At 63.8% G+C, this 230,686-nt stretch carries 204 protein-coding genes, 3 tRNA genes and 5 pseudogenes (2 of these 212 only partly in view); 137 read left to right on the top strand and 75 right to left on the bottom strand.

Features of this window, described 5'->3' with window-relative positions; all coding sequences use genetic code 11:
* The 6 genes in view from GDN70_RS06385 to GDN70_RS06410 are tightly spaced (at most 44 nt apart) and all read left to right on the top strand, a layout consistent with a single transcriptional unit that may run on beyond the window.
* Window positions 1–165 carry the final stretch of a tripartite tricarboxylate transporter substrate binding protein gene (locus tag GDN70_RS06385; RefSeq protein WP_152102303.1) on the top strand. Its footprint begins 801 nt before the window's first position, so the window shows 165 of its 966 coding nt (coding positions 802–966); its start codon lies beyond the left edge, outside the window; it ends in the stop codon at window positions 163–165.
* 3 nt (window positions 166–168) lie between these two features.
* A complete protein-coding gene (locus tag GDN70_RS06390) occupies window positions 169–786 on the top strand; it encodes a flavin reductase family protein (protein WP_152102304.1) in 618 nt (205 codons plus the stop codon).
* 44 nt (window positions 787–830) lie between these two features.
* The gene (locus GDN70_RS06395; RefSeq protein ID WP_152102305.1) at window positions 831–1,691 is read left to right on the top strand and encodes a fumarylacetoacetate hydrolase family protein; all 861 of its coding nucleotides are present in this window, start codon (window positions 831–833) and stop codon (window positions 1,689–1,691) included.
* Window positions 1,692–1,694: 3 nt separating this feature from the next.
* Window positions 1,695–2,498, top strand: a complete 804-nt coding sequence (gene hpaH / locus GDN70_RS06400; RefSeq protein ID WP_095426810.1) for a 2-oxo-hept-4-ene-1,7-dioate hydratase — start codon at window positions 1,695–1,697, stop codon at window positions 2,496–2,498.
* A 25-nt stretch (window positions 2,499–2,523) separates the two neighbouring features.
* Window positions 2,524–2,910, top strand: a complete 387-nt coding sequence (locus GDN70_RS06405) for a RidA family protein (RefSeq protein ID WP_038950673.1) — start codon at window positions 2,524–2,526, stop codon at window positions 2,908–2,910.
* Window positions 2,911–2,921: 11 nt separating this feature from the next.
* A complete protein-coding gene (locus tag GDN70_RS06410; protein ID WP_038950675.1) occupies window positions 2,922–3,797 on the top strand; it encodes an amidohydrolase in 876 nt (291 codons plus the stop codon).
* Between the two features lie 86 nt (window positions 3,798–3,883).
* Here GDN70_RS06410 and GDN70_RS06415 read toward each other — a convergent pair whose 3' ends face one another.
* A complete protein-coding gene (locus tag GDN70_RS06415; protein ID WP_038950676.1) occupies window positions 3,884–4,891 on the bottom strand; it encodes an LLM class flavin-dependent oxidoreductase in 1,008 nt (335 codons plus the stop codon).
* Window positions 4,892–5,314: 423 nt separating this feature from the next.
* Between GDN70_RS06415 and GDN70_RS06420 the strand changes: the two genes are divergently transcribed.
* The 3 genes from GDN70_RS06420 (at window position 5,315) to GDN70_RS06430 (ending at window position 7,112) form a co-directional block, all read left to right on the top strand.
* A complete protein-coding gene (locus GDN70_RS06420) occupies window positions 5,315–5,803 on the top strand; it encodes a twin-arginine translocation pathway signal (protein WP_038950677.1) in 489 nt (162 codons plus the stop codon).
* A gap of 12 nt (window positions 5,804–5,815) precedes the next feature.
* Window positions 5,816–6,454: a ferric reductase-like transmembrane domain-containing protein gene (locus tag GDN70_RS06425; RefSeq protein WP_038950678.1), complete on the top strand. Its 639-nt coding sequence runs from the start codon at window positions 5,816–5,818 to the stop codon at window positions 6,452–6,454.
* Between the two features lie 181 nt (window positions 6,455–6,635).
* Complete coding sequence (locus tag GDN70_RS06430; RefSeq protein WP_095426820.1) at window positions 6,636–7,112, top strand: cyclic nucleotide-binding domain-containing protein; 477 nt, start codon at window positions 6,636–6,638, stop codon at window positions 7,110–7,112.
* Between the two features lie 997 nt (window positions 7,113–8,109).
* On the opposite strand, the gene GDN70_RS35760 is transcribed toward GDN70_RS06430, so the two are convergent.
* The 3 genes from GDN70_RS35760 to GDN70_RS06445 form a co-directional block, all read right to left on the bottom strand.
* A complete protein-coding gene (locus GDN70_RS35760) occupies window positions 8,110–8,223 on the bottom strand; it encodes a RidA family protein (RefSeq protein WP_371731506.1) in 114 nt (37 codons plus the stop codon).
* Complete coding sequence (locus GDN70_RS06440; protein WP_349643742.1) at window positions 8,224–8,451, bottom strand: Rid family hydrolase; 228 nt, start codon at window positions 8,449–8,451, stop codon at window positions 8,224–8,226.
* Between the two features lie 76 nt (window positions 8,452–8,527).
* Window positions 8,528–8,602, bottom strand: a tRNA-Thr gene (locus GDN70_RS06445).
* Between the two features lie 316 nt (window positions 8,603–8,918).
* Between GDN70_RS06445 and GDN70_RS06450 the strand changes: the two genes are divergently transcribed.
* From GDN70_RS06450 to GDN70_RS06470, 5 genes are all read left to right on the top strand, one after another.
* A complete protein-coding gene (locus tag GDN70_RS06450) occupies window positions 8,919–9,107 on the top strand; it encodes a hypothetical protein (RefSeq protein WP_038950680.1) in 189 nt (62 codons plus the stop codon).
* A gap of 19 nt (window positions 9,108–9,126) precedes the next feature.
* Window positions 9,127–10,839 (top strand): cyclic nucleotide-binding domain-containing thioredoxin-disulfide reductase, encoded by a 1,713-nt coding sequence (locus GDN70_RS06455; protein WP_097669117.1) that lies wholly within the window; start codon window positions 9,127–9,129, stop codon window positions 10,837–10,839.
* Between the two features lie 213 nt (window positions 10,840–11,052).
* Window positions 11,053–11,361 (top strand): EthD family reductase, encoded by a 309-nt coding sequence (locus tag GDN70_RS06460; RefSeq protein WP_026202518.1) that lies wholly within the window; start codon window positions 11,053–11,055, stop codon window positions 11,359–11,361.
* A gap of 186 nt (window positions 11,362–11,547) precedes the next feature.
* A complete protein-coding gene (locus tag GDN70_RS06465; protein ID WP_038950683.1) occupies window positions 11,548–12,057 on the top strand; it encodes a hypothetical protein in 510 nt (169 codons plus the stop codon).
* A gap of 115 nt (window positions 12,058–12,172) precedes the next feature.
* Entirely contained in the window at window positions 12,173–12,997 is an 825-nt protein-coding gene (locus GDN70_RS06470) for an alpha/beta fold hydrolase (protein WP_038950684.1), read from the top strand.
* 6 nt (window positions 12,998–13,003) lie between these two features.
* On the opposite strand, the gene GDN70_RS06475 is transcribed toward GDN70_RS06470, so the two are convergent.
* Complete coding sequence (locus tag GDN70_RS06475; protein WP_152102306.1) at window positions 13,004–13,633, bottom strand: TetR/AcrR family transcriptional regulator; 630 nt, start codon at window positions 13,631–13,633, stop codon at window positions 13,004–13,006.
* Window positions 13,634–13,717: 84 nt separating this feature from the next.
* On the opposite strand from GDN70_RS06475, the gene GDN70_RS06480 reads away from it, so the two are divergent.
* From GDN70_RS06480 to GDN70_RS06565, 17 genes are all read left to right on the top strand, one after another.
* Window positions 13,718–14,656 (top strand): SDR family oxidoreductase, encoded by a 939-nt coding sequence (locus GDN70_RS06480; protein ID WP_038950686.1) that lies wholly within the window; start codon window positions 13,718–13,720, stop codon window positions 14,654–14,656.
* A gap of 26 nt (window positions 14,657–14,682) precedes the next feature.
* Window positions 14,683–15,342, top strand: a complete 660-nt coding sequence (locus tag GDN70_RS06485; RefSeq protein ID WP_038950687.1) for an epimerase — start codon at window positions 14,683–14,685, stop codon at window positions 15,340–15,342.
* Between the two features lie 82 nt (window positions 15,343–15,424).
* A complete protein-coding gene (locus GDN70_RS06490) occupies window positions 15,425–15,874 on the top strand; it encodes a DUF2948 family protein (protein WP_018321264.1) in 450 nt (149 codons plus the stop codon).
* A 145-nt stretch (window positions 15,875–16,019) separates the two neighbouring features.
* A complete protein-coding gene (gene hisD / locus GDN70_RS06495) occupies window positions 16,020–17,315 on the top strand; it encodes a histidinol dehydrogenase (protein WP_038972196.1) in 1,296 nt (431 codons plus the stop codon).
* Window positions 17,312–17,809, top strand: coding sequence for a UPF0262 family protein (locus GDN70_RS06500; protein ID WP_028140736.1), 498 nt, complete (start codon window positions 17,312–17,314; stop codon window positions 17,807–17,809). Before hisD ends, GDN70_RS06500 begins: the two co-directional genes overlap by 4 nt.
* Before the next feature lie 6 nt (window positions 17,810–17,815).
* The gene (locus GDN70_RS06505) at window positions 17,816–18,283 is read left to right on the top strand and encodes a low molecular weight phosphatase family protein (protein ID WP_028140735.1); all 468 of its coding nucleotides are present in this window, start codon (window positions 17,816–17,818) and stop codon (window positions 18,281–18,283) included.
* Window positions 18,284–18,488: 205 nt separating this feature from the next.
* Complete coding sequence (locus GDN70_RS06510; protein WP_007597557.1) at window positions 18,489–19,118, top strand: Maf-like protein; 630 nt, start codon at window positions 18,489–18,491, stop codon at window positions 19,116–19,118.
* 145 nt (window positions 19,119–19,263) lie between these two features.
* A complete protein-coding gene (gene yacG, locus GDN70_RS06515; protein ID WP_038972203.1) occupies window positions 19,264–19,446 on the top strand; it encodes a DNA gyrase inhibitor YacG in 183 nt (60 codons plus the stop codon).
* Window positions 19,447–19,620: 174 nt separating this feature from the next.
* Window positions 19,621–19,696 (top strand) — tRNA-Phe (locus GDN70_RS06520).
* A gap of 249 nt (window positions 19,697–19,945) precedes the next feature.
* On the top strand, window positions 19,946–20,578 hold the full coding sequence (locus GDN70_RS06525; protein WP_038972182.1) for a DUF1326 domain-containing protein: 633 nt from the start codon (window positions 19,946–19,948) through the stop codon (window positions 20,576–20,578).
* Window positions 20,579–20,638: 60 nt separating this feature from the next.
* Window positions 20,639–21,418 carry a DUF2182 domain-containing protein gene (locus tag GDN70_RS06530; RefSeq protein WP_244625870.1) on the top strand — a complete coding sequence of 260 codons (780 nt, stop codon included), beginning with the start codon at window positions 20,639–20,641 and terminating at the stop codon, window positions 21,416–21,418.
* A gap of 356 nt (window positions 21,419–21,774) precedes the next feature.
* A complete protein-coding gene (locus tag GDN70_RS06535; RefSeq protein ID WP_097669120.1) occupies window positions 21,775–24,330 on the top strand; it encodes an EAL domain-containing protein in 2,556 nt (851 codons plus the stop codon).
* 266 nt (window positions 24,331–24,596) lie between these two features.
* A complete protein-coding gene (locus tag GDN70_RS06540) occupies window positions 24,597–24,845 on the top strand; it encodes a hypothetical protein (RefSeq protein WP_028140731.1) in 249 nt (82 codons plus the stop codon).
* Between the two features lie 270 nt (window positions 24,846–25,115).
* On the top strand, window positions 25,116–25,295 hold the full coding sequence (locus tag GDN70_RS06550; protein ID WP_028140729.1) for a hypothetical protein: 180 nt from the start codon (window positions 25,116–25,118) through the stop codon (window positions 25,293–25,295).
* A gap of 174 nt (window positions 25,296–25,469) precedes the next feature.
* Entirely contained in the window at window positions 25,470–26,150 is a 681-nt protein-coding gene (locus tag GDN70_RS06555; RefSeq protein WP_028140728.1) for an FABP family protein, read from the top strand.
* A gap of 20 nt (window positions 26,151–26,170) precedes the next feature.
* On the top strand, window positions 26,171–26,881 hold the full coding sequence (locus tag GDN70_RS06560) for a RibD family protein (RefSeq protein WP_028140727.1): 711 nt from the start codon (window positions 26,171–26,173) through the stop codon (window positions 26,879–26,881).
* 9 nt (window positions 26,882–26,890) lie between these two features.
* Entirely contained in the window at window positions 26,891–28,162 is a 1,272-nt protein-coding gene (locus GDN70_RS06565; RefSeq protein WP_152102307.1) for an NAD(P)/FAD-dependent oxidoreductase, read from the top strand.
* A gap of 30 nt (window positions 28,163–28,192) precedes the next feature.
* Here the strand turns inward: GDN70_RS06565 and GDN70_RS06570 are convergent, their stop codons facing one another.
* Both GDN70_RS06570 and GDN70_RS06575 read right to left on the bottom strand, forming a co-directional pair.
* Window positions 28,193–28,516: a hypothetical protein gene (locus tag GDN70_RS06570; protein WP_173015764.1), complete on the bottom strand. Its 324-nt coding sequence runs from the start codon at window positions 28,514–28,516 to the stop codon at window positions 28,193–28,195.
* Window positions 28,517–28,682: 166 nt separating this feature from the next.
* A complete protein-coding gene (locus GDN70_RS06575; protein WP_028140724.1) occupies window positions 28,683–29,252 on the bottom strand; it encodes a cysteine hydrolase family protein in 570 nt (189 codons plus the stop codon).
* Between the two features lie 205 nt (window positions 29,253–29,457).
* Between GDN70_RS06575 and GDN70_RS06580 the strand changes: the two genes are divergently transcribed.
* Both GDN70_RS06580 and GDN70_RS06585 read left to right on the top strand, forming a co-directional pair.
* Complete coding sequence (locus tag GDN70_RS06580; RefSeq protein ID WP_085968031.1) at window positions 29,458–31,299, top strand: long-chain fatty acid--CoA ligase; 1,842 nt, start codon at window positions 29,458–29,460, stop codon at window positions 31,297–31,299.
* Window positions 31,300–31,393: 94 nt separating this feature from the next.
* Window positions 31,394–32,953 carry an oleate hydratase gene (locus tag GDN70_RS06585; protein WP_038950699.1) on the top strand — a complete coding sequence of 520 codons (1,560 nt, stop codon included), beginning with the start codon at window positions 31,394–31,396 and terminating at the stop codon, window positions 32,951–32,953.
* A gap of 16 nt (window positions 32,954–32,969) precedes the next feature.
* On the opposite strand, the gene GDN70_RS06590 is transcribed toward GDN70_RS06585, so the two are convergent.
* The 4 genes from GDN70_RS06590 to GDN70_RS06605 form a co-directional block, all read right to left on the bottom strand.
* Complete coding sequence (locus GDN70_RS06590) at window positions 32,970–33,566, bottom strand: hypothetical protein (RefSeq protein ID WP_028140721.1); 597 nt, start codon at window positions 33,564–33,566, stop codon at window positions 32,970–32,972.
* 194 nt (window positions 33,567–33,760) lie between these two features.
* Entirely contained in the window at window positions 33,761–35,074 is a 1,314-nt protein-coding gene (locus GDN70_RS06595; protein WP_152102308.1) for a tetratricopeptide repeat protein, read from the bottom strand.
* Window positions 35,075–35,089: 15 nt separating this feature from the next.
* Window positions 35,090–36,100, bottom strand: coding sequence for an aldo/keto reductase (locus tag GDN70_RS06600; RefSeq protein WP_173015765.1), 1,011 nt, complete (start codon window positions 36,098–36,100; stop codon window positions 35,090–35,092).
* A gap of 280 nt (window positions 36,101–36,380) precedes the next feature.
* A complete protein-coding gene (locus GDN70_RS06605) occupies window positions 36,381–36,806 on the bottom strand; it encodes a PaaI family thioesterase (protein WP_028140718.1) in 426 nt (141 codons plus the stop codon).
* A 70-nt stretch (window positions 36,807–36,876) separates the two neighbouring features.
* On the opposite strand from GDN70_RS06605, the gene GDN70_RS06610 reads away from it, so the two are divergent.
* Together GDN70_RS06610 and GDN70_RS06615 are read left to right on the top strand one after the other, a co-directional pair.
* The gene (locus tag GDN70_RS06610; RefSeq protein ID WP_038950701.1) at window positions 36,877–37,500 is read left to right on the top strand and encodes a CoA pyrophosphatase; all 624 of its coding nucleotides are present in this window, start codon (window positions 36,877–36,879) and stop codon (window positions 37,498–37,500) included.
* 71 nt (window positions 37,501–37,571) lie between these two features.
* Window positions 37,572–38,816: a hypothetical protein gene (locus tag GDN70_RS06615; protein ID WP_152102310.1), complete on the top strand. Its 1,245-nt coding sequence runs from the start codon at window positions 37,572–37,574 to the stop codon at window positions 38,814–38,816.
* Window positions 38,817–38,957: 141 nt separating this feature from the next.
* Here the strand turns inward: GDN70_RS06615 and GDN70_RS06620 are convergent, their stop codons facing one another.
* Window positions 38,958–39,275 carry a hypothetical protein gene (locus tag GDN70_RS06620; protein ID WP_028140715.1) on the bottom strand — a complete coding sequence of 106 codons (318 nt, stop codon included), beginning with the start codon at window positions 39,273–39,275 and terminating at the stop codon, window positions 38,958–38,960.
* A 194-nt stretch (window positions 39,276–39,469) separates the two neighbouring features.
* Here GDN70_RS06620 and GDN70_RS06625 point away from each other — a divergent pair, with 194 nt between their 5' ends.
* The 5 genes from GDN70_RS06625 to GDN70_RS06645 all read left to right on the top strand — a co-directional run bounded on the left by GDN70_RS06625 (window position 39,470) and on the right by GDN70_RS06645 (window position 44,862).
* The gene (locus GDN70_RS06625; RefSeq protein WP_038948879.1) at window positions 39,470–39,949 is read left to right on the top strand and encodes a hypothetical protein; all 480 of its coding nucleotides are present in this window, start codon (window positions 39,470–39,472) and stop codon (window positions 39,947–39,949) included.
* Window positions 39,950–40,398: 449 nt separating this feature from the next.
* Complete coding sequence (locus GDN70_RS06630; protein WP_152102311.1) at window positions 40,399–41,346, top strand: TAXI family TRAP transporter solute-binding subunit; 948 nt, start codon at window positions 40,399–40,401, stop codon at window positions 41,344–41,346.
* 159 nt (window positions 41,347–41,505) lie between these two features.
* Window positions 41,506–43,620 carry a TRAP transporter permease gene (locus GDN70_RS06635; RefSeq protein WP_161966276.1) on the top strand — a complete coding sequence of 705 codons (2,115 nt, stop codon included), beginning with the start codon at window positions 41,506–41,508 and terminating at the stop codon, window positions 43,618–43,620.
* On the top strand, window positions 43,581–43,994 hold the full coding sequence (locus GDN70_RS06640) for a DUF1850 domain-containing protein (protein WP_049824111.1): 414 nt from the start codon (window positions 43,581–43,583) through the stop codon (window positions 43,992–43,994). Before GDN70_RS06635 ends, GDN70_RS06640 begins: the two co-directional genes overlap by 40 nt.
* 61 nt (window positions 43,995–44,055) lie before the next feature.
* Window positions 44,056–44,862 carry an SDR family NAD(P)-dependent oxidoreductase gene (locus GDN70_RS06645; protein WP_028140710.1) on the top strand — a complete coding sequence of 269 codons (807 nt, stop codon included), beginning with the start codon at window positions 44,056–44,058 and terminating at the stop codon, window positions 44,860–44,862.
* A gap of 183 nt (window positions 44,863–45,045) precedes the next feature.
* On the opposite strand, the gene GDN70_RS06650 is transcribed toward GDN70_RS06645, so the two are convergent.
* Complete coding sequence (locus GDN70_RS06650) at window positions 45,046–45,816, bottom strand: hypothetical protein (protein WP_028140709.1); 771 nt, start codon at window positions 45,814–45,816, stop codon at window positions 45,046–45,048.
* 221 nt (window positions 45,817–46,037) lie between these two features.
* Entirely contained in the window at window positions 46,038–47,582 is a 1,545-nt protein-coding gene (locus GDN70_RS06655) for a sodium:proton antiporter (protein WP_028140708.1), read from the bottom strand.
* Window positions 47,583–47,707: 125 nt separating this feature from the next.
* Between GDN70_RS06655 and GDN70_RS06660 the strand changes: the two genes are divergently transcribed.
* The 5 genes from GDN70_RS06660 to GDN70_RS06685 all read left to right on the top strand — a co-directional run bounded on the left by GDN70_RS06660 (window position 47,708) and on the right by GDN70_RS06685 (window position 53,634).
* A complete protein-coding gene (locus GDN70_RS06660; RefSeq protein WP_152102312.1) occupies window positions 47,708–48,472 on the top strand; it encodes a tetratricopeptide repeat protein in 765 nt (254 codons plus the stop codon).
* 184 nt (window positions 48,473–48,656) lie between these two features.
* The gene (locus GDN70_RS06670; protein ID WP_152102314.1) at window positions 48,657–50,039 is read left to right on the top strand and encodes a tetratricopeptide repeat protein; all 1,383 of its coding nucleotides are present in this window, start codon (window positions 48,657–48,659) and stop codon (window positions 50,037–50,039) included.
* A 366-nt stretch (window positions 50,040–50,405) separates the two neighbouring features.
* On the top strand, window positions 50,406–52,316 hold the full coding sequence (locus GDN70_RS06675) for a propionyl-CoA synthetase (RefSeq protein WP_028140704.1): 1,911 nt from the start codon (window positions 50,406–50,408) through the stop codon (window positions 52,314–52,316).
* Window positions 52,317–52,434: 118 nt separating this feature from the next.
* On the top strand, window positions 52,435–52,704 hold the full coding sequence (locus GDN70_RS06680) for a hypothetical protein (protein ID WP_038973144.1): 270 nt from the start codon (window positions 52,435–52,437) through the stop codon (window positions 52,702–52,704).
* Between the two features lie 183 nt (window positions 52,705–52,887).
* On the top strand, window positions 52,888–53,634 hold the full coding sequence (locus GDN70_RS06685) for an OmpW family protein (RefSeq protein WP_028140702.1): 747 nt from the start codon (window positions 52,888–52,890) through the stop codon (window positions 53,632–53,634).
* Window positions 53,635–53,875: 241 nt separating this feature from the next.
* On the opposite strand, the gene GDN70_RS06690 is transcribed toward GDN70_RS06685, so the two are convergent.
* A complete protein-coding gene (locus GDN70_RS06690; protein ID WP_028140701.1) occupies window positions 53,876–54,571 on the bottom strand; it encodes a DUF1013 domain-containing protein in 696 nt (231 codons plus the stop codon).
* Window positions 54,572–54,814: 243 nt separating this feature from the next.
* On the opposite strand from GDN70_RS06690, the gene ispH reads away from it, so the two are divergent.
* From ispH to rnhA, 3 genes are read left to right on the top strand one after another with little or no spacing between them, the layout of a single operon-like run.
* A complete protein-coding gene (gene ispH, locus GDN70_RS06695; RefSeq protein ID WP_028140700.1) occupies window positions 54,815–55,783 on the top strand; it encodes a 4-hydroxy-3-methylbut-2-enyl diphosphate reductase in 969 nt (322 codons plus the stop codon).
* A 6-nt stretch (window positions 55,784–55,789) separates the two neighbouring features.
* On the top strand, window positions 55,790–56,773 hold the full coding sequence (locus GDN70_RS06700; RefSeq protein ID WP_028140699.1) for a homoserine kinase: 984 nt from the start codon (window positions 55,790–55,792) through the stop codon (window positions 56,771–56,773).
* A complete protein-coding gene (gene rnhA, locus GDN70_RS06705) occupies window positions 56,770–57,234 on the top strand; it encodes a ribonuclease HI (protein ID WP_038948865.1) in 465 nt (154 codons plus the stop codon). Before GDN70_RS06700 ends, rnhA begins: the two co-directional genes overlap by 4 nt.
* A 179-nt stretch (window positions 57,235–57,413) precedes the next feature.
* Here rnhA and GDN70_RS06710 read toward each other — a convergent pair whose 3' ends face one another.
* From GDN70_RS06710 to GDN70_RS06735, 6 genes are all read right to left on the bottom strand, one after another.
* Window positions 57,414–57,899 carry a peroxiredoxin gene (locus GDN70_RS06710; protein WP_018321314.1) on the bottom strand — a complete coding sequence of 162 codons (486 nt, stop codon included), beginning with the start codon at window positions 57,897–57,899 and terminating at the stop codon, window positions 57,414–57,416.
* A 108-nt stretch (window positions 57,900–58,007) separates the two neighbouring features.
* A complete protein-coding gene (locus GDN70_RS06715; protein WP_152102315.1) occupies window positions 58,008–58,562 on the bottom strand; it encodes a DUF924 family protein in 555 nt (184 codons plus the stop codon).
* A 15-nt stretch (window positions 58,563–58,577) separates the two neighbouring features.
* Complete coding sequence (locus GDN70_RS06720) at window positions 58,578–60,263, bottom strand: long-chain fatty acid--CoA ligase (protein WP_028140696.1); 1,686 nt, start codon at window positions 60,261–60,263, stop codon at window positions 58,578–58,580.
* A 188-nt stretch (window positions 60,264–60,451) separates the two neighbouring features.
* A complete protein-coding gene (locus GDN70_RS06725; protein WP_028140695.1) occupies window positions 60,452–61,939 on the bottom strand; it encodes a D-alanyl-D-alanine carboxypeptidase family protein in 1,488 nt (495 codons plus the stop codon).
* A gap of 189 nt (window positions 61,940–62,128) precedes the next feature.
* Window positions 62,129–63,925 (bottom strand): glucan ABC transporter ATP-binding protein/ permease, encoded by a 1,797-nt coding sequence (locus GDN70_RS06730; RefSeq protein ID WP_038973142.1) that lies wholly within the window; start codon window positions 63,923–63,925, stop codon window positions 62,129–62,131.
* Between the two features lie 86 nt (window positions 63,926–64,011).
* Window positions 64,012–65,061 carry an ABC transporter substrate-binding protein gene (locus tag GDN70_RS06735; RefSeq protein WP_152102316.1) on the bottom strand — a complete coding sequence of 350 codons (1,050 nt, stop codon included), beginning with the start codon at window positions 65,059–65,061 and terminating at the stop codon, window positions 64,012–64,014.
* Window positions 65,062–65,291: 230 nt separating this feature from the next.
* Between GDN70_RS06735 and GDN70_RS06740 the strand changes: the two genes are divergently transcribed.
* The 7 genes from GDN70_RS06740 (at window position 65,292) to GDN70_RS06770 (ending at window position 71,088) form a co-directional block, all read left to right on the top strand.
* The gene (locus GDN70_RS06740; RefSeq protein WP_028140692.1) at window positions 65,292–65,660 is read left to right on the top strand and encodes a hypothetical protein; all 369 of its coding nucleotides are present in this window, start codon (window positions 65,292–65,294) and stop codon (window positions 65,658–65,660) included.
* Between the two features lie 117 nt (window positions 65,661–65,777).
* The gene (gene hisE / locus GDN70_RS06745; protein WP_028140691.1) at window positions 65,778–66,182 is read left to right on the top strand and encodes a phosphoribosyl-ATP diphosphatase; all 405 of its coding nucleotides are present in this window, start codon (window positions 65,778–65,780) and stop codon (window positions 66,180–66,182) included.
* Window positions 66,183–66,227: 45 nt separating this feature from the next.
* Complete coding sequence (locus GDN70_RS06750) at window positions 66,228–66,830, top strand: YqaA family protein (RefSeq protein WP_080670090.1); 603 nt, start codon at window positions 66,228–66,230, stop codon at window positions 66,828–66,830.
* 147 nt (window positions 66,831–66,977) lie between these two features.
* Window positions 66,978–67,517 carry a hypothetical protein gene (locus GDN70_RS06755; protein ID WP_038948859.1) on the top strand — a complete coding sequence of 180 codons (540 nt, stop codon included), beginning with the start codon at window positions 66,978–66,980 and terminating at the stop codon, window positions 67,515–67,517.
* A gap of 30 nt (window positions 67,518–67,547) precedes the next feature.
* Window positions 67,548–68,948, top strand: a complete 1,401-nt coding sequence (locus tag GDN70_RS06760) for an aspartate ammonia-lyase (protein WP_028140688.1) — start codon at window positions 67,548–67,550, stop codon at window positions 68,946–68,948.
* Window positions 68,949–69,200: 252 nt separating this feature from the next.
* Window positions 69,201–70,169 (top strand): nitronate monooxygenase family protein, encoded by a 969-nt coding sequence (locus GDN70_RS06765; protein ID WP_028140687.1) that lies wholly within the window; start codon window positions 69,201–69,203, stop codon window positions 70,167–70,169.
* A 145-nt stretch (window positions 70,170–70,314) separates the two neighbouring features.
* Window positions 70,315–71,088: a thioesterase family protein gene (locus GDN70_RS06770; protein WP_038948857.1), complete on the top strand. Its 774-nt coding sequence runs from the start codon at window positions 70,315–70,317 to the stop codon at window positions 71,086–71,088.
* Between the two features lie 341 nt (window positions 71,089–71,429).
* Here the strand turns inward: GDN70_RS06770 and GDN70_RS06775 are convergent, their stop codons facing one another.
* Complete coding sequence (locus GDN70_RS06775; protein WP_097669129.1) at window positions 71,430–72,992, bottom strand: AMP-binding protein; 1,563 nt, start codon at window positions 72,990–72,992, stop codon at window positions 71,430–71,432.
* 124 nt (window positions 72,993–73,116) lie between these two features.
* Here GDN70_RS06775 and GDN70_RS06780 point away from each other — a divergent pair, with 124 nt between their 5' ends.
* The 4 genes from GDN70_RS06780 (at window position 73,117) to GDN70_RS06795 (ending at window position 76,125) form a co-directional block, all read left to right on the top strand.
* Complete coding sequence (locus GDN70_RS06780; RefSeq protein WP_038948855.1) at window positions 73,117–74,082, top strand: nitronate monooxygenase family protein; 966 nt, start codon at window positions 73,117–73,119, stop codon at window positions 74,080–74,082.
* Window positions 74,083–74,226: 144 nt separating this feature from the next.
* Complete coding sequence (locus GDN70_RS06785) at window positions 74,227–74,475, top strand: hypothetical protein (protein WP_028140683.1); 249 nt, start codon at window positions 74,227–74,229, stop codon at window positions 74,473–74,475.
* A gap of 132 nt (window positions 74,476–74,607) precedes the next feature.
* A complete protein-coding gene (locus GDN70_RS06790; RefSeq protein WP_028140682.1) occupies window positions 74,608–75,327 on the top strand; it encodes a hypothetical protein in 720 nt (239 codons plus the stop codon).
* 87 nt (window positions 75,328–75,414) lie between these two features.
* Window positions 75,415–76,125 (top strand): hypothetical protein, encoded by a 711-nt coding sequence (locus tag GDN70_RS06795; protein ID WP_152102317.1) that lies wholly within the window; start codon window positions 75,415–75,417, stop codon window positions 76,123–76,125.
* A gap of 51 nt (window positions 76,126–76,176) precedes the next feature.
* On the opposite strand, the gene GDN70_RS06800 is transcribed toward GDN70_RS06795, so the two are convergent.
* Entirely contained in the window at window positions 76,177–77,748 is a 1,572-nt protein-coding gene (locus GDN70_RS06800; RefSeq protein WP_097669131.1) for a winged helix-turn-helix domain-containing protein, read from the bottom strand.
* A gap of 447 nt (window positions 77,749–78,195) precedes the next feature.
* Here GDN70_RS06800 and pcaB point away from each other — a divergent pair, with 447 nt between their 5' ends.
* Together pcaB and GDN70_RS06810 are read left to right on the top strand one after the other, a co-directional pair.
* Window positions 78,196–79,557: a 3-carboxy-cis,cis-muconate cycloisomerase gene (pcaB, locus tag GDN70_RS06805; RefSeq protein ID WP_038974823.1), complete on the top strand. Its 1,362-nt coding sequence runs from the start codon at window positions 78,196–78,198 to the stop codon at window positions 79,555–79,557.
* 113 nt (window positions 79,558–79,670) lie between these two features.
* Window positions 79,671–80,927: an aminopeptidase gene (locus tag GDN70_RS06810; RefSeq protein ID WP_028140680.1), complete on the top strand. Its 1,257-nt coding sequence runs from the start codon at window positions 79,671–79,673 to the stop codon at window positions 80,925–80,927.
* Window positions 80,928–81,057: 130 nt separating this feature from the next.
* Here GDN70_RS06810 and GDN70_RS06815 read toward each other — a convergent pair whose 3' ends face one another.
* The gene (locus GDN70_RS06815) at window positions 81,058–81,612 is read right to left on the bottom strand and encodes a hypothetical protein (RefSeq protein ID WP_028140679.1); all 555 of its coding nucleotides are present in this window, start codon (window positions 81,610–81,612) and stop codon (window positions 81,058–81,060) included.
* Window positions 81,613–81,849: 237 nt separating this feature from the next.
* Here GDN70_RS06815 and GDN70_RS06820 point away from each other — a divergent pair, with 237 nt between their 5' ends.
* Window positions 81,850–82,305: a cupin domain-containing protein gene (locus tag GDN70_RS06820; protein WP_028140678.1), complete on the top strand. Its 456-nt coding sequence runs from the start codon at window positions 81,850–81,852 to the stop codon at window positions 82,303–82,305.
* Between the two features lie 71 nt (window positions 82,306–82,376).
* Here GDN70_RS06820 and GDN70_RS06825 read toward each other — a convergent pair whose 3' ends face one another.
* The 5 genes from GDN70_RS06825 to GDN70_RS06845 form a co-directional block, all read right to left on the bottom strand.
* Complete coding sequence (locus tag GDN70_RS06825; protein ID WP_152102318.1) at window positions 82,377–83,429, bottom strand: amidohydrolase; 1,053 nt, start codon at window positions 83,427–83,429, stop codon at window positions 82,377–82,379.
* A gap of 274 nt (window positions 83,430–83,703) precedes the next feature.
* Window positions 83,704–84,225: a hypothetical protein gene (locus GDN70_RS06830; protein ID WP_028140677.1), complete on the bottom strand. Its 522-nt coding sequence runs from the start codon at window positions 84,223–84,225 to the stop codon at window positions 83,704–83,706.
* 64 nt (window positions 84,226–84,289) lie between these two features.
* Window positions 84,290–85,102 (bottom strand): MBL fold metallo-hydrolase, encoded by an 813-nt coding sequence (locus GDN70_RS06835; protein ID WP_028140676.1) that lies wholly within the window; start codon window positions 85,100–85,102, stop codon window positions 84,290–84,292.
* Window positions 85,103–85,219: 117 nt separating this feature from the next.
* Complete coding sequence (locus GDN70_RS06840; protein WP_095426861.1) at window positions 85,220–86,746, bottom strand: permease; 1,527 nt, start codon at window positions 86,744–86,746, stop codon at window positions 85,220–85,222.
* Window positions 86,743–87,492 carry an ABC transporter ATP-binding protein gene (locus GDN70_RS06845; RefSeq protein WP_038973131.1) on the bottom strand — a complete coding sequence of 250 codons (750 nt, stop codon included), beginning with the start codon at window positions 87,490–87,492 and terminating at the stop codon, window positions 86,743–86,745. Before GDN70_RS06845 ends, GDN70_RS06840 begins: the two co-directional genes overlap by 4 nt.
* 262 nt (window positions 87,493–87,754) lie before the next feature.
* Here GDN70_RS06845 and GDN70_RS06850 point away from each other — a divergent pair, with 262 nt between their 5' ends.
* The 6 genes from GDN70_RS06850 (at window position 87,755) to GDN70_RS06875 (ending at window position 94,571) form a co-directional block, all read left to right on the top strand.
* Window positions 87,755–88,630, top strand: coding sequence for a branched-chain amino acid ABC transporter permease (locus GDN70_RS06850; RefSeq protein ID WP_018321344.1), 876 nt, complete (start codon window positions 87,755–87,757; stop codon window positions 88,628–88,630).
* A 4-nt stretch (window positions 88,631–88,634) separates the two neighbouring features.
* The gene (locus GDN70_RS06855) at window positions 88,635–89,786 is read left to right on the top strand and encodes a branched-chain amino acid ABC transporter permease (protein ID WP_028140673.1); all 1,152 of its coding nucleotides are present in this window, start codon (window positions 88,635–88,637) and stop codon (window positions 89,784–89,786) included.
* Entirely contained in the window at window positions 89,783–90,541 is a 759-nt protein-coding gene (locus GDN70_RS06860) for an ABC transporter ATP-binding protein (RefSeq protein WP_152102319.1), read from the top strand. Before GDN70_RS06855 ends, GDN70_RS06860 begins: the two co-directional genes overlap by 4 nt.
* 3 nt (window positions 90,542–90,544) lie before the next feature.
* Window positions 90,545–91,333: an ABC transporter ATP-binding protein gene (locus tag GDN70_RS06865; RefSeq protein WP_028140672.1), complete on the top strand. Its 789-nt coding sequence runs from the start codon at window positions 90,545–90,547 to the stop codon at window positions 91,331–91,333.
* Between the two features lie 91 nt (window positions 91,334–91,424).
* Window positions 91,425–93,263 (top strand): long-chain fatty acid--CoA ligase, encoded by a 1,839-nt coding sequence (locus GDN70_RS06870; RefSeq protein ID WP_038948839.1) that lies wholly within the window; start codon window positions 91,425–91,427, stop codon window positions 93,261–93,263.
* 108 nt (window positions 93,264–93,371) lie between these two features.
* Complete coding sequence (locus GDN70_RS06875; RefSeq protein ID WP_152102320.1) at window positions 93,372–94,571, top strand: ABC transporter substrate-binding protein; 1,200 nt, start codon at window positions 93,372–93,374, stop codon at window positions 94,569–94,571.
* A 183-nt stretch (window positions 94,572–94,754) separates the two neighbouring features.
* Here GDN70_RS06875 and GDN70_RS06880 read toward each other — a convergent pair whose 3' ends face one another.
* A complete protein-coding gene (locus tag GDN70_RS06880; RefSeq protein ID WP_152102321.1) occupies window positions 94,755–95,867 on the bottom strand; it encodes a lysozyme inhibitor LprI family protein in 1,113 nt (370 codons plus the stop codon).
* Between the two features lie 156 nt (window positions 95,868–96,023).
* Window positions 96,024–96,755 carry a transglutaminase-like cysteine peptidase gene (locus GDN70_RS06885; protein WP_152102322.1) on the bottom strand — a complete coding sequence of 244 codons (732 nt, stop codon included), beginning with the start codon at window positions 96,753–96,755 and terminating at the stop codon, window positions 96,024–96,026.
* Between the two features lie 728 nt (window positions 96,756–97,483).
* On the opposite strand from GDN70_RS06885, the gene GDN70_RS06890 reads away from it, so the two are divergent.
* Both GDN70_RS06890 and GDN70_RS06895 read left to right on the top strand, forming a co-directional pair.
* Window positions 97,484–102,760, top strand: coding sequence for a VCBS domain-containing protein (locus tag GDN70_RS06890; protein WP_244625871.1), 5,277 nt, complete (start codon window positions 97,484–97,486; stop codon window positions 102,758–102,760).
* A 74-nt stretch (window positions 102,761–102,834) separates the two neighbouring features.
* Complete coding sequence (locus GDN70_RS06895) at window positions 102,835–105,066, top strand: CHASE2 domain-containing protein (RefSeq protein ID WP_152102324.1); 2,232 nt, start codon at window positions 102,835–102,837, stop codon at window positions 105,064–105,066.
* A 338-nt stretch (window positions 105,067–105,404) separates the two neighbouring features.
* On the opposite strand, the gene GDN70_RS06900 is transcribed toward GDN70_RS06895, so the two are convergent.
* Complete coding sequence (locus GDN70_RS06900) at window positions 105,405–107,000, bottom strand: ABC transporter substrate-binding protein (protein ID WP_028140666.1); 1,596 nt, start codon at window positions 106,998–107,000, stop codon at window positions 105,405–105,407.
* A 199-nt stretch (window positions 107,001–107,199) separates the two neighbouring features.
* Here GDN70_RS06900 and GDN70_RS06905 point away from each other — a divergent pair, with 199 nt between their 5' ends.
* From GDN70_RS06905 to GDN70_RS06970, 14 genes are all read left to right on the top strand, one after another.
* The gene (locus tag GDN70_RS06905; RefSeq protein WP_152102325.1) at window positions 107,200–108,855 is read left to right on the top strand and encodes an ABC transporter substrate-binding protein; all 1,656 of its coding nucleotides are present in this window, start codon (window positions 107,200–107,202) and stop codon (window positions 108,853–108,855) included.
* Between the two features lie 195 nt (window positions 108,856–109,050).
* Window positions 109,051–110,004 carry an ABC transporter permease gene (locus GDN70_RS06910; RefSeq protein ID WP_152102326.1) on the top strand — a complete coding sequence of 318 codons (954 nt, stop codon included), beginning with the start codon at window positions 109,051–109,053 and terminating at the stop codon, window positions 110,002–110,004.
* Window positions 110,005–110,166: 162 nt separating this feature from the next.
* Window positions 110,167–111,069 carry an ABC transporter permease gene (locus GDN70_RS06915; protein ID WP_038948831.1) on the top strand — a complete coding sequence of 301 codons (903 nt, stop codon included), beginning with the start codon at window positions 110,167–110,169 and terminating at the stop codon, window positions 111,067–111,069.
* Window positions 111,070–111,071: 2 nt separating this feature from the next.
* Entirely contained in the window at window positions 111,072–112,133 is a 1,062-nt protein-coding gene (locus tag GDN70_RS06920) for an ABC transporter ATP-binding protein (protein WP_161966272.1), read from the top strand.
* Window positions 112,130–112,327, top strand: a complete 198-nt coding sequence (locus tag GDN70_RS06925) for a hypothetical protein (RefSeq protein ID WP_038948830.1) — start codon at window positions 112,130–112,132, stop codon at window positions 112,325–112,327. The genes GDN70_RS06920 and GDN70_RS06925 overlap by 4 nt, the downstream gene beginning before the upstream one ends.
* On the top strand, window positions 112,324–113,739 hold the full coding sequence (locus GDN70_RS06930) for an amidase (protein ID WP_152102327.1): 1,416 nt from the start codon (window positions 112,324–112,326) through the stop codon (window positions 113,737–113,739). The genes GDN70_RS06925 and GDN70_RS06930 overlap by 4 nt, the downstream gene beginning before the upstream one ends.
* Window positions 113,736–114,713: an ABC transporter ATP-binding protein gene (locus GDN70_RS06935; RefSeq protein ID WP_028140659.1), complete on the top strand. Its 978-nt coding sequence runs from the start codon at window positions 113,736–113,738 to the stop codon at window positions 114,711–114,713. The genes GDN70_RS06930 and GDN70_RS06935 overlap by 4 nt, the downstream gene beginning before the upstream one ends.
* A gap of 218 nt (window positions 114,714–114,931) precedes the next feature.
* Window positions 114,932–115,201, top strand: a complete 270-nt coding sequence (locus GDN70_RS06940) for a GlsB/YeaQ/YmgE family stress response membrane protein (protein ID WP_028140658.1) — start codon at window positions 114,932–114,934, stop codon at window positions 115,199–115,201.
* Window positions 115,202–115,463: 262 nt separating this feature from the next.
* The gene (locus GDN70_RS06945) at window positions 115,464–117,212 is read left to right on the top strand and encodes a type I secretion system permease/ATPase (protein WP_028140657.1); all 1,749 of its coding nucleotides are present in this window, start codon (window positions 115,464–115,466) and stop codon (window positions 117,210–117,212) included.
* A 10-nt stretch (window positions 117,213–117,222) separates the two neighbouring features.
* Entirely contained in the window at window positions 117,223–118,557 is a 1,335-nt protein-coding gene (locus GDN70_RS06950; protein WP_028140656.1) for an HlyD family type I secretion periplasmic adaptor subunit, read from the top strand.
* 281 nt (window positions 118,558–118,838) lie between these two features.
* The gene (locus tag GDN70_RS06955) at window positions 118,839–120,308 is read left to right on the top strand and encodes an AMP nucleosidase (RefSeq protein WP_028140655.1); all 1,470 of its coding nucleotides are present in this window, start codon (window positions 118,839–118,841) and stop codon (window positions 120,306–120,308) included.
* 120 nt (window positions 120,309–120,428) lie between these two features.
* Entirely contained in the window at window positions 120,429–121,043 is a 615-nt protein-coding gene (locus GDN70_RS06960; RefSeq protein WP_028140654.1) for a lipopolysaccharide assembly protein LapB, read from the top strand.
* Between the two features lie 132 nt (window positions 121,044–121,175).
* Window positions 121,176–121,451, top strand: coding sequence for a DUF1488 family protein (locus tag GDN70_RS06965; protein WP_020508771.1), 276 nt, complete (start codon window positions 121,176–121,178; stop codon window positions 121,449–121,451).
* 127 nt (window positions 121,452–121,578) lie between these two features.
* Complete coding sequence (locus GDN70_RS06970; RefSeq protein WP_152102328.1) at window positions 121,579–122,754, top strand: IS481 family transposase; 1,176 nt, start codon at window positions 121,579–121,581, stop codon at window positions 122,752–122,754.
* Window positions 122,755–122,887: 133 nt separating this feature from the next.
* Here GDN70_RS06970 and GDN70_RS06975 read toward each other — a convergent pair whose 3' ends face one another.
* Window positions 122,888–123,370, bottom strand: a complete 483-nt coding sequence (locus GDN70_RS06975; protein WP_028140652.1) for a CinA family protein — start codon at window positions 123,368–123,370, stop codon at window positions 122,888–122,890.
* A gap of 144 nt (window positions 123,371–123,514) precedes the next feature.
* Between GDN70_RS06975 and GDN70_RS06980 the strand changes: the two genes are divergently transcribed.
* The 3 genes from GDN70_RS06980 to GDN70_RS06990 are packed head-to-tail and all read left to right on the top strand — an operon-like array spanning window position 123,515 to window position 126,121.
* On the top strand, window positions 123,515–124,573 hold the full coding sequence (locus GDN70_RS06980) for an amidohydrolase family protein (RefSeq protein ID WP_038973152.1): 1,059 nt from the start codon (window positions 123,515–123,517) through the stop codon (window positions 124,571–124,573).
* 25 nt (window positions 124,574–124,598) lie between these two features.
* On the top strand, window positions 124,599–125,708 hold the full coding sequence (locus GDN70_RS06985) for an amidohydrolase family protein (protein ID WP_028140650.1): 1,110 nt from the start codon (window positions 124,599–124,601) through the stop codon (window positions 125,706–125,708).
* Window positions 125,708–126,121, top strand: a complete 414-nt coding sequence (locus GDN70_RS06990) for a Rieske (2Fe-2S) protein (protein ID WP_028140649.1) — start codon at window positions 125,708–125,710, stop codon at window positions 126,119–126,121. The genes GDN70_RS06985 and GDN70_RS06990 overlap by 1 nt, the downstream gene beginning before the upstream one ends.
* Before the next feature lie 112 nt (window positions 126,122–126,233).
* Here the strand turns inward: GDN70_RS06990 and GDN70_RS06995 are convergent, their stop codons facing one another.
* Window positions 126,234–127,565: an MFS transporter gene (locus GDN70_RS06995; protein ID WP_028140648.1), complete on the bottom strand. Its 1,332-nt coding sequence runs from the start codon at window positions 127,563–127,565 to the stop codon at window positions 126,234–126,236.
* Window positions 127,566–127,707: 142 nt separating this feature from the next.
* On the bottom strand, window positions 127,708–128,607 hold the full coding sequence (locus GDN70_RS07000) for a transcriptional regulator GcvA (protein ID WP_028140647.1): 900 nt from the start codon (window positions 128,605–128,607) through the stop codon (window positions 127,708–127,710).
* Window positions 128,608–128,717: 110 nt separating this feature from the next.
* On the opposite strand from GDN70_RS07000, the gene GDN70_RS07005 reads away from it, so the two are divergent.
* Window positions 128,718–128,921, top strand: coding sequence for a DUF1127 domain-containing protein (locus GDN70_RS07005; protein WP_028140646.1), 204 nt, complete (start codon window positions 128,718–128,720; stop codon window positions 128,919–128,921).
* Between the two features lie 68 nt (window positions 128,922–128,989).
* Window positions 128,990–129,613, top strand: coding sequence for a GNAT family N-acetyltransferase (locus tag GDN70_RS07010; protein ID WP_152102329.1), 624 nt, complete (start codon window positions 128,990–128,992; stop codon window positions 129,611–129,613).
* A gap of 228 nt (window positions 129,614–129,841) precedes the next feature.
* Here GDN70_RS07010 and GDN70_RS07015 read toward each other — a convergent pair whose 3' ends face one another.
* Window positions 129,842–130,672 (bottom strand): enoyl-CoA hydratase, encoded by an 831-nt coding sequence (locus tag GDN70_RS07015; protein WP_028140644.1) that lies wholly within the window; start codon window positions 130,670–130,672, stop codon window positions 129,842–129,844.
* A gap of 157 nt (window positions 130,673–130,829) precedes the next feature.
* On the bottom strand, window positions 130,830–131,531 hold the full coding sequence (locus tag GDN70_RS07020) for an SDR family oxidoreductase (protein WP_028140643.1): 702 nt from the start codon (window positions 131,529–131,531) through the stop codon (window positions 130,830–130,832).
* A 231-nt stretch (window positions 131,532–131,762) separates the two neighbouring features.
* Here GDN70_RS07020 and GDN70_RS07025 point away from each other — a divergent pair, with 231 nt between their 5' ends.
* Both GDN70_RS07025 and GDN70_RS07030 read left to right on the top strand, forming a co-directional pair.
* Window positions 131,763–133,547 carry an acyl-CoA dehydrogenase family protein gene (locus GDN70_RS07025; RefSeq protein WP_028140642.1) on the top strand — a complete coding sequence of 595 codons (1,785 nt, stop codon included), beginning with the start codon at window positions 131,763–131,765 and terminating at the stop codon, window positions 133,545–133,547.
* Between the two features lie 45 nt (window positions 133,548–133,592).
* On the top strand, window positions 133,593–134,681 hold the full coding sequence (locus tag GDN70_RS07030; protein WP_028140641.1) for a Zn-dependent alcohol dehydrogenase: 1,089 nt from the start codon (window positions 133,593–133,595) through the stop codon (window positions 134,679–134,681).
* Window positions 134,682–134,715: 34 nt separating this feature from the next.
* Here the strand turns inward: GDN70_RS07030 and GDN70_RS07035 are convergent, their stop codons facing one another.
* From GDN70_RS07035 to GDN70_RS07075, 9 genes are all read right to left on the bottom strand, one after another.
* On the bottom strand, window positions 134,716–135,966 hold the full coding sequence (locus GDN70_RS07035) for a hypothetical protein (protein ID WP_240536490.1): 1,251 nt from the start codon (window positions 135,964–135,966) through the stop codon (window positions 134,716–134,718).
* Window positions 135,967–136,349: 383 nt separating this feature from the next.
* Window positions 136,350–136,703, bottom strand: coding sequence for a nuclear transport factor 2 family protein (locus GDN70_RS07040; RefSeq protein ID WP_028140639.1), 354 nt, complete (start codon window positions 136,701–136,703; stop codon window positions 136,350–136,352).
* Window positions 136,704–136,887: 184 nt separating this feature from the next.
* The gene (locus GDN70_RS07045) at window positions 136,888–138,360 is read right to left on the bottom strand and encodes an amidase (RefSeq protein WP_028140638.1); all 1,473 of its coding nucleotides are present in this window, start codon (window positions 138,358–138,360) and stop codon (window positions 136,888–136,890) included.
* A 183-nt stretch (window positions 138,361–138,543) separates the two neighbouring features.
* On the bottom strand, window positions 138,544–139,515 hold the full coding sequence (gene mbfA, locus GDN70_RS07050) for an iron exporter MbfA (RefSeq protein WP_028140637.1): 972 nt from the start codon (window positions 139,513–139,515) through the stop codon (window positions 138,544–138,546).
* A gap of 65 nt (window positions 139,516–139,580) precedes the next feature.
* Window positions 139,581–140,729 (bottom strand): alpha/beta hydrolase, encoded by a 1,149-nt coding sequence (locus tag GDN70_RS07055; RefSeq protein ID WP_152102330.1) that lies wholly within the window; start codon window positions 140,727–140,729, stop codon window positions 139,581–139,583.
* Window positions 140,730–140,857: 128 nt separating this feature from the next.
* Window positions 140,858–141,724: an MBL fold metallo-hydrolase gene (locus tag GDN70_RS07060; RefSeq protein WP_038973157.1), complete on the bottom strand. Its 867-nt coding sequence runs from the start codon at window positions 141,722–141,724 to the stop codon at window positions 140,858–140,860.
* 124 nt (window positions 141,725–141,848) lie between these two features.
* The gene (locus GDN70_RS07065) at window positions 141,849–142,460 is read right to left on the bottom strand and encodes a glutathione S-transferase family protein (protein ID WP_028140635.1); all 612 of its coding nucleotides are present in this window, start codon (window positions 142,458–142,460) and stop codon (window positions 141,849–141,851) included.
* Window positions 142,461–142,643: 183 nt separating this feature from the next.
* The gene (locus GDN70_RS07070; protein WP_038973158.1) at window positions 142,644–143,486 is read right to left on the bottom strand and encodes a fumarylacetoacetate hydrolase family protein; all 843 of its coding nucleotides are present in this window, start codon (window positions 143,484–143,486) and stop codon (window positions 142,644–142,646) included.
* A gap of 241 nt (window positions 143,487–143,727) precedes the next feature.
* A complete protein-coding gene (locus GDN70_RS07075) occupies window positions 143,728–144,576 on the bottom strand; it encodes an MBL fold metallo-hydrolase (RefSeq protein WP_038973159.1) in 849 nt (282 codons plus the stop codon).
* A 127-nt stretch (window positions 144,577–144,703) separates the two neighbouring features.
* On the opposite strand from GDN70_RS07075, the gene GDN70_RS07080 reads away from it, so the two are divergent.
* On the top strand, window positions 144,704–145,180 hold the full coding sequence (locus GDN70_RS07080) for a DUF3775 domain-containing protein (RefSeq protein WP_038973160.1): 477 nt from the start codon (window positions 144,704–144,706) through the stop codon (window positions 145,178–145,180).
* 177 nt (window positions 145,181–145,357) lie between these two features.
* Here GDN70_RS07080 and GDN70_RS07085 read toward each other — a convergent pair whose 3' ends face one another.
* Window positions 145,358–146,140 carry an SDR family oxidoreductase gene (locus GDN70_RS07085; protein ID WP_028140631.1) on the bottom strand — a complete coding sequence of 261 codons (783 nt, stop codon included), beginning with the start codon at window positions 146,138–146,140 and terminating at the stop codon, window positions 145,358–145,360.
* 129 nt (window positions 146,141–146,269) lie between these two features.
* Window positions 146,270–146,782 (bottom strand): CvpA family protein, encoded by a 513-nt coding sequence (locus GDN70_RS07090; RefSeq protein ID WP_038973167.1) that lies wholly within the window; start codon window positions 146,780–146,782, stop codon window positions 146,270–146,272.
* Window positions 146,783–146,893: 111 nt separating this feature from the next.
* Here GDN70_RS07090 and GDN70_RS07095 point away from each other — a divergent pair, with 111 nt between their 5' ends.
* On the top strand, window positions 146,894–147,655 hold the full coding sequence (locus GDN70_RS07095) for an SDR family oxidoreductase (protein WP_028140629.1): 762 nt from the start codon (window positions 146,894–146,896) through the stop codon (window positions 147,653–147,655).
* A gap of 175 nt (window positions 147,656–147,830) precedes the next feature.
* Here the strand turns inward: GDN70_RS07095 and GDN70_RS07100 are convergent, their stop codons facing one another.
* Window positions 147,831–149,429 carry a GMC family oxidoreductase gene (locus GDN70_RS07100; protein WP_038973161.1) on the bottom strand — a complete coding sequence of 533 codons (1,599 nt, stop codon included), beginning with the start codon at window positions 149,427–149,429 and terminating at the stop codon, window positions 147,831–147,833.
* A 128-nt stretch (window positions 149,430–149,557) separates the two neighbouring features.
* On the bottom strand, window positions 149,558–150,934 hold the full coding sequence (locus GDN70_RS07105; RefSeq protein WP_249162421.1) for a coniferyl aldehyde dehydrogenase: 1,377 nt from the start codon (window positions 150,932–150,934) through the stop codon (window positions 149,558–149,560).
* A gap of 368 nt (window positions 150,935–151,302) precedes the next feature.
* On the opposite strand from GDN70_RS07105, the gene GDN70_RS07110 reads away from it, so the two are divergent.
* Window positions 151,303–151,379 (top strand) — tRNA-Met (locus tag GDN70_RS07110).
* Here GDN70_RS07110 and GDN70_RS07115 read toward each other — a convergent pair.
* From GDN70_RS07115 to GDN70_RS07125, 4 genes are all read right to left on the bottom strand, one after another.
* Window positions 151,336–152,517 carry a recombinase family protein gene (locus GDN70_RS07115; RefSeq protein ID WP_371731593.1) on the bottom strand — a complete coding sequence of 394 codons (1,182 nt, stop codon included), beginning with the start codon at window positions 152,515–152,517 and terminating at the stop codon, window positions 151,336–151,338. The genes GDN70_RS07110 and GDN70_RS07115 overlap by 44 nt on opposite strands.
* Window positions 152,405–153,067 carry a recombinase family protein gene (locus GDN70_RS35765; RefSeq protein ID WP_371731594.1) on the bottom strand — a complete coding sequence of 221 codons (663 nt, stop codon included), beginning with the start codon at window positions 153,065–153,067 and terminating at the stop codon, window positions 152,405–152,407. Before GDN70_RS35765 ends, GDN70_RS07115 begins: the two co-directional genes overlap by 113 nt.
* Window positions 153,068–153,793: 726 nt before the next feature.
* The gene (locus GDN70_RS07120) at window positions 153,794–154,165 is read right to left on the bottom strand and encodes a hypothetical protein (RefSeq protein WP_049801952.1); all 372 of its coding nucleotides are present in this window, start codon (window positions 154,163–154,165) and stop codon (window positions 153,794–153,796) included.
* 292 nt (window positions 154,166–154,457) lie between these two features.
* On the bottom strand, window positions 154,458–154,649 hold the full coding sequence (locus GDN70_RS07125; RefSeq protein ID WP_028149236.1) for a hypothetical protein: 192 nt from the start codon (window positions 154,647–154,649) through the stop codon (window positions 154,458–154,460).
* An 859-nt stretch (window positions 154,650–155,508) separates the two neighbouring features.
* Between GDN70_RS07125 and GDN70_RS07135 the strand changes: the two genes are divergently transcribed.
* The 4 genes from GDN70_RS07135 (at window position 155,509) to GDN70_RS35430 (ending at window position 158,305) form a co-directional block, all read left to right on the top strand.
* Window positions 155,509–155,745 carry a hypothetical protein gene (locus GDN70_RS07135; RefSeq protein ID WP_028140622.1) on the top strand — a complete coding sequence of 79 codons (237 nt, stop codon included), beginning with the start codon at window positions 155,509–155,511 and terminating at the stop codon, window positions 155,743–155,745.
* Between the two features lie 343 nt (window positions 155,746–156,088).
* Entirely contained in the window at window positions 156,089–157,249 is a 1,161-nt protein-coding gene (locus tag GDN70_RS07140) for a sensor histidine kinase (protein ID WP_028140621.1), read from the top strand.
* 352 nt (window positions 157,250–157,601) lie between these two features.
* On the top strand, window positions 157,602–157,919 hold the full coding sequence (locus tag GDN70_RS07145) for a response regulator (protein WP_240536497.1): 318 nt from the start codon (window positions 157,602–157,604) through the stop codon (window positions 157,917–157,919).
* Between the two features lie 188 nt (window positions 157,920–158,107).
* Entirely contained in the window at window positions 158,108–158,305 is a 198-nt protein-coding gene (locus tag GDN70_RS35430; protein ID WP_080670088.1) for a hypothetical protein, read from the top strand.
* A gap of 113 nt (window positions 158,306–158,418) precedes the next feature.
* On the opposite strand, the gene GDN70_RS07155 is transcribed toward GDN70_RS35430, so the two are convergent.
* Complete coding sequence (locus tag GDN70_RS07155) at window positions 158,419–158,562, bottom strand: hypothetical protein (protein ID WP_240536492.1); 144 nt, start codon at window positions 158,560–158,562, stop codon at window positions 158,419–158,421.
* A gap of 1,038 nt (window positions 158,563–159,600) precedes the next feature.
* Here GDN70_RS07155 and GDN70_RS07165 point away from each other — a divergent pair.
* The 3 genes from GDN70_RS07165 to GDN70_RS07185 all read left to right on the top strand — a co-directional run bounded on the left by GDN70_RS07165 (window position 159,601) and on the right by GDN70_RS07185 (window position 163,845).
* Window positions 159,601–159,810 (top strand): cold-shock protein, encoded by a 210-nt coding sequence (locus GDN70_RS07165; RefSeq protein ID WP_014493181.1) that lies wholly within the window; start codon window positions 159,601–159,603, stop codon window positions 159,808–159,810.
* Window positions 159,811–161,456: 1,646 nt separating this feature from the next.
* Window positions 161,457–162,494, top strand: a complete 1,038-nt coding sequence (locus tag GDN70_RS07180; protein WP_028149230.1) for an alpha/beta fold hydrolase — start codon at window positions 161,457–161,459, stop codon at window positions 162,492–162,494.
* A 178-nt stretch (window positions 162,495–162,672) separates the two neighbouring features.
* Entirely contained in the window at window positions 162,673–163,845 is a 1,173-nt protein-coding gene (locus tag GDN70_RS07185) for an AI-2E family transporter (protein WP_038944704.1), read from the top strand.
* Window positions 163,846–163,912: 67 nt separating this feature from the next.
* Here the strand turns inward: GDN70_RS07185 and GDN70_RS07190 are convergent, their stop codons facing one another.
* From GDN70_RS07190 to GDN70_RS07200, 3 genes are all read right to left on the bottom strand, one after another.
* Window positions 163,913–165,034 (bottom strand): PAS domain-containing sensor histidine kinase, encoded by a 1,122-nt coding sequence (locus GDN70_RS07190; protein WP_028140615.1) that lies wholly within the window; start codon window positions 165,032–165,034, stop codon window positions 163,913–163,915.
* Window positions 165,031–165,825, bottom strand: a complete 795-nt coding sequence (locus tag GDN70_RS07195) for an alpha/beta fold hydrolase (protein WP_028140614.1) — start codon at window positions 165,823–165,825, stop codon at window positions 165,031–165,033. The genes GDN70_RS07190 and GDN70_RS07195 overlap by 4 nt, the downstream gene beginning before the upstream one ends.
* Before the next feature lie 563 nt (window positions 165,826–166,388).
* On the bottom strand, window positions 166,389–166,760 hold the full coding sequence (locus tag GDN70_RS07200) for a hypothetical protein (protein WP_028149229.1): 372 nt from the start codon (window positions 166,758–166,760) through the stop codon (window positions 166,389–166,391).
* A 502-nt stretch (window positions 166,761–167,262) separates the two neighbouring features.
* On the opposite strand from GDN70_RS07200, the gene GDN70_RS07205 reads away from it, so the two are divergent.
* The gene (locus tag GDN70_RS07205; RefSeq protein WP_028140612.1) at window positions 167,263–167,940 is read left to right on the top strand and encodes a Crp/Fnr family transcriptional regulator; all 678 of its coding nucleotides are present in this window, start codon (window positions 167,263–167,265) and stop codon (window positions 167,938–167,940) included.
* A 223-nt stretch (window positions 167,941–168,163) separates the two neighbouring features.
* On the opposite strand, the gene GDN70_RS07210 is transcribed toward GDN70_RS07205, so the two are convergent.
* The 3 genes from GDN70_RS07210 to GDN70_RS07220 form a co-directional block, all read right to left on the bottom strand.
* A complete protein-coding gene (locus GDN70_RS07210) occupies window positions 168,164–168,976 on the bottom strand; it encodes a transglutaminase family protein (protein ID WP_028140611.1) in 813 nt (270 codons plus the stop codon).
* 130 nt (window positions 168,977–169,106) lie between these two features.
* Entirely contained in the window at window positions 169,107–169,991 is an 885-nt protein-coding gene (locus GDN70_RS07215) for a transglutaminase family protein (RefSeq protein WP_028140610.1), read from the bottom strand.
* Window positions 169,992–170,068: 77 nt separating this feature from the next.
* The gene (locus GDN70_RS07220; protein ID WP_028140609.1) at window positions 170,069–170,452 is read right to left on the bottom strand and encodes a response regulator; all 384 of its coding nucleotides are present in this window, start codon (window positions 170,450–170,452) and stop codon (window positions 170,069–170,071) included.
* 495 nt (window positions 170,453–170,947) lie between these two features.
* On the opposite strand from GDN70_RS07220, the gene GDN70_RS07225 reads away from it, so the two are divergent.
* Entirely contained in the window at window positions 170,948–171,292 is a 345-nt protein-coding gene (locus GDN70_RS07225) for a DUF1488 domain-containing protein (RefSeq protein ID WP_049801955.1), read from the top strand.
* Window positions 171,293–172,199: 907 nt separating this feature from the next.
* Here GDN70_RS07225 and GDN70_RS07230 read toward each other — a convergent pair.
* On the bottom strand, window positions 172,200–172,409 hold the full coding sequence (locus tag GDN70_RS07230; protein WP_028149227.1) for a helix-turn-helix domain-containing protein: 210 nt from the start codon (window positions 172,407–172,409) through the stop codon (window positions 172,200–172,202).
* Between the two features lie 462 nt (window positions 172,410–172,871).
* Between GDN70_RS07230 and GDN70_RS07235 the strand changes: the two genes are divergently transcribed.
* From GDN70_RS07235 to GDN70_RS07245, 3 genes and pseudogenes are all read left to right on the top strand, one after another.
* Window positions 172,872–173,231 (top strand): IS110 family transposase, encoded by a 360-nt coding sequence (locus GDN70_RS07235; protein WP_049807912.1) that lies wholly within the window; start codon window positions 172,872–172,874, stop codon window positions 173,229–173,231.
* Between the two features lie 131 nt (window positions 173,232–173,362).
* Window positions 173,363–173,671: a transposase gene (locus tag GDN70_RS35770; protein WP_212481214.1), complete on the top strand. Its 309-nt coding sequence runs from the start codon at window positions 173,363–173,365 to the stop codon at window positions 173,669–173,671.
* Window positions 173,672–174,152: 481 nt separating this feature from the next.
* A pseudogene (locus tag GDN70_RS07245) lies at window positions 174,153–174,655 on the top strand (transposase); the annotation flags it as partial.
* Between the two features lie 231 nt (window positions 174,656–174,886).
* Here the strand turns inward: GDN70_RS07245 and GDN70_RS07250 are convergent.
* Window positions 174,887–175,426, bottom strand: a pseudogene (locus GDN70_RS07250) (transposase); the annotation flags it as partial.
* Between the two features lie 357 nt (window positions 175,427–175,783).
* On the opposite strand from GDN70_RS07250, the pseudogene GDN70_RS35440 reads away from it, so the two are divergent.
* A pseudogene (locus GDN70_RS35440) lies at window positions 175,784–176,767 on the top strand (DUF3363 domain-containing protein); the annotation flags it as partial.
* A 69-nt stretch (window positions 176,768–176,836) separates the two neighbouring features.
* Here the strand turns inward: GDN70_RS35440 and GDN70_RS35775 are convergent.
* A pseudogene (locus tag GDN70_RS35775) lies at window positions 176,837–177,604 on the bottom strand (FUSC family protein); the annotation flags it as partial.
* Between GDN70_RS35775 and GDN70_RS07260 the strand changes: the two are divergent.
* Window positions 177,485–178,423 carry a helix-turn-helix domain-containing protein gene (locus GDN70_RS07260; RefSeq protein WP_028140606.1) on the top strand — a complete coding sequence of 313 codons (939 nt, stop codon included), beginning with the start codon at window positions 177,485–177,487 and terminating at the stop codon, window positions 178,421–178,423. The pseudogene GDN70_RS35775 and the gene GDN70_RS07260 sit on opposite strands and share 120 nt — an antisense overlap.
* Here GDN70_RS07260 and ribB read toward each other — a convergent pair.
* Window positions 178,382–179,458 (bottom strand): 3,4-dihydroxy-2-butanone-4-phosphate synthase, encoded by a 1,077-nt coding sequence (gene ribB / locus GDN70_RS07265; RefSeq protein ID WP_152102334.1) that lies wholly within the window; start codon window positions 179,456–179,458, stop codon window positions 178,382–178,384. The genes GDN70_RS07260 and ribB overlap by 42 nt on opposite strands.
* A 142-nt stretch (window positions 179,459–179,600) precedes the next feature.
* Entirely contained in the window at window positions 179,601–180,224 is a 624-nt protein-coding gene (locus GDN70_RS07270) for an Lrp/AsnC family transcriptional regulator (RefSeq protein ID WP_028140604.1), read from the bottom strand.
* A 609-nt stretch (window positions 180,225–180,833) separates the two neighbouring features.
* On the opposite strand from GDN70_RS07270, the gene GDN70_RS07275 reads away from it, so the two are divergent.
* From GDN70_RS07275 to GDN70_RS07330, 12 genes are all read left to right on the top strand, one after another.
* Window positions 180,834–181,187, top strand: a complete 354-nt coding sequence (locus GDN70_RS07275; RefSeq protein WP_028140602.1) for a VOC family protein — start codon at window positions 180,834–180,836, stop codon at window positions 181,185–181,187.
* A gap of 90 nt (window positions 181,188–181,277) precedes the next feature.
* A complete protein-coding gene (locus GDN70_RS07280; protein WP_018316668.1) occupies window positions 181,278–181,802 on the top strand; it encodes a flavin reductase family protein in 525 nt (174 codons plus the stop codon).
* A 114-nt stretch (window positions 181,803–181,916) separates the two neighbouring features.
* Entirely contained in the window at window positions 181,917–182,786 is an 870-nt protein-coding gene (locus tag GDN70_RS07285) for a branched-chain amino acid ABC transporter permease (RefSeq protein WP_038948803.1), read from the top strand.
* Complete coding sequence (locus GDN70_RS07290; protein ID WP_240536500.1) at window positions 182,770–183,801, top strand: branched-chain amino acid ABC transporter permease; 1,032 nt, start codon at window positions 182,770–182,772, stop codon at window positions 183,799–183,801. The genes GDN70_RS07285 and GDN70_RS07290 overlap by 17 nt, the downstream gene beginning before the upstream one ends.
* Window positions 183,798–184,523 (top strand): ABC transporter ATP-binding protein, encoded by a 726-nt coding sequence (locus GDN70_RS07295; RefSeq protein ID WP_152102335.1) that lies wholly within the window; start codon window positions 183,798–183,800, stop codon window positions 184,521–184,523. The genes GDN70_RS07290 and GDN70_RS07295 overlap by 4 nt, the downstream gene beginning before the upstream one ends.
* Window positions 184,516–185,235, top strand: coding sequence for an ABC transporter ATP-binding protein (locus tag GDN70_RS07300; protein ID WP_028140598.1), 720 nt, complete (start codon window positions 184,516–184,518; stop codon window positions 185,233–185,235). Before GDN70_RS07295 ends, GDN70_RS07300 begins: the two co-directional genes overlap by 8 nt.
* Window positions 185,236–185,340: 105 nt before the next feature.
* Entirely contained in the window at window positions 185,341–186,105 is a 765-nt protein-coding gene (locus tag GDN70_RS07305) for an enoyl-CoA hydratase/isomerase family protein (protein WP_028140597.1), read from the top strand.
* Window positions 186,106–186,109: 4 nt separating this feature from the next.
* A complete protein-coding gene (locus GDN70_RS07310) occupies window positions 186,110–186,901 on the top strand; it encodes a creatininase family protein (protein WP_028140596.1) in 792 nt (263 codons plus the stop codon).
* A gap of 167 nt (window positions 186,902–187,068) precedes the next feature.
* The gene (locus GDN70_RS07315; RefSeq protein WP_007594451.1) at window positions 187,069–188,202 is read left to right on the top strand and encodes an LLM class flavin-dependent oxidoreductase; all 1,134 of its coding nucleotides are present in this window, start codon (window positions 187,069–187,071) and stop codon (window positions 188,200–188,202) included.
* A gap of 16 nt (window positions 188,203–188,218) precedes the next feature.
* Window positions 188,219–188,998, top strand: coding sequence for an enoyl-CoA hydratase/isomerase family protein (locus tag GDN70_RS07320; protein ID WP_007594449.1), 780 nt, complete (start codon window positions 188,219–188,221; stop codon window positions 188,996–188,998).
* Between the two features lies 1 nt (window position 188,999).
* Window positions 189,000–190,865 carry a long-chain fatty acid--CoA ligase gene (locus GDN70_RS07325; protein ID WP_028149222.1) on the top strand — a complete coding sequence of 622 codons (1,866 nt, stop codon included), beginning with the start codon at window positions 189,000–189,002 and terminating at the stop codon, window positions 190,863–190,865.
* 197 nt (window positions 190,866–191,062) lie between these two features.
* Window positions 191,063–192,166, top strand: coding sequence for an ABC transporter substrate-binding protein (locus GDN70_RS07330; RefSeq protein WP_240536502.1), 1,104 nt, complete (start codon window positions 191,063–191,065; stop codon window positions 192,164–192,166).
* A 72-nt stretch (window positions 192,167–192,238) separates the two neighbouring features.
* Here the strand turns inward: GDN70_RS07330 and GDN70_RS07335 are convergent, their stop codons facing one another.
* Window positions 192,239–193,099 (bottom strand): helix-turn-helix domain-containing protein, encoded by an 861-nt coding sequence (locus tag GDN70_RS07335; protein ID WP_173015766.1) that lies wholly within the window; start codon window positions 193,097–193,099, stop codon window positions 192,239–192,241.
* Window positions 193,100–193,470: 371 nt separating this feature from the next.
* Between GDN70_RS07335 and mdeB the strand changes: the two genes are divergently transcribed.
* The 8 genes from mdeB to GDN70_RS07375 all read left to right on the top strand — a co-directional run bounded on the left by mdeB (window position 193,471) and on the right by GDN70_RS07375 (window position 207,635).
* Window positions 193,471–196,149, top strand: a complete 2,679-nt coding sequence (mdeB, locus tag GDN70_RS07340; RefSeq protein ID WP_028149220.1) for an alpha-ketoglutarate dehydrogenase — start codon at window positions 193,471–193,473, stop codon at window positions 196,147–196,149.
* A gap of 17 nt (window positions 196,150–196,166) precedes the next feature.
* Entirely contained in the window at window positions 196,167–197,447 is a 1,281-nt protein-coding gene (locus GDN70_RS07345; protein WP_028140590.1) for a 2-oxo acid dehydrogenase subunit E2, read from the top strand.
* Between the two features lie 8 nt (window positions 197,448–197,455).
* The gene (gene lpdA / locus GDN70_RS07350; RefSeq protein ID WP_028140589.1) at window positions 197,456–199,168 is read left to right on the top strand and encodes a dihydrolipoyl dehydrogenase; all 1,713 of its coding nucleotides are present in this window, start codon (window positions 197,456–197,458) and stop codon (window positions 199,166–199,168) included.
* Window positions 199,169–199,185: 17 nt separating this feature from the next.
* Window positions 199,186–200,715 (top strand): acyl-CoA carboxylase subunit beta, encoded by a 1,530-nt coding sequence (locus GDN70_RS07355; RefSeq protein ID WP_028140588.1) that lies wholly within the window; start codon window positions 199,186–199,188, stop codon window positions 200,713–200,715.
* Window positions 200,716–200,723: 8 nt separating this feature from the next.
* Window positions 200,724–202,739 carry an acetyl/propionyl/methylcrotonyl-CoA carboxylase subunit alpha gene (locus GDN70_RS07360; RefSeq protein WP_038971299.1) on the top strand — a complete coding sequence of 672 codons (2,016 nt, stop codon included), beginning with the start codon at window positions 200,724–200,726 and terminating at the stop codon, window positions 202,737–202,739.
* Window positions 202,740–202,849: 110 nt separating this feature from the next.
* On the top strand, window positions 202,850–204,727 hold the full coding sequence (locus GDN70_RS07365; RefSeq protein WP_152102336.1) for a methylmalonyl-CoA mutase family protein: 1,878 nt from the start codon (window positions 202,850–202,852) through the stop codon (window positions 204,725–204,727).
* A gap of 34 nt (window positions 204,728–204,761) precedes the next feature.
* Window positions 204,762–206,936 carry a methylmalonyl-CoA mutase gene (scpA, locus tag GDN70_RS07370; RefSeq protein WP_152103671.1) on the top strand — a complete coding sequence of 725 codons (2,175 nt, stop codon included), beginning with the start codon at window positions 204,762–204,764 and terminating at the stop codon, window positions 206,934–206,936.
* Window positions 206,937–207,095: 159 nt separating this feature from the next.
* Entirely contained in the window at window positions 207,096–207,635 is a 540-nt protein-coding gene (locus GDN70_RS07375) for an FAD-dependent oxidoreductase (RefSeq protein ID WP_028148929.1), read from the top strand.
* 877 nt (window positions 207,636–208,512) lie between these two features.
* Here GDN70_RS07375 and GDN70_RS07385 read toward each other — a convergent pair.
* On the bottom strand, window positions 208,513–208,983 hold the full coding sequence (locus GDN70_RS07385; protein ID WP_038944656.1) for a MarR family winged helix-turn-helix transcriptional regulator: 471 nt from the start codon (window positions 208,981–208,983) through the stop codon (window positions 208,513–208,515).
* Between the two features lie 491 nt (window positions 208,984–209,474).
* On the opposite strand from GDN70_RS07385, the pseudogene GDN70_RS07390 reads away from it, so the two are divergent.
* Together GDN70_RS07390 and GDN70_RS07395 are read left to right on the top strand one after the other, a co-directional pair.
* A pseudogene (locus GDN70_RS07390) lies at window positions 209,475–210,398 on the top strand (methyl-accepting chemotaxis protein); the annotation flags it as partial.
* Between the two features lie 697 nt (window positions 210,399–211,095).
* On the top strand, window positions 211,096–211,992 hold the full coding sequence (locus tag GDN70_RS07395) for an alpha/beta fold hydrolase (protein WP_152102337.1): 897 nt from the start codon (window positions 211,096–211,098) through the stop codon (window positions 211,990–211,992).
* Window positions 211,993–212,112: 120 nt separating this feature from the next.
* Here the strand turns inward: GDN70_RS07395 and GDN70_RS07400 are convergent, their stop codons facing one another.
* On the bottom strand, window positions 212,113–212,604 hold the full coding sequence (locus GDN70_RS07400) for a hypothetical protein (RefSeq protein WP_152102338.1): 492 nt from the start codon (window positions 212,602–212,604) through the stop codon (window positions 212,113–212,115).
* A gap of 263 nt (window positions 212,605–212,867) precedes the next feature.
* Here GDN70_RS07400 and GDN70_RS07405 point away from each other — a divergent pair, with 263 nt between their 5' ends.
* The 3 genes from GDN70_RS07405 to GDN70_RS07415 all read left to right on the top strand — a co-directional run bounded on the left by GDN70_RS07405 (window position 212,868) and on the right by GDN70_RS07415 (window position 217,974).
* Window positions 212,868–215,924 carry an AAA family ATPase gene (locus GDN70_RS07405; RefSeq protein ID WP_152102339.1) on the top strand — a complete coding sequence of 1,019 codons (3,057 nt, stop codon included), beginning with the start codon at window positions 212,868–212,870 and terminating at the stop codon, window positions 215,922–215,924.
* 317 nt (window positions 215,925–216,241) lie between these two features.
* Window positions 216,242–217,456 carry an OpgC domain-containing protein gene (locus tag GDN70_RS07410; RefSeq protein ID WP_152102340.1) on the top strand — a complete coding sequence of 405 codons (1,215 nt, stop codon included), beginning with the start codon at window positions 216,242–216,244 and terminating at the stop codon, window positions 217,454–217,456.
* 29 nt (window positions 217,457–217,485) lie between these two features.
* Window positions 217,486–217,974 carry a DUF2059 domain-containing protein gene (locus GDN70_RS07415; RefSeq protein WP_038971306.1) on the top strand — a complete coding sequence of 163 codons (489 nt, stop codon included), beginning with the start codon at window positions 217,486–217,488 and terminating at the stop codon, window positions 217,972–217,974.
* Window positions 217,975–217,982: 8 nt separating this feature from the next.
* Here GDN70_RS07415 and GDN70_RS07420 read toward each other — a convergent pair whose 3' ends face one another.
* The 4 genes from GDN70_RS07420 to GDN70_RS07435 form a co-directional block, all read right to left on the bottom strand.
* Window positions 217,983–219,095 carry an ABC transporter permease gene (locus tag GDN70_RS07420; RefSeq protein WP_038950110.1) on the bottom strand — a complete coding sequence of 371 codons (1,113 nt, stop codon included), beginning with the start codon at window positions 219,093–219,095 and terminating at the stop codon, window positions 217,983–217,985.
* A gap of 2 nt (window positions 219,096–219,097) precedes the next feature.
* Complete coding sequence (rbbA, locus tag GDN70_RS07425; RefSeq protein ID WP_173015767.1) at window positions 219,098–221,869, bottom strand: ribosome-associated ATPase/putative transporter RbbA; 2,772 nt, start codon at window positions 221,867–221,869, stop codon at window positions 219,098–219,100.
* On the bottom strand, window positions 221,866–222,933 hold the full coding sequence (locus tag GDN70_RS07430) for an HlyD family secretion protein (RefSeq protein ID WP_152102342.1): 1,068 nt from the start codon (window positions 222,931–222,933) through the stop codon (window positions 221,866–221,868). The genes rbbA and GDN70_RS07430 overlap by 4 nt, the downstream gene beginning before the upstream one ends.
* A 239-nt stretch (window positions 222,934–223,172) precedes the next feature.
* On the bottom strand, window positions 223,173–224,378 hold the full coding sequence (locus tag GDN70_RS07435) for an ABC transporter substrate-binding protein (RefSeq protein ID WP_152102343.1): 1,206 nt from the start codon (window positions 224,376–224,378) through the stop codon (window positions 223,173–223,175).
* Window positions 224,379–224,542: 164 nt separating this feature from the next.
* On the opposite strand from GDN70_RS07435, the gene GDN70_RS07440 reads away from it, so the two are divergent.
* The gene (locus GDN70_RS07440) at window positions 224,543–225,310 is read left to right on the top strand and encodes a FadR/GntR family transcriptional regulator (protein ID WP_152102344.1); all 768 of its coding nucleotides are present in this window, start codon (window positions 224,543–224,545) and stop codon (window positions 225,308–225,310) included.
* Window positions 225,311–225,375: 65 nt separating this feature from the next.
* Window positions 225,376–226,989 (top strand): acyl-CoA synthetase, encoded by a 1,614-nt coding sequence (locus tag GDN70_RS07445; RefSeq protein WP_152102345.1) that lies wholly within the window; start codon window positions 225,376–225,378, stop codon window positions 226,987–226,989.
* 37 nt (window positions 226,990–227,026) lie between these two features.
* Here GDN70_RS07445 and GDN70_RS07450 read toward each other — a convergent pair whose 3' ends face one another.
* Together GDN70_RS07450 and GDN70_RS07455 are read right to left on the bottom strand one after the other, a co-directional pair.
* Window positions 227,027–228,040, bottom strand: coding sequence for an AraC family transcriptional regulator (locus tag GDN70_RS07450; RefSeq protein ID WP_244611330.1), 1,014 nt, complete (start codon window positions 228,038–228,040; stop codon window positions 227,027–227,029).
* Window positions 228,041–228,170: 130 nt separating this feature from the next.
* Window positions 228,171–229,373 (bottom strand): MFS transporter, encoded by a 1,203-nt coding sequence (locus tag GDN70_RS07455; protein WP_038950105.1) that lies wholly within the window; start codon window positions 229,371–229,373, stop codon window positions 228,171–228,173.
* A 152-nt stretch (window positions 229,374–229,525) separates the two neighbouring features.
* Between GDN70_RS07455 and GDN70_RS07460 the strand changes: the two genes are divergently transcribed.
* Window positions 229,526–230,329, top strand: a complete 804-nt coding sequence (locus tag GDN70_RS07460) for an MBL fold metallo-hydrolase (RefSeq protein WP_095424650.1) — start codon at window positions 229,526–229,528, stop codon at window positions 230,327–230,329.
* Window positions 230,330–230,484: 155 nt separating this feature from the next.
* Window positions 230,485–230,686 carry the 5' end (the start) of an alpha/beta fold hydrolase gene (locus GDN70_RS07465; RefSeq protein ID WP_152102346.1) on the top strand. It continues 827 nt past the right edge of the window, so only the first 202 of its 1,029 coding nucleotides appear in the window; it begins with the start codon at window positions 230,485–230,487; its stop codon lies beyond the right edge, outside the window.

Raw genomic sequence — 230,686 nt, forward strand, 5'->3', positions numbered from 1 at the left:
GAGACGCTGGTTGCGATCCTGAAGGATCCTGCCGTAGTCGACAAATTCGAAAAGCTCGGCGGCGAAGCCACGCCGATGACGCCGGACGAGTTCAAGGCCTACCTCGAGCGCGAGGACGCCAAGTGGATTCCGGTGGTGCGCAAGGCCAACATCAGGGCGGATTGATCGATGCGGATCGATCCCACCGAGCTCGGCGCCGAGCGCATCTACCGCCTGATGACCGGCATCGTGGTGCCGCGTCCGATCGCCTGGGTGACCAGTCTGTCAGCCACGGGCGTGCTCAACCTCGCGCCGTTCAGCGCCTTCACCTTCGTCTCGCAGAAGCCGCCGATGCTCGCCATCAGCGTCGGCCGCAAGGGCGCCGACTACAAGGACACCGCGCACAACATCCTCGACACCGAGGAATACGTCATCCACATCGCCGATACGCCGCTGATGTCGGCGGTGCACGACTCATCGGTCGAGCATCCGCCTGAAATCAGTGAGGTCGAGCATCTCGGCCTGGAAACAATTCCGAGCGAGCGCATCAAGGTGCCGCGGCTTGCCGCCGCGCCGGTCGCGATGGAATGCCGCTTCCGCCAGTGCCTCGAGTTCGGCGAGGCCAAGAGCCGGCTGATCGTCGGTGAGGTCGTGATGTTCCATTTGCGCGACGGCCTCGTGAACGACGGCAAGGTCGAGACCAAGGCGCTCGACCCGATCGCGCGCATCGGCGGTCCCCGTTACGCCCGCCTCGGCGAGATCGTGACGCTGAACACCGTATTTCAGACGCCCAAATCGAAAGACTGAGCGCGCCGCCAGCCGCGCTGCCCGACACAAATTGGAGAACGACCATGCGACTCCTGAGCTATCTCGTGGACGGAGAGGCGCGCTACGGCGCGGCCGTCGCTGACGGCGTGATCGATCTGACCAGGCGGATCGGCCGCGACTTCTCCGACGTGAAGGCGCTGATCGCGGCCAACGCGCTGTCCGATGCGCAGGAAGCGATCGCGGGCGCGACGCCGGACTATGCGCTCGACGATCTCGTCCTGCTGCCGCCGGTGCTGGCGCCGGAAAAGCTCTGGTGCATCGGCGTCAACTACGCCGAGCGCAATGCCGAGTACAAGGACAATTCGGACCTGCCCAAATATCCCAGCCTGTTCGTGCGCAGCATGTCGTCGATGACGGGCTCCGGCCAGCCGCTCGAGAAGCCCAAGGTTTCGGATCAGCTCGACTATGAAGGCGAGCTCGTCATCGTGATCGGGCAGGGCGGTCGTCATATCCCGCGCGAGAAGGCGTGGGGGCACATCTTCGGCATGACGCTGTGCAACGAGGGCACGATTCGCGACTGGCTGCGGCACGGCAAGTTCAACGTCACGCAAGGCAAGAATTTCGACCGCTCCGGCAGCATCGGCCCGTGGATTGTCACGTCGGACGAACTCGACCCGCGCGGCCCGCATGACATCACCACGCGCGTCAATGGCGAGGTGCGGCAGCAGGACACCACCGAGCGGCTGATGTTTCCGTTCGATTATCTGATCTCCTATCTCTCGACCTTCGCGACGCTGAAGCCCGGCGACATGATCGTGACTGGCACGCCGACGGGGGCGGGTGTTCGCTTCGATCCGCCGCGCTGGCTGAAGGTTGGCGACGTCGTCGAGGTCGAGTCCAGCCGCATCGGCATGCTGCGCAACACCGTCGCGGCGGAGCAGTAGACCATGCTCGATGCCGCCACGATCGAACGGCTCGCCGCGCGCCTGGATGAAGCCGAGCGCACCAAGACGCTGATCCCGATGTTCACGAAGGACTATCCCGATTTCGCCATCGAGGATGCCTACGCCGTCCAGCGCAGCTGGACAAAACTCCAGCTCGGCCGCGGCCGGGTCATCAAGGGCCACAAGATCGGCCTGACCTCGAAGGCGATGCAGAATGCGGTCGGCATCAGCGAGCCGGATTACGGCGTGCTGTTCGCCGATATGTTCTATGCCGACGCCACGCCGATTCCGTTCGATCGCTTCCACGCGCCGCGGATCGAGGTCGAGCTCGCCTTCGTGCTGAAGGCGCCGCTGCGCGGTCCCGACTGCACCATCTTCGACGTGCTCAACGCCACCGACTACGTCACGCCGGCGCTGGAGATTCTTGAAACGCGCATGCACCGCGTCGATCCCGAGACCGGCAAGACGCGAAAGGTCATGGACACGATCTCGGACAACGCGGCGAATGCGGCGCTGGTGCTCGGCGGCCGGCCGTTCCGCCCGCTCGATGCGGATCTGCGCTGGATCGGCGCGCTTCTGTTCCGCAACGGCGAGGTCGAGGAAACCGGGCTTGCTGCCGGCGTGCTCAATCACCCCGCCAACGGCATCGCCTGGCTCGCCAACCGCCTCGCGCCGCATGACGAGCATCTCAAGGCCGGCGAAGTCGTGTTGGCGGGCTCGTTCACGCGCCCCGTCGACATCCGCCGCGGCGACACCTTCCATGCCGACTACGGTCCGTTCGGCTCGGTGTCGTGCCAGTTCGTCTGAAGCAGTAAGCAAAAGGGAGCGCAGCATGACACGGCGCAAGAGCATCCACATCGGCGGCTTCAAGCACGTCAATCCGATTCCGAACGCCTGCCGCATCGGCAATCTCGTGATGTCCGGCGTCATCCTCGGCCGCGATCCCGCGACCAACGCGATGCCCGAGAGCCTGGATGCCCAATGCGCCAACATGTTCGCGCATATGAAGGCGATCGTGGAAGCCGCCGGCGGCAGCACCGACGACATCATCAAGATGACGGTGTGGCTGAAGGACCGCACGCAGCGCGGTCCCGTCAATGTCGAATGGCTCAAGATGTTTCCGGACGAGCATTCCCGCCCGGCACGTCACGCGCTGCCGATGGACAATATGGACGGCGGCGCGCTGGTGCAGTGCGACTTCACCGCCGTGATCGACTGAAGGAGCATCGCATGCCGACCTATTTGCCGTTCGATCCCAATCCGCGCCGCCCGGTCAAGGCGCCGCCGCCAAAGACCGTCGACAGCCAGTTTCATGTGCTGGGGCCCATCGACAAATATCCGGAGCGCCCCGGTGCGGCCTATCGGATGCCGACTGCGACCTGGGAGGCTGCGCTGCGCGTGCACAAGACGCTCGGCATCGAGCGCGGCATCATCGTGCAGACCACGACCTACGGCGCCGACCACGCCGTCGTGCTCGACGGGCTCAAAGCGATGGGTCCGAACTATCGCGGCTGCGCCAACGCGCTGGTGTTCGCGGAGGCGAACGACGCCTATCTCGCCAGGCTGCATGACGCCGGCGTTCGCGGCGCGCGCTTCAGCTTCCGCCAGGAGCTCGGCGCCGTGCTGTCGGATGCCGATTTCGCCCGCGCGATTGCGCGCATTCGCGAGCTCGGCTGGTACGTCAAGATCCAGCCGGAGAAGGACGGTATCATGTCGAGCGTCGCCAAATACGAAAATCTCGACGTCCCCGTGCTGATCGATCACATGGCGCGCCCTGATCCCGAGGCCGGCAGGAACGATCCGAATTTGCGCAAGATGCTGGAGCTGCTCGAGAAGGGCAATTTCTGGGTCATGCTGTCGCTCGGCGAGAAGACCTCGAAAGCCGGCGCTCCTTACGACGACGTGATCCCGATCGCGCGCGCCTATATCGAGGCCGCCGTCGACCGCTGCGTCTGGGCCAGCGACTGGCCGCACCCGGTCTCCGTGAAGCAGCCGCCCAACGACGCCGATCTGCTCGAGCTGATGTACCGCTACGCGCCCGACCAGACGGAGCTGGAGAAGATTCTCGTCCACAATCCGGCAATGCTGTTCGGCTTTCCGGATTAGAATTCGAGTTGTCGCCACAAACGCGGTGCACTCCCTCCCCCGCCGGCGGGAGAGGGCGCACTTCTGGCGGGGGCGCTCGATCGCGCTCACGCCGCCGGCTGTTGCGCCAGCCGATCGCGCACCTGCGCCGCGATCTCGAACGAGCGCAGCCGCGCGGTGTGGTCGTAGATCTGCCCGGTGGTGATCAGCTCGTCCGCGCCGGTATCAGTGATCAGCGCCTTCAGCTTCGCTTCGACCACATCAGGCGAGCCGACCGCGGAGCAGGACAGCGATTGGCCGACCATGGCCTTTTCCGCCGGCGACCACAGCGCATCCATGTCGTCCACAGGCGGCGGCAGCGGGCCGGGCGTGCCGCGGCGCAAATTGATGAACTGCTGCTGCAGCGAGGAGAACATCCGCTGCGCCTCCGCGTCGCTATCGGCCGCGAACACGTTGACGCCGACCATCGCATAGGGCTTGTCGAGCTGCGCTGACGGCTCGAAGCGCGCGCGATATTCGCGCAGCGCCGGCATCATCATCTGCGGCGCGAAATGCGAGGCGAAGGCGAACGGCAGCCCGAGCATTGCGGCAAGCTGCGCGCCAAACGTGCTCGATCCCAAAATCCACAGCGGCACCTTGGTCCCCATGCCGGGCACGGCACGGATCGCCTGGTTCGGCTGCACATCGCCAAGCAGCGCCTGCAACTCCAGCACGTCATGCGGAAAATTCTCGGACGCGGCGGCAAGGTCGCGCCGCATCGCCCGCGCGGTGAACTGGTCGGTGCCCGGCGCGCGCCCGAGCCCGAGGTCGATCCGCCCGGGATAGAGCGATTCCAGCGTGCCGAACTGCTCGGCGATGACCAGCGGCGAATGGTTCGGCAGCATGACGCCGCCGGAGCCGACGCGGATCGTCCTGGTGCCGCCCGCGATATGCCCGATCACCACCGACGTCGCCGCGCTCGCGATGCCCGTCATGTTGTGATGCTCGGCGAGCCAGAACCGCTTGAAGCCCCAGCCTTCCGCGTGCCGGGCGAGATCCAGCGAGTTGCGGAACGCCTGCGCGGCGTCGCCGCCCTGGCAAATCGGCGCGAGGTCGAGCACGGAGAAGGGGATCATGGGAAGGGTACCGGTGGGAAGAAACTGTGCCACCACATGTAGTGTCCGTGGGCAGGAAGGGTAGAGCACTTGCGAAACCCAACATCCTTCGCCGTCGAACGAGCCAGATGGGTTTCGCTCCGCTTGAACCATTCTGCGAAGCTGTTCGAGCGGCCGCGCGCTCGTTCACAACACTGTTATTGCGACCCGTTGCGCCCTTCGCCGCAACTGGGCGTTTCTGGCCTGGTGTTGTATGTTTTGCGCAGCCATTGCCCGGTAGTCGCGTGTCCCGGACGCGGTGCAGCGTGAAACGCTGCTCCGCAGAGCCGGAACCGATCTGGCTAGGCCCGGCTCTGCAGCTCATCACTGCGTGCTGCACCGCGTCCGGGGCACGAGAAATCATCGCACGGCGCGCGATCGCGCCGACCGCCCGGAGGAACTGACCTGACCACGGTCGTATTCAATCGCCGCAATCTCCTCGTCGCCGGTGGCTCCGTTCTGGCGGCCGGCGCTTCCGGCCTCCTGCTGCCGGCCCGTGCGGCAGGCCTCGCGCCGACGGAAACGATGTCGGGCGGCGCCAACAACTACCGCAAGGGCGCGGCGATCGTGGATCGGATCGGCAAGGGTGGTTTCTGGATGAGCGGCACCGTGCGCCGCGCCGGCGACGGCGCTCCGCTCGCGGGGCAGCGTATCCAGATCTGGGCGCACACGACCGAAGGCCAGGAGCACGAGCCGCAGAGCCACGGCGCCACGCTCACCGACAAGGACGGCAAGTTCCGGCTCGAGATGCCGCAGATCATTCCGATCTTCGGCCAGCCGCATGGTCACCTCGCCTATGACAGCGGCGAATTCAAAACCGTCTTTCTGCGGCCGGTGATGCGCAGCGCCAAGGACACCAGCCTCGAGGCGCACTTCGTCCTGCAGCCGGCCTGATCGGGCCAGCGAATGACGGGGTGGAGATCGGCCCGGGCGATCCTGATCTGGGTTGCCCTCGCCCTGGCCATCGGCGTGCCGATCGCTGCCGCTGCGACAAGCGAGCAGCTCGCATGGCGCGGGCCGGTCTATATCCTCGCCGGCTTCGCCGGGATCATCGCACTCGGTCTCGTGCTGGTTCAGCCGCTGCTGATCGGGGGATATCTGGCGCCGCTGTCGGCCTATCGCGGACGGCGCGCGCATCACTGGATCGGCGGCGCGCTGGCCTTCGCGGTGCTGATCCACGTCGCCGGCCTCTGGATCACCAGTCCGCCCGACATGATCGACGCTCTCACCTTCTCATCGCCGACGCCATTCTCGCCCTTTGGCGTGACCGCGATGTGGGCCATCTTCATCGTTGCGCTGCTGGCGTCCCTGCGCCGGCGGTTGGAGCTGCGACCGCGCACCTGGCGCATCATTCATATTCCCCTCGCGATCGTCATCGTCGCGGGCAGCGTGGTCCATTGCCTCCTGATCGAGGGAACGATGGAGACGATCTCGAAGGCCGTGCTGTGCGCGGCCGTCCTCGCGGCGACGATCAAAGCCATGATCGACCTGCAGGTGTGGCGAAAGCGAAGGGAACTGCGCGGGGAGAGCGCTGCGCGGCAGTGAGCGGCGGATTTGCGAGGCATTGCGAGGAGCTCGCGACAAATTGCGAAGCAATTTTGCGCCGATGCGACCAAGCAATCCAGACTGTCGCTGCGGACCGATTCTGGATTGCTTCGCTAGACTCGCAATGACGGAACACGCCGCTCTGCTTGCCGCAGATAGCGGCGGGGCGTATCTTAGCGCAATGGTTGTCACGGCCCCCGATCTGGAAGCGTTCCTGCTCGCGACGCCGTTCTTCGGCGGCCTTCCGGAGCCAGGTCTCGACCTGCTGATGTCGATGCTGGTCGAGCGCCGCTTCGACGCGGGCGCAACCGTCGTGGCGGAGGGCGAGCCGGGCCGCTCGCTGTTCATCGTCAAATCCGGCCGGCTCGCGGTGAGCAAACGGACGAATGCGGGGAGCGTCATCCCGATTTCCGTGCTGGAGCGCGGCGACTTCTTCGGCGAGATGACGCTGATCGAAATGCAAAATCGCTCGGCAACGGTTGTCGCGGAGGCACCGACGGTGCTGTACGAACTGACCGCCCAAAATCTCTACGCCTGCTACAAGGCCGACATCCACGCCTATGTGATCGTGCTGCAGAACATCAACCGCGAACTGTGTCGACGGCTGCGTCGGGCAGATGATCGGTTTGCGAGGCGTGCTGCGGGTAACGACAATTGATAGTGCGTAGTGCGTAGGATGGGTAGAGCCCTTGCGAAACCCATCATGTTTCGTCACCGCCTCGAAAGGACTTGGTGGGTTTCGCTTCCGCCTTCGCTCATTGAGCCACGGAGGACAAGTCGACACCCATCCTGCGAGCCGGGCGCCCTGATCCGGTTACAGCAACGCCATCGCGTGCAGCGAGTTTCTATGAAAGCCGAAGGCAACGATGCCGGAGAGAAGCAACGCAATCCCAGTCACGATCAGGCAACACGCAAACACTATCGGAGCCCCCGGTTCATCATCCACGGCAAGACGATAATAGATAAAACTTTACCGACAATCGAAAGGAAGGATTAACCTTACCTGCGCGGCCCAATCGCGACCCGTCGGGCAAAACACCCCAGACCCCGTCAAGCCCTCCTTGCAAAAATATTTCACTTTACCGAAATTCGGATTCGCGGCATATTCCCGCCATCCCGGCCCGATGGAGAGGGCGATCGTACGTCGCAACGAACGTGGACTGGGGTGCGGTGGACGCGGCTGCGTCGGGCACGGGAAGGCGGGACCAGGGCGGGTGAACCTCGTGAGGTCCTTCTCCGTGTGACGAACGGCGCTGCTGCGTACGGCTAAACCATGTGGTCCTGGCTGTCGTTGCTACAGCCAAGCTTTCGCGAAGATGCATCGGCCAACCGGACGCGGTGCGTCGGTTTTCGCGAGGTGACGGAGGCCAGAAGGAACTCGGCTCCGGGGAGAGCAGGCATAAGCCGTCAACCCATCGCGCAGGGAAGGCCGGGTGTTTTCCGGCCCACCTGTTGTCCGCCTGCGCATTTGCGTGTGCAAATTCTTCGCGCAGCGGGTCATGGGTGCCAGCCGGCACCCGGTCTTCCCTGCGCCCTCTTCAAGGAAGAGGGTCAAGGAATACAGCAAAACTCGGACGCTTCGCGCCGCGAGAACGTTGCTTGATGTGTGAACACTGGAATGACGGAGGGATCTCGCCTCGCCCGTGTCGCTCCAGTCAGCGGCGGGCGGCGATCGCCGTCAGCTCCAGCCTGACGCCCGGGCCGAGATCCGCAACGCCAATGGCCGCACGCGCTGGCAGATTGTCGGCAATGAAATAGCGCTTCCACACCTAATTGAACGCCGCCTTGTCGGCGAGATCAGCCATAAAGATCGTCACCTGCAGAACGCAGGAGAGATCGGAGCCGGCCCCATCGAGCAGAGTCTTCAGCACATCGTCGGCCTGGCCCGCCATATCGAGCCCCGCATTTTCAGGGACGATGCCGCCGAGATAAAGCACGCCATTATGCTCGACGATTTCGTGGAGCAGTCCTTCATAGGGCAGGGAACGTGTGATCACGATCGCATCCGTGGGTGTTGCGGGCTCGCTGCCAAATGGGGCTGCCAAGTGGAGGGCTCGCTTCAATGGGGAAAAATGGTGCTGCCAGACAGGATTGAACTGTCGACCTCTCCATTACCAATGGAGTGCTCTACCACTGAGCTACGGCAGCATGTGCTGGTGAAGAATCGGGCGCCCGAGGGGCGCTACCAAGCGGGCCGATATCTGCCACAAGCCCCCCTCCTGTGCAAGCTTGCTCGGCCCGTCAAACCGAGAAAATCGGGCCGATATCAGGGGCAAAATGCCCGTTTCGGCGCGAAACCACCGACTTTCCGGCGATTCGGGCTCCGATATCCCCCGCCAACTGGCCAGTTGCCCCAGGCCTCGGATTCGATCCATTTCGCGTTTCGCACGAATGGATCGCGCCGGCCTCTTGAGCTGTCGCCATTCGGTGGCATCCTGCCGCCGACCGTTGTGATGGATCCGTGATGGCCGACGAGACCGACAAGAGCACGAACCAGGCGAGGACGTCCCGCGACGACCGCTTGAAATCGGCGCTGCGCGAAAACCTGAAGCGGCGGAAGCTGCAGGCGCGCGAACGCGCCGCAAGCACCGACCCCTCGCAGAATGACGATGGTTCCCTAAATGAGGGGACCGCCGGCAAAGCCGGCACCTAAGAATTTGGAATGAGCGAGAATGACGATGGGGCAGAACGGGCAGCAACCAACCGGTGACGAGGCGCTGATGTCGCGCTTCACCCGCCCCGAGCAGACCTTTCCGACGCTGACGCCGGCCGAGATCGAGCGTGTCAGGCATTTCGGCGAGGCCCGCAGCTACGCGGACGGCGAGTTCCTGTTCGAGACCGGCAAGCCCGGGCCCGGCATGTTCGTGGTGCTGAAGGGCCATGTCGCCATCACCCAGCGCGATGGCCTCGGTCACGTCACTCCCGTCATCGACCAGGGGCCTGGGCAATTTCTGGCCGAGCTCAGCCAGCTCTCCGGACAGCCGGCGCTGGTCGACGGCCGCGCCGAGGGCGATGTCGAGACGCTGCTGTTGCCGCCGGAGCGGCTGCGCGCGCTGCTGGTCGCCGAGGCCGAGCTTGGCGAGCGCATCATGCGCGCGCTGATCCTGCGCCGGGTCAATCTGATCCAGGGCGGCATCGGCGGTCCGGTGCTGATCGGGCCGTCGAACTCCGCCGGCGTGGTGCGGTTGCAGGGGTTTCTCACCCGCAACGGTCAGCCGCATCATCTGCTCGATCCCGATCGGGATCCCGACGCGGGCGAATTGATCGCGCGTTATTCGCCGAAACCCGAAGACTGGCCGCTGGTCGTCGCCGCGAGCGGCGCGGTGCTGCGCAACCCCAGCGAGACCGAGCTTGCTCGCGCCATCGGCATGATCGGCGGGGCCAAGGACGGCCGCATCTACGACGTTGCGGTCGTCGGCTGCGGACCGGCCGGGCTCGCCACCGCCGTGTATGCGGCGTCCGAAGGGCTGTCCGTCGCGGTGCTCGACATCCGTGCCTTCGGCGGCCAGGCCGGCGCCAGCGCGCGCATCGAAAATTATCTGGGCTTTCCGACCGGTATCTCGGGCCAGGCCCTGACCGCGCGCGCGTTCACCCAGGCGCAGAAGTTCGGCGCCGACATCATGATTCCGGTGACGGTGAAGTCGCTCGACTGCACGCGCAAGGACGGCGCATTCGCGGTGGCGCTCGACGGCTGCGATCCCCTGCGCTCGCGCGCGGTCGTGGTTGCGAGCGGTGCGCGCTATCGCCGGCCGGAGATCGCGAACCTCGACAAGTTCGAGGGACGCGGCGTCTGGTACTGGGCCTCGCCGGTCGAGGCGCGGCTCTGCGCCGGCGAGGAGGTGGCCCTCGTCGGTGCCGGCAATTCGGCAGGTCAGGCGGCCGTGTTCCTGTCGGGGCACGCCAAGAAAGTGCTGATGATCATCCGCGGCGGCGGCCTGGGGGCCAGCATGTCGCGCTATCTCATCGAGCGCATCGAAGCGACCCCGAACATCGAATTGATGTTCAACACCGAGATATCAGCGCTCGAGGGCGACGAGGCCGCGCTGCTGCGGCGCATCCGCTGGAAGAGCCGGCTGTCCGACGACGAGGATTCTGCCGACATCCGCAATCTCTTTCTGTTCGTCGGCGCCGATCCCGCCACCGCCTGGCTCGACGGCTGCGGCGTGACGCTCGATCGTGGCGGCTTCGTCGTGACGGGCGCGCAGTCCGAGCAGAACCAGGGCAGGCTGGTGGCGCCGCTGGAGACCTCCGTGCCCGGCGTCTATGCCGTCGGCGACGTCCGCTCCGGTTCGGTCAAGCGCGTCGGCGGCGCGATCGGCGAGGGTGCCCAGGTCGTGGCCTCCCTGCACGGCTATCTCGGCGACGCCGCAAAACCGGCGCTTTAGCCGAGCAGAAGACAAGCAGATGGCAAGACGAATGGGACTTGCCATTGCGCCGCGTCATGCGTGACTATCTTCCCTCATCCTGAGGAGCGCGCGCAGCGCGTCTCGAAGGATGCAGGCCCGGCTGCATCTGGGCCTGCATGGTTCGAGACGCGTGCTTCGCACGCTCCTCACCATGAGGATCTGACAGAACAGTTTAAAAAAAGGGAGGACTAAATGGCTGAAGTCGTCGTGCTCTACAAGACACCCAAGGATGCTGCCGCCTTCGACAAGTACTACGCCGAGACGCACATTCCGCTCGCCAAAAAACTTCCCGGCCTGAAAAAATACGCCGTCAGCAAGGGGCCGGTCGCATCTCCTGCAGGTCCTTCCGGAATCCATCTCGTTGCCATTCTCACCTTCGACAGCGTGGGCGACATCCAGGCGGCCTTCGGCAGTCCGGAAGGCAAGGCCACCGGCGCCGACGTGCCGAAATTCGCCAGCGGCGGCGCCGACCTCTTGATCTTCGACACCAAGGAAGTGTGAGGCTCGATTCGACTTTCGTCGAAAATCTGCCGTCGTTTGTGACAGCGGTGCAAAAAAATAAGCCATGCGTTTGTCGATTCGCACGATGACGCATGGCTTCGCACATGCATGTGACGACAACGCAGGTGGCAATCCCATGAGGACCGTAATACTACTCTCGTGACCTCGATGCGTAGGAGAGATGTCATGGTCCTTGGCTTGAGCCTGTCCGCCTTCACGATGGTCCATGTCGTCATCAGCCTGATCGCCATCGCCGCCGGCCTCGTCGTGATGTTCGGCCTGCTCGGGTCGAAGTCGATGCCGGGCCTTACCGCGATCTTCTTGGCTTTCACGATCCTGACCAGCGCCACCGGCTTCCTTTTTCCGTTCGAGAAGCTGCTGCCCTCGCACATCATCGGCATCATCTCGCTGGTGCTGCTCGCCATCGCCTGCTTCGCGCTGTACGGTATGAAGCTCGCCGGCGTCTGGCGTCCGGTCTACGTCGTGACCGCGATGATCTCGCTGTATTTCAACGTCTTCGTGCTGGTGATCCAGTCGTTCCTCAAGGTCCCGGCGCTTGCCGCGCTCGCGCCGGCCGTGGCGCCGGCGCCGCCGTCGGGTCCCGTGTTCGCGGCGGTGCAGGGCATCGTGCTGGTGTTCTTCGTCGTGCTCACCATCGGCGCCTGGCGCCGCTTCAAGCCGATGGCGTTTGCCTGATCGGTCTCCCCCTCGTCATTCCGGGGCGATGCGAAGCATCGAACCCGGAATCTCGAGATTCCGGGTTCACGCTTCGCGTGCCCCGCGAATGACGTTCCACTTAAGGAGTCCCCCCATGCCCACCATCACCACCAAGGACGGCGTCGAGATCTTCTACAAGGATTGGGGCAGTGGCCAGCCGATCGTGTTCAGCCATGGTTGGCCGTTGTCGGCCGACGACTGGGACGCGCAGATGATTTTCTTCGTCAACAACGGCTATCGCGTCATCGCCCATGACCGCCGCGGCCATGGCCGCTCGTCGCAGGTTTCCGACGGCCACGACATGGATCATTATGCCGACGACCTCGCGGCCGTGACCGCGCATCTCGACCTCAAGAATGCCATCCATGTCGGCCATTCCACCGGCGGCGGCGAAGTCGTGCACTACATCGCGCGCCACGGCGAGAGCCGGGTGGCGAAGGCGGCGATCCTGTCCGCGGTGCCGCCGCTGATGCTGCAGACTGCGGCCAATCCCGGCGGCCTGCCGAAGAGCGTGTTCGACGATCTCCAGGAGCAGCTCGCGGCCAGCCGCACGCAATTCTATCGCGACCTCCCTGCCGGCCCGTTCTACGGCTACAACCGTCCCGGCGCAAAGCCGTCGGAAGCGGTGATCCAGAACTGGTGGCGCCAGGGCATGATGGGCGGCGCCAAGGCCCATTACGACGGCATCGTCGCGTTCTCGCAGACCGACTTCACCGAGGATCTGAAGAAGATCAACGTGCCGGTTCTGGTCATGCACGGCGACGACGACCAGATCGTGCCCTACGCCGATTCCGCGCCGCTCTCGGCCAAGCTTCTGAAGAAGGGCATCCTGAAAACCTACAAGGGTTTCCCGCACGGCATGCCGACCACGCACGCCGAAACCATCAACGCGGACCTGCTGGCGTTCTTCAGGGAGTGAGGCGCCTCACTTCAAGATCGCCCTGATCGCATCGAAGGTGCGCTTGACGAACGCCTCCGGCTTCTCACGCGCGCCTTCGCCGATCCAGCTCTCGCCGCCGACGCGCATCGCGCCGGTGGCGATCATGGCGACGAGCCGCGCCTGCAACCGGTCGGATTTGGCTCGTGCGCGCTGGGCGAGGCCCTCGGCCAGCGCGCGCTCGAGCTTCTCGTATTTGAGCTGGTCGCGCGCCTGCAGCGCGGGATTGTCGCGCTTGAGCCGCGACATGGCCGCGGCTTCCGCCGGATCGAGCCGCTTGACCGCCGACGCGATCGCATTCTCCGCCGCCGTCAGCATGGATTCGTCCGCGGGCCGCGCGACGACCTCGGCGACCAGCGCGCTGGCGGCATTTTCCTGCCAGGCCGCCACCACGTCCTCCTTGGACGCGAAATAGTGGAAGAAGCTGCGCCGCGACACCTCCGCCGCCGCCGCGATGTCGTCGATGGTCGTGGCCTCGAAGCCGCGCTCCAGGAACAGCGTCATCGCCGCCCGGGTCAGCCGCGCGCGGGTCTCCTGCTGCTTGCGCTGGCGCAAGCCGGTGACAACAGGGGATTTTCCGTCCGCGGGCAATTTCCGGGCAACCTTCGAAGCCTTCAAATCGTTTCACCTCTTGCAAAGTTGCACTCAGTGCACATTTAGATTGGCCGCGGGCCTCATTCCAGCCCCGAACGGAGACATGGCATGACCGACTGGACCACGGCAGACATCCCCTCTCTCGCCGGCAAGACGGCCGTCGTGACGGGGGCGACGGGTGGCCTCGGGTACGAGACGGCGATGGCGCTGGCGGGCGCCGGGGCCATTGTCATACTCACCGGACGCAATGACGCAAAGGGCCTGCGGGCGATCGAAGGCATCTGCGAGCGGTTTCCCAATGCGCTGATCGCCTACGAGCCTCTCGATCTCGCCAGCCTGTCCTCCGTCGCCCATTTCGCCAGGCGCTTCGCCGCCGGCAACGAGCAGCTCGATCTTCTCGTCAACAATGCCGGCGTGATGGCGCTGCCGAAACGCCAGCAGACCGAGGACGGTTTCGAGATGCAATTCGGCACCAATTATCTAGGCCACTACGCACTGACGGCCCACCTGTTGCCGCAGCTTCGCCGCGCGAAGGCGCCGCGTGTCGTCAATCTATCGAGCCTTGCGCACCGCTCCGGCACGATCAATTTCGACGATCTGCAAGGCAAGCATTCCTATCGTCCGTGGCGCGCCTATTGCCAGTCCAAGCTGGCGATGCTGATGTTTTCGCTCGAATTGCAGCGTCGCAGCGACGCGGCCGGCTGGGGTGTGAGCAGCATTGCCGCGCATCCCGGCTTTGCGCGCACCGACCTCATTGCGAACGGGCCGGGCGCCAACACGTTCCAGTCGCGGATCGGCCGGCTGCTCCAGCCGCTGTTCAGCCAGTCCGCGGCGGAGGGCGCACTGCCAACGCTGCTCGCCGCGACTTCCCCCGCGGCCGAGCCAGGCAGCTATTACGGCCCGAACGGATTCTACGAAATGAAGGGGGCGCCCGCGGCGGCGAAGATCATGCCACACGCGAAGGATTTCGCCACCGCTGCCATGCTGTGGGATGTCTCGGCGACGCTGACCGGTGTATCCTTCGACGAGATCGCGGCCGCGGCGTGAGCCGCGAGCCCGCCAGGAACATCCCGATGCAAGTCATCATCTTCGGCGCCACCGGCATGGTCGGGCAGGGCGTTTTGCGCGAATGCCTGGTCGACGCCGGCATCGCCCGTGTGCTCGTGGTCGGCCGCAGCCCGACGGGGGTGCGCAACGCCAAGCTCACCGAGATCATCCACGACAATTTTCTGGACTATTCAACGATCGAGGCCCAGCTCACCGGCTTCAATGCCTGCTTTTTCTGCCTCGGCGTCTCCTCCATCGGCATGAGCGAGCAGCGCTACCGCCACCTCACCTATGACCTCACGCTCGCGGCTGCGACGACGCTGGCGCGCCTCAATCCGCAGATGGTCTTCACCTACGTCACCGGCGCCGGCACCGATTCCACCGAGCAGGGTTCGCGGATGTGGGCGCGGATCAAGGGCAAGACCGAGAACGATCTGCTCAAGCTGCCGTTCAGGGCCGCCTACATGTTCCGGCCCGGCGCGATCCAGCCGCTGCACGGCGCCCGTTCCAAGACCGTCTGGGTGCAGGCGGTCTATTCCGCAACCGGGCCGCTTTGGTCCGTGCTGCGCCGGCTCTCGCCGCGGCTCGTTACTTCGACCGAGCAGATCGGCCGCGCCATGATCCGCGTCGCCCGGGAGGGGTATCCGCGGAAGGTGCTGGAGATGGAGGATATCAATAGCCTCTAGCCTGCCGGCCCGTTAGTTTGAGCGGAAATTTCTGGGCCTGTGCGCGTTGAGCCCTGTCCATTCCGAAGGAGAAGCGTCGGCGATGTCGCCCCAGCTCAAACTGATCGCACTCGACGCCGACGATCTCGCCGTGATCTCGACCCATGTCCAGGACGCCCGTGTCCAGGCCTCCGACATCATCTGGCGACAAAGCGAGAAGCGGCTTGTGGTCGGGATGAGCCGGCTGGACTGGGAGCAGACGCTGGAGGGCGAGGCCGAGCCGCGCCGGCTGGTCGCCGCGCTCCGCTTCGACCGCGTGCTCGCCTGCAAGTCGCGCAACATCGAGCTCGCGGCTCCCGACAAGGTCCTGGACCTCGTCGGTATCGAATTTCATCCCCGGGACGGGCGCGACGAGGAGCCCGGCGGCAGCGCCCTGCTCTTGTTCGCCGAGGGCGGGGCCATCCGGCTCGACGTCGAATGCCTGGAATGTGAGCTGACCGACCTCGGGGCCGACGCATTGGGAACGGGGTTGGAGATCGAAGGGGAGGGATGAGGTCACCTGTATACCAGCCGCACCGGCTCAGGCCTGCGCCAGAACGGCGGCTTGCGAGGGTTGACGCCGCTTCCCCGCCGCGCCATTGAGCAGGGGACCTGGTGCGCCAATCCGCCCCAAAGACCAGCCAGAAGCCAAGCCAGACATGCCCGTTCGCCTCGACCGCAGCAGCGCCGATTTTGACCAGCGATTCGCGGCCTTCCTCGCCGCCAAACGCGAGGTCTCGGCCGACGTCGAAGCCGCCGCGCGCGTCATCGTCGACGACGTCGCCAAGCGGGGCGATGCCGCGCTGCTCGAGGCCACCGCAAAGTTCGACCGGTTGACGCTGGATGCGGCCTCCTTGCGCGTTTCGGCCGCCGAAATCGAGGCCGCGAACAAGGCCTGCGATGCCGCGACGCTGGATGCGCTCAAGCTCGCGCGGGACCGCATCGAGATCTATCACCGCCGGCAGTTGCCGCAGGACGAGCGCTTCACCGACCCGCTCGGCGTCGAGCTCGGCTGGCGCTACACTGCGATCGAATCCGCCGGCCTCTACGTGCCAGGCGGCACTGCGGCCTATCCGTCCTCGGTGCTGATGAACGCAGTGCCTGCAAAGGTCGCCGGCGTCTCGCGCCTGGTGATGGTGGTGCCCTCGCCGGACGGCAAGCTCAATCCGCTGGTGCTGGCGGCGGCCTCGCTCGGCGGCGTCACCGAGATCTACCGCGTCGGCGGCGCGCAGGCCGTGGCGGCGCTGGCGCACGGCACAGCGACGATCGCGCCGGTCGCCAAGATCGTCGGCCCCGGCAATGCCTATGTCGCCGCCGCCAAGCGGCTGGTGTTCGGCAAGGTCGGCATCGACATGATCGCTGGCCCGTCCGAGGTGCTGGTGATTGCCGACGACACCGGCAATGCCGACTGGATCGCCGCCGATCTCCTGGCGCAGGCCGAGCACGATGCCAGCGCGCAGTCGATCCTGATCACCGACTCGGCCCGCCTTGCCGCCGACGTCGAAAAGGCGGTCGAGGCGCAATTGAAGACGCTGCCGCGCGCCGCAATCGCCAGCGCGTCCTGGGCCGATTTCGGCGCCATCATCATGGTGAAGAACTTAGGCGATAGCATTCCGCTCGCGGACGCGATCGCCGCGGAGCATCTCGAGATCATGACGGCTGATCCCGATGCGCTCGCTGCGAAGATCCGCAATGCCGGCGCGGTGTTCCTCGGGCCCCATACGCCGGAGGCGATCGGCGACTATGTCGGCGGCTCCAATCATGTGCTGCCTACGGCGCGCTCGGCGCGATTCTCCTCAGGGCTGTCGGTGCACGACTTCATGAAGCGCACCTCGATCCTGAAATGCGGCCCGGATCAGCTGCGTGCGCTCGGTCCTGCCGCGATGACGCTCGGACGAGCGGAGGGGCTGGACGCCCATTCGCGTTCGATTGGATTGCGCCTCAATCTGTCATGACAGAGCTGCCCGAACAGGACGACTCGACCAATCGCATCGTCGGCGTCACGCTCGACGAAGAATCGATCGGCCGTTCCGGGCCTGATATCGAGCATGAGCGCGCGATCGCGATCTACGATCTGATCGAGCAGAACCTGTTCGCGCCCGATGGCGCCGACGGGAAGGGCCCGTTCACGCTGCATATCGGCATCACCGGCAACCGCCTGATGTTCGACATCCGCCGCGAGGACGGCACGCCCGTCGTCGCGCATCTGTTGTCGCTGACGCCGTTCCGGCGGATCGTGAAGGACTATTTCATGATTTGCGACAGCTACTACCAGGCGATCCGCACCGCGACCCCCGACAAGATCGAGGCCATCGACATGGGCCGGCGCGGCATCCATGACGAGGGATCGCGCACGCTGCAGGAGCGGCTGAAGGGCAAGGTGCGGGTCGACTTCGAGACCTCGCGCCGGCTGTTCACGCTCATCACCGTCCTTCATTGGAAAGGCTGATCACGGATGGCTGCGCCCTCACGCGCACGCGATCCGCAATCGGTGTTGTTCGCCTGCGCGATGAACAGCGTGCGCTCGCCGATGGCCGAGAGCCTGTTGCAACACATGTTTCCGCAGGGCCTCTACGTGAAATCGGCCGGCGCCAGGCGCGGCGAGCTCGATCCGTTCGCGGTGTCCGTGATGGCCGAGCTCGGCCAGGACATCTCCGCCCACAAGCCGCAGACCTTCGAGGAGCTGGAGGATTGGGAGGGGCTGAATTTCGACCTCATCATCACGCTCTCGCCCGAGGCGCACCACAAGGCGCTGGAGCTGACGCGGACGCTGGCGGCCGACGTCGAATATTGGCCGACGCAGGATCCGACCACCATCGAGGGCAGCCGCGACCAGAAGCTGGCAGCCTATCGCGACGTCTGCGACCAGCTGTTGATGCGCATCCGCCGGCGTTTTGCCAAGGTGGGCGCGGCGTCAGGTTGATCTCGTGCCGCGGACGCCTCTTCCCCCTCTGCCCCTCGTGGGGAGAGAGGCGGAGAAGGCGTAACACCGGCGTCACAGACTGGGGGCACACGCATCTCGGCATCCCCTCGAATCACCAAAGCTGGGGTTCCCGGGTTGTGAAATCAGCCCCCTTCCGATAGGTTCCGCGCGCAATTCACCCCCTGCTCATCCCCCAAATCACCTGATGCTTGGCCGCCCCAAATTCGTACTTGCCTCCGGTTCGCCGCGGCGCCTGTCGCTGCTCAACCAGGCCGGCATCGAGCCGGACGCGCTCCGGCCGGCCGACGTCGACGAGACGCCGAAGCGGGGCGAGCTGCCGCGCGCCTGTGCCAATCGCCTCGCAAGGGCCAAGGCGGACGCAGCGCTGAAATCGGTGCAGCTCGACGACGAGCTGCGTGGCGCCTTCATCCTCTCCGCCGACACCGTGGTCGCGGTCGGCCGCCGCATCCTGCCCAAGGCGAATCTGGTGGACGAGGCGGCGCAGTGCCTGCGGCTGCTGTCGGGCCGCAACCACCGCGTCTACACCGCGATCACCCTGGTGACGCCGCGCGAGGCGTTCCGCCAGCGGCTGGTCGAGACCCGCGTCCGGTTCAAGCGCCTCTCGGAAGATGACATCCAGGCCTATATCGGGTCCGGCGAATGGCGCGGCAAAGCCGGCGGCTACGCCGTGCAGGGCATCGCCGGCTCCTTCGTGGTGAAGATGGTGGGGTCCTACACCAACGTCGTCGGCCTGCCGCTCTACGAGACCACCACGCTGCTCGGCGGCGAGGGCTTTCCGATCCGCTTCGGCTGGCTCAACGCCACCGCGGTGTGAGCCGGCAAGCCGCGGCTCAACAAAATCGCGAAAGCAACCCCATGCACGGTAGAATGGCCTGATGGGGCGCACGCGCCGCCGGTACGAGGAACCCGTTTGCCGACAGGCTCTTGAACCCCTTCACTCCGTGCAAGCCGCCGACATCATGGACGCCCCCATCAAAAAGCCCGCCAGCCCGCTCAAGACCTGCCCGATCTGCGGCAAGCCGCAGTCCGAGGCCACCCGTCCGTTCTGCTCGTCGCGCTGCCGCGACGTCGACCTGAACCGCTGGCTGAAAGGCTCCTACGTCATCCCCGGCCGCGACGACGATTTGGATGACGTGGAATAAGAAGTGATATCAATAATTTAGCAGGTCGCGCGCGCCGCCGCGCGCCAACCGCGGCAGCTTGTGCACAGCCGGGCCGCGCCCGGCGAAGCCTCTTGGCGAAGCCGGGTGGACAGGCCGCCCCTAGCCCACTATAAACCGCCCGCTCGATGGGCTTTGGCCCCTCTCTTGGAGCACGCCCAGGTAGCTCAGTTGGTAGAGCATGCGACTGAAAATCGCAGTGTCGGTGGTTCGATTCCGCCCCTGGGCACCATTCCCCTGACGTCGGACATCCCCGAGATGTGGCTGCTCCCGAGGCACTACCCTCGTTCGCTATACGTGGCCGGCGGCCGCTGATATGATCGTTGGACGGTAAACGGCAGCTCGCCACCATACTTTTTCTGCGATGCCGGCCTTCTGATCGGACCTCGATCCCGCTCGCGCCTTTTCGCGTTGCCTCGACAAGAACGCTGAACAAATCGTCAATGGCTGCCGCGTCCCCGCTCACATTGGGAGATGTGCCATGGCTGCATCGGACTGGCGTCTCGAAGGCGAATGGATGAAGAACTGCACCTGCGCGTTTGGCTGTCCCTGCGATTTCAACGCACGGCCGACCCAAGGCTATTGCAAGGGAATGGTCGCCATGCGGATCGCCAGGGGACATTTCGAAGGGACCAGGCTCGATGGTCTCTGCTTTGCGATCACGGTCGACTTCCCTGGGCCGCTTCATGAGGGCAACGGGACAATCCAGCCCATCATCGACGAACGCGCCACGGCGGAGCAGCGTCAGGCGTTGTTCGATATCTTTTCCGGCAAGCATTCGGCCGAAGGCACGCTTTTCCAGATCGTCAGCATGATCGTTACCAGGATCCACGATCCGGTGTTTGCACCGTTCGAGTTTTCCTTCGACAAGGAAGGACGCGTCGCAAAACTCGTCGCCAGGGGCGTGCTCGAGACCGATGTCGAGCCGATCAAGAACCCGGTCACCGGTGATCCGCACCGCATCCAGGTGGTCATGCCCGAGGGGTTCGAACATCGGGCGGCCGAGGTCGCATCCGCCAACATCCGCTCGACCGGGGCGATCCCGTTCGAGACCCGGGGTACGCATAGCTCGCTCGCCAATGTCGTGCAGACGCCCGAGGGGGTTGCCGCATGATGCGGCGCTGACACCGACACAAAACCTCGGTGTCAGCTCCTCATCGCTATGGACAAGTCGATGCAGGGGCGCTCGATACTGGAACACCTGCTCCACCGCGACCGGCTGGTCGTCGCGATCGGGACTGCCGCAGTGGTGGCGCTCGCCTGGGCCTATCTCGCCGCGGGCGCCGGCATGGACACCGAGATGATGACCGACATGCCGGACATGGCGCCGATGCCGTGGACGCCATTCTATGGCGTGCTGCTGTTCGTGATGTGGTGGGTGATGATGGTCGCGATGATGGCGCCGAGCGCGGTGCCCACCGTCCTCTTGTATGCGACCGTCAAGCGCAAGCAGGAGACCGCCTCCCGCGCCGCAATCGATACCTGGATCTTTCTCGCCGGCTATCTCGTGACGTGGGCGGGGTTCAGTCTCGCTGCGGTCCTGGTGCAAGGAGCGTTCGAACGTTTCGGATTGCTGTCGATGGCGATGGCAAGCACCAGCGCGATTTTGGGCGGCGGCGTTCTGATTGCAGCAGGGCTTTATCAGTTCACGCCTCTCAAACAGGCGTGCCTGCGGTACTGCGAGAGCCCGCTATTGTTTCTCAGCCGACATTGGCGGCCCGGCACGCGCGGCGCATTGCGAATGGGACTTCGCCACGGCAGCTACTGCGTCGGCTGCTGCTGGTTTCTGATGGTATTGCTGTTCGTCGGCGGCGTGATGAACCTGGCCTGGATCATCGGCATCGCGCTCTATGTCGCCGGCGAGAAGCTGCTGCCGTTCGGCCGAAGATTGAGCTATGCGGCAGGCGGGGTCCTCATCCTGTCCGGCACGATCGTTCTTGCGCGGGCAATCTGAAAAGCAGGTCCAAAGGCGGCTGAAAATGTGCGGCTTTCGACATGCCCGTGTACCTGATTGCTCAAGGCCAGCCGACCTCCGTGATGATACGGATGCTTTAAGCTGAAGAATTGAGCTTTGCCCAAACACAAACTTAAGGCTGTTTCAGCTACCTTTGCGCTAAGAGCAGCACCCGCGCGCCGCTTTCGGCCGCGGGTGTCCCTGTGCAGTCGAGGCGGAGACAAGGCGATGCCAATACTGCGGGCGAGCGCAGTTCTGCCCTGGCGGCCGAAGCGGGGGTGCGCGTCGTGATTCCCGCAGGGGCAGTCCGCAAAGCCGGAAGAACGATCCTGCGGAATGGTCCGCTGCAGATCGCATTGTTCTTTCTGCCCCTGGTCTGGATCGGCTATTTCGCAATCACCGCGTCGGAGCGGATGGATGCGGTCGAGCAGGCGCGGTCGCACGGCGACAGCGTCGCCGAACTGTTCGAGGAAAACACCGAACGCATCTTCGAGCGCGTCGATCAGTCATTACTGGTGGTGCGAGCGCTCTACGCCCAGGATCCGCTCACCTTCAGCTTGAAGTCATGGTCGGACACGGCCCGCATTGCGACCGGCGACGTGGTTCAGTTCGCACTGATCGGATCAGACGGATACATGATCGACACGACCGCGGGCTATTCCGGTCCGCCGCTTTATCTTGGCGATCGCGAACACTTCATCAATGTCATGGCGCAAGCCGACGATCGCCTCTACGTTGCCAAGCCGGTGCTGGGAAGGGCCTCGAACAAATGGACGATCCAGCTGGCAAGAAAGTTGTTCGACCTCGCGCGGAATCCGGCCGGGGTGATCGTCGGCTCGATCAGCGTCGACGTGGTCGGCAGGTTCTACGACACGGCAAAGCTCGGCGTCGGAGGAACGCTGGTGCTCAGAAATGCGAATTACGTCGTGCTCGCCGCCCGGGGCGTGGACCAGAGCTCCGTGCTGGGACAACGCACACCCAGCCGCGTCGAGGGCGAGCTCGGTGACGGCTTCTATGTGCAATATTGGAACGAGAACCGGCCGAACCGCAGCGACCGGCTGATCACGGCGCGCAGGTCGCGCGCGTTTCCGCTCATCTTCACCGTCGGCATTTCGGAGCAGGAGATTTATTCCCGCTCCGCCTTCAGGCAGAAGGTCTATCTCGGCGGCGCGCTGCTGCTGACGTTCATTATCCTCGCCGCGACGACATTCCATTGGCGACGGCAGCAGGCGCTGGATCGCGCTCACCGCGAGCGGCGCGATTTTGCCAGCAAGTTCGAGGATGCGCTCCGGAACCTTCCCCAGGGCTTGAGCATGTTCGATGGCCGTGACCGCCTGATCGCATTCAACCCGCAATGGCTCGAACTCTATGGCCTCCTGCCGGAAGACATTCGGATCGGCATGCATTTCCGGGATATATTCGCAAAACAGACCGCCGTGCTCGACGTCGAGGCCTATCTCGTCGATTTGAAGAACCGGCTCGCCCGGTCGGAGCAGATCTCGAACACCGTGCAGTTTCCCGATGGACGGGTCGTCTACATCTCCTACGGCCGGCGCGAGGGTGGCGGCTGGGTCGCTACTCATGAGGACATCACCGAGCGAAAGGCGTCGGCGGACCGCATCGAGCGGCTGGCGCATTACGACAGCCTGACCGGCCTTGCCAACCGCAACCTGTTCAAGGAGCGCATCGACGAGGCGCTAGCCAGCTCACGCCGGCTGGAGCCTGCGTTCGCCGTCCTCCTGCTCGATCTCGACAAGTTCAAGTCCGTCAATGATGCGCTCGGCCATCAATGCGGCGACGCGTTGCTGAAGCAGGTTGCCGACCGGATCAAGGCGCAGATTCGTGATGCCGATACGGCGGCGCGAATTGGCGGCGACGAGTTTGCCGTGATCGTGGCCGCGATGCGCGACGGCGCTGCAAGCCTGGCCGAGCGGCTGGTCCAGGCCATTGCCGAGCCCTATCACATCGATGGCCATCCCGTCGTGATCGGCTGTAGCATTGGCCTTGCGCTCGTGCCCGAGCACGGCACGCGGGTCGATGAGATCCTCCGCAACGCCGATCTTGCGCTCTACAGGTCGAAGAATGCCGGCCGAAGCTGCTTCCACCTCTATTCAGCGGAGCTCAAGGCGGAAGCGGATCAGCGCAACGTGCTCGAGATCGAGCTGCGCGAAGCGATCTGGCGCGAGGAGATGGAGGTATTCTATCAGCCCGTGATCGAGCTCGGCACCGGCCGGGTAAAATCGGTCGAAGCGCTGGCGCGCTGGCATCACGGCACCAGGGGCTACATTCCTCCGGCTGAGTTCATTGCGGTTGCGGAGGCGGGGGGCTTGATCGTCGAGCTCGGCAATCAGGTGCTTGCCCGGGCCTGTCGCGATGCGATGAGCATGCCGGCCGACGTTAAGGTCGCCGTCAATCTCTCTGCCCTGCAATTTGCCGGCACCAATCTCGTCGACACCGTGACGTTTGCGTTGGCGCAGAGCGGCCTTCCGCAAACCCGGCTCGAACTCGAGATCACCGAGAGCGTATTTCTCGCCGACACCGAGGAGAACCTCAAGACGCTCCAGCGCCTCAAGGCGCTCGGCGTCTCCATTGCCCTCGACGATTTCGGTGTCGGATACTCGTCTTTGTCCTATTTGACGGCCTTTCCTTTCGACAAGGTCAAGATCGACAAATCGTTCATCGACAGGATCGATCGCTGCGAGACCGTCGCCGTGCTGAAGTCCATCGTGCAACTCGCGAAGACGTTGAAGCTCTCGATCGTCGCCGAGGGGGTCGAGTCCTTCGAGCAGGTTAAACGGCTCCAGTCACTCGGCATCCCGCTCGGCCAGGGATTTCACTTCAGCAAGCCCGTGCCGCTCGCCGGCCTCTCGTGGCAGGCTCCCCCGGCGCGACGGAAACGGCGGGCGGCGTGAGCTGAATGCCTCCGGCGTTTGTCATCATCGCCCGCCGCCCAAGAGCAGGAAAGCTGAGCAGGTGAAGCCTCCCTAGGAATAGCTTGGAAGGGGGCAAGACCTGGTGGTCCCCTGGCACGTTCAGCTCCCGCTGAGAGCCGAAGGACCGCACCGCGCGGAGCCAATTCCCGAGCCAAATCGCACCCGCCGATCCTGGCACTCCATTTGCTCAGTCTTGACCAAAGCCGGGCCTCGGCAGGGAGGCCCGTTTCAGGTTGAGGCAAGCGATGCAAGAAATGTCCCGTTCTGGTACTGCCGGAGAACTCCGGCTCGATGCGCTGATCGCCGATTTGTGGTGGCGCGTCCGGCTGTTGAATACCGACATTCTCGAGGAGGAAGCCAAAGCCGGCGTGTTCGACGTGCTTCAGCCGACATATCCGCTGCTTGCACTGAACCTCCGAGCGCGGCGCGACAATCTGGTCTCGACGATCGGCGTGCTCGAGGAGCGTGCGAAATCGGTGTCGGAAGCGGCTTGAGAGCCGCCTCCGGTGACACCGGAAACGTCAGCGAGGTGACTCTTCACGGTGCTGACGGACACGCCGAGCGTCGCGAAGATCGCGTCGCGCGTCTGTCCTTCGCAGGGGGGCTCGACGGACAAGCCGCCATGCGCTTCGTGCTGCGGATGACGCGTGATCGCCGACGTCTCGATCGTCGCCGCGTGATCGCCGACACATATCGTTCCAGCGGGTCGATCTAGCTTGGCGTCAGGTGGCTCGCAGTGATCCACCGGGAAGAGGACAAGACTTATGCGCAATATCATCCTTGTGGCCTTCGCAGCGATCACCCTGGCAAGCGCGGTGACGCCCGCGAGCGCGCTGACCATCGTCCGCGATCATCGCGACCCGCCGATTGTGCGCGACCATCGCAATCAGACCATCGTCAGGGACCACCGCACGCAGCCCGAGGTCCGCGATCATCGCCACTAAACGTCCCGGCGGCGGAGCCGAACCGAACGGGTTCGGCTTCGTCGTCTTGTCGAAAAGCCCGACAATCGTCCCGCGCGCAACGCCGGTGTCCATTCGCGATTGTGAGGCCTGAGCACGCGCCACGCCCGCGCCGCCATGCTATTGCTGCCTCCGCAACTTTCCCGCGAGGCCGCCATGCTCCCCATTCCCGCCGATATCTTCACCGAGCCCGAGGACGTCTCGCCCGACGGCCTTGCCAATCTCGGCCCGCTTCGCCGTCTCGCAGGGCATTGGCAGGCGGACAAGGGCATCGACATCAATCCGAAGGCGGAGGGGCCGGAGCGGCGGACCTTCATCGAGCGCATCCGCATGGACCCGATCGATCCGCAGGCCAACGGGCCGCAGCTGCTGTACGGGCTGCGCTATCACATCCACATCAACACGCCCGAGGAAGACATCACCTTCCACGACCAGGTCGGCTATTGGCTGTGGGAGCCCGCGACCGGGTTGATCATGCAGACGCTGGCGATTCCGCGCGGGCAGGTGCTGCTGGCTTCGGGCAAGGCCGGGCCCGACGACAGGACGATCTCCGTCACCGCAAAGCGTGGCGATACCGCCTACGGGATCTGCTCGACCGACTTTCTGGAACAGGCGTTTCGCACCGACTCCTATCGCTGCGACATCACCTTCAACGACGACGGCAGCTGGACCTATCTGATCCAGACCGAGTTGTTCGTGCGCGGCGCGCCGTTCGACCATCGCGATACCAACACGCTGCAGCTGGTCGCGCCACCAAAGCTCAATCCGCTCGCGGTGATCGTCAACGATCGCGCCAGGAGCGATGAGAAGGGCGATGGGCCGGCAGCCTCGGCCTGAGTGATGCTCGGAGACTTTGCATGAAGCCCTATGTCATCTGTCTGATGCACTCCAGCCTCGATGGCCGCACGCATCCCAGCCGCTGGCGCCCGAAGGGGGCGGGCACGGACTGGTTCGAGAAGATTCATGACGAGCTCGGCGGCGATGCCTGGGTGATCGGCCGCGTCACCGGCTCGGAGTTCGCCAGGGGCCAGCCTTATCCTGCGACGAACGACGCGAAGCTGCCGCGTGAAAACTGGTTCGCGCGGCGGGACGCCAAGACCTATGGAATCGTGCTCGATGCGCGGGGCAAGATCGGCTGGGGCCGCTCGGACATCGGCGGCGATCCGATCGTCGTCGTGCTGACTGAGAGCGTGCCGGATTCCCATCTCGCAGGGCTCCGGGGCGAGGGCATTTCCTACATCTTTGCCGGCAAGTCCGAGCTCGATCTGGCGCTGGTGCTGGACATTCTCAGCCGCGAGTTAGGGGTGAAGCGGCTGCTGGTGGAGGGCGGCGGCGTCGCCAATGGCGCGTTCCTGCGCGCCGGTCTGATCGACGAGTTCAACCTGATTCTCAGCCCCGCGATCGATGGCGCAGAAGGCGCGCCCTTCGTGTTCTCTTCAACGGAGGCGGACAGCGACAAGCGCGCGCCGATCACCGCGATGACGCTGGAGAGTACGCGCCAGCTCGGCGGCGATGTCCTGCTGCTGCGCTATCTGATCAAGAACGATCCGCAAGCCGCGAGCCGGTAACGCGCGGCCATGCCCGAGACAACGGAACATATCGTCATCGTCGGCGCCGGCGCGGCCGGCCTGATGGCGGCGCGCGAGCTGGCGCGGACCGGCCGCAAGGTGACGGTGCTGGAGGCGCGCGAGCGCTGCGGCGGCCGTATCCTTCCGCTGCCGGTTGAGGAGTTCGGCTACCCCGCCGCGGGCGGCGCCGAATTCGTCCATGGCGAGGCGCCGGTCACGCGCGAGCTGCTGCGCGAGGCCGGGCTGTCCCTTCACGAGATCGCGGGCGAGCAGTGGAGCTTTGACGGAATGACGCTCTCGCGCGAGGAGCGCGACGATCCGCACGAGGCGGAGCTTCAGGCCGTGCTGAGGGACTTGAAGGACGATCTCTCCGTCGCCGAGTTCCTGCGCCGGCATTTCGCCGGGGATGACTATGCGCCGATGCGCCAATCGATCGAGCGGATGGTCGAGGGCTATGACGCGGCCGACCCCGAGCGCGCCTCGACGCTGGCGCTGCGTGAGGAATGGATGGATGGCGGGCACGCGCCGCAGGCGCGCATCGATGGCGGCTATGGCGCGCTGATCGACTTTCTGGCCGCCGATTGCCGCAGGTTCGGCGTGACCATCCATCTCGGCTGCGTGGTGTCGGCGATCGAGGAGGGCGGCGACACGGCGGCCGTTCGCTGCGCCGGCGGCGATGTCCAAATCTGTGATCGCGTGATCCTCACCGTGCCGCTGCCGCTGTTGCGCGAGATGGCCCTGCCGGCGAGCGCGCGCGCGAGGCTTGCTGCTGCGGGCGACATCGGCTTCGGCAACGTCATCAAGATCCTGCTGCGGTTTGCGCGGCCGTGGTGGCGCGAGCGGCACCAGGATCTCGCAGCCATGACCTTCCTGTTGTCCGACCGGACCATCCCGGTGTGGTGGACGCAATACCCGGGCGGGCAGGCCGTGCTCACCGGCTGGTTCGGCGGCCCGCGCACGGCGGAGCTGGACAACCTCGATCCGCGGGGACTGATCGATGCCGGGCTCGATTCGCTCGCCGCCATTTTCAAGCTGTCGCGCGAGGACATCGCGCGCGAGCTCGTGGCGGCGGCGGCGACCAACTGGGCACACGATCCCTTTGCCCGCGGTGCCTATTCCTGGGCGACGCCGCGAACGCGTGCGGCACAAGCGATCCTCGCGCGTGCCGATGGCCTGGTGCTGTTTTCCGGCGAGGCTCTCTATCGCGGTCGTGACATGGGCACGGTAGAGGCGGCGCTGGCGAGCGGCCAGGAGACGGCAGGGATGATTTTGCGGGGGTAAGAAAAAGGCCCGCATCGCGGGCCTTTCCTTTTACCAGCGGCTGCCGCCGAAGCCGAACGTCACCGAGGGACCGCCGCCGCCGTAATACCCGTACGGCCCGCCGCCGTAATAGCCGTGATGCCGCGGGTAGTAGCCGTAGCTCCGGTGGTGCGGACGATAGTAGCCATGATGGTGGTGATGATGACGCCAGTGATGATGGTGGCGATGGCCGTGGTGCCGGTGCTGCGCGCTGATGTCGGTCGATTGGCCGGCCTGCGCGTTCTGCTTCGCGCTTGAATTATTGGCCGCGTTCGCCGCCGATCCGCCGGCAAGCGCCGCAACACCGACCGCCATCGCGACAATGAAATACTTCATGGTGTCATCACTCCAGTTGAATGTCGTGTGACAACAGATGGGCGCTTCCCGCGTTCCGGCCAGTGCGGGCGTCGAAACGACGCAGTATTGCGACGTCCGATTCGCGCGCATGAGTGGGCTCGTGAGATTTATTGTCGCATCATCGGCATTGATCGCATTCCTGCCATCACTTGGCCGCGAACGCGGCGACCACGTCGTCGCTGGTGACGATGCGCGCGAACTCGCCGTTGAGGTTCGACAGCGTCATCGCATGGATCTCCTCGGCGGAATGCTTGTCGCCGTCGGGCCCGATGCGGTCGAACGTCCATGTCGCATCGCGCACGAGCTGCGCATCGAAACCGAGATTGCCGGCCATCCGCGTCGTCGTCTCCACGCAATGATTGGTGGTCGCGCCGCAGATCACGAGCGTGCCGATGCCGGCCGCGCGCAGGCGCTGCTCCAGGTCGGTGCCGATGAAGGCGCTGTTGACGCGTTTGACGATGACCGTCTCGCCCGGCTGCTCGCGCGCCTCGTCCTTGACGGCGTAGCCGGAACGCGATGGCAGAAACGATGAATTCGGCTTCGTACCCTCGTGGCGGATATGAAAGATCGGCGCGCCGCGCGCCCTGAACGTCTTCAGCAGACCCGCGATCCGCGCCACCGCATCCGGATTGTTGCGCCGCTGTCCCGCCGCCTCCCATTCGTCGAACGCGCGCTGGACGTCGACGACGATGAGAGCGGGGAAGGGGTCGGGCATGATCGGACCTTTCGCACGGGTTGTAAAAGCGAATATGCGAGGCGACTGGGACAGCGCGCAATGCCGATCTTCGCTCGTTTCGCGACAGCTTTCGTGCCCCGGACGCAGCGCAGCGTCTCTTCCCTGCATGGCCGCCTTGCTGAGGATCAAAGCGGCAAGGACTGGCCGGCCTAGTGTCGAGGCACCAAATGCTGGGAATCGAGAGATGCGAGAGGACGCCATGCCGGGACAGGCGAGTCAACCGGACGGTCTTGCCGACATCAAGACGCTGCCGCAACTGCTGCGCTGGCGCGTCGAGGCGACGCCGGCGGCGGAGGCTTATCGTCATTTCGATGCGACCGCGCAGCGCTGGGTCAGCCAGTCCTGGCGCGAGATCGATGCGGGATTCGAGCTGTGGCGGCGCGCGCTCGCCGCGGAGGAGTTCGCGCCGGGCGAACGCGCCGCCATCCTGATGCCGAACGGCATTGCGCATATCGCCATGGACCAGGCGGCGCTGTCGCGCGGCCTCGTGCCGGTGCCGATGCATGCCGTCGACAATCCCGACAGCATCGCCTACGTCCTTGTCGATTCCGGCGCGCTGCTCTTGTTCGTCGATACGCTGGAGCGCTGGCAGGCGATCGTGGCGACCGGCCAGCCGCTCGACCATCTCAAGCGCGTCGTCTGCGCGGATGCAAGCGGGCTCATCACGCCGAATGCCCGCATCGTCGGGCTCGACCATTGGCTCGCGCAAGCCCCCGGCGCTACCGCGCCGCTGCCAGATGTCGCCATCGAGCCGCACGATCTCGCCGCCATCGTCTACACCTCGGGCACCACCGGGCGGCCGAAGGGCGTGATGCTCTCGCATGGCAATGTCGTCGCCAATGTGAAGGCGATCGCGCACCGCATCGCCGCCGAACCCCATGACGTCTTCCTGTCCTTCCTGCCGCTCTCGCACACCTTCGAGCGCACCGGCGGCTACTACTATCCGATCGCGGCCGGCGCGTGCGTCGCCTATGCCCGCTCGGTGCCACAACTCTCGGAGGACCTGAAGCGTGTGCAGCCGACGGTGCTGGTCTCGGTACCGCGGATCTACGAGCGCATTTTCGCGCTGATCATGCAGCATCGCGCATCAGCAAGTTACATCGAGCGCTTGCTGCTCGACCTCACCATCGCCGTCGGCGGGCGGCGTTTCGATGCACGGCAGCGGCATGGCGTGCCGTCGCTGCTGGACCGGCTGGCCTGGCCGTTGCTCAAACGGCTCGTCGCCGACAAGGTGCTGGCGCGGCTCGGCGGCCGCCTGCGCGTCGCGATCTCCGGCGGCGCGCCGATCGCGGAGCCCGTCATTCGCCTGTTTCTCGCGCTCGGGCTGGACGTGCTCCAGGGCTACGGCATGACGGAGACCTCGCCGGTGGTCTCCGTCAACACCATCGAGGACAATGATCCGCACTCGGTCGGCCATGTCCTCGACGGCGTCGAGGTGAGGCTAGGCGAGAACGACGAGTTGCTGGTGCGCGGCCCCAGCGTGATGCTCGGCTATTGGCACAAGCCGGAGGAGACACGCCGCGTCAAGGACGCCGACGGCTGGCTGCACACCGGCGATCAGGCCCGCATCGAGAACGGGCGCATCACCATCACCGGCCGCATCAAGGACATCCTGGTCACGTCCACCGGCGAGAAGATCGCGCCGGTGGATCTGGAGACCGCGATCCTCGCCGATCCCCTGTTCGAGCAGGCGCTGGTGGTCGGCGAACAGCGGCCGTTCCTCACCGCGCTGGTCGTGCTGAACGCCAAAGCCTGGGTGCAGGAGAAGGAAAGACTGGCGGCGAGCGGCAAGCAAGGCGGCGCGGCGGAACGGGCTGCGCTGCTGGCGCGAATAGCGGCGGCCGTGAAGGCCTATCCGTCCTACGCGACGCCGCGCGCGGTGTGGTGGACGCTGGACCCGTGGACCATCGCGAGCGGCCTGCTCACGCCGACGCTGAAGAACAAGCGGCCCGCGCTCGAACGCCGCTTCGCAGACGAGATCGAGCACGTCTATGCGAAGAAGCCCGCGCCGATAACGCCGACGTGATTTCGCCTCTCCCCGCGGTTGATCCAGCGCAACTTAGGCCGCTGCCTCGCGATGCAATGTCGCCCGTGAATTCGAACGGCAATCGAGGCAAGTCATGAAGGCGTATTTCATCGGCGGTGGCATTGGATCGCTCGCGGGCGCGGCGTTCCTGATCCGCGATGCGCAGCAGGCCGGGCGCGACATCGTGATCTACGAGGCGCAGCCGCTGGTCGGCGGCAGCCTCGACGGCACGCTGCTCGCGAACGGCGCCTATTCGCTGCGGGGCGGGCGAATGCTGACCACCGATCACTACGAATGCACCTGGGATCTGCTCTCCAGCATCCCTTCGCTCGAGCATCCCGGCCTCAGCGTGCGCGAGGAGACCATCGCATTCAACCTGGAGAACCCGGCGCACTCGAAGGCGCGGCTGGTCGATCGCAACCGTTTCAAGGTCGACGTCTCGCATATGGGTTTCTCCGCGCGCGACCGGCTCGAGCTGCTGCGGCTCACCGAGGCCTCGGAGGAGACGCTCGGCAATAGCCGCATCACCGACTGGCTCTCGCCGAAATTCTTCGAGTCCAATTTCTGGTACATGTGGCAGACCACCTTCGCGTTCCAGCCCTGGCACAGCGCGGTCGAGCTGAAGCGCTATCTGCACCGCTTCATGAACGAGTTTCCGCGCATCGAGACGCTCGCCGGCGTCAAGCGCACCGTCTACAATCAGTACGATGCGATCGTGCGGCCGCTCGCCGACTGGCTGAAGCGGCAGGGCGTGCAATTCGTGCGCGGCACGCGCGTCACGGACATGGCGATCGAGCGCGAGGACGGGCGCTTGCGGGTGCGCCAGCTCGTGCTCGATCGCGACGGCCGCATCGCCAATGTCCGGCTCGAGGACGGCGATCTCGTATTCTTCCAGAACGGCTCGATGACGGACGCCTCGAGCCTCGGCACCATGACCGAGCCGCCACCGCATCTGACCAAGAAAGACAGCCAGGGCTGGGCGCTGTGGGAGACGATCGCGAAGGAGCGTCCCGAATTCGGCAATCCCGCCGCGTTCAACAGCTCGATCCCCGAATCCTATTGGCTGTCCTTCACCGTCACCTGCCGCGATCCACTCTTCTTCGACCGGATGGAGGCGTTCTCCGGCAACCGTGCGGGCACCGGCGGCCTCGTCACGTTCAAGGATTCCAACTGGCTGATGTCGGTCGTGCTCTATCACCAGCCGCATTTCGCCGGACAGCCGAAGAATGTGCAGGTGTTCTGGGGCTATGCGCTGCATCCCGACCGCGTCGGCAATTTCGTTGCGAAGCCGATGTCCGATTGCGGCGGCGCGGAGATCCTGAAGGAGCTGTGTGGCCATTTGAATTTCGATGCGGGCGTGTTCGAGGACGCAATCTGCGTGCCCTGCCGCATGCCCTACATCACCAGCATGTTCATGCCGCGCAACCTGACGGATCGGCCGCTGCCGGTGCCGAACAATTCGGTCAACCTCGCTTTCGTCAGCCAGTTCGTCGAAATCCCCGACGACGTCGTGTTCACGGTCGAATATTCGGTGCGCGCGGCGCAGATGGCGGTCTATCGACTGATGAAGATCGATCGCCCGGTGCCGCCGGTGACGCGGCACGACAAGTCGCTCGCGATCATCTTCGCGACGCTGGAGAAGGCATTCGCGTGATCGCTACTTGAACGGGTTACTTGAAGGGATCTTGGATCGACGGCGCCGATTGCCGGATGCGGCGCACGCTGACCGGCGTGCCGTCGGAGACGAACAGCAATTCGTAGCGCCGGCCCTCACTGTCGGTGGCGGAGCAGGTGACGTCGGTCACCTTCCTGGCGGCGAAATTGCCGGTCTGGCGGCAGAGGCCGGTGGAGGTCTGCTCGGCCGGCACCGGAAGGCCGTCGACCCTGGGGCGGTCCTTGGAGTTGAGCAGCATGCGGTCGATCGGCAGCTCGTAGGAATTGTCGTCGGCGCGCTTGCCGTTTTCGCCGGAGAACGACACGACGTGGCTGTCGTCGGAGGGATCGTCGACCGCGACCGCAAAGTTGACGCGGCCCTTGTCGCCATGGGCGTAGGCCACCGTCTTGCAGGCGAAGGTGCGCCCGGCGACCTTGAAGGTCTTGCAGTGGCCGGACATCAGCGCCAGCAGATCGATGAAGGCATTCTGCAGCGCCGGCGGATTGTTGACCGGGATCGGCTTGGAAGTCTCGGCAAAACAAGGACTTGCCAAAGCGGCAAGGGTGGCCGTGAAAACAAGGGTCGCGGCCAGCAGCGATCGGCAGAGGCGCATTGGAAGGCTCACGTGCCAGGGAACCACGGTCAGGTTCCGCACCATAACCATCGAACCGCAAATTGGTTGCGATCCCGTTTGTCCTGCAAGTCCCGCCTGGAATACCACCGCGCCACCCCGACGGCGTTTGTCCAAATCGCCCAAACCGTCCGCCGCCACTTGCCGTCAGGCCGGTGTTTTTTTCGTGGCGGAACTCAGGCCATCGCCGCCTGCCAGCGCGTATCGCGAAGTGAGGGCCGGCGGTGCAGGCGGGCGCCCAGCAGGGTGCGGGCGCGGGCGAGCTCGCCGCTGCGCATGAGTGCGACGATATAGGTGTCCTCGACCAGTTCGCGCTGGGCGTGGCTGCCGCCGATCCGCACGACCTCGGCGAGCACGGGCGCCAGCGTTTGCGCGCATGACGCGTAATTCTCATCCGCAAAGGCCGCCAGCGCGCGGAAGATCGCCGGCACCACGGGGCCGGCCGGCAGCTTGCCCTCGGCGAGGCGCTGCTCGATGGCCGCAAGGCGCGTGGTGAGCGCCGGGTGGTTTTGCGTCGCCGCCGCGAACAGCGCCATGTGGATGTCGGCGAAGGACAGGCTCGACTTCGGAAACAGTTTTTGCGCGCTGGCGTCGGCTTCCAGCCACAGCGCCTTCGGCACGGAATGGCCGTAAGCCGAGAGGCGCCACAGCAGCGAGGCGGCGTCGGTGATGACGTTGAGTGGTGGCGCCTGCGTGACTGACGGCTGGAGCACGTCGGCATAGATTGCGAGCGCGCGTGCCGCATCGCCATGCTCGAGCGCGCCGAGCGCCTGGTGCCAGCGGATATGGCCGTGCAGGATTCCGGCGCGGTCGTAAGACGGGATCCAGTCGTCGACGAGGCGGTCGGCAGCGTCGATCGAGCCGTCCTCGAACATCGCATGCAGCACCGCATGCGCAGCGTGAGCATTGGCCCGGCGGAGGTCAAAACCGCGCTCGGTCATGGCGCGGCCGCGCGCGACGTCGCCATTCTCCGTCATCGCCCAGCCGGCCATGGTCAGGAACCACCAGTCTTCGTCATAGTGCTGCGCCACACGTCCGCACAGCTCGTGCCGTGCGCGGTCGTGGTCGGCCATGCCAGAGAAGCCGAACAGGCCGAACGCGCCGAGCGGCAGCGACAGCACCAATGCATCGCGCGGCCATGTGTCGATGTGCCTCAGCGTGGATGCGATCGCCTCGGCTAGCCGGCCCTCGATCGCAAGCGCCAGCGTCTCGACATGCGAGCGCTCGCGCTCGGTGCCGCGCCTGGCGACCAGTTCGCGTGCGAGCGCCGCCTTGCTTCGGGCGAGATCGCCCTGCTGGTAGAAAGCGTGCACGCGCGCGCGGGCGATATGGGGAAGCGCGAAGTCCGGATCGGCTGCGATGGCGCGCTCCAGCATCTCCGCCATGCCGGTCCAGCCCGCAAGCATGAGGTCGACACCCTCGCGATAGGCGCCAGCGGCCGCATCGGATATGGTGGAGAGCGGCAGGCCGTAGCGATCTTGATGCGCCATCGTGATCTCCCGATCTCACGCCGTCCGCGCGCGCCGGCCTTCGATCGGGTAGGCGGGATCGTTGTAGCCTGGCGTCGAGGGATGCCCCGGCACGACCAGTCGGTCGATCAGCGCCTCGTCATCCCCAGTGAAGCGGTAGTCGAGCGCGCTGATGTAGCCGTCCCATTGCTCCTCGGTGCGGGGCCCCGCGACGATCGAGGAAACGAAGGCGGAGTTGAGCACCCAGGCGACTGCGAACTGGCCGGCGGTGATGCCCCTTTTCCCGGCGTGAGTCTTGATCTCCTGCGCGAGCTGCAGCGATTCCGGTCGCCATTCGGTCTGCATCATGCGGGTGTCATTGCGGCCCGCGCGCGTCTCCTTGTCGGGGGCGGCATCGGGCTTGTACTTGCCGGTGAGCACGCCGCGCGCCAGCGGGCTGTAGGGCACGATGCCGAGGCCGTAATAGGAGCAGGCCGGAAAATGCTCGACCTCGGGCATGCGGTTCATCGCGTTGTAATAGGGCTGGCTCACCGCGGGCCGGTCGATGCCGAGCCGGTCGCAGATGTTGCAAATCTCGGCAACGCGCCAGGCGCGATAGTTCGAGACGCCGAAATAGCGCACCTTGCCCGATCGGATCAAATCGCCCATCGCGCGCACCGTCTCTTCCAGCGGTGTCGAATGGTCTTCCTTGTGCAGATAGTAGATGTCGATGTGGTCGGTGCCGAGCCGCCTCAGGCTGTCGTCGGCGGCCTGCAGCACCCAGCGCCGAGACAGGCCGCCGCAATTGGGATCGTCGCCCATGGGGTTGGCGAGTTTTGTGGCAAGCACCCAGGCGTTACGGTTGCTGGCAATGGCGCGGCCGACCACCTCCTCGGAGGCGCCTTTCGAATAGGCGTCCGCCGTGTCGATGAAGTTGATGCCGGCATCACGCGCTTTGTCGATGATCCGTTTTGACGTGGCTTCATCGGTCGGCCCGCCGAACATCATGGTGCCCAGACAAATCGGCGACACTTTCAGGCCGCTGCGGCCGAGCTGACGGTATTGCATGGGCGGGTCCTCGATATCTTTAAGGAGCGCAGCATAGCCAGCCATAGCCGTCATTGCGAGCGCAGCGAAGCAATCCAGCAATGCCGCTTCCTCTCGTCGTCCCGGACAAGCGCGCCCCAAGCGCGCGCAGATCCGGGACCCATAACCACAGGGTTGCGTTCGGCGAAGACTCGGAGTTACGAGCTTCGTGCCACAACTGCTCCCTGTGGTTATGGGTCCCGGCCTGCGCCGGGACGACAGCGGAATGTGTGGTTGCGGCAGTGGCAACCTGACCGAACAGCTACCCCGGGCCCTTCAGAATCTTGAACACGCCGTTCGCCATCACGATGCAGCGGCCATCCACCGTCACCTCCGTGCTCATGAAGATCAGGCTGCGCGTCGAGCGCACCACGCGCGGGCGGGAGATCAGGATGTCGCCGATCTGGCCGGCCTCGACGAAATGGGTGTCGAGCTGCACGGTTGCCATGAACTCCTTGCCGGAGACGTAACGGGCGGTCATGCCGCAGGTGCGGTCGGCAAAGGTCATCATCACGCCGCCCTGGACCATGCCGCGGCGGTTGTGGTGCTTGTCCTCGGTCGCGAGCGCGAATTCGTAATGACCGTCGACCTTGCGCTCCCACAGGGGACCGATCAGGTGCATGAAGCCCGTGGTCTCCAGGATGCTCCAGCCGTCTGATTTGAGCCTTGCGGCGGCCTTGTTGGTCATCTCGTCGTCCATTCCGTGCGGGCCTTGCGATCCCGTTTCATCGGGGCCGGACGTGGTGTAGTCAAGCATCATGAGACCGTTCGATGATGCCACACGGCGGAATATCGCGAATGCCTGCGCGGCCTTCATGCGGCTGCCGGCGGGTGAAGTGCCGACGACGCTGAAGCGTGCCGCGGTGGCGGTCGCGCTGACCGCGAGCGAGGACGATGACACCGCATTCCTGCTCACGCTGCGCGCATCGCATCTGCGCGCCCATCGCGGCCAATGGGCGCTGCCGGGCGGCCGCTGCGACGCCGGCGAGACGCCGGTCGAGGCGGCGTTGCGCGAGCTCGACGAGGAGCTTGGCCTTCGCCTCACCGGCGCGCAGGTGCTCGGCACGCTCGACGATTATCCGACCCGCTCCGGCTATCTGATCACGCCCGTCGTGGTCTGGGCCGCCGACAGTGCCGCGATCAGGCCGAACCCGGACGAGGTGGCTTCGGTCCATCGCATTGCGCTCGACACGATCGAGCGCGACGACGCCTTCGATTTCGTCGCGATCCCCGAGAGCGCGCGCCGCGTCATTCGCTTCCATCATCAGGAAAGCCTGATCCACGCGCCGACGGCGGCGCTGATCTACCAGTTCCGCGAGGTGCTCGCGGGCCGGCAGACCCGCGTCACCGAGCTGGAACAGCCGGTGTTCGCCTGGAAGTGACGCAAGAGACGAAAAAAGAGGTAAACGGCGCGTTAACGTGACGGTTACCGGATGCCTGCTAAGAGGGCAGGATGCATCATTCGATTCGAAACAGCCTCTTTCGAAACAGCCTCTCTCGAAACAGCCTTGCGCTGGTTCCACTTGCGCTCGTCCTGCTCGCGCCCGCCGCGCGTGGCGGCGAGATCGACGCGCTGCCGCCCGCCGTTCGCGATGCCAACGCCCAGCTGCTGTCGCAGTTTTTTGCCCAGGGTGGCGCCTCGCCGGCCGTGCTCGAATATCGCCGCAAGCTTGCGGAATATCAGGCGGCGCGCGCGGCCTTCGACGCCGAGGCCGGCGCCTATTGGAGCCAGATCTCGGAGAAGCGGAAAGGCCGCAACGCCAAGCGGCGCAGCGGGCAGCAGGTGACGCTCGATGATTACGTGCTGGAGCATCCGCCGCTCTATAACGGGCCGAAGAAGCCGGTGAATCCGGAGCCGGAGGAAACGCCGGACCGTCCCGCCAAAAAGCCGATCCCGGTGGTCGCCGATTTCCTGCGCGCGGCGCAGGAGCTCTACCAGTTCACGCCGCAGCGCCCGGCGAGCGAGATCGAGTTCAAGCGCGCCTATGCGCGCTATGCGCTGGCCTCCGGGCTGACGCGCGAGCAGGCCGTGCGGGTCTATTCGTTCGAGACCGGCGGCACCGGCAGCCACGACGTGCAGGCGGGAATCGAGCATGGCGGCAAGCGCGCGATCTCGACCGCGATGGGCTACAACCAGCTCCTGACCACCAACAGCGTCGAGCTGCTCGCCGAGCAGGGGCACGAACTCATTCGCGCGCTCTCCGAGAAGGTCGCGCGGACATCAGGACCGGCGCGTCAGTCGCTCGAGCACAAGCTCGTCGTGCTGAAGAAAATGGTGGCGCATGCGAAGTCGGTGCCCGACACCTGGTCGGAGCACGAGAAGATCGGCAACACCGCGCAGGGCTGGGCCATGCATGCGATGGTGCTCGACATCGATGTCGGTCCGATGCTGCAGACCCACAAGCTCCTGACCTCGGTGCTGTTCGCCCGCGCCAAGGGCTACAGCCGTCCGCTGACCGCGGCCGAGCTCGAGATGATGAACCTCACCGGCGACGGCACCGGGCTCGACATGGTGACGATGCCGCAGGCGATGCGCGAGCAGGTGCCGACCTCGAACTTCTTCCAGCGCGGCGGCTACGAGCGCAACCCGGTCGCAATTCGCCACAACACGGTGGCCAAGCTGCTGGCGGTGACCGACGATCGGATGGATTCGAACAGCAGCAAACCCGGTGCAAGGGAATTGGCGGGGGCGTTTTAGCGCGCTGCCGTAGGTGGGCAAAGCGACTTGTCCGCCATAGCTCGAAGAGCGGCGGCGGAAGCGTGCCCACGCACCTTTTGCGATAGAGAGAGATGGTGGGCACGGCGCTAACGCGCCTTTGCCCACCCTACGGCAGCGCGCTTACTGATCCGGCCCGAACTTGAACTTGCCGTCGCCTTCCAGATAGGGGCCGCTGCGCATGTAGAGCTGGCCGTTGTGGCCGATGAAGAACAGCGTGCCCTTCGGGACCTTCTTGGCGCCCTTCAGGAGCTCGCCGGCGTTGCTGGTGCCCATCTTGTAGGAAAAGGTCTTGCCCTCCCTGTCATAGGCATAGCCGGTGTCGGGCTTGAGCTCCCACGGCGTTGCAGGGGCTTGCGCGAAAGCGGGCGCGGCGAACGCGCCGAGCACCGTTACGAGTGCAGCCGAAACAAGTGCAAATGTCTTGGTTGAAAATGTCATCATCCATCCTCCCCGTCGCTGGGGTACCCGGCTTGAACAAATCACGAACGGCTTGTCCGGGTCAATTTGCGAAAGCGCCGCAGCGCATCACGTCTTGCCCAGCAGTTTGTGATTTTCCCTTCGTCCCCTCGCGACTATGTTCCGCTTTCCGTCTAGAACGCAACTCGACAAAATTATGGGTGGGGATGATTCGGATGCGCCATGTGATTAAACTTTGCTGGGCTGCTGCATTGTCGTTGACGGCGCTGGCACCGGCCGCCCGGGCCGATGATTACCAACTCAGCCACAACCAGCGGATTTCGTGCAGCCGCGGCCTTGCCCCGGGCAAGCTGAACACGGCGACCTGCAAGTCCTACACCTATCTGTTCAACACCAAGACCTCGGAATATTTCCGCTGCCAGGTCTCGCTGGCGCTGACCCGCGACAACAAGGAAGTCATCAACGTCCAGACCGACGGCGGCTGCACCAAGAAGCCGCGCATCTTCGAGACCGACGGCAAGTATGATTTCGACGCGACCGAGACCGAGCCGCCGAACACCAATTCGTTCTTCGGCCCCGGCGGCTATTCGGTGTGGGCCGCCGATGTCGGCGCGCAGAAGGTGCGCGGCTGCATCATCATCTCCTCCGGCCTCGGTTCCGACATCTCCAAATGCCTGGACATGACGTTCCAGTGAGAGCTTGCCAGTAAAGCCTTTCCAGCAAAGCCTTGCCAGCAAAGCCTTTCCAGCAAAGCCTTGCCAGCAAAGCCTTGCCAGTAAAGCCGCGCCAGTGACGGCGCGCTCCCTCCTGCTTACGGGGAGGGCGATCGCGTATGCGCTTGGCGGGGCCTGAGCGAGCGCCTCGTCCTTCGAGATGACCGCTTCGCGGTCTCCTCAGAATGGGGCTGAGCGCCAGCTTTGCTGTTGAAATCGCTGTCACGTACTCCGTCCTCATCCTGAGGGCCGCCGCAGGCGGGCGTCTCGAAGGATGCGCCGCGGGCGACTGCGCCACCTCGCCGCACCGCGGGTTCCCGAAAAATTCAGCGGATCGGCCGTTTACCGCAGTCCTGTTTTGTCTTTTGGATGGGTTGACCCGCATCCCTCATCCGGCCAATTTCGCCGCCGGTTTGGGGAGAACAACAACCATGAAACTGACCATTTTCGGCGCGGCCGCGGCTCTTGCTCTGGCGGCGTCGGCACCTTGCGCGCAGGCGCAATCCTTCATCAACGTGCTGACCGGCGGCACCTCCGGCGTCTATTATCCGCTCGGGGTCGCGATCGGGAAGATCTACGGCGACAAGATTCCGAACGTGAAGACGCAGGTGCAGGCCACCAAGGCGTCGGTCGAGAATTTGATCCTGCTGCAGCAGGGCCGCGGCGAGCTGGCGTTCACGCTCGGCGATTCGCTCAAGGCCGCCTGGGACGGCGAGGAGGAGGCGGGCTTCAAGACCAAGCTCGACAAGCTCAGGACCATCGGCGCGATCTATCCGAACTACATCCAGATCGTCGCCACCACCGAGTCCGGCATCAAGACGCTGGCCGACCTCAAGGGCAAGAGCCTCTCCGTCGGTGCGCCGAAGTCCGGCACCGAGCTGAATTCGCGTGCGATCCTGGCCGCCGCCGGCATGAGCTACAAGGATCTCGGCAAGGTCGAATATCTGCCGTTCGCCGAATCCGTCGACCTCATGAAGAACCGCCAGCTCAACGCCACGCTGCAATCGGCCGGTCTCGGCGTCGCCTCGCTGAAGGACCTTTCGACCTCGAGCCCGATCACGGTGGTGTCGGTGCCGAAGGAGACCGTCGACAAGATCGGCCCGCCCTTCGTCTCCGCGATCATTCCGGCCAACACCTATACCGGCCAGGACAAGGACGTGCCGACTGCGGCCGTGATCAACTATCTCGTCACGAGCTCCGCGGTGTCGGACGATCTCGCCTATCAGATGACCAAGCTGATCTACGAATCGCTGCCGGAATTGCAGAATGCACACGCGGCCGGCAAGGAGATCAAGCTCGAGACCGCCGCGACAGGCAGCCCGGTTCCGCTGCACCCCGGCGCGATCCGCTATTACAAGGAAAAAGAGCTGATCAAGTAAGGCGCGCTCTATCCGCGAACGTCATGCCCGGGCTTGTCCCGGGCATCCACGTTCTTGGAGACACCGTTAGACGTGGATGGCCGGGACAAGCCCGGCCATGACGGTGTGGGTGAGCAATGCCTCGATGTTATATGCGCTACAGGGCTGAGGACGAATAAGATGCTGGAAAAGGCAGAGGGCGCCGAAGCTGCGCCCATCAAGGTTGAGTTCGACAATTTCGAGCACGGTTTCCCGGACGGTTTCGGTCCGGGCTGGTGGGGGCAACTCGCCTATTGGATCGGCATCGCCTTCGCCACCTTCCAGCTCTATGTCGCCGCCTTCAACTATCTGCCGAGCCAGGTGGTGCGCGGCGTCCATGTCGGCTTCCTCGTTCTGCTCACCTTCGGCCTGATCGCCAACTTCACCGCGAAGAGCAATGCCGGTCGCGCGCTCGGCTGGGTGATCGGCGGCGCCGGCTTCCTGTGCGGGCTCTACCAGTGGATCTTCTACGCCGACCTGATCGCGCGCGACGGCGACCCGACCCGGCTTGATCTCGTGGTCGGCACGGTGCTGGCGGTGCTGATCTTCGAGGGCACGCGGCGCCTGATGGGCGCGGCGCTGCCGCTGATGTGCGGCGCCTGCCTCGTCTACTGGTTCTTCGGCCAGTACCTGCCGTCGCCGCTCAACCATCGCGGCTACGATTTCGACCAGATCGTCACGCATCTGTCGTTCGGCACCGAGGGCTTCTACGGCGTGCCGATCTACGTCTCGGCGACCTACATCTTCCTGTTCATCCTGTTCGGTTCGTTCCTGGAGCGCGCCGGCATGATCCAGCTCTTCACCGACGTTTCGCTCGGCCTGTTCGGCCGCACCCGCGGGGGACCTGCGAAAGTCGCGGTGTTCGCCTCGGGCATGATGGGCACGATCTCCGGCTCTGGCGTCGCCAATGTCGTGACCGTCGGCCAGTTCACGATTCCCCTGATGATCAGGTTCGGCTATCGCCGCGCGTTTGCCGCGGGCGTCGAGGCCACGGCCTCGATGGGCGGGCAGATCATGCCGCCGGTGATGGGCGCGGTCGCCTTCATCATGGCCGAGACGCTCGGCGTGCAATATTCCGAGATCGTCAAGGCGGCGGCCATTCCCGCGATCCTCTATTTCGCGTCCGCGTTCTGGATGGTGCATCTGGAAGCCGGCAAGCACGGCCTCGTCGGCATGAAGCGCTCGGAAATCCCGAGCGCCTGGAGGGCACTGGTGACGCGCTGGTACCTCGTGCTGCCGCTCGCCGCCCTCGTCTACATGCTGTTCGAGGGCTTTACGCCGCTCTATGCCGGCAGCATGGGCCTCGCGCTGACGGTGGCGCTGATCCTCGGCACCGCCATCACCACGGGCGCCTCCTCGAACGTGATCCGCACCATCTTCTGGATCGGCCTTGCGCTCGTCGTCGCCGCGCTCTCGCGGGACGGCCTCAAGATCGTGCCGGTCGCGAGCGTCGTGGTCGGGCTGATCGTGATCACCGCCTTCGTGCGCGGCGGCTTTGCGGCGCTGCGCGCCTGCCGCGACGCGCTGGCCGAGAGCGCCAAATCCGCCATCACCGTCGGCATGGCCTGCGCCATCGTCGGCGTCATCATCGGCATGATGTCGCAGACCGGCGTCGGCACCATCTTCGGCGGCTGGGTGATCGGGCTCGGCGAGAAGAGCCTGTTCCTGGCGCTGATCATGACCATGCTGCTGTCGATCCTGCTCGGCACCGGCATCCCGACCATCCCGACCTACATCATCACCGCCGCGCTCGCCGCGCCTGCGCTGGCCAAGTTAGGGGTGCCCTTGATCGCGAGCCACATGTTCGCGTTCTACTACGGCATCATGGCCGACCTCTCGCCGCCGGTGGCACTGGCGGCGCTCGCGGCGGCGCCGATCGCCAAGGAGAACCCGGACAAGATCGGCTGGGAGGCGATGCGCATCGCGCTGGCCGGCTACGTCATCCCCTTCATCTTCGTCTATTCCCCGGCCCTGATGCTGCAGGCCGGCGACCCCATGGCGGCAAAGCTCGGCTTCTACGGCGCGGTCGCGCTCGCGACCGTCAAGGCGTTGGTGGCGATCGGCCTGTTCGGCATGGTCGCGATCGGCTTCCTGTTCACCCGGCTGACGCTGATCGAGCGCCTGGTCGCGCTCGGCGCCGCGTTCTGCCTGCTCGGCGAATTCCCGTTCAGCGACACCGCGGGCTTCGTGCTCGCTGCGGCGCTCGCCCTGTGGCAATGGCGGCAGCGCCCGCCTGTAACGGTCGAGGCGGTGTGAGCCTCTGCTTCGCAACGGCTTTCGGCGTGAAGGCGCTGGCGTTGTCGGCGTTCACGCTGGTCTGGACGCATTCGATCGCGAAAGTCGACTGGCAGGAAGACTGGCGCGTCACCCCCGCCGGTCTCGAACTGGTGCAGGCCCGCGTCAAGGGCACCGGCCCCGGCATGGAGCCGCCGCCCGAGGCGCGGCTGGTCGACGGCTGGTTTCAGTGGCAGCCGAAGCGGGCAGCCATGAAAGAGGTCGTGCTCGGCAATTCGGGCGCGGCCGGCGAATGGCGGCTGTGCCATGATGGACAATGCCGGACGCTGTCGGAGATTGTCGGGTATCCCATTGGTGCTAACGTCACCACGATGAAGATCTGCAACGATCCGTAGCCCCGGATTACGCTTACGCCCCGTCCGGGCTACAAGAAGAACAACAACAAGGAGACACATGATGGATCGGCTCAAGGGCAAGGTTGCGATGGTGGTGGGGGCCGGCTCGATCGGACCGGGCTGGGGCAACGGCAAGGCGACCGCGGTGACCTTCGCGCGCGAGGGCGCACAGGTGTTCTGCGTCGACCGCAACGGTGCCGCTGCCGAGGAGACCGCGAAGATCATCACCGGCGAAGGCGGCAAGGCGACCGCCTTCACCGCCGATGTGTCCCGCGCGAGCGAGGTCGAGGCGATGGTGGCGGCCTGCCTGAAGGCCTATGGCCGCATCGACGTGCTCGACAACAATGTCGGCATCGCCGAGATGGGCAGCGTGGTCGAGGTGACCGAGGAGAGCTGGGACCGCGTCTTCAGCGTCAACCTCAAGAGCGCCTATTTCGCCATGAAGCACGTCATTCCCGTGATGGTGAAGCAGGGCGGCGGCTCGATCATCAACATCTCCTCGATCGCCTCGATCCGCCACATGGGCATCTCCTACGTCACCTATGGCACCTCGAAGGCGGCGATGAACCAGATGACGCGCACCACCGCGATCGAGTTCGCGCGGCACCATGTCCGCGTCAACGCGATCCTGCCCGGCCTGATGAAGACGCCGATGGTAGAACACTCTGCCGGCCTTGCCGCCAGCTACGCCAAGGGCGATGTCGAGGCGATGTGGCGCGCGCGCGATGCGCAGGTGCCGATGGGTCACATGGGCGATGCCTTCGACGTCGCCAACGCCGCGCTGTTTCTGGCGTCCGACGAGTCGAAATATGTGACGGGGATCGAGCTCGTGGTCGACGGCGGGATCACGTGCAAGGCGGGGGCGTAGGCGCCGCCTGACGCTTCACTGTCGTCCCGGACAAGCGCAGCGCAGATCCGGGACCCATAACCACAGGACGTGGTTTGGCGAAGACTCGCGGTGACCAGCTCACCAAGGTAACCACTCCCTGTGGTTATGGGTCCCGGGTTCGCGCTTCGCGCGCCCCGGGACGACAATGGAGTGTTTGGCTACTCACTGCGCCAGCGCCAGTATCCCGCCGGCAAATGCGTGCCACGCAGCCGTCTCGCTGATCGGCCAGTTCAAGACCTTCACCGCCAGCAGCGCGAGCGTGCCATAGATGTAGACCGGATGCACGCGGCCTTCGGTGCGCCAGTCGCGCACCATGGCGACGACGAGCAGGAGCGATGCGACGACGGCGGGCGCGATCGTCACCGGCACCGGCGGCGGGCCGGGTGGCCCGGGAGGCGCCAGGAAGGTCAGGAACCAGCGCGCGATCGCGGCATCGAGGATCGAGACCGCGGCGAGCAGCATCAGGCGCTTGTGAATCTCTCCTCTGCGGGTGTTCATGATCGCGATCACGAACACGATTGCGAAGAACGCAATCCCGCTCATCGGCACGATCGAGAAGCCGATGCCGGCCTCGCGCTGCCCGAGGGCTGCGGAATGCTGCATCACGTGCACGGAGGCGAGGAAGCCGAAGATCGTCATCGCGGTTGCGAGCGAGACGCCGGCGATGCCGAGCGAGCGATGATTGACGAGGCGGCCCGAGGCCGCGAGCCAGGTCTGAAGCACGAAATAGACAGACCAGGTGAAGAACAAGAGCCCGTGAAAGTGAATCACGGGGCTCGCGGACAACGTCCGGTGGGCGAGCGGAACCCAATAGGTCGGCGCGAAACCGAGAAAAGCTGTGGCCGCGCAGGCCAGGGCCATGTGGAGATAAAAATATCGTGCAGGCGACGCATCACGCGCGCGTACACGACGGTCGTCGGTCAGGGTCGTCATCAGGAATGAGTCTGGGGAGGTGGGGTTTGGTTCAATGCCGGCCGTCGTCCCGGGGCGCGCGTAGCGCGAGCCCGGGACCCATAACCACAGGATTGTGTTTGGCGAAGATTTGGAGTTGCCAACCTCGTGTCACGATGACGTCCTGTGGTTATGGGTCCCGGATCTGCGCGCGCTTGGGGCGCGCTTGTCCGGGACGACACCGAGTTTGTGGCTGCGCTACCTCATCCCCCCGCGCTCAATTCTGCGCGATCGAGCTCCTCTTCGAGCCGGTGGAAGGCATCGTCGCCGATCACTTCGGTAGCGCGGAGCTCGAAGATCGATTTGCGGGCGGCTGCAATGGCGCGGCGGCGCAGGGGATCGGCGGGCAGTTCGCCACTGGCGATGCCGCCGTTGGGATCGCTCCCGGCTTGCATCAGGATGGCGCGATATTCCAGCCGCAGGATCTCGGCCTCCTCGGACGGATCGCTCTCGATCGCATCGAGCGCGGCACGATAGGCGACGGCGCGTGCGCGCGCGACCTCGTTGCCGACGGGATCGTCGTCCTTGAGGCCGAACGCCAGGATCAGCGGCCGCAGCGTCAGGCCCTGGATCACCAGCGATCCCAGCACCACCGCAAAGGCGATGAAGACGATGAAGTCGCGATAGGGAAAATTCTCCGGCAGCGCAAAAGCTGTGGCGAGCGTGACGAGGCCGCGCATGCCGCACCAGGAGATGATGAGGCCGCCCTTGGGCGAGGCGACGGCCCTGGGGTCGTTCGGATGATAGATCCCCTGCGCGACCAGCACCCGCAAGGTCGTGCGATAGAACGTCACCCAGGCGAGGCGCACCAGGATCACCGTCAGCAGGATCCAGCCAGCGGCCACGCAATATTCCCAGCGCACGTCCGCATCCAGCCGCGTCCAGATCGGCCGCATCTGCATGCCGATCAGCATGAAGGCGAGCACGTTGAGCACGAACACCATCGTTTCCCACACCGCATAAGACGGCACCCGCAGCCGTGCCGGCATACGCGCCCCCGCCGTACGCGCCATGGTGATGGCGTAGACGACGATGGTGAGGATGCCGGAGAGGCCGAGATGCTCCGCGGCGATCCAGACCATGAAGGTGGTGGCGAACTGCACGATGATCGCGCTGGGTGCTTCCTTGACCCGTTCCAGGAGCAGCGGGATGATGTAGCCCGCGAGCAGGCCGGCGACGACGCTGCCGACCAGCGCGAGCGCCATCGTCGGCGCGACCTGGCTCCATGTTAGATGCTCGGTGGCGACGGCACCGACCGCGATGCGGTAGATCAGGAGCGCGCTCGCGTCGTTGAGCAGGCTCTCGCCCTCCAGGACTTTCACCATGCGGTGGGGCAGCTTGACCTGGCTCAGGATCGCGACCGCAGCGGCCGCATCGGGCGGGGCCACGATGGCACCGAGCGCGACCGCGGCGGCCCACGGCATATCGGGCATCAGCCGGTGCGCGACGAAGGCGACGCCGGCCGTGGTCAAGCCGACCGCGGCGACGACCAGGGTCGAGACCGGAACCCAATTGTTGCGCAGATCGCGCAGCGAGGTGTCGAAGGCGGCATCGAGCAGCACCGGTGCGACAAAAAGCGCCAAGGCCAGGTCCGGCTCCAGCGCCCAGGACGGGCTGGACGGCACGAAGGCGATCAGCGCGCCGCCGATGGCCAGAAAGGTCGGGTAGGGGACCTTGATCCGCCGCGCCAGCGCCGATAAGGCAACGGCGCCGAGCAGAAGCGCGATGATCCATTCGAATGTCGACACGATGATCCCCGAAGCCGGTCTGAGCAGCGCCACAAGCTAGCACCAATCCGGCCGTATGATGGATAGTACGGCCCCCAGGCAAGACGTAAGGCAAGCCACAAAGCAAGACACCGACTGCAACGAGCATGTGTTTTCAAAAACTCATTCAACTGTCAGGTGCCGTATTGTTTTGCGCGCTGTCGCTGAATGCCGCCCGGGCTGCGACCGGCGGCGAACCGGCTGCGGTGATCCAGGTCGATGTCGCCTCATGCCTCGCGGCGACCGCGGCAGACGATGTGGACAAGGCTGCCACGGCCTGCGCCGCCGTGATCGACAATGAGAAGACGGCGAAGGGGGATCTGATCAAGGCGCTGATCGCGCGCGCGGCGCTCTATGCGCGGCACGACCAGGTCGACCGCGCCATCGCCGACGACAGCCGCGCTCTTTCGCTCGACCCTGCGCTCGCCGATATCTGGAACGCTCGCGGCGAGCTCTGGCTGAAGAAGGGCGACAAGCCCAAGGCGGTGCAGGATTTCGGCGCGGCGCTCAAGATCGACCCGAACCACGAGAAGGCCAAGGCCAATCACAAGGCAATGGCGCGCGAGCTGGAGCGGATCGGCGCGCAGATGGCGGTCGCCGGCAAGCCCAGCTTCAACTGCAGGCGTGCGGCCCGGGCGGTGGAGAAGGCGATCTGCGGTAACCGCGAGCTCGCCGATCTCGATCGCGAGATCTTTGCATCGAATGCCCGGGTGATCCGGGAGGCGCACAATCCGGTGGAAGCGAAGAACCTCCAGCGCGAGCAGGACGAGTTCATCGCCCGCCGCAATGCCGGGTACGGCCGGGCGGGGTATGATCTGAAGAAGGCGATGCAGGAGCGCTTGCTGCGACTCAACGGGGTAGACGGATATTAGGCCCGTTGCTGCACGAGAGCTCGTCATGCCCGGGCTTGTCCCGGGCATCCACGTTCTTTGTGCCGCGCGTGAGACGTGATGGCCGGGACAAGCTCGGCCATGACGGCGTAGACAGAGGCGACTTGAACCCATTTCTTCCCTGCCGCGACAACGGTGAGAACCCGACGTCACGGAGCACTCTGCCATGTGCGGCACACATCCTTCCGCGCAAGCGCTTTCGCTTGCCAAAATCTCGCTTCGCGCTTTTCTTCTCGGGGCGGTGAGCCTCATCCTTGCAGCCCCCGCCTCGGCGGGCACCGATTGCGTGATGGGCAGCAAGGCTGCTCCCGCGGAGCTGATCCCGGCGTGCACCGTCATCATCGACCAGGGCGCAAGTCCCGCGTCCGACCGCGCCGCGGCGCTGCTGGTTCGCGCCGACGCCAATGCCCGGACTTCCGGCGGCCTCACGCAAGCCCTGCGGGACATCGACCGCGCCATCGCAATCGACGGCAAGAATGCAAAGGCCTGGCGCCTGCGCGGCGACCTCTTGCGCGAAGCCGGCGGCGATCTCAACCGCGCGGCGGCGGATCTGAGCAAGGCGATCGAGCTCGATCCGCGGGATGCGGAGGCTTACGAGCTGCGCGGTGTCGTGTACACCACCCAGCGCAGGCTTGACCGTGCGCTCGCCGATTACGACCAGGCGATCAAGCTGAAGCCGGATGATGCACAGGCATGGTCCGACCGCGGCGTGAACTACTATCTCGGCGGCGACAACGAGAAGGCGATCAAGGATCTCAGCGAGGCGCTGCGGCTCGATCCCAACCGTCCGCGCACCTACACCAACCGCGGCGCCGCTTACAAGAAGCTCGGCCAGCTCGACAAGGCGGTGGCCGACGACGGCGAGGCGATCAGGCTCGATCCGAAGGTGCCCGAATATTTTGACAACCGCGGGCTCACCTATGCTGCCATGAAAGAGTACGACAAGGCGATCGCCGATTACGATCAGGCGCTGCGCCTGGCGCCCCGGCCGAACTTCTTCACCAACCGCGGCGATTCCTACCAGTTCAAGGGTGAGTTCGGAGCCGCGCTCGGTGACTACGAGGCTGCGCTGAAGCTCGATCCGAATTTCGCGCTGACCTACAACAACCGCGCCGTGCTCTACAAGAAGATGGGCGAGCGCAAGAAGGCGCTGGCCGATTACGAGACGGCGCTCAAGCTCGATCCCGGCAACGAGAACGCTGCCAACGGCCGCCGCAGCATGATCGCGGAGATCGCGAAATTCGGCGATGAGCCGCCGCGGGCGCTGAATGCGGCGTCCGGCAATGGTCCGTCCTTCGCATGCGCGACCGCGAAGCGCGAGGTCGAGAAGGTGATCTGCGCCGATCCGCAGCTGGGCGTGCTCGACCGCCAGATCGCCGAGACCTATGAGCGCGTGCTGAAATCGGCGGGCAAGCGCTCGGCTGGCGAGCTGCGCAAGACCCAGCGCGATTTCCTTAGCCTCCGCAACGCCAGCTTCGGCCGGCCGGGCTATGATCTGAGGAAGGTCATGCAGGAGCGGTTGCAGAAGCTGAACGCGACGGAGAGCTGAGGCGGGCTCTTCGCCTCTCCCTGCCGTGAGCGGCAGGGCAATTGACATCTAGCAGAGGTCGTCATGCCCGGGCTTGTCCCGGGCATCCACGTTCTCCGTGCGTTATGGAAAGGCGTGGATGGCCGGGACAAGCCCGGCCATGACGATGTGGGTACTGTCGTGCCCCCCTAGCCCATACCCCATATGCGATAGCCCTGCCGCAAGCGGGGAGAGGGAGAAATAACCCATCCTTTTCAGCTTGAACCGCGGCCCGTTCCCGGGAAAATACCTCTCAAACAAGGCCGACACTTGATCCGGGTCATGGCGGGGCGACCGTCCTGCCGCAAGGTTCGAGGTCAGGCCGATAAAGGTAACGGGAGCGCGGGAATGAACATCCAGGGCAAGAGCAGTTATCATGAGGTCCATGCGCGCTCGCTGGCCGATCCCGAAGGCTTCTGGGCCGAGGCCGCGAAAGAGATCGACTGGATCGAGCCGCCGAAGACCATCTTCGACCCCTCGCAAGGGACCTACGGCCGCTGGTTCGCCGGCGGCGTCGTCAATACCTGCTACAACGCGCTCGACCGCCATGTCGAAGGCGGGCGCGCCGACCAGGTCGCGCTGATCCACGATTCGCCGCTCACGGGCAGCGTCACCAAGCTCACCTATGCTGAACTGCTGAACGAGGTGCAGGCGCTTGGCGCCATCATGCAGGATTTCGGCGTCGCCAAGGGCGACCGCGTCATCCTCTATATGCCGATGGTGCCGGAGGCCGTGGTCGCGATGCTCGCCTGCGCGCGGATCGGGGCGGTGCACTCCGTGGTGTTCGGCGGCTTTGCAGCGAAGGAGCTCGCCACCCGCATCGACGACGCGCAGCCGAAACTCATTCTCTCCGCAAGCTGCGGGATCGAGCCCGGCCGCATCGTGCAGTACAAGCCGCTGCTCGACGAGGCGATCAGGCTTGCCGGCAGCAAGCCGAAGGCCTGCATCGTGCTGCAACGCCCGCAGCTCACTTGCGACCTGGCCCCGGGACGGGACTACGATTGGGCGAGCCTGCGCCGCAAGGCGATGAACGACGGCAAGAAGGCGCCCTGCGCGGCTGTTGCCGCGACCGATCCGCTCTACATCCTCTACACCTCGGGCACCACGGGTATCCCGAAGGGCGTCGTGCGCGACAATGGCGGCCATCTCGTCGCGGTGAAATGGTCGATGTTCAACCTCTATGGCGTCAAGCCGGGCGAGGTGTGGTGGTGCGGCTCCGACATCGGCTGGGTGGTCGGCCACAGCTACATCGTCTACGGGCCGCTGCTGCACGGCGCGACGACGATCATGTATGAGGGCAAGCCGGTCGGCACGCCCGACGCCGGCGCATTCTGGCGCGTGATCGCCGAGCACAAGGCGGTCGCGTTCTTCACGGCTCCGACCGCGTTCCGCGCGATCCGGAAAGACGATCCGGAAGGAAAGTTCATCCGGCAATACGACCTGTCGAAGTTCCGCACGCTGTTCCTCGCCGGCGAGCGTGCCGATCCGCCGACGGTCGAATGGGCGGAGCAGCAGCTGAAGGTGCCGGTGATCGACCATTGGTGGCAGACCGAGACCGGCTGGTGCATCGCCGGCAACCCGGTCGGGCTCGGCATGCTGCCGGTGAAGCACGGCTCGCCGACGGTGCCGATGCCGGGCTATCAGGTCGACGTGGTCGACGAGGCGGCAAAGCCGGTCGGGCCCAACACCATGGGCTCGATCGTCATCAAGCTGCCGATGCCGCCGGGCTGCCTGCCGACCCTGTGGAATCAGGATGCACGCTTCAGGGAGGCTTATCTCAGCGAATTCCCCGGCTATTACAAAACCTCGGATGCCGGCTACAAGGACGAGGACGGCTATGTCTTCGTCATGGGCCGCACCGACGACATCATCAACGTCGCCGGCCATCGGCTCTCCACCGGCGGCATGGAGGAGATCCTTGCCTCGCATCCCGATGTTGCCGAATGTGCCGTGCTCGGCGTCAAGGACGCGATCAAGGGCGAGGTGCCCTGCGGCTTCCTGGTGCTCAAGGCCGGCGTGAAGCGTGCGCCCGCCGAGATCGAGAAGGAGATCGTCGCGCTGGTGCGCGACAAGCTCGGCCCGGTCGCCGCCTTCAAGCTCGCGATCACCGTCGGCCGCCTGCCCAAGACACGCTCCGGCAAGATTCTGCGCGGCACCATCAAGAAGATCGCCGACGGCGAGTCCTGGACCATGCCGGCGACGATCGAGGATCCCAAGACGCTCGACGAGATCGGGGAGGCGCTGAAGGGGCGGGTGTGAGGCGAATCTGGTCTGTCATTCCGGGTTCGATGCTTCGCATCGCCCCGGTATGACGGTGTTGCCGACTTACAATCTCCTCATTCCGCGCTAAACAGGGCCGGCCAATAGGGGACCTCGTATGCCATTCGCCGCCGCGCCGCGCCTGCTTGCAGCTGTGCTGCTCGCCATCGCTCTTTCCGCCTGCTCCGCGCGCTACCAGACGCCGGTGGCGGTGGGCGGCGACGACGACGATGCGGTCTGCCTGGGCCGGGGCAATGCGCAGGGCTCGCCGGAATACGTGGCCTGCCGCAAGGATCGCGACGTTCAGCGCAACGCCGCCACCGCCCGTGCAGATCGCCGCCAGCGCGACCTCGGCGAATACATGCTGAACCATCCCGAGCGGCCCTGATGTGAGGTGCGGCATTATCTTGCCGCGCCGCATTCGTGATTTCCGTGACAGATCTGCAACGCCGTGGCCAAATCGTGGCTGCGTCTGGCTGAATTGATCGAAGTCAAATCCTTCGGCGCCCCCCTTCTGCTCTGACGCTCATGTCGCGCAACGACGCGCGAGTGAAGGCTGAAGGGGATTGAAATGCAGAGAACGACAAGAAACCTGGCGCGGCTTGCGACGGTTGGCGCGATGCTCGCGGGCACGTTTGCATCGGTGCAGGCTGCCGATTTGCCGGTTTACAAGAAAGCGCCGCCGCCGGTGGAGGCGTTCAATCCGTGGATGGTGCGTCTGCGCGTGCTCGGCGTGTTGCCGGATGCCGGCGGCTCGACCGTCAATGTGGCGGGCGTGCCCTCGCTGTCCTCGCCGAACTCCGGCCTTTCGATCAGCGATCAGGTCGTCCCCGAGCTCGACATCAGCTACTTCTTCACCAAGAACATCGCGGCCGAACTGATCCTCGGCGTGACCCGGCACTCGATCAGCGGCACCGGCTCGCTCGCGAACCTGCCGATCGGCAAGACCACGCTGCTGCCGCCGACGCTGACGCTGCAATATCACTTCGACCAGTTCGGCGCGTTCAAGCCGTATGTCGGCGCCGGCGTGAACTACACCGTGTTCTTCAACAATTCCGCGGCCAATTCGCCTGCCGCAATCGCCGGTCCGCCCGCGATCGTCGCCACCACCACCAACCTGCATGTCAGCAACGCCTGGGGCGGCGCCGTGCAGTTCGGCTTCGACTACATGATCGACCGGCACTGGGGTCTCAACGTCGACGTCAAGAAGCTCTGGCTGCGTCCGGACTACAGCGCCACCGTCTCCGGCCTGCCGGTCACCGGCACCGCGCATATCGATCCGTGGCTGGTCGGCGCCGGCGTGACGTACAAGTTCTGAGGAGCGCTCGCGTAGAGCAACGAATTCCGCTGTCGTCCCGGCGAACGCCGGGACCCATACCGCGGAAGCTATCGATAGAAAGCGCAGTACCGAACGACGAGTCTTCGCCAAACCTCTCCCTGGGGTTATGGGTCCCCGCGTTCGCGGGGACGACCACCGGGAGAGGGGGAAAAAACAAAAGCGCGGCAGGTTTCCTGCCGCGCTTTTTGCGTTTGAAGCGAACGGAAGAGAGGGAGAGGGACTACTCCTCCTCGTCTTCCTGCTTCTTGCCGCCGAGCGTCTTCAGCTTGGCGAACACGGCGTCGAGGTTGAGGTCGTCGTTCGATCGCTCGGCCGGCTCGAACTCGTCCTTCTTGGTGGTCTCGGAGGCCGGCAGCAGCGTGGCGCCGCCATAGGCTGCGTCGATCGGCTTCTCCTTGGCCGCGCGCGCCACCTCGAAATCGAGCTCGATCTGCGAGCAGAGGCCGAGGGTGACGGGGTCGATCGGGGTCAGCTGGGAGGTGTTCCAGTGGGTGCGGTCCCGCACGCTCGCGATGGTGCTCTTGGTGGTGCCGACCAGGCGCATGATCTGGGCGTCCTTGAGCTCGGCATGGTTGCGCAGCAGCCAGAGGATGGCGCTCGGACGTTCGTGGCGGCGCGAGACCGGGGTGTAGCGCGGGCCCTTGCGCTTGGGCTGGGGCGGCAGCACCACCTTGCTCTCCTGGAGGCGGAGCCGATAATCCGGATTCCTCTCGCCCTTCTCGATCTCCTCGCGGGTCAGCTGGCCGTTGGAGAGGGGATCCATGCCCTTGATGCCCTGGGCAGCATCGCCGTCGGCGATTGCGCGCACCTCGAGGGGATGCATCTTGGTGAAATCGGCGACCTGGTCGAAGGTCAGCGCGGTGTTGTCGAGCAGCCAGACGGCGGTCGCCTTGGGCATCAGAGGTGCGTTGCTCATGGCAAATCTCCTTTGTGCTTCGCCCACCCCTCTGGAGGCGAAACCGGTGGTCATCAGCGATGACTGGGAATTCGCGCTATATAAGCCCGGAGGGGGTAGCCACGCAATGGTTCTGCTATAGATAGTGCCTTGACAGCGCCCGAAAGGGGGCCCAATTCCCTGTAAGCCCGTACCCAAGCCCTATTCCATCCATCGACCGCTTCCCGCCCATTTGGCGAGGTGATTCGGTCCCGAGATCGCTCAATGTCAGCCAAACCAGACCTCAAGATCGTGCTTTGTTCTCCCCGTGGCTTCTGCGCCGGGGTGGTCCGGGCGATCGACACCGTGGAACGGGCGCTCGATAAGTACGGCGCCCCCGTCTATGTTCGCCATGAGATTGTGCACAACAAGTATGTCGTCGACGGGTTGAAGAAGAAGGGCGCCATCTTCGTCGAGGAGCTGGCCGAAATCCCGGAAAACACCAGCGCGCCGGTGGTGTTCTCGGCCCATGGCGTGCCGAAATCGGTTCCGGCCGACGCCCAGTCCCGCAATCTGTTCTCGCTGGATGCGACCTGCCCGCTGGTGACCAAGGTGCACCGCGAGGCCGCGATCCACTTCAAGCGTGGCCGCGAGATCTTCCTGATCGGCCACTCCCATCACCCCGAAGTGGTCGGCACGCTCGGCCAGCTTCCGACCGGCGCCGTGACCCTGATCGAGACCGCCGAGGACGCCAAGACCATCTCCCCGAAGGACCCCAACAACCTCGCCTTCGTGACCCAGACCACGCTGTCGATCGACGACACCGCGGAGATCGTGGCGCTGCTGAAGGAGCGTTTCCCGAACATCAACGGGCCGCACAAGGAAGACATCTGCTACGCCACCACCAACCGCCAGCTCGCGGTGAAGAAGGTGGCGCCGGTGGTCGACGCGCTCATCGTCGTCGGCGCCCCCAATTCGTCGAACTCGCAGCGCCTGCGCGAGGTCGCCGAGCGCGAGGGCTGCGGGATTGCGGTGCTGGCGCAGCGTGCCACCGACATCGACTGGGACAAGTTCGGCAACATCAAGAGCCTCGGCATCACCGCGGGTGCGTCCGCGCCGGAAGTGATCGTCGAGGAGATCATGGACGCCTTCGCCGAGCGCTACACGCTGCATGTGGAGACGGTCTCGGCCGCGGAGGAGAACGAGTTCTTCCCGCTGCCGCGTCAGGTGCGCCCCGAAGCCGCCGCCGAGTAGACCTTTATGGCGGTCTACACCGACGTTGCCGCCGACGAGCTTGCGGATTTCCTGAAGCAATACGAGCTCGGCGAATTGCTCTCCTACAAGGGCATCGCCGAGGGCGTCGAGAATACCAACTTCCTGCTGCATACGACCGAGGGCTCGTTCATCCTCACGCTCTACGAGAAGCGCGTGGCGAAGAACGATTTGCCGTTCTTCCTCGCCCTGATGACGCATCTGGCCGAGCACGGCATCAACTGCCCGCTGCCGGTGAAGGGAAGAGACGGCGAGGCGTTGCGCGAGCTGTCGGGGCGTCCCGCGGCGATCATCACCTTTCTCGAAGGCATGTGGCCGCGCAAGCCGAACGTGGCCCATTGCGCCGGTGTCGGCGGGGCGCTGGCGAAGATGCATCTGGCCGGTGCGAATTTTGCGGTTCGGCGCGCCAATGCGCTGTCGGTCGCGGGCTGGCGGCCCCTGTTCGATGCGGCTTCGAACCGCGCCGACGAGGTGCAGCCGGGCCTGCGCGCTTTCCTGGCGACCGAGCTCGACCATCTCTCGAGCGGGATCTGGCCGGGCGATCTGCCGGAGGGCGTGATCCACGCCGACCTCTTCAACGACAACGTCTTCTTCCTCGGCGACCAGCTCTCGGGGATCATCGACTTCACCTTCGCCTGCAACGACATGCTGGCCTATGACGTCGCGATCTGCCTCAACGCCTGGTGCTTCGAGCCGGATCATTCCTTCAACGTCACCAAGGCGCGCGCCTTCCTCAATGCCTATGGCCGCGTGCGAAAGCTGAGCGAGGCCGAAGAGGCCGCACTGCCGCTGCTGGCGCGGGGTGCTGCGATCCGCTTCCTGCTGACGCGGCTGGTCGACTGGCTCAACGTCCCCGAAGGCGCGCTGGTCAAGCCGAAGGATCCGCTGGAATATGTCCGCAAGCTGCGCTTCCACCAGAGCGTGACGAGCGTACGCGATTATGGGCTGATGCCGTCAGGATTGGTCGCGTGAGCGAGCTTCCCAATGTCACGATCTATACCGATGGCGCCTGCTCGGGAAATCCCGGGCCGGGCGGCTGGGGCGCGATCCTGAAGTTCGGCGACAAGGAAAAAGAGCTGAACGGCGGCGAGCGCCACACCACCAACAACCAGATGGAGCTGATGGCGGCGATCTCGGCGCTCGAAGCGCTGAAGAAGCCGTGCACGGTCGATCTCTACACCGACAGCCAGTATGTCCGGCAGGGCATCACCGGCTGGATTCATGGCTGGAAGCGCAACGGCTGGCGCACCGCCGACAAGAAGCCGGTGAAGAATGTCGAGCTATGGCAGCGCCTCGATGCCGCGCTGAAGCAGCACGAGGTCCGCTGGCACTGGGTCAAGGGCCATGCCGGCCACCCCGAGAACGAGCGTGCGGATCAGCTGGCGCGGGACGGGATCGTGAAGGCTAGGTTGCAGCAGAGGCTGGCGGAGTAGGGGGCTGCCGGCGCTCCACTCACTGCCGTCATCCCGGCGAAAGCCGGGATCCATACCCACCGGGTCGAGTTTGGCGAAGACTCGTGGTGACCAGCTCGCTCCGCTACTCCACCCTGAGAGTATGGGTCCCGGCGTTCGCCGGGACGACACCGAGTGATTGGCTGAAAGCGGTGGCCGCCTTACAGCTGCCCGAGCAGCGTATCCCCGCCGGAGACCTCGACCTTGCCGGGCATCGCCTCGAGGTTCAGCTTCTTCACCACGCCGTCCTCGACCAGCATCGAATAACGCTTGGAGCGGATGCCGAGGCCGTTGGCGGAGGCGTCCAGCTCCATGCCGATCGCCTTGGTGAAATCGGCATTGCCGTCGGCGAGGAAGATGGCCTCGTCGCGCTGGTCGGTGTCGCGCTTCCAGGCGTTCATGACGAAGGCGTCGTTGACGGACACGATGGCGATGCTGTCGACGCCCTTGTCCTTCAAGGCATAGGCGTTGAGGAAGATGCTCGGCAGATGCATCTTGTGGCAGGTGCCGGTATAGGCGCCGGGCACCGCGAACAGCGCCACCTTCTTGCCCTTGAAGATATCGTCGGTGGTCTTCACCTGCGGGCCTTCCGCCGTCATCACGCGGAATTTCGCCTCGGGCAGCTTGTCGCCAGTCTGGATCGCCATTGTCGGTCTCCCTGAATATCGATCCCGCTTATTAGACCGTGCCGCGGGCCTGCACAATATTGCTGGCGGGCGAAGCGGTGAGGGTGGGGCCCCTTCACCGTGATGTCATCAACCGGCGAAGCCGCCCTTGTCGAGGAAGGCCTGCTCTCCCTCGGTGCTGTCGCGGCCGAGCAGGCGGTTGCGGTGGGGAAACCGGCCGAACCGCTGGATGATGTCGGCGTGCTCCCGGGCGTATTGCAAGTTTTCGGCATTCTCGGTGTTCTGAAACAGCGCGACGCAATGCAGCTGGTCGGGCAGGTGCTCCGAATGCATGAAGGGCAAATAAAGGAATTCGAGCAGGACCGGATCGACCCTGGCATCGACACCGCGATCGATCGCCCGGCGGGCGACGTCGCGCGCCAGCGCATCGCTGGCAAAGGCCTGGGGCGTGCCGCGGAACATGTTGCGGGGGAATTGGTCGAGCACGATGACCAGCGCGAGTGCGCCGTCGTCGCTGCCTTCCCATGATGCCAGGTCGCCGGCGATCGCCTCCTGCCACAAAGCAAGAAAGCGGCGCCTGACTTCCGCGTCGAAAGCGTCGCTGCGCTCGTACCAGCGCTCGCGGCCGGCCTCGCGCCAGAAGGCGAGAATGCCCGATGGCGTGATATCGCCGACCGCGGTCATGAATCGGCGACGCGCTTACGCCGCCTGAGCCTTCTTCTCGTCGCGCAGCTCGCGTCGCAGGATCTTGCCGACATTGGTCTTGGGCAGGTCGCTCCGGAATTCGATGTGCTTGGGCACCTTGTAGCCGGTGAGCTGCTCGTGACAGAATTTGATCACCGCCTCAGCGGTGAGGTTCTGATCCTTCTTCACCACGAAAGCCTTCACCGCTTCGCCCGACTTGGAATCGGGGATGCCGATCACGGCGCATTCGAGCACGCCCGGATGACTCGCGATCACTTCCTCGATCTCGTTCGGATAGACGTTGAAGCCCGAGACCAGGATCATGTCCTTCTTGCGGTCGACGATCTTGGTGTAGCCCTTCTCGTCCATGATGCCGATGTCGCCGGTGCGGAAATAGCCGTCCGCGGTCATCACCTTGGCGGTCTCCTCGGGCCTGTTCCAGTAGCCCGACATCACCTGCGGACCCTTGGCGCAGATCTCGCCCGCCTGGCCGAGCGGCACCTCGTTGCCGTCGTCGTCGCGGATCGAGATGTAGGTCGATGGCACGGGAATGCCGATCGTTCCGGTGAACTCGGTTGCCGTTGCCGGATTGCAGGTCAGCGTCGGCGAAGTCTCCGACAGGCCGTAGCCCTCGGCGATGAAGCAGCCGGTGATCGCCTTCCATTGATCGGCCACGGGGCGCTGCACCGCCATGCCGCCGCCGTTGGAGATCTTCAGCTTGGAGAAGTCGAGCTTCTTGAAATCAGGGTGGTGCATCAGGCCGTTGTAGAGCGTGTTCACGGCCGGGAAGCTGTTGACCTGGTATTTCGCCAGCTCCTTGACGAAGCCGGCGATGTCGCGCGGGTTGGGGATCAGGAGATTGCAGCCGCCGGCGCGCACCGCGAGCAGGTAGCAGGCCGTCAGCGCGAAGATGTGATAGAGCGGCAGCGCGCAGACGATCATGAGCTGGTCGACATGCGGCGGCGCGGCGAGCGCCGGCTGGAGCCAGGCGTCGTTCTGCAGGACGTTGGCGACGATGTTGCGGTGGAGCAGGGTGGCGCCCTTGGAGACGCCGGTGGTGCCGCCGGTATATTGCAGGAAGGCGACGTCGCCCGGCGAGAGCTTTGGCTTGTTGAAGGTCATGCCGCGGCCGGCCGACAGCGCATCGTTGAAGGAGATCGAGCCCGGCAGCGACCATGCCGGTACCATCTTCTTGACGCGGCGGACGACGAGATTGACGATCACGCCCTTGAAGCCGAGCAGGTCGCCCATGCTGCCGACGATCACGTGCTTGACCTGCGTCCTGGCGATCACCTGCTCGACGGTGTGGGCGAAGTTCTCCAGCACGATGATGGCTTCGGCGCCGGAATCCTTGAGCTGGTGCTCGAGCTCGCGCGGGGTGTAGAGCGGATTGACATTGACCACCGCGAAACCGGCGCGCAGCGCGGCGGCGGTCGCGATCGGATATTGCAGCACGTTCGGCATCATGATGGCGATGCGGGCGCCGCGCTGCAGCCCGCGGCCCTGCAAATAGGCGGCGAGCGCGACCGACATCTGGTCGAGGTCGCGATAGCTGATGGACTTGTCCATGCAGATGAACGCCTTGCGGTCGGCGAACTTGGTGAAGCTCTCTTCAAGAAGATCGACCAGCGATGCGTATTGGGTCGGCTCGATATCGGCGGGCACGCCGGGCGGATATTGCTTGAGCCAGATGCGCTCCATGGAAAACTCCCCTCATCTACCAGAGCCCGCTGTGTCTCGGGCTTGCCTCATTGCTGCCAGTATCGAGCCTGCCGGAACGGGTGGCAAGTCGTCGAGGCTTAAGACATCGGTCAGGGAGTGGCTACCGGAATCGTCGAGTTACCGCGCTGCCGCAGGTGCGAAGCGCGGGGTCCCGGCTCGGCGCGCCGTTAACTGTTGTTGGCCGGCTTGGCGGCGGGCTTTGTCGCGGCCTTGGGCTTGGCGGGCTTCGGATCGCTGCTAGCCGCGGGCTTCTCGGCGGGTTTTGCCGCCGCGTCGTGCTTGGCGGCAGCATGCTTGGGCGCCGCCGGCTTCGCCGCGGTCTTCGCGTCGCTCTTATCGTTGCCCTTGGCCTCAGCCGGCTTGGCGACAGGCTTCACGGCCGCTGTCTTGGTGTCCTTGGCGGCGTCCTTGCCCGCGTCTTTCGGCTTGTCGGCCGCGTCAGGCTTCTTGGCCACGCGCGACTTCTTGCCACGCGGCTTTGACGTGGCCTGCTGGTCGGCATCGGCCGCGACCGCCGCGATCAGGGCGGTGCCGGTGCGGGTCGGGCCGGTATAGACCAGCACGGGCTCGGCCGCCGCGGGAGCTGAGGCCATCAGCTCGGAGGCCTTCATCAGGGGCGGCTGGAGGCCGGCGGTGAAGAAGGTCACCTGGGCTTCGCCGCCGGTGGCCGAGGCCGATCCGCTGGTGCCGCCATTGGCCGCAATCAGCGCATCGTCGTCGTCGCTGGCCGGCCGCTTGCGATGGCCGCCGCACATCTCGTCGCGCAGGTTCGGCGGCGAGGCATCGACCGGCACGAGGTTATCGACCGTGCCGAGCGAGGGGCGCAGCCACGTCAGATTGTCCTGGCTGAAGCCGCGCTCCAGCAGCTGCGCCGCCTTCACCGCGCGTGCCGTGCCGGAATTGGCGCCGAGCACCACCGCGATCAGCCGGCGGCCGTTGCGGGTGGCCGAGGCGACGAGGTTGTAGCCGGAGGCGCAGATGAAGCCGGTCTTGAAACCGTCGGCGCCGGGATAGCGACCGATCAGCTTGTTGAAATTGCCGGTGGTGCGCTTGCCGAAGCGGATCGCCGGGATGTGCACGAAGTATTCGTATTCCGGCAGGTCGCGCAGGAACGAGCGCGCGAGGATGGCGAGGTCGCGCGCCGACGTGATCTGGCCGTCGGCGGGCAGGCCGTTCGGATTGACGTAGCTGGTCTGCGTCATGCCGAGCTTCTTCGCGGTATCGTTCATCATCGCGGAGAAACCGTCGATCGAACCGCCGACGCCTTCGGCGAGCACCACGGCCATGTCGTTCGCCGACTTGACCATCATCATCTTCAGCGCGTTGTCGACGGTGAGCTGCGTTCCCGGACGGAACCCCATCTTCGAGGGCGATTGCGAGGCCGCCGTCGGCGATACCGTGAGCAGCGTGTCGAGCGTCAGCCTGCCGTCCTTGACCGCCCTCAACGTCACATAGGCTGTCATGATCTTGGTGACGGAGGCCGGATACCAGGGAATGGTCGCATTGTCGGCCTGCAACACCTTACCGGTGTCGGCCTCGATCAGCAGCAGCGCTTCGGCGCTCGCCCCGCGCGGCGCGAGCAGCGCGGCACATGCGAGCGTGGCAGCGAACAGGTTGAACAGCGATTTGCGAAGCAGCGGGCGTAGGGCGTGCACTATCCGATTCCGGTCCTTGGAGACCCGCCTGATACGGGCGGTGCTCGTGATCTGATTGTCGGTTCTGAAATCCAGCGCCGCCGCTTGCGGCGCCGCAAACCTATACCGGCTGGTGCGTCGAGAACAGGGGCATGAGCGGGGTATTCCGCAATGAAATAGGCCGAATTTCGACGATCCTGTGGGGACTTGCTACGGGGATTTGGCAGCAGTCGCAGCAGCCTCTGCGGCTGTCACACTGGCCCGTGTGGTCTCGTGAACCATGAACTGGGCCCTGGCGAGTTCGGCGAAATGGCCGCTCTTGGCCACGAGTTCGTCGAAAGTTCCACTTTCGATCACCCGTCCGTTCTCGAACACCAGGATCCGCGTGGCGTTGCGGATGGTGGAGAGCCGGTGCGCGATCACGAAGGTGGTGCGGCCCTTCATCACTTCGTCGAGAGCGGCATTCACCTTGGCCTCGGTGAGGGCGTCGAGCGCGGAGGTAGCCTCGTCCAGAATCAGGATCGGGGGATCCTTCAGCAGCGCGCGGGCGATCGACAGCCGCTGCCGCTCGCCGCCGGAGAGCATGCGGCCGCGCTCGCCGGCATTGGTCTCGAAGCCACCGCTGCGCTCGATGAAATCGAGCGCCTGCGCACGCTCGGCCGCCTTGCGCATCTCAGCCTCGGTCGCGTCCGGCTTGCCGACGCGCAGATTCTCCTCGATCGAGCGGTTGAACAGCAGCGCCTCCTGGAACACGACGCCGATATTCCGGCGCAGCGAGGTCAGCGTGACGCCGCGCACGTCCATGCCGTCGATCTTGATGAAGCCGGATTGCGGGTCGAAGGCGCGGTGCAGGAGCGCGATCGCGGTGGATTTGCCAGCGCCGGTCGGACCGACCAGCGCGATGGTCTGGCCGGGCAGCGCGGTGAAGGTGAGGTCCTCGATCGCCGGCCGCTTGCCGTCATAGGAAAAGGTGACGTCGTTGAACTCGACGAGGCCGGACAGCCTGCCGGCGTCGATCGCGTCGGGCCGGTCGTGCACTGCGGGCACGGCGTCGAGCACATTGAAGAACTCGCGCAGGCGAGGCGCTTCCATGAACACGTTGTTGATGAAGCTCACCACCTGCTCGAGCTTCTGGATCAGCAGCGTCGCAAAGCTCACGAACATCACGATCTCGCCGACCGAGGTCAGCCCCTGGTCGTGCAGCGCGATGCCGAGCGTGAAGATCGCGAGCACGGTGATGGTGGTGGAGGCGCGCGTGATGACGGTGACGAGCGCCCACCATGACAGCACCGGCATCTGCGCGGCCAGCAACTCGTCGGCGACGGAGCGCAGTCCCTTCACCTCGGATTCGACGCGCACGAAGCTCTGAACCAGCGCGACATTGCCGAGTGCATCGGAGGCGCGCGCGGACAGCTCGCTATATTGCTCCTCGACCGCCATCTGCATGCCGAAGGTCTTGCGCACCACGAAGGTCGTCAGTGCGGTGAAGACGATGCAGAGCACGAACAGCAGGATCGCGAGCCGCCAGTTCAGGTAGAGCGACAGCGGCAGCAGCACAACGACCGAGAGGATCGCGGCAAAGTGCTCGCGGAAGAAGCCGAGCCACAGCCGCCACAAGGCGTCGGTGCCGTTGAGCATCACCTTCATCAGCCGGCCCGAATGGGTGCCGGAATGGAAGGTCAGCGGCAATTGCAGGATGTGCTCGAAATAATCGGTCAGCACCGCCTGGCGCTGGCGGTGCGAGAGCCGGTCGGCCTGCAAGGCCACGAGCGCGCTGCAGAGAATAGTGAACAGCCCGAACGCGCACCAGGCTACCAGGAACGGCCAGGCCGAGCTCGACCCGGCCACCGTCTTGCCCGACAGCACGTCGACGATCCGCCCGAACAGCACGGGCTCGGCGAACTGCGAGCCCGCGAGCAGGAGATTGGCGACCGCGAGCAGCCAGCCCAGCCGCGCCTCCTTGCCGAGCAGCTCGAGAACACGTGTGTAGAGACGGAGGATGGGCATGCGGGCTAACGAACTCGAGCGGGTAACGGAGCCCGTATTTTAAGCAGGGATCGCGCGGGAGATATAGCGGAAGCTGTCAGTTTTGCTCAGTTGATCAGCCGCCCCGCCACCGGCGGCAGGAACCGGTCGTCGAAGATGTCGCCCGCCGTGGGCCGTTTGCGGAATTTGAAGTCCTGCGCGATCTGGTCGATCGAGCGCTCCAGGCGCGCGGGCTCGACGCCGCCGAGGCCGTTGCGCCTGACCTCGTCGGTCAGGATGTTGTCGACGAGGACGGTGCGCAGGCGCTCCAGCTCCAGGTCGCGGTCGCCGTCGTCGATGCGGCCAGCGGCCTCGTCCGCCGCACGTGCCGGCTCCTTGATGGTCGCATTGATGCCGGCGATCAAGGCGCGGACGAAGCCCTTCACGGCGTCCGGCTTCGCCGCGGCGAAGGCGGGATTGACCACCACGGCGAAGCCATAGGCCTCGCAGCCATAATCGGCATAACGCAGCACGACGAGATCGGCTCCGGGCACGCCGCGGTCGCGCAGGTTCACCGCGGAGAGATAGTTGAAGCCTGCGACGGCATCGACCTGCCCTGCGGACAGGATCGGCTCGCGGACCGCAGCGCCAATCTTGTGGAATCTGACGCGCGATGCCTTGATGCCGTTCTGCTGCGCCAGCGCCGGCCACAGCCGCATCGACAGGTCGCCGTCGGCAACGCCGACGGTCTTGCCGTCGAGATCGGGCAAGAGATGAATGCCGCGGCTCCTGCGCGCGACGATCGCGTAGGGCGCGCGGTTGAACAGCACGAACACCGCCTTGGCCGGCGCCGAGTCCTCGTTGTCGCGAAGGCGGATCAGCTCGTTGATGTCGATCAGCGCAAGCTCGCTGTCGCCCTTGGCGACGCGTGCGAGCGCCTCCGGCGAGCTGGCTGCGCTGTTGAAGGACACGTTGAGACGTTCGGCGCTGAACCTGCCGTCCTTCGCCGCAAGGAAGAACGGCGCCATGCTCGCGTCGAGCGGGCGGTCGAAGGTGAAATGGATCGCAACGGACGGCGCAGCGGTCTCGGCCGCACGGACATCGCGTGCAACGAGCGTTGCAAGCGAGATCGAGAGAGCCAGCAGGCAACGCAGGGCGGTCGTCTTGAATCCAGACATCGATTGCGCCGGGTTCCGCATTGTTATGGTTTCGTGACGCTTTACGGCAGCCGGCTGCGGCCAGTCTCTCCGCGCCAACATGAACGGCAGATGAGCGGCGGTTGCGGCACGATCACGCAACCCCGTTCAGCTTGTGTTGGGGTTGGGGAACCCAACTTAGGCTGTGCGGGTTTGAAAGGCATGAGCCTGTCCGCAGGCGTCCATTCCAGGTCCCAAGGAGGGCCCAAGACATGTTCGAGCGATTCTCCAAGTTTGCGGGCCGAAAGGCCGTTCTTGCCACCGCGGCGGTGCTGGCGCTGACCGCGCTTGCCCCGACCGCATCCTATGCAGGCGGCCGTCACTGGCATGGTGGCGGAGGCGGCGCGGCCGCAGCTGCGGCTTTCGCGGCCATCGGCACCGGTCTTGCCATCGCCGCGACCCGTGACTCCTATGCCTATGACTATGGTCCGGGCTATGGCTATTACGGCGGTCCCGCCTATTACAGCGGCCCTTCCTACGGGCCCTATTATGGTCCAGGCCCGAACTTCCAATATCAGCGCTACGGCGGCACCGCTCCGTCCGAGTTCTGCGGCCAAGGTTACTACCAGAACTGCTACTAGCTCTGGCAGCTGGAGTTGACCATGACAGGCCGTCGCGCTTGCCGCGCCGGCCTGTTTTCTGCTTTTATTGCCGCGCGTTAACACGCTCGCCATTTGTTTAGAGTAGTTTTGAGTACCATGAGTGATTCGCTTGAGCGGCTATATCTGGCTGTGCTCGCGGCCAGGGATCTTGATCCGGCAACATCGCGTACGGCCCGGCTGTTTCAGCGCGGGCCCTCGAAAATGGCAAAGAAGCTCGCCGAAGAGGCCATCGAGGTCGTGATCGATGCCGTCAATGGCGATACCGACGCCGTGATCCGGGAAAGCGCCGATCTCCTGTACAATCTCACCGTGCTCTGGGCCTCTGCGGGCGTGCGCCCCGAGGACGTCTGGCGCGAGATGACGCGGCGGGAAGACATGCTCGGCATTGCCGAGAAGCTGCCGAAATCGTCGATGAAGCTGCCCAAGGTCGCGTCACCGCGCGTGGCTGCCAGGCGGCCAATTGTCGCGCTCGAGGGGCGTGCCGCGCGCAAGCGCCACTAGAAACGTCATAATTCGCCTCAATCTCGGCATGGACAAATCCGTCCCATGGTGCTTCATCGCGGCGCCATGCTGAAACGTATCTACGACTGGTGCATCGACGCCGCTCACAAGCCCTACGCGCTCTGGATCATGGGAGCGGTGTCTTTCGCCGAAAGCTCCTTCTTTCCGGTGCCGCCGGATGTGATGCTGATTCCGATGTCGCTGGCGCGCCCGCAGCGCGCCTGGCTCTACGCGGCCGTCTGCACCATCACCTCGGTGCTCGGCGGCATCCTGGGCTACGCCATCGGCGCGCTGCTGTTCGACTCGGTCGGTCATTGGCTGATCCAGGTCTACGGCCTCGGCGACAAGGTCGACGCCTTCCGTGCCTCCTATGCGGAGTGGGGCGCGGTGATCATCCTGCTCAAGGGTTTGACGCCGATCCCCTACAAGCTCGTCACCATCACCTCGGGCTTTGCCGGCTACAACATTCTGTTGTTCACCATCTGCTCGATCGTCGCGCGCGGCGGACGCTTCTTCATCGTCGCCATCCTGCTCAACCGCTATGGCGATTGGATCCGGGTCCAGATCGAGAAGCATCTCGGTCTCGTGGTGGCGGTCGGTGCTGCCGTGCTGGTGCTCGGCTTCGTGGTGGCGATCAAGTTGATCTAGAGCATGTCCGGACCCGAAGGGCCGCGTCAGCGCAAGGTGTGAAGCGGTTTTCCCTCGCGACAAACGCGGAACGCGTTTGCGCGGAGATCATGCTCACTTGGTAACCCGCGCTTTGCCGCCGGGCCGGGTTCGGCTACGGTTGCCGTCATGATGGTTCGATCCGGCAATCCGGCCTTGCGGCTCGGGACGCTGATATCAGCAGTGCTGCTGGTCCTGCTCGGTGCCGCCGGGACCGGATGGCCGCAATCCGCTCCGCCGGTGCTTGGCTTGCAGGAGCAGGGGCCGCAGGCCGCGCCTCAGCCGTCCACGCCCGCTCCATCGGCGCCGCCGGCGGCAGCGGAAAATCCCGGGCTGATCAATGAAATGGGCAAGCTGTTCGACAAGCTGCCCTCGATCCTGCCGCCCATCAAAAGCCCGAGCGAGACCATGAACGATCTGTCGCGGCTGGCGAAGCCTTCGACCATGGTGTCGGGCCGGGTGGCCTGTCCGGCCTCGTCCAACGGCGCGCCCGATTGCAAGCAGGCTGCCGACCAGCTCTGCCAGAGCAAGGGTTACAAGGACGGCAAGAGCCTGAATGCCGACTCCGCGGAAAAATGCTCGGCCAAGGTCCTGATTCCCGGCAGGGCTCGCAAGCCGGACGACTGCCGCACCGACACTTTCGTGACCAGCGCGCTGTGCCAGAACTAGAGGACGTCGCGCGAGCAACAAGGAGCGCCCATGAGCCGTACGGAGCAGGACTTCCTCGGACAGCGTGAGATCGCCGACGACATCTATTACGGCGTCCAGACCATCCGGGGTAAGGAGAACTTCCACATCACCGGCATTCCGATGAACCAGGAGCCTTACTTCGTGAAGGCGCTCGGTTACGTCAAGAAGGCCGCCGCCATGGCCAATCGGGATCTCGGCGCGATCGAGGCCAGGGTCGCGGACGCGATCATCCTCGGCTGCGACCGCGTGATCGCCGGCGACATGATGGACCAGTTCGTCACCGACTTCATCCAGGGCGGCGCCGGCACCTCCACCAACATGAACGCCAACGAGGTGATCGCGAACCTCGCGCTGGAATCGCTCGGCTTCGGCAAGGGCGACTATCAGCACGTCAGCCCCAACGATCACGTCAATTACGGCCAGTCGACCAACGACACCTATCCGACCGCCTTTCGCCTCGCGCTGATCCTGCGGCTCGAGAGCTACATGACCGCGCTGCGTCAGCTCCAGGAAGCGTTCTTCGCCAAGGGTCGCGAGTTCGATCGTGTCCTGAAGATGGGCCGCACGCATCTGCAGGATGCCGTGCCGATGTCGCTCGGGGCCGAATTCCGGGGCTGGGGCACCACGATCGGCGAGGAGGTCGACCGCATCTCGGAAGCGCGTGCGCTGCTGCGCGAGATCAATCTCGGCGCCACCGCGATCGGAACCTCCGTCACGGCTGCGGTCGGCTATCCCAAGCTCGCGGTCCGGCACCTCAGCGCGCTGACCGGCGTCGACTTCATTCTCGCCGGCGACCTCGTCGAGGCGACCTCCGACACCGGCGCCTATGTGCAGCTCTCGGGCGTGTTGAAGCGCACCGCGAGCAAGCTGACCAAGATCTGCAACGACATCCGTCTGCTCGCCTCCGGCCCGCGTGCCGGCTTCAACGAGATCAACCTGCCGCAGCTGCAGCCGGGCTCCTCGATCATGCCGGGCAAGGTCAATCCCGTGATCCCCGAGGTCGTCAACCAGACCAGCTTCCTCGTCATCGGCCTCGACACCACGGTGACGCTGGCCGCCAGCGCCGGCCAGCTCCAGCTCAACGTGATGGAGCCGGTGATCTCGTTCGCGCTGTTCTTCTCGATCCGCACCATGGAGCGCGCGGTCAACAGCCTGCGCGAGAATTGCGTCGTCGGCATCACTGCCAACGAGGAGCACACCCGCAACATGGTGCTCAACTCGCTCGGCATCGTCACCGTGCTGAAGCCGCTGCTCGGCTACAAGCAATGCGCCGAGATCGCGCGCGAGGGCTACAAGAGCGGCAAGTCGCTGCACCAGATCGTGGTGGCCGAACGCAAGCTGCTGACGCAAGAGAAGTGGGACGAGATGTTCTCGTTCGAGCGGCTGATCAATCCGGATCTGCTGGGGTAGGCGGTCACTGTCATTCCGTGGCGCGCGTAGCGCGAGCCCGAACCATCTCGCTACGCGCATTGATGCCCGATGAATTCCGGGTTCGACGCTGACGCGTCGCCCTGGAATGACGAGGAAAGAATTCCGCATCTTGGAATAGTGTCGCGGGGTGCCGCCTACGGCGCCAAAACGCAATACTTGACAGTGGAAAGATTGCCTTGTTGGTATGGCGGTCAACCTTCCATTGACCTGCCAACAGAGGATCGTCCTGCAATGTCCATGCCTGCCTTGTTCAAAGGACGCCTGTCGATCCCCGTGATCGGCTCGCCGCTCTTCATCATCTCGGTGCCCGATCTCGTGATCGCGCAGTGCAAGGCAGGTGTGGTCGGCTCGTTTCCGTCACTGAACGCGCGGCCGCCGGAGCTGCTCGACGAATGGCTGGCGCGCATCACCGAGGAGCTCGCGGCCTATGACCGCGCGCATCCCGACAAGCCCTCGGCGCCGTTCGCGGTCAACCAGATCGTGCACAAGTCGAACAACCGTCTCGACCACGACATGCAGCTCTGCGCCAAGTACAAGGTGCCGATGATCATCTCCTCGCTCGGCGCACGCGAGGAGCTGAACCAGGCCGTGCACAGCTGGGGCGGCATCGTCTTCCACGACGTGATCAACCAGAAATTCGCCCACAAGGCGATCGAGAAGGGCGCCGATGGCCTGATCCTGGTCGCGGCCGGTGCCGGCGGCCATGCCGGCACCATTTCGCCGCTGGCCTTCGTCGCCGAGACGCGAAAATGGTTCGACGGCCCGATCGCGCTGTCGGGTGCGATCGGCAACGGCAAGGCGATCCGCGCCGCACGCATCTTAGGGGCCGACTTCGCCTATATCGGCTCGGCCTTCATCGCGACCAAGGAAGCCAATGCGGTGGAGAAGTACAAGGAGATGATCGCGGGCTCGACCGCCGACGACATCGTCTATTCCAACCTCTTCACCGGCGTGCACGGCAACTATCTGAAGCCCTCGATCCTTGCCGCCGGCATGGATCCGGAAAACCTGCCGACCTCCGATCCCTCCAAGATGAATTTCGGCACCGACGCTTCCGGCGAGCGCGCCAAGCCGAAGGCCTGGAAGGAAATCTGGGGCTCGGGCCAGGGCATCGGCAGCGTAGAGAAGGTTATGCCTGCCGCCGAGTTGATCGCGCGCTTCAAGAAGGAATACGACGAGGCGATCGATCCGCCGTTGTAGTTTCTCGTGTCCCGGACGCGGTGCAGTGCGTAGCATTGCTCCGCAGAGCCGGGACCCATCGCCGCAAGGCACGGACCCCGGATCAGCAGCTCATCGCTACGCGCTGCGCAGCGTCCGGGGAACGTCAACCAAGACTGATTAAAACATGCCCCCCATCTACCGTGTCGACGGCGACAGCGTCGTCACCAGTCCGGATGCCGCCGGTCCCTGGGATCGGCGCATGCAGCACGGCTCGGCGCCGGCCTCGCTGGTGACATGGGCGGCCGAACGCATTCCGACGCCTGCTCCGATGGATATCGCGCGCGTCACCATCGATCTGATGCGGCCCGTTCCGGTCGCGCCGCTGACGATCGTGACTGACGTCTTGCGTGAGGGCCGCAAAATCCAGCTCTGCGAAATCAAGCTGCTCGCCGACGGTTTGCAGGTCGTCGGCGCCACCGTGCTCAAGATCAGGCGCCAGGCGCTGTCGTTGCCCGCCGACGTCAAGGCGCTGCCGGTGACGCTGCCCATGCCGGAGGACTCGCTGGTCGAGGACGGTCACGCCGCCACCAGCCCGTTCGTGCGTTCGGTCTCGATGCGCGCCGCGCGTGGCCGCTTCGGCCAGGCCGGCGCCGGCGCGATCTGGTTTCGCGTCGATCATCCGCTCATCGAGGGCGAAGCGATCTCGCAGGCCATGCGCGCCGTGGTCGCCGCCGATTTTTCCAACGGCACCGCCTCGACGCTCGATTTTCGCGCCTGGACCTACATCAACGCCGACCTCACCGTGAATTTTTCGCGCCAGCCCATTGGCGATTGGATCCTGCTCGACGGCGACTCCTGGATCGGACCCGACGGCGCCGGGCTCGCAATGTCGCGGCTGGCGGACCGGCAAGGCTATTTCGGCCGCGCGGTGCAGAGCCTGGTGATCGAGAAGCGGTGAGCGTGACGGCCCTTGCCGCTGTCGCTCTGTGAGCCGATTGAACGGCAGGCTTCCGCCGCCGCGGAAGGGATGCTTGGTCGTGTGCGACGAGGCATCCTGCCAGTTCACATTCCGTAGAAGATCTTGATCTCCCACAGCACCACGACGATAGCCGTGATCAAGGTGACCGCGGCGACTGCACTTTCCAGGGAAGCGACTCTCATTGCTTACTCCGCTTCCCAGCCCCGTCAGCGGTCTAGGTGATTCCCCGATTCGCCTGCAATCGGGCGGCCATCGCCGGCGCAAACTCCGCTGCTCGTTGTGGTGCCGGGGCCACAATCATACCGTAAAATCCCGGGGTTTTACCCCACCATCCGGTCCCGCCCGCTCCAGAACCCCGCACGCAATACCTTCTTGTCGACCTTGCCGACACCGGTCATCGGCAGCTGCTTCACGAACTGGATCTGCTTGGGCGCATGCGCCGAGCCTTTTCGCGCCTTCACGAGGTTGATCAGCTCGTCCGGATCAGGCCTTGCGCCCTCGCGCGGCACGACGATGGCGGTGACGGCCTCGCCCCATTTCTCGTCGGGAATGCCGACGACCGCGACCATGGCGACGTCGGCGTGCTGCGACAGCACGTCCTCGACCTCGCGCGGAAAGATGTTGAAGCCCCCGGAGACGATCATGTCCTTCTTGCGGTCGAGGATGAACATGTAGCCGCGCTCGTCCTTGCGCGCGATGTCGCCGGTGTGGACCCAGCCGTTCTTCAGCGTCTCGGCGGTGATGTCGGGCCGCTTCCAGTATTCCGCCATCACGTGCGGGGCGCGCACGCAGATCTCGCCGGCCTCGCCCGTCTTCACCTCCTGGTCGTTGTCGTCGAGGATCTTGACCTCGCAGGCTGCGATCGGGAAGCCGCAGGACAGGAACAGCTCGGGTGCCTTAAGATCGTGGTCGGCTTTGCGCAGCACCGAGACCGGGTAGCATTCGGTCTGGCCATAGAGCTGCGAGAACACCGGCCCGATCCGCTCGATGCCCTCGACCAGCCGGCTCGGCGACATCGCTGACGCCCCGTAGAGCACCAGCTCGAGCGAGGACAGGTCAGTCTTATCAAGCGAGGGATGATCGAGCAGCACGTAGATCATGGTCGGCACGAACAGCGTGAAGTTGATGCGCTCGCGCGCGATCGTGGTCAGCACGGCCTCTGGATCGAATCCCTTCAGCATGTGCACGGTGCCGCCGCGCATCAAGGTCGGCAGCACTTTCGTGCCCGCGACATGGCTGATCGGGGCGACCGTGAGGTAGCGGGCGGCGTCGGGGATCTCGAAATCGGCGAGGATCGCAGCGGCGGCTCCGGCGTTCTCGCGGTGATAGCGCAGCGCGCCCTTGGATTTGCCGGTGGTGCCGCCGGTGTAGTTCAGCGTCGAGAGATCGTCGAGACCGGCGAGGCACCGCGCGCTGGCGTGTCCCGCGCTCTCGATCGCCGCCAGCAGATCGACACCGTAACCGGCCGGCCCCGTGGTGAAGACCGCCTTCAGCCGGGTTGCCCTCGCGGAGAGCTCGCCGCCGCGGTCGCGGAAGGCGGCCGCGTCGACCACCAGCATCACGGCCTCGGAATCCTCGAGTTGGAACAGCTGGTCCTCCAGCGATCCCAGCGGATGCAGCCAGGTGATGCAGAGCCGCGACAATTGCGCGGCGACGCCGGCGCACCAGCTGTCGGCGCGGTTCGCGGTGAGGAAGGCGACGCGCGCGCCCGCCTGCAGGCCAAGCCGCATGAACACGCCCTGGATGCGTCCGATCAGGTCGAGAGTGCCCTGATAGCTCAGCGATCCCTCGGGCCAGGCGAACGCGGTGCGGCCGGGATAGCGCGACAACGCCCGTAGCGTCTGCGCACAAGTCGGGGACGATGCGTGGAGCGGATCGGACATATGTTTCCTCGTTGCTTTGTCACCGGCTTCTGGCGTGCCAATGTTGCTGATGACGCTAGCACAGAGACTGCGGGAGGAAACGACAAAGCCCGCACTGGGAGGCAAGCGTGACGAGGAGATTTGCGTGCCATCAGATCGACTGCAACGCTTCGGCGATCGTCTCGCTCTGCCGCTGATCGCAGCGCCGATGTTCCTGGTGTCGGGCGTCGAGCTCATGGTCGCGGCCTGCCGCAATGGGGTGATCGGCAGCTTCCCCACCGCCAATTGCCGCAGCACGGAGCAGCTCGATGAATGGCTCACCGCGATCGCGACGCGCCTGCGCCGGCACGAAGACCAATCCGGCCGCAAGGCTGCGCCGCTCTGCCCGAACCTGATCGTGCATCGCTCCAATGCGCGGCTCGCGCAGGATCTCGCCGTGCTGCTGCGGCACAAGCCGGAGATCGTCATCACCTCGGTCGGCTCGCCCGCGCCTGTGCTGAAGCCGCTGCATGACGCCGGCGTGCTGGTGCTGGCGGACGTCGCCTCGATCCGCCACGCCGAACGGGCGGCGGAAGCAGGTGCCGATGGGCTCGTGCTGCTCACGGCGGGCGCGGGCGGGCAGACCGGCTGGCTCAATCCGTTCGCCTTCGTCCGCGCGGTGCGCGCATTCTACGATGGCATCATCGTGCTCGCCGGCGGCATCAGCGACGGCCAAGCGCTGCATGCGGCCGAAGTGCTCGGCTGCGATCTCGCCTATATGGGCACGAAGTTCATCGCGACGCGCGAGAGCATGGCGGACGAACGCTACAAGCGCATGCTGGTCGAGAGCTGCGCCGACGACATTCTGCTCACCACTGCGTTCACGGGGTTGCAGACCAGCATGCTGAGGCCGTCGATCGTGGCCGCCGGCCTCGATCCCGACGATCTCCCGGCACGCGGCGCGATCGATATCGCTGAGGATATCGACGTTGCCGCGCGCGAGAGCCGGCCAAAGCGCTGGCGCGACATCTGGAGCGGCGGGCACTCAACCTCGGGGGTGACGGACGTGCCGGCGGTTGACGAGCTGGTTGCGCGGACGCTCGCCGAATATCGTGCGGCGGGCGGGCCGTAGGCGCAGCCCGTCGAGCCGGGCCACGACGGTGTGGATCACGGTTAATCCCGGGCTCCTCCGCTCCCCTTATTTAACGGCAGATTAACCAACGCCGGCCAAGAATCCCCCTCACGGCCCGCCAATCAGGGCCGAGAGGGACAGGCGATGGACTTCGATTTTCTCAACAGCAAGACAGCGGCTTCGCTGGACGAAATCCGCGTCCGCGTCGCTCATGCGCTGGCGCGCCACCCGCTGTGCCGCAACGTCCGGTTCGACATCGTCAGCGTCCCCCGCACCCGCCGGGGCGGCAACTGGACGGTGACGCTGCAATCGGTCGAGCCGCGCGCGGTGTGGGAGGCCTCGGAGATCGTCGCCGACATCCAGGACGCCTACGACCTTTCGGCAGCTGCCTGATTTCCTTGAGTTTTCCGGGCGATGTCGCCGCAGTCCGCGCGATTGCCGCCGCGATGGCACGGTTAAGCCTTAATTATCGCCCAGTTGTCGGGCAGTGATCACGTGGACTTGAAGTTGGGCGCGGAGAGACGTTTGTCCAAAGCCATCACCATCGTTGTGCTGACCTGTTTCCTCGTCCTGGGTGCCGCCACCACCGCCATTCTTGGCCGGGACAGCGTGCCCAGCGTCAGCGAAGAGATGATCGCGCAGACGCCTCCAGCCAAGCCGCTCGCCACCAACCGCGCCGCCAAGGCCGACCGTCTGGTTCCGACCCTGGCCCTGGCTTCGGCCGCGATCGAGCCGGTCCAGGTGCCGGCCGACAGGCTTTCGCGGGCGCCCGTGCTGGCCGAGCCGCTGCGCCAGGCCTTTGCCGCCGCCACGCCATCCGATTTCCCGATGCCCAAGGCGTCGTTGAGTGCTTCCGAAGCGCCCGCCGCGGCTGAAGTTCCCGCCGTCGAAGTTCCGGCCAAGCCGAAGGTTGTCGCCAAGGCGCAGCCGCAGAAACACTATACCCTGCTATCCGACGCACAGATCTCTGGCATCCGGGACCGGCTGAAGCTGTCTTCGTCGCAGGAATATTACTGGCCTTCGGTCGAGACCGCGCTGCGCAACGTCGTCCGCAAGATCTCGGCCAACAAACTCTCCAATCCGAACGCGCCACCCAGCGCGCAGATCGATCCGAATTGCGACGAGGTCCAGCAATTGAAGTCGGCCGCCATGCCGCTGCTGTTCCAGTTGCGTGACGATCAGAAGGAAGAAGTGCGCAAGCTCGCCCGCCTCATCGGGCTCGAAAAAGTCGCGCAGCAGATCTGACACGCGGGGTTCCTCCGGGAACCGCTCCTGCATCAGGAACATCTGGCAATCAACGTGCGTTGCTCGCCCCAAAGAGGGAGTGGATCAATGCGCGCCTCGACAGCTTATTTCGTCGGTGCCGGAACTATTATCGCGGCCATTGCCATCGGTCTTGGCGGGGGCATCGTTGCCGGCAACATCATGAACCCGGTCGCGTCCAAACAGGGCCCGGACACCAGCAAGATGGCGCAGCGCGCGGAGTCCGCGGGCGCGCCGGCACAGACGAGCGCGCCGTCGGAACGCGTCAATTATCTCACCGGCTCGCAAGCCTTCGGCGCAATGATTGCCGCGCCGGCGCAAGCCGAAGCGAAGCCGGAAGCTGTAAAGCCCGACACGCAGACCACTCAGGCGAATGCCGGACCGCCGGCGCCGCCGCCTTCGCCAGCGGCCGCGGTCGAGCCACCCAGGGAACAGTCCAAGGAACAGTCGAAGTCAGCAATCGAATCGCCTCCGCAGGCCGTAAAGCCGGCTGAGCAGCAGGCCTCGACCGAGCCGGCCTCTTCACCCGAGAACGCCTATGCCAAGGCGAGGGACTCCGACGCCAAGCGCGCTGCGTCCGAGCGGCGCCGGATGGAGCGCCGCGAGCGCTGGACCGAGCGCCGCCACTACGATTCCCGCGAGCAGCGCGGCTTGCGCGATCGCACCGATTGGGACGACGTCGCGCGCAACATCCGCGAAGATTCCGATGTGCGTGATTACGCCAGCCGGCCGCGCGGCGGCTTCCCGCAGATCAGGCTGTTCGGGCCCGACGACGACTAGCGCCTAAATTAGCTCGCGATCGCGCCTGCGATGGGAGAAGGCGCGACGCGGTCACTTCATTCCCGCGCGCCGCAATCCTTCCAGATAGTGCGCACGGTCCTCGTCCCGCAGCATCGGTAGCTCGCGCGTGATCCAGGCGAGCGAGACTTCGGGCTGGGCGCGGCGCAGGCCTTCCAGGGCGGACGCTGCCAGCGCCGGATCTCCTGACATCCCGGCGGCGGCCGTCAGCACGCGGTGCGCGCCGACGAAATCGCCGCGCTGCCGCATCGATTCCCGCGCCATCTGCGCGGCTCCGTCATAGTCACGGCCGACGAACCTGGCATAGGCCGCAACCCCGCAATAGACCGCCGCGAGCGGATCGCGCGGGCTCAGCCGCAGCGCGCGACGTGCGGCGGCATCGCCGTCCTGCCATCGTCCGGCGTAGCACAGCGTCACGCCGTAAAAGGCGTGCGCCATCGCAAAGTTCGGGTTGAGCGTCAGCGCCAGCTCGAACTCCGCCAGCGCGTCGTCGAAGCGGCGGCGGAACAGATAGGTGTAGGCAAGGCCATGATGGGCCCAGGCATCCTCGCGATCGGCCTCCACCGCCGCGAGCGCCGCGCGTTCTGCGATCGGCACTGTCGCGGCCATGTCGGCCCAGCCCATATGCGCGCCGAAGATATGGCTGGTCGCGAGCAGTCCCAGCGCCTTGCCATAGGCGGGATCGATTGCGACGGCCTTTTCGAGCAGCCCTTGCGCGGCGGCATTGTCCTCGCGCGTGCTGCGCCAGTGATGCGACAGCGCGCGCATCACGAGGTCCCAGGCATCCAGGCTGCCCGGCGGCTTCTGCTGGGCGCGAAAACTTTCGGCAGCGTAGAGCTGCGGCTCGATTGCGGCGACGATCGCCTCGGTGATCTCGTCCTGCACGGCGAAGATGTCGGCGAGCTCGCGGTCGTAGCGCTCGGCCCAGAGATGACTGCCGGTCGAGACGTCGTTGAGCTGGGCTGAGATGCGCAGGCGCTCGCCGCTCCGCCGCACGCTGCCTTCGACCACGTAGCGAACCCCGAGCTCCTGCGCGACCTCGCGGATGTGCACGGCGCGGCCCTTGTAGACGAAGGAGGAGTTGCGCGCGATGACGAAGAACCAGCGCAGCTTCGACAGCGCGGTGATGATGTCCTCGCTGATGCCGTCGGAGAAATAATCCTGCTCGGCCGCGCCGCTCATATTGGTGAAGGGCAGCACGGCGATCGCCGGCCGCTCGGGAAGCGTGAGTGCGGCGCGCTGCACCCGCGCGGCGTAGCCGGGCTCCGGCGCGATTGCGCCACCCATCGTGCTACCTTTGGCCTCGACATGGCCGACGAAGCGAAAGCCCTTGCGGGCGATGGTGCGGATCAGCGCCTGGCTCGCGCCACTGTCGCCGACGGCCTTGCGCGCCGCGTTGATCCGGCTGGTCAAGGTGGATTCGGAGACGCTTCGCCCGTGCCAGATCTTGTCGATCAGCTCGTCCTTGCTGACCACCCGATCGCGGTTCTGCATCAGGTGGACCACGAGATCGAAAACCTGCGGCTCTACGGCAACGGGAACCTGCTCGCGGCTCAGCTCGCGCCGGTCGGTATCGAGAAGGTGGTCCCGGAACAGAAACTGCACGTCGAAACTCAGGCCTCATTACGAATTGGGGCTAGCAAAAAAACAAAATGAAATTTGGGTCGAAAACTGTGAGTCTGCCGAAGGGGCCGCTTGGTTCATCGCGATCGCGTGATGGCAGCCATGCCGTGCGATTGGGGTAGACGCTGTGGGCGACCTGTTGACCGGATGTTCCGTCCGAAATCGACCCGTCATCCTGAGGGGCGAGCCGCGCGGCGCAAGGCGCCGCGTGGGGAGCTTCGAAGGTGGGACGGCCACGATGCAGCCGGGCCGTCCATCCTTCGAGGCCTCCGCTTCGCTCCGGCACCTCGGGATGACGGGCGATCGTGCGATGTGCGTCGTATGTCGTCGTGCGGGACGAATGTGCGACGAGCCGCGAATGTCCTTTGCCGGAGCGCGTGCCCTGCGTAAGCTGTCGCCCACACAAACACCAACCACGAAGAATCGCCGATGCCTGCTTTTCCTGCCTCCACCACCGTGCTCGATTCCATGCTGTTCCGCGACGCCTTCGGTACGCCCGAGATGCGGGAGGTGTTCTCCGACGTCGCGCTGGTGGCACGCTATGCCGAGGTCGAGGTGGCGCTGGCGAAGGCTGAGGCGAGGTGCGGCGTGATCCCGCAGCAGGCCGCCGATCAGATCTCGGCGCGGACCGACGTCGCCGCGCTCGACTTCGATCTGCTCAGGCATGAGACCGACATCGTCGGTTATCCAATCCTCCCTTTGGTGCATCAGATGGTGAAGCAGTGCGGCGAGGCCGGCCGCTACGTGCATTGGGGCGCGACCACGCAGGACATCATGGACACCGCCGTGGTGTTGCAACTGCGCGCCGCGTTCGAGATCGTCGAGCACGACATCGCCGAACTTCGCCGTATCCTCGCCGACCTCTCGAAGCGTTACCGGGACACACCGATGGCGGGCCGTACCCATCTCCAGCAGGCGCTGCCAGTGACCTTCGGCTACAAGACCGCGATCTGGCTCGCCATGTTCGACCGCCACGCCGAGCGGCTGACGCAATTGAAGCCGCGCGTGCTGGTCGGCCAGTTCGCCGGCGCCGCAGGTACGCTGGCCTCGCTCGGCGACAAGGGTTTTGAGGTGCAGGAGGCGCTCTGCGCGGAGCTGAAGCTCGGCATTCCCGCCTCGACCTGGCACGTCGCTCGCGACGGCTTTGCAGAAGCCGTGAACTTCCTTGCGCTCGTCACCGGCTCGCTCGGCAAGATCGCACTCGACATCATGATCATGGCCTCGACCGAGTTCGCCGAAGTCTACGAGCCCTTCGTGAAGGGACGCGGCGCCTCCTCGACCATGCCGCAGAAGCGCAACCCGATCTCGTCGGAGCTGATGCTGGCGGCGTCCAAGGCGGTGCGCCAGCACGCCGGCCTGATGCTCGACGCCATGGTGCAGGATTTCGAACGCGCCACGGGCCCCTGGCACGCCGAGTGGATGGCGATTCCGGAGAGCTTCGTGCTGACTGCCGGCGCGCTGCACCAGGCGAAGTTCGCACTCGCAGGCCTCATCGTGGATGAGGCGAAGATGAACGACAATCTTGCGGTCAGCCGCGGCCTGATCGTGGCCGAGGCGGTCATGATGGGGCTCGCGCCACAACTCGGCCGGCAGGAGGCCCATGACGTGGTCTATGATGCCTGCCGTCAGGCCAACGAGAAGGGAATGAGCCTGGCCGAGGCGCTGTCCGTGGACTCCCGGATATCGAGCCGCATCGATCGCGCCACAATCGAGGCGCTCACCTCACCGAAAAATTACCTCGGCCTCGCGCCCGCCATGGTTGACCGGGTGCTGAAATCGGCAACGCGTTGAAAACCAAAATGCGTGAAACTGCGTATCTTCTCCATGTCGCAATGTGCTCGCGCACTTGCGTCCCGCGATGCTAGACTTAGATTGAACGACAGACTTTCGGCAGAGGGCCCCGCATGACTGATCACCGCAATTCCGCCACTCCCATCGATCCCGTGAAGCTCGACCGGCTGGCCGAGGTGGCGGTGAAGGTGGGCCTGGGCTTGCGGCCGGGACAGGATCTGCTTCTGACGGCGCCCGCGATCGCGCTGCCGCTGGTGCGGCGGATCGCCGTTCATGCCTACAAGGCCGGCGCCGGCATCGTGACACCGATCCTGTCGGACGAGGAGATGACGCTGGCGCGCTACCGCCACGGCCACGACAGCAGTTTCGATCGTGCCGCCGGCTGGCTCTACGAAGGCATGGCCAAGGCGTTCTCCGACAACACCGCGCGGCTCGCCATCGTCGGCGACAATCCGATGCTGTTGTCGGGTGAGGATCCTTCCAAGGTGGCGCGCGCCAGCAAGGCGAATTCGATGGCCTATCAGCCTGCGCTGGAAAAGATCGTCAATTTCGACACCAACTGGAACATCATCGCCTATCCGAGCCTGTCCTGGGCCAGGCAGGTGTTTCCTGATGATCCCGAGGACGTCGCGGTCGGCAAGCTCGCGGATGCGATTTTCGCGGCGTCCCGCGTCGATCGCGAGGACGCGATGGGCAATTGGGCGAGCCACAATGCGGTGTTGCGTGAGCGTACCAACTGGCTCAACGGCCAGCGTTTCCGCGCGCTCCAGTACAACGGACCGGGGGTCGACCTCACCATTGGCCTTGCCGATGGCCACGAATGGGAGGGCGGCGCCTCGCTCTCCAAGAACGGCATCAGCTGCAACGCCAACATCCCGACCGAAGAGGTCTTCACCACGCCGCATTGCCGCCGCGTCTACGGCCATGTCGTGAGCTCGAAGCCGCTGTCCTATCAGGGCACGCTGATCGACAACATCGCGGTGCGCTTCGAGGACGGCAAGATCGTCGATGCAAAGGCCTCGCGCGGCGCGGAGGTGCTGAACAAGGTGCTCGACACCGACGAGGGCGCCCGGCGCCTCGGCGAAGTGGCGCTGGTGCCGCATTCCTCGCCGATCTCGCAGAGCGGGCTGTTGTTCTACAACACGCTGTTCGACGAGAACGCAGCGTCCCACATCGCGCTCGGCCAGTGCTATTCGAAGTGCTTCATCAACGGCGCGCAGCTCACCCCGCAGCAGATCGCCGCGCAAGGCGGCAACCAGAGCCTGATCCATATTGATTGGATGATCGGCTCGGCCGAGACTGATATCGACGGCATCCTGCCCGATGGCAGCAAGGTACCGGTATTCCGCAAGGGCGAGTGGGCGAAGTAGGCCGCCGCTCGTCATGCCCGGGCTTGTCCCGGGCATCCACGTTCTTTGTGCCGCAAGGCGTGGATGGCCGGGACAAGCCCGGCCATGACGGTGCAAATAAATAAGGTCCAAGTGCTCGCGTCTAGCCCCCTCACGCCGCCGCGTTGCGCAGCATCGGATTGTTGTCGATGCTGAAGCGGTTGAACAATGTCGTGAACGGGCTGCCGTCGGTGGCTCGTACGATGGCGTCGGAAGCGGCGATCGCCTCGTAGAGCGCGCCGACGGGATCGTCCGCGTCGTCCAGGTCGAGGCTCTTGAGGATCTCCTCGCGAGCCTCGTTGATCTCGTCCTCGTCGTCGAGCGTCGCCTCCAGCGCCTCCGCCGCACGCCGCATCTCCGCGAGGTCGCCGCCGCCGGAAAATTTGAGGATGTCGAGCCAATAGGGACGGGCGACGATGAGCTGGACGAACGCTTCGAACGTATCGGCGATAATCCCGGCGCGGCCCTCCGATGAGACGTAAAGCACATTCTGCGGCGGCAGCAGCACGAAGGCGCCCCCGGAGCCGTCACTGCCCATCTGCTGGGGGTTTTCGATGCCGTCGATGGTGAACCAGGGCTCCTCGTCCGGCGCGAAGGAGACATCGAGGCTGACCAGCCAGGCGACGGCCTCACGATTGGCTGTCAGAACCTCGGGCGTGAGGGGCATCGGCGTGGCTCCATTTTATGCTTCCGCGCACTTTGTCGCACCCCGGAAAAGATCGGTTCATGTGCTCGAATTTGCAGGGAAATCGCCGCGTTAACCGCTTCGCGCCTGCAACTTCCGGCTGATTGTCGGGGCCTGCGTAAGAAAGAATTAAAAACCGATGACTAGCGTTCCCGGCATCTTTCGAAGCAATCCGGGCCGAGATCCGGCAATATTTTATTATACCCGCTGGGGAAGAAGATGTCGCGCGCATTGATTGAAATCGGTAGTTGCAATGTCGAGCTTGAGCTGCGGCCGATCGAGCCGTCCTGGATCATCGAGGGCAATCCCGTGTCGCGCTCGCACATCCTGTCCACCAGTGCCGACGGCACCGCATCGACCATCATCTGGCAGTGCACCGAAGGCCGCTTCAACTGGTACTACGATATCGACGAGACGATCATGATCATGGAAGGATCGATCGTGCTCGAAAGCGACGGCATGCCGCCCAAGCGCTACGGCCCCGGCGACGTGATCTTCTTCCGCGACGGCGCGCATGCCAAATGGCATGTCGAAGGCCACGTCAAGAAGATCGCCTTCTGCCGCAAGACCAATCCCGTGATGATCGGCTTCCTGATCCGCGTCGTCAACAAGCTGAAGAAGATCTTCGCCTCCACCGGAGAGCGCCGTCCGGCCTCCCTGATGGGTGCCGGCTAATCTCAATTCAAGAACGCTTCCCAGCGGCCACGACGGAAGAGGGGGCGGGATCATCCCGGCCCCTCTTCTTGTCATGACGGCAGCTCGAGCCGGTAGACGTCGGTGGCGGTCTGCGAGAACAGCGCGGTCTTCTCGGCCTCGCTCAGGGGTGAGGCGATGCGCTTGAAGGCGTTGAAGATCACCTGGTAGCTGCACTGGCCCTTGTCCGGCGGGAAGTTGCTCTCGAACATCGCGCGCTTGGGTCCGAACGCCTCGATGCAGGTCTCGACGTAAGGGCGCCAGGCCGCGGCGAGCTCCTCGGATGACGGCGGCCTCTCGCGCAAATGGAAGTCGTAGCCGAGCAGGCACATGGCGAGGCCGCCGAGCTTGACCACCACGTTCTCGCATGTCGCGATCTCGCGGATCGAGGCGCGCCATTGTGCAAACACCTCTTCGCGCCGCCCTGCAAAGCGGCCGACGCCAGCTGGGCCGGCGCAATGGTCGAGCACGATCCTGGTGTCGGGGAAGGCGCGCGCAAGCTCGGTCAGCTCGCCGATCTGCGGATGGAACAGCCATGCATCGAAGCTGAGGTTCAGTGGGGCCAGGCAGGCAAAGCCTTGGCGGAAAGCTGGATCCTGCAACAGGCCCTTCGGCCGGTTCGCATACATGCCGGCGACGACCGGGTCCTCGTCCCAGGCCGAGGAATGGCGGATGCCGCGGAAGCGGCCATTGCCGGCCGCGATCTCGGCTTCCAGCACCGGCCTTGCGGCGTCGCCCAGCAGCAGATTGGCGTGGCTGACGATGCCGGCGCAGATCGCCGCCTTGCCGTAAGCGCCGCTTGCGCTCATGGCGGCGACGCCGTTGGCGAACTCGACTTCGCCGACGGGCCGGAACGCTTCCGGCCCGTGCGCGCGATACATCGAGCGGCAATCGACATAGACGGTCGCGATGACGTTGTGGCCGGAGGCGATGTCGGCCGCTATTTCCTCGATCAGATAGCGGTGGCCGCGATTCCAGAGATGGTGATGGGGATCGACGATCGGCCGCAAGGGATCAATGATCGGCTCCTGATGCAGCGCGAGCCAGTCCTCGCGCGGCTCGACGAACAGCCCGCTCGTATTGCCGGGCACACTGCTTGCAGCCATCAGTGTCCGCTCCCTGTTGTCTCTTGAGGGAGGAGCCTAACATCTCACACGCACGCACAGCAGCGCGCATTGCTCAGAGCACCACAGCAGCGGCGGAGCAGGTGCGCTCCCTCTCCCGCTTGCGGGGGAGGGCTGGGGTGGGGGCGTCTCCGCAATGGGACACTCCCGATGTGGAGAGAGCCCCCACCCGGCGCTACGCGCCGACCTCCCCCGCAAGCGGGAGAGGTTGCAGCGAGCCTGGGGCCCACGGCTTCAACCAACAGCCATCAGATCTCTAGCCCTTCCGCCGCTTCGCCTTCACATCGACCACAAGCCGCCAATCGCTTGCATCGGCCGGCTTGGTCTCGCCGAGCCAGTGGAAGGAATCGCCGGTGATTTCCGTAAAGCTCCAGCGGGTCAGTTCGCCGGCCTCCGTCGTGCCTTCCTGCACGATGTCGGCGCCGCGCGGCCGGCCGATCTGCTGGCGGAAGACGCTGCGTCCAGGATCGAACCAGGAAATCCGCCACGCATCGATGGTCGAATCGTAGAGGCGCAGCGTCGTGCCGTACCAATTGCCCGCAATCGGAAAGGCCGGGCTGCCCGCGGGGCGCGGGATGATCCAGACGTCCTGGACCGCGCGTCCCTCCAGCACCCAGCCAAAATGGATCTCGCCGCGCGCGGTGTGTTTGGTTCCATCGAGGCCGTGGGCCGTGATCTCGGCGTCCCAATCGCCGACAAAGCGGCCGTAGAGCTGCAGCGCCGCGGCGTGCTCGGAATTCGGTCCATCGGCGTGCAATAGTCGCGCAAAGTCGTTCATGTCGATCTCCTGTTGCGCGGAGATCAGCACCGAAGACGGCAGAAGGCTTGGAGAAAGTTGCGCCTCAGACCCCGTCGAGGATGATCACCGTCGGCATCGACGGCAGCGCGTCCCGCGACATCCGGAAGGACCGCCCGGAGCGCCGGTCGATCTCGAACTGCTGGCCGATCCGGCGCATGAAATCGTCGAGCGGGGTGGCAAAGCGATGCATCGGTAGCACGACGGAGGCGCGCAGGCGCTTGGTGATGTCAGAAATCCCTTCGAGCGACATGGTGTAGGTGCCGTCGATCGGCACCATCACGATATCGAGCCGTCCGATCTGGGCGAAATGGCTGTCGTCGAGCTTGTGATGGAGGTGGCCGAGATGGCCGATGCAGAGGCCGGCGACTTCGAAGATGAAGATCGAATTGCCGTCGCGGATCATGTCGGTGCCGGCGTCGTCGCCGAAATAGCGGCGGATGTCGGTCGTGACATTGCGGATGAAGGCGTCACTGATGCGTTCTGAAACGATCGCCGGCTTTCCGTCCTCGCCCCAACCATGCAGCACGTGAGGAATGCGCTTATCGGGAAACAGAGAGTAGTGGGTGCTGTGGGCCCGGTTCATGGTCACGACGTCGGGCAGCCGCCCGACCTGGTAGGCGCCGCTATAATCGGTCGCGATGCGCAAGCCGCCGGGCGTGTCGATGAAATAGGTGGAGTGGCCGACATAGGTGATCTCGACCTCGCCTGTGCCGGCCGCCGGCCGGAATGCGACCGGCAGAGCGCGCGGGGCCGCGTTCGCCATCGCCAGGCACTCGCTGCGCTGTGGCTGCTGGGCAAGGGCAGGGGTCAGGAATGCGCCGAACAGCGCCAGGGCCGTCGAAACAAGTCGCCGCATAAGTCCGTCCCCGATGATGTCAGGGAAAGTCTAGCGTGCATTGCGGCGCGGGGCCAATGGGCTGCGATCAACAGCGCGTCAGTGTCGCACCTCTCACTCCGGCTATCAGTCCCGCCTTCAGTCCCGCCTTGGGCTGAACTTCCAGGTGATCGCAACCAGGCTCGCGGTGATCAGGCCGCTGATGAGGCCGGCGATGGGGAGTGCAAGCAGCAGTGCCGCGGTTGCGGCCCAGCCGATCGAGGAAAACGCTTCGGCGAAGGTCGCAAGCCGCGACGAGGTCTGGCGGCGCCGGAATTGGCTGCGCCGGGCCTGCACCCGAAACCAGAGCTGGATCGCGGTCGCGGAGGCCGCGCTGAGGATGATCGCGCCGGCACTCACTGCAGCCTGGATCGGTGCGGCGAAGGCCAGCGCGCCGATCAGCGGGCAGAAGATCACGGCGATCGCGATCAGCACCACCTCGATCTTGGCGCGGACGACGGCGGATGGCGTCAGCGGCGCAGTCGCGACCAGGTCGGGGGCGTCCTCGCCGGAGATCGTCAGCCAGGCCAGCCCGCCGGCAAGCTGTCCGGCCGCCATCACGATCACAGGCGTGATCAGCGTCAGCGCCGCGGAGCTGTCGGCAAAACTGCGCCAGAGCAGCAGCGCCGGCGGCACCAGATAGAGCAGCTGCATCAGGGTCTGCGAGATCAGCCAGGGATCGCGCCAGAGCAGCGAGAATTCCTTGCGCCGCAGCGCCTGCTGCCGCGACCCGCCGCGGAACGGACGCTCCTTCGCGCGCTCGCTGCCGGAGCTGCCGTAAGCCGCGGCATCGATCGCCGTGTCGGCAAAGCGGTGCGAGAAGATCGCCATGACGCTTCCGAGCAGCACCAAAGCGAGCGCCAGGAGCGGCAGCAGCGCTTCGCTGTCGCCCATCGCCGCCCGTGCCGGCCACCACCAGATGCTGTCGACATCGGGGGCATGGGCGGCCACGCTGCCTGAGGTCAGGATGGTGAAGCGCGACAGCGTGCCGTAGGACACGATCGCGGCGACCTGGAGCGCGATCACGAAGCCGGCGCCGATGATCGCGGCGAGGATCTGGGCAATCAGGCGCGTCCGCGCTGGGCCGATCAGGCGAAACAACAGGATGGTGACGGCGATCGCGACCGCCGCGGCCGACAGGCCCATGGCGACGACCACCCCGAATGCGCTGAGCCAGCGCGCGCCGCCGCCGATCACGAGCACATCGATGAACGGCGTCGAGAACAGCAGCGCGATCGCGGTGACGGTCAGCGCGATCGCGGCGATGCGGACCGAGAACAGATTGGCGAGCGTCGCCGGCGAGGACATGATCAGGTCGAGATCGGCGCGGGCGTAGAACACCCGCGTCACCGATTCGATCGCCTGCGACAGCATCAAGGTCCAGGCGAGAACGATCGTCGCCGAGATCACGATCAGCGAGGATTTGTCGAGCGGCAGCTGCAGATCGGCGAAACGGCCGATCACCGCCCAGGCCGGCAGATGCAGCAGCGCGGCGAAGCAGAGTAGGCCGATGATTGCGGCGCGCGCCCGCTTGCGTCGTCCGCCGGTCATCATGGCGAACCATTCGCGCCAGGCGAGCCGGAGCTCGTGGCGTGCGAACCAGGAGAGCGCGGTTGCCGAGCTCATGCGGCTTCCGGAAGCGTCACCAGCGCGATGAAAAGATCTTCCAGGCTGGTATCGGCATGGCCGTTCTGCTGGCGCAGCTCGGTCAGCGTGCCTTCGGCCACCAGGCGACCCGAGGCGATCACGCCGATGCGGTCGGCCATGCGCTCGGCGACTTCGAGAATATGCGTGGTCATGATGACGGTGCAGCCGGCGCGGACACGCTCGCTGAGCAGGCCCTTCACGTGGCGTGCGGAGACGGCATCGAGCCCCGTCAGCGGCTCGTCGAGAATGATGAGGCTGGGATCATGCACCAGTGCGCCGGCGAGCGCGACCTTCTGGCGCATGCCCTTGGAAAAGCCTTCGCAGCGCTCGTGCCGGTGCGGCTCCAGGCCGAGCGAGGCGAGCAGGTCCTGCGCGACCGGCTCCGAGATCGATGGCGCGATGCCCCAGAGGCCGGCGACGAATTCGAGATATTCGAGCGGGGTCAGCTTGTCGTAGATCATGGGCTCGTCGGAGACCCACGCCATCACCTGCTTGGCGGCGACGGGATTTTCGAGCGCATCGATGCCGAAGATCGAGACCGCGCCGGCATCAGGGCGCAGCAGGCCCGCAACCATGCGCAAGGTGGTGGTCTTGCCGGCGCCGTTGGGGCCGACCAGCGCATAGAATTCGCCGGCGTGGATGGTGAGATCGAGGCTGTCGACCGCCAGACGGTCAAAACGCTTCGTTAACCCCAGGACTTCCAGCGCCGACTTGTCCCGCTTCATGACGGCCACACTATCCGGTTTTGCATCGCTCGCGACCATGATCCCAAGATATTTCGGCACCGTGAATCTACGGCCCACAAATTCCGCCATCCGGTTTCGACTAATGGCAAGTCACCGTTTGTTGACAGTAAGGAGCGGTTCAGGCTGAATTGGTTCCGGACAAATGGCGCTAACGCAGCGAAACGACTGCGTAGCGACTGGACACAAGATGCGGCAAGGCGGTCGGGAAGAACCGCCGGTTGCATCGGGAGGACGCGCGTCAATGCTGGATTTCGTTCAGCAGCTGGTCAGCGGTGTTGCGCTCGGCTGCGTCTACGGCCTGATCGCGCTCGGGTTCGTGCTCGTCTACAAGGCCACCGAGGTCGTCAATTTCGCCCAGGGCGATCTGATGATGCTCGGCGGCTTCTTCGCCTTCACCTTCATCGGCATGATGGGCCTGAACTACTGGATCGGCTTTGCCGGTGCGGTGGCCGCGATGGCGCTGTTCGGCATGCTGGCAGAGCGCGTGGTGGTGCGGCCGATCCTCGGCTATCCGCAATTCTCCATCATCATGGCCACCATCGGCCTTGGCTATTTCCTGCGCTCGGTCGCCGGCATGATCTGGGGCACCGATGATCTGAAGATCGAGACCCCGTTCAGCCAGGGCGTGCTCCGCATCGGCTCGCTGGTGCTCGCTTACGACAAGCTGTCGGTGATCGCGGCGACGATGATCCTGTGCACGCTGCTCTATCTCTTCTTCAACAAGACCACGCTCGGCACCGCGATGCGCGCCAGTTCCGAGAACATGCTCGCGGCCTACTACATGGGCATCCCGGTCAAACGCGTGGTGTCGATCGTCTGGGCGATCAGCGCGGCGGTCGCGACCTGCGCCGGCGTGCTGCTCGCGCCGATCACCTTCATCCATTCCAATGTCGGCCTCGTGCTTGGCCTGAAGGCATTTCCCGCCGCGGTCCTCGGCGGCTTCGGCTCGATCCCGGGCGCCGTGGTCGGCGGCGTCCTGATCGGCGTGATCGAGAGCATGGCCGGCTTCTATCTGCCCGAAGGCTGGAAGGATGTCGCGCCGTACCTCGTGCTGCTCGCCGTGCTGCTGTTGAAGCCCGAAGGCCTGTTCGGCCACCACGTCCGCAAGAAGGTCTGAACGCATGCGCTTCCTGTTCAAGACCGACTATGAGGACGACATCAAGCTGTTCCCGCATTCGGGCTATCTGGTCTCCTACGGCATCCTGCTCGCGCTGCTGTTGATCGCGCCCTATGTGCTCTCCAGCTATCTGATGAGCCAGCTCGTCTTCGTCTGCATCTATGCGATCGTCGGCGTCGCGCTGCTGATCCTCACCGGCTTTACCGGCCAGGCCTCGCTCGGCCACGCCGCATTCCTCGCCATTGGGGCCTACACGGCGGCATACTTGCAGAAGTACAACGTGCCGTTCCCGATCTACTTCCTCGCCGCCGGAGGTTTGACCGGCATCATCGGCGCGATGGTCGGCTTTCCCGCCCTGCGCCTGACCGGCATCTACCTCGTCATCGCTACCATCTCCTTTGCCCTGATCGTCGAGGAGATCCTGGCGCGCTGGGAAAGCGTCACCCACGGCAACGAGGGCATGCGGGTGAAGACGCTGTCGCTGCTCGGCGTCACCGTCCCGCGCGACAGCCCCACCTTCTATTTCCTCTGCCTCTCAGTGCTGGTGCTGACCATCGTCGGCACGCTCAATCTGCTGCGCTCGCCGACGGGACGTGCCTTCGTCGCGATCCGCGACAGCGAGACGGCGGCGCGCAGCATGGGCGTCAATGTCGCGCTCTACAAGGTGAAGTCGTTTGCGATCTCGGCGGCGATCACCGGCTTTGCCGGCGTGCTGTTCGCCCACAAGCTCTCCTTCATCTCGCCGGAGATGTTCACGCTCCAGCTCTCGATCGAGTTCATCATCGTGATCCTGATCGGCGGCACCTTCAGCCTGCACGGCGCGGTGTTGGGCGCGATCTTCATCGTGATGATCGATCCGTTCCTGACCTATCTCAAGGACGACATGCCCGGCATGATCGCCGGGATCGCGGCGACGTTCGGCGCCGGCCCGGCCACCGCCGGCAACATCCAGTCGAAGGTCGCGGCCTTCGCCTCGCTCAACGGCCTCAAAGGCGCGATCTACGGCATCATTATCGTGCTGTTCGTGCTGTTCGAGCCGCTGGGTCTCTATGGCCGCTGGCTGAAGATAAAACTCTTCTTCCAGCTGTTCCCGCTCTACAAGCGCGCCACCTTCAAGCGGCAGAAGATCTACGTGAAGTCGGAGCGGAACCGATGAGCTATTTCCGCGCCGAGAATCTGTCGCTGCATTTCGGAGGGCTGAAAGCGGTCGACGCGGTCTCGTTCGCGGTCGAGAAGGGCGAGATCCTCTCGATTATCGGTCCCAACGGCGCCGGCAAGAGCTCGATCTTCAACCTGATCTCGCGGATCTACCGGCCGACCTCGGGCCGCATCTTCTTCGAGGATCAGGATATCACCGAAGAGCCGCCTTACGACATCGCCAAGCTCGGCATCGCCCGCACCTTCCAGAACATCGAGCTGTTCGAGAACGCGACCGTGCTCTCCAACCTCCTGGTCGGCCGTCACCGGCACTCGACCACGCAGCTCTGGCAGGAGCTGCTGTTCCTGCCGAGCGTGCGGGCCAACGAGAAGGTGCACCGCCGCAGGGTCGAGCAGGTCATCGAGTTCCTCGATCTCGAACCCTATCGCGACAAGCTGATCTCCGGCCTGCCCTACGGCGTGCGCAAGGTGATCGAGCTGGCGCGCGCGCTGTGCTCGGAGCCGAAGCTGATCCTGCTCGACGAGCCGTCGTCCGGCCTCAATGTCGAGGAGACCGACGACATGTCGTTCTGGATCCGCGACATGAGGAGCGAGCTCGGCATCACCGTGCTGATGGTCGAGCACGACATGTCGCTGGTCAACCGCGTCTCCGATCGCGTCATCGCGCTCAATTACGGCCGCGTGCTGGCGATGGGCTCGCCCGCCGACGTCCAGCAGCACCCCGACGTCGTCGCCGCGTATCTGGGAGCTTGACGCATGGACGCCGCTGTTACGCCCGAGATCATCCTGAAACTCTCCAACATCGAGAGCTATTACGGGCCGATCATGGCGATCCGCGGCATCTCGCTGGAGGTGCCGCGCGGCCGCATCGTCACCCTGCTGGGGGCCAATGGCGCCGGCAAGACCACGGTGCTGAAGACCATCTCGGGCATTCTCGATCCGCAGAAGGGCTCGATCGAATTCCTGGGCAGGCCGATCCAGCGCATGGAGGCCGACCGGATCGTGCGGCTGGGCCTCAGCCACGTGCCGGAGGGGCGCGAAGTGTTCCCGTTCCTCTCGGTGCGCGAGAACCTGATGATGGGGGCCTATCCGCGCAAGGACCGTGATGGCGTCGCGGAGGATCTCGACCGCGTCTATGGTTACTTTCCGCGGCTGAAGGAGCGCATCAACCAGCCCGCCGGCCAGCTCTCCGGCGGCGAGCAGCAGATGCTCGCGATCGGACGCGCGCTGATGAACCGGCCGACGCTGCTGCTGCTCGACGAACCCTCGCTCGGCCTGTCGCCGCTGCTGGTGAAGGAGATCTTCACCATCATCCGCCGCGTCAACGAGGAGCAGGGCATGTCGATCCTGCTGGTCGAGCAGAACGCCAAGGTGGCGCTGGAGACGGCGCATTACGGCTACGTGCTGGAGATCGGCCGTATCGTCATGAACGACACCTGCGACCGCTTGATGCATTCCCAGGACATCCAGGAGTTCTACCTTGGCGCCAAGGAAGCGGGCGCGCGAGGCGAGCGGCGCTGGAAAAAGAAGAAGACGTGGCGGTGAGGAAGAGCTGGCAGTAAGATGAGCTCGCCATCCGCAATAGAGACCGCCGGCAAGGCAGGCAGCGGAGGCAGGCGACAAGGAGGAGACGTGCATGGCCCGACCGGCGGTGCTGACGGTCGCTGATACGATCGCGAAGAGCTTCTTGCGCGCTGCGGAGACGCGGGGCGATCGGCCTGCCATCCGCGAGAAGAAATTCGGCATCTGGCAGCCGACAAGCTGGCGCGAATGGCTGGCGATATCGAAAGAGATCGCCTACGCGCTTCATGCGACCGGCTTCATGCCCGGCGATGTCGCCTCCATCATCGCCAACGCCGTGCCGGAATGGGTCCATGCCGACATGGGCATCCTGTGCGCCGGCGGCGTCGCTTCGGGCATCTACCCGACCGATGCGTCGTCCCAGGTCGAATATCTGGTCAACGATTCCCGGACGAAAGTGATCTTCGCCGAGGACGAGGAGCAGCTCGACAAGATCCTCGCCTGCCGCGCGCGCTGCGCGAGCCTGCAGAAGATCATCGTGTTCGACATGGAGGGCCTCAGCGGCTTCTCCGACGACATGGTGATGTCGCTCGACGAGTTTCGCGCGCTCGGCCGCAATCACATGGTCGGCCGCGAGGCGCTGTGGCAGGAGATGATCGACAGCCGCAGCGCCGGCGATCTCGCGATCCTGGTCTATACGTCCGGCACCACCGGTCCCCCCAAGGGCGCGATGCACGCCAACCGCAGCGTCACGCACCAGATGCGTCACGCCAATGACTTCATCCCGGCGCAGGAGGACGAGGACAGGCTGATCTTCCTGCCGCTGTGCCACGTCGCCGAACGCATCGGCGGATACTACATCTCGGTCGCTCTCGGCTCGGTGATGAATTTCGCCGAGAGCCCGGAAACCGTGCCGGACAATTTGCGCGAGGTGCAGCCGACCGTCTTCCTCGCGGTCCCCCGCATCTGGGAAAAGTTCTATTCCGCCATCACCATCGCGCTGAAGGATGCGACCCCGCTGCAGCAATGGGTCTATCGCCGCGCCATCGGCATCGGCTACCGCATGGTCGATTACCGGATCGAGGGCAAGCCGCCGCCGCTGTCGTTGCGCCTCGCAAGCCGGATCGCCTACCGGCTTGCATTCCGCAACATCCGCCGCATGATCGGGCTCGATCGCTGCCGCGTCGCCTTCACCGGCGCAGCGCCGATCGCGCCGGAGCTGATCCGCTGGTATCTCGCGCTCGGCATCGACATGCACGAGCTCTACGGCCAGACCGAGAATTGCGGCGTCGCCACCATGATGCCGGCGGAGCGGATCAAGCTCGGTTCGGTCGGCACCGCCGTGCCCTGGGGCGAGGTCACGCTGTCGCCCGAGGGCGAGATCCTGATCAAGGGCGACTTCCTGTTCATGGGTTACCTCAACCAGCCGGAGAAGACCGCGGAGACCATCGATCAGCGCGGCTGGCTGCACACCGGCGACGTCGGCACCATCGACAACGAGGGCTTCGTCCGGATCACCGACCGCATGAAGGACATCATCATCACCTCCGGCGGCAAGAACGTCACGCCGTCCGAGATCGAGAACCAGCTCAAGTTCTCGCCCTACATCTCCGATGCCGTCGTGGTCGGCGACAAGCGGCCGTATCTGACCTGCCTCGTGATGATCGACCAGGAGAACGTCGAGAAGTTCGCCCAGGATCATGACATTCCCTTCACCAATTACGCGAGCCTGTGCCGGGCGACGGAGATCCAGGATCTGATCGGGCGCGAGATCGAGCAGGTCAACGGCAATTTTGCCCGCGTCGAGACCATCAAGAAGTTCTACCTGATCGAGCGCCAGCTCACCCCGGAGGACGAGGAGCTGACCCCGACCATGAAGCTGAAGCGCGGCTTCGTGAACAAGCGCTACGCCGCCGAGATCGAGGCGATGTATCGCGAGCGCGCGGTTGCTTGAGCATGATCCCGGAGGATCATGCTCAAGAGAGATGGATTTGAGAAAACGGCGAAGGCTTGAGAGGCCCGATCCTTCGCTCAACACGGGCCACTGAAGGAGGAGACTGCAATGTCGAAATCGCTGAAGGCGCTGGGCCTGGCGGTGAGCGCCCTTGCGCTGACCTGTCTGCCGGCCACCGCTCAAACCAAGGTCACCAATGAGGGCATCTCGGCATCCGAGATCGTCATCGGCACGCATCAGGACCTGTCGGGGCCGATCAAGGGCTGGGGCGTGCCGGTCTCCAACGGCATGAAGATGGCGGTCGAGGAGATCAACGGGGCGGGCGGTGTCCAGGGCCGCAAGATCAAGCTTGTCGTCGAGGATAGCGGCTACGATCCGAAGAAAGCCGTGCTGGCTTCGCAAAAGCTGATCGAGCGCGACAAGATTTTCGCGATGGTGGGACCAATGGGATCGCCGACCGTGCTCGCTGCGCAGGATATCCTGCTCGACGCCGGCGTGCTTCAGCTCTTCCCGCTGACGGCGGCCGAGTTCACCTTCAAGTTCGATGCGGCCAAGCCGCAGGAGCGGCTGAAGTTCAACAACCTCCTGCCCTATGTCGAGAGCACGCGCGCAGCGCTCAAATACATGATTGAGGCAAAGAATTTCAAGAAGCCGTGCATCATGCATCAGGATGACGAGTACGGAAAAAACGTGCTCGATGGTTTTAACCAGCAGCTCGCCGCCATGAAGGTGCAGCCGGCCTCGATCACGAGCTACAAGCGCGGCGCCTCCGACTTCTCGGCGCAGGTCGCCAAGATGAAGTCCGACGGCTGCGACCTCGTCGTGCTCGGCGCGGTCCTCCGTGAGCCTATCGGCACCATGACCGAGGCCAGGAAGCTCGGCTGGGAGGTCACCTTCCTCGGTGCCACGCCCGTCAACGTGCTCGAAGTGCCGGCGCTCGGCAAGGAAGTGGTGGAAGGCTTGTATGCCGCTTCGAACTTCGAAATTCCCTACGAAGACACCGCGAAGGGAAAGGTGAAGGACTGGCTCGTCAATTACAAGAAGATGTTCAGCGCCGACGCCAACACTCAGGCGATCATCGGCTACAATGCGGTGATGACGTTCGCGCATTATGCCAACAAGGCTGGCAAGGATCTCACTGGCCAGAAGATGCTCGACGCGCTGGAGTCCGGCGACAAGTTCCAGGATATCTTCAATTCGCCGCCGACCGTGTTCTCGAAGACCAACCATCTCGCCACCACCGTCACCCAGGTGCAACAGGTGAAGAACGGCCGTTGGGTCCTGGTGAAGGACAATCTGATGTTTTGATGCGGACTCTCTCGCGGCGAGTTCAGTGCACCCTCTCCCCTTGTGGGAGAGGGTGGCTCGCCGCGTAGCGTCGAGCCGGTGAGGGGTCTCTATCCTCACGAATAGTCTAGCGTGTGAAAGAACCTCTCATCCGTCGCGCTCGCGCGCGCCACCTTCTCCCACAAGGGGAGAAGGCAGAAGCGCCTACGATCCCCCGCTCGCCGTCCCCGAATTCACCGGCGCCAGTTCGTCCTCCCTGCAGCGCCAGCCGTCGGCGGCTTTGACGAACGCAAAAGTGCGCTGGATCCTCAGGCGACGCGTCACGTTGAAGGCTTCCGCCGAACGCTCCTTGTTGGCGGCGCTGGGCTGCGGAAGACCCGTCCTGGCGTCCCAGCAGGTGCCGGTGCAGCTGGATGCGACCTTGCTGCACATGGTGAAGGGCGCCAGCACCGCCATCTCGATTTCGCCGGTGACCTGCGCCTCCTGCTCGGTCACCTGGCTGTCGAGCGCGTAGACGCGGTTGATGCGGAGGAAGCTGCCGCACGAATTGGCCGCATGGATCCGCGCCGCGCAGAAGTCGACCGCGTCGGTGTCGGGGATGCGGGCCGCGATCTGCCGGCCGAACACCTTCTTGGGATCGCCCTTCGCCGCGCGGATGTCGTCGGCTTTGTGCTTCAAATGATCGGCGAGGCAATCCTCTGCGGATTCGAGCTCCTGGAGCGGCACGTTCTCCTTGCCGACCAGATTGCATTTGCGATCGCGCTCTCGTGTCCACCTGCCATATTCGGCGAAGGCAAAGCGCGCTGCGGTCGGGTCCAGCTTGCCGATCAGGCCGAGCACCTGGCCATTGAGCTCCGTTTCGGCAAGGGCCAGCGACGGGTCCGCACAAATCACCGCGCCCGCCGCGGTGTTGGCTGCGAGGCAGTCGAAATCCGGATCGCGCAGGATCGCGGCGCGCTCCTCGGTCACCTTGAGCAGGCACGCCTTCACCCGCTCGAAATCATCAGTGCGGATCGCGGTCTGGCCGACGATGCCGCAGCCGAGATTGCGCTGGCGGATCCAGATCGCATTCTCCTCGATCGCGGGAAGGCGATCGGGCAGGCGGGCGAGCCGCGCCTCGATCGCGGTGTTCAGCTTCTCGGCGGCGGCGGCAAGCGTGGCATCACCGCAGAACAATTGATTGCCGGGGTCGCGAATCTGCTGGCAGTTGTTCCTGGCGAACAGCGGCAGCCGATCGGCGATGGAGCGGTCGGACTGCGCTGACGCGGGTAAGGCGAGCGCCAGCAGCGCAATCACAGTCAGCACGATGAACCGCATTCCCGTCGCCCCCGCAAAGCCGTGGCCATGCTAGCCGCCCGGATCGCGTGGTGGAATGAGTTTTTGGTGAACGGAGGTTCGTAGCCTGGATGGAGAGAAGCGTAATCCGGGACTCGTAGGACAAGCGACAGCGGCCCCGGATTGCGCTGCGCTCCATCAGCGCGCCTCGGCGGCGACCATCGAGACCTGCATCGGTTCGTCGTCATATTTCATCACGGCCGACTGATGGAGCGCGAACAGCGGCTGGTAGCTCCGCGCAGCGTCGTCCTCGACCATCGCCATGCGGCGGTTGTCGAGCATCAGCCAGCGGCCGTCGAGGCGCGCGGCGACAACCGCGTGCTCTTCGCCGGCCCTGACGTCGCGCACCACGAGGATGCGGAGGTCCTCAGGCGCCACGCCCGCCAACCGCAGCGCGGCCAGCTTCGCGATGGCATAGTCCTCGCAGTCGCCGGCGCCGCGCGCGAAGGTCGCTAGCGGCGAGCTCCAGACGTCGTCGATGCCGTCATTGGCGGCCCGGATGGCAAGGTTGATGGCGCGGTTGGTCTCGCCGAGCCGCGCGCGGCCGTTGCGGGCTCGGGCCTGGTCGACGATGGCGAGCAGCTTCAGGGCCGCCGGCGAAGCGCAATTGTCCCGGTCACCGTCGCATAACGCGAGCTGCACCATGTCGCCGTCGAGCTTGTCTTTCAGCGCGAGCCATTTCTGTTGCAGGCTGCCGGCGGAGATGGCGAAGGCGAACACGCCGAACGGCTCGGCGGATTTGCGCACGAGCAGGCCTGCGCCCGGCGACAGCAGCGTGCCGGCGCGAAGCTCGGCGGCTGATCCGAGCAGGACCAATCCGCACAGGACAAGGATTGCGCGCCAGGCGCGCGAGCGAGCAGCGGTCTCCATCTGACATCCCCTTCCCGAGCTTCGCCAGATCCCCCTCGACCTGAACGTGCCGGGCTTTGTTGCTTTCGCGGAGATAGTGCGAGACGGGCCGTTTTGTTCTGCTTAACGCGCCCGGCTGGGGTTCCAAAACCGGGGAACAGCCTGAAATGGACCTGCCCAAATTGCGTAAAACTTTACGATTCGCCGGCTAGGAGTGTCCGGCTGCCGCGAAATGGAGCCAAGTGCAGACGCAGGTTGTGGGGGTGCCGAATCTGGGTCCTATGGCTAACGCCCCCCTATTTCATGGGGTTCTGTTAGTTAGGTCACAGATTTAACTCCGTATTTGCCGCAGGATGCCGCGGAACCTCGCGAAGGAAAGATGACGCAAGTATCTGTTTCGTTACTATGCGTCAGATTACTTTGGATGACTGGAAATGCGTGGAAACAGGCCGAACTCGACTTCCGAATATTTGAGAGATTACTTTCGCTTCTCTGTAGCGGCGCCAAGCCGTGGGGCCTCTTGGGGTCAAGTGATGCGAAATCACACAAGCAATAGATGGTATCGCTAAGGACTTGCTAATGCTATGCAAGCTTAGGCGGTCGATACTTACTTAAATTTTAACCCTTTTTACGGTGCCCGGTTGAACTACGCTGGCCAATTTGACGCCGCGATTTCCTTGGACGGCCAGGGTTCCCGTTCGCCCGCGGGCAGTCATGTCGATTCCTTTACGGCGAAGGCGCATGGTCACGTGCCTGAGGGCGCGTTCGTTGTTCCCGACCCCAGCCTGATCTTCAACGGCGAATTCAAGCGCACGGGTCTCGATCTCGTGTTGTCCCACGAGGGTCACGAATTCGTCGTTCACGATTATTTCAGGGGCGAAAAGCGTGCCGCGCTGGCCTCACCCGACGGCGCCCATCTCACCGGCGAAATCGTCAACGCGCTCACGGGCCATGTCCAGATCGCTCAAGCCGCCCCCGGCGGCGCTGCCGCGGCCCAGGTCATCGGCCACGTCACCAAGCTCGTGGGCAGCGCGACCGCGATCCGCAACGGTGTCTCGGTCATCCTGAACAACGGCGACAACGTCGAGAAGGGTGACGTGGTCTCGACCGGCGCGGATTCCACGCTCGGCATCACCTTCATCGACGGTACCGTGTTCGGCCTGTCCTCGAATGCGCGGATGGTGCTGAACGAGATGGTCTACGACCCCAACGGGTCGAGCAATTCCTCACTGCTCAGCCTGGTCGCCGGCACCATCACCTTCGTCGCCGGCGAGACCGCCAAGCACGGCGACATGAAGATCGACACGCCGGTCGCCACCATGGGCATCCGCGGCACCGCCGTGCTGACCCAGATCAACTTCGTCGTTCCCGCCGGCGGCGGCGATCCGCAGCCGCAGGCGAGCTTCCAGGTGCTGGTCGAGCCGAACGGCACGACGGGCTCCTACATCCTGTTTGACAAGGTCACGCTGCTGCCGATCGCGACGGTCAACCAGGCCGGCCAGATGATCCAGATCAGCGGCGGCAACGTCTCGATCTCCAATGCGCTGATGTCGCCGGACGTTCAGAAGCTGATCACGGACGTGTTCACGCTGAAGTTCACCGACAACAACACCAACACCAAGCTGACCACGAACTTCACCGACACGCTCACGCCGATGAGCCTGGACGTCGTGTTCAAGTCGGGGGGCGGCGCCGTCGCGACCGCGACATTCGTCAATCTCAATCCGCAGGGATCGGAGGCGCCCGGCACGTCCGCGCCGCCCATCGTGCGTATCCCCGGCCAGCCGATTGTGCAAAGCTTCGACGCCGGCGGCAACGTGAAGACGGCGTTCGCGCTGACCGAGCGTGCTGACGCGACCGGCGACACGCATTCCGATACGATTTCCGGCCTGATCAGGTTCGTCGATCAAAACCTCGGCGACCGGCCGACGGTGAGCATCAGCCTCGCCGAAGCGCCGAACTACGTCTACAAGGACGCCGGCCAGCACGACGTCACCGGCTCGCTCTCGGCGCTCCAGAAGCAGGACATCGCGGCGACCCAGATCCAGATCAACGTCGCTCCCGATGCCGGCAACAACAACAACGGCTCGGCAGTCTGGACGTACACGATTCCCGACAAAGTCTTCGACTTCCTCGCCGCCGGCGAAACGCTGACGCTGACCTATATGGTCCGCGTCGACACCAATTTCTCAGTCAATCCCGAGTCCAGGCTCATCCCGATCACCATTACGGTCACGGGAACGAACGACAAGCCCACCGTCGCGACGTTGGGCGGAACCGTCATCGAAAAGGTCGGAACGGGCAACGAAGCTCTGGATACCATCACGGGCACCGTCACCTTCACCGACGTCGATCTGACGGACCGCCCGATCGTGAGCGCGGTGCTCTCGTCGACCCAGCCGTTCAAATATCTCGACGCGCAAGGCCACGACATCACGTCGACGCTGACGCCGCAGCAGCTCGCGGCGATCGCCGCCGTCGAGGTGCCGCTGACCGTGGTACAAGGCGCGGGAAACGGCAACAACGGTTCGGCCACCTGGACCTACAGCGTTCCCGACCATCTGTTCGATTTCCTCGCCAAAGGCGAGAAACTGACGCTCAACTACGTGGTGCAGGTCGATGACGGGCACGGCGGTGTCGTCAGCACGCCGGTTACCGTGTCCATCAACGGTGCGGACGTCAATGTCGAGGGCACCAACGACGTGCCGACGATCGTCGAAGATCTGACCACGCCGACCGGTGCGGTGACCGAGGATACGGCGGCCACGCTCGCCGCCAACGGGACCATCACATTCAACGATCCTGATCTCACGGACACGCACACCGCGAGCTTTTCGCTGAAGTCGACGATTTCGACCACGCATCTGCCGGGCTTCAGCGACGGCACCTCGCATATCGGCACGTTCGCGCTTGCCCCGGTGGTTGAAAGCCCGGGCGCCAGCTCCCGCGGGTCAGTGGGCTGGACCTTCACGCTCGACGACAACGACCCGGTGCTCCAGTCGCTGGCCGAAGGGCAGACCATCACGCAGGTCTATACTGTCAGGATCGACGACCATCACGGTGGGACGGTCACCCGGGACGTCACGGTCGTCATCACCGGCAAGAACGACGCGCCGACAGTCACCAGCGGTGCCGCGGCGGCGACAGGTCATGTCGTCGAGGACGCGGACCTGACGCTGTCGATCGGCGGTACGCTGGCCATCCAGGATCTCGACCTGATCGACACCCATGCGGCGCAGGCGGTGTTCAAGTCGTCGTCCATCAGCTCGGCTCTGCCGGGCTTCGATGCCGACAGCACGCACATCGGTACGTTCACGATCGATCAGTCGGTACTCGAGTACAACTCCGACACGAGCAATGGTGCGACGCTGGGTTGGCACTTCAGCCTCGACAACAGCAATGCAATGCTGCAGTCGCTGGCGCAGGGCCAGACCATCACGCAGGTCTATACCGTTACGTTCGACGATCATCATGGCGGTACCGTCAGCGAGGACGTCACCGTCACGATCACGGGCGTCAATGATGCACCGACGATCACGAGCGATGCCTCCGCAGCGACGGGCGCGGTGACCGAGGATGAGTGCGCCTCGCTCACGGCCGACGGCACGCTGGCGATCCAGGATTTGGACCTGACCGACACCCACACGGCGGCGTGGTCGTTCAAATCTTCGTCGGTCAGCTCGAACCTGCCGGGCTTCGGGACCGGCTCGCATATCGGCACCTTCACGATCGATGCGGTGTCCGAATCCAGCACTGACGGTAACAACGGTGCGACGTTGGGCTGGCACTTCACGCTCGACAACAACGATCCCGTGCTGCAGTCGCTCGCGGAAGGGCAGACCATCACCCAGGTCTACACCGTGACGTTCGACGACCAGCACGGCGGCAAGATCAGCCAGGACGTCACCGTCACGATCACCGGCACCAACGATGCGCCGACCGTCTCCTACGCCACGTCGGACGACATGGGCTTCGACGGCCACACCATCGCGGTCGGCGCCGCGCCGACGGTCGCCACTGATGACGTGACGCTGGACGGCCGGGTGAACTGGAACGGCGGCGCCGAGGCTGGTCACGGCCAGATCCTGTTCTACAACGGCAACACCTCGACGACGGGCTTTGGCCTGCTCGGCACGGTCAATGCCAACGGCACGATGGAGCTGCAGATCCTCGCGGGCGGCGTCCAGATCGCCGATACCGGCGTGGCAATCGCCGCGTCACAGTGGCACAACATCGCGCTGACCCGCGAGAACGGCACCTTCTCGCTCTATCTCGACGGCCATCTCGAATATTCGCAGGCATGGTCGGTCAACCCGATCGACGGCAGCCCGTCGAATCCGTCGCACTCCTACATGATGATCGGCGGCGCGAGCGAGCCGGGTGCGGCGGGCTTTGGCTCGGAAGGCTTCTTCGGCTCGATCGCCGACGTCAGCGTCTGGACCGACGCGCTGACGCAGGTTCAGATCCAGTCGATCGATTTCTCCGCGCTCAGCGGCCACGAGACGGATCTGGCCGCGTACTATCAGCTCGGCGGCGGCAGCGGCAACACGGTCGCCAATTCGGTCAACCCCGCCCAAAGTCTCGACATCGACCTTGCCGACCTCAAGGAAACCAATGAGGGGCTGGACACTCACGGCGTGCTGACGGTTTCCGACGTCGATGCGACCGATCACGTCACGGTGTCGGTCAGCCACGTGCAGGCCTATCTCGACGGCGTGCTGCAAACGGACAGCGTCGGCGGGCTGTCGAATGCCGACCTCCTGGCGGATCTCACTGTCCCCTCGGGCTACATCCTCGACGGTACCGCGACTCATACGCAGTTCACCTGGAACTTCAATTCGCACGGACAGGCGTTCGATTTCCTCGGCGCCGGCCAAACGCTGTCGCTGCAATACACGATCGTTCCGGCCGATGGTGTCGGCGCGGGCACCGGTGCAGTCGTCACCGTCAACATCGCCGGCAGCAACGACGCGCCGACGCTCGCAGATCTCCACATCGGTCCGCTCTCGGACACGGCTGCTGCCGACACTTTCTGCGATCTGACCGGGACGTTGGCGGGCAACGATGTCGACACCGGCGAGACGGCGACGCTGACCTATGCCGTCATCAACGCGGATCACCACGCGGCCACGACAGCTAGTGGACTTTACGGGACGCTGACGGTCAATCCCGATGGCAGCTACAGCTACGTTCCGAACGCCGCCGCGATCAACGCGCTGACCGACGGCTCCTACGCGGATATCTTCACGGTCCAGACCACGGATGTGCACGGTGCAACCGGCACGGCCACGCTCACGGTCGACGTGAGGGGCGCGAACGAGGCCGGCGGCCCGGTCATCGACACCGGGAGCTTCCAGGTCGAACACATCATCGAGAACAGCAACGACATCATCACTGATCTCGTCGTCGTCGATACCGATGCAGGCGCAGCTGCGGATACGTTCACCGTCACGCTGTCGACGGCGCATCCGGACGTCAGCAGCGTCTATTTCGCTCCGATGACGGGTTCACTCGGCGCAATCAACGCGGGCCTCGCGAGCGGCGGTACTGGCGTCGTCTACGATCCGACAGGCGCCAGCGCCGATGACTACCCGCAGCCGCCCGTGACCGACCGGGTCACCCTGACCGTCGCCGATTCGGCCGGCCACTCCGACACGGTCAACTTCATCTTCGTCGCGGGAGCGAGCAGCCAGGATATCATTCTGGCAGGCGCCAACGGCAAGGACGTCATCTTCGCGACGGATTCGAGCGACACGCTGATTGGCGGCGGCGCCAAGGACCAGTTCGTGTTCGCGCCGACGTCGTCGCAGACCGCGGTTCAGCACACCGTGAATGACTTCGAGACCGGCCTCGACAAGATCGACCTGCGGCAGTTCACCAGCATCACGTCTTGGACGCAGGTTTCGCAGCACGCGGCGCAGCAGGGCGTCGATACCTTGCTGACGCTCGACAGCAACGACAAGATTCTCCTGAAGAACACAGTCGTCGGCAATCTCCACGCCAGCGACTTCATCGTTCATTCCTGACGCTCGGGCGCGTCGATCGTCGGCATCTGCGATCGGCGCTGCCATTGATCGTCAATGCATGATATTCCACCAGCATGAAACGTCTCAAGATCCTGCGGCGGTGGTTTGCACGGAAGCTGGGCTTTGCGCGGCTGATGTGCCTTGCGCTGCTGGTCATATTCGCCGGCGCGCGCCTGTGGGATCCGCTGCCGATCCAGGAATTGCGGCTGCGCACCTTCGACATGTTCCAGCTGATCGACCCGCGCCACAAGACATCGCGGCCGGTCGTCATCGTCGACATCGACGACAAGAGCCTCGCCAGGCTCGGACAATGGCCGTGGCCGCGCACGCGCATCGCCGACCTGATCCAGAACCTCACCGATAGCGGCGCGGTGGCGATCGGCTTCGACGTGGTGTTCTCGGAGCCCGACCGGCTCAACCCGGAGCTGGTCGCGAGCCAGATGCGCTATCTGGACGACGCCACCCGCGCCAAGCTGCGCGAGCTGCCGAGCAACGACCAGGTCCTCGCCGACGCGATCAAGCGCTCGCGGGTGGTGCTGGGTGAGACCGGGCTTCCAGAGGTCCTGTCCGAGCTCGATAAATCGCTTCCGTTCACGGGCGTGGCCACGCTCGGGGAGGAGGGCGCCGAGCGCTTCCTGTTCGAATTCCCCGGCCTGCTCCGCAACGTGCCGATCATCGAGAAGATCGCGGCCGGTCGCGGCCTGTTCTCGATCCGGACCGAGCGTGACGGATTGATCCGCCGCGTGCCGATGATCATGCGCGCCCAGGGCAACATCATGCCCTCGCTCAGCCTCGAGATCCTGCGTGTCGTCACGGGAACGCCGACCCTGCTGGTCCGCACGGACAAGGCCGGTATCAGGTCGATCCGCCTCAAGGGCCTGGAAGTTCCGACCGACAAGAACGGTCAGCTCTGGGTGCACTATGCCCGCCGGGATCCTTCGATCTACGTGTCCGCGGTCGACGTGCTCGACAACAGCCTGCCGCCTTCCAGGTTCGCCGGCAAGCTGGTGCTGGTCGGTACCTCCGCGGGCGGATTGAACGACATCAAGACGACGCCGGTGTCACGGGCCATGCCGGGGGTCGAGATCCACGCCCAGGTGCTGGAGAGCGTGCTGAGCGGCGCGGTGATCTCGCAGCCGAATTATGCGCTCGGCGTCGAATTGCTGGCCGCGCTCGTCATCGGCCTGCTCGTGATCATCTTCACGCCGAATCTCGGCCCTGTGCGCCTCGTGCTCGCGGGTGCGACCTTCGCCGCCATCCTGGTCGGCGTGTCCTGGTTCTTCTACGCGCAGTACCGCTACCTCATCGATTTCACCTATCCGCTGCTCTCGACCACTGCGGTCTATCTGACGCTGATCTTCGCGAGCTTCGTGCGCGAGCAGCGCCAGCGCGTGCAGATCCGCGGGCAGTTCGCGCAATACATGTCGCCGGTTCTGGTCGAGCAGCTGGCGCAGTCGCCGGAAAAGCTCGTGCTCGGCGGCGAAGAGCGCGAGATGACGATCATGTTCTCGGACGTGCGCGGCTTCACCACGATCTCGGAAAGCTACAAGCAGGACCCGCAAGGCCTGATTGCGCTGATGAACCGCTTCCTGACGCCGCTCACCGACGTGATCATCGAGCGGAAGGGCTACATCGACAAGTACATGGGCGACGCCATCATGGCGTTCTGGAACGCGCCGCTCGACGATGCCGAGCACGAGGTCAACGCCTGCGAGGCCGCGATCCAGATGCTGGAGCAGATCGACGCGGTCAACAAGGAGCGCGAGCAGGAATCCGCCGACGGCGGCCATGTCTACATTCCGCTCAATGTCGGCATCGGCCTCAACACCGGCATCGGCGTGGTCGGCAATATGGGATCGGACCTGAAGAAGAATTATTCGGTGCTCGGCGACAGCGTGAACCTGGCTTCACGCCTGGAAGGCCAGTCGAAGGAATACGGCTTCCCGATCATCGTCGGATCCAGAACCGCGCTTGCCGCCAAGGACAAGTTCGCGATCCTCGAGCTCGACTTCATCATGGTCAAGGGCAAGACCGAGCCGGAGGTGATCTACGCTATCGCCGGGCGCGAGGACGTGATGCACTCAGGCGCCTTCCAGCGCCTGCGCAACATCACCATCGAAATGCTCGGCTGCTACCGCGGCCGCGACTGGCAGGGCGCACTCGATGCGATCGAACGCGGCCGTCGCAGCGAGGATGCCGACACGCTGGAAAAGCTGTTCAGGCTCTACGAGGCGAGGATCAGGGATTTTCAGATCAACCCGCCGCCGGAGGGTTGGAGCGGGGCGTATGCGCTGCTGACGAAGTAGTGGGGAGGCGTTGTTTGCGTTGCCAGCGCCTCAAATTCGCTGTCGTCCCCGCGAACGCGGGGACCCATAACCCCAGGGAGTGGTTGCCGCGCGAGATTGGCAACCACGAGTCTTCGTCAAACGACTCCCTGTGGTTATGGATCCCGGGTCTGCGCTGGCGCTTGCCCGGGACGACAGTGGTGGTTGATACGGCAGCTTGGCTCAAACGCCAGCGACGTCCATCAACTCTCGTAGGGTGGGCAAAGGCGCGTTAGCGCCGTGCCCACGATCCTGCTCCGCAATGCCGAGGTGGTGGGCACGCTTCGCTTTTCCCACCCTACGACACCTGTGTTTGCCGCTCACTCCATCCCGATCGTCGTCAGATCCTGAAACCAATGCTGCGCCTGCACGAACTGCTTGATCTTCGGCGCCAGCGCGTGCGGGTTGGTATCGTGCACGACCCAGACCAGCGTGGCGTCGTCCACGATCAGCGCGTGCGCCTGGGCCAGCAACTCGTCCTGTTTGGCGCTATCGAATGTCTGCTTGGCCTCGTCGATCAGAGCATCCACCTTCGGGTTCTTGTAGCCGCCCCAGTTGACCCCCACAGGCGCGATCTGGCCCGAATGGAAGAAGCGGACGATCGCGTAGAGCGGGTCCGAGGTGACATAGGCGATGTTGTTGGCGGTGATGCCGGCGTTGATCTCGTCGGCCGCGCCCTTGCGCCAATGCGTATATAATGTCTCGAGCTCGACCACTTTGAAGTCGATGTCGATGCCGATCTCCTTAAAACTCTGCTGCAGGAATTCGTTCATCGGCAGCGACAGCATCTGGCCGGTGCCGCCCTGTGCGATGATGAAGGTTGCCTTCAGTGGTTTCGCCTTGGAGTAGCCGGCCTCCTCGACCAGCTTCTTCGCCGCAGCCAGATCATATTTCAGCTCGAAGCCTGGCTTGCCGAACCACGGGCTGGACGGGTCGACCTGGCCCTTCGCGGGCTTGGCGAGGCCATTCATCAGCCCGACCACGGCGTCGCGGTCGATCGCAAGGTTCAGCGCCTTGCGCAGTCGGATGTCGGTCCAGGGGGAGCCTGGCAGCACGCTGAGATGATAATTCCAGACATGCGGTGTGATGTTGTCGACGAGCTTCATGCCGGCGGCTTTCAGTTGCGGCACGGCATCCGGCGCCGGCGTCTCGATCAGATCGACTTGCCCCGCCAGCAGCGCATTGGTGCGGGTCAGCGCTTCCGGCATCGGGACCAGCACGATCTTGTCGGCCTTGGGAATGCGCTTCTTGTTCCAGTAGTCCGGGTTCTTGCTGAGTTCTGCAAGCTCGCGCGGTACCAGCTTCGTCAGCTTGAACGGGCCGGTGCCGGAGGGCTGGCTGGCGAACTTGTCCCAATCCTTGCCGAGCTTGTCGTACTGCGCGGGGCTCGACACCAGGAACCACAGCATCTGATAGGGAAAGAAGGAATCGACCGTCTTGGTGGTGATCTCCACGGTGAAATCGTCGATCTTGGCGTAGCTCGCAACGGAGGGGAGGCGGGTCTTCACCTGCGCGCTCTGGCGCTTGTCGAATTGCGGCGCCTTGTCGTTGAGCACCTTGTCCAGATTCCAGATCACGGCGTCGGCGTTGAACTCGCTGCCGTCGTGAAACCTCACGCCCTTGCGCAGCGTGAAGCGCCATTTGGTCTTGTCGGCATCATCGACCTTCCACTCGGTCGCAAGCCCCGGCACCAGCTTGCCGGGCCGGTCGGCGACGTCCATCTCCCAGGCCACCAAGGGATCGTAGATCGTGTAGGCCGTGAACTGATAGGCGCCGGCGCCGCGATCGGGCTGACCCGTGGTGAGCGGAATGTCCGCCATCGAGATGCCGTAGCGCACCACCGTTTCGGCGCGCGCCGAGATTGCGGATAACGCCAGTGCAAGCACGGCGAGACAAATCGATAGACGAACACGCATGGCCCAGAGCTCCCAGGGGATTTCGGGACCGAACTTGCAATCTTGATGCCAGAATAGGCAGCGCGGCGCGTGCACCCGCCTACGACCTACAAGGACTTGTCGTCGCAGGGCCAAATCGCAGAATAAGTTTCTCTTTGGCATAGCCATTGCATACGATTGCATCAAAAATAGTCATCGAAGCCGGAAAAGGATTGAGGCGATGCTTACTAAGAAGAACACGTGCGCGGCATGGATCGCGGTGCTCGCTCTAACGACGGTGGCTGCATGGCCGCGTGAGGCCAGTGCCGAAACCGTGCTGCGCATCGGCATGACCGCTGCCGATATTCCGCGCACGCTTGGCCAGCCCGATCAGGGTTTTGAAGGCAACCGCTTCACCGGCCTCACCATGTACGACGCGCTGACCGGCTGGGACCTGTCCTCCGCCGAGAAGGCGAGCGTGGTGATTCCCGGCCTTGCCACCGAGTGGAAGGTCGACGATGCCGACAAGACCAAGTGGGTTTTCAAGCTGCGCCCTGGCGTGACCTTCCACGATGGTTCCCCGTTCAACGCGGATGCCGTGGTGTGGAACGTCGAGAAGGTGTTGAAGCAGGACGCGCCGCAGTTCGACGCCAGCCAGGTCGGCGTCACGGCCTCGCGCATGCCGACGCTGGCCTCCGCCAAGAAGATCGACGACATGACGGTCGAGCTCACCACCAAGGAGCCCGACAGCTTCCTGCCGATCAACCTCACCAATTTGTTCATGGCGAGCCCGGCGAAGTGGCAGCATTTCTATGACAAGGCCGAAGGCGCCGACGCCAAGGCCAAGTCGCAGGCGGCATGGACGGCGTTTGCCAGGGACGCTGCAGGCACCGGCCCGTGGAAGATGGCGAGCTTCACGCCGCGCGAGCGGCTCGAGCTCGTCAAGAACGCGAGCTATTGGGACAAGGCGCGCGTGCCCAAGGTCGACAAGATGGTGCTGTTGCCGATGCCGGAAGCCAACGCCCGCACCGCGGCGCTGCTCTCCGGTCAGGTCGACTGGGTTGAGGCGCCGGCGCCGGACGCACTGCCCGAGCTCAAGCAGCGCGGCTTCAAGCTCTACGCCAACGAGCAGCCGCATGTCTGGCCGTGGCAGTTCTCCCGCGTCGAGGGCTCGCCCTGGAACGACATCCGCGTGCGCAAGGCCGCCAACCTCTGCGTCGATCGCGAAGGTCTCAAGGACGGCCTGCTCGCCGGCCTGATGGTGCCGGCGAGCGGCACCTTCGAGCCCGGTCATCCCTGGCGCGGCAAGCCGAGCTTCGAGATCAAGTATGACAAGGCGGCTGCGCAGAAGCTGATGCAGGAGGCGGGCTTCGGCCCCAACAAGAAGCTGACGGTCAAGACCCAGACCTCCGCCTCGGGTTCGGGCCAGATGCAGCCCTTGCCGATGAACGAGTATCTCCAGCAGGCCCTTGCCGAATGCTACTTCGATGTGCAGCTCGACGTCATCGAATGGAATACGCTGTTCACGAACTGGCGCCGGGGCGCCAAGGATCCGTCGGCGAACGGTTCGCACGCGACCAACGTGACCTACGCGGCGATGGATCCGTTCTTCGCCCTGGTGCGCTTCCTGCAATCGGGCATGGCGCCGCCGGTCTCGAACAATTGGGGTTTCATCAACAATCCCAAGTTCGACGAGCTGGTGAAGAAGGCTCGCCAGACCTTCGATCCCGCCGCGCGCGACGCCGCGCTCGCCGAGCTGCACGCGGCCTCGGTCGACGATGCCGCATTCCTCTACGTCGCCCACGACGTCGGCCCCCGCGCCATCAGCCCGAAGGTCTCGGGCGTGGTGCAGCCGAAGAGTTGGTTCATCGACTTCTCACTGGTGTCGATGAAGTAGTTCGCGCCACACGAAAAGTGCACCCTCTCCCCTTGTGGGAGAGGGTGGCTTCGCGACAGCGAAGCCGGGTGAGGGGTCTCTCTCCGCGAGTGACCCTCTCGCTCATTCGATAATGCTGTATCCGCGGATAGATACCCCTCATCCGGCGCTTCGCGCCACCTTCTCCCACAAGGGGAGAAGGAAGAAAGAAGACCAGTGCTCGCCTATATCACCAGACGCATCGTCTACGTCGTCCCGATCGTCATCAGCGTCGCGCTGGTGTGTTTCCTGCTCGTGCACATCACGCCGGGCGATCCGCTGGTCGCGGTGCTGCCGGCCGATGCCTCGCAGGAACTCGCCGCGCAGCTCCGTGCCGCCTATGGGTTTGATCGCCCGCTGCCGGTGCAGTTCGGCTTGTGGCTGATGCGCGCGCTGCACGGCGATCTCGGCAATTCCATTGCGACGGGGCGCCCCGTGCTCGCCGAGGTCATGCGCGCGGTCAGCAACACCGTCACGCTGGCGATTGCCGCCGCGATCATCGGCTTCACCATGGGCATCCTGCTCGGCCTGATCGCCGGCTATTTCCGCGAGACCTGGATCGACAAGCTCGCGACCTCCTTTGCCATCGCCGGCGTATCCGTGCCGCATTACTGGCTCGGCATGGTGCTCGTCATCATCTTCTCGGTGCAGCTGAACTGGCTGCCCGCGGTCGGCGCCGGGCCCGGCGGCTCCGCCACCTGGGCCTGGGACTGGGCGCACCTGCAATACCTCGTGCTGCCCGCGATCACGACATCGGTGATTCCCATGGGCATCGTCACCCGCACGGTGCGCGCGCTGACCGGCGACATCCTGAGCCAGGATTTTGTCGAGGCCCTGCGCGCCAAGGGGCTGCATGAGCGCGGCGTGTTCCGCCACGTCATCAAGAACGCCGCGCCCACCGCGCTCGCGGTGATGGGGCTTCAACTCGGTTATATGCTCGGCGGCTCGATCCTGATCGAGACCGTGTTCTCCTGGCCGGGCTCGGGCTTCCTGCTCAACTCGGCGATCTTCCAGCGTGATTTGCCGCTGCTGCAGGGCACGATCCTGATCCTGGCGCTGTTCTTCGTCTTCCTCAATCTCATGGTCGACATCGCGCAAGCCGCGATCGATCCGCGCATCAAGCGGGGCTAGTGGGATGAGGTGCCACACACTCAGTGTCGTCCCGGCGAAGGCCGGGACCCATAACCCCGGTAAGCGGTTGTGGGACGAGACGGCCACTACGAGTCTTCGCCAAATTACATTTCGTGGCTATGGGTCCCGGCTTTCGCCGGGACGACGATGGAAATTGCGGCGATGAGCGAGCTTCCGTTGTCTGCCACCGCCGATGCCGCGCTGCAGGCCGCACCCGCCACCAAGGCGCGCGGTTATTGGGCGACCGTCGGCCGCCGCATCCGGCGTGACAAGGTCAGCATGGCATGCGCGCTGGTGCTGCTGCTGATCTTCCTGTCCGCGATCCTCGCACCGTGGCTGGGTCTGGAAGATCCCTACAAGGGCTCCATGATCCGCCGCCTGCGCCACATCGGCACCGCTGGCTATCCGCTCGGCACCGACGAGCTCGGCCGCGACATGCTGGCACGGCTGATCTACGGCGGGCGGCTGTCGCTGGTCATCGGCATCCTGCCCGTGATCCTCGCGTTCTGCATCGGCACCTCGCTGGGCCTCGTCGCCGGCTATGTCGGCGGCAAGCTCAACACCGCGATCATGCGCACGATCGACGTGTTCTACGCCTTTCCCTCCGTGCTGCTGGCGATCGCGATCTCCGGCGCGCTGGGCGCCGGCATCCTCAATTCCATCGTGTCGTTGACGGTCGTGTTCGTGCCGCAGATCACCCGCGTCGCCGAAAGCGTCACCACCGGCGTGCGCAACATGGACTTCGTCGAGGCCGCGCGCGCCTCCGGCGCCGGGCCCTTCACCATCATGCGCGTGCACATCCTCGGCAACGTGCTCGGCGCGATCTTCGTCTATGCGACGAGCCTGATTTCGGTCTCGATGATCCTGGCGGCCGGCCTTTCTTTCCTCGGTCTCGGCACCAAGCCGCCGGAGCCGGAATGGGGGCTAATGCTCAACACCTTGCGTACCGCGATCTACGTCAATCCCTGGGTCGCCGCATTGCCGGGCGCGATGATCTTCGCCGTCTCGATCTGCTTCAACCTGCTTTCGGACGGCCTGCGGAGCGCCATGGACATCAGGAACTAGCCATGAGCGAGAGCAACACATCCGTCGAAATGCTGGAGCCGGTCGAAGACCGCGGCGGCGTCGCGCAGCCGTTGCTTCAGGTCAACGGACTGACAAAGCACTTTCCCGTTCGCGGTGGATTGTTTGCCGCGAAGCGCACCGTGCGCGCCGTCGACAACGTCTCCTTCGCCGTCGCCAAGGGCGAGACCGTCGGCATCGTCGGCGAGTCCGGCTGCGGCAAGTCCACCACCGCGCGCCTGCTGATGCATCTGATGCCGCGCGACACTGGCGACATCATCTATGACGGCATGACCGTCGGCCAGTCGCTGAGCTTGCGCGAATTGCGCCGCGGCATGCAGATGGTGTTCCAGGACTCCTATGCTTCGCTCAATCCGCGCCTGACGATCGAGGAATCGATCGCCTTTGGCCCGAAGGTGCACGGCATGGGCGATGGCGCGTCACGGGCGTTGGCGCGCGAGCTGCTCGGCAAGGTCGGCTTGCGCCCCGAAAACTTCGCCAACCGCTATCCGCACGAGATCTCCGGCGGCCAGCGCCAGCGCGTCAACATCGCGCGCGCGCTGGCGCTGTCGCCGCGGTTGGTGATTTTGGATGAAGCGGTCTCCGCGCTCGACAAATCCGTCGAGGCGCAGGTGCTCAACCTGCTCGCCGATCTCAAGCGCGAGTTCGGGCTGACCTATCTCTTCATCAGCCATGACCTCAACGTCGTCCGTTACATCTCGGACCGCGTGCTGGTGATGTATCTCGGCGAGGTCGTCGAGCTCGGCCCGGTCGACCAGGTCTGGGACAACCCTGCGCATCCCTACACGCGCGCACTCCTGGCGGCGATGCCGTCGTCGGACCCCGACAGGCGCACCGAGCAACCGCCAATCACCGGCGATCCGCCCAACCCGATTGATCCGCCCCCGGGCTGCCGCTTCCACACCCGTTGCCCGTTTGCGGAGCCGCTCTGCGCAAATGCGACACCAAAGCTCACCGCGCTGGATAATATGGGCCACGAGGCCGCGTGCTACATGGCGATACCGGGTTCAGGCCACAGCCGCGCGCCCAGGGAGAAGATCGCATGACGAGACCGACACCGAAAGAGATCAAGCCGATTGCGCTAGTTGCCGGCGTCCCCGTGGACGACGAGATCGCGACGCGCATCTCTAATTCCATCGGACCTGCCTTCGAAGGCTTCGCGGCCATCGCCGGCACGCTGCCGTTCGACCTCGAGCCCGCGCTCTATCCGACCGTGCAGACGCAGAAGGTGTCGAAATGAGCACTGAGCCTGCATTGATGACGCTCACCGAGGTCGCGCGCGCGATCGCGATGAAGCAGGTGTCCTCGCATGAGGTGACGCGCGCGCTGTTGCACCGCATTGCGCAGTGGCAGCCGCATCTCAACGCCTTCATGTCGATCGAGGCCGAGGCTGCATTGCATGCGGCGGAGGCCGCCGATTCCGATCTCGCCAAGGGCAATGTCCGTGGTCCGCTGCACGGCGTGCCGCTCGCGCACAAGGACATGTATTACGATGCCGGCCACGTCGCGACCTGCGGCTCGCTGATCCGTCGTGATTTCGTGCCGACCGTGACCTCCACGGCGTTGCAGCGGTTGAAGGACGCCGGCCAGATCAGGCTCGGCACGCTGCATCTGGCCGAATTCGCCTACGGCCCGACCGGGCACAACGCCCATTACGGCCCGGTGCGCAATCCCTGGAACGTCGCGCACATCACCGGCGGCTCGTCGTCGGGCTCCGGCTCGGCGGTCGCGGCGCGGCTGACCTATGCGGCGCTGGGCTCGGACACCGGCGGCTCCATCCGGATGCCCGCGCATTTCTGCGGCGTCACGGGGTTGAAGACCACCGTCGGTCGCGTCAGCCGGGCCGGCGCGATGCCGTTGTCGCAGTCGCTCGACACCGTCGGCCCGCTTGCCCGCACCGCCGAGGATTGCGCGCTGCTGCTGGCGCTGATGGCTGGGGCGGACCCTGCGGACTCGACCTGCAGCCACGAGCCGCTGTCGGACTATGTCGGCGCGACCAAGGGCTCGCTGAAAGGCCTCAAGATCGGCGTACCCGCCTCGTTCTATGTCGACGATCTCGACAGCGAGGTCGCGCGCGTGCTGGACGAGACCATCGCCGTGCTCAAGCGTGAGGGCGCGGACATCGTCACGGTCGAGCTGCCGGACCAGCGGCAATTGTCCTCGGCGAGCCAGCTCGTGCTCGCCGCCGAAGCTGCCGCCTTCCACAAGCGCTGGATGATCGAGCGTCCGCAGGACTATGGCCCGCAAGTCCTGATGCGACTGCAGAACGGTCTCGCCGTTCCAGCCATCACCTATCTCGAGGCGATGCGCTGGCGCGGCCCGGCGCTGGCCGCGCACAACGCAGCGACCTCGGACGTCGATGCCGTGATCGCGCCGGCCTCGCCGGTGCCGGCGCCGACGATCGAGGAGAGCGATGTCGGGGGCGGGCCGAACGCACCGGCCATGGTGCAGCGGCTGACGCTGTTCACCCGCCCGGTGAACTTCCTCGGCCTGCCGTCGCTCACCGTACCCTCGGGCTTCACGAAAAGCGGCCTGCCGGTCGGCATGCAGCTGATCGCCCGCTCCTTCGACGAAGCGACCCTGCTCACCATCGGCGCCGCCTTCCAGCGCGTCACCGATTATCACGATCGATTGCCGAAACTGCCGTCATGACCAACCTCGTCGACATCTCAGGCCTCAACATCCGCTTCACCGGGGAGCGCACGGTCTACGCCGTGAACGATCTCAGTCTCTCGCTGGGCAACAGTGAGGTGTTGGGCCTGCTCGGCGAGTCCGGTTCGGGAAAGAGCGTGACCCTGCGTGCGCTGATGCGGCTGTTGCCGAAGAAGCGCACGCAGATTTCCGGCACCGTCAACGTCATGGGCCGCGACGTGCTCGCCATGAACGACGAGGAGCTGTCGTCCTTCCGCGGCCAGACCGTGTCGATGATCTTCCAGGAGCCGGCATTGGCGCTGGATCCGGTCTACACCATCGGGGCGCAGATCGCCGAAAGCGTCGTGCGCCACGAGGGCAAAAGCTACGCGGAGGGCAGGGCACGCGCACTCGAAATGCTCGAAGTCGTGCGCATTCCCTCCGCAAAACGCCGGCTCGACGCCTATCCGCACGAGATGTCCGGCGGCATGCGTCAGCGCGCCATGATCGCGCTGGCGTTGGCGTGCCGGCCAAAAATCCTGCTCGCGGATGAGCCGACCACCGCGCTCGATGCCACCGTGCAGATCCAGATCCTGCTCTTGCTGCGCGAGCTGCAGCGCGAGTTCGGCATGTCCGTCATCTTCGTCACCCACGACATCGGCGTCGCCATCGAGATCTGCGACCGTGTCGCGGTGATGTATGCCGGCCAGATCGTGGAGCAGGGCACGCTTCGCGACATCGTCCGCAGCCCGGTGCATCCCTATGCCAAGGGCCTGCTCGCCTCGACTATTCACGGCGCCAAGCGTGGCGCCCGCCTCGAAACCATCCCCGGCACGCCGCCTTCGCTGACCGAGAAACCCCACAACTGCTCCTTCGCCCCGCGCTGCGCCGTGGCGCAGCCCCGTTGCCTGGCGCAATTGCCTGCCAATGTGGCGGTCGGGCCGGGCCGGGCGGCGCGATGTGTGCTGGCGGAGCAGACGGCGGCGCTGTCATAGTATTCGAACGGCGCTGCAGCAGCGCTCCTTCCTTTGAAATTCCTCTACGGCAACACCGAGTTGTCACAGTTCACCGGCGACTGCAGGCCAAAGCCGTTCTACTTTGCATGGGGTTGTTTTCGACATTTTTGTCGAAGGCGGGTTAAGCGACTAGCATTCAGACGCCATTCATCCCGGTTCCCGTTCCATGCGGCCGTTCATGCAGAGGGACCAGATTTATGCACATTTCAAACGAAGGCCTGCTCGTCATCCTGTTCGTCGGCCTAGTGGCCGGCTGGCTCGCCGGCAAGGTGGTGCGCGGAACGGGGTTCGGGATCATCGGCGACATCGTGGTCGGCATCGCCGGTGCGCTGGTGGCGAGCTTCCTGTTTCCGAAGCTCGGCATTCGCCTCGGCACAGGCCTGGTATCCGAGATCGTCTATTCCGCCATCGGCGCGGTCATCCTGCTGCTGGTGGTACGGCTGGTGCGGGGCGGCGGCCGGTTCTAGCAGCCGCCCGGTTTGGTCGATCGGAACTAGCCGCCTCTCCCAGGACCGGGGAGGGGCGGCGGCCACTGCACCAAAAAGCCGCAAAGACTGTGAAATACCGGACTTGCGTGCGGGGCCATCAGGGGTAGATGTGGGCCATCAGGTTTTTGGATGAACCCGGCTGCGTTGGACGCAGGGCGAACATGATGTTAATCCGGGGCGAGTACCCTGAATTGCTCGTGAAATCAGGGGCCTTGGCCCCCACCTGAAAGAGATCAGACTGATGGCAGCCGGTCCTGGCGTCCGCCGTTCAGAGCTCGGTGACGCCTTACGCGCTTGTCGCACGGCGTTCATCGGCGTCGGCTTGATGAGCTGCATGATCAACCTGCTCTATCTGACCGGGTCGATATTCATGCTGGAGGTTTACGACCGGGTGCTGCCGAGCCGCAGCGTCCCGACCCTGGTCGGCCTGATCATCCTCGCCAGCTTCCTCTACATGGCGCAGGGTGTGCTCGACATGATCCGCAACCGGATCCTGGGGCGGATCGGCACCGCGCTCGATGAAGCCCTCAACAAGCGCGTGTTCGACACCATCGTGCGCCTGCCGCTTCTGGTCGGCAGCCGCAACGAAGGCCTCCAGCCGCTACGCGACCTCGACAATGTCCGCTCCTTTCTCGGCGGAATGGGCCCGAGCGCATTCTTCGACCTGCCCTGGCTGCCGCTCTATCTCGCCATCTGCTTCGCCTTCCACGTCATGATCGGCGTCACCGCGCTGGTCGGCGCCATCATCCTGGTCGGGCTGACGCTGGTCACCGAGTTCATGTCCCGCCAGCCGGCGCGCGAGGCGATGGGGCTTGCCGCCCAGCGCAACGATCTCGCCCAGGCCAGCCGCCGCAACGCCGAAGTCATGGTGGCGATGGGCATGGCCGGCCGGATGAACCAGCGCTGGAGCGAGACCAACGAAAAATATCTCGCCGGCAATCAGCGCGCGAGCGACGTCGCCGGCGGTCTCGGCGCGGTCGCAAAGGTGCTGCGCATGATGCTGCAATCGGCCGTGCTGGCGGTCGGCGCCTATCTCGTCATCCACCAGGAGGCGACCGCCGGCATCATCATCGCCGGCTCGATCCTCTCCGCCCGCGCGCTTGCGCCGGTCGATCTCGCCATTGCGCACTGGAAATCCTTCGTCGCGGCACGCCAGAGCTGGCACCGCCTCACGCGCCTGCTGGAGCAGATGCCGGCGCAGACGATGCCGACCCAGTTGCAGGCGCCCACGAGCCGGCTCTCGGTCGAAGGCGTCGCCATGGTGCCGCCCGGCGACCAGCGCCTCATCGTGCAGGACATCACCTTCGCGCTCGCCGCGGGCAACGGCCTCGGCGTGATCGGCCCGAGCGGTTCCGGCAAGTCGTCGCTCATCCGCGCGCTGGTCGGGGTCTGGCAGCCGGTGCGCGGCAAGGTGCGGCTCGACGGCGCGGCGCTCGACCAATGGTCGTCCGACATGCTTGGCCGGCACATCGGCTATCTGCCGCAGGACGTCGAATTGTTCGGCGGCACCATCGCCCAGAACATCAGCCGGTTCGATCCCGAGGCGACGTCCGAGGGCATCATCGCGGCTGCGAAAGAAGCCGGCGTGCACGAGATGATCATCAAGATGCGCGAGGGCTACAACACGCAAGTCGGCGAGCAGGGCACGGCGCTTTCCGCCGGCCAGGCGCAGCGCGTGGCGCTGGCGCGCGCGCTCTATGGCAACCCCTTCCTGATCGTGCTCGACGAGCCCAACTCCAATCTCGACACCGAAGGCGACGAGGCGCTGACCCGCGCCGTCCGCGCCGCTCGCGAGCGCGGCGCCATCGTGGTCGTGGTGGCGCACCGCCCGATCGGCGTCGAGGCGGTCGACCAGGTCCTGGTGCTGCGTGATGGCCGCATGCAGGCTTTCGGCCCAAAGGAGCAGGTGCTCGCCCAGGTACTGCAGCCGCGCGTGACGCCGCCGGCCCCGATCAAGATCGTCAGCGAAGGTGGAGTGGCCAAACCATGAGCACAAAGCCATGAGCACGATGGCCATCGGCGGCCCGAAGCCTGCCGCGAACAAGACCGTACGCGAATCCATCAAGTTTCACCTGATCCTCGGCTTCGTGATCGTGCTGGTGCTTGTCGTCGGTCTCGGCGGCTGGGCCTCGACCGTGCTGATCTCGGGCGCGCTGATCGCGCCGGGCCAGATCGTGGTCGAATCCAACGTCAAGAAGGTGCAGCATCCGACCGGCGGCGTGGTCGGCGAGGTGCGCGCCCGCGACGGCGACCTGGTCAAGGCCGGCGATATCGTGGTGCGGCTCGACGATACCGTCACCAAGGCCAACCTTGCTATCGTCACCAAGAATCTCGACGCCGCGCAGGCGCGTGCGGCGCGCCTGCAGGCCGAGCAGCGCGGGGTCGACAGGATCGAATTTCCGCAGGCCCTGATCGAGCGCGCTGGGGATCCCGACGTCAAGCTGCTGCTCTCCGCCGAAACCAAGCTGTTCGACGTCCGCGTCAACGGCCGCACCGGACAGAAGGCCCAGCTGCGCGAGCGCATCACGCAGCTCAACGAGGAGATCGCGGGGCTCAGCGCCCAGGAGAAGGCCAAGGATCAGGAGATCGCGCTGGTGCAGAACGAGCTCACCGGCGTGCGCGAGCTTTACGACAAGCGTCTGGTGCAGATCTCGCGTCTGACCCAGCTCGAACGCGACTCGGCCCGTCTCAACGGCGAACGCGCGCAGTACATCGCTTCGCGCGCCCAGGCCAAGGGCAAGATCACGGAGACCGAGCTCCAGATCATCCAGGTCGACAAGGACGTGGTGAGCGAGGTCTCCAAGGATCTGCGCGAGACCAACGACAAGATCGGCGAGCTGATCGAGCGCAAGGTTGCCGCCGAAGACCAGCTTCGCCGCATCGACATCCGCGCGCCGCAGGACGGCATGGTGCTGCAATCCACGGTGCACACGGTCGGCGGCGTCATCACCGCCGGCGACGCTCTCATGCTGATCGTGCCGCAGGCCGACGATCTCCAGGTCGAGGCAAAGGTCAATCCGGTCGACATCGACAAGCTGCAGATCGGCCAGAAGACGCTGTTGCGCCTCTCCGCCTTCAATCAGCGCACCACGCCGGAGCTCAACGGCCTCGTCAGCCGCGTCTCGCCCGACGTCACCACCGACCAGCGCACCGGCCAGAGCTACTACACCATCCGCGTCTCGATGCCGGCCGCAGAGATCGCCCGTCTCGGCGACGTCAAGATGATTCCCGGCATGCCCGTGGAAGCCTTCGTCCAGACGGGCGACCGCACGATGCTGTCCTATCTGATGAAGCCGCTGCACGACCAGCTGATGCGGGCGTTCCGGGAGAAGTGACGGGCGAAAGCGCGTCGTGATCTCGTAGGGTGGGTTAGCGCAGCGTAACCCACCGCTTCTCTATCCGCGGAAGCAGAAGTGGCGGGTTACGCTGCGCTAACCCACCCCACGGCACCGTGTTTCTCGCTGTCGGTCTCGTCGGGTGGGCAAAGGCGCGATGCGCGGTGCCCACCGTCTCTTACACGACGGGCATATTGGTGGGCACGCTCCGCTTTGCCCACCCTACGGCACTGACTTCTTTGCTATAGTTCGACTCAAGCCCATCAACTCGGCGGTCGACCATGCAATCCCCATCCTCCATCGCCACCGAATCCTTCTCCGACGCCACACTCGCGGTCGCGCGGCTCGAAGAAATCTACGAGCGCAACACAAAATTCCTGCGCGACCGGTTCGAGGCCTATGTCGGCGGCGAAGCGATCACGACGCGGGTGCGAGCCTATTATCCCTTCGTCCGCCTCACCACCGCGACGCATGCGCGGCTGGATTCCCGTCTCGCCTACGGCTTCGTCGCCGGGCCCGGCGTCCATGAAACCAGCGTGACGCGTCCGGATCTGTTCCGGAGCTACCTTATCGAGCAGATCGGCCTCTTGATCCAGAATCACGGCGTGCCCGTCGAGATCGGCGAGTCTGCCGAGCCGATCCCGATCCACTTCGCCTATCGCCGCGACATCAACATCGAAGCTGCGATCACGACGAGCGAGAACTCCTCTGTCGCGCGATCGCTGCGCGACGCGTTCGACGTGCCCGATCTCGCCACCATGGACGATTCGATTGCCGACGGCACCTTCGAGCTTCAGCCGGGCGCGCCCGAGCCGCTGTCGCTGTTCCGCGCCGCCCGCGTCGATTACTCGCTGCGCCGGCTCTATCACTACACCGGCACCGACCCCGAGCATTTCCAGAATTTTGTCATTTTCACCAACTACCAGTTCTATGTCGACGCCTTCGCGCAGCTCTGTCAGCAGCGGCTCCAGTCGAGTGAGGCTGGCCTTGACGCCTTCGTCGCGCCGGGCAACGTCATCACGCGCAGCGCCGGCGCAATCAGCGGCGTTGCGCCGGCGCGCATGCCGCAGATGCCGGCCTTCCACCTGGTCGCATCAGGCTATCGCGGCATCACGCTGATCAACATCGGTACCGGTCCGTCCAACGCGCGCAACGTCACCGACCATGTCGCGGTGCTGCGCCCGCATGCCTGGCTGATGCTCGGCCATTGCGCGGGCCTGCGCAACACGCAGCGCCTCGGCGATTACGTGCTCGCGCACGGCTATGTGCGCGAAGACCACGTGCTCGATCGCGAGCTGCCGCTGTGGGTCCCGATCCCCGCGCTGGCCGAGATGCAGGTCGCGCTCGAGGAGGCGGTCGAGGACGTCACGGGGCTCGAAGGTTTCGAGCTCAAGCGCCTGATGCGCACTGGAACCGTCGCGAGCGTCGACAACCGCAATTGGGAGATCTCCGGGCCTGAGGTGATCCGGCGTATGTCGCAGTCGCGCGCGGTCGCGCTCGACATGGAATCGGCCGCGATCGCCGCCAACGGCTATCGCTTCCGCGTTCCCTACGGCACGCTGCTCTGCGTCTCCGACAAGCCGCTGCACGGCGAGATCAAGCTCGCCGGCATGGCCAGCGAATTCTACCGCCGCCGCGTCGGCCAGCATCTCGAGATCGGCCTGAAGGCGCTGGAGCGGCTCAAGCAACAGGAATCGGAGCGGCTGCATTCGCGAAAGCTGCGCAGCTTTGCCGAGGTGGCCTTCCAGTAAAGGACACCGGAACTGTCGTACGCATGCTGACGCCTCCGTGAGCGCAGCGTCCCGGAATATTGCCGCCGAGGCAGGGTTATCAATTGGTCCGGGGCCGCTTGAAACACTGAGGAGGCAGACATGATCGCAGCGATGATCAGGCGCTTCGTGTTGGGTACGTTCGCGGCAGCCCTATTGTGCTCGCCGGCCTTTGCCGCGGGCGGAGGCGGGGGTGGAGGAGGCGGGGGCAGCGCCAGCTCCACGGATCCGTACGCGGGCGCCTATTCGGATCAGAAACCGCAGCCGACCTATCCGAAGCGTCCGGGCGCCAAGGCAACCCAGAAAGGCAAGAAGCCGAACAATCAGTCCGGCATCGGCGATCCCGCATTCGCGGCGGGCTACCGCGTGGCCTATGACACGATCTACGAGCGCAACGACTATGCGGCCGCGATCGCGCAATTGAAGTCGCTCGGCCATGACGACCATCCGAACGTCGCCAACCTCATCGGCTACTCCTATCGCAAGCTCGGCGACTACGAGCAGTCGCAGGTCTGGTATGAGCGCGCATTGAAGGCGGATCCGAACCACGTGCTGACGTGGCAATATTACGGGCTGTGGCAGCTCGAGCGGGGTAATCGCGAGCAGGCGCTCTATCATTTGAGCCGGATTGCCTCCATCTGCGGGACCGGTTGTGAGGAGTATCGGTCGCTGGCCGCGGCGCTCGACAGGCCGACCGGCACGGCGCTCGTCTACTGAAGCTGGAGAGCAGCCGGTTCGTCGAGCCGCTGCTGATAGGCGTCGGATGACCGCCACGTCCTTCGGCGCGGATAGTGACAAGGCGTCAGATTTTCAGCATTGTCCCGTTCGGGGGCGCGACGGGACAATTGGATGCCGCTGACGCGCGACAAGATCATTGGCCATGACCTCGAACGGCTGGCCTTTCGCTTCACCATGCTGAGCGGCGACGAGGTCGTGCAGTGCCAGATCAGCGACGCCGCCATGGACGAGCTCGCGGGCATGCAGGGCACCGAAAGCAGCGCACGGCAGGCGCAGTTCCTGTCGTTGCGTGAGACCATCGAGCGGATCGCGTCAGATCTCTACGACGAAGCACCGCGATTCCAGGGATATGTGGTCCGGATCTTCATGCGGCATTTGGGGCGGTGAGCTCTCGCCTCACTCTCCGCTGTCATGCCCCGCGAAGTGTTTAGCCCGGACAGATCACTGACGGGTGTTCGGAGACATAGCTGACACATCAACATTGGCTGGATTGGTCCGATTCGGGAGGCCGTCCATGCCGTGGAGTGAGGTGTCAGTAATGGATCAGCGCCAGGAGTTCGTGCGGCTGGCTTTGCAGGAAGGCGCCAACCGGCGCGAACTGTGCCGGCGGTTCAACATCAGCCCTGACGTCGGCTACAAATGGTTGCGGCGCTGGCAGGCCGGCGATCGGGAGCTGGCCGACCGCTCCCGTTGCCCGCATGCGATGCCCAGGCGCAGTGAGGCTGCGGTCGAGGCCCAAGTTCTGGCCGTACGGGACAAGCATCCGGCTTGGGGAGCGCGGAAGATCGCCCACTGCCTGAAGCGGAGCGGGCAGACGGTGCCGGTGCCGTCAACGGTGCACCAGATCCTGTGTCGGAACGGTCGGGTCAAACCGAGCGAGAATGTACCGCCAAATCCGGGGCATCGCTTCGAGAAGGAAGCTCCCAACCTGCTGTGGCAGATGGACTTCAAGGGTCACCTGCCGCTCGCCAACGGGACGCGATGCCATCCGCTGACCGTTGTCGACGATCACTCGCGCTATGTCCTGTGCTTGAAGGCCTGCGCCGACGAGCAGCGTCTTACCGTGCAGGATCACCTGACGACGACATTCCGCTGCTATGGCTTGCCGGAAGCCTTCTACACCGACAACGGCTCACCCTGGGGCGATACGTCAGGCGTTCGTTGGACCGGGTTGAAGGTGTGGCTGCTCAAGCTCGGTGTCAGGGTTGTGCACGCCAGGCCCTGTCACCCGCAGGCCCGCGGCAAGAACGAACGCTTCCATCGCACCCTGAAGGCCGAGGTTTTTGCCATGCGGCGCTTCCGCACCCTCCCGGAAGTCCAGCGCGCCTTCGATGCCTGGCGACCGGTCTACAATCTGGAGCGTCCCCACCAAGGCCTCGATATGCGCGTCCCCGCCGATCGCTTCCGGCCCAGCGCCCGCGCCATGCCGACCCGCGTTCCGAACGTTGAATACGACAGCGGCGAGATCGTCCGTAGGGTCTCATCGACGAGACCCTACATCTCCTTCAAAGGACGCTTCTGGAAGGTTCCCCAGGCCTTCGCGCGCGAAAGTCTCGCCATCCGGCCGCTGGATCGTGACGGCCACTACGGAATCTTCTTCGCCAGTTGGCAGGTCGCATCGATCGACTTGACCAATGGCCAACCTGTCAGTGATGTGTCCGAACAGGTGTCAGCCATGTCCCCGGACTAAACAGAAGGCGGGGCATCCAGTACGCCGCGGCCCATCGATTCAATCATAACCGTCTCGGAGTACTGGATCGCCCGGTCGAGCCGGGCGATGACAGCAATGTGGTGGTGAGGCTGCCCCGACTCACTCGCGCAGCTCACCCCTCCAGCTTCCTCAACAACAGCTTCAGCGCCGTCGCAGCAAACATCTGCATGTTGCCGAACCGGTCGTTGCTGCCGGTCTCCAGCGTCATCACCTCTGACACAGGCCCCGCAACCGCCATGCAGCTATGGCCGGCGGCGTCGCCGTAGCGGTTGCCGGTTGGGCCGGCTGCTCCGGTCTCGGACAGGCCCCAGTCGCTGTTGAAGCGCGTTCGCATCTGCTCGGCCAGCAGTTGCGCGTAGGGCTGCGACGAGGAACGAAAGCCCTTCATTCCTTCGTCCGAAATATCCATCAGCACGCGCCTGGCATCGCGGGTGTAGACCACCGCGCCGCCGAGGAAATAGGCGGACGCGCCGGGCACCGCGAGCAGGCTGGCCGCGATCAGGCCGCCGGTTGAGGATTCTGCCACGGCGATGGTCTGTTTGCGCGCGATCAGCTTCGCTGCGACCTGTTCCGCAATGCTGACGAGCTCTTTCATCCCTAACCCCTTATCTCTTCGCAACCGAGCTCAGCCTTCCTAGCATATGACAGGACGCTTGGCTGAGTTGCGGGCGACGGGCAGGCCTGCTTGAATGGCGGGTACAAGAAGAGACATGCGAGGAAACGTGAGAAGGGAGACGTCATGGCGTCCCTGATCGCCGGCGGGGTGGATTGCGACGTGCATCCGGCCGTGCCGCATCTGACCAGCCTGCTGCCCCACCTGAACGACTATTGGCGCGATCAGGTGACGACGCGCGGCATGGTCGACCTCATCTCGCAATCCTATCCGCCGAGTTCGCCGATTACGGCGCGGCCCGACTGGCGCCCCGAGAGCGGCAAGCCGGGCGAGAGCCTCGACGACATGCAGCGCCATGTGCTCGATCCGTTTCAGCTCAGCTACGCCATCTGCAATCCGCTCTACGGCGTGCAGATGGTGTTTTCGGAAGATTTGCAGGCCGCCTTCTGCCGCGCGCTGAACGACTGGCTGGTGAAGGAGTGGCTCGATCGCGACAAGAGGCTGCGCGGCTCGATCGTGATCCCGACGCAAAGCGTCGAGAAGGCCGTGGCAGAGATCGAGCGCTGCGCGCACGATAAGCGCTTCGTCCAGGTCCTGATGCTTGTGATGGGCGACACGCCGCTCGGCAAGCGCGCGCTGTGGCCGATCTATGAAGCCGCGGAACGGCTGGAACTCCCGGTCGGCATTCACGCGGGTTCCGCCTATCACAATCCGCCGACCGCAGTGGGATGGGGTTCCTATCACATCGAGGACTATGTCGGGCAGGCCCAGGCGTTCCAGACCCAGCTCACCAGCCTGATCGTCGAGGGCGTGTTCGCCAAATATCCGCGCCTGAAAATGGTGATGCTGGAATCCGGCGTCTCCTGGATCTCTCCCTATCTCTGGCGCCTGCACAAGTTCTGGCGCGGGGTGCGGATGGAGACGCCGTGGGTTGATCGCGCGCCGCTGGATATTGTGCGCAGCAACATCCGCTTCTCCTTACAGCCATTTGATGCGCCGCCAGACGAGGCGACATTAATTCGCCTGTTTGATCATATGCAGTCCGACGAATTGGTCCTATTCTCCACGGACTATCCGCACTGGCAGTTCGAGGGCCAGGACGCGCTGCCCGAAGGTCTCACCCCCGATCTCGTGCGCAAGATCATGATCGAAAATCCACATGCGACCTATCCCCGCCTGACGTGAGCCCGCTGCCAAAGGAGGCAAGGCGATGAATATCCAATTCCGCGAGAGCCAAGAAGCCGCTTCCCCACTGACCGTCAAAACCGCGATCGCGGACTGCGACATCCATCCGGCACGCGCCACCCGCACCGAGCTTTATCCCTATCTCGCCAAACGCTGGCAGCATCATCTCGAAGTCTACGGCGTCCATGCCTATCAGGGCATGATGGAAGGCCCGCCCTATCCGAAGGCCCAGCCCAACGCCTCGCGCCGCGATGCCTATCCGCCTGAAGGCGGCCCGCAGGGCTCCTCGCTGTCCTTCATGCAGAAGCAACTGCTCGATCCCAACAACGTGCAGCTGGGTGTGCTCAATCCGCTCAACACCGGGCAGGGCATCCGCAATCACGAACTCTCGGCCGCTTTGTGTTCGGCGATCAACGACTGGCAGATCGACAAATGGACCAGCAAGGACAAGCGGCTGAAAGCCTCGATCGTCGTCGGCAATGAGGACGGGCTGTCGGCCGCCGCCGAAATCCGCGAGCGCGCCGGCGACAAGAACTTCGTGCAGGTGCTGCTGCTCAGCCGCAATGTCGAGCCGCTCGGCCAGCGCCGTTACTGGCCAATCTACCAGGCCGCGGAGGAAGCCGGCCTTCCCGTCGGCGTCCACGCCTTCGGCTTCGGCGGCAATCCGATCACGCCGTCGGGCTGGCCGTCCTATTACATCGAGGAGATGGTGGGTCACTCGCAATGCCAGCAATCGGCGCTAGCGAGTCTTGTTTTGGAAGGCGTGTTCGAGCGCTTCCCGAAACTGAAGATGGTGATGATCGAGGCCGGCTTCGGCTGGGCGCCGTCGCTGGCCTGGCGGCTCGACAAGACCTGGCAGCGCCTGCGCAGCGAGGTGCCGCATGTGAAGCGGCCGCCGTCGGAGTATATTCGCGAGCAGGTGTGGTGGACGACGCAGCCGATGGAGGATCCTGAAAGCCGCGAGGATCTGTTCGACGTCATCAACTGGATCGGCTGGGATCGCCTGTTGTTTGCGACCGACTATCCGCATTGGGATTACGACGAGCCGTCGCGCGTGTTGCCGGCGGGTGTCAGCGAGGCCAATCGCGAGGCGTTCTACCTCGGCAATGCGCGCGCGCTGTACGGGATTGGTTGATGGCGCGGCATGTGATCGCGCCGGTCGACGAACTGCCGCCGGGGACGCGAAAATTTCTGGAGATCGACGGGCGGCCGATCGCGGTCTTCAACATCAAGGGTGAATATTTCGGTCTGATGAACCGTTGCCCGCATCAGGGCGCGGCGCTGTGCGAGGGCCCGCTGATCGGTCTCGCGCAGTCGAAGGAGCCCGGCGAGATCGAGTATACAAAACTCGGCGAGATCATCCGCTGCCCCTGGCACGGCTGGGAGTTCGACATCCGCACCGGTCAGTCCTATTGCGATCCCCGCCGCTTCCGCGTGAAGGCCTACCCGGCCCATGTCGAGCCGGGTGCGAGCGTCGTGAAGGGGCCGTATGTCGCGGAGACGATCCCGGTGAAGGTCGAGAGCGATTACGTGGTGGTGGAGTTGTAGCCAGTTGGTCATTCCGGGGCAGCCCGAAGGGCTGAGCCCGGAATCCATCGTGCGAAGGGAATGAGCGAAATGGATTCCGGGCTCGCCTCTTCGAGGCGCCCCGGAATGACGGTTAGTGCCCCGCAACCGGCTCCGGCACCGCATCATAAGTCGGCACCGCCTTGCCGCCGCCGCGATACACCGTCGAGGCCGCGATGATTCCAAGCAGCGCAGCGAGCATCAGCCAGAAGCCGGGCGAGGCCTTGTCGCCGGTATGCTCGATCAGCAAGGTCGAGGCGAACGGCGTGAAGGTGCCGAACAGGGCGGCGGCGAGCGCGAAGGCGAGCGAGAAGCAGGTGGTGCGCACATCCGCCGGCACGATCTCGACCAGCGCGCCGAGCATAGTGCCGCTGTAGACGCCGAAATAGAACGAGAACATCATCTCGACGGCGAGCAGCTTGCCGAAGCTCGGCGCCGCCACCAGCCAGTGCAGCGCAGGATAGGCCGTGACGAGCGACAGGCCGGCGATGGTGAGCAGCACGGGCTTGCGGCCGATGCGGTCGGAGAGCGCGCCGCCGACCGGGTTCCAGAAGAAGTTGGTGACAGCGACGAGCAGCGTGACCAGCAGCGCGTCCTGCGTCGACAGCTTCAGCACGGTCTTGCCGAAGGTCGGCGTGTAGACGGTGACGAAGTAGAACGTCGTCGTGGTCAGGATCGCGATCATCATGCCGAGGATGACGATGCGCCAGTTGGCGAGCGCGGAGGCGAACACCTCGCTGGCCGTCGGATGCTTCTTCATGGCGAGGAAGGCCGGCGTCTCCTCCAGCGTCCGCCGCAGGACAAAGATCAGGGGAATGATCAGGCAGCCGACGAAGAAGGGAATGCGCCAGCCCCAGGCGGCAACGGTGTCGGCCGGCATCACCTCCGAGAGGATGTAACCGAGGATCGAGGCAACGAAGATCGCGACCTGCTGGCTCGACGACTGGAACGAGGTGTAGAAGCCGCGATTGCCCGGCGTGGAGATCTCCGAGAGATAGACCGACACGCCGCCGAGCTCGACGCCGGCGGAGAAGCCCTGCAGCAAACGTCCGATCAGCACGATGATGGGCGCGGCGATGCCGATGGTCGCATAGCTCGGGCAGAATGCGATGACGACGGTGCCGAAGGCCATGATGGCGAGGGTGACGATCAGGCCCTGGCGGCGGCCGATGCGGTCGATGTAAGCGCCGAGCACGATCGCGCCGACCGGCCGCATCAAGGCGCCGAGCCAGAACACGCCGAAGGTGTTGAGCAGCGATGCGGTTTCATCAGAGGACGGGAAGAACGCCTTGCCGATCGCGGCCGCATAGAAGCCGAACAGGAAGAAGTCGAACTGTTCGAGAAAATTGCCTGACGTGGCGCGCAGGATGGCGCCGATGCGCGATTTGATCGCGGGTGGATTGGTCGATGCGGCTGGTCCAGCCATGGCGTTGCTCCCCTTGGAAAGGTCTGGCCGGACCGGGAAATCATTTCACGGCAAGGCGACAGAGACTGCGACAATCTGCCACGCCTCTTCCCGCGCGAGGCGGGCCGAGTCAATCCGTTTTTGGGAGGAAGCTGATGATTTCTCAGGCTTTATTTTGCGTCGCAGCGAGCATCCATTGGCGGAATGCGGTCAGCTTCGGCGCTTCGCGGCGGCCCTCGGGCGCGACCAGGTAGAAGCCGGCGTCGGCCGGCAGCGCGATCTTGAAGGGGACCACGAGGCGGCCCTTGGCGATGTCGTCCTGGACGTAGGAGGTCCGTCCCATCGCCACGCCGATGCCATCGATCGCGGCCTGGATGGTCATGAAGATCATGTCGAAGGTGATGCCGGGGTGCCTCGCGATGTCGGCCGGCAGGCCCGCCGCGGTCAGCCAAAGCCGCCAATCGTCGCTGTTGGCGCTCGAGGTGTGCAGCAGCGGATGGTTTCCCAGGTCTTCGGGCCGGCGCAGTGGCTTGTCGCCACGCAATAGCGACGGACTGCACACCGGAAACAGCTCATCCGCCATCAGCCAGTCGGCGCGCAGGCCCGGCCATTGGCCGCGGCCGTAGCGGATGGCGGCATCGACATTGTCGCGCTGGAAGTCGACGAAGCTGGTCGAGGTGGTGATACGAACGTCGATGCCGGGATGCTGCTCCTGGAAATCCGTTAGCCGCGGCAACAGCCATTTTGCGGCGAGCGAGGCCAGCGTCGAGACCGTCAGCACCTTGTCGTCGTCCTTGCGCAGCAACCGGTCGGTCGCAAGCCGGAGGTCGTTGAAGGCAGCGCGGACGCCCGGCAGGTAGTCCCGCGCCTCCGGCGTCAGGGCCAGCGCACGGTTCTGCCGGATGAACAGGCGGATGCCGAGCTCCTCCTCGAGCCTGCGGATCTGATGGCTGATCGCGGTCTGCGTCACGTTCAGCTCGCTTGCCGCCAGCGTGAAGCTGAGATGGCGCGCGGCGGCTTCGAACGCCCGCAATCCGTTCAGGGACGGCAATCTGGCAGTCATCTGGCAGCAGGATACATGACGTTATTTCATGCGAAAAGGTACAAATTGTCGTTTGTCGCACTGCACTAGGAAGCCGATATTAGCGGTCAAGTTAGCTCCAGGAGCTTAAAATGTCTACCTTGACCCACAATTCGATGACAAATCATCATGCGCCCGGCTTGATCCAGCAGATCGGCGAGACCCTTCACGTCTGGCACGAGCGCTATCGCAACAGGCGCGAGCTCACCCAATGGACCGCGCGTGATCTTCAGGACGTCGGACTGTCCTGGACCGACATTGCCTACGAGGCTGACAAACCCTTCTGGCGGGCCTGATTGGCCGCCAGGCCGGCGCCGCCTGACTGTGGGGGCGCCGGCGGTCCCTTTTGTGAAGGGCTCGTATCATGAGCACTCTCCGCCTCGAAGACCTCAAGCAATATTCGGACACGCTGCGCACCCGCGATGCCACGGCGCTCAACGTCCGTTTTGTCGAGCCGCGCGACACCGACGAGCTGCAGCACTATTTCCGTTCGCTCTCGACCCGCTCCCGCTACAACCGCTTCTTCGGCGCCATCAGTGAGCTGCCGAAAGCGCTGCTGCATGACTTCCTTCAGGTCGGCGAGCGCGAACGCTTCTCCGTGGTTGCGACCATGATGGTCGACGGCTTCGAGACCATCGTCGCCGAGGCGCGCTATGCGCTGCACGCCGAAACCGCGACGCTCGAATTCGGCCTGTCGGTCCATGACCGCTGGCAGGGCCACGGCATCGCCACCGCGCTGATGAAGAATCTCGAATGCCGCGCGGCTGCGCTCGGCGCCGAGCACATGTTCGGCGACACGCTGCGCTCCAACGAGACCATGGTCTCGCTCGCGCGCAAATCCGGTTTCGCCTTCATCAATCATCCCGATGACTGGAAGCTGGTGCGCTTCGACAAGGAGATCGCGGTCGCGCCGAAAGACATTCCCTGCGCAAGCTGGCGCCTCGCCGCCCTTTCCCGTCAGGCCGAAAGCCCCTCAGCCTCGGTTTGACACCACTGCAAGCCCGGCTCTGGGTGAACCAGGGCCGGGCTTTTTTTTGCCCGGTTGCGGTCCGGGCGAAGACTCTCTCCACATCGTCATTCCGGGGCGCGCGTAGCGCGAACCCGGAATCCATTTCACGACGTGTCTTGCGGCCAGATGGATTCCGGGCTCGATGCTGCGCATCGCCCCGGAATGACAGCGGTTACCCGCCTCGACCGCCTGTTGCAAAGCGAGTGCCTATTTTCCCGTGAACACTGCCTTACGCTTCTCGATGAAGGCCTGCACGGCCTCCTTGTGATCCGCGGTCGTGGTCAGGCGCACCAGCCGTTCGGCTTCGTGGTCGCGCGCGGTTTCGAAGTCGAACAGCACGGCCTCGTCGAGATTGTCCTTCATGTAGCGCAGCGCGAGGCGCGGGCCTTCGGCGAGCGACTTGGCCAGCGCGAAGGCTTCGGCTTGCAGCCTGTCATCGGGCACGACGCGGTTGACGAGGCCGATCGCTTCGGCCCGCACGGCGTCGACGCGATCGCCGGTGAACATCAGCTCGCGCGCCCGCGCGGTGCCGACGAGACGGGTGAGCAGCCAGGCGATGCCGTAATCGCCGGAGAGTGCAATGCGGGCATAGCCGGTGGCGACGAAGGCCGATTGGGCGGCGATGCGGATGTCGCATGCCATGGCGATGGCGAGCCCGGCGCCGACCGCGGGGCCGGGGAGGGCAGCGATGGTCGGCTTGCGCACCGACACCAGCGCGCCGGTGAGCAGCCGCTGCCGCTCCTGCAGATCGGCGACCTTGTCGTCGAACGACATTTCGAGCTTCCTCGGGTCGCGATGCGCACCCATGCCCTTGACGTTGCCGCCGGCGCAGAACGCCTCGCCGGCGCCGGTGAGCAAGAGCGCGCCGACATCGGGATTCTCGCCGCAGGTCCGGATCATCGTGCGCAGCGCCGGCGTCAGCGTGTCCGACAGCGAATTACGCGCCTCCGGCCGGTTCAGCGTGATCACCGCGACGCGGTCGCGGATGACGCAGAGGAGTTCATTGGTGCCGGTGTCGATGACGGTTTCGGTGGTCATTGATCCTCCCTGTTCTTGTTTGGCTCTCGTAGGGTGGGTTAGCTGAGCGGACTGCGCCTAGCGCAGACCGCTCAGCGTAACCCACCTCTTTTCAGACACGCGGTGAATAAAGAGGTGGGTTACGCCTTCGGCTAACCCACCCTACGGCATCTCGTCCTCAAAACTTCTCCACCCAGGGCCGCAGCTCGAGCTCCCAGCTCCAGGCGCTGCGCGGCTGCTGCAACACGTTCCAATAGCTCTGTGCGATCGCGTCGGGATCGAGCATCGAATCCGGCTTGTCCTCGGCTTCCGTCCGCGCCGCGCTGCGGATGCCGCCGTCGATCACGAAATGCGCGACATGGATGCCTTGCGGCGACAATTCGCGCGCCAGGCTCTGGGCGAGGCCGCGCAGCGCGAACTTGCCCATCGCGAAGGAAGCCGACTGCGCATATCCCTTGACGCTGGCCGAGGCGCCGGTGAACAGGATCGCGCCGTGCTTGTTCGGCAGCATGCGTTTTGCCGCCTGCTGCGCCACCAGGAAGCCGCCATAGGCGCTGATCGCGATCGCCTGCGCCACATCGGCCGGAACGAGATCGACGAATGGTCCGCGGGTGCGGCCGCTGGCGTTGTAGACGACGAGGTCGGGCGTGCCGATCTCGCGCTCGACGAGGCCGAACAGGCGCTCCACCTCGTCGGGATCGGTCGCGTTGCAGGCATAGGCCTTGGCGCCGGTCTCGCTGCAGAGCGCGCCCAGCTTCTCGATCTTGCGCGCGGCGAGCGCGACGCGAATGCCTTGCGCAGCGAGCAAGCGCGCCAGCGAAGCGCTCAGGCCTTCGCCGGCACCGACGATAAGGGCGATCTTGTATTTCGGATGTTCCATGGTGTGGTCTCTCGGAAGCAGGAAGCTCCTGATCTATGCATGGCTTTTGCGAACAGCCAGCCGGCGCGATCACAATTCCGCAGAGCGAATTGCTCCTTCAGGGTGATCATGCCTCCCTGACGATTTGCGGCTTTATCGCACCCCGCGACTGGAGCATGATCGACATCATCCCAAGCGGCAAGCGCTAAAGTGGCGCGGAATGTCCGCAAGGCCGAAACGAAGAGGACGATCATGCATAAGCCGGCCCCAGCGCAGCCAAAGAATGTCGCGGCCGCACCATCCGGCCTGCTGGCGCCCGACACCACAGGCATGAATTTCTACCGCGCCGATCCCGCGCTGACCGACCTGCTCCGCATCCATCTGCCGGAAAATCTGTTCCGTCATATCGAGCCGCATCTCGATCGCCTCGGCGAACTCGCCGGAGGCCGGCTCGACGACTGCGCGCGGCTCGCCGACCGTCATACGCCGGTGCTGCACCAGCGCGACAAGTTCGGCCGCGACGTGCAGTGGATCGAATATCACCCGGCCTATCGCGAATTAGAGAACGCGGCGTTCGGAGAGTTCGGCATCCACGCGCTCTCGATCCGCAAGGGCATCATGGGCTGGCCGGACAAATATCCTGTCGTCGCCAAGCACGCCTTCACGTTTCTTTTCAACCAGACCGAATTCGGCATGGGGTGCCCGATCAACGTCACCGACGGCTGCGCCAAGCTGCTGGCAAATTTCGGCAGCGAGGCGCTGAAGGCGAAATATCTGGACGGCCTGACCCAGACCGACATGAGCAGGTTGACGCAAGGCGGCCAGTTCATGACCGAGAAGGAGGGCGGCTCCGACGTCGGCACGCTGACCACGCGCGCCGTGCAGGAGGGCGACCATTGGCGCCTCACTGGCGAAAAATGGTTCTGCTCGAATGCCGACGCTGAGGTCGTGATGCTGCTGGCGCGCCCCGAGGGCGCTGGCCCCGGCACGCGCGGCGTCGGCCTGTTCCTGATGCCGCGCTTCCTCGACGACGGCGCGCAGAACCACTACCGGATCGTGCGTCTCAAGGACAAGCTCGGCACCCGCTCGATGGCCTCCGGCGAGATCAAGCTCGAAGGCGCCATCGCCTACGCGGTCGGCAAGCTCGACCGCGGCTTCGTGCAGATGGCCGAGATGGTGAATTCGTCGCGGCTCTCCAACGGCGTCAAATCCACCGCGCTGATGCGCCGCGCCTATCATGATGCGATGACGGTCGCGACAAACCGCGTCGTGTTCGGCCAGCGCATCATCGACCTGCCGCTCGGCCGGCGCCAGATGCTGAAGATCATGCTGCCGGTCGAGCAGGCGCTGTCGATGAGCTTCCTGACTGCGGACGCGCTCGACCGCGCCGAGGCCGGCAGCCAGGATGCGGCGGCATTGTTGCGGATCCTGACGCCGACCCTGAAATTCCGCGCCACGCGCGATGCGCGAAAGGTCTGCGGCGATGCGCTCGAGATGCGCGGCGGCATCGGCTACATCGAGGAATTCGCGACGCCGCGCCTGCTGCGCGATGCGCATCTCGGCTCGGTCTGGGAAGGCACCGGCAATATCGTCGCGATCGATGCGCTCAGGCGCGCAGTCGGCCGGCATGGTGCGGAATCCGCGCTCGCGGCCGATCTGCATGCGCGGCTCGACGACAGCGCTTCCGTGCCGCAGGCCTGGCGCGACAAGCTGCGCGGCTTCGTCGATCGTGCCGTCGGCTTCGCGCGCGAGGTTGCGGCGACATCCGAGAACGAGGCCGATGCGCGTCGTGCGACGAGCCTGCTCTATCATGTCGCCAGCGCCGTCGCTCTCGCCTGGGAGGCACATCGCATCCACGAGATGCGCGGCGATGCGCGCCGGCTGCTGTTGTCGCGGCTGGTGATCGACCATCGGGTGGCACCGAGCGATCCGTTCCGGCTCACGGAAAATGCCACGCAGGCCAGGATCGCCGCGCTGCTGCTTGGCGACAGCTCAGCCGGCATGAGCGAGGTTGGCGAACTGGTTCTGGCAGCGTAGGCTGCACGCCACGATCAAACCAAGAAACGCGACAGGGAGTGCTCGATGAAGGCCGCCGTCCTCTATGAAGTCAACCAGCCGCTCGTCATCGAGGACGTCAGCCTGCCGAAGCCGGGCCCGCGCGAAGTCCTGATCCGCACCACGGTCGCCGGGCTCTGTCACTCCGACCTGCATTTCATGGAAGGGCTCTATCCGCATCCGCTGCCCGCGGTGCTCGGCCACGAGTCCGCCGGCGTGGTCGAGCAGGTCGGCTCCGATGTCACTTACGTCAAGCCGGGTGACCACGTCGTCACTTGCCTGTCGGTGTTCTGCGGCACCTGCGACAACTGCACCACGGGCCGCACCGTGCTCTGCACCGACACCACCGTGAAGTTGCTGCCGGGCGCCTCAAACCGGATGCAGTGGTCCAAGCCTGAGAAGCTGCACCAGTTCCTCAATCTGTCGTCCTTTGCCGAACAGATGCTGGTGCACGAGAACGCGATCGTCAAAATCCGGAAAGAAATGCCGCTCGATCTAGCCGCGCTGATCGGCTGCGGCGTCATCACCGGCTATGGTGCGGTGGTGAATACCGCGAAGGTGACGGCCGGCGAGACCGTGGCCGTGATCGGCTGCGGCGGTGTCGGCATGGCCGCGATCAACGGCGCGCAGATCGCGGGCGCCGGCCGCATCATTGCCATCGACACCAATCCGGCAAAACTCCAGCTCGCGACCAAGCTGGGTGCAACCGACATCATCAACCCCGCCGACGGCGACGTCGTGAAGCAGGTGCGCGATCTCACCAATGGCGGCGTGCATCATTCCTTCGAGGTGCTCGGCCGCAAGGAGACCGCCGAGCAGGCATTCGGCATGCTCGCCTCCGGCGGCACCGCCACCATCGTCGGCATGATCCCGTTCGGCCAGAAGATCGAGCTGCACGGTTTCGATTTCCTGCGCGAGCGCCGGATCCAGGGCTCCTCGATGGGCTCGAACCATTTTCGCGTCGACATGCCGCGCCTGGTTGACTTCTACCTGCGCGGACGGCTGCATCTGGAGGACTGGATCTCGGCGAAATTGAAGCTGTCCGAAATCAACGAGGGCTTTGCCAACATGAAAGCCGGCAAGACGCTGCGCAGCGTAATCGTGTTCGACAGCTAGCACAACCGACGCCGGCGCCGCCCGAAAATTGAAATCAACGCGATGCGGCCGGACTGTCGGCTGAGGCGCAACGCTGCTCCTTCACGAGGAGCAGCGTCATGGCCGTGGCAAGTCCGGCGACGAGCATATACGCGACGGATACGTTCAGGCCGGGACCCGCGAACAGCAAATAGGAGAACAATCCCGCAGTCGACACGGTGAAGCCAAGCCAGGCAAACCTCGGAAAGCGAAATCCACGTTCGCCATGCCGGAGATCAAGCACGAGGTAGAACACCAGAAAGGTGTTGCAGAGCGCCGCCGGCAACAGACCCATGACGATCTCGCTCTCGAATGCGAGGTAGGATAACACGCCATCGATCTGGGCAATCACCGCGAACGGCAGATAACGCAGATTGAGGCAGGCCAGGGCGATCGCCGCAAGCTCGAAGCCGTAGAAATAGCGGTCGTGCATCTTCGGAAGCAGGTACGGCATGAGGATGAGCGATACGCACGCGACCAGTAGAATGAACTCCGGCCCCGTCCGCCTGGACTGTGCGATGAAGATCGATAGGGCGAGCCCGCTCGCCGCCGCGAGCACGAGGCCGGCGGCGACTCCGACCGCGTACGGCGTTCCTCCTGCGAACACCCAGATGTTCGCTGCATTCATGGTCAGGTGATGAAATGTGTTGGCCTGGCCGAGATAGATCCCGAGTACGGAGACCAGGGATCTGCCAGCGACGAGAACCGGAATGGCGAGGATCGCATAGACTGCCGGAATGGCTGCAAGCCATGCCACGTGGATCTTGCGGCGCAGGATCATGCCCAGCACGAACGGCCCCAGGAAGACGCCCTGGGCCTTCACCGAGCAGGCCACTGCGAATGGCAAAACCCCGTTTCGGTCCCGCATGAATATCGCCACGGAAATCAGCGCGAAGAAGGTCCAGATCGAATCGGCCTGTCCCCACATTGCGCCGTTGAAGAGCACCGTCGGCGCAAGCCACACCGCGCAGAAGGCCAGGGACGTGCGCAACGGCACGCCTGTAACTCGCCAGACCATCCGGGCCACAACGATCGCGCAGCCGAGCTCGAATATGGCCGAGATCATCTTCACGAGGGAAAGCGGCTGGCCCAGCCAATCAAATCGGGCGGTGATCAGCAGGAGGTAGCTGTAGAACGGCGTGTAGTTGGTGAAAGCCTCGGCCAGCCCGGCAATGCCGTGATCTCGCGCGAAGGTATACCAGGTGATGTATTCGGCGGCGTCGGCGGTCGCGTGTTCCCGCGCGAGGTAACGGAGCACGATGCCCATGAGCCCGCACCCGACTGCTACCGCAATCGGAGTGCGCCATCTCTCGAGCCGCGTCTCATCTCGATTGACGCGATGATAGGGGTCGCGGAGCGCCCCTATCTCGATTGTGTCGTTTGTCACGCAATCACTCTCGCCGGATTTGAGCGGTACCCTCGCCGGGGAAGCACTCCGAGCTTCGCGGCGTGTCCTCGTGACATGCTCGAGATCGATGCCCTGAAGGGACCTCTCGTCACTTGCGATCTTGACGGGCGAACGATTGCCAGCTGGATAAATGTCAGATCAGCGGTTTGCCCATTGCTCGGGAAAAGATTGTTTGGTTAGCGATCTCTTTATGGCATTCGTCGAATGCCCTGCGGCCCGAGGGGGAAAGGCAGCGTGCGGCCTCACCGCGACACGTGTGCCGACACCGCGAGCCACTTGCCATTTTGCTTTGCCCAGCAATCGGTGTACCGCCCCGTCGCCTGCTGGCCATCCGCCGTGGTGTAGCTCGTCGCGGCGTGGATGACGGCGAAGTCGCCCATGATGCGGATGATGACGTCGCGCTCTTTCAAGTTCCGGATCGTGATCGGCCGCGCGGTCTGCTCCAGGAAGGCGGCACGGTCGACCAGCGTCTTGTCGGGATTGGAGCAATAAAACTCCGTCGCCAGGATTTCGTCGAAACGCTTGACGTCGCAGTTTTGCACGGAGGCAACGTAGTCACGGTTGAGGGCGGTCAGTTGATCGAGGTCCTGGCTCATGGTGCTTCCTTTCCGTCATTCCGGGGCGCGCGACGCGCGAGCCCGGAATCGCGACGTTGTCGTCCTCCGTCATTGCAAGGAGCCCGCGACAAAATTGCGAAGCAATTTTTGCGCTGGCGACGAAGCAATCCAGACTGTCACTTCGAAAAATTCTGAATTGCTTCGCTCGCGATGACGGGAAGAACTAATCATTGAATAATGGCGGCGGCTGGAACCCGCCGAACTCACGCTCGATCAGTTCAGCGAGCCTGAGCGGCGTACGGTCTTCGAGGAAGGGGCCGATGATCTGGACGCCGACCGGCAGCCCGTCCTTCGACAGGCCGAGCGGAACGGCCGTGGCCGGCAAGCCCGTCAGCGTGGCGATGCCGGGCCAGGCAAGCTGGTCCGGATAAACATGGTCCTTGCCGTCGATATTGATCCGGCGCTTCTCCTGCTCCGGCGAATGATCATGCGGATAGGCGGGAGTCGGCATGATCGGGCAGATCACCGCATCGAATGTCCGGAACAATTGCCGCCACTGCGCGCGCAGCCCGGCGCGCGCGCCTTCGTCGAACACCCAGGCCTGATGGCTGGAGGTCATGCCGCGCAGCCGCTCGGCCGCGAGGCTCTTGTCCTCGGGTGAGAGATGCGCCGCGCCGGCACGTGCGCCGGCGAGAATATCCGGCGGAAAGAACGCGCCGAGAAAGCCCATCAACATGCGCATGTAGAGGCGCGAGGCTTCCTTGAAGTCCGGAAACAGCGGGCTTTCGCGCGCGACGCTCGCGCCGGCGCCCGTCAATCGCCCGGCCAGCGTCTCGATCGCGCCGCGAATGTCGGAATTCGCAGGCAGCAACGGATGGCTGTCGATCACGAGCAGGCGGAAATCCTTCAGCCTGTCGTGGCGTGCGTCCGGCAGCGCCAGCTTGTATCCGATGCCGAGGTCGACCGGATCGGGACCGGCCATCACGTCCAGCAGCAGCGTCAGATCGGCCGCACTCCGGGCCATCGGTCCGATCACCGCCATATCGCGTTCCATCGGGACCGCAGGAAATGGCGGCGGCGTATGGCCGCGCGTCGGACAGAGATTGTATGTCGGCTTGTGCGCATAGACGCCGCAATGGAATGCCGGCACGCGCAGCGAGCCGCCGATGTCGGATCCGAGCGAGAGCGGTCCGTAGCCGGCCGCCAGCGCTGCCGACGAGCCGCCTGATGAGCCGCCGGGCGTGCGGCCGAGATCGTATGGATTGTTCGTCGTGCCGTAGATGTCGTTGTAGCTCTGCCAGTCCCCCAAGCCCACGGGAACGTTGGTCTTGCCGAGAATGACGCCGCCGGCGTTCTTCACCCGGGAGATCGACAGCGCGTCCTCGGTCGGCTTGAAATCCTTTTGCGGCGTCCAGCCCCAGGTTGTGGGCAGGCCCGCGATGTTGAAGGATTCTTTCACCGTCACCGGAATTCCGAGCAGCGGTTTTCTTTCGCCGCGCGCCAGCGCCACATCCGCCTCGCGTGCCGCACTGCGGGCGCGATCAAAATCCCGCACGCAGATCGCGTTGACCTTGCCGTCGTGACGCTCGATGCGGTCGATGGCATCCTGGGTAAGCTCGACCGCGGAGACCTTCTTTGCGGTCAATGCGGCCGAAAGTTCGACCGCGCTCTTGAAACTCCATTCCGATCTGGTCACGGCGCTTCTCCTGCTCTTGTTGTCGGAGGATGATGCGCAGTTTGCCCGAATGCTGCAACGACTGTTTGATCGCGATTGATGTGCCGGCGAGACGGAACGGAAGGAGTTCAGGAGTTCGCCGTCATCGCCCGCCTAGTCCGCAATTGCGCACAGGGGCGGGCAATGACAGCGAATGTGAGGCCACTACGCCGCCCCGATCAACACGCCCACCGCGAGCACGATCGCGCCGCCAAGCACGATCTGGAATACGGCCTGGAGGAACGGCGTGTCCATATAGCGGGAGCGAATGAAGGCGATCGCCCACAATTCGAAGAACACGACGACGCAGGCGATCGCCGTTGCGATCCAGAACGCGTTGGCCCAATGATCCGGCACCAGATAGGGCGCGGTGTGGCCGAGGCCGCCGAGCGTGGTCATCGCGCCGCAGGTGACGCCGCGCAGCCAGGGCGAGCCGCGCCCCGTGAGCGATCCGTCGTCGGACAGCGCCTCCGCAAAACCCATGCTGATGCCGGCGCCGATCGATGCGGCGAGGCCCACAAGAAACGTCTGCCAGTTCTGGTGGGTGGCGAAGGCCGCGGCAAACAGCGGCGCCAGCGTCGAGACCGATCCGTCCATCAATCCGGCAAGGCCCGGCTGCACGTACTGCAGCACGAACATGCGGCGATTAGTGCGATCCTCCTCGGCGCGGACGTCGGAATTCAGGATCTCGCCCGTCAGCTTTGCGGCGGTCTCCTCGTGACCTTTCTCGGCTTCGGCGAGATCGCCGAGCAGGCGGCGCACGCCGACGTCCTGGGCCTGTTCGGCGGCCTTCACGTAGAAGCGCTCCGCCTGCATCTCCATTGTCTCGACTTCCCTGCGGATGGCGTCGAGCGACAGGTTCTTGGTCAGCCAGACCGGGCGGCGGCGCAGGAATCCCTTGACGTCCTCGCGCCGGATCGGCGGCAGATGCTTGCCGAAGCGCTGCTCGTACAATTCCAGCAACATGTGCCGGTGGCCGCGCTCCTCCTCGGCCATCTCCTCGAAGATTTTTGCCGTGTCCGGGTAACGCTCCCGAAGGTCCTCGGCGAAGGTCATGTAGATGCGGCTGTCCTCCTCCTCGGAGGAGATCGCGACCGCAAGCACCTCGCGCTCGGTTAGATCGGCAAAATTCTTCACGACGGCCCTGAATCGAGTTTAGAACTATTCTAAATTATATAGGACGCCGTGGTTCCCGGGTCAATTCAGGACGCGTGGGCCGTGGCCAGGAAGTCCAACACCAATCGGCTGACCTCGGCCGGCTGCTCCTGCTGCACCCAATGGCCGGCGCCATCGACCAGATGGCAGCCGAGCATCTTCGTGCAGCCGCGCCCCTGCATCGCCTCGAACACGCCCGGACGCTGGTAAGTGCCCCAATCCTGCTTGCCCGAGATGAAGCAGGAGGGCACGTCGATGCTGCGTCCCGCAAACAGCTGCATCTCGCTGTTGAGAGCGGCTGTCGTGCCGTAGCGATACCATTGCAGCCCGCCCTGGAATCCGGTGCGGCCATATTCGCCGCTGTAATAGGCGAGGTCGCTGTCCGGCAGCCATTGGTTGGCGGCGATCGCGGCGGGCGAAGGCATCTCCTTGGCGACCGTCTCCGCCATGGTCTCGTTCAGATCCATCACGTAATAGGTTGGCAGCTTTGCGAGTTCGTCCGCCGACCACGACGCCAACGGATAAGGCTTGTTGTTGGTCCAGTCCGCGCTCTTGTGATGATAATAGGCGCGCAGGAAATCATGCACGCCCTGCGGCGCGTGCTGCATGTCGGCATTGGCCGGGCGTGTCGCATAGTACCATTGATAATGTTTGCGCGGCCGCGGCAGCGCGGCGAGCCCGCGATGCACGGGGTCCTCCACCGCAGGCTTTGCCGGAGCATCGACCGTACCAAACGGCAGCGCCGGCGGTCCGCCGAACGGCGCGCTCATCATCGTCACCGAACGAAACACGTCGGGCCGGATCAGCGCGCACCAGGCCGCGACCGGGCTGCCGAAATCATGCCCGGCCAGATCGACTTGCCTATAGCCGAACGCCGACACCAGGGCGAGTGCATCGCGCACGAGATTGAGGAGTGAGAACGGCGCAAGGTCGCCGTCGTAATCCGCAGTCCATCCCGTCGTGCGGCCATAGCCGCGCTGGTCCGGCGCAATCACGTGATACCCGGCCGCAGCCAGCGTCGGCATTACCTTGCGCCAGGAGAAGGCGAGTTCGGGAAAGCCGTGCAGCAAGAGGAGGCACGGCCGCCCCGTGGTCTCGAAGCCAGCCTCCAGCACGTGCATACGCAAGCCGTTGATGCCGTCGACATAACGCGAGCGGATTCCGGCGGGCAGGGGGATGTCAGGGAGTGCGGTCATCGTGTCTCTCCACTCGGGTGGAATCGTAGGGTGGGCAAAGGCGCGCATCGCGCGCCGTGCCCACCATCTTTCCGCGACGCGTCTGGCATGGTGGGCACGCTTTGCTTTGCCAACCCTACGGCATCTCGCTAGATGGACTCACACACGAACGCATTGCCCTTGCGCCGGATCTTCCCCACCGAGGGCGACGGGAAATGCGCGGTGCAGCACAGCGTGTCGGTGTCGCAATAGCGCTCCAGGAAGCTGCGCCGCGTTTTCGCTGCCGCGGCTGGATCGACGTCGAACTTGATCGACAGCTCCGGATAGAGCGTCTGCAGCGGCGAGTGCATGAGATCGCCGGAGAACACGGCATCGTCCTTGCCGCGGCCCATCGTGACGGCGATATGCCCCGGCGTATGGCCCGGCGTCGGCAGGATGCGGACGTGATCGCCGATCTCATGATCATTGCCGACGAGTTCGTGGCGTCCCGCCTCAACCACCGGCAGCACGCTGTCGGCGAAGGGGGCGACCTGCGCCTTCGCGTTCTGCTCGGTCCAGTGGTCGAATTCCTGCCTGGCGAAGACGTAGCGCGCCTTGGGGAAGGTCGGCACCCAGCGGCCGTTCTCCAGCCGCGTGTTCCAGCCGACGTGATCGACATGCAGATGCGTGCACATCACGAAGTCGATGTCCTCGACCGCAAAGCCGGCGGCGCCCAGCCCGCGCAGATAGGTGTCGTCGGTCTTCATGTTCCATTTCGGCCGAGGCCGCGGCTTGTCGTTGCCGATGCAGCTGTCGACCAGGATGGTGTGATGCGGCGTCTTCACCACATAGGACTGAAAGCACAGGAGCAGCACGTCCTGGTCATCCAGCGCCTTGCTCTCGCGCATCCATGCCCGATTCTCGGCCAGTACCTCGGCCGTCAATCCCGGCAGCATCTCCAGCGCCGGGACGAACGAGGTCTCCTGCTCGATGATTCGATGGATGGTGAGATCGCCGACCGAGAACTTCAGGCTCATGAGAACTCCGCGTTTACAGCATGATCCGGACCCGGAGGGCCGCGATAGCGCAAAGTGTTCAGCGGTTTTCCGACAAGATCACGCTCAAACAACAACCCTAAAGCGCGATGATCTTCATCGCGCTTTAGGCGGCCGGCGGCACAGAGATCTTGACCGAGGGCCGCTCCAGCATCTTCTGATGGAAGGCGTCGAGCTTCGGATAGGCCTTGCGCCAGCCGCAATCGGCGAAGCGGAAGTCGGCATAGCCGAGCACGCAGACGAGGCCGATCTGCGAGATGTCGAACGGGCCGTTCAGAACCTCAGGCATGTTCTCGAACCGCGCCATGCCGGTCCACGCCCTGTTCCAATGGTCGTCCGACCAGGCCTGCCATTGCAGGCCCTGCGGCCGCACCATCTTCTCGTAGCGGCACAGCAGCATGGAATCGAGCATGCCGTTGATCAGGGAATGATTGGTCTTGGCCTTCCAGCGCGCGGGACCGTAACCGGGGATCAGGGCGCCGCCGGCGGTCTCGTTGAGATATTCAACGATGACGTAGGAGTCCAGAATGACGTCGCCGTCATTGGTGATCAGCACCGGCAGCTTCTTCAGCGGCGTGATCTTCGAATAGTCCTCATTGGCCGTGCCCGGCGCGACGCTTGCGGGCACGAGCTCGATCTTGTCGATCAGCCCGAGCTCGATCGCGGCGATGCGCACCTTGCGGGCGAAGGGCGAGGCGGGGGAGAAGGTGAGCTTCATTGGAAATAACCTCTATCCAGACACACAGTCCTCATCCTGAGGAGCGCGCCCCTTGGCGCGCGTCTCGAAGGATGGACAACGAGGGACGGTCGCTCTTCACCCGGCGCGAACGTCGGGCGACTGTGCTTGTGGCGCATCCTTCGAGACGCGCGCGTTGCGCGCTCCTCAGGATGAGGGCACGGCTTACGCCGCCACGATCTCCTGGCGCTGCTCGCCGAGGCCCTCGATGCCGAGCGTCACGACGTCGCCGACATTGAGGAAGGTCGGCGGCTTCATGCCGAGGCCGACGCCGGGCGGGGTGCCTGTCGTGATGACGTCGCCGGGCAGCAGCGTCATGAACTGCGAGACATAGGAGATGCACTTGGCCATGGAGAAGATCATGGTCTTGGTCGAACCGGTCTGGCGGCGCTGGCCGTTGACGTCCAGCCACATCGACAGGTTCTGCACGTCCTTGATCTCGTCCTTGGTTGCAAGCCACGGTCCGAGCGGGCCGAACGTGTCGTGCGACTTGCCCTTGGTCCACTGTCCCAGGCGCTCGATCTGGAAGGCGCGCTCGGAGACGTCGTTGCAGACGCAGTAGCCGGCGACGTGGTTCAGCGCGTCGGCTTCCGAGACATATTTCGCACGGGTGCCGATGATCGCGGCGATCTCGACTTCCCAGTCGAGCTTGGTCGAGCCGCGCGGCTTTTCGACCGCATCGTTCGGGCCGGACAGCGACGTGTTGGCCTTCATGAAGATGATCGGCTCGCTCGGGATATCGGCGCCAGTCTCCTTGGCATGGTCGGAGTAGTTGAGGCCGATCGCGACGAATTTCGAGATGCCGGTGACGGGGGCGCCGAACCGCGGCTTGCCGGAGACCGCCGGGAGCGAGGCGGGATCTAGGCCTGCCAGCTTCTTCAGGCTCTCGGGCGAATAGGCCTCGCCGGTGAGGTCCTTCAGATGCGCCGACAGGTCGCGCAACTGGCCGGATTTGTCGATCAGGCCGGGCTTTTCCGCACCCTTCTCGCCATAACGAACAAGCTTCATTCTCGTTTCTCCCTAGGAATGGACCGATCGGTTAAGCAGCTTCATGGAACAGGGCGAGGGGAAATTCAACCGCCCAGAGCGGGGCGCATTGCAGCCCTCTGGATTCGATGGGCGGACGGCGCTCTCGTGTCCCGGACGCGGCGCGGCATGAAATGACGCGACGCAGAGCCGGGATCCAGATACATGGGCCCCGGCTTAGCAGCGCATCACTTCGTGCTGCGCAGCATCCGGGGCACGAGACCTAGGCCAGCGCCACAAACCTGAATGCCTCTCCATCCCGCCTGATATGCCCGGCCGAGAAATGGCCGCCGATCACCAAGGTCGGCGTGTCGGCAAAGCGGCCGAACAATTCGCGCCGTGTCTTTGCAGATTGGCTCTGGTCGGAGTCCGCGGTCGAGGACCAGTCGAGATGCGCCATCTGGCAGGGGTGATGGGCGACGTCACCCGTGAGCAGACCCTGTTCGCCGTCCGATCGGATGAGAATGCTCATATGGCCGGGACTGTGGCCGGGGGTCGGGATCATGCTGATCTCCCCGCAGAGCTGGTGGTCGCTCGGGATCAGATCGGCCCGGCCGGCGTCGACGATCGGCTGCACGGAATCCTCGAACACGGCTCGCTTGTCCGGCTCGGTCGAATGTTCCAGCCAGTGCTCGTATTCGGTCTTGCCGAAGACATAGCGTGCCTTGGCAAAGGTCGGCACCCATCGGCCGTCGACCAGCCGCGTATTCCAGCCGACATGATCGACGTGAAGATGCGTGCACAGCACAGTGTCGATGCTGTCCGGCGCAAAACCGGCTGCCATCATCGTCGCGAGGAACGGCGTGGTGCGGTTGTTCCAGGTCGGAACATTGCGGCCCTGCTTGTCGTTGCCGAGGCCGGTGTCGACAACGATGCGGCGCGACGGCGTCTCCAGCACCAGCGAATGGATCGACATTTTCAGCCGGCCCTCTTCGGTGGCGAAATGCGGGATCAGCCAGGGAAGTTTCTGGATCTCTGCGTTGCTCGCGAGCGGCAGGATGAAGCGGGTCGAGCCGACCGTCTCCAGCTCCACAATCTTGGTGATTTTGACCTGGCCGACCTTCCACTGCATCCGCCGCCTTCCCATGTTTTTGCCTTGATGCCGAAAGATGCGCCGTTTCCGTCATCGAGCGCAATGGATCATCTGACGCGGTGCGGCGTTATCGCGGGAACCCCAGGAAAAAGCCGAAGAGGAAGCCATGCCAGAGCTTGCGATTTCCGCGGAGAAAGTCGCCTTCATCATCGAGAAGGCGCGTGAATTCGACGTCAAAGAGGGGGATTCCGATCCGGATTCCGGCTCGAACCCGACCGATGACGACGCGGTCGACGTCCTCGAAGACGATGGCTCCGATCCTGTCGTCCAAGAGCTCGGCAGCTTCATGATCGCCTTGAACGAGGACGAGCAGCTTGATCTCGTCGCGCTGACGTGGCTCGGTCGCGGCGACGGCACCATCGATGACTGGGACGATTTGCGCGCCCGCGCGGTGGAGGCGCGCACCGAATATCGCAGCCCCCGCCGCGAAACGGTGCATTACCTGCTCGGCGAGCCGATGCTGGGCGATCTGCTCGCAGGCGGGCTCGACGAATTCGGCATCGACTGGACCGACGAGCGCACGACGGCCGATTCGTCCGCTCCCAGTCGGCAGGACGAAGACGAGCCGACGAAACAGCGGTGATCTTGCTGACCTCGCCCCGCTTGCGGGGAGAGGTCGATCGCAAAGCGATCGGGTGAGGGGGACTCTCCGCGAGTCCAACTCTCACCGTGTTTGCCGAAGCAGCCCCTCACCCCAGCCCTTTCGGCGCGAGCGAAGCTCGTCGCGGCCCCGTAAGAACGGGGAGAGGGAGAGGACCGGTCACAACGTCCCCGGGAATGCGCCGCCATCCAGCAGGATATTCTGGCCCGTAATGAAGCCGGCCTTGGCGCCGCACAGGAAGGCGCAGGCATAGCCGAACTCGTCGGGCTGGCCGAAGCGCCCGGCGGGATTGAGCTTGGCGCGCTCGGTCAGGATCTGCTCGGCCGAGACGCCGCGCTTGTCAGCCTCGGCCTTTGCGGTGCCGGTGAGACGGTCGGTCTCGAACGGGCCGGGCAGCAGGCCGTTGATGGTGACGTTGTTGATCACGGTCTTGCGCGACAGGCCGGCGATGAAGCCGGTGAGGCCGGCGCGCGCGCCGTTGGAGAGGCCGAGGATGTCGATCGGCGCCTTCACCGCGGCCGAGGTGATGTTGACGATGCGGCCGAACTTGCGCGCCATCATGCCGTCCACGGTCGCCTTGATCAGCTCGATCGGCGTCAGCATGTTGGCGTCGATCGCCTTGATCCAGTCGTCACGGGTCCAGTTGCGGAAATCGCCGGGCGGCGGGCCGCCGGCGTTGTTGATCAGGATGTCGGGCTCGGGGCAGGCCTTCAGCACGGCCTCGCGGCCCGCCGGCGTCGTGATGTCGCCGACGATCTCGGTGACCTTCACATCAGGATAGGCTTTCCGGATCTCGTCCGCCGTCTTCTTCAGCGCCTCGGCGCCGCGCGCGGTCAGCGTGACGTCGACGCCGGCCTCCGCCAGCGAGATGGCGCAGGCACGACCGAGGCCCTTGCTGGATGCGCAGACGATGGCGCGGCGACCTTTGATCCCAAGATCCACTGTTTCACTCCCGTAATGTCAGGCAGGTTTTGGATGGCGCCCACTTTAGCCAACATCGGCGTCGCTGATAAGGCACGGGCTCGCATCAAAATGCATGCACCTCGCCGCTAGCGATGCAAATGCGACAGATCAGATGCGCTGTTCCTGCTTGAGGCGGTCTATCGCGGAGGTCGCTTCCGGGGGCAGCGACTTGAAGCCCATCTGACCCGCCGTCGAGAACAGCGGCCGCAGATGCGAGCCGGCGAGAAAAGGCGGCTGTCTGTTGGCCGGCACGATCTGGTCAAACACCAGGACCAGCGTGGTGGCGACGAGACCGACCCTGACGGCGCCGAGCGCGGCACCGCCGAGCCGGTCGCCGATGCCGGCGTCGCGGATCGTGTCGTTCAGCGCCAGGCGGCCGATATAGCCGAACAGCATGCCGACCACCACGAAGATTCCGAACAGCCAGATCCAGTTCTGCAGCAATGGCGCATCCGGATTGCCGGCGATCTGCGGCACGATCAACGGCATCAGCGCGACCGCGATCGGAGCAGCGAGGAGATAGGCGAGGATGGTCATGGCGCTGCGGAGCAGGCCGGTCCTGAAGCCGAAGCCGACCGCGATGGCGAGCGCGGCGTAGACGGCGAGATCGAAATTGTTCATCAGCAAAACCCTGCCCTCGACGGAACGAATGAACGCCGGACCGATCATTCCGGTTTCAGATCGCTAAAATCGTCTGTATTGATGGCTCCAAGAGCGTAGGGTCTATCGCCAATGTCAGGCCTATTTGACGTCAGTAAAGAAACCATCCTCGTCACGGGCGCGAGCCAGGGGCTGGGGCGGCAATTTGCCCGGGTGCTCGCCGCCCACGGGGCAGCCGTCGCGCTCGCGGCGCGTCAGGCCGACAAGCTGAAGAGCCTGGAGGAGGAGATCCGCGGCAAGGGCGGCCGCGCCGCCGCGGTCGCGCTCGACGTCACCGACACGGCCTCGATCGCCCGGGCCGTCGACGCAGCAGAGGCCGCGCTCGGTCCCGTCACGGTGCTGATCAACAATGCCGGCATCGCCATCGAGAAACTCGCCACCGAGCAGACCGAAGCGGATTGGGACGCGGTGATCGGTGCAAATCTCAAGGGCGCCTATTTCCTCGCGACGGAAGTCGCGCGGCGCATGATCGCCCGCAAGCAGTCAGGCAACATCGTCAACATCGCCTCCGTGCTCGGCACCGGCGTCCTGAAGGCGGTGTCGCCTTACGCGATCTCCAAGGCCGGCATCATCCAGGCGACGAAGGCGATGGCGCTGGAGCTCGCCGGCCAGAACATCCGCATCAACGCGCTCGCGCCCGGCTATATCGACACCGAGATGAACCACGCCTTCTGGTCGACGCCGGCCGGCGAGCGCCTGGCCAAACGCATCCCGCAGCGCCGTGTCGGCGCCGAGTCCGATCTCGACGGCGCGATTCTGCTGCTGGCGTCACAGGCGTCGCGGTACATGACGGGGAGCGTGATCACGGTCGACGGTGGTTTCCTGCTCAATTGAGCCCGGCTGTCGTCCCGGACAAGCGCACCTCAAGCGCGCGCAGATCCGGGACCCATAGCCACAGGGAGAAATTTGGCGAGGACTCGGAGTTATCATCTCGTGCCACAACTCCTCCCTGTGGTTATGGGTCCCCGCGTTCGCGGGGACGACACCGAGAATGACGTGGCAGCGCCGACTAACTCGCCCGCATCTCCGCCCTGATCATATCCGCCGCCTTCTCTCCGATCATGATGGTCGGCGCGTTGGTGTTGCCGCCGATCAGCGTCGGCATGATCGAGGCGTCGACGACGCGCAATGCCTCGACGCCGTGCACCTTCAGTGCCGGATCGACCACGGCAAGCGCATCCGTCCCCATCTTGCAGGTGCCAACGGGGTGATAGACGGTGTCGACGCGATCGCGCAAAATGTTGCGGATGTCGTCGTCGGTTCGCACGTCGGACGTGAACATGTCCTTCTTCTGCAGCGCGCGCAGCGCCGGCGTCTCCATCAGACGGCGCGTGGTCTTGAAGCCCGCGACCATCCTCTCGAGATCCTCCTCTTCGCCCAAAAAGTTCGGATCGATCAAGGGCGCTGCGAGCGGATCGGCGCTCTTCAGGGACACGCTGCCGCGGCTCTTCGGCCGCAGCAGGCAGACGTGACACGAGAAGCCCGCCTCCTTGTGCTTCTTGCGGCCGTGGTCGTCGAGCATCGCGATGACGAAGTGGAGCTGGATGTCAGGCACGTCGAGATCGGGCCGGGTTTTCAAAAAGCCGCCGCACTCGGCGAAATTGGTGGTCATCAGGCCGCGTCGTTCGCTGCGATAGCGCTGGATGGCACGGAGCAGGGACGGCAACCGTCCGAGCGAGGCATGAACGAAGTGCGGAAAGTCGGAGGCGTAGACGAACACGAAATCCGGGTGGTCCTGCAGATTGCGCCCGACGCCGGGCAGATGGTGCACGACGCCAATGCCGTGCTTGCCAAGCGCATCTCCATCGCCGATGCCCGACAACATCAGCATCTGCGGTGACTGGAAGGCGCCGCCAGCAAGGATCACCTCGCGGCGCGCGCGCAGCTGCTTCGTCTGCTTGCCCTGCACATATTCGACGCCGACGGCGCGCCCGCCCTCGAACAGGATTTTCGTGGCGTGTGCGCCCGTCTCGACGCGCAGATTGGCTCGCTTGCCGATGTGGGGATGCACATAGGCGCGCGCCGCGCTCCAGCGTTCGCCATTGTGCTGCGTCACCTGATAGCTGCCGAGCCCTTCGTGATCCTCACCATTGAAGTCCTCGCGAATGCGGAACTGCGCCTCGCGCGCGGCCTGATGGAAGACATCATGGATCGGATTGTCCGCGCGCAGCCGGTTGACATGCAGCGGGCCGCCCTTGCCGTGATACTCGCCGTCGAAATCGGAATTGTTCTCGGAAGCCTTGAAATAGGGCAGCACGTCCGCATACGACCAGCCGGCATTGCCGAGCGAAGCCCAGTGGTCGTAGTCCCATTTGTGGCCGCGGATGTAGACCATGGCGTTGATCGCCGAGGAGCCGCCAAGACCCTTGCCGCGCGGCTGATAGCCGATGCGGCCGTTCAATCCCACTTGCGGTACGGTATCGAAAGCCCAGTTGGCCGTTTTGTAAGGCAGAGCAAGCCCAAACGGTGTGGTGATGCGCCAATTGTCGTTCGTCCCGCCCGCATCGAGCAGCGCCACGGACGTCGCCGCATCCTCCGACAGCCTTCCTGCGACCGTGCAGCCGCCGGAGCCCGCGCCCGCGACGACGAAATCGAATGTGTCAGTCACTGATGCTTCCCCCATTTCCTTCGTCATTCCGGGGCGCGCCCCTTGGCGCGAGCCCGGAATCCATAACCCCGACTGGTGGATATGGATTCCGGGCTCGACGCTTCGCGTCGCCCCGGAATGACGAGCAACTACGACATGAACCGCATCAATTTCTCCAGCCGCGCGATCTTGCCGCCATAGGGCGGATAGAGGTCGGCGAGGCGGTTGAACTTGGAGCGATAGAACACCGGCTTCAGCTTGCTGAACGTGCGAAAGCCCCATTCGCCGTGATAGGCGCCGGTGCCGGATGCGCCCACGCCGCCCATCGGCTGGTTGATTTGCGTGAAGTGAAACAGGCAGTCGTTGATTGTGACGCCGCCGGAGATGGTGCGCGCCAGCACCTCGTCGCGCGCGGTGCCGTCCTTGCCGAACCAGTACAGCGCCAGCGGCCGGTCGCGATGGTTGATGAAGGCGATGGCATCAGTGGGATCGCAATAGCTGAGAACGGGGAGCACCGGCCCAAAAATCTCCTCCTGCATCGCCGCCATCGCTTCGGTCGCACCGACGATCAGCGTCGGCGGGAATTTGCGATGCGCCTTCCAGTTCGGATCGTCCGCCTTCGCCGGCTGCAGGATTTTTGCGCCGCGCTGCGCCGCGTCCGCGACAAGGCCTTCGAGCCGCGCATAATGCCGGTCCGAGATGATCGAGGTGTAGTCCTTGTTCGAGGGATCGGTGCCGAACATCCGCCGCATCTGGGCGCGCACCTTCTCGGCGAAGGCCTGCAACGAGCGCTCCGGCACCAGCACATAGTCCGGCGCGATGCAGGTCTGCCCGGCATTGAGCAGCTTGCCGTAGGCGATGCGCTCGGCCGCTTCATCGAGGTCGGCCGAGGCGTCGATGATCGCAGGCGACTTGCCGCCGAGCTCGAGGGTAACCGGCGTCAGGTTACGCCCCGCGGCCTCCGCGACCAGCCGCCCAACCCGGGTCGAGCCGGTGAATACGAGGTGATCGAACGGCAGGCGCGCAAACGCCTCTGCGATCTCGCCCTCGATGCCGGTGACGAGCAGCTCGGTCGCATCGAATCGCGCGGCGACCGTCTCCTTCAGCAGGCCTGCGAAGTGCGGCGTGAGCTCGCTCGGCTTGATCAGGACGCGGTTGCCGGCGGCGAGCGCGCCGATCGCGGGCGCGAGCGTGAGCTGGAGCGGATAATTCCAGGGCGCGATGATGCCGACGACGCCGAGCGGCTGCGGCATCAGCCGGTTGCGCGCGGGCAGGAATTGCAGCGCGGTCGCGACCCGCTGCGGCGCCATCCATCTCTTGAGGTGCTTTGTGGCATGCCGGATCTCGGAAAACAGCAGCATAGTCTCGGCGATGGTGGTCTCGACCGCCGAGCGGTGGCCGAAATCGGCCGAGATCGCCTGCCGGAAACGCTCTTCGTTGTCGGCGACCACGGCACGCAGCCGCGCCAGCCGGTCGAGCCGCTCGGCAAGGCCGGCCGGCGGCTCGTCCCGCGACCGCGCGACCATGGCGTGGAAGGCCTCCTCCAGTGCTCCGACCGGGGCGCTCGTCAGGGATTTGTCCACGGGCGTTCCTCCCTCAAGGGCGCGTGTCAGCCTTAATCTTGTTGCCGCAAGCTGGCCCTTTGTGGAACTTCTGGCAAGAGCGCGCGGAACGCAGCCGAAATCGGTCGCTTCCGCTGTCATAAAGTCGAAAAAAACGTTCCCGCGGCCCTTTCCAAAGGCAGCTCGGGTTGGTACATACGCCCCGCACCCGAGGGCTTTGCCCGGGGTTGCCTTCCAAGGAAGCCTTTGGGACGGACGAGAAAAGCCACGCGAACAGCGCCGGCCTCAACCGACCGTCCCCGGGATCTAACTGAAGGCACGCAAGTGTTTAACGCGGGGTGGAGCAGCCCGGTAGCTCGTCAGGCTCATAACCTGAAGGTCATAGGTTCAAATCCTATCCCCGCAACCACTGATACCGACACTCCCGTAGCCGAGGCTGCGGGAGTTTTGGTTTGTGCCGCCTTTTCCGCGTTACGCGCAGCAGTCCAGCTCAGGATTGTGCCCAAATCACCATGGAGGGTGGCGTCGATTTGGCCGCGCTTGGCACCCGGCCGGAGAACGATGCGTTCGATCAGACCACGAAGAGCCTGGGCGGCCTCGGCCCGGTCTTCAGGACGGTTCAAAGCCTCAGTGAGGTGGGCGACCTTCTTGGCGTAGACTTGCGAGGCGCTCGGGAGAATGTCCGGGGTATCGGCAGGAGCTTCGGCGAGCAGGGCAGAGAGCTCGGTTTTGCGAGCCTCCAGCGCATCCATCGCCGCGATCATCGACTGCTGGAACATGCCCTCCTTGATCGCTTCGACCATTCCATGGATTTGCTTTTCTACCTTCGCCAGTTCAGCGCGCCAAGCATCGCCGCGGGCTCGCCGGTCTCGGTTCAGCCGGTTCATCTCCTCAGCATAGGCGCGCATTGCTTCTGCGATGACGTTTGGCGCCAGCAACCGGTCCTTCAGCCCGCCCAATACGCGATGTTCGAGTTCGCTCCGCGCCAAGGTGCGGCCGTTCGAACAGGACCCGTTGCTGACATGTGCCGAGCAGACGAAGCGATCGGGTCCGCGCAGTGAACAGGGGCCATCGCATAAGCCGCAGAGGACAAGTCCCGAGAACAACGACTTTGGGCGACGAGCACTGTTAAGTCGTTTGTTCGAATGGTGCTCGCGGACAGCTACTGTCACATTGATAAATTTTTCGGCGATCTCGCTTTGCTTGGCTTTCACCCGATCCCAGAGTTCATCCTCGATGATGCGAAGCTCTGGAACTTTGGTGACGATCCAGTCGGCCTCCGGATTGAGACGCGAGATGCGTTTCCCCGTCGAAGGATTCTTAATGTAATGCAGCCGATTCCAAACGAGGCGTCCCACGTAAAGCTCGTTATTGATGATCCCGGTGCCGCGCTTGACATGGCCCCGGATCGTCGTGTCATTCCACAGCTGGGTCTCAGGGCCGGCTATGCCTTCGGCATTGAGCTTCACCGCGATCGCTCGCGGACTGATGCCAGCGGCGAAGTCCCGAAAGATGCGCCGGATTACGCCGGCCTGGGCCGGATCGATCTCTCGGTCTCCCCGGATACGATCTCCGCGCTCGTCGAGCCGTTTGATAACGCGGTATCCGTAGCAAAGCCCGCCACCTGACTTTCCACCCTCTACCCGACCTCGCAAACCACGGTGCGTCTTCGCAGCGAGGTCCTTCAGAAATAGAGCATTCAGTCCCTTTTAGACCGACGTGAAGCTCGGTGATTTCCCCTTCGGCCAAGGTGACGATCGGAACCCCGGCAAAGCGCAGTTGCTTGAACAGGGTCGCCACGTCCGCTTGGTCGCGGCTGATGCGATCGAGCGCCTCAGCGAGCACGATATCGAACGCACGGCTCTGAGCATCCTGCAACAGGGCTTGGATGCCCGGACGAAGGATCATGCTCGCACCGGAAATTCCGGCATCCTTGTAAGAATTGACGATCGTCCACTTCTCACGCATCGTGCGTTCTCTGCAAATACGAAATTGGTCTTCGATCGAGGCGTCACGTTGATTGTCAGACGAGTATCGGGCATAGAGCGCAACTCGCGTCATTGACTTGTCCTTGCATTCCGCTTTGCGCCGGCACATGGCGCCGTGAAGCAAAAAATATCGAATGAACGCGGCATTTATATGCCGTGCACACCCGGATATGTGATGCAAGGAAAGGCTATCGCGGCGCCCTGGAGTGAACTAAAAGACGCTGCGCTGTGTGCGTCTTTGCTCATATCCCATTTGCTGGTACTCGAGAGCTCCATCTACACAATGGCGATGTGCGATGAGCGTCGGCTAAGCCGCGCCTAGATTGTGCTGGTTTCTTTCTCGGGCGAGGCACAAGCTGATCGACGATCTTTGATATCGTCACGGGCCATTTGTCGTCCGATAAGCCGGGCGAGGCGAAGGATTGAGTGCTCGGAAGGCTTCGCCTGATTGACTGCTTCCGCTATGGTCGGAAGCCTTGAATTTTCGACGCTCTTGATTTTCAACGCTGTGCCTCCGCTGGGCACAGTCAAAACAAAGCTTCCGTGGACTTGAAAGTACGCGAGGACGTCGAGGCGGTCTTCGGATACATCTTCGTATAAGTGGGCCGCTTCGAAGTCGAATCCGCCGGCCTCTTCATGTCAATTCGGACGGGACTCGCAAGGATCGCCTAACAAGCGGGTCAACCTCACCGACACCGCACGAAACCGCGAGACGTCCTGTCCTCGCAACATGCGGCTGAGAGAGGTCCGGCGACATCAGGTGTCCTAGCCCGTCATTGGGCGCGAGCGACCCCACCGCGCCACCAGAATTCACCATGTGCTTCCGGATGGCTCGTCAGGTCTTTGTCGCCGTCTTGGCAATCTCCGTCTCGACGCCGGTCGCGCAAGCCTTGGCGAATGAGTAATCCATGCTCGTGGACGCCACACTCTTCACGAATTCGCTGACGACGTTTTCCCTGGAGTAAGGGCCGGTCGCCTTGAACTTGGCGATAGCTCCATCCGCGGCTGTAAACTGAGCGACGCACAGCGGTACCAGAACCGACATCCTGCCACTGGTCTCCGCCGAGGCGCGCATGATTCTAGCGTTCTCCCCGGTGACCCAACCGCCCCAGGCAAATCCAATCGCCATGGTCGCCACCGCGCCGAAAGCGATTCCTTGAAGGAAGCGGGTCCGCGCCTCGCCTTGTAATATTGCAGGAAGTTTCATGATGGTTGGCCTTCCGTGAGCGCATGAGGACGTGCATCGGCGCTGCTGACGCACGTTGGTAAACCCAATTTTATGATTGCGCCTTCCGATGGCACGTGAGCTGCTACTACGACGATACGCGGCGACTTCGGAGGTCGCTGCTTTCTGGGCAGCTTCAAGGTGAGCATCCGCCAACCTCTAGCCGAACACTATATCCCTGGAGTGACCGTGTAAATGGAGTGACCGTGTAAATGACGATCCGCTCTGGCTCGACTGCAGATCCAGGCCGCGCGACGAGCCGCGGCCGCTTCCCCTAGTCAGACGAGCCGCTTTGCCAGAGCGTCACGGCTACGACGAGCCGAGTGTAATTGGCGTGTCTGAATTCCTCATCCCAACGGATAAGATCGTAAGCGATCTTGTGCGGCGTATAGGCACGGAAGTTGAAGCCAGCCGAGAGATGCCGCGCAGCGGCACCTTCCATGGCCTCCTTGGTGATCTCCGTCATACGGCGCCTTTTTTGCAAACCCGCCGAAAGACCTGCGCTGGACACCTGATCGTGTTCGGCGTCGTTGGCGCGGGGCGTTCGGACGCGCGATCGAGACTGAGTACCTTGAGCCACTGTAAGCACCCACGCTGCTAAACGTGCTTCCGCTCAAGGCCGGGCTCCTTGCTCGGGACCACGCTGCGCTTCCCGGTGGGGAATAGCCAGTGAAATCGGCGCCGCGCTCAAGGCAAGCGTTCACTGGAACCCTAAGCGGCCGGGTTGATTAGCTCAAGAGCGGAACGAAATGGCCTGATGCGCCACCTCGCAGGCATGACTGTCTCCGCCTCTCAGTGTCGCGGCGGCGCGGTTGTCACACTCCAATTGAATGATGTCCAATATGTCTGGGTCGAAAGCGGTTCGTCAGAAGTCACCAGCGGCGACAGGTGAGCAAGGCCGGGTAGTTCGGCTAACGCTTGAGCTTCTCGATCAGGTTGACGCTTGGGCACTCAGCCAGAAGCGAAGGCCCAACCGATCAGAAGCGATACAGCTGCTGGTGAAGACGGCGCTGGACGGCCTGCGTGATCGGTCTATGCGCCAAGCTCCGAAGTCGAAGCGTGAGAGCTCTCGGATCCGGGCAAAGGAGCTGGCCTCTGACGCAATCGACGGGATGGGCGATGCGGATGCGACATCTGAAGACAGGGCAAGCCGGAAGGGGAAACTAATGAAGGGCCCCGAAGAATTTCGCAACGTGCGGCGGGACAGATCGAACAGTTGAGGCTGATCGTGTGACAGGACGACAGCCGTATCGATGTCCGAGTCGTCAGGCAAGCGACACACCGATTGGTGGGACTATATGTGATCCAATTTTCTGGAGCGCTCCATGAATCGGTATTTCTTTGACATCCAAAGTGGTCGCGATTTCTTTGCAGACGAGGAAGGTCTACCCCTTCCCAATCTGAAAGCCGCCGAAGTCAAAGCAATGCAAACCTTGACTGGAATCGCCAAGGAATCCGTCTTCCAAAGCAAGCGGCCGGATTTGGCAGTGGAAGTGCGCTCGAGCACCGAACAGCTGTTCTGCGTTTCGATAGTCCATCGGAACTCGAGCACCACGCATTGAAGCCGGTTCCCAAAGGCCAATAGAGTCCTGCTCGCTTGGATCCGCTACCGATCGATGCATAGGTGCGCCGGTCTTGCCGCGGCGTGAGTGTAGCGATCGCTTTCCGACACACCCACATCCGGCACGGCAAGGGCAAAACGACCGTTGTCCCGAAGGTTCGGCCAAAGTCGAGCGATTCTCCGAAAGTCGCGCGGTTCCTCGCAGGCGAAGTCAGTTGTGACAGCCGCGAAGCCAGTGACTATACTCTAGACTCGGCGCTTCGGAGTGCAGGCACGGCATTCGCGAGCGGAGGGCTTGTGCCTGCTCGATCGAGGGCTCGCGTCATCTACTTGGGGGGGCCGGCTTGAGCAATTCCACTGAGCGGCCAACGTACGAACGCCTGGCTGACTTCATTCGACAGAACCAGGCTCCGATCGTGAAGGAATGGACGGAGTTCGCTCGAACTCTATCACCGGCCAGCGACCGGATGACGAAGTTGGCTCTGGAAGATCATATCGTCGATCTTCTCGGGTTCGTGGCGGACGACCTCGAAACCGCACAAACCCCGCGGGAGCAATTTGATAAATCGCGAGGCGACGGCACGAATGATAGCGCCTTTTCTCAAAGCGCGGCTGAACTCCATGCCGCTCTGCGTCTGGCCGACGGCTTTGACATCGATCAGATGGTGTCGGAATACAGGGCGCTTCGCGCAAGCGTGGTCAAGCAATGGGTTGCCCACCATCGGAGCCTTGCGGACACCGATATCGAGGACTTGACGCGGTTCAACGAAGCGATCGATCAGGCCGTGACCGAGTCGGTTGCCCACTATACGAAGACGATAAACGACTCGCGCAACCTGTTTCTGGGCGTCCTCGGCCACGACCTGCGCAATCCTCTCGGTGCCGTTTCAATGGGCGCTCAGTGGATGGAGCGATCTGGGACAACCGACGCAAAGCAGGCCAGGGTAGTTTCCGAGATCAGGCTGGCGGCCGGGCGGGCGACACAAATTCTGAACGATCTGCTCGATCTCACCCGCTCGTCCTTCGGCACTCAAATCCCCGTCACAAAGACCAACAACGACGTTGCGGCTTTGTGTCAGGAAATCGCGGATGAGTTTCGCGCCGTCAACCCAGATCGGAAACTTGAGGTCACGAAGGAGGGCGATCCGTTGGTTTCCTGCGACCCCGCCCGCCTTGGACAGGTGCTGTCCAACCTGATGGGCAACGCAGTCCATTATGGCGACGCAGCGTCGCCCATCACGGTGACTGTCGCAGGTAACGATCCCGATGCTATGACCATCGAAGTGCACAATCTCGGAACCTCGATCCCGCTTGATGCGCAAAAATCAATCTTCCAATCCTGGACGCGAGGCCAGGAAGTCGGTGACCCGTCGGAGCACAGTACCCACCTTGGCCTTGGCCTCCACATCGCGAAATTGATCGTCGAAGCCCATGGCGGCGAGATCTCTGTGGTATCCAGCGAACAAACAGGCACGCGCTTTTCAATCCGACTGCCGCGCAAATGACCAGTCATGCTTCCTTATGGAAAGGGCTTGCGGCGTCGACGCGCTAACCTTGCGGCGATGATCGGGCAAGGCCGCTGGACGCACATTGCCGAGCGAGGCGAGTGCTGCGGTCATTCGGCGGAAGTCGTGGCGGCGCACGGCGAAACCTCTCGCTAACCGTTAGCCGCATTGGGTCCGCCAGAAAGACTGATCAGAAAAGAAGCGGCCATTCGGAACGCCGGCTGCTGCGATGGCTTAAAGGCGTGACTGCGGGATATCCCGGCCGGTGACGTCTCCTGCATTAGAAAGGACTAATATGCCAGAGCAAAGCTCTCCTCGTGGCAGTTGCGTCTTGGTCGTCGAGGATGAACCAATGCTCCTCTTGATGGCGAACGACCTCGTCGAGGATGCGGGACTGCATCCGCTGCTTGCCGGCAATGCCGATGAGGCCATCAGAATACTCGAAGCCCGACAGGATGTCTGCGTTGTCTTCACAGATGTCAGGATGCCTGGTTCGATGGACGGCGTTGGGCTCGCGGAAGCCGTTCGCGAAAGATGGCCACCGATCAGGCTCCTGATCGTCTCGGGCCATCTCGTCAAAGGTTCTGAGCTGCCCGATGGGGCAAGGTTCTTCCACAAGCCGTACCCGTCGGAGGCGATCATCTCGGCGCTCCGAGAGCTTGCTGCCTGACCGTGAAGAGCGTTGCTTGTCCGGCGCAACAGGTTGCTGAAGGGGCCTTTGGCGCCGCTATGATCAGTATTGACCAGCGCGTCGGACCGTAACTTGCTACTGTCATTGCATCACCGCGCGGCCCTCGGCATCTGTCGGTGACGAGAACGCTGTCGCGCTCCCGCCTTCCCTGGGAAAAGGAGCACGCTATGCAGCGACGCCGTCTCAAGCAGACCACCTCCTTTGAAGAACGCCTTGCCGAACACGGGCGAGTCCTTCGTCAAAAGGCAAAGTCGCTCCCGCCAGGTATCGAGCGGGAACACACAATCCGCAAAGCTCGGCAGGCGGAGACCGGGGCTCAAATCAGCGAATGGCTGTCCACACCCGGATTACCGGCTCCGGAATGAAGGAACGGGAGGGCATCCGGGACGTTCCGCCATATGACCGAGCACAGAAAGCAGCCTGATATTTGGCGGCATCCTGCTGGCGAGCCCTCGCGCTTGCGCACGATATTTGCCGTTCAGTCCCGGTCGTTCGCCTCTTCCTTGATCTCAGGGGGCGTGTGGCCAAGTTCAATTTTTTGAGCCAGTTGGGCACGCTCCTTGTCCGCCGGCTGGTCTTCTCCGCGTACGCGCATGATGCCGTGGCCTGATGGTTTGGTCATGGTGACCTCCTGCTGGACCAAGCCTAGCTTAGCCACAACGTTCCAAATAGGGGGATTGCCCCGACGCCGCGGGTGGGACGGTCGCGTCATCTGGTTGCTTCCGCAATTGGCCGTCGCCGTTATGACGACCTCGCTCTGAACCGTCGCCTCAGCCACTTCCACTTCAGCTCAATCCATCGCAACATGGCGAGGAGAGGCTTTTGCAGGACCGGCATGTCCTGCGCGATGAGAAGAAGCCCAAGGGGGAGCATCCAGAGACCGAAGAGGGGCAAGAAGCTGAAGACGCCCCCGAGAATTAATATCCCCGCGACAATGACACGGATCCAGAATTTGGATGGCTCTCGCAGCCAGCGAATGAAAGTCCCCACTTTCGTGGGCACTCGACGCTCGATCAATGCGAAGTATCTGTTCAGCCCCACTATGACGGAAGCCATGCCAATTCCGATTCGCGCGAGTGTTAAAGCACCGCATCACAAAAATGCTGCTTGGGGAGCCAAACCGACTGGGGGCGGAGTGTTCCTCCGTCCTGGTTGCGCACAGAGGAAAAGGCGGCGAGGTCGCTTGGACATGCAGACCCCAGTGAGGTGCTCTCAACTCGGTGCCCTTGCTTGAGGCGGGGGACGACACGTCACAGGCATCGAGAGATGCCCCATCAAACAAAAGCCGCCGGGCGTTACACCGAACGGCTTTTCTTCGCGGCTCCCAGTCTCCTGGTTCTGCCGCCAGATTCAAACCGTCTTCTCACCCTTTGTTCCCTTCGAGAGTGCGGCTGTCAGCAGATCGGCGGACGGCGCGTGTGCTTGACCCGTAAGGGGCCACTGCCAGCTCCCCTTGTGTTGCAGTAACGCGGGCTCTCCCTCACCACGGCCACTTGCGGAACGAACAAGCAATAGCCATATGGTAATTATCGAGTTTCGGCCGAACGACTTGGCCTCGCCGCTTTCAGCGCGCCTGACTGACGACCTCCCTCCAGATCTCGCTTAGCTTGCTGCGCGCTCGAGCGCGGCTCCGAACATCTATCCCAAAGGAAGATCACCCATGAATACGGGAACTGTGAAGTGGTTTAACGGCCAAAAAGGCTTCGGCTTCATTCAACCAGACCAAGGAAGCCAAGACGTCTTCGTTCATATCAGCGCGGTTGAACGCGCCGGCATGAGCGGTCTCGATGAAGGACAAAAGGTGTCCTTCGACGTCGTTGCTGACCGCCGGACCGGCAAGTCCGCAGCAGAGAATCTGCGTGTCGCGTAAGCGCGCATAGGATGCCATGCTGCTTTGACCACGGATGTACTGGCAGGGCCCCTGGCTTCGCAAACCCGCGACCGGTTTAACGGCCGCGGGGTTGTTTTTTAGAACGCAAAGAAGATGGCCCTTCGCGCTATGCCGGTTTCCTTCCGCGCTCGTCGCCGTCGGAAATCCAGCTTGAACGAAAAAGTGGCATTTTCCGCCGGCGTTCTCATATAAAATGAATGACAAACTGGCAAAAATCGACAACGCGGCGACGAAGGCTGAACTCCGTCAGATGCTGACAGATGCGGTTCGTAATACCGGAGCGGACTTGCGACCAAAGCCCGTCGTAAGACGTGAGGGCAATGGGCAGCGGCTTGCGCCGATTAGGCTTTGGATAGTCATCGTAGACCGATGGTTCTAAATTTCGGTTGGCGCAGCCAACTGTTTTTCGTGAATTGTGATTCCGAGCAACGGCTCGCGGTGAGCGGCAGCGTGGCGCCTGCGTTAGATAGTTCGCTGTGTCCAGCGGCCGTCTTCGATTGCGCCCCCACTGCATGTCTCCGAGTGCGCCGGCTTTCGCTCCGTAGCGAAGACAACTCGTCACCGTTTGCTCGACGATGCGGCTCTTTGCCGAGCAAGGCCCTTTCCGCTCCGATGAGCATCCTCGGAGAGTTGATTTCTCAGCCCAATAAGGTTCGGGCGGTTGTCACGGCGTCATAAATTTCGATCCGGAGCATCGGGTAGGTCGATTTAAGTGCGCGACCCGACGACTCGGCGGCTTCCGCGGTATCAAACCTTGACTTGAAGTGCCCGTCGACAACGATCGCAAATCCTTCCATCGGCAGTCTATCAGCGCGTGGTGCTCTCGGCTCGGGCTCTTCAGATGAGTGAACAGGCATTTTCATATGAACTCCCATTGTGCAGCGAAAGCATGGCAGGCGGCGCCTCAAAGACCGACAGCATGCCAGCAAAAGAACCTAATCGCGGCATCAGGCGCTGGCAGCCAAGTTGTGTCTCGGAGCGCAGGCAGAGGCGGGACAAGCTTGCCCTCGCCACGTTCTGACAGGAACAACTCTCCCATCGTGGGATTGTCATATTGGTCTATGGCGCGATACCTGACCCCTCAGCTTGCGTCATCCACCCGGGATGGCTCATCGTCGGACGCGCGTCTTGCGATGAGCCGGTTCTCGGAAGGTGCCTGAGTTGGTCTTTCAGGTTCATTCCGCGACCGCTACGAAGAGGGCAAAGTCGCGGGCCTATTCGGCGGGCTTCTCTTTGTGCCGAGACGGAGTGCCCCGATTTTCGTCAGTCTGCTCCGCGTCACCGGGCGTTTTTCCCGCCATATTTCCCGGATTGTAATGGTACTTACCTTTCGGATTTTCACCGGGCTGCTTCTCATCCGGGTTTCTATTGTTTGCCATCGATCCAGTCGCTTTCTCGGTAAGAGTAACAATGTTGAACAAGACCAACGTCGACATGTTCCATGCCATCATTTATTGCCTTCAGCGCTGGGCTGATCAGTCGGAGTAATCTTGCACCGGCGAGAGCGACAACGAGGCGCTCCAAGTTGCGTTTGGAACGAAGACTCGGCGGCGACCGTTGAGGATGAGCCTGCAACATTTCTCAATTTGCCTGAGTCATCGTGCATGCCACCTGAGGTACTGCACATGGCATCCCCGCGAACACGCTCCCTCTCGCTCCGGTCCGACTACACCACGGCCTTGCGGCGACATCCCGCGCTTATGGCATTTGCTGGGGCGGCTTCCCTTCTCGGCGCCATAGCGATCGTAAATGGGCGAGTCGCCAAGAAAGCGGAACGCGATAACCCGCCTCGTGGGCAGTTCCTGGAGATCGATGGCGTCCGACTGCACTACGTGGAACGTGGCAATGGGCGTCCGCTTGTGCTCCTGCACGGCAACGGCAGCATGATCCAGGATTTTGAATCAAGCGGCCTGATCGATCTCGCGGCCAACAGGTTTCGGGTGATCGTATTCGACCGCCCCGGATTTGGACACAGCTCGCGGCCACGAAACGTGATCTGGACCCCGGAAGCACAGGCAGACCTGTTCAGAAAGGCACTTGATCGTCTGAGCGTTCAGCGGGCGATCGTGCTTGGACATTCATGGGGTGCGGCGGTCGCTCTTGCGTTGGCGACAAGACATTCGTCATTTGTCGAAGCCTTGGTGCTGGCGTCGGGATACTATTTTCCAACCGTTCGTGCTGACGCGGCGGCATCTTCGATGTCAGCGATACCCGGCATCGGCGATGCCATCAGTCACACCATCTCGCCGATCGTCAGCCGCCTCTTGTGGCCTTCCATGTTGCGCAAGATGTTCGGTCCGCGGCCAGTCCCTGACAAGTTCGTCGGCTTCCCCAAGGAATTGGCGTTGCGACCGTCACAGATGCGTGCCAGCGCGGCGGAGGCAACGTTGATGATCCCCGCCGCATTTGCCTCGTCCAAGACCTACGACCAACTTAGGATGCCCATCATCATCATCGCCGGCGATGATGATCGCCTCATCGACATCAACAAGCAATCGGTCAGACTTCACGGCGAAGTCACTCACAGCAAGCTGCACCGCGTCGCTGGGGCAGGGCACATGATCCAACAGTCTGCCACGGCTCGGTTGCTGGCGGCCATCGATGAAGCCGCTGCCGAGACCGAGATTGGCGGGAATGCGCCGCATCGGTTCGCGAGCGCCTAGGAACGCTCCGGCGGGGCCACGTGTTCTCCTTATTCTTCAGTTGGCGAAGAGGCCCGCCGCGGCCGAACCGTCCAGCCGGACCGACTGCTTATCCGGCTAGAGGCTCCTGCAGCCGCATCGCGCCCTTCCGACCGGTGCGAAGCTGACTCAGCGGGTTGGGGCAGGCCCCTGGATCGGGATGGAGAAAAGCGTCGTGGTCTCGCTGTCAAAGTTGCCGCATGAGCCCCCCTGGTCCCCAGGGCAGAATGTCGGCGTACCGGAACCGGTTGCCTCGCCACCGCAGGCGGCCGACGATATCGAAATGCCGCTGCCGTCCAGCCCGCAGACGTTCTTTCTCGGTAGTCTGCTAACACTGGCCGTGCTCGCAGCCATCCATGTGGCAAGCTCGATCATATTGCCCGTGGTGCTCGCCTTCGTGCTGCAGCTCATTCTGCACCCCGTCGTGCATCTGCTTGAGCGTATAGGTCTTCCGCGTGCCATAGGAGCACTCTTGGCGATCCTGGTGGTCGTCGGAGCGCTCGTGGGCTTCGTGGCAGCCTTGTCGCTACCGGCAGCGTCTTGGGCGGAGAAATTGCCGGAGGGCCTGCCTCGCCTCGAAACTCATCTGGTCGTTCTAAAGCGCCCGATCGAAGCGCTGCAGAAAGTCATCCAGCAGGCCGAGCACGTCGCTGACGCTCCCGAGAAAAAGGGAGCCACGGTTTCGGTCCGCAGCGATCTCGGCCTGACCGGCGCGCTCTTCGCTGGAACGCGGGCTGTCATCGACGGCCTGTTCACCACGGTTCTGGTGCTCTACTTTCTCCTGGTCGCAGGCGACGTTTTTCTGCGACGTATCGTCGAGGTCCTCCCAAGTTTTCGCGACAAGAGGCAGGCGGTGGACATCTCCCAGCAGATCGAAGCGGACATATCTGCCTATCTGCTCACAATCACTACCATGAACGCTGCGGTGGGAGCTGCAACGGCGGTTGCGATGTATTTCTGCGGGCTTGGAGACCCCTTGTTGTGGGGAGCCGCGGCCTTCCTGCTCAACTACGTTCCGATTCTGGGCCCACTGTTAGGCACCGTCATCTTCCTCCTGGCCGGAATGTTGAGCTTCGACAGCTTGTGGTGGGCCTTGCTGCCGCCGGCCCTCTACTTCTGCATCCACCTCGCCGAAGGCGAAACCCTGACACCCATGTTGCTTGCCCGACGCTTCACGCTGAACCCGGTGCTGGTCATCCTGTCGCTGGTGTTCTGGTTCTGGATGTGGGGCGTGCCTGGCGCGATCCTGGCTGTTCCGATGCTGGCCATCCTCAAGATCGTCAGCGATCGCGTGCGTCCGCTAAGAGCTTTGGGGCACGTCCTCGAAGGCTAGTCCGGTGTCGCTCTTGGGAGAAGATTGAGGACCGCGCCGTCGGAAGGCGGCCATTGCAGCATGCAGGTTACGCCAGCGGCATTGAGAAACTAAAGCGGGTCTCCGCGGGGGTCGATGCGACGGTCAATGCGCCCCCATGCGCCTTTGCGATCTGAGAGGCGATGTACAGCCCAAGTCCAAGCCCTTGCTTGCTCGCACGGGCCTTGCCGCGGAAGAACGGTTCGAACAGCTTGTCCATCACCGTTTGCGGAATAGCCTCACCCGCATTGGCGACCCAGAGCTCGAACAATCCATTTCGCGTCTCGGCGTGAACGGTGATGGGCTTGTTGGCCGTGCCATGCGTCACGGCGTTGCCGAGCAAGTTGGAAAGGAGCTGGCCGATGCGGATGCGATCGCAGTTTACCGGCCCGTCGACGGCAAACTCGAATTCGATGACGCGACCGGGCGAAGCCAGCCTCAGTTCGTCGATCACCTGGGCAAGGACGGGCTCCAGCGGTCCTTTCGCATCGTATTCCAGGGTAATGCCACCGCCCAGACGACCGCGTGCAAAGTCGAGGACGTTGTCGATCATCGAGGCCATGCGCATGACCGTCGTCTGCATCATGGCGACGATCTGCTGCTCCTTCTCATTCTGCACGGTACGGCCGAGAAGTCTCGCGCCGGCGCTGATGGAGGCGAGAGGATTGCGAAGATCGTGACCAAGTACGGCGATGAACTGTTCCCGCAGTTCGGAGGTTTCGTGCTCGAGCAGCAGCACTTCTTGCGTCGCCCTTTCGGCAGCAATGGCCAATTCTCGGCCGGCGAGGAGCTCCTGTTCGTAGCGCCGTCGGTCGGTCGCCTTGATCAACGCAAGACGGATCAGCAGCAGCTTTCCATCCGCATCGCGGCGCTCGTTCGCGTTGGCGATCATGTGGAGCGGCTCACCGGCAGTGGTCACCATGTCGATAGCGAATTCGTTGAAGAAGCCCTGCATCCGCAGCAGCGGCGCGATATGAGTTTCGTAGTAGATGCGGCCTGGCATGGTCAGGAAATCGGTGAAACGCTTGCCGACCATCTGGTCTGCCGGGTGCCCGCTCCACGCCAGCAAGGTCGGGTTGACATGCTCAATGCGGCCGTTCGGGTGCAGGGTGACGTACCCGCACGGGGCGTTGTTGACCATGTCCTCGAAGTCTGGACCGGAGACGCTCACGAGACGAAGGCTCGAATCGCCGCGATGACCTCGTCGGGCGCACTGAGGTTCGGGCAATGCCCGGTCGCGTTCAGGACGATCATTCGACCGCCGGGGATACTACGGGCAACGAAATCGCCGACCTCCTGGGAGGCGATGATGTCTTCGCTGCATTGGAGGACGAGGGTCGGAACGGAGACCTCCGCGAGATCCTTACGGTTGTCGGAGGTGAAAGTCACTCGGGCGAACGCTTTGGCAATATCGGGATCCGTGCGGCAGAAGCTATTCGTGAGCTCCTGACCGAGAGCCGGCCGGTCGGAATTGCCCATGATCATAGGTGCCATCTGCGCCGACCAACCCATGTGGTTGGATTCGAGAAATTCGAGCAATTCATCGATCTGCTTGGCACTGAACCCGCCAACATATCCTTCGTCGTCGATGTAGCGGGCTGAAGGGCCGATGAGCACGAGCTTGCCGAACGTGCCTGGCGCTTGTCGCGCGGCCAGCACGCCGATCATGCTGCTGACGGAATGTCCGACGAAGACGGAATCCTTCAAACCAAGTTCGGTGCCGATTTCGACCACGTCGTCGGCGTAACCCGACAAGGTCGAATACTTGGCCCTGTCGTAGGCCGACAGATCGGATCCGCCGGCGCCGACGTGGTCGAACACAACGGTCATGAAGTCCTTTTCGAACGCCGGAGCCACGAACCGCCACATGTTCTGATCGCACCCGAAGCCGTGGGCGAAGACCATCGCCCTGTCGCCCGCGCCACGAACCTGGACGTTATTCCGTTCGATTACATTTGCCATCCGACCCCTTTGAATCATGCATCATTCTTGCAAGCTTTCCGCAGTTGCCGGGGCGCAGTCCGGTTTGCGAGCCCTAGAGGGGAAACGGACCTGTTTGGACGTTCGAGCTCTCAGCGGGATACCCCGGTGCGCTCCCGGGATCAGAAAGGGCATGAGGAACGTGTCTTGCCTTGCAATGTTTGACTTTGCTGGCTGGAGACAGCCGGTTCACCGCGTGCGTCTGGCAAGGCTTCGCAAGGAAGACGCGATTTGCCGCCGCTGATTCCGGTCAGGTCCCGGCGGGAGCGTCCGAGCAAATCGGAGCATCTGATGGCGCAATTGAACAAGTTGCGAGATGCTGTAGCCGATTTGTTTGTCTGTTCGCTTGCGCAGAAGTGACCGCATGACATCAACCATGGATAGGCGGCGTGCTGGCTCTCCTTCACTGAAGAGCTACGGAAGCCATAATGGAACCTGGCTTGATGCCCCCCCCCGCTGGTCAATATTGCTCAACTTGCAAGTAATTGTCCTGAACCCATCTAGGACAGCCGGGAGCGTACGCTTCGGTCACAGCGTTCAGGATCCTAGGTCAGCCTGTGAAATGCCGGCGGCAGTGTCTCTCGAACCAGTTCACTTAGATTCAAAGTCTCGCCACTTTCGGCGATGTCAGAGAACAGAACCTCGACGAAGGGATGTTGGCGGTTGAACGCGATACCTCGCTCGTATTTCGCGCGCACAATCCGTTGCAGTGCGGGCAGGTTCAGTCTTCCGAGCGCGTTGTATTGACCTCGGAAAAGACTTTGGCGTCCTCCGCGATGCTCGACAGATTCCGCCCAGATGTCCATCACTTTCCGACTCATGAACGCCTCGACCTGTTTGTTGTCGTCCCGCGCAATGAGCCGGAGCCCGTCCATGGTGTGCGGTCCGTCATCGATCCGAAGTTGCGCAAGTGACATGGCATCCTCCTATTGTCGACCACTGTTCATATCTGCAGCTGGTGCCACTCTCCTGCCGGCTGGCACGATCAGAGACACAGGATAGGATATGGGTATGGGAGGGTCGAATAACGAGGGATGCAAAGCAGACTCAGTAAAGAGTCGTGTCGCTGCTGCCTTCTACAATAATCCCGTCAACCTCTCCATGGTGAGCTATATTGACCAGCGCGTCGCGCCGCCGGGCTTCTATGCTCCACCTTAAGATCGTGCCGCGCACAGGGCCAGCGCCTCCTCGTCTGAGATGACCGAAAACGCCCGCTGATGGGCGCACAGTGAGCCGCGCCGCTTGGAAAGTGGCTCTTCCCTAGAATTGCGAACAATCAAGGAGTAAAGTCTGCCCAACGGGTCCGCTCCCGCAAGTTCCAGCCGGCAAGAAGCGGCTGTTCGTCGCTTGGTCGAGAAAGTCGTTCGCTTGGCAATCGATCGAAGCGGGCAAGTCTCGTCGATCCAAGGGAGTCCACGCGTGGCGAAGTCGACCAAGGACATGTTCGACCCCCAGAAATTTCTCGCCAGGGTGGGCACCGGCAAAGCCATTCTGACGTTTCGCAAGAACCAGCTTGTGTTTCAGCAAGGCGACCCTGCTGACTCAGTGTTCTACATTCAAAGCGGCAAGGTCAAGCTGACGGTCGTTTCGGAGCAGGGCAAAGAAGCAGTCGTCGCCATTCTCGAGCCCGGTCAGTTCTTCGGCGAGGGGTGCATGAATGGTCACCCTCTGCGGATGTCGACGACAGCGGCGATGGAAGATTGCGTCATCACATCGATAACCAGAGAATCGATGATGTCGGCTATTCGTGACGAGCCGAAATTCTCCCAGCTGTTCATTTCGTATCTCTTGACCCGAAATAGCCGGATCGAGGAGGACCTGATCGACCAGCTATTCAATTCCAGCGAACGGCGGCTTGCTCGTCTGCTGTTGCTCCTCGCCAATTTCGGCAAGGAAGGCAGTCCGCAGCCGATCAGCGCGAGCATCAATCAGGAGACATTGGCTGAAATGATCGGAACGACACGATCGCGGGTCAGCTATTTCATGAACAAGTTTCGAAGATTGGGGCTCATCAGCTATAACGGCCACATCGAAGTCCACAACTCGTTGTTGAGTGCGGTGTTGCACGAGAAGCCTGTGCTGAGAGAGCGCGACTAGAGGGACCGTCCCAAGCGACGGCCCCAGAGCGTGGGGGGCGCAATGAGGCCGTCATTTCCTCGGATGCTTTGGGGGGCGTTTGCATCCGGTCGTGCTTACCAAGTTGCGCCACCGACATTCGTTCCGGCAGAGGCCCAACTCGGTTTCGTACTGACAAATCCCGTCGCAAGTCCGCGATCATTTCTCCAAGCGATTCAGGGTCCAGACTCGCTGTATCCTGTGCTCAGGAAGAAGGGATCTCGTCGGTCCACACTTTGAAGCTGACCAAGGTGTTGGGGCCAAACGTCTGGGTAATCGGCACGTCGGCAGCGTCACGTCCTTGAGAAATCAGCACACGTCCAATCCGGGGGACGTTGTTGCGTGGATCGAATGTGTACCAACGCCCGCCGATATAGGCTTCGAACCATCCCGCGAAGTCCCCTGGGGCATAAGGGGGAGGCATACCAATGTCGCCGAGATAGCCGGTGCAGTATCTGGCGGGAATGTTCATGCAGCGACAGAACGTGACGGCCAGATGCGCGAAGTCCCGGCACACGCCCTTGCGCTCGTTGAAGACGTCCCGGGCCGTCTTGGTTGCATGCGCGTGCTCATAGCCGAATTCAATGTGATTGTGAACGAAATCACAGATCGCCTGAACACGGGCCCATCCGGGCGAGACCTTCTCGAAGAGTTTCCACGCGACATCGGACAGCTGGTCGGTTTCGCAATAGCGGCTGCCGAGCAGATACACGATCGTCTCTGCCGGCAAGTCCTCGACCGCGTGTTGGGTAGCCGAGGGCACAACGACGTCCGGCAAGCCCGTGTCGCGAACGATCCCGTCAGCCGCCAGGCGCATTCGACCCGCTGGCGCAACGATGCGGCTGCACCAGTTACCGAAGCCGTCACGATAGGGGACGATCGCAACCGAGGGCGTGGTGGTCAGATAATCGGGGACGATAACGTCCGATGCCCGGGAAAAATGAACGCCCAGGACCATGATCATGGGCGTGGGCTGCGGAAAGTCGTAGATCATCTCATAGCCGACCCGGATCTTCACGCGGCGTCCTCCAAAGTCGACAAATTCCCGCGGCTGCTAATCGTGAGCATGGCTCGTCGACACAGCGCAGCACTGCAAAAGTGCCAACGCGTTAGTAGTTGCCGTGTTCCTGTCCGTTCATTGAGCAACTCTATGACAGAGCTGACGTCGTTTTGACGTTCACGTCCACGTCCATTCCAAGCTCATCCTCGCGAGTTCCCCAATAACTGCCAAACAGGGGAACAGCTTGGCTCGGGACCCTGGCCACCGCCACGCGGATCAGATCTCGGTTTCCGACGATCCCATTGGTCGGATCGAACTCGACCCAGCCGGAGCCGGGGACGTAAATCTGACACCAGGCATGAGTGGCTCCCCCGCCCAGCCAGGCTGGACCATCGCGATCCGGTACGTAGATATAGCCGGTGATAAAGCGTGCGGCGAAACCTAGGCTTCGCGCGGCTTCAATCATCAAGACGGCAAAGTCCCGACAGCTGCCCTTCCTGCGTTCAAGTGTCGTGGAGGGACTTTGCGTTCCTGGCGCCGTGCGGCGGTCATATGCAAAGCCATCCGAGATTGCTTCATTGAGGGTCATCAGGACCTGGCCCGTACGGCGTCTGGTCCCGCGCACGAGAAACGTATCCAGCCACCGGCCGAGATGATCTTCCGGGTGCGAGAACCATCTTTGAACATAGGGTGCCAGGTCCGGCGCCTCATCATCCTGATACGCAAATGGATGGTCCTTCGCGTGGGCCTCAATTCTGAAGTCGGGCGCATTCTCCGGCGTGTGGTCGACCTTGATGATACACTCGAATCGCAAGTAGTCGCTGTCACAGGCAAATTCGACCTGCGCAACACAATTCCCGAAGACGTCGTGCAGCCACCTCACCTCCGAGGGCGCGGGCGTCACATCGAGCGAGAAATCAATCAGTCGCTGGTCGAAACTGTCGCGCGGGCGCGCCATCAGTTGATGTCGGCCCAGCCTGACCGCACGCCGGTACCGATATGTTGTGACATGCCGGACGAGGAAGATCGCCATAATGTTGCCGATCGACGAGAGGTGAGGGCTAGTTAGGATGGCCGCTTGACGCGGATGGTCGGGCGATGTTGGGCGCCTCAGGCGTGGCCAATCATCGTGCGAATCCCAGCTATGATCTGCCAGGCTTGGAGCGGCTTACCGTAGAATCTGCTGCGGGGGGGAAGATCGATGCTGGGCGGGTTCAATTGCTCGGACATCAGGATGATATCGATCGCCGGCCACCGTTTACGCACGGTACGCGCGAGGCCCATGCCGTCCATGCTGCCCGGCAGCTGGATGTCGGCGCAAACGAGCGCGATGTCGGATCTGGAGCTCAGGATTGCGAGGGCTTCGTCGGTATCCCGCGCTTCCAACGGCGTGTAGCCGGCGTCTTCCACCATGCCAACTGCGCGCATGCGGAGCACCATCTCGTCTTCTACGACGAGAACGATGGCTGGACTGCGTGACGGACCGAACGTCATCGGTAACTCTCCGCAATGCGGGTGCGAGTTGATACTAGGTATCTCGTCCCCCGATGGCTGCCTCGCTGGGGTATCCCTCGTGCTGCTGAAATGTTCCATCATGTTGAGACTTTTGGCGCTGGCGGCGCGGGCCCGCGCAGGCGAGCAACTACCACTGAATGAGCACCGCACCAGCGATCACAAGCGCGAAGAAGATCGGCAGCAGGACCGGCGGTACCAGCCACTCGCGGAGTCCGAATTTGGAGATGTTCGACATATTGACCGCCTCTTGGTCGCGGCGGGAGCACGATGCTCTCAGTCACCGATAACAGCCGTGAACTCGCGGTGATATTCGAGATATAATGCCCATCCGCGGAATAACGAGGTCAAGCAGAACTATTTGCTGTGACAGGGGCGAGCAGAGTTGTAGTTCGCTTTCAACGTAGCCACTTAAGGGTTGGCGCAATCGCCTTAACGCTCTTTCCCCCTCGCCATGCTTGGCCGTTGCGAGCGTCGATGCAGATTGGCCATCGACCGGCGCAAAATCGGATAAGTCGGCAAGGAAGTCTCCTTCACCGACAACTGATCGGCCCCGACCATATGATCGAGTTTCCAAACCATAGCCGTTCATACGACCGCACGCGGCGTGCCGTACGATTCTGGGGACACGACAGCGCTATCGAGGCATCGTTTTTCATCGACGAAGATGCGCTGAAGCGAATTCAACCAGATGCCGGTTACGATGAAACGGGCTTTCTCCGCGTGTTCGATTGCAATCGCGACTTGATATGCGCCGCCGCTGCCAAGGTGTACGTCCGCGGCAGTAGGGGCTCTTACGATTTGGTCGCCGGTAATTTTTGAACCGATTGCGCTTTGTGAGGGCTTCGTCTCATCCGAAACTGCTCAACGCTTGCCGAAACGTCGGCCCTTCAATCTGAAAAGATGTCAGGCGGCGCGTCGATCGACGTTGGTCCTGATCAGCTTGGCCACGCGCCATCGTTCTGGCGGGCCATCTGCTCAATTCCCTTGTTCGGAATGGCGAAAAATCGCCGCGATTGTTTGTTCTCCCGATACCAACAAAATGCCACCAAACGGACGGAGGCGGTGAATTTTTGCGTGTGTTTTCAACGCGATCGAGGGCTGCCGACACAGGAATACAACAATATGATGCACTGTATTTACTGGCAAAAATAAAACTGCAGGCTGCCTCGGCAGCAGGCACCGCTCATCGCGTTCCGGTCTCCAAAATCGCCCCCGACCGGAATCGAACCCGGTTCTGACTCGAAGTCCCAGCGGGGACTCGACCTAACGTAACGCGAGGTTAAGGGCGGGCCTATGTCGCGTGCACGCGAAACCGGTATCGATAACGCGGGACCGCGCGACGCTGATCCGCGATCTGCTGGGCGTCCAATGACGAGAGCGTCCTAATGTCCGAGAACACTGAACAAGGCGCTGCGGACCATGGACTGCGATAATGCCCCGGCGGCGACCACCGCGCGCACGCGTCCGCTCGACCGCGTCGACCTGCTGAGCGAGTAGGTCGCGTTCGACGACGATGTAGTCGGAAGCCCAGCTCGCCCATAGTACGGAGAAAAAGAGCGCCACTGCGCGACGAGGTGGTACGGCGCCAGCTTTGGGACAATAAGAACCAGGCATCTGTAACCGTGCGGCCTAGCGGGCCGAACGGTGCGTTTAATACAACATAAAGTTGATCGCCTTGATAGCCTGAGCGACGATGCGCCCGCCGTTTCGCTACGCAGACGGCGGCCTAGCTCGCCCTCGTTTCGAGCCTCGGCAGCGAAGCGTGATATTCATCCACGCTGTCGAGGTCGATCATGGTCTTGCCCCCCATCTTGTAGGCCCTGATCCTCTCGTGGGCGATCAGCTCGTAGGCCTTAGTCTTTCCGAATTTGCCATAGCGGCAACCGTCCTTGAACTCGACGAGTCGGCGCCGCTCGTTGTTATCATTGTCAACCATGGTTCCTGCACGTGCTCCGATGATCCCGGCCAGAATCGGATCGAGCGCCGTTGAGCGAGATGGGCATTTCCATGGCGCGACCTTGGTGTCGATGCGGGCCTCCTAGGAAGGCGCTGGATTTGTGGTAGCTGACGAGGTTGCTGTTGACTTGTTTCGACGCCATCTGCGCGTTGCTCAACTGTCCGGGATGCGTTGATCCATATCGCCTACGGTGCCAAACAAAAGGCGCTCTGATCCCGCCGCTAACCGCTGCGCGCCGTAGCGTACAAATCGGACGGACCGGAAGCGCTTGGCAAGATCGTAGCCTGCCGTTACCGGTGCTCAGTTGGCCCCGTTGGGCAACTCCCGGTGTACAAGCGCCATGCAAACCTGGCAGTCCGCTCGATGCCTCCAGCACCTATGGAAGGATCTTCGCGAACAAGATGCTGGTGAACTGCCCATGACCAGATTGCACGCCGAAGGATGCGGAACAAGACCGACCGGAATGATGCGCGTGGCATTGCGCAGATGATGCGGTTGGCCTGGTACCGCGCCGTCCATGTCCAGAATATCGACATGCAGAAGATGCGCACGCTGCTGATCAGCCGGAAGCTGCTTAGGCGCAAACTGATCGACCTCGAAAACCACATTCGTGGCGCGCTGCGGGCCTATGGGTCGCTCGTTGGAGCCGTCGCCCGCGGTGCCTTTGAGGCCCGGGTCCGCGAGCTGATCGAGCGCAGCGATCCCGTCTTCGTGATGACCATCGAGGCAATGTTAGATGTGCGCCGCGCCATCCTCGAGGGATACGATCGGCTCCATCGTGCGCTGCTGCAGGTGGTCTAACATGATGCTGTCTGCCGGCGCTTGATGACGGCTCCAGGCGTCGGTCCCGTTGCGGCCCTGTCGTTCAAAGTCGGCGTTGATGACCCTCATCGCTTTGCCAGATCGAAAACGGTCGGCGCGCGCATTTTGGCTTGGCGCCGAGGCGGCACCAGTCCGGCACGTCGATCGATTACGAAGGACGCATCAGCAAACGAGGCGACGTCGCCGTACGCGAGGCGCTTTGCGAGGCGGCCGCAAGCCTGCTGCTGCGGGTCAGGAATGATCGGCACTGCGGGCATGGGGCCTGCGGATCGCCAAACGGTCGAGCATGCTGTGCGCGATCACCGCGGTGGCACGGAAGCTGGCAAGCATTCTGCACCGGATGTGGGTTAGCGAGACCGACTTCCACGTCGGGTTTGGCGAAGATCACGCAGCGGCTGCGGTTGAAACCGGCGCAGTAGTCGCGGTGCAGGTGACGACAGATTAGCGCTGGGCTTACGCCCGGCATGTTGAGGAGGAGCGAAATTTGAGATCCGCGCGCGCGGTGAGCGTCCCCTGGCGTGGCCGCGAAACGGGGAATGTCCGCTATCTTGCCTGCTGCCGCCCTTCGGGGACGAGAGCGCCGGAGACAGCCCTGTTTACGAACCTGATGAAGAGCATGCGACGGCCGAAGTGCTGAACGCGAAGGAACGCATGGACCCCGCCTGGTGAGTGCACGTCGCGTACGCGGCTGCGGTGAAGTGCGCGTTGTTGGTGCAGGGAGTCGGTCATGGCTGAAGTTCGAAGAGTCGCAGAAAAGCGTAGGAATGAGTTGACTTTGCCCGCCCGATTAGGAAGGCCGCTCGTAATCGGCCTGCTCCGGGCGTTGCGGCGGCAGATCAAGTGGCTTGCGCGCTGAATAAGCCGCACACTGCGCCGCTTCGGCAACGCGGGAGGCGTGCGATGGAATTCTTCTGTGGTCTGGACGTCGGCATGGCCGAGACAGCGATCTGCGTGGTGGACGCGACCGGCAAGGTGATGCTGGAGACGGCGGTGGTGACCGATCCCGATGCGATCAGGACGGCGCTTGACCGTATCTTGGCCGCTTGCGGCGGCTCGGCCACGAGGCAGGCTCGCTGTCGCCCTGGCTGCATCCGGAACTGCTCAAGCTTGGTCTGCCGGCGGTGTGCCTGGAGACCCTCCAGGTTCGCGCGGCGCTGAAGGCGCAGCGCAACAAGACCGACCGGGCGGACGCGCTCGGGATTGCCCACATCATGCGCACCGGCTGGTTCCGCAGGGCGCATATCAAGAGCGAGGCCTGCTACCGGCTGCGGCTGTTGCTGACCCACCGCCGCAATTTGAAGCGCAAGTTCTTGGACCTCGAGAACGCGACCCGGCACTCTTTAAAGGTGTTCGGCATTCGCCTGAACCGGGTCGGGCGCGGCGGATTTGCGCAAGCCGTGCGCGGCGATGCGCTGGTCATGAGCTGATTGACGCCATGCTTTCCATCGGTGTGACGGAGCCACATCACAGGCAATCCGGCGCGATCGGTCGGATCCGAAGATGCATCGTCGCAGGCAAGATAACGTGCGTTCCGTCGTCGCTGTGCTGCATCAGTCCTCATCCGCCAGCGGCGGAGCTCCGTGTTCAGGTCGCGGCTATCGTCGCGGCGTTGCCAGGTTGAAGGATCACGCAGCTCATGCGTAAGCCCCGAGCAATTTGCGCTGCTTGGCGGTGGTTTCGGCGCGCATCTCCGCCGCAGATGTGTCCGGATCGCCGCAATAGAACGTGCCGCCGGTCTACATCGCGTGCATGATCACGGCGAGCTTGCGCGCCACTGCCACCGTCGCCTTGTGGTGCGAGGAGCGCCTGGCCAGCGCCAGCCCCCACGCCTTGACCTTGTCCTTTTTCTTGTAGCGCGTCGGCAAGGCGCTCGCCGCCTCGTACAGCGCCCGCCGCACGTAGCCGTCACCCGTCTTGCTGATCCGCCCCTTGACGTCGATCGAGGAGCCGGACTGCCAGCGTCGCGAGGTCAGGCCAAAATACGCCACCACGTCGCGCGAACGCTTAAAGCGCAAGGGATCGTCGACCGCGGTCATGAAGCTCAGCGCCGCGATCGGACCGACGCCGGGAATCTGCATGAAGCGCCGGCACAGCTCGTGCCCGGCGACCAGCCGCACCATCAGATCGTGCAGCCGGCAGTACTCCTTCCACAACGCCGCGCGCGCGTTCAAGATGCGCCGCGACGGCGTCCGCGCTGCCTTGCTGCAGCGAGTTTGTGCCGCCGACGAGCGCGGAAGACTGCACGGCGCGTCAGGACTCGCAGCCATCGCGGCGCATCGTGTCATGGCGTGGATCAGAGCGGCTTGTCGAAGACGGGAAAGGAAGCGAGAATGGGTAAGATCAGAGAGACGACACGACCGATTAAGACGGCGAGATAAAAGGGGCTCGCCGGTCGAACTGCAAGCCATTGGCATGGCTTGCGTTCTGGCGTGCCGGTCGGTCGGGGCGCGTGCCGCGCTCTGCAATTTGAGTAACGCGATCAAGGGCATTTTCGGCACTGCAGGTGCTTTTGATCGTGGGGAGGCCCTCCCGTGAGCGTGGGCGACAGCGATCTGCGTATCCGGCCTGGGCGCATCCGCACTACCCGCGCGCCAAAGCCGAAGAGCTTCATCAACCAGGTGCTTCGTGCCGCGAAGAAAGCTGGACACACCTCGGATCAGACCGTGGCCAGCAGGCGCTCGGCGGCCTATGGGCGCTCGACGTTTGGCCGCGGCCGACTGTCCTTTAGCCGTGCCCGATTGTTCAGCCCAACGCGTCGCGTCATGGTGAAGGCCCGCGTGGTTCGTCACAGAGGAAGAGCTTTCCGTTCAGCGCCACTGACCGCCCATCTCTCATATCTGAAGCGCGACGGCGTGACCCGGAGCGGCGAGAGGGCCGAGATGTTCGATGCCGGCAGCGACCGCGCCGATAGCGCGGCTTTCGCAGAACGGTGCAGGGACGACAGGCATCATTTCAGGTTCATCGTCTCACCGGAGGATGCGGGCGATATGACCGATCTCAAGGCCTTCACCCGCGATCTCGCAAAGCAGATGGAGGCCGATCTCGGCACGCGGCTCGATTGGGTGGCTGTCGATCATTGGAATACCGACAACCCTCACGTCCACCTTCTCGTCCGGGGTGTAGATGAGGAAGGGGCGGATCTGGTGATCTCCCGCGACTACATCAGCCGGGGCCCGCGCTCGCGCGCCGAGGAACTGGTCGCTATCGAACTGGGTCCAAAGCCAGAGCATGAGATCCGCAGTTCGCTGGAGAGGGAGGTCACGGCGGAACGATGGACGCGGCTCGATCGGGAGATCCGGCTGGCGGCAGATGAGACCGGCTCGATCGATCTTCGCCCAGAGAACCCCGGCCAGTCCGATCCCGAGATCCGGCGCCTGATGGTCGGTCGCCTTCAACATTTGGAGAAGATGGGCCTCGCCGCATCCGCCGCATCGGGGGAATGGATGGTTGGGCTCGAGGCCGAGCGCAGCTTGCGCGATCTCGGCATGCGCGGCGACATCATCAAGACCATGCACACCCGTATTCGGTGCCTTGTCGACGCGCGCGCAGAGCACATCGGTGGTCCGGGCGAAGGCGTCCGACAATGCGGCGCAGAGGGATTTCAGCACAGGAGTAGTGACGTCGCTCGGGAACAGCAGGGTGTGCACCAAGGTCGCACAGCCGATGCCGAGCAGGATCTCCTCGACACGCGACAGCGCGGTCACAAATACCATCGCCGGAACGTTGACGCTCGAGAACGCGATTGTCGTCGCGGTGTAGCCTGCCAGCAGGAAAGCATAGCTGCGCGGCGTGCGATCCTGCAAGGAGATATAGAGGCAGAGTCCGGCCCATGCGGTAACGGCAACCGACAATAACGCGGGTTGATCGACCAGGATCGGGACCAGCGCCAGCGCCACGCAGGCGCCCAGCAATGTCCCGACAAAGCGGTAGACGGCGCGTGACCGAACCGCGCCGGCGAACGGCTGTGCGGTCAGATAGACCGTGAGCATCGCCCAATACGGCCGCTCCAATCCGAGCCGGAAGGCAAAATAGATCGCGAGCATTGCCGCGATGAAGGAGTTCGAAGAGAACAGCGCCCATTTCGGATCGAGCCGGCCGGGCGCTGCTGTTGCGAGAAGCCGAGACAGAAATGGTGAAGGCATGATGTGATCGTCCGTGAAGCACGGAGACCATAGGCGTTGCTGCGTCGAGAGAATTTCGTTATTCTGCCAATTAATTGCTAAAGGATGACAATGCGCGGCACGCTCTATCAGCACTATCGGCGGTTCGATCCTGACATTTTGGACCGTCCGATCGTGGCCGGCATGGTGGATACCCGGGAGCAGGAGGACGAGCTGCCGGTTCACATCCATCGCAAGGGACAGCTCGTCCTCGCCCAGCGCGGCGGTGTGACGTGCGAAGTGCCGAGCGGCCTGTGGATGGTCCCGCCGCGCTGCGGCGTCTGGATTCCCGGCGGTATGCCCCACAGCAATCGCGTCAGCGGCAACGCCAGCCTGCTGTTTCTCTATGTGGACATGGATGCGGCGAGCGTGCCGCAGGAATGCTGCACGCTGTCGATCTCACCGCTGTTGCACGAGCTGATCCATCGGATGGCGACGCTGCCCCCGCTCTACGATCCCGACGGCCCGCCCGCGCAGATCGCCGCGGTGCTCCTCAACGAGTTGATCGCCATGCCGACCGAACGGCTGCATCTTCCGATCACGCGGAGTTCGAAACTGCGTATGATCGCCGATGCCTTGATGGACAATCCGGCCGACCGTAGGACCGTGGCGGAGTGGGCGCAAGCCGTCGCGCTCGGCGAGCGGACGCTGATGCGCATTGTGCTCGCCGAGACCGGCATGACCTTCAGTCGCTGGCGTCAGCAGCTTCAGATCATCGTCGCCATCCAGAAATTGTCTGCTGGCAACACGGTTCAGTCCGTGTCCGAGGCGCTCGGCTACGAGTCGGTGAGCGCGTTCATCACCATGTTCAAGAAGGCGCTTGGCAAATCGCCGGCGCGCTACTTCTCCGAGCGCGAGGCCGGCCAGACTGGCCCGGGGGAGACCTGCCGCGATACGAACTGCAAGCTTCGCCGGATGCCTGAGGTGCGGGACGCGCTCAATGGACTTTCGAAACGCGGATGGCTGGAGTTAGAGCGCTTCGTTTCGGACGATCTCGATGCCGAAGCCTGACGGTCCCTTGAAGTGATGCGTCGACGACGTGAGGTGACGGATGGAGCTGATCTTGAGATCCCGCAGGATCTGGGCGCCGACACCGATCTCGCGCCATTGCCGATTACGGTCGTCTTCGCGCGAACTGATCGGGCCTAGCGGCGCAGGCGGAACGCCCGCCGCGCCGTCGCGCAGATAGACGAGCACGCCGCTGCCATTATCCTTGAAGCGTTGCAGAATGACGTTCATCTTGGCCTGTTCCTGACCCGAGAACAAATCGCGCAGGATGTTGGGTTTATAGAAGCGCGTGAGGACGTTGGTGCCGTCGCCCAGTTCTCCGTAGATATAGGCGACGTGATGAATGGGGTCGAACGGCGAGCGATACGAATAGCCCTGGAGCGGGCCGATCGAGCTCTCCGCCGTGACGCTCGAGACGCGCTCGATCAGCGTCTCGCGGGCCTGCCGGAAGCTGATGAGGTCTGCGATGGTGACCTGTTTCAGCTTGTGCTTGTCGGCGAACGCCGCGACTTGCGGACCCTTCATCACCGAGCCATCGTCGTTCATCAGTTCGCTGATGACACCGACCGGCTCGAGACCTGCCAGTCTGCACAGGTCGACGGCGGCCTCGGTGTGACCCGAGCGCATGAGTACGCCACCTTCTTTTGCGATCAGCGGGAAAACGTGTCCCGGCCGGCAAAAATCGCCGGCGCCGACGTTGGGGTTGGCGAGTGCACGGCAGCACGAGGCCCGCTCTTCGGCCGAGATGCCCGTACCGTTATCCGGCCGGTAGTCCACTGACACGGTGAACGCCGTGGTGTGAGCCGAGTCGTTGTTGACAACCATCGGGTCAAGCCGCAGGCGTCTCGCGTCTTCGAGGGTAATCGGAGCGCAGACGATTCCCGATGTATGGCGAATGATGAAGGCCATCTTCGCAGCCGTACACCGCGAGGCGGCAACGACGAGGTCCCCTTCGCCCTCGCGATCGTCGTCGTCGGTGACCACGACGATTTCGCCGTCGGCGAGCGCCTGCAGGGCCGCTTCGATCGATCCCGTCATCTCGGTCGCTCTGCTCGCTGGAACCGACGGGTGCTCGCGTTGGGTCGTGTGCGGATTGTCAGGCTCGCAGCGCCGCTCGAGCACTCTGCCGATCTTAACTTCACCATTATTGCCAACTGGCCGGAGCCCATGGCGGGGCGCCTCATAGCCTTTCCACGCTGTAGCTGGGACGATTGGTGTCGAGCCCGATCGGCGCATCGGACAGCAAAGGACCGGTTGGGTCGTATCGGGGTCTTGGTGAGCGCTCCAGAGGGCGCGAGGGGGTGGCGCAAGCCTTGACGGTGACCGGCCGATTGGCGTCGATCGGCAGCACGGTCTTGTGCGAAATGCGCTTGAGGGCCAGATTTGATCGAATGCTGCTGACGCCGGGAATGCGGGATAGTTTGTTGACAATCAGGTCTTCGAGATCTTCGATGTCGGCCGCCATGACGCGGAGCATGTAGTCGCTCTCACCGGTCATGAGATAGCATTCCATTACCTGGGCCAGCCGGTCGATGGATCGGGTGAAATTCTCGAGGGACGTCTGGACCTGCTTTTCCAGCTTGATCTGGATGAAAGCCGTTACACCAATGCCGAGCACGGCGGGATCGAGAAGGGCGATCCGTCGATCGATCACGCCGAGTTTTTCGAGTGTTCTGACGCGTGCCAGACACGGCGACGGCGAAAGATTGACGCGTGATGCGAGCTCGACATTGGTCAAGCTCGCATTCTGCTGGAGCTCGTTGAGGATCTTGATATCTATTCTGTCGAGAGAGGTTGTCGACATCACGTATCTCCCAAGTATGGCAGTCTTCTGCGGCGCGTATCACCGTCGTTTGCGGGGTGATGACAATCGCGTGGTAAAAGCTAACCGCAATTGCGCTTGTGGGATTTCGACAAATCGTCGATTTGTATCGAAAAACCGTCAACCTTCGCATTGTGCATTGCGATCAAAAGATTAGTTGCCTACTTCCGATACATTTTTTGCCTATGCGATATGCAGGCCGACGTTGATCCACGGATTCGGTCAAGATGTAATGCCCGCCGCTCCATCGATTGGCTCCCCGTGTCACTTGACGGGACGTGCAGCAGAGCTCGATGTCGAGAACTGCCCTGTTTCGTACAACCGCCTGTCGTCGCGTGTGGCTTCGGTCCCACGTCGCTGACCACGCCGCGGGCGTTGCGCGAGACAAAAGGTTCGGCAGCAACGACGCCCACCTCGTCAACCAGAAAATGGCAAAGATCGGCCGGATGCAGAGTTGGATCTAGCGACTCGACAAGTCGTTACAGCATAAAATGCTGATGAAGCTTCTGTGACAGGCGTTGTTCAAGCAGTAATGCTGAGAGGCTCGGGCGACTATCCACCCACGATCGCACTTGGGTAGCGACGGTTTGGATGTCGAGCGTGAAACTGAAGCAAGTCTATTTGACAGCGAACGATCCTGGACGCCTGGCCGAGTTCTACGAAGGTCTGGGTCTGAAGGTGCGCTTCGCTGATCCCGGCAAGTGGATACAGTTCGTGAGCGATGCGGCTGCGTTCTGCGTCGCCGGACCGACGGAGTCGGTCTCGGACCAGCTGCAAGATGCCGTTCTTGTCTTCGGTGTCGATGACCTCGATGCCGCCATGGAGCGTGCCGCAGCCATGGGGGCGCAAGTCGGCGCGGTCCGGGACATGGAAAGTCACGGCCGTGCGGTGAAGGTGCGGGATCCGGGCGGCAACGTCATCCAGTTCTATCAAGCAGCCGGATAGCTCAGACGTTCACCGGGGCAGCGCTGCATGCCCGGACTCACAACCAGACAAAGAGGGCGCATCCATCTCATGAATCCAAGGGTCGTAGCCATGCCGTCCGCAACACCGCCGCTGTCCGAAACGAGCCCACTCGATGCCGCAGCATTCCGTGCTGCGATGCGCAGCGTGCCGGGCACCGTGTCGATCGTCACGACAGGTCGGGCGCCGAACCGCCATGGTCTGACACTGACGGCGGGCTGCTCGCTGTCGGCGGCTCCGCCCAGCGTGCTGGTTTGCGTCAATCGATCTGCCGGTGCGCACGACATCATTCTCAGCAGTGGGTCGTTCTGCTGGAATATTCTAGGAGTCGAGCATCGCGATCTGGCGCTCAAGTTTTCCGGGCAGGACGGCAGCAAGGGCGATATCCGCTTCGGTGACGGTTTGTGGTGCGATCTCAAAACCGGAGCACCAAGTCTGGTCGGCGCGGTCTGCAGCTTCGATTGCCGCGTGGTGAATGCTTACAGCGACAGTAGTCACACCATTTTCACCGGAGAGGTGGTGGCTCAGACCACGAGGGCCGGATGTGAGTCGCTCGTCTACATCGACGGATGTTTCGCCGCGCCAAAGGCGGTCTGAAACACAGGACGACGTCAGGCGCCGCTACGTTTCCGCTACAGCCAAGATGGAACCGATCAGCATGCAAGGAAGACGAAGACTTTCTATCGCGCATCCATCGGCGGTCGGTCGCTGATGCTGTCGCTCTGGCTCAATGTCATCGCCGGCGGGGTGCTCATCGGGCTGGTTTACGGGCTCGTCGCGCTCGGTCTCACCATCATCTTCGGCGTTATGCGCGTGGTCAATTTCGCTCATGGCGAGATGGTCGTGTTCGGGATCTACATCGGATACTGGACCGTTCAAATCTGTGACATCCCGATCGTTATAGCCGCCGCGATCGCCGCGGTCGTCATGTTCGTGTTCGGCTATCTGCTAGAGACGCTCGTCGTGAAGCGGTTCGTCAATCGGCCGCATCATTATCAGTTCATCGTCTTCATCGGCCTCTCACTGCTTTTCAGCGGCGTATTGCTGATGTCGTTCGGTCCGGATCCGCGGCCGACGGCGTCTCAGTTGTCCTTCCAGACCGTGAGCGTGGGTCCGCTCACCTTGGATTGGGCCCGCATCCAGGCGGCCGCTACGGCCGGACTGCTGATCGCCGCACTGGGAGCCTATCTGAAGTACTCCGCATTCGGCCGATCGCTGCGGGGCGCCGCCAATAATCGACTGGGCGGACTGGTGGTCGGGCTGAATATCCCTCGGGTCTATGCGGTGACCTTCGGCATCGGAGCCGCCTGCGCTGGCGTCGCCGGCGCATTGATCTCGCCGCTGTTCGATGCGCAGCCCTATCTCGCCGTCGACTTCACGCTGCTGGCCTTCGTGACGGTGATCGTCGGCGGTCTCGGCAGCTTCGGTGGCGCTCTTCTGGGCGGCCTGACGATCGGGGTCGCCGAAGCGATCGCGGCCTTGATGTTCACGCCGTCGATGAAAACAGCACTCCCTTACGCGCTCCTGATCATCATCCTGATTTTCCGTCCGAGGGGGTTTTTCGGTGCAAAGGACATCTGATCAAGCCAGCGACACCAAGCGTTGGGGTGCCGGCGCTCTGGTCTTCGCCGCCCTGGCCGTGGTGGGTGGCATGTCCAACGCCTACGTCATCTCACTTCTGACGATCGTCCTGTTGTTCACCTTCATGGGACAATCGTGGAACCTGATGCTCGGGATCGGCGGGCAGCTATCCATCGGTCACGCGCTGTTCGTTGGAATCGGTGCGTATGCGGTGGCGATCCTGAACATCAAATACGGCGTCACCCCGTGGATCGGTCTGCTGCTGGGCGCGGTGATTGCGGGCTTCGTCGGCGCGGTGCTGGCGTGGCTGAGCTTCCGCTTCGAGGTCCGTGGCATCTATTTCGCGCTGCTCACGATCGCAGCCGCCGAATTCGCCCGGATCATGTTCGGCGGGTGGGACTATGTCGGCGGCATGCAGGGCCTGTTCTATCAGGCGCCGAGCGGCACGATGGACCTCGGGATGCTGCGCGGTGACGCGCGGTTCTACTACTTCGTCGCGCTCGCGCTTGCGGCCATCGGCGTCGCGGGAACGGAGCTGATCTCACGGTCCTATTGGGGCTATGTCTGGCGGGCGATGCGGGACGACGAAGAGGCCGCCCGCGCACTGGGGGTGCGGACGTTTCGCCACAAGGTGCTGGTGGTCTCGATATCGGCCGCGACGGCCGCGGTCGGCGGCGGCGTGCTGGGCTTGGTGCAGGGTGCGATCTTTCCGGATTCGATCATGGGCATGGCGATCTCGGTCGACGTACTGATCGGCCCTGTGGTCGGCGGATTGGGCACTGCGTTCGGCCCGCTGGTCGGCTCGATGGCCGCGATCCCGCTGCATCACGCCATGGGGGCGCTCGGCGACAGCCTGGGGCTCCCCGGACTGAACAGCGTCGCCTACGGGGCGGTGCTGATCCTGGTCGTGTGGTTTCTGCCCGACGGCATCTGGCCGGCGATCGTCCGGCTCTACGAGGCGATCCAGCTGCCGGCGCGCGGCCGGATCTCACAATTGCGGAAGGTCGAGGAATGACCGCGCTGCTCGAAGTGAAGAACCTGACCAAAGCGTTCGTTGGATTGGTCGCGGTCAATGACGTCAGCTTCTCACTGCAGGCAGGCCGCATCACCGCCCTTATCGGGCCGAACGGCGCCGGCAAGACCACCTGCTTCAATCTCGTCGCCGGGGCGCTGAGACCGACCGCCGGGCGGGTGCTATTCGAGAGGCGTTCGCTCGAGCGCGAGCCGCCCGAAGCGGTGTGCCGCATGGGCATTGCGCGCACCTTCCAGATCGTCCGACCGATGAAAGATATGTCGGTGCTCGAGAATGCCATGGTGGGCGCCTTCAGCTGGACGACGAACGTCAAGGAGGCGCGGGACAAGGCGTATGAGTCGCTCGAAAATGTCGGGCTCGCCGGCAAGGCGAATGCCCGGACGGATCAGTTGACGTTGCCCGATCGCAAGATGCTCGAGATGGCGAAGGCGCTCTCGACTCGCCCCAAGTTGCTGCTGCTCGACGAAGTGATGGCGGGGCTGCGTCCGACCGAAGCGGCATGCGTCGTCGGCGTGCTGCACCGGCTCGCCGAGGGTGGACTGACGATCCTACTGGTCGAGCACGTGATGCGGATCGTGATGGAAGTGGCGTCGACCGTGGTGGTGCTACACCACGGCGCCAAGATCGCCGAGGGCAAGCCGTCAGAGGTGGTAGCGGATCCTGCGGTGCTGGAAAGTTATCTGGGAGCCGGTTTCCATGCCTGACGACGCGCTTCTCGAAGTCGACGACCTGTGCGTGGCCTATGACGGCTCCAATGCGCTGAACGGCGTGTCGCTCCGCATCGGCAAGGGTGAACTGATCTGCGTGGTCGGCGCCAACGGCGCCGGCAAGACCTCTCTGATCCGATCAATCGCGGGGATCGTGCCGTCGTCGCGCGGTTCCGTCAGGATCAACGGAGTCGAAATCTCGCGGCTACCGCCGTGGGACATCTGCGAAATGGGCATCGCTCAGGTCGCCGAGGGCCGCCAGATTTTCAGTGCGCTCTCCGTCGAGGACAATCTGCTGATCGGCGGCTCGCTGAAGCGGGCCAGGCACGACCTGGCAAATACGCTTGATTCCGTCTATCAGCTGTTCGGGCGACTTCGCGAGCGCCGCGACCAACTCGCCGGCACGCTGTCCGGCGGCGAGCAACAGATGCTGGCGATCGGTCGGGCGATCATGTCGAAGCCAGAAATCGTGATGTTCGACGAGCCGTCGATCGGACTGTCGCCGGCGCTGACCGATGTGATGTTCAGCGTCGTCAAATCCCTCAACGAGCAGGGCATCACGGTCCTTCTCGTCGAGCAGAATGTCGCCAAGTCGCTCGCTCTGAGCAGCCGCGGCTATGTGCTCGAGAACGGCTCCGTGGTGTTGCATGGATCTAGCCGCGATCTGCTCGAGAACCCCGATGTCCAGCGCGCCTATCTGGGATTGTGAGGCGCGCCGTCTCGGCGAGGCGTCGGGCGTTGCGGCTCTCGTCTCGCCGCCGTTCGGTCCACCGCTCCCCGGCTGTTGCAGCCGCCTCTCGCTTGGGTCTCATTGATGAATACTGCCACTTCTCTCCTGATCGAGCGTGATCAAGACCTGGTCACGATCACGATGAACCGGCCGCCGGCCAATGCGCTGAATGCGCAACTAATCGTCGAGTTGCTGGAGGCGATCCGGCGCCTTGCCGACGACGAGAATCCGCCCGGCATCGTGCTCACCGGAAGCGGCGACCGCTTCTTCAGCGCAGGCGGCGACATCAAGGAAGTCGTCGGGATCGACGTCGCTAGGCCGCGCATCCGGTTCTTCCACGAACTCCTCGTGGCGATGGAGAACTATCCGGGCCCGATCGTCTGCGCCGTCCGCGGCTATGCGGTCGGAGGCGCCCTGGAGTTTCTGCTGCATGCGGACTATGTTGTGGCCGATGCGGCGTGCAAGATTGGATTTCCGGAAATCAACCATGGCCTGCTGCCGGTGACCAAAGGCATGCGCCGGGCCGTCGAGAAGCTCGGCGTGCGGGCGGCGCAAGAGCTGCTGTACTGGGGCGAGCTCGTCGGCGCGGAGCGCGCCGTGGCGATCGGCGCCGTGAACGAGATCGTCCCGACCGAGGAGGTCGCATCCCGTGCGCGAGACGTGTGCGGCGTGTTGCGGCAGAAAGACCGCAAGCTGTTCCATGCCATCAAGCGATCGCTCAACCTCACCGCGCAAATGAGCGATCAGGCGCTCGAAAAAATGACCGTGGCCGACCTCGACGCCTATGTCACAGCCGAGAGCTCAACCAAAGCGCGTGCAAGATTTCTATCAAAGAACAGTAAGGGTTGAGCCGATGACGCGCGGATATCCCGATCAGATCTATCTGGAGCAGATGAGCCACGAGGAAGTCGCCGCGGCGCTGGCCGATGGGTGCACGACGGTAGTGATCCCGCTGGGGGCCGTCGAGCAGCATGGGCCGCATTTGTCTTTGGGCATGGATGCGGATCATGCCGATGCTCTGGCCGAGCGGATCGCGCGCAGCCGCGGCAACACGCTGGTGGCGCCGACCATCACGGTCGGCTGCTCGTCTCACCATCTGCCATTCGCGGGTACGATCTCGCTACGGCCGGGGACGCTGGAAGCGATTTGTGTCGATTATTGCACAAGCCTGGCGCGGCACGGCTTCAAGCGTATCCTGATTCACTCGGGTCACATCGGCAATTTTCCGGTCCTGAAGGACATGCTCGGTCGCTTGCGCGAGGCCGTCCCCTCGGATGTCGAGATCCTGGCGTTCTTCGACTCGACGAAATGGATCGACACGTGGCGCGATGCGGTGCGCGAAGCCGGAGGAGACGTGTTGGCCGTCGGCGGCCACGCCGACATCGCCGAGACGTCGCTGATGATGGTCATTAGGCCCGACAGCGTCAGACCGGACCGCTTCGAGGTGGGCCATCTTGGCGGCTTGTCGGAGGCTGATCTCGAACTGATGTGGAAGAACGGCATCCGATCGGTTTCGCAGAACGGCGTGATCGGAAGTCCGATCGGCTCGAGCTACGCCATCGGCGAAGCGTGCCTCGCGGCGGTCGCCGAGTTGCTGATCAAGACCTTCGATAGCGAGGCCGGAGCCGCCATCGCCCGCCGTTGACGGTCAGCCCGTCCGCTGCGTGGCGAAGCTTCCCGGGGCGTCTGCCATGTTGCGAATGCTGACAGCATAAAATTCGGAAAGCGTTACTACGCAACGCGGCTTTCGGGCGAAAATATCGCCACGCCTATGAAACCCTGTGCCATCTCGCAAGCTAAAAGGATTGAGACATGGCACTTACGTTTGGGTTCTGGTCTGAACAGGAAACCCAGGTCGGCCACAGTTACTCGCGCAGGCTTCACGAACTGGTCGACGAAGTCCGTCTGGCCGAGAAGGTCGGCTTCGACTGCGTCGCGCTCTCCGAGCAGCACGTGGCACTGGGCGGGATCTCGAGCTCGGCGCCCGAAGTGGTGTTCGGCTATCTGGCCGCGGTGACGTCGCGCGTCAAGCTGCGCGCGGCGGTGACGCTGATGCCGCAGCGCATCAACCACGCCTTGCGTTCGGCCGAGCGGCTTGCCGTGACCGACATCCTGTCCAACGGCCGCATGGAATTCTACGGCGGCCGCGCCAACACCACCATCGCGATGCGGGCGTTCAACGTCGATCCGAACGAAACGCTGGCGCAGATGGAAGAAGGGCTGGCGCTGCTGAAAACGGCGATGCGCCAGGACATTTTCACGTTTGACGGCAAGTACTACCAGATCCCACCGCGCCAGCTGGTTCCGAAGCCGCTGCAGAAGCCGCATCCGGTGATCGGGATCGCGGCGACCAGCGAGCGCAGTCATCTCTGGGCGGCCTCGCAGGGCTTCGCCGTGATGAGCAGCAACATCTATCAGGGCTGGGAAGCTCAGCAGAAGCTGATCGACGCCTATCAAAAAAACTGGAAGTGCGACGCGGAGGGACCGCTGCAGCGTCCGCGTATCGGCATTCCGCTGTTCATCGGCATCGGGAAAACGGACGAGCAGGCCAAGGCGGATTATGCCGGCCCGCTAATGCACTATGCCAAGATCTCGACCGATGCCTATCCGCGTCTCGCGGCGATTGCCGACGACTACAAATACATGGGGGAGAGCGTGCCGTCGATGGAGCGCGCCGCCAACGACTGGGACTATCTGGTCAACGAGTCGGCCACGACGGTGTGCGGCAGCCCCGATACGGTCATTCGTCAGATCGAGAAGTTCGAGGCCATGGGTATCGACGAGGTGCTGCTGCACATGGACTCCGTCCCGCACGAAAAGATCATGGAGGCGATCGACATGGTCGGTCGCTACGTCATCCCGCATTTCAACGACGGAAACAACGTCGTGCGGCCGACCGAGGAGATTCTCGGGCAGATCCGGCTGATGCGGACCCAGAAGCAGTAATCGAACGGTGAAATCAATGTCGCAATACGGCTACAAGTACCTGATCGTCGAGCAGCGCGCCACTGGCGTCGCGATCGTCACGATGAACCGCCCGGAGATCCTCAACGCGATCAACTGGGAGATGCACGAGGAGCTCGAAGACGTCTTCGTCAAGCTGGATCACGACAGTTCTGTCAACGCGATCGTTCTCACCGGTGCGGGCCGCGGATTTTGCTCTGGTGGCGATCAGAAGTCGCTGGATAAGGGAACGCTGCCGTCCCCGACGCGCAGCGGTCGCCACCTCATCCGCAACATGCTGGAAGTCGAAGTGCCGATCGTCGCGGCCGTCAACGGTGTCGCGGTCGGCCTGGGTGCCACGCTCGCGCTGTTCTGCGACGTGATCTATGCGAGCTCGACAGCCCGTTTCGCCGACACGCATGTCAATGCCGGCGTCGTCGCGGGCGATGGCGGCGCGGTGATCTGGCCGCTGCTGATGGGGCCGGTACGCGCGAAGCACTATCTGATGACCGGCGAATTCATCTCCGCCGAGAAAGCGGCTGCTATCGGTATGATCAACGAGGTGGTCGCAGACGGCAACGTTCTCGATGCCGCGATCGAATACGCCGAACTGCTGGCAAGCGGGCCGAAGGAATCGATCGTGTGGACCAAGTACAGCGTCAACAAGATCATCAAGCAGTACGCCCACCTGCTGCTCGACACCTCTGCGGCGCTGGAGATGTTGACGTTCAAGTCGCCCGAGCGGGCCGAGGCGGTTGCCGCATTCGCGGCCAAGCGCAAGCGTTTCGCGGAGCGCTGAGATGAACGTCGCTGAGATGACATCCGGCGCCCAGTTGGCGGATACGACCGTCGTGCAGCTTTTGGCCGCGCGACTCGCGGAGCGGCCCGACAAGATCGCCTTGCAACAAAAGCGTCACGGCGCCTGGACCGCCATGACGTGGGGCGCCTATGCGCAGCGTGTCGTGAACCTGGCCAGCGCGCTGCGGCGTGCTGGTCTCGAGCGCGGCGATCGGGTCGCGATCATGGGCGATTCGTCCGAGGAATGGCTGATCGCCGACATGGCCACGATGTGCGCCGGCGGCGTCATGGTGGGCGTTTACTTCACCTCGTCACCCGAAGAAGTGGCTTACTGCTTCACGGATTCAGGCGCGAAGTTCGCGTTCGTCGGCGGGGAGCCGCAGCTTCGCATCGTGCTCGCCTCCGGTCGGGCCGAGCAGCTCCGCGGCATCATCGTGCTCGACCCGGATTGGACCGGCGAGGCCTCGGCGTTGATCAAGTCGCTGGCCGACTTTGTTGGAGCACACGATGTCGATGCGCATGACTATCTGCAGAAGGAGAGCGCGACAGCAAAGGCGTCCGATGTCGTCAGCATCGGCTATACGTCCGGGACGACCGGAAACCCCAAAGGCGCCATGCTGACGCACCTTTCCATTCTCGCCGGCGTTCATTGCATCACCCTGTTCGGCCCCAGTATGCGCGAAGAGGAACACCGGGTGGTCGTGCATTTGCCGATGTCGCACACTGTGGCGCGCGGGCAGGCGACCACGTTGCCGCTGATCGCCGACGCAGTTCCATATTTCGGCGAGACGACCGCGGACTTCGCCCAGACGATCAAAGAGGTGAAGCCGACCTACTATATGGCGCCGCCGCGGTTCTACCAGCGCTTTGCGACACAGATCCTCAGCAAGGTGCATCCCGCCGGTGAAGCGGGAGATCAGAACTACACGCTTGCCGTGACGATCGCGCGCAGGGCGCTCGAAGACCGTCAGCGCGGCCACGAGGATGCCTTCGTCTCGAAACTGTTCGCGGCCTGCCGCGAGCAAGTGTTCCTGCCGCTGCTCGCGGAGGTCGGTTTCGACGAACTGAAGGTCGCGTTCACCTCGTCGGCGGCGATGCCGTCCGAGCTGATGTCGCTGTGGCAGTTGTGGGGCTTGCAGCTCAAGGAGTGCTACGGCCAGACCGAACTGGTCGGTGCCAATCTGGTGCAGATGGCGGAGTGGCCGAAGGCCGGCAACGTCGGGGTCCCGCTGCCGGATCCGGCCTGGGAAACCGCCGTGCTCCAGGACGGCGAGATGATCGTCCGTGGACCGGGATTGTTCGCGGGCTATTGGAACAAGCCGGACGAGACGAAAGCGGCGCTTCGCGACGGCTGGCTCTACACCGGCGACATCGTCGAAGTGTCGCCGGAAGGAACCTTCAAGCTTGTCGACCGGAAGAAGGAGATCATCAACACGTCGAACGGCAAATCGATCAGCCCGACTCAGATCGAAAACGAGCTGAGGCACAGCCCGTTCATCTCCGAGGCGGCTGTGATCGGCGAGGGGCGAAAATATCTCACCGCCCTGATCGAAGTGGATGCCACCGCCACAATGGACTGGGCGAAGTCGCGCGACGACAAGATCGCGAGTTACGCGGACCTGGCAGGCTCCGAGATCGTCAACCGGCTGATCGAGGCGGAGATCGGCAAGGCCAACGGAAGGCTGGCGCGAGCCGAGCAGATCAAGGCGTTCCGCATTCTGCCAGAGGAGCTGTCGCTCGAGAACGGCGTGATGACGCCGACGCGGAAGAAGCGTCGCAAGCAGATCAACGAGCGCTATCAGTCGCTGATCGCGTCGCTCTACGACGAAACCGAGGAAGAATTGATCAAGGCCGAGATGGGCCTTTGAGGTCGGCGGTCGGTCCCAAAACGTACGAAGCTAACAGTCGAGATAAGATTTCACTCCTTCAGCAACAGGACATCGAGATGACCAAGCGAAGCGGAATCACGCGGCGGACGATTGTCGGAAGCGGATTGGGAATTGCGGTAGGCCTGGTATCAAGGCCATCGTTTGCGGCGAACACGAAAGTGAAAGTCGGAGCGATCATGCCCAGCAGCGGCGTGCTGGCGTTTCCCGGTCAGGCCTGCGTGCGCGGCATCGATCTCGGCGCCAAATTCGCGCGTGAGAAGTTCGGCCTCGACATCGAGATCGTTCACGCCGATACGCAAAGCCGTCCGGAGAACGGCCGGATTGCCGCCGAGAGCCTGATCCGGCAGGGCTGCACCGTGCTGATCGGCGCGTGGGATTCCGGTGCCACCATTTCGGCGCTGCAGGCCTGCGAGGCCGCCAAGGTGCCGATGGTGGTCCACATCGCGAGCGCCACCCAGGTAACTTCACAGGGCTTCACCCAGGTGTTCCGCTATTACCCCACGTCGCTGACCATCGTGCGGCAATCGTTGGCCGAGCTGAAGTCCGTGCTCGGCACGCTGAAGGATCCGCCGAGCAGCGCCGTCGTTCTCCATCTCAACAACACGATGGGGCAGTCGACGGCGGCCAGCATCGATCAGGCGTGGAAGGAAGTGGATGTTCCGCTCAAGATCGCGCAGCACGTTGCCTATGACGAGAAGGCCAAGGATCTGTCGGTGGAAGTTGCCAAGGCGAAAGCGTCGGGTGCCGATGCTTTGATCTCGGTCACGCGCGTCAACGACGCGATCATGATCGCGCGCGAATGCATCAAGCAGGGCTGGGACCCGAAGATGGTGTTTTCGCCCAACTCCAACGGCGTGTCCGACAAGGCGTATCACGACGCGCTCGGAAAGTATGGTGACGGTCCGGTTCTGTCGGCGTTGTGGCTCAATCCCAAGGGCGCCGAGACCGACAAGATCATGAAGATGTTCGCGGCCGACTACCCGAACGACTGGTTCGATGCCAATGCGGGCTGCGCGTTCGAGGCGGTGCAGATCGTCGCAGACGCCGTGACGCGGGCGGCTTCGCCGGAGTCCGCGGCGATTCACGGCGCGCTCAAGAAGACCGACATGAAGCCGATCCTGATGTACGGCGACAACACCAAGTTCGACGAGACCGGCCAGAACATCCACTGTTCGATGGTGATGCTGCAGGGTTTGAAAGGCAGGCCTCGGGTGGTGGCTCCAAAGGCCATTGCGGAAGCGTCGCTCGAGTATCCGCTTGCGCCTTACAGCAAACGCTGACGTCGTTACGGGCGGCCCCGCGAAAGCGTCGCGGGGTCGCGGTCGTCAAGTGCCCAGGCAGGGACGTGCGAGCTAGGGCAAACTGTCCGAATTAATCAGGCGCGACCGCTCGGCAAGGAAGCGGCGGGGGCTCTTTCCCATCGTCTTCTTGAACATCGTGATGAACGCGCTGGGGGTTTCGTACCCCAGTTCCAGCGACACGGCCTGGACCGAAGTGCCCGCCGTGAGGCGTTGCATGGCGATCAGAATGTGGAGACGCTGGCGCCAGCGCCCGAAGGTCATCCCCGTTTCCTTGGCTATGAAGCGTGCGAAGGTACTCTCGCTCATCGCGTAGCGCGAGGCGACTTCGTCCATCGTGCTGCGGTCGCCCGGATTATTCAACAAGGAGGTCGCGAGGTGTTGAAGACGGGCGTCGGGGGAGATCGGCAAATACATTTCATCCGTCGTCGACATCTGCACGAGTTCGTCGAGCAAAACCCGGCCGAGACGGCTGGTCGGTCCTTCCAGCGGATAGAGCGGTGGGAACACCGAGAGGCGGTGAATCAATTCCCGCACCAGCGACGTGATCATCAGCGTGCAGCAGGTCCGCGGCAGCATGCTGACCTGCGGATCGATGAACACTGTGTAGAGTTTGCCGAAATCGGCCACGCAATTGCTGTGCTGCACGCCGGCCGGGATCCATACCGCGCCTTGCGGAGGCACGATCCACAAGCCGCCGGGCGCCCGGCACATCACCGAGCCGTGAGATGCGACGACCAATTGGCCTTTGCGGTGTGAGTGCAGCGGCAGGTCGTCGTTGTCTTTGCTGGTTTCGAGACAGAATGAAGTGACGGGACGATCGAACTGATCCGGATCGACAGGATCATAGTTGATCCGAAGATCGGGCAGATCCATTCGCGCAAAATCGCGATCGAACTCGGTCTCGGGCGGCATTTCAATCCTGCCAATTCGTCAAGTCAGTCAAGCCTTGATGCAGATCCTGCTGCTAGCCGAGGTTAGCTGTTTTGAAAGGTCAGGTCACTAGTCGCGGCGAGCCGTCGAGTTCGCTGATCTGCGACAACATGCCCGCTACTGCGGCGTGAGCGCTGAGCGATGCGGCATGCTGCGCCGTGACCAAGCGGGAGCACCTTTCAGGCGGCCGACGGCTCGATCACTCGCCCGATTAAACCAACAGCAGAGAATGCTGCGATGCGAGCCTCCGCGTCCCGCCGGAGCCGGGCAATCCGTCGGAACGCGGCCGAATTCAGCAGCACGTGCCATAGCACCCGATGCTACCAAGTGCGGGCTTTCTCGGAGCCCGACGCATGACTGCACACATCGATCCGCCACGCAAGGTCGTCAACGCCGATCAGGATGCGGTCGAAACCGCCGATTGGCTCGCCTCGCTTGGATCGCTCCACCACAGCGCCGGTGCCGAGCGCGTGCGTTACATCCTGGCTGCGCTCGATCGGCGCGCGAAGGAGCTCGGCGTTCTGCCGGACTCTCCGCCGTTTTCGCCCTATCGCAATTCTATTCCGCTCGAGCAGCAGAAGCCCTACCCCGGCGACATCGCGATCGAGACCCGCCTGACGGCGATCATTCGCTGGAACGCGCTCGCGATGGTGGTCCGTGCCAACAAGGCCTATGGGGAGCTCGGCGGGCACGTCGCCAGCTACGCCTCGGCCGCGGAGATTTTCGAAGTCGGTTTCAATCATTTCTTTCGCGCGTCAAGCTCCGAGTCGGAGGGCGACTTGGTGTATTTCCAGCCGCATTCGTCTCCCGGAGTCTATGCACGAGCGTATCTCGAAGGCCGACTGTCGGACGAAAATCTGAAGCTGTATCGCCAGGAACTGAGCGGCCCCGGTCTGTCGTCCTATCCGCATCCCTGGCTGATGCCGGAGTTCTGGCAGGTGCCGTCGGCGTCGATGGGCCTTGGGCCAATCAGCGCGATCTACCAGGCGCGGTTCATGAAGTATCTGCAGCATCGCGGCCTGGTGCAGACGGCTGGTCGTCACGTCTGGGGTGTGTTCGGCGACGGCGAGATGGACGAGCCGGAATCGATCGCCGGGCTCGCCCTGGCGGCGCGGGAAAATCTCGACAACCTCACCTTCGTCGTCAATTGCAACCTGCAGCGCCTGGATGGGCCGGTCCGCGGCAACGGGCAGGTGATTCAGGAACTCGAATCACTTTTCCAGGGCGCCGGCTGGAACGTAATCAAGGTGCTGTGGGGATCGGACTGGGACGATATCTTCGCGCGCGATAGCAAGCATGCGCTGCTGCGCAAATTCGCCGACACCGTCGATGGCAAATATCAGACGCTCGGCGCCAAGGATGGGGCCTACAACCTCGCCCACTTCTTCAGCGAGGATCCCGAGGTCCGGGCGCTAGTTGCGCACATGTCGGACGCGGATATCGACGGCCTTAAGCGCGGTGGCCACGACTTCAAGAAGCTGTTCGCGGCCTTTGCCGCCGCGAAAGACATTAAGGGTCGGCCGACCGTCATTCTGGCGAAGACCAAGAAGGGCTACGGCATGGGCGGCGCCGGCGAGTCGCGCATGACGTCGCACCAGGCCAAGAAGCTCGATGTCGACGCGCTGTATGCGTTCCGCGACCGGTTCGCCCTGCCGCTCAGCAACGAGCAAGTCGAGGATCTGGAATTCTTCAGGCCTGCGGAAGACAGCGCGGAAATTCAGTACCTGCGCGCCCGTCGCGCGGCACTCGGTGGCTACATGCCGGCGCGGCGACGCGCTTCGGCGGCGCTGCCGGTGCCGCCGCTGCAATCCTACGCGGAGTTCGCGCTGCGCGGCGACGGCAAGGAGACGTCGACCACGATGGCGATCGTGCGGCTGTTCACCAATTTGCTCAAGGACAAAACGCTCGGCCCGCGCATCGTCCCGATCGTCGCCGACGAAGCCCGCACCTTCGGAATGGCGAACCTGTTCAGACAGGTCGGCATCTACTCGCCGGCGGGACAGCTCTACGAGCCGGAAGATGCCGGTTCGATGCTGTACTACAAGGAAGCGATCGACGGTCAATTGCTGGAGGAGGGGATCACCGAGGCGGGGGCGATTTCGTCATGGACCGCGGCGGCGACCTCCTATAGCATCCATAACTTCCCGTTGCTGCCGTTCTATATCTACTATTCGATGTTCGGCTTTCAGCGGGTCGGCGATCTGATCTGGGCGGCGGCGGACCAGCGCGCGCGTGGCTTTTTGATCGGGGCGACGGCCGGCCGGACGACGCTCGGCGGCGAAGGCTTGCAGCATCAGGACGGGTCCAGCCATCTGATGGCGGCGACCGTTCCGAACTGCCGGGCCTACGATCCGGCATTCTCCTACGAGGTGGCCGTCATCGTAGATCACGGCATGCGGTCGATGCTCGAGCAGGGCAACGACGAGTTCTATTACCTCACGGCGATGAACGAGAACTATGCGCAGCCCTCGATGCCCGACGATGCACGCGACGGCATCATCAAGGGTCTCTATCGGGTTCTGCCGAGCGCTGACGGGCCGGCGAAGATCAGGCTGGTCGGCTCGGGCGCCATTCTCCCGGAGGCGCTCGCCGCCGCAGCGATGCTGCAAAGCGAATGGAAAGTGGCCTGTGAAGTCTGGTCGGCAACGAGCTTTTCCGAGCTGGCGCGGGAGGCGCGCGATGTGGAGCGAACTAATCGGCTCTCGCCACTGTCGACCCCGGTCGAGAGCCACGTCGTACAATGCCTCGGCGGCAAGGTGCCGATCGTCGCGGCATCGGATTATGTCCGGGCGTATCCGCAACTGATCGGTTCTTACATCGAGGCGCCCTATACGGTGCTGGGCACCGACGGCTTCGGGCGCAGCGATACACGCGCCGCGCTGAGATCGTTCTTCGAGGTCGATCGCAAGCAGATCGTCGTTGCGGCGCTCTCGGCGCTGGCAAAATTGGGTCAAGTGGCGCGTGAGCAGGTCGCCGAAGCCATCGCCAGCTACGAATTGCCGACCGGCGTTGCGTCGCCTTGGTCGCGCTGAGAGAGGGCGGAGCGCGCATGTCTCGTTCAATTGAAGTCGTTCTGCCAGATATTGGGGACTACAAGGATGTTCCGGTAGTCGAAATCAATGTGTCGGTCGGCGACGAGGTCACGATCGACATGCCGTTGCTGTCGATCGAGTCCGACAAGGCGACGATGGAGGTGCCATCCCCGGCCGCAGGCACGGTGGCCAAACTGATGATCGACGTCGGGGTGCGGGTTTCTCAAGGTTCGGTTCTGATGGTCCTCGAAGGGCGCGGCGAATCCACCGCGCCTCCGCCGGCGACTGCGTCGGCACCGCAGGTGGAGCAACGGATCTCGCAGCAGGAGGCGCTGTCACGGCCGGCGCCCGTGGCTCCAGTCGATGACTCGCGAGCACGTGCACAGCAGCCGCAGCTTAGCGGGGCGGCGCATGCATCGCCGTCGGTCCGCGCTTTGGCGCGTGAGCTCGGCGTGACGCTGGACTCTGTCGTGCCCACAGGCCCCAAGGGCCGGACTTTGCGCGAGGATGTGGCGGCCTTCGTCAACGGACTGGTGCGATCGAGACCGGCGACGGCGCCTGAGCCCGGCGCCCCGGTCGATTGGCCCAAGGTGGATTTCGAGAGGTACGGCGCGGTCGAGCGCCTGCCGCTGACACGGATCCAGAAGCTGACCGGTACGAACCTCTCGCGCAACTGGAGCGTCATTCCCCATGTAACGAATTTCGACAGAGCGGATGTGACCGACGCCGAAGCCTTTCGTCAACTCGCCAATGCCGAGGCCGCGAAGGACACGGCGAAGCTCACCATGGTGTCGCTGCTGATCAAGGCCGCGGCCTTGGCGCTGCAGAAATACCCGCGCTTCAATTCGTCGCTCGATGGCGATGAGTTGATCCTCAAGCACTATGTCCACATCGGCGTCGCTGTCGACACGCCGAGAGGTCTGGTCGTGCCGGTGATCCGGGACTGCGATAAGAAGGGCTTTCGGCAAATTGCCGCGGAGATGCGCTCGCTCGCCGACAAGGCGCGCGCGGGGCAGCTCGCGTCGAGCGACATGCAGGGCGGCTGTTTCTCGGTGTCGTCTCTCGGAGGCATCGGCGGTCAGGGATTTACGCCCATCATCAACGCGCCCGAGGTGGCGATCCTCGGCGCCGGGCGGGCCGCCACCGAGGCGGTCTGGAACGGCCGCGAGTTTGAACCGCGCCTCATCCTTCCGATGAGTCTGTCGTGGGATCACCGGGTCGTCGACGGCGTGGCTGGGGCCCGGTTCCTGGGCTTCGTCGCGTCGGTGCTCTCCGATCTGCGGCGCTTCGCGTTGTGAGGACGCAGATGCGGACAGAGGAAATTCGGGTCCCCGACATCGGGGATTTTCGAGACGTCGAGGTCGTCGAGGTCCACGTCAGGGCAGGCGACGTCGTCGTGCGAGAGCAGGCATTGATCACAGTGGAATCCGACAAGGCCACGCTGGAGATTCCGTCGCCGATCGCAGGGGTGATCACGAGCATGTCGCTGCGTGTTGGAGACAAGGTGTCTCAAGGCTCCATGATTGGCACGGCGTCGGCGTCGGACGAAGCGGGCGCGCAAGGCGAGACGATCTCAGCGGATCAGGATGTTGGCCAGCGCGCAACAGATTATACGCGCTACGATCTTGTCGTGATCGGAGGCGGGCCGGGCGGCTATTCAGCAGCGTTTCGGGCCGCAGACCTTGGACTGAACACCGCGATCGTCGAACGCTACGGCACCTTGGGCGGAGTTTGCCTGAACGTTGGATGTATCCCGTCGAAGGCGCTGCTTCATGTTGCGGCCGTCAAGGAGGAAGCCAAACGGATCGCGGACAAGGGCATTCGCTTCGCCGCGCCGCAGATCGATCTGCAGGAGCTGCGCGCCTTCAAGCACGGCACTGTCAAGAAGCTGACGGATGGGCTGAGCCAGATGGCAGCAGCGCGCCGCGTCACGGTGATCCGCGGCATCGCGAAATTCGCCTCCGCCACGCGGCTCGAGATTGTCGGTGAGGGGGCAGGCTCGCAGCAAATTGAATTTGGTCAATGCATCATCGCCACGGGCTCGCGCGCGGTGCAGCTAGCGGTGCTTCCCAAGGATGAGCGGGTCGTGACCTCGACCGGCGCGCTCGCGCTGCGAAGCATTCCGGGCCGCATGCTCGTGATCGGAGCGGGGATCATCGGGCTGGAGATGGCGACCGTCTACAACTCGCTCGGCACCAAGATCGATCTTGTCGAAAGGCTTCCCGATATCCTGGCGGGCGTGGATGCCGACGCGGTGAAGATCTGGCGTTCGCGCAACGCGCATCGCTTCGAGCATATCGACGTTGCAAGCAGCGTATCAACCGCCGAAATCACGCCGGACGGCGTGAGGGTCGGTACCACAGGCGCATCGGTACGGACACGATCGTACGATTTGGTGTTGCAATCGGCCGGCCGTGTTCCCAACAGTAGCGAGCTCGGCCTCGAACGGATCGACGTTGCCATCGATTCGAACGGCTTCATTCAGGTCGACGAGCAGATGAGAACGACGGCGCGCAACGTCTTCGCCATCGGCGACGTCGTCGGCGGTTCGATGCTGGCGCACAAGGCCGTTCACGAGGGGCACGTCGCCGCGGAAGTAGCTGCCGGGAAGCCGGCGGCCTTTACCGCGAAGATCGTCCCCAATGTCGCCTACACCGATCCTGAGATCGCCTGGGTCGGCAAGTCCGAGCGTGATGTCGCCGAATCCGGACGGAAGATCCGTTCGACAAAATTCCCATGGGCCGCGTCCGGCCGGGCCATCGCGTCGGGCGCATCCTATGGCATGACGAAGCTGCTGTTCGACGCCGAAACCGGTCGCATCGTCGGGGGCGTGATCGTCGGACCGCATGCCGGCGATATGATCGGGGAAATCTGTCTCGCTATCGAAATGGGGGCTGACGCGATCGATATCGGAAAGACCATTCACCCGCATCCGACCCTCGGCGAGACGATCGGCATGGCTGCCGAAGTCCATGAGGGCATTTGCACCGACCTGCCTCCAATCGCCAGAAAGCGGTAGATCAGTTGGCCCAATCGATGTCCGTTATCGAAGCCCTTGAACAACGTCGCGCCGGTGCCAAACTCGGCGGCGGCGAGAAGCGCATCGACGCGCAGCATGCGCGCGGCCGCCTCACCGCGCGGGAGCGGATCGACCTGCTGCTCGACAAGCATTCGTTCGAGGAGATGGACATGTTCGTCCAGCACCGCTCGACCGAATTCGGGATGGAGAAGACCAAGATTCCGGGAGACGGCGTGGTCACCGGCTGGGGTACCGTCAACGGCCGCAAAACGTTTGTCTTCGCCAAGGATTTTACGGTGTTCGGCGGCTCGCTGTCCGAGACCCACGCGCTGAAGATCACAAAGCTCCAGGACTTGGCGATGAAGGCGCGGGCGCCCATCATCGGCCTCTATGATGCCGGCGGCGCGCGCATCCAGGAGGGCGTCGCCGCGCTCGCCGGCTATTCCTACGTGTTCCGCCGCAACGTGCTTGCCTCCGGCGTGATCCCGCAGATCTCGGTCATCATGGGCCCCTGCGCCGGTGGCGACGTCTACTCGCCGGCCATGACCGACTTCATCTTCATGGTGAAGAACACCAGCTACATGTTCGTCACCGGCCCCGACGTCGTGAAGACGGTCACCAACGAGGTCGTCACCGCCGAAGAGCTCGGCGGCGCCTCGGTGCACGCCACGCGCTCCTCGATTGCGGACGGCGCCTTCGAGAACGATGTCGAGACGATTTTGCAGATGCGCCGTCTCATCGACTTCCTGCCGGCGAACAACACCGACGGCGTGCCGGATTGGCCGAGCTTCGATTCCATCGAGCGGGTCGACATGTCGCTGGACACGCTGATCCCCGACAATCCGAACAAGCCCTACGACATGAAGGAACTGATCCTGAAAGTCGTGGACGAGGGCGACTTCTTCGAGATCGCCGAGGGTTTTGCCAAGAACATCGTCACCGGCTTCGGCCGTATCGCGGGCCGTACTGTCGGTTTCGTCGCCAACCAGCCGATGGTGCTGGCGGGCGTGCTCGACAGCGACGCCTCGCGCAAGGCCGCGCGCTTCGTCCGCTTCTGCGACGCCTTCAACATCCCGATCGTCACCTTCGTCGACGTGCCGGGCTTCCTGCCGGGCACCGCGCAGGAATATGGCGGCCTGATCAAGCACGGCGCGAAACTGCTGTTCGCCTATTCGCAGTGCACCGTGCCGCTCGTCACCATCATCACCCGCAAGGCCTATGGCGGCGCCTTCGACGTCATGGCCTCCAAGGAGATCGGCGCCGACCTCAACTACGCCTGGCCGACCGCCCAGATCGCGGTGATGGGCGCCAAGGGCGCGGTCGAGATCATCTTCCGCTCCGACATCGGCGACCCCGACAAGATCGCGGCGCGCACCAAGGAATACGAAGACCGCTTCCTGTCGCCGTTCATCGCGGCGGAACGCGGCTACATCGACGACGTCATCATGCCGCACTCGACCCGCAAGCGCATCGCCCGCGCGCTGGAGATGCTTAGGGACAAGAAGGTCGAGATGCCGGCCAAGAAGCACGACAACATTCCGTTGTAGGAAGAGCTGTGTTCAAGAAGATTCTGATCGCCAATCGCGGCGAAATCGTCTGCCGGGTCATCAAGACCGCCCGCAAGATGGGAATCGAGACGGTTGCCGTCTATTCCGAGGCCGACCGCGATGCCCTGCATGTCGAGATGGCCGACGAGGCGGTGCTGATCGGCCCGCCGGCGGCGGCCGAGAGCTATCTGGTGATCGAGAAGCTCGTCGAAGCTTGCAAGAAGACCGGCGCACAGGCCGTGCATCCCGGCTACGGCTTCCTGTCCGAGCGCGAGGCGTTTCCGCGCGCGCTGGAGGCAGCAGGCATCGTCTTCATCGGCCCGAACCCGGGCGCGATCGCGGCGATGGGCGACAAGATCGAGTCGAAGAAGGCGGCCGCCAAGGCCAAGGTCTCGACCGTGCCCGGCTATCTCGGCGTCATCGAGGACGACAAGCACGCGGTCACGATCGCCGACGAGATCGGCTATCCCGTGATGATCAAGGCGTCCGCCGGCGGCGGCGGCAAGGGCATGCGCATCGCGCATTCGAAGTCCGAGGTTGCCGAAGGCTTCAACCTCGCCAAGGCCGAGGCCAAGGCCTCGTTCGGTGACGACCGCGTCTTTATCGAGAAGTTCATCGTCGATCCCCGCCACATCGAGATCCAGGTGCTGGGCGACAAGCATGGCAACGTGATCTATCTCGGCGAGCGCGAATGCTCGATCCAGCGCCGCAATCAGAAGGTCATCGAGGAGGCGCCGTCGCCGCTGCTCGACGAGGCCACCCGCCGCAAGATGGGCGAGCAGGCGGTCGCGCTGGCCAAGGCCGTGAATTACGACTCCGCCGGCACGGTCGAGTTCGTCGCCGGCCAGGACAAGAGCTTCTACTTCCTGGAAATGAACACGCGCCTGCAGGTCGAGCATCCCGTCACCGAGCTCGTGACCGGCGTCGACCTGGTCGAGCAGATGATCCGCGTGGCCGCCGGCGAGAAGCTGGCACTGGCGCAGAAGGACGTCACGCTGACCGGCTGGGCGGTGGAGTCCCGTCTGTACGCCGAAGATCCGTTCCGCAACTTCCTGCCTTCGATCGGGCGCCTGGTGAAGTATCGCCCGCCGGCGGAAGCGAGCGAGGGCGGCATCAGCGTGCGCAACGACACCGGCGTGCAGGAGGGCGGCGAGATCTCGATCCATTACGATCCGATGATCGCCAAGCTCGTCACTCACGCCCCGTCGCGCGCCGCTGCGATCGAGGCGCAGGCCACTGCGCTGGACTCGTTCTACGTCGACGGCATCCGCCACAACATTCCGTTCCTGTCGGCCTTGATGCATCATCCGCGCTGGCGCGAGGGAAGGCTCTCGACCGGCTTCATCGCCGAGGAGTTCCCCAAGGGCTTTGCGGTGCGCGTGCCGGAGGGCGAGGTCGCCCGGCGCATCGCAGCAGTCGGCGCCGCCATCGATCACGTGCTTGGTGAGCGCAAGCGACAGATCTCGGGCCAGATGGGCGGCCGCGTCGTGCAGCGCGAGCGCCGCCGCGCGGTGTGGCTCGATCGGCAGGAGATTTTGCTCGAGGTCGCACGCGAGGGAGCCGCCATCGCGATCCGCTTCGTCGACGCCGAGGGCAAGGCCGGCAATTCGCATCTGCTGGTCTCGTCGTGGAAGCCGGGCGATCCGGTTTGGCAGGGCACCATCGACGGCCACCTCGCCGCGGTGCAGGTGCGGCCGATTGCCAACGGCATCCGCCTCGCGCATCAGGGCGTCGAAGTCCCGGTCTATGTCTGGACCGAAGCGGAAGCGACCTCGGCGCGGCTGATGCCGGTGACGACGGCCGCCGATACCGGCAAGAAGCTGCTGTGTCCGATGCCCGGGCTGATCGTCTCGATCGCGGTAACGGAGGGGCAGGAGGTCAAGGCCGGCGAGACGCTCGCGGTCGTCGAAGCCATGAAGATGCAGAACGTGCTGCGCGCCGAGCAAGACGGCGCCGTGAAGAAGATCCACGCCAGTGCCGGTGCGACGCTCGCGGTCGACGCGCTGATTTTGGAGTTTTCCTGAACACCGCAAGAGGCGACCTGAGATGGGCAGCCTGTCTGCAGGAATTCCGGTTACTTCCAGGCAGAAGTCATGTTGGGCAGCTCGGCGTCACTTGGGATTAGGTGGACTTGATGAAAACCGAACGGTTGGCATTGGCATCGGGCTTTGCGCCTGCTTCACGCCAGGACTGGCACAAGCTGGTTGATGGCGTGCTAAAGGGAGCGCCGTTCGAAAAGCTGATTGGTAGGACGTACGACGACTTGAGAATCGAGCCGATTTATCTCCGCGCGAAAGACATTGCACTAGTCGACGGGCGGGCACCCGCGGCGCCTTGGCAGATCATACAGCGCATCGATCATCCAGACGCGGTGACGGCCAATAGGCAGGCCCTTCACGATCTGGAGAATGGGGCGACGGGCCTGGCGCTCGTCTTTGCCGGCGCCAACTGCAGCCGCGGGTTCGGTCTCGATCAAACGGCAGGTGCCGTCGCCAAAGCTTTAAAGGACGTCCACCTTGATGCCGGCATCGGGATTGAACTTCAAATTGGTACAGACGGGCGTAAGACCGCGATCCATGTTGCGGAATATGTGAAGTCGGTCGGTCTCGATCCTGCCGTCTGCGACATTCGATTTGGGCTCGATCCGCTGGGCGCGTGCGCCCTAAGCGGACGCAGTCCATACACTTGGGAAGAAATCGCACGGAACGTTGCCAGCACGATCAAAGGGCTTGTAACGCTGGGGTTCAAGGGGCCGTTTGCCGCGAGCGACGGGCGTATCGTTCATGACGCCGGCGGCTCAGAAGTGCAGGAGCTTGCCTTTGTGCTCGCCTGCGGCGTGGCATATCTGCACGCTATGGAGGCGGCGCGCATTCCGCTGGATCAAGCGCGAAGTATGATCTATGCGCGACTCACTGCTGACGCCGACCAGTTTTTGACTATGGCTAAATTCCGCGCGTTGCGGCTCCTCTGGGCGCGCATCGAATCGGCGTGCGGTGTGGCGCCGAGGCCGCTGTTCATTGCGGCTGACACGTCCTGGCGCATGTTGACCCGGCGCGATCCCTACGTAAACATGTTGCGCGCTACCTTGGCGACATTCTCTGCGGGAATCGCCGGTGCCAATGCGATCACAGTTCTGCCGCACACGTTGGCGCTCGGCCTTCCAGACTCGTTTGCCCGGCGCGTGGCCCGCAACACGCAGCTTCTGCTGCTGGAGGAAAGCAATCTTGCCAAGGTTAGCGATCCTGCCGCAGGTGCTGGCGGCATTGAGGCGCTAACAACGGAGCTTTGCGACGCGGCCTGGAGGAGTTTTCAAGAGACTGAAAATGCGGGCGGCATTTTTGCCGCTCTACAGCAAGGAACGCTTCAGGCGAAGATCACAGCTACACGCACAGCGCGCCGTGCAAATCTCGCGAAACGCAGCGACCCGCTGACCGGAGTGAGCGAGTTCGCAAACCTTGGCGAAGGCGCAGCGGCGGTACTAAGCGTAAGACCGATGGCTCTTCCGCCTAGCTTTGATCAGAAATTCGTATTCGACGCACTGCCGCCGATCCGGCTTGCGGAACCCTTCGAATCGCTCCGCGATAAGTCCGATGCGATATTGAAGCTACTCGGCGCGCGGCCGCGAGTGTTTCTTGCTAATCTCGGCACACCGACCGACTTTACGGCCCGCGCGACATTCGCCAAGAGCTTCTTCGAAGCGGGAGGAATTGAGGCTATCGACGGCGCCGGCTTCGCCGACCCAGCCGAGCTTGCCCTCGCATTCACGGGATCTGGTGCCGAACTTGCCTGCCTTTGCTCCAGCGATAAGATCTATGCGGAGCGCGCCGAAATCTCCGCCCACGCGCTTCAGCAAGTCGGAGCTAGGCACATCTATTTGGCGGGACTTCCCTCTCAATCCGAGGCCGCGTTTCGGCGGGCTGGCATCTGCAGCTTTATTCACGTCAGTTGCGACGCCTTGGCAACGCTAAATGCCGCTTACAACCGGATCCAAAACCCGAAGGTTTCCGGATAATCGACAATCGAACGCGAACACTCAGATGTCATCCATCAGCGTTATCCCGAATTTTGCAAGTATTGCTTTCGAAAGGTGCTCGGTCGCCGCTTCTTCTGTTTCCGTCGATCCGTGGGTGACTCCGGAGGGCATTCCGGTCAAGTCAGCATACGGAGAAGCAGATATCGCCGGGCTCGATTTCCTTGAGACCTGGCCAGGCATCGCGCCGTTCCTGCGCGGTCCCTACCCGACCATGTATGTCAACCAGCCCTGGACGGTCAGGCAATATGCCGGCTTCTCCACGGCGGAGGATTCCAACGCGTTCTACCGCCGCAACCTCGCCGCCGGGCAGAAGGGTCTCTCGGTCGCCTTCGACCTCGCCACCCATCGCGGCTATGACTCAGATCATCCGCGGGTCGGCGGCGATGTCGGCATGGCCGGCGTTGCGATCGATTCCATCTACGACATGCGCACGCTGTTCGTGGGGATCCCGCTCGACCAGATGAGCGTATCCATGACTATGAACGGCGCTGTGCTGCCGATCCTCGCGCTCTACGTCGCCGCCGCCGAGGAACAGGGCGTGCCGCCGGAAAAGCTTTCAGGGACGATTCAGAACGACATTCTGAAAGAGTTCATGGTGCGCAATACCTACATCTATCCGCCTGCGCCCTCGATGCGGATCATCTCCGACATCTTCGCCTACACCTCGCAGAAGATGCCGAAGTACAACTCGATCTCCATCTCCGGCTATCACATGCAGGAAGCCGGCGCGACGCAGGACCTCGAGCTCGCCTATACGCTCGCCGACGGTGTCGAATACTTAAGGGCCGGCATCGCCGCAGGTCTCGACGTCGACCGCTTCGCGCCGCGGCTGTCGTTCTTCTGGGCGATCGGCATGAACTTCTTCATGGAGGTCGCCAAGCTGCGCGCCGCGCGCCTGCTCTGGGCCAAGCTCTTGAAGCCCTTCAATCCGAAGGACCCGCGCTCGCTGTCCCTGCGCACGCATTCCCAGACCTCCGGCTGGTCGCTCACCGCGCAGGACGTCTTCAACAACGTGATGCGCACGACGGTGGAGGCGATGGCGGCGACGCAAGGCCATACCCAGTCGCTGCACACCAACGCGCTCGACGAGGCCCTGGCGCTGCCGACCGACTTCTCGGCGCGCATCGCACGCAACACCCAGCTGTTCCTCCAGCAGGAGAGCGGCACCACCCGCATCATCGATCCCTGGGGCGGCTCTTATTACGTCGAGCGCCTCACCCGCGACCTCGCGGCCAAGGCGTGGGGCCACATCCAGGAGATCGAGGAGCTCGGCGGGATGGCCAAGGCGATCGAGGCCGGCGTGCCCAAGCTGCGCATCGAGGAAGCCTCTGCCAAGACCCAAGCCCGCATCGATGCCGGCAAGCAGGCGGTGATCGGCGTCAACAAGTACAAGCCGACGGATGAGACCCCCATCGACATCCTCAAGGTCGACAATACCAATGTCCGGCGGCTTCAGATCGACAAGCTGAAGTGGCTGAAATCCGAGCGGAACCAGAAGGACGTCGATGCCGCGCTGGCCGCGATCACGCGCTCTGCCGGTGAAGGCAATGGCAATCTGCTCGCGCTCGCGATCGACGCCGCACGGGCGAAGGCGACCGTCGGCGAAATCTCGGACGCGATGGAGAAGGTGTTCGGCCGGCACCGCGCCGAGATCAAGTCCATCACCGGCGTCTACAAGCGTGAGGCCTCCAGCATGGGCAATCAGGTCGAGAAGGTTCAGGCGATGATCGATGCCTTCGAGGAAGCGGAAGGGCGCCGTCCGCGCATCCTGGTCGCCAAGATCGGCCAGGACGGCCACGACCGCGGCCAGAAGGTGATCGCGTCCGCCTTCGCCGACATCGGCTTCGACGTCGACATCGGGCCGCTGTTCGCCACCGCCGACGAAGCGGCGCGGCAGGCCGTCGAGAACGACGTGCACATTCTCGGCGTCTCCTCGCTCGCCGCCGCGCATCTGACCGCCGTGCCGGAGCTGAAAGCCGCGCTGAAGAAGCAGGGCCGCGACGACATCATGATCATTGTCGGTGGCGTGGTGCCGCCGCAGGATTACGATGCGCTCTACGCGGCCGGTGCCGAGGCGATCTTCCCGCCCGGGACGGTGATCGCCGATGCCGCGGATCAGCTGATCCAGAAGCTCAATGCTCGGCTCGGGCACAGTGAGGCGGCAAATAGTAAGCGCCACGGCAGATAGTAACGGCGTATCGGTCCAGATTGAAAGCTCAAAGCCGGGGCGTCGAACTTACGAATTGATCCTGCAGTCCGCAGGCAGAGTGCCGAACAGCGCATATCTGGGCTTGGAGAAGATTGGTGTAAGATGCGACGCAAAGGTTTCGTTGCAGTCAATAGGCAAATGCGGACGAATTTGCCTCATATTTTCGCGATCGGCGATGTCGCGGGTAACCCGATGCTCGCCCATAAGGCGGTTCACGAGGGGCATGTCGCGGCAGAAGCGGCTGCCGGGCTCAAGAGCTTATTTGACGCGAAGATCGTCCCGAACGTCGGCTACACTGATCCTGAGGTGGCCTGGGTTGGCATCATGGAACAAGAAGCGGCCTCCTCAGGCAGGCACGTTAGATCCGCGAAGTTTCCGTGGGCTGCCTCGGGCAGAGCGATCGCCTCGGGCGCGTCTTATGGCATGACCAAGCTGATCATCGACCAAGAGACGCACCGCATCATCGGCGGTGTGATCGTTGGCCCGCACGCTGGCGACATGATTGGAGAAATCTGCCCGGCGATCGAGATGGGCGCCGATGCAATTGATCTCAGCAAGACCATCCATCCGCATCCGACGTTCGGAGAGACAATAGGCCTGGCTGGCGAAGTGTATGAAGGTGTTTGCACGGATGTGTTGCCGGGTCCGAAGAGATCGACCAAGCGGGCGAGCCACTAGAAATCCAAAAACCTGAGCCGGCTCAGGTGCCTCGCTGCCGATTGTTCATAGGGGACCCGAATATGGCGGGAAGTTCTCGCAGGGAAGTAAAGGTACCTTTGAGCGTTCAAGAGGAGGAATTTGCCGCGGCATGTCGAGACTTCGTTCTGGAGAGGAAACCTGATCTCGCGGCATCCATCGTCATTGTACACAACCAGCTCAGGATTGTGAACGATCCGCATGTTCGGCTCGCGTTTGTAGAACTTGGTCTTGCCAGATTGGTACGAGTTCTACATCTCGCAATCGAGGGCAAGGCGATTGCGCTCAAAAGAGTGCCAAGACTCCTGTTCGACCTGGCGAGCTATAGAAGGAAGATACTCCGCGCGCTAGGTAGGGACGATTGAGGACAGCCCCTCGGGTTACTAGCACGATTCATTCAACGCGCAGATTAGAGGAATAGATACTCATCGACGCAACGAGGACCGGCAGTCATCCCTTGGCAGGAGATTCGGATCTCTGAATTGCAGAGGCGGGTACGGCGGTGCGGGCATTGCGAGATCGGAGCCGGGCGATGAAATGAACTACCGGACGCGCGGAGCCTGGTGATCGGGACCTTCCAAGTCTCGCGCGCGCTCTTTGTCGTGCTGTCGAAATCGTACGACCCGTCAAATGCCGGAAACGGTGCGGAGAGGTGCCGACTTCAGCACAAAATGCGGTCTGACATGTACGATAGTATTGCTGCTGGAGGTCGTTCGTTGGGTTTCTGCGATCGAATTCCGCATTCGGCGTCTGCGAAAGATTTGCGATCTTTCGTTTTCCTCCCTCTACTCGGCCCGGCGATCGCCGGGCCCTTTTTCTCGGCTGCTGACGATATCTAGTGCCGCTCGAAGCCGGTTGATCAGCGTCGTATGATCTTCTTCAAGATTTCGGTGAGCGCTCGAAATTCATCTTGGGTCAGCGGAGCGAATGTCTCGCCGGAAATCTCGCCAATAGTTTCAATCGCTGCGTCCGCTATCCGTCTTCCCTTCTCGGTCAAATCTATCTCGCGTCGCCGCGGATCCAGAGGGTCTTTGGAGCTCTTGATGAGGCCGCGAGATTTCAGGCGATTGATAACGCCGGTGATGGTCGCCGAATCATAATGAATTAGCCGTCCTAAGTGGTTTTGCGAGCAAGGACCTACCTCCTTCAATTTCGCTAGCGTCGAGAATTGGGGCCCCGTTAATTCTTCAATCATCTTAGCGGCAAAGATGGACGTGTGAGTACGGAGCGCGACTCGCAACAAAAAGCCCGGTGCGTCATCCAGCCGGTACGAATCTATAGCTTCTTTCACTTTCCCGGCCGCGCGCGGCTTTGTCTTGGGTTGCACCACTTTTTGCTTCCTTGCCGTAGGTTGCCTCAGTTCAAGAAATACAGGCTTCTAGCTCCGAAGGTCTTCGGTGCCGGCCGATTGTCTACATTTCCCGACCTAGGAAATCCATCTTTGTTCGACTTCATTCTGTTTAATGCGATTTGCTTCGTTGAGAGCCCCGGCAGTGGCTCGCTTCGATGCGTCCGTCGTTCGCATATCGAAATCCGCTCCGCCTAAGAGGCAAACCCATTCTCGCACGCGCTGGGCTAGACCGATTCGCTCCTGGCTTGCCTCCGATCACGGGAAGAGGACATCTCATAACTTGCAAGCGAGTGCAGCACTTGCATACAAGTGATAAATGTCGTAGTGTCCTGAGATTGCTCCCCGGGGCCTTGGCTACACGCCTTACGGACCGGCGCGCCAAAGTACTATCGGATTTGCGTATGTCGGCGATTGACAACATGAGTTCCGTTCGGTCCGACCTGATCGAAAAGGTTACGGGACGCGCCGAGTTCAAGGACAACGCGATTCGCATTCGGGGGCTGGAGCAGGTCGAGGCCGAAGCTCAACGACGCACGGCTGCCGAGCGCCGTGCCACCTTGGAGAGCATTGCGAATGATTTTGAGCAAAGCGTCGATGGCATCGTTCGTGCGGTCGCCGCTTCAGCCGCCGATATGCAGGGCACAGCGGATATTATGACCACGACCGCCAGCGATGCTAGTCTGCGCGCGTCCACCGTCGACGCTGCGTCAGAAAAAGCGTCCGGGAACGTCGAAATGGTAGCCGCCGCCGCCGAAGAATTATCTGCGTCGGTAAGGGAGATATCGCAACAGGTGTTGCAGTCGACTGAGGTCGCGCGCCAAGCTGTTGGTGACGCTGAGCGCACAGACGCTACGGTGCAGGTCTTGGCAAGCGGAGCCGAAAAGATCGGCGAAGTCGTCCAGCTCATCCATAGTATCGCCACGCAGACCAATCTCCTGGCCCTCAACGCGACGATCGAAGCGGCGCGTGCCGGCGACGCCGGACGCGGATTTGCTGTCGTGGCAGCCGAGGTTAAAGCGCTTGCCAATCAGACGGCAAAGGCAACGGAGGAGATCTCCGCGCAGATCGAGACCATGCAGGCAACTACAAACGACGCAGTTCTCGCCATTAACGGAATTACGCAAACGATCGCCAGGATGAGTGACATCACGCTGAGCATTTCCTCCGCGGTCGAGGAGCAGAGTGCTGCGACAAGCGAAATTGCGCGCAACATCCAGTCCGTTGCCGCGGGTTCCAGCGAAATCAGAGGCCATATAGGCAGCGTCAGCACCGCTGCGGCCGCCACCGGTACAGCAGCCGGCGACGTTCTCACTAACGCGCGCGGGTTGGAGAATCAGTCGGATATGCTGCGTACGGCGGTAGACCAATTTCTGACCAAAATGCGAGCCGCCTGACCGGACGTTCCTGCCAGCGGCGCATCGCTCGTGGGCACTTGAGACCTCCGCGCCCAACGCGAGGCAACTCCGCCTTTCACATGGCGTTGGGTGGGAAGTTCTTACGTGATGATCACGCGACCATTGGATGTTTTGATGCGTTGGGTCGCCTTTTTTAAGAGATATGTTTCTTTTTCCCTGTCGAGGTTGACAGTTTTATCTTGTGCTCCATAGGAATGCCCGGTTGCAGGTGCCATCCCGCCCCAACGGGTCGCGGTCTCAAGAACGTCGCAACGAATTGGTGAAACGACCGTGAACAAAGCGTGACGGAAACGCCTATTGCTATCAGTGAAATCAATAGCTTAGAGGATGGCCACCGCGTTCGAGAGGCGGGGGGCTCGGTCAGATCGCAACTTGAACCGAATGTCGGTATCGGTGGTTGCGCCTCCCCGCAACCAAATTCGGATTTTACCGGATCCGAGACGAAAATGGCCCGCATCACGCGGGCCATTTTTTTTGGGGGGCGATCGCGCGGAGCTGCGATTCTTTGGTGCTGGTTCGGATAGGACATGACGGGCCGCCGCTCCATGGGCGTGCATGCCGCGCGCAACAGCACTCATGATTGAAGGAACACGGTCTCGATCCGCGCGTCATCTTTGTCGCCGGGCCCATCCGGCACTTGCTTTCCGGGCGTCTGTCATTCGGAAGGGCTGGTCCAATGAAGTTCGAGGATTTCGAGGCCGCCGATGTTCAGGCGGAGGAAGCACGGATTTTCATCCGTCGGGCCGGTTCGGGACCGGCGCTGCTTCTGTTGCACGGATTTCCGCAGACGCATCTGATGTGGCGGGACGTTGCGCCGTTGCTCGCTGAGCAATTTACCGTGGTCTGCGCCGACCTTCGCGGGTATGGGCGTAGCGCTTGTCCGCCCTCAGGCCCCGACCACGCGCCATATTCCAAACGTGCGATGGCAAAGGACATGGTGTCCGTCATGACGCGCCTTGGCTTCGACCGTTTCTCGGTCGCCGGCCATGATCGCGGTGGCCGTGTCGCTTACCGGCTCGCACTCGACCACGGCGAACGCGTGGAGCGGCTCGCCGTTTTCGACGTCGTTCCGATCGCCGATGCCTGGGAGCGCGCCGACAAGAAATTGGCGGTTGGCTATTGGCCATGGTCGTTGCTTGCGCAGCCAGCGCCTCTTCCTGAGCGGCTCTTGTCCGCAGCTCCCGACGCCGTCGTCGACAATGCCCTCCATGGCTGGGGTTCGGCAGCAGGCAGCTTCAGTCCGGCGGTCCGGGCAGCCTATGTCGAGGCGTTGCGCGATGAGGCGCATGTTCACGCGATCTGCGAGGAATATCGCGCGGCGGCAACGATCGATCACGAGCACGATCTGGCGGATCGCAATTCCGGCCGGCGGATTGATTGCCCTGTCCTGGTTCTCTGGAGTGGTCGCGGCCCGTTGAACGCGTGGTACGCGAGCGAGGGCGGTCCCTTGGGGCTTTGGCGGAGCTGGGCCGATGACGTGCAAGGGAAGCCGCTCGATGGAGGACACTTCTTCCCCGAGGAGCTTTCGCAGCAGACTGCAGACGAATTGAACCGGTTTTTCGGCAGACGGTAGCAGCAATGCCAGCCCGCGTCGGCGCCGGGGTGTTAGCGCGCAGACCGAGGCCTCGCTGCCAGCGCCTCGAAGCGGACGCCTAGCATTGCTAGCATCCGCTTCTGCGAGCTCGGGTCATGTTCAAGATCTGTACGGACAGACCATCGTCAGGTTCAGCAGCGTCGGCTTGTCCGAGCCTTTCTTGTATTCCCACTCCAACCGGATCTCGTGTCGGTGGGCATAGGCATCGCTTGCCGCGTGAGTGATGATCTTCGTCTTCATCGGGATCGGCGGCTCGGAATTGAAGCATTTCCGCACACAGGCATCGAGCAGGTCACATCGTGTCAGCGGGATGACGCCGGGCTCGTCCTTGGAGAGCGGGACCGTGTTTGGCTGGGTGCTGAGGTCGACGCGGGCGCGGCCCTTCTCCTTGTGCCAGTACTTGGCGCTGCCCTGCGGCCACCTCGACGGCGGGTTCAAGATCAAATGGTACTGGCCGTATTCCAGGGTCGGCAGGTCGATGTCGTCGGATGCCTTGAGCTTGGCGACGCTCTTTTTCATGTTCGCCAGGGGATAGTAATTGGCGTTCATCAAGTCTCGAAATGCCTTGCCGCTATATACCAGTCCGGCCATCGCCTCTTTCCTCGATATGTCTGTTTGTCAAAAACCGTAGCGTGTGGCCGCAAATACGCGCGATGCGGCGGCCGATCACACAATTTGTTGTGTGCAGGCACGCTACCACCCACGACTGTACTTCGTCCAGCGAGCTACCATCCGGTAAGGTCGCGTATCCCGCAAGCCTAATTGCCATGCAGTCCCCTATTGGTAATGTAAGCCCAACGTCTCGCGGGCGCGGGTAGCGAAGACTGCTGAGGCAGTCGTTTGAAGGCGCTGGAATGCATTGCTTCGCGTGTCAGTCGGCGATCGGTCCGGGCGATAGCTGGTGCTCCAAATGCGGAGCGGCGGTCCGCGAGCGCGTTGAGCCCGACAGCGAACGGCGGTTCGTGACCATTTTGCGCGCCGACGTCGTCGATTCCACAGGACTTGTCGCCGAGCTGGAGCCGGAGGCCGCGGTGTCGCGCCTTGAGCCGGCTCTCGCGGCGATGAGAGGCGCGGTGCGCCAGTTCGGTGGCATTGTCAGCAAGGAGCTGGGAGACGGGCTGGCCGCCGTGTTCGGTGCCCCGATCGCCGACGACAACCACGCGCCGCTCGCTTGCCACGCGGCCATCGAGCTCGTCCGGCGTGTTGGCAGCCTGGGCGATCCCGGTCTTCAGGTCCGGGTCGGGCTCCACTCGGGCCATGTGGTCGCCTACATGGTCGCCAGCGAGTTCTCCAAGGTCTATGAGATCGGCGGGGCGGCCCAGCATCTGGCCGCGCGGCTGGAAGCGGCGGCCGAGGCGAACCAGGTCTACGTCTCTGAGGCCTGTCAAAAGCTCGCGGATGGACACGTCCGCTTCGAATTCCTGGGCCGCAAGACGCTCCGCGGTTTCGGCGAGCCGATGCCTGTGTACCGGGTCATGGGTGCGAGCGATCTTTCGAGCTGGCGGGTCCGGCGTGCGCGCAGTGTTTCCCGATTTGTCGACCGCACGACGGAGCGGGCCTTGCTGTGGCGTGCGGCCGAAAGGGTCAGCGCCAGCCGCCAGACCGTTCTGCTCATGGGTGACGCCGGCATCGGAAAGTCGCGGCTTGCGCACGAGTTCGCGCAGGACCTTCGCGCCAGCGGCTGGCGGCTGATCGATGCCGAGTGCAGTCCGAATCTCCAGGGCGCGCCGTACAGCGCCCTCAAGCGATTGTTGCTGTCGATCTTCGAGTCGGCCGCAAGGGATCAGGCCAGGGCGGATGATCCCAGAGGGGCGTTGCCGGCCGTGCAGCAGCGGGCCATCGACGCGGTCCTGGACCTGCCGATCTCCGATCCGCAATGGGACGAACTGGAGCCGCACGCGCGCGGGCGCGCGATTTCAGATGCTAGCTGCGCGATCGTCGAGAGCATCGCCCGTCGTCAGCGCACGATCCTTCTGATCGAGGACCTGCACTGGATCGATCGGGCCAGCGATACGGTCATGGCCACGCTCTCCGCGCTGCAATGTCCCGATTTGCTCGTGCTGCTGACCACGCGGCCCAACGGGATGCCGGTGTGGATTGCGCGCTGTCACGCAGAGATCGTGGCCATGCGGCCCCTCGACGACGATTCGGGCTTGGCCATGCTCGCCGAAATGCTCGGCCCCGCCACCACCAACGCGGATCTGAAGAACCGGATCATCTCCCATACCGCCAACGTTCCGCTGTTCATCGAGGAAGTCTGCCGCAGTCTGAAGGATAGCGGCATGCTCCTCGGTCAATGGGGCGACCTGTCTCTTGCGCGTCCCGTGGAAGAGCTCGGCATTCCCACCAGCATCCAAGGTGTGATCGCGGCGCGGCTCGATCGCGTGTCACGACAGGAACGATCGCTCCTGCAGATCGCCGCGGCGTTTGGTCCCCGGACAAACCAGGCCCTGCTCCGGAAGATCGCGGCCTTGCCGGAAGGCGTGCTGCAGGATTGCCTCACCGCGCTCGACCGGGCCGAACTGCTCGTCAGGATCGATAGCGAGTTGGAGGACTCGCTCGAATTTCGGCACGAGATGGTCCGGCAGGTGACCTACGATTCCATGGTCGAAAAGGTGCGCGAGAGCATCCATGCCAGCATCCTCGCAGCGCTCGAGGACGACGAGGCATCGAACGACGGGCCGGACGCGCTCTGCTATCACGCGACGAGGGCGAAGGATTGGCAGAAGGCGTTTCACCATGGCAGAAGCGCCGCTCGAAAATGTCTGGTGCGCTCAGCCTATGCCGACGCGGTCGACTATTTCGAGATCGCAATGGGGTCTCTCGACAAGACCCCGGTGACGCAAGCGCGAGAAGTGGACGCCATCGATCTCCGGATGGAGGCGCGCTTGGCCTTTGCCGGATCGGGGCGCGTCGCCGAAGCCCTGGATCTGGGACGCGAAGCCGAACGGCGCGCCGATGCAATCGACGACATCGGGCGCAAGATCGCGGCCATGACCGTGAGAGCGGGCGCGCAGAACTTCTACGGAACGCCGGTCGAAGCTGTCGCGATCGGGGAAGAGGTCGTGCGTCTGGCGGAAAGCTCAGGCAATCCCGGCTGGCGTAATCTCGCGCAATATGGTCTTGGGCAGGCCTATTTTCTCTGCGGCCGCTATCAAAGCGCCGAGAAGATGCTGGCCGCGGCACGTGCCGGTCTCGTGGGCTCGGCATCGAGTGCCCCGATCGGCACGACTCCACGATCCTTGCTCCTCCTCTGCTGCATGATGAACGGCATCACCCACACCGTCATGGGTGAGCTCGACGCCGCCGAGCAGCTCCAGCAACAGGCCGCCGCGATCGCGGAGGAGACCGGCCGCCCCTACGACCGTGTCGCCGCCGCCTATTGCGGCGGCTGGCTGATGCTCGGTCGAGGCGACCCGGCGGCTGCCGCCGCCATTCTCGAAGACGGGTTTGTCCTGGCGCAGAAGCACGGCATCCGCCTGTTCGTGCCGGTGCTCGCCTGCCACCTCGGCATGGCCTATCTGGAGCAGGGCCTGTTCGACCGGGCGCGCGGCATGCTGACCGAGGCGCGCGAGGAGGCCAAGGCGGTCGGCTACACCTCGGCGGTGCTGCGCAGCTCGATCTACCTTGCGCTCGCGACCTGCCGCCTCGGCGATGTCAGGGCTGCGCAGAACATGCTGCGCGAGGCGCGTAACACCGCCCGCCAGCAGGGGTTTTCGGGCCTCGAGGCCGAGGCCCTGTTCGGCGAAGCCGTTGTGACGCCCATCTCCAGTACGGAGAGCAGGGCGGCCATCCTTACCGCGCTGCGCGCGGCCATCGCGATCGCATCCGAAAGCGGCGCGCTGCCGCTCCAGCGCAAGGCCGAGGCGATGCTGACCGAGGTGCTCGCCCAGGGCAGCGAGCTCATCTGACGCCGCGTCCCGCCGGGTCTGCACCTTGTCGCCGCGGGACCGAACCGTCGGCCCAAAATGCCGAATGAATCTTGTAGGTAGCACAAGGGGTTAGCTACTGTGCATGGGGTTGTTTTCGCATAATTGATCGGGCGCCGCCTCCAGGCGGCTGCGAGAGGCAGCCTCGCTCACCGCAGTGACGAACCCCTTGCACCGACGCCAAGGTGGGCTACCGTCGGTGACTAGCCGCAGGGCCAGGTGACTTTTGATCTCGATTTCTTAGCATCGCATTTTGCCGGCGCCGCCATGGCGCGACGCCTACCGGATGAGGCGGGGCCATGATCACACGGGACCAGTCAGCGTTGTTGGCGCCGGTCGAGCGCGACCTCAGGCTCGATCTCTTCCGCGGCATCGGCCTGTGGATGATCTTCCTCGACCACATCCCGCACGACGTCGTGGCCTGGCTGACGCTGCGCAATTACGGCTTCAGCGACGCCGCCGAGTTCTTCGTCTTCATCTCCGGCTATCTGGTCGGCTGGATCTACGGCCCGATCGTCGCCGGCGGCTGGTTTCTCGCCGCGATGAAGCGGCTGTGGCGGCGTGCGGCCGAGTTGTATGTCGCGCACATCATGCTGTTTCTGCTGTTCACCGCGCAGATCGCCCGCACCGCGCGCCGCTTCGACAATCCGATGTACCAGCACGAGTTCAACGTTTTCAACTTCCTGGCGCATCCGGACGAGCTGATCGGGCAGGCGATCGTGCTGAAATACAAACCGGTCAATCTCGACGTGCTGCCCCTCTACATCACGCTGGTGCTCGCCTCGCCCTTCATCGTCTGGTGCCTGGTGCGCCGGCCCAACCTGACGCTCGCCGCCTCGGTCGTGCTCTATGTGCTGTCGCGCTGGTTCAACTGGAACGTCGCTTCCTACCCGCCCGGCACGACCTGGTACTTCAACCCGTTCTGCTGGCAATTGATGTTCGTGTTTGCGGCCTGGTGCGGCGTCGGGCAGATCGACAAGATCGCGAGGTGGGTGTGGTCGAGGGCGGCGATGGGTCTGGCCGCGGCCTGGCTGGTGTTCGCGCTGCTGATCGTGATGACCTGGCACGTCCCAGCGCTCGAGGCGCTGATCCCGAAATGGATGATCAAGGCGATCTACCCGATCGACAAGACCGATCTCGACATGCTGCGCTTCACGCATTTCCTGGCATTGGCAATCTGGGTCACCCACTTCCTCTCGCGCAAATGGCGGGCGCTGCATGGGGTCTGGCTGCGCCCCGTGATCCTCTGCGGCCAGCATTCGCTGCCGATCTTCTGCCTCGGCGTGTTCCTGTCGTTCTCGGCGCACTGGATCCTGACGCAGTACACCAGGGGCATCTGGGAGCAACTCGCCGTCTCCATCGTCGGCATCGTCATCATGGTCGGCGCGGCCTGGCTGCTCGACCGCGCCGAGCGTGTGCCGAACCTGTTCGTGAAGGTGACGGAGGTCGAGGAGCCGGAGATGGTCGAGAGCGCGCAGGCCGCGACCGCCGGCGCGGCTCCCGCGAGCCGCTGAAGCATCGTCCGCATGTCCTGGAGAGCCCAATGTCCAAACGTTTGTTGACGATCGCCGGCGCTCTCCTGTTTCTCGTCTGCGGTGCATCGGCGCAGGCGCCGTCGCCGGAGACGATGAGCGCGGCGCGCAAGCTCGTCGTCACCTTGAAGATCGCCGATCAGTACCGCGCATTGCTGCCGCAGCTCCTGCTCAAGCTCCGGCCCGTGGTCGCGCAGGACAGGCCGGAGATCGAGCGCGACTACGATGCGGTGACGGCACCCGGCTCCGAGATCTATGCTCCGTTCGTTGCGTCCATGGTCGAGCAGATCGCGGCGTTCTATGCCCAAAGCTTCAGCGTGGACGAGCTGCGCCAGATCGAGGCGTTCTATGCCCAGCCGGCCGGGAAGAAGTTCTTGGAGAAGTCGGATGCGCTGGCGCAGGCGAGTGCGCAGATAGGCCAGGATGTCAGCCAGAAGGCCGCCGACGAATTGAAGCAGCGCCTGATCGAGGCGCTGCGCCAGAAGGGGCACAAGCTCTGAGCCGCGGGCTAAGCCAGGAACGCGCGGAAGCGCCGCAGTGCGATCACGAAGAAGACGCTGCCGATCACGGCGAGCGCGACCAGCTGCGGCCACACGGCCTCCAGGCCCGCGCCGCGGAACAGGATCGCCTGGGCGAGCATCACGAAATGCGTGTTGGGCGCCGCGAGCATGATGTCCTGGACGAATTGCGGCATGCTCTCGCGCGGTGTCATGCTGCCCGACAGGGTCTGCAGCGGCAGCAGGATCATGATCAGCAGCAGCCCGAACTGCGGCATCGAGCCGGCGACGGTGGCGAGAAAGATGCCCATGCTGGTGGTGGCAAACAGCTGCAGCGCGGCGCCGACGAGGAACAGCGCCAGCGAGCCGTCGATCGTCACCTCCAGCCAGCCCTTGACGACGAAGGCGATCGACAGCGCGGAGGCGACCAGCACCACGGCGCCCATCGACCAGACCTTGCTCACCATGATCTCCAATGGCGTGACCGGCATCACCAGCAGATGCTCGATGGTGCCGTGCTCACGCTCGCGGATCAGCGCCGCGCCGGTCAGGATGATCGAGAGCATCGTAATCGAGGTGATCACGTGGTCGATGGCGCCGAACCAGGATTTCTTCAGCTCCGGATTGAATCGCGCCCGCAGCGTCAGCTCGATCGGCGCGGTCTGGGCATTGCGCGTGTGCGCCAGGAACTCCGCGACTTCCGCGCTGACGATCTGCTCGATATAGCCGCCGCCGTTGAACGCCTGTGAGATGCGGGTCGCATCGACGTTGAGCTGTATCGTGGGCGATTTGCGCGCCAGCAGGTCGCGCTGGAAGTCAGGCGGGATGTCGAGCGCGAAGGTATCGAGGCCGGCATCCATCCGCCGGTCCATGTCGTATTGCGAGATCATGCGCGGTACGGAGAAGTAGGGCGCCGTGAATGCCATCTCGATGCGGGTCGAGATCGGCGAATGGTCTTCGTCAACGACCGCGATCGCGGCGCGGTTCAGCGTTTCCGGCAGCGCCTTCGCGCCGGCATAGACCGCCAGCGTGAAGGAATAGACGATGAGCACGAGCAGCATGGGGTCACGCACGAGGCCGCGCAATTCCTTGATGCCGAGCTGAAACAAATTGTCGAAGCGCATGGTCAGCGGGCCTGTTTCTTCAGAAGCATCACGCCGGCAATCACCAGGACGGGGACCATGATCGCGAGCGCCAGCAGATCGTTGTGGAGGGTGTCGAACGCCAGGCCCTTGGAGAAGGTGCCGCGCGAGATCGTGACGAAATAGGTGGTGGGATAGAGCCGCCCGACCAGGGCACCAAGTCCCTGCAGCGAGGAAACCGGATCGATCAGCCCGGAATACTGGATGGCCGGAATCAGCGTGACCAGAACGGTGCCGAACAGGGCCGCGATCTGGCTGCTCATGAAGGCCGAGATCACCAGCCCCATGCCGGTCGTCGCCGTGACGTAGAGCAGCGCGGCGAGCGCGTAGGTCGGAAAGCTCCCGGTGAAGGGGACACGGAAGACGACGAGGGCAAAGCCGACGAGAAGGAGGAAATTTCCGAACGCCAGCACGACATAGGGCAGCTGCGTGCCGAGCAGGAATTCCAGCCGCGTCACCGGCGTCACGTAGAAATTGACGATCGAGCCGAGCTCCTTCTCGCGCACGACCGCGAGCGCGGCGAGCACGGCCGGAATCATGATCAGCAGCAGCGGAATGATGCCCGGCGCCATGGCGACGACGCTGATGACATCGGGATTGTAGCGGTAGCGCAGCTGGAGCTGATAGGCGCCGGCGATCGCCGCCTCGCCATAGAGCTCGCGGCCCTTTTGCGCGAGCCAGGTGGCGTGGATCGCCTGGGCGTAGGAGCGCAGCGTTTCGGCCCGCGTCGGATTGGCGCCGTCGACCCAGGCGCCGATCTCGACATGGCGGCCGCGGCTGACGTCACGACCGAAGCCCGGCGGCAGCTCGATGGCAAGCCCGATCTCGCCGGCGCGCATGCGACGGTCGAGATCGGCATAGTCGGTGATGGGGGATTTTTCGGTAAAGTAGCGCGAGCCCGCGATCTGGAGGCTGTAATCGCGGCTGATCGCGCTGTCGTCGCGGTCGAGCACGGCGAAAGTCAGGTTCTCGACGTCCATGCTGATGCCATAGCCGAGCACGAACAGCAGCAGCACGCTGCCGAGGATTGCGAGCGTGGCGCGGATCGGATCGCGCCGCAGTTCGAGTGCCTCGCGCCGGGAATAGGCGAGCATGCGGGTCGGATTGAACGTCGCGCCGCGCTTGCGTGGCGGCTGCGCTGTCGCGGCCGGTAGGGGCGATGCGATCGCAGGCTGGCCGGCCGGCTCCGCCTTATCCGCGATCGCCTCTTCCAGGCAGGCGATGAAGGCCTGCTCCAGCGTCGCGGTGCCGCGTGCGGCCACGATCGCCGCGGGTGTGTCCGACGTCAGCACCTTGCCCGCATGCATCAGCGAGACCCGGTCGCAGCGCTCGGCCTCGTTCATGAAATGGGTCGAGACGAAGATGGTGACGTTGTCCTTGCGGGAGAGCTCGGCGAGGATCTGCCAGAAGCGGTCGCGGGCGACCGGATCCACGCCGGAGGTCGGCTCGTCGAGGATGAGGATGTCGGGCGCATGGATCATGGCGACCGCCAGCGACAATCGCTGCCGCAGCCCGAGCGGCAACGCATCGGGCAGGGCCTCGGTAACGTCGGCGAGGTCGAACCGGCTGATCATCTCGCTGATGCGCGGGGCGATGGTCTCCGCCGGCAGCTCGAACAGCCGCGCATGCAGATCGAGATTTTGCGCGACCGTGAGCTCCGAATAGAGCGAGAAGCCCTGCGACATGTAGCCGATGCGCCGCCGCACCGACATGTCGCCGGCATCGATGGTCTTGCCGAACAGCCGCGCGGTGCCTTCGCTCACCGGCAGGAGGCCCGTGAGCATCTTCATGGTCGTGGTCTTGCCGCACCCGTTCGAGCCGAGGAAGCCGAAGATCTCACCCTTCCTGATGCGGAAGCTGACGTCGTCGACGGCCACGAAGCCGTTGAACCGTCGGGTCAGGTGGTCGGCCTCGATCGCGATCTCGTCATGGTCCTCGGCGCGCGGCGGGATGACGACATTGGTGTAGTTGCTGCGATCCGCGTCGGGCAAAAGGCGAATGAAGGCGTCATCGAGCGTATCCGCGCCGGTCTGCCGCTTGAGCTCGGTAGGCGTTCCGGTCGCCAGCACGCGGCCGGCATTCATCGCGATCAGGAAGTCGAACTGCGCGGCCTCTTCCATGTAGGCGGTCGAGACGATCACGCTCATGCCGGGCCGGCTATCGCGGATCGAGGTGATCAATTCCCAGAACTGGCGGCGCGACAGCGGATCAACGCCGGTGGTCGGCTCGTCCAGGATCAAGAGTTCGGGATCGTGGATCAGGGCGCAGCACAGGCCGACCTTCTGCTTCATGCCGCCGGAGAGTTTTGCCGCCGGCCGGTCGGCGAAGGGCGTGAGCCCGGTGTCGCGCAGCAGGCCGGCGATCCGCCTGTGCCGCTCGGCCTTGTCGTGTCCGAACAGACGGCCGAAGAAGTCGATGTTCTCGAACACCGACAGTGTCGGATACAGATTCTTGCCGAGCCCCTGCGGCATATAGGCGATGTCGGGGCACACGTTGCGGCGATGGCGCGAGCTTGCCATATCGCCGCCGAGCACGTGGATGCGTCCGTCCTGGATCGCGCGGGCTCCGGCGATCAGCGACAGCAGGCTCGATTTGCCGACGCCGTCGGGGCCGATCAGTCCGACCATGCAGCCGGACGGCAGGTCGAGCGTGATGGCATCGAGCGCCCGGGCCTTGCCATAGCTCAGGCCCACGCCTTCCAGATGCACCACGCTGCCGGCGGCAGCCGATGCATCGGCTGTGGCAGTCGCGCTCATCTCGTCAGCTTGATCTTGAGATTGTCGGGCCATTGTGCGGCCGGATCGAGCTGCACATAGGCCATGCCGGGCAGGCCGGTCTTCACATGCTCGATGTGCTGGCGCAGCAGCTCGGGCGCGATATGTGCCTTGATGCGGAACATCAGCTTCTGACGCTCCTCCTCGGTCTCGACGGTCTTGGGCGTGAATTGCGCGACGTCGGCGACGAAGGTGGCCTTGGCGGGGATCACATATTGCGGGATGGCGTCGAGCACGAGGCGAACCTCGGCGCCCATCGCGACGCGGCCAGCCTCGGCCGTCGGCAGGAAGAACGTCATGTAGACGTCGCCGAGATCGACCATGTTGAGGACGCGGCCGCCGGCGGCGAGCACCTCGCCGGGCTGCGACACGCGATACTGCACGCGGCCGTCGCGCGGCGCCTTCAGCACGCTGTCATTGAGGTCGGCAATGATGCTTTCGATCGCGGCCTTCGCGGCGTCGACCGAAGCGCCCGCGTCGATCACCATGGCGCGGGAGGAGTTGATCGCGGCCTCGGATGCCGCGACCTGAGCGTGGGACGCGGCAAGCGCCGCCTTGGCCGTGGCGTTGGCAGAGCGGTCGTCGTCCAGCACCTGCTGCGATACCGCACTGGTTCTGATCAATTGTTCGGAACGATCGAGCTTGCGGCTGGTGCTGTCGAGCTGCGCGATGCGCTGGTCGACCACGGCCTCGGCGGCCTTGCGTTCGGCTTCGCGCTGGTTCACCAGGCTCTTGGCGGTCTCGACGTTGATGGACGCGCGCTGCAGCTGTGCTTCGGCCTGGCGGCGCTGGGCCTGCAATTGCTCGGTGTCCATGCGCGCCAGAATCTGGCCCGCGCGCACGAAGTCGCCCTCGTTGACCAGGATCTCGCGAATCCGGCCGGGCGTCTTGGTCGCGATGTCGATCTCGACTGCCTCGATGCGGCCGTTGCCGCGGGCGAAGCCTGCAGGCAGCGTGTTGGTATCGCGGTGCTGCCAATAGTAATAGCCGCCGCCAGCAAAGAGGACGGCGATCGCGGCGATGACGCGACCCGGAGTGAAGTTCATTTGATCAAAACGCCGTGAGGCGGCGCCCACTGTTGAGACACGAACCCGGCCGCTGATGGTGCGGAAAGGCAGGCTCAACATTGCAGCGAATTTTGCATCGCAACTTGATGCAGATCAGACGGAGGCGCGAGGCGTATCTGCCTCAAATTTGGGCTCTGCGTCGCCGCTCGTCCGCCGTGATTGCAAGCGGACGAGCGAGGATTGCTGAACGGATTGCTATCGGCTCGATCCGGGCCGCCCTATTTCACCAGCGGGCAGCCGCCATCCTTCAGCGGCCGGAACGCCTGGTCGGCGGGCACCTCGGCGAGCAGCTTGTAGTAATCCCACGGCCCTTTGGATTCCTCGGGCTTCTTCACCTGGAACAGGTACATGCTGTGCACCATGCGGCCGTCCTCGCGCAGCACGCCGTTGTCGGTGAAGGCGTCCTTCACCGGCAGCTCGCGCATCTTCGCCATCACCGTCTTGGTGTCCCTGGTGCCGGCGGCCTGCACGGCCTTGAGGTAATGCAGCGTCGCGCTGTAGGTGGCGGCCTGGTTCATCGTCGGCATGCGCTTGACGCGCTCGAGGAAGCGCTTGCCGAAGGCGCGGGTCTTGTCGTTGAGATCCCAGTAATAGGCCTCCGTGATGATCAGGCCTTGCGCGAGCTTCAAGCCGAGGCTGTGCACGTCGGAGATGAACATCACGATCGCGGCCAGGTTCTGGCCGCCGGCGACGATGCCGAACTCGCCAGCCTGCTTGATCGCGTTGATGGTGTCGCCGCCGCCGTTGGCGAGGCCGATGATCTTGGCCTTGGAGGCCTGGGCCTGAAGCAGGAACGAGGAGAAGTCGGCGGTATTGAGCGGATGCTTGACGCTGCCGAGCACCTTGCCGCTCGCAGCCTTCACGACATCGCCGGTATCGCGCTCGACCGAATGGCCGAACACGTAGTCGGCGGTGAGGAAGAACCAGGTGTCGCCGCCGTTCTTGACGATGGCGCTGCCGACGGTGTGCGCGTTGGCGTAGGTGTCGTAGGTCCAGTGCGCGGTGTAGGGCGAGCAGGATTTTCCCGTGATGTCGGAGCTGGCCGCATCCGTCACGATCATGATCTTCTCGTACTGCTTCGACAGCTCCATCACCGCAAGCGCGGTCGCCGACGTCGGCAGGTCGATGATCATGTCGACGCCCTCGGTCTCCCACCATTTGCGGGCGATGGTCGAGGCGACGTCGGGCTTGTTGAGCACGTCGGCCGAGACCATGTCGATCGGCTTGCCGAACATCTGCCCGCCGAAATCCTCGATCGCCATTTTGGTCGCCTCGACATTCCCCATGCCGCCAATGTCGGAATAGACGGAGGAGAAGTCGGAGAGCACGCCGATCTTGAGCGGCGCCTGCTGGGCCGAGGCGGGGGTGATCAGGGCAGCCGACAGCAAGCCGGCCGCAGACACGAGTGCTGCGATAGATCTCATGGATACGTTTCCTCTTGAGCGGGACTATTCTGCCCTTTGTCCGACAAAGTTAGAACTCGGTTCCGGCAGAGTCAATTTGTTGCCCCTCTCGCAGGAATGGCGCAGTTTGACGCATTCTGCGGCGACGCTTATACTTTGTCCGACAATCACCATTGGAGGCCGATTTGCCTGTCGCGCCGCTGTTCCGACCGATCGATGTCGCGCCGGCCTATCAGAAGGTCGCCGACGCCATCGAGCGCGAGATCGTCAATGGCCGCATCAAGCCCGGCGATCCCATCGGCACCGAGCACGATCTGGTCCGCCAGTTCGGCGTCAATCGCTCGACCATCCGCGAGGGCATCCGTGTGCTGGAGGAGGGGGGGCTGATCCGGCGCGATTCCTCGCGCCGCCTGCACGCCTGCCTGCCGCGCTACAGCAAACTCGCAAGCCGTCTCAGCCGCGCGCTGGTCCTGCACGAGGTAACGTTCCGCGAGCTCTATGAGGCCTCGATGACGCTGGAGGTGGCCAGCATCGAGGGCGCGGTGGAGCGTGCGAGCGAGGAGAATCTCGCCGAGCTCGCCGGCAATCTCGCGCGCAGCGAGGCCGTGGTCGGCGATCCCGCGCTGCTGGCCGAATGCGATGCCGAATTCCACGTGCTGGTCGCAAAAGCCTCGCAAAACCGCGTGCTCCAGCTCGCGCGCGAGCCCGCGGCGCAATTGTTCTATCCGACCACCGAGATGATCGTGACCGGTGTCACCGAAGGCGGCCCGCGTCTCGTCGCGGCGCACCGCCATCTCATTGACGCGATCCGCGACCGCGACCGCGAGGCCGGCGTGCTCTGGACTCGCCGGCATTTGCAGGACTGGCGCCGCGGCTTCGAGAAGATTGCTTCGCTCGATCGCTCGGTCGAGCACATGTACATGGAGCACGCGCAGGCGGCCCGGCGCCGGTAGCGCAAAACAAGACGCAAGATTTCAAACAAGAAATTCAACAAATCAGACATCACACGGAGGGACACATGACCGGCGACACCGCAGCCACCATCTCGAAAGCGCGCGAACATTCCATCGGCGATCTCCTGCGCCGCTCGGCGGGCCGTGAGCCGAACAAGCTTGCGGTGAGCTGCGGTGATGTGAGCTGGACCTTTGCCGAGATGGATGCGATCTGCAACCGGCTCGGCCGCGGTCTGCTCGGGCTCGGCGTGAAGAAGGGCGATCGCCTCGCGGTGCTGTCGCGCAATTCGCACGCCTTCGCCGCGCTGCGCTTCGCGGTGGCGCGGATCGGCGCGGTGCTGGTGCCGATCAACTTCATGCTCAATCCGGACGAGATCAATTTCATCCTGAAAAGCTCCGGCGCAAAGTTGCTCGCGGCGGGGCCGGACTTCGTCGAGCCCGCGCGCGCGGCCAGCGCCAGGGATTGCGCCGTCGAGAAGACGATCTGGCTGCCGGGCGAGGATCCCGCGTCGGCGCCGGCGGGCCTCACCACCTTCGACGATCTACTTCATTCCGACGGCTCATTCCTGGAAGCCTCGGTCGACAGCCGCGATCTCGCGCAGATCGTCTACACCTCGGGCACCGAATCGCTGCCCAAGGGTGCGATGCTGACCCATGAAGCGGTGATGTGGCAGTATGTCAGCTGCATCATCGATGGCGGCATGAGCGTGGATGACAAGTTCCTGCACGCGCTGCCGCTCTATCACTGCGCTCAGCTCGACGTCTTTCTGGGGCCGCAAGTGTATCTCGGCGCCTCCGGGGTGATCACGGGCAAGCCGACCGCCGACAACATCCTGGCGCTGATCCAGGCCCACAAGATCACTTCGTTCTTCGCGCCGCCGACGATCTGGATCGCGATGCTGCGCTCGCCGAATTTCGACAAGTCCGACCTGTCGTCCCTGCAGAAGGGCTATTACGGCGCCTCGATCATGCCGGTGGAAGTTCTGCTCGAGCTGCAGCGCCGCTTGCCCGCCGTAAAATTCTGGAACTTCTACGGCCAGACCGAGATCGCGCCGCTCGCGACCGTGCTGCGGCCGGAGGACCAGCTGCGCAAGGCAGGCTCGGCAGGCAAGCCGGTGCTCAATGTCGAGACGCGCGTCGTCAACACGTCAATGGAAGACGTTGAGGTCGGCGAGGTCGGCGAGATCGTGCACCGTTCGCCGCATCTATTGTCCGGATATTACAACGATCCCGTGAAGACCGCGGCGGCATTCACCGGCGGCTGGTTTCACTCCGGCGATCTCGCCACCGTCGACGAAGAGGGCCACATCACCGTGGTCGATCGCGTCAAGGACATGATCAAGACCGGCGGGGAGAACGTTGCCAGCCGCGAGGTCGAGGAGATGGTATATCGTATCCCGGCGGTTTCCGAGGTCGCCGTCGTCGGCCTGCCCGATCCGCGCTGGATCGAGGCGGTCACCGCCATCGTCGTGGTCAAGAGCGGCGAAAAGCTGGACGAGGACGCCGTCATCAAGCACTGCGCCGGCCAGATGGCGCATTTCAAGGTGCCCAAGCGCGTCATCTTCGTGGATGCCTTGCCGAAGAATCCGAGCGGCAAGCTGCTCAAGCGCGAACTGCGCCAGCGCTTCGTCGGCGGCGAGACGCTCGACAAGGCGATCCAGAAGAATTTTGGCGCGTAAGGCCGGGCGGCCTTTGGCTGCGTCGTGATCGAGTTCGCTAGCCGGCGTCGCCGGCCAGCTTCCTGACGTCGTCGGGCGTCTGTCCGAAGCGGCGGCGGAATGCGCGATGGAAGTAGGATACGTCGTGAAAGCCCGCGAGATGCGCGATTTCGATGATCTTGCGCATGCGCATGGCGGGATTTCGCAGCAGGCGTTCGGCACGCAGCAGGCGCTGCTCCAGCACGAAGCCGCTATAGGTGATGCCGGCCTGTTCGAACAATAGCTGGATCGTGCGCGGGCTGATCCGGTGCGCGGCTGAAAGGACGGTGAGCGACAGCGCGGGGCTGTCAAGCTGCGCCAGGATGTCGGACTTGAGGGTTTCGAGACGCGCTGCCGCCAGGCCTCGCATTCGAGCCTGCTCGGCGACATCGCCGCGCGCTCCGATCATCAGCACCGAAAGGTCGAACAGGTGCTGCGAGACCGCGTCCAGCTCCGCGGGGCCGAGCTTGTCGGCATACTCATGCGCGAGATCATAATAGCGCAGGAACATCGATGTGATCGGATTGGCGCCGGGGATTGAGCGTGCAATCAAATCCTCTGCATTCGGGCACGCGCGCAGCAGCGCCTTGCGCGGCAACAGCGCAGTCTGGAAATTGCCAAACCCTGTCTGAGTGATGTGCGCGCCCTTGATCGAGGGATCGCCGATCGTAACGTCGCCCGCGGCGATCTCCAGCGGGCGTTTTCCCATGGCCCCGCTGAGCGCCGAATTGGGCGACATCGTAATCACCAATTCGTCGTTGGTCCCCAACGACACGAAAGACATCGGCGAGCCGAACGAGGCCGAGAGCCTGATGCGGGGAAGAATCGCCGGCGCAATGGTTCGGTGAACGCGCCCTTCTCCGACCGGCACGAAATCGACGTTGGCCACCTGACGGCAAAACTGCTCGCGCCATCTTTCATAGGCCGGGCCATTCGGGTCGCCATCGAATGAGAGTTGTGGCTGGATCATCGATCGGAAGCGCAGGTGTTGACGGTTTATGGCAGGTTGTATCGTCAGGCCGGTGCGCCGCAACGGCAAAAGCGGCGGATTGCGTGATAAGCCACTCGCAACGGCGCCCAGAGACCGCGACCAGGTGCCGCAGTCCCCATGTGCGTGGACTGCAAAAGCACTTTGCGCCGTGGCGTTCGAGTGGCGGCGAGCCTCAGAATTTCTTCACTGCCGCCCCGAATGCCAGCCACAGCACCATTGAGGCGAGGCCGAAGCCGCCGAGCAGCAGGAAGGTCGGCCCGTAGCCGATCCATTGCGCGATCCAGCCGCCGAGCGCGGGACTGAGGCTGGCGCCGATGCCCTGCACCGTGATCACGGCGCCCTGGCCGAGATTGATGCGGCCGCTGCCGTTCAGCGCGCGCGCTACCATACCGGGAACGGCGACCGTCTGCAGGCCGGTGCCGATACCGTCGAGCACCTGCATCGGTATGACGCCCCACCATCCCGTTACGAAGAAGGCCAGCACGCCGCGGACGGGCAGGAACATGAAGGACACCAGGATCACCGGCCAATAGTTGCGCTTGCTCGCGGCCTTCATCGCGATCAGCGAGGTCACGATCATGACGCCTTGCGCGATCACCACGGTGGTCGCGACGAAGCTTGGGCCGTTGGCCTGTCCCTCGGCCACGGCCGCAAGCCCGTAGAGCGGTACAATGGCGGCATTGCCGAGGTGGAAGACCGCGAGCGCGAGTGCCAGCACGAGCAGAGCCTTGTGCTTGAGCAGCATCGTCATCGCATCCGGCGGAGCCTTGGAGTCGTCTTCCTTGCTGCCGCGTGCGGCACGGTCGTCGATCGCTTTGGCGGGGATCATCATCACGCAGGCGATCGCGATGGCGCCGAACACGGCCGCCAGCACGAACACGGCGACATAGCCGAACCTGTAGCCGAGATAGCCGGACAATGCCGCGCCGACCATGTTGCCGGCGTGGTTGAAGGCCTGATTACGGCCGTTGAGCGCGTTGAACCCCTTCTGCTTGGCGATGCCGAGCGTGATGCCTGTTACCGCCGGCACGATGGCGGCGCTCGCCAGCGATTGCGCCACTTGCGAGAACGTCACCGCCCAGAAGTTTTGCGAGATCAGGATGATGGCGGAGGCGAGAACGACGCAGATGCCGGGAATGACGACCCATAGCCGTTTGTTGCGGCTGGAATCGATGAAGCCGCCGATCGGGGTCGTGACCAGCATGCCCGCGACATTGCCGATCGTCATCGCGGTGCCGATCAACCCGGTCGCCCAGCCGCGCTCCTGGAGGAAGACCCCGACGAACGGCCCAATGCCCGACTGCATGTCGGCCATGAAGAAGTTGAGCGCGAACAGAGGCCAGATACGGGACGAGGAGGGAGGCCGCGATGTCATCGATACCTAAACATGCTCTTCGTGTGTCGCGATCCTCTTGACCATCCTTCCGGCGTGGACCTGAACGTAACGAGCGCTGGGCGCGTTGGTTCCGATCTTGCCGAAAGCGCGGTCGCAATGTCATCCTGCGATCTTCCCACGGAGTTCTGGTCATGCCTCTCTGGACCTGCGAAACCTGCGGCGCGCAATTCCCGAACGTCGGAAATCCGCCCGCCTCCTGCGTGATCTGCGAGGATGAACGGCAGTTCGTGAACTGGAAGGGGCAGACCTTTCTTACGCGCGAGGAGCTCGCGCGGGGCCATCGACTGGTGGGACGCGACGATCTTGGCCTCACCGGGATCGGCCTGGAGCCGAGCTTCGCGATCGGACAGCGCGCGCTGCTGGTGCCTCAGGGCGACGGCTGCGTGATGTGGGATTGCATTCCGCTCGCGACCGATGAGGCCATCCAGTACGTGGCGGCGCTCGGCGGGCTGAAGGCGATCGCGATCTCGCATCCGCATTACTACGGCGCGGTCGCAGACTGGAGCGATACCTTTGGCGGCGTGCCGGTCTATCTGCATGCCGACGATCGCGCTTTCGTCACGCGGCCGCATCCCTCGATCGTGCACTGGACCGGCGAGAGCCACCGCATCTCAGACGATGTGCTGCTGCTACGCACCGGCGGTCATTTCGCCGGCGCCACCATGCTGCATTGGCAACGCGGTGCCGAGGGCAGCGGCGCGCTGCTCACCGGCGACATCGCCCAGGTGACGATGGACCGCCGCTTCGTCAGCTTCATGTATTCCTATCCCAACTACATGCCGCTCAATGCAGCTGCGGTGCGGCGGATTGCGGCCGCCGTCGAGCCGCTCGCCTTCGATCGCATCTATGGCGCCTGGTGGGGCCGCAACATCGCCAGCGGCGCCAAGGCCGCCTTCGCGGCGTCAGTGGAGCGCTACGTCGCCGCCATCGCCTGAGCCGGCGAGCGGATCTGATTTATCTTGCCGGCCTCGAATAACTGTACTATAAGTACAGTTATAAATCTGCTGCAATGACGCAGCTGCGAGCCCGGCATGATCGATGCATCGTGGAAGCCGCGGCGCTCTGCGGCCGCGTAAGCGGAGTTCGGTTCATGACGGCGCACTACGAGATCTTCGAGGCTGGCGAAGTTGTGCTCCAGTCCGGGACCGTTTTCCCTTCGCTGAAGCTTGCTTACAAGACCTATGGCACGCTGAGCGCTGCAAAGGACAACGTCATCCTCTATCCGACCTCGTTCAGCGCGCAGCATTTTGACACCGAGTGGCTGATCGGCCCGGACGGCGTGCTCGATCCCA

Source organism: Bradyrhizobium sp. TM102 (assembly GCF_009176685.1).
Classification (GTDB): Bacteria; Pseudomonadota; Alphaproteobacteria; order Rhizobiales; family Xanthobacteraceae; genus Bradyrhizobium; species Bradyrhizobium ottawaense.

Bases quoted from the DNA above. Each gene is read 5' to 3' on its own strand.
- GDN70_RS06390 (WP_152102304.1), top strand. From the start codon at position 169: ATGCGGATCGATCCCACCGAGCTCGGCGCCGAGCGCATCTACCGCCTG.
- GDN70_RS06395 (WP_152102305.1), top strand. From the start codon at position 831: ATGCGACTCCTGAGCTATCTCGTGGACGGAGAGGCGCGCTACGGCGCG.
- hpaH (WP_095426810.1), top strand. From the start codon at position 1,695: ATGCTCGATGCCGCCACGATCGAACGGCTCGCCGCGCGCCTGGATGAA.
- GDN70_RS06405 (WP_038950673.1), top strand. From the start codon at position 2,524: ATGACACGGCGCAAGAGCATCCACATCGGCGGCTTCAAGCACGTCAAT.
- GDN70_RS06410 (WP_038950675.1), top strand. From the start codon at position 2,922: ATGCCGACCTATTTGCCGTTCGATCCCAATCCGCGCCGCCCGGTCAAG.
- GDN70_RS06415 (WP_038950676.1), bottom strand. From the start codon at position 4,891: ATGATCCCCTTCTCCGTGCTCGACCTCGCGCCGATTTGCCAGGGCGGC.
- GDN70_RS06425 (WP_038950678.1), top strand. From the start codon at position 5,816: ATGACGGGGTGGAGATCGGCCCGGGCGATCCTGATCTGGGTTGCCCTC.
- GDN70_RS06430 (WP_095426820.1), top strand. From the start codon at position 6,636: ATGGTTGTCACGGCCCCCGATCTGGAAGCGTTCCTGCTCGCGACGCCG.
- GDN70_RS06450 (WP_038950680.1), top strand. From the start codon at position 8,919: ATGGCCGACGAGACCGACAAGAGCACGAACCAGGCGAGGACGTCCCGC.
- GDN70_RS06455 (WP_097669117.1), top strand. From the start codon at position 9,127: ATGACGATGGGGCAGAACGGGCAGCAACCAACCGGTGACGAGGCGCTG.
- GDN70_RS06460 (WP_026202518.1), top strand. From the start codon at position 11,053: ATGGCTGAAGTCGTCGTGCTCTACAAGACACCCAAGGATGCTGCCGCC.
- GDN70_RS06465 (WP_038950683.1), top strand. From the start codon at position 11,548: ATGGTCCTTGGCTTGAGCCTGTCCGCCTTCACGATGGTCCATGTCGTC.
- GDN70_RS06470 (WP_038950684.1), top strand. From the start codon at position 12,173: ATGCCCACCATCACCACCAAGGACGGCGTCGAGATCTTCTACAAGGAT.
- GDN70_RS06480 (WP_038950686.1), top strand. From the start codon at position 13,718: ATGACCGACTGGACCACGGCAGACATCCCCTCTCTCGCCGGCAAGACG.
- GDN70_RS06485 (WP_038950687.1), top strand. From the start codon at position 14,683: ATGCAAGTCATCATCTTCGGCGCCACCGGCATGGTCGGGCAGGGCGTT.
- GDN70_RS06490 (WP_018321264.1), top strand. From the start codon at position 15,425: ATGTCGCCCCAGCTCAAACTGATCGCACTCGACGCCGACGATCTCGCC.
- hisD (WP_038972196.1), top strand. From the start codon at position 16,020: ATGCCCGTTCGCCTCGACCGCAGCAGCGCCGATTTTGACCAGCGATTC.
- GDN70_RS06500 (WP_028140736.1), top strand. From the start codon at position 17,312: ATGACAGAGCTGCCCGAACAGGACGACTCGACCAATCGCATCGTCGGC.
- GDN70_RS06505 (WP_028140735.1), top strand. From the start codon at position 17,816: ATGGCTGCGCCCTCACGCGCACGCGATCCGCAATCGGTGTTGTTCGCC.
- GDN70_RS06510 (WP_007597557.1), top strand. From the start codon at position 18,489: ATGCTTGGCCGCCCCAAATTCGTACTTGCCTCCGGTTCGCCGCGGCGC.
- yacG (WP_038972203.1), top strand. From the start codon at position 19,264: ATGGACGCCCCCATCAAAAAGCCCGCCAGCCCGCTCAAGACCTGCCCG.
- GDN70_RS06525 (WP_038972182.1), top strand. From the start codon at position 19,946: ATGGCTGCATCGGACTGGCGTCTCGAAGGCGAATGGATGAAGAACTGC.
- GDN70_RS06530 (WP_244625870.1), top strand. From the start codon at position 20,639: ATGCAGGGGCGCTCGATACTGGAACACCTGCTCCACCGCGACCGGCTG.
- GDN70_RS06540 (WP_028140731.1), top strand. From the start codon at position 24,597: ATGCAAGAAATGTCCCGTTCTGGTACTGCCGGAGAACTCCGGCTCGAT.
- GDN70_RS06550 (WP_028140729.1), top strand. From the start codon at position 25,116: ATGCGCAATATCATCCTTGTGGCCTTCGCAGCGATCACCCTGGCAAGC.
- GDN70_RS06555 (WP_028140728.1), top strand. From the start codon at position 25,470: ATGCTCCCCATTCCCGCCGATATCTTCACCGAGCCCGAGGACGTCTCG.
- GDN70_RS06560 (WP_028140727.1), top strand. From the start codon at position 26,171: ATGAAGCCCTATGTCATCTGTCTGATGCACTCCAGCCTCGATGGCCGC.
- GDN70_RS06565 (WP_152102307.1), top strand. From the start codon at position 26,891: ATGCCCGAGACAACGGAACATATCGTCATCGTCGGCGCCGGCGCGGCC.
- GDN70_RS06570 (WP_173015764.1), bottom strand. From the start codon at position 28,516: ATGAAGTATTTCATTGTCGCGATGGCGGTCGGTGTTGCGGCGCTTGCC.
- GDN70_RS06575 (WP_028140724.1), bottom strand. From the start codon at position 29,252: ATGCCCGACCCCTTCCCCGCTCTCATCGTCGTCGACGTCCAGCGCGCG.
- GDN70_RS06580 (WP_085968031.1), top strand. From the start codon at position 29,458: ATGCGAGAGGACGCCATGCCGGGACAGGCGAGTCAACCGGACGGTCTT.
- GDN70_RS06585 (WP_038950699.1), top strand. From the start codon at position 31,394: ATGAAGGCGTATTTCATCGGCGGTGGCATTGGATCGCTCGCGGGCGCG.
- GDN70_RS06590 (WP_028140721.1), bottom strand. From the start codon at position 33,566: ATGCGCCTCTGCCGATCGCTGCTGGCCGCGACCCTTGTTTTCACGGCC.
- GDN70_RS06595 (WP_152102308.1), bottom strand. From the start codon at position 35,074: ATGGCGCATCAAGATCGCTACGGCCTGCCGCTCTCCACCATATCCGAT.
- GDN70_RS06600 (WP_173015765.1), bottom strand. From the start codon at position 36,100: ATGCAATACCGTCAGCTCGGCCGCAGCGGCCTGAAAGTGTCGCCGATT.
- GDN70_RS06605 (WP_028140718.1), bottom strand. From the start codon at position 36,806: ATGACCAACAAGGCCGCCGCAAGGCTCAAATCAGACGGCTGGAGCATC.
- GDN70_RS06610 (WP_038950701.1), top strand. From the start codon at position 36,877: ATGAGACCGTTCGATGATGCCACACGGCGGAATATCGCGAATGCCTGC.
- GDN70_RS06615 (WP_152102310.1), top strand. From the start codon at position 37,572: ATGCATCATTCGATTCGAAACAGCCTCTTTCGAAACAGCCTCTCTCGA.
- GDN70_RS06620 (WP_028140715.1), bottom strand. From the start codon at position 39,275: ATGACATTTTCAACCAAGACATTTGCACTTGTTTCGGCTGCACTCGTA.
- GDN70_RS06625 (WP_038948879.1), top strand. From the start codon at position 39,470: ATGCGCCATGTGATTAAACTTTGCTGGGCTGCTGCATTGTCGTTGACG.
- GDN70_RS06630 (WP_152102311.1), top strand. From the start codon at position 40,399: ATGAAACTGACCATTTTCGGCGCGGCCGCGGCTCTTGCTCTGGCGGCG.
- GDN70_RS06635 (WP_161966276.1), top strand. From the start codon at position 41,506: ATGCTGGAAAAGGCAGAGGGCGCCGAAGCTGCGCCCATCAAGGTTGAG.
- GDN70_RS06640 (WP_049824111.1), top strand. From the start codon at position 43,581: ATGGCGGCAGCGCCCGCCTGTAACGGTCGAGGCGGTGTGAGCCTCTGC.
- GDN70_RS06645 (WP_028140710.1), top strand. From the start codon at position 44,056: ATGGATCGGCTCAAGGGCAAGGTTGCGATGGTGGTGGGGGCCGGCTCG.
- GDN70_RS06650 (WP_028140709.1), bottom strand. From the start codon at position 45,816: ATGACGACCCTGACCGACGACCGTCGTGTACGCGCGCGTGATGCGTCG.
- GDN70_RS06660 (WP_152102312.1), top strand. From the start codon at position 47,708: ATGTGTTTTCAAAAACTCATTCAACTGTCAGGTGCCGTATTGTTTTGC.
- GDN70_RS06670 (WP_152102314.1), top strand. From the start codon at position 48,657: ATGTGCGGCACACATCCTTCCGCGCAAGCGCTTTCGCTTGCCAAAATC.
- GDN70_RS06675 (WP_028140704.1), top strand. From the start codon at position 50,406: ATGAACATCCAGGGCAAGAGCAGTTATCATGAGGTCCATGCGCGCTCG.
- GDN70_RS06680 (WP_038973144.1), top strand. From the start codon at position 52,435: ATGCCATTCGCCGCCGCGCCGCGCCTGCTTGCAGCTGTGCTGCTCGCC.
- GDN70_RS06685 (WP_028140702.1), top strand. From the start codon at position 52,888: ATGCAGAGAACGACAAGAAACCTGGCGCGGCTTGCGACGGTTGGCGCG.
- GDN70_RS06690 (WP_028140701.1), bottom strand. From the start codon at position 54,571: ATGAGCAACGCACCTCTGATGCCCAAGGCGACCGCCGTCTGGCTGCTC.
- ispH (WP_028140700.1), top strand. From the start codon at position 54,815: ATGTCAGCCAAACCAGACCTCAAGATCGTGCTTTGTTCTCCCCGTGGC.
- GDN70_RS06700 (WP_028140699.1), top strand. From the start codon at position 55,790: ATGGCGGTCTACACCGACGTTGCCGCCGACGAGCTTGCGGATTTCCTG.
- GDN70_RS06710 (WP_018321314.1), bottom strand. From the start codon at position 57,899: ATGGCGATCCAGACTGGCGACAAGCTGCCCGAGGCGAAATTCCGCGTG.
- GDN70_RS06715 (WP_152102315.1), bottom strand. From the start codon at position 58,562: ATGACCGCGGTCGGCGATATCACGCCATCGGGCATTCTCGCCTTCTGG.
- GDN70_RS06720 (WP_028140696.1), bottom strand. From the start codon at position 60,263: ATGGAGCGCATCTGGCTCAAGCAATATCCGCCCGGCGTGCCCGCCGAT.
- GDN70_RS06730 (WP_038973142.1), bottom strand. From the start codon at position 63,925: ATGCCCATCCTCCGTCTCTACACACGTGTTCTCGAGCTGCTCGGCAAG.
- GDN70_RS06735 (WP_152102316.1), bottom strand. From the start codon at position 65,061: ATGTCTGGATTCAAGACGACCGCCCTGCGTTGCCTGCTGGCTCTCTCG.
- GDN70_RS06740 (WP_028140692.1), top strand. From the start codon at position 65,292: ATGTTCGAGCGATTCTCCAAGTTTGCGGGCCGAAAGGCCGTTCTTGCC.
- hisE (WP_028140691.1), top strand. From the start codon at position 65,778: ATGAGTGATTCGCTTGAGCGGCTATATCTGGCTGTGCTCGCGGCCAGG.
- GDN70_RS06750 (WP_080670090.1), top strand. From the start codon at position 66,228: ATGGTGCTTCATCGCGGCGCCATGCTGAAACGTATCTACGACTGGTGC.
- GDN70_RS06755 (WP_038948859.1), top strand. From the start codon at position 66,978: ATGATGGTTCGATCCGGCAATCCGGCCTTGCGGCTCGGGACGCTGATA.
- GDN70_RS06760 (WP_028140688.1), top strand. From the start codon at position 67,548: ATGAGCCGTACGGAGCAGGACTTCCTCGGACAGCGTGAGATCGCCGAC.
- GDN70_RS06765 (WP_028140687.1), top strand. From the start codon at position 69,201: ATGTCCATGCCTGCCTTGTTCAAAGGACGCCTGTCGATCCCCGTGATC.
- GDN70_RS06770 (WP_038948857.1), top strand. From the start codon at position 70,315: ATGCCCCCCATCTACCGTGTCGACGGCGACAGCGTCGTCACCAGTCCG.
- GDN70_RS06775 (WP_097669129.1), bottom strand. From the start codon at position 72,992: ATGTCCGATCCGCTCCACGCATCGTCCCCGACTTGTGCGCAGACGCTA.
- GDN70_RS06785 (WP_028140683.1), top strand. From the start codon at position 74,227: ATGGACTTCGATTTTCTCAACAGCAAGACAGCGGCTTCGCTGGACGAA.
- GDN70_RS06795 (WP_152102317.1), top strand. From the start codon at position 75,415: ATGCGCGCCTCGACAGCTTATTTCGTCGGTGCCGGAACTATTATCGCG.
- pcaB (WP_038974823.1), top strand. From the start codon at position 78,196: ATGCCTGCTTTTCCTGCCTCCACCACCGTGCTCGATTCCATGCTGTTC.
- GDN70_RS06810 (WP_028140680.1), top strand. From the start codon at position 79,671: ATGACTGATCACCGCAATTCCGCCACTCCCATCGATCCCGTGAAGCTC.
- GDN70_RS06815 (WP_028140679.1), bottom strand. From the start codon at position 81,612: ATGCCCCTCACGCCCGAGGTTCTGACAGCCAATCGTGAGGCCGTCGCC.
- GDN70_RS06820 (WP_028140678.1), top strand. From the start codon at position 81,850: ATGTCGCGCGCATTGATTGAAATCGGTAGTTGCAATGTCGAGCTTGAG.
- GDN70_RS06825 (WP_152102318.1), bottom strand. From the start codon at position 83,429: ATGGCTGCAAGCAGTGTGCCCGGCAATACGAGCGGGCTGTTCGTCGAG.
- GDN70_RS06830 (WP_028140677.1), bottom strand. From the start codon at position 84,225: ATGAACGACTTTGCGCGACTATTGCACGCCGATGGACCGAATTCCGAG.
- GDN70_RS06835 (WP_028140676.1), bottom strand. From the start codon at position 85,102: ATGCGGCGACTTGTTTCGACGGCCCTGGCGCTGTTCGGCGCATTCCTG.
- GDN70_RS06840 (WP_095426861.1), bottom strand. From the start codon at position 86,746: ATGAGCTCGGCAACCGCGCTCTCCTGGTTCGCACGCCACGAGCTCCGG.
- GDN70_RS06845 (WP_038973131.1), bottom strand. From the start codon at position 87,492: ATGAAGCGGGACAAGTCGGCGCTGGAAGTCCTGGGGTTAACGAAGCGT.
- GDN70_RS06850 (WP_018321344.1), top strand. From the start codon at position 87,755: ATGCTGGATTTCGTTCAGCAGCTGGTCAGCGGTGTTGCGCTCGGCTGC.
- GDN70_RS06855 (WP_028140673.1), top strand. From the start codon at position 88,635: ATGCGCTTCCTGTTCAAGACCGACTATGAGGACGACATCAAGCTGTTC.
- GDN70_RS06860 (WP_152102319.1), top strand. From the start codon at position 89,783: ATGAGCTATTTCCGCGCCGAGAATCTGTCGCTGCATTTCGGAGGGCTG.
- GDN70_RS06865 (WP_028140672.1), top strand. From the start codon at position 90,545: ATGGACGCCGCTGTTACGCCCGAGATCATCCTGAAACTCTCCAACATC.
- GDN70_RS06870 (WP_038948839.1), top strand. From the start codon at position 91,425: ATGGCCCGACCGGCGGTGCTGACGGTCGCTGATACGATCGCGAAGAGC.
- GDN70_RS06875 (WP_152102320.1), top strand. From the start codon at position 93,372: ATGTCGAAATCGCTGAAGGCGCTGGGCCTGGCGGTGAGCGCCCTTGCG.
- GDN70_RS06880 (WP_152102321.1), bottom strand. From the start codon at position 95,867: ATGCGGTTCATCGTGCTGACTGTGATTGCGCTGCTGGCGCTCGCCTTA.
- GDN70_RS06885 (WP_152102322.1), bottom strand. From the start codon at position 96,755: ATGGAGACCGCTGCTCGCTCGCGCGCCTGGCGCGCAATCCTTGTCCTG.
- GDN70_RS06895 (WP_152102324.1), top strand. From the start codon at position 102,835: ATGAAACGTCTCAAGATCCTGCGGCGGTGGTTTGCACGGAAGCTGGGC.
- GDN70_RS06900 (WP_028140666.1), bottom strand. From the start codon at position 107,000: ATGCGTGTTCGTCTATCGATTTGTCTCGCCGTGCTTGCACTGGCGTTA.
- GDN70_RS06905 (WP_152102325.1), top strand. From the start codon at position 107,200: ATGCTTACTAAGAAGAACACGTGCGCGGCATGGATCGCGGTGCTCGCT.
- GDN70_RS06915 (WP_038948831.1), top strand. From the start codon at position 110,167: ATGAGCGAGCTTCCGTTGTCTGCCACCGCCGATGCCGCGCTGCAGGCC.
- GDN70_RS06920 (WP_161966272.1), top strand. From the start codon at position 111,072: ATGAGCGAGAGCAACACATCCGTCGAAATGCTGGAGCCGGTCGAAGAC.
- GDN70_RS06925 (WP_038948830.1), top strand. From the start codon at position 112,130: ATGACGAGACCGACACCGAAAGAGATCAAGCCGATTGCGCTAGTTGCC.
- GDN70_RS06930 (WP_152102327.1), top strand. From the start codon at position 112,324: ATGAGCACTGAGCCTGCATTGATGACGCTCACCGAGGTCGCGCGCGCG.
- GDN70_RS06935 (WP_028140659.1), top strand. From the start codon at position 113,736: ATGACCAACCTCGTCGACATCTCAGGCCTCAACATCCGCTTCACCGGG.
- GDN70_RS06940 (WP_028140658.1), top strand. From the start codon at position 114,932: ATGCACATTTCAAACGAAGGCCTGCTCGTCATCCTGTTCGTCGGCCTA.
- GDN70_RS06945 (WP_028140657.1), top strand. From the start codon at position 115,464: ATGGCAGCCGGTCCTGGCGTCCGCCGTTCAGAGCTCGGTGACGCCTTA.
- GDN70_RS06950 (WP_028140656.1), top strand. From the start codon at position 117,223: ATGAGCACGATGGCCATCGGCGGCCCGAAGCCTGCCGCGAACAAGACC.
- GDN70_RS06955 (WP_028140655.1), top strand. From the start codon at position 118,839: ATGCAATCCCCATCCTCCATCGCCACCGAATCCTTCTCCGACGCCACA.
- GDN70_RS06960 (WP_028140654.1), top strand. From the start codon at position 120,429: ATGATCGCAGCGATGATCAGGCGCTTCGTGTTGGGTACGTTCGCGGCA.
- GDN70_RS06965 (WP_020508771.1), top strand. From the start codon at position 121,176: ATGCCGCTGACGCGCGACAAGATCATTGGCCATGACCTCGAACGGCTG.
- GDN70_RS06970 (WP_152102328.1), top strand. From the start codon at position 121,579: ATGCCGTGGAGTGAGGTGTCAGTAATGGATCAGCGCCAGGAGTTCGTG.
- GDN70_RS06975 (WP_028140652.1), bottom strand. From the start codon at position 123,370: ATGAAAGAGCTCGTCAGCATTGCGGAACAGGTCGCAGCGAAGCTGATC.
- GDN70_RS06980 (WP_038973152.1), top strand. From the start codon at position 123,515: ATGGCGTCCCTGATCGCCGGCGGGGTGGATTGCGACGTGCATCCGGCC.
- GDN70_RS06985 (WP_028140650.1), top strand. From the start codon at position 124,599: ATGAATATCCAATTCCGCGAGAGCCAAGAAGCCGCTTCCCCACTGACC.
- GDN70_RS06990 (WP_028140649.1), top strand. From the start codon at position 125,708: ATGGCGCGGCATGTGATCGCGCCGGTCGACGAACTGCCGCCGGGGACG.
- GDN70_RS06995 (WP_028140648.1), bottom strand. From the start codon at position 127,565: ATGGCTGGACCAGCCGCATCGACCAATCCACCCGCGATCAAATCGCGC.
- GDN70_RS07000 (WP_028140647.1), bottom strand. From the start codon at position 128,607: ATGACTGCCAGATTGCCGTCCCTGAACGGATTGCGGGCGTTCGAAGCC.
- GDN70_RS07005 (WP_028140646.1), top strand. From the start codon at position 128,718: ATGTCTACCTTGACCCACAATTCGATGACAAATCATCATGCGCCCGGC.
- GDN70_RS07010 (WP_152102329.1), top strand. From the start codon at position 128,990: ATGAGCACTCTCCGCCTCGAAGACCTCAAGCAATATTCGGACACGCTG.
- GDN70_RS07015 (WP_028140644.1), bottom strand. From the start codon at position 130,672: ATGACCACCGAAACCGTCATCGACACCGGCACCAATGAACTCCTCTGC.
- GDN70_RS07020 (WP_028140643.1), bottom strand. From the start codon at position 131,531: ATGGAACATCCGAAATACAAGATCGCCCTTATCGTCGGTGCCGGCGAA.
- GDN70_RS07025 (WP_028140642.1), top strand. From the start codon at position 131,763: ATGCATAAGCCGGCCCCAGCGCAGCCAAAGAATGTCGCGGCCGCACCA.
- GDN70_RS07030 (WP_028140641.1), top strand. From the start codon at position 133,593: ATGAAGGCCGCCGTCCTCTATGAAGTCAACCAGCCGCTCGTCATCGAG.
- GDN70_RS07035 (WP_240536490.1), bottom strand. From the start codon at position 135,966: ATGGGCATCGTGCTCCGTTACCTCGCGCGGGAACACGCGACCGCCGAC.
- GDN70_RS07040 (WP_028140639.1), bottom strand. From the start codon at position 136,703: ATGAGCCAGGACCTCGATCAACTGACCGCCCTCAACCGTGACTACGTT.
- GDN70_RS07055 (WP_152102330.1), bottom strand. From the start codon at position 140,729: ATGACCGCACTCCCTGACATCCCCCTGCCCGCCGGAATCCGCTCGCGT.
- GDN70_RS07060 (WP_038973157.1), bottom strand. From the start codon at position 141,724: ATGAGCCTGAAGTTCTCGGTCGGCGATCTCACCATCCATCGAATCATC.
- GDN70_RS07065 (WP_028140635.1), bottom strand. From the start codon at position 142,460: ATGAAGCTCACCTTCTCCCCCGCCTCGCCCTTCGCCCGCAAGGTGCGC.
- GDN70_RS07070 (WP_038973158.1), bottom strand. From the start codon at position 143,486: ATGAAGCTTGTTCGTTATGGCGAGAAGGGTGCGGAAAAGCCCGGCCTG.
- GDN70_RS07075 (WP_038973159.1), bottom strand. From the start codon at position 144,576: ATGCAGTGGAAGGTCGGCCAGGTCAAAATCACCAAGATTGTGGAGCTG.
- GDN70_RS07080 (WP_038973160.1), top strand. From the start codon at position 144,704: ATGCCAGAGCTTGCGATTTCCGCGGAGAAAGTCGCCTTCATCATCGAG.
- GDN70_RS07090 (WP_038973167.1), bottom strand. From the start codon at position 146,782: ATGAACAATTTCGATCTCGCCGTCTACGCCGCGCTCGCCATCGCGGTC.
- GDN70_RS07095 (WP_028140629.1), top strand. From the start codon at position 146,894: ATGTCAGGCCTATTTGACGTCAGTAAAGAAACCATCCTCGTCACGGGC.
- GDN70_RS07105 (WP_249162421.1), bottom strand. From the start codon at position 150,934: ATGGTCGCGCGGTCGCGGGACGAGCCGCCGGCCGGCCTTGCCGAGCGG.
- GDN70_RS35765 (WP_371731594.1), bottom strand. From the start codon at position 153,067: ATGTGCCGGCGCAAAGCGGAATGCAAGGACAAGTCAATGACGCGAGTT.
- GDN70_RS07120 (WP_049801952.1), bottom strand. From the start codon at position 154,165: ATGAAACTTCCTGCAATATTACAAGGCGAGGCGCGGACCCGCTTCCTT.
- GDN70_RS07125 (WP_028149236.1), bottom strand. From the start codon at position 154,649: ATGACGGAGATCACCAAGGAGGCCATGGAAGGTGCCGCTGCGCGGCAT.
- GDN70_RS07135 (WP_028140622.1), top strand. From the start codon at position 155,509: ATGAATCGGTATTTCTTTGACATCCAAAGTGGTCGCGATTTCTTTGCA.
- GDN70_RS07145 (WP_240536497.1), top strand. From the start codon at position 157,602: ATGCTCCTCTTGATGGCGAACGACCTCGTCGAGGATGCGGGACTGCAT.
- GDN70_RS35430 (WP_080670088.1), top strand. From the start codon at position 158,108: ATGCAGCGACGCCGTCTCAAGCAGACCACCTCCTTTGAAGAACGCCTT.
- GDN70_RS07155 (WP_240536492.1), bottom strand. From the start codon at position 158,562: ATGACCAAACCATCAGGCCACGGCATCATGCGCGTACGCGGAGAAGAC.
- GDN70_RS07165 (WP_014493181.1), top strand. From the start codon at position 159,601: ATGAATACGGGAACTGTGAAGTGGTTTAACGGCCAAAAAGGCTTCGGC.
- GDN70_RS07180 (WP_028149230.1), top strand. From the start codon at position 161,457: ATGGCATCCCCGCGAACACGCTCCCTCTCGCTCCGGTCCGACTACACC.
- GDN70_RS07185 (WP_038944704.1), top strand. From the start codon at position 162,673: ATGGAGAAAAGCGTCGTGGTCTCGCTGTCAAAGTTGCCGCATGAGCCC.
- GDN70_RS07195 (WP_028140614.1), bottom strand. From the start codon at position 165,825: ATGGCAAATGTAATCGAACGGAATAACGTCCAGGTTCGTGGCGCGGGC.
- GDN70_RS07200 (WP_028149229.1), bottom strand. From the start codon at position 166,760: ATGTCACTTGCGCAACTTCGGATCGATGACGGACCGCACACCATGGAC.
- GDN70_RS07215 (WP_028140610.1), bottom strand. From the start codon at position 169,991: ATGGCGATCTTCCTCGTCCGGCATGTCACAACATATCGGTACCGGCGT.
- GDN70_RS07220 (WP_028140609.1), bottom strand. From the start codon at position 170,452: ATGACGTTCGGTCCGTCACGCAGTCCAGCCATCGTTCTCGTCGTAGAA.
- GDN70_RS07225 (WP_049801955.1), top strand. From the start codon at position 170,948: ATGCAGATTGGCCATCGACCGGCGCAAAATCGGATAAGTCGGCAAGGA.
- GDN70_RS07230 (WP_028149227.1), bottom strand. From the start codon at position 172,409: ATGGTTGACAATGATAACAACGAGCGGCGCCGACTCGTCGAGTTCAAG.
- GDN70_RS07235 (WP_049807912.1), top strand. From the start codon at position 172,872: ATGCGGAACAAGACCGACCGGAATGATGCGCGTGGCATTGCGCAGATG.
- GDN70_RS07260 (WP_028140606.1), top strand. From the start codon at position 177,485: ATGCGCGGCACGCTCTATCAGCACTATCGGCGGTTCGATCCTGACATT.
- ribB (WP_152102334.1), bottom strand. From the start codon at position 179,458: ATGACGGGATCGATCGAAGCGGCCCTGCAGGCGCTCGCCGACGGCGAA.
- GDN70_RS07270 (WP_028140604.1), bottom strand. From the start codon at position 180,224: ATGTCGACAACCTCTCTCGACAGAATAGATATCAAGATCCTCAACGAG.
- GDN70_RS07275 (WP_028140602.1), top strand. From the start codon at position 180,834: ATGTCGAGCGTGAAACTGAAGCAAGTCTATTTGACAGCGAACGATCCT.
- GDN70_RS07280 (WP_018316668.1), top strand. From the start codon at position 181,278: ATGCCGTCCGCAACACCGCCGCTGTCCGAAACGAGCCCACTCGATGCC.
- GDN70_RS07285 (WP_038948803.1), top strand. From the start codon at position 181,917: ATGCTGTCGCTCTGGCTCAATGTCATCGCCGGCGGGGTGCTCATCGGG.
- GDN70_RS07295 (WP_152102335.1), top strand. From the start codon at position 183,798: ATGACCGCGCTGCTCGAAGTGAAGAACCTGACCAAAGCGTTCGTTGGA.
- GDN70_RS07300 (WP_028140598.1), top strand. From the start codon at position 184,516: ATGCCTGACGACGCGCTTCTCGAAGTCGACGACCTGTGCGTGGCCTAT.
- GDN70_RS07305 (WP_028140597.1), top strand. From the start codon at position 185,341: ATGAATACTGCCACTTCTCTCCTGATCGAGCGTGATCAAGACCTGGTC.
- GDN70_RS07310 (WP_028140596.1), top strand. From the start codon at position 186,110: ATGACGCGCGGATATCCCGATCAGATCTATCTGGAGCAGATGAGCCAC.
- GDN70_RS07315 (WP_007594451.1), top strand. From the start codon at position 187,069: ATGGCACTTACGTTTGGGTTCTGGTCTGAACAGGAAACCCAGGTCGGC.
- GDN70_RS07320 (WP_007594449.1), top strand. From the start codon at position 188,219: ATGTCGCAATACGGCTACAAGTACCTGATCGTCGAGCAGCGCGCCACT.
- GDN70_RS07325 (WP_028149222.1), top strand. From the start codon at position 189,000: ATGAACGTCGCTGAGATGACATCCGGCGCCCAGTTGGCGGATACGACC.
- GDN70_RS07330 (WP_240536502.1), top strand. From the start codon at position 191,063: ATGCCCAGCAGCGGCGTGCTGGCGTTTCCCGGTCAGGCCTGCGTGCGC.
- GDN70_RS07335 (WP_173015766.1), bottom strand. From the start codon at position 193,099: ATGCCGCCCGAGACCGAGTTCGATCGCGATTTTGCGCGAATGGATCTG.
- mdeB (WP_028149220.1), top strand. From the start codon at position 193,471: ATGACTGCACACATCGATCCGCCACGCAAGGTCGTCAACGCCGATCAG.
- GDN70_RS07345 (WP_028140590.1), top strand. From the start codon at position 196,167: ATGTCTCGTTCAATTGAAGTCGTTCTGCCAGATATTGGGGACTACAAG.
- lpdA (WP_028140589.1), top strand. From the start codon at position 197,456: ATGCGGACAGAGGAAATTCGGGTCCCCGACATCGGGGATTTTCGAGAC.
- GDN70_RS07355 (WP_028140588.1), top strand. From the start codon at position 199,186: ATGTCCGTTATCGAAGCCCTTGAACAACGTCGCGCCGGTGCCAAACTC.
- GDN70_RS07365 (WP_152102336.1), top strand. From the start codon at position 202,850: ATGAAAACCGAACGGTTGGCATTGGCATCGGGCTTTGCGCCTGCTTCA.
- GDN70_RS07375 (WP_028148929.1), top strand. From the start codon at position 207,096: ATGCGGACGAATTTGCCTCATATTTTCGCGATCGGCGATGTCGCGGGT.
- GDN70_RS07395 (WP_152102337.1), top strand. From the start codon at position 211,096: ATGAAGTTCGAGGATTTCGAGGCCGCCGATGTTCAGGCGGAGGAAGCA.
- GDN70_RS07400 (WP_152102338.1), bottom strand. From the start codon at position 212,604: ATGGCCGGACTGGTATATAGCGGCAAGGCATTTCGAGACTTGATGAAC.
- GDN70_RS07405 (WP_152102339.1), top strand. From the start codon at position 212,868: ATGCATTGCTTCGCGTGTCAGTCGGCGATCGGTCCGGGCGATAGCTGG.
- GDN70_RS07410 (WP_152102340.1), top strand. From the start codon at position 216,242: ATGATCACACGGGACCAGTCAGCGTTGTTGGCGCCGGTCGAGCGCGAC.
- GDN70_RS07415 (WP_038971306.1), top strand. From the start codon at position 217,486: ATGTCCAAACGTTTGTTGACGATCGCCGGCGCTCTCCTGTTTCTCGTC.
- GDN70_RS07420 (WP_038950110.1), bottom strand. From the start codon at position 219,095: ATGCGCTTCGACAATTTGTTTCAGCTCGGCATCAAGGAATTGCGCGGC.
- rbbA (WP_173015767.1), bottom strand. From the start codon at position 221,869: ATGAGCGCGACTGCCACAGCCGATGCATCGGCTGCCGCCGGCAGCGTG.
- GDN70_RS07430 (WP_152102342.1), bottom strand. From the start codon at position 222,933: ATGAACTTCACTCCGGGTCGCGTCATCGCCGCGATCGCCGTCCTCTTT.
- GDN70_RS07435 (WP_152102343.1), bottom strand. From the start codon at position 224,378: ATGAGATCTATCGCAGCACTCGTGTCTGCGGCCGGCTTGCTGTCGGCT.
- GDN70_RS07445 (WP_152102345.1), top strand. From the start codon at position 225,376: ATGACCGGCGACACCGCAGCCACCATCTCGAAAGCGCGCGAACATTCC.
- GDN70_RS07455 (WP_038950105.1), bottom strand. From the start codon at position 229,373: ATGACATCGCGGCCTCCCTCCTCGTCCCGTATCTGGCCTCTGTTCGCG.
- GDN70_RS07460 (WP_095424650.1), top strand. From the start codon at position 229,526: ATGCCTCTCTGGACCTGCGAAACCTGCGGCGCGCAATTCCCGAACGTC.